175 protein-coding genes, 1 other RNA gene, 1 pseudogene and 1 riboswitch (1 of these 178 cut by a window edge) are annotated in these 186,766 nt (G+C 62.6%); of the genes and pseudogenes, 92 read left to right on the top strand and 85 right to left on the bottom strand.

Annotated features, from left to right (window positions below; genetic code table 11):
• From araD1 to IEI94_RS14615, 6 genes are all read right to left on the bottom strand, one after another.
• Positions 1-704: AraD1 family protein (gene araD1, locus IEI94_RS14640; RefSeq protein WP_191169612.1), on the bottom strand; the 704-nt coding region annotated here is incomplete at its 3' end.
• Positions 705-712: 8 nt separating this feature from the next.
• The gene (locus tag IEI94_RS14635) at positions 713-1,885 is read right to left on the bottom strand and encodes an L-rhamnonate dehydratase (protein WP_191168021.1); all 1,173 of its coding nucleotides are present in this window, start codon (positions 1,883-1,885) and stop codon (positions 713-715) included.
• Positions 1,886-1,915: 30 nt separating this feature from the next.
• Positions 1,916-2,941 carry a 4-hydroxythreonine-4-phosphate dehydrogenase PdxA gene (locus IEI94_RS14630; protein ID WP_191168020.1) on the bottom strand — a complete coding sequence of 342 codons (1,026 nt, stop codon included), beginning with the start codon at positions 2,939-2,941 and terminating at the stop codon, positions 1,916-1,918.
• Positions 2,942-2,954: 13 nt separating this feature from the next.
• Positions 2,955-4,235, bottom strand: a complete 1,281-nt coding sequence (locus IEI94_RS14625; protein ID WP_191168019.1) for a TRAP transporter large permease — start codon at positions 4,233-4,235, stop codon at positions 2,955-2,957.
• Positions 4,232-4,786: a TRAP transporter small permease gene (locus IEI94_RS14620; protein WP_191168018.1), complete on the bottom strand. Its 555-nt coding sequence runs from the start codon at positions 4,784-4,786 to the stop codon at positions 4,232-4,234. Before IEI94_RS14620 ends, IEI94_RS14625 begins: the two co-directional genes overlap by 4 nt.
• Before the next feature lie 59 nt (positions 4,787-4,845).
• Entirely contained in the window at positions 4,846-5,826 is a 981-nt protein-coding gene (locus IEI94_RS14615) for a TRAP transporter substrate-binding protein (RefSeq protein WP_191168017.1), read from the bottom strand.
• Positions 5,827-6,049: 223 nt separating this feature from the next.
• Between IEI94_RS14615 and IEI94_RS14610 the strand changes: the two genes are divergently transcribed.
• Positions 6,050-6,784, top strand: a complete 735-nt coding sequence (locus IEI94_RS14610) for a FadR/GntR family transcriptional regulator (protein WP_191168016.1) — start codon at positions 6,050-6,052, stop codon at positions 6,782-6,784.
• A 10-nt stretch (positions 6,785-6,794) separates the two neighbouring features.
• Here IEI94_RS14610 and IEI94_RS14605 read toward each other — a convergent pair whose 3' ends face one another.
• The 3 genes from IEI94_RS14605 to IEI94_RS14595 are packed head-to-tail and all read right to left on the bottom strand — an operon-like array spanning position 6,795 to position 8,554.
• Positions 6,795-7,523, bottom strand: a complete 729-nt coding sequence (locus IEI94_RS14605) for a 16S rRNA (uracil(1498)-N(3))-methyltransferase (RefSeq protein ID WP_191168015.1) — start codon at positions 7,521-7,523, stop codon at positions 6,795-6,797.
• Between the two features lie 38 nt (positions 7,524-7,561).
• Positions 7,562-8,083, bottom strand: coding sequence for a protein-export chaperone SecB (gene secB, locus IEI94_RS14600; RefSeq protein ID WP_191168014.1), 522 nt, complete (start codon positions 8,081-8,083; stop codon positions 7,562-7,564).
• A gap of 48 nt (positions 8,084-8,131) precedes the next feature.
• Positions 8,132-8,554: a rhodanese-like domain-containing protein gene (locus IEI94_RS14595; protein WP_191168013.1), complete on the bottom strand. Its 423-nt coding sequence runs from the start codon at positions 8,552-8,554 to the stop codon at positions 8,132-8,134.
• A 406-nt stretch (positions 8,555-8,960) separates the two neighbouring features.
• On the opposite strand from IEI94_RS14595, the gene gpmI reads away from it, so the two are divergent.
• The 3 genes from gpmI (at position 8,961) to IEI94_RS14580 (ending at position 13,086) form a co-directional block, all read left to right on the top strand.
• Complete coding sequence (gene gpmI, locus IEI94_RS14590; RefSeq protein ID WP_191168012.1) at positions 8,961-10,526, top strand: 2,3-bisphosphoglycerate-independent phosphoglycerate mutase; 1,566 nt, start codon at positions 8,961-8,963, stop codon at positions 10,524-10,526.
• An 8-nt stretch (positions 10,527-10,534) separates the two neighbouring features.
• Complete coding sequence (locus IEI94_RS14585; RefSeq protein WP_224750153.1) at positions 10,535-11,689, top strand: murein hydrolase activator EnvC family protein; 1,155 nt, start codon at positions 10,535-10,537, stop codon at positions 11,687-11,689.
• Between the two features lie 110 nt (positions 11,690-11,799).
• Positions 11,800-13,086, top strand: coding sequence for a S41 family peptidase (locus IEI94_RS14580; protein WP_191168010.1), 1,287 nt, complete (start codon positions 11,800-11,802; stop codon positions 13,084-13,086).
• A gap of 66 nt (positions 13,087-13,152) precedes the next feature.
• Here the strand turns inward: IEI94_RS14580 and IEI94_RS14575 are convergent, their stop codons facing one another.
• The 5 genes from IEI94_RS14575 to IEI94_RS14555 are packed head-to-tail and all read right to left on the bottom strand — an operon-like array spanning position 13,153 to position 17,633.
• Positions 13,153-13,890 (bottom strand): MBL fold metallo-hydrolase, encoded by a 738-nt coding sequence (locus IEI94_RS14575; RefSeq protein WP_191168009.1) that lies wholly within the window; start codon positions 13,888-13,890, stop codon positions 13,153-13,155.
• Complete coding sequence (locus tag IEI94_RS14570) at positions 13,887-14,942, bottom strand: ABC transporter ATP-binding protein (protein WP_191168008.1); 1,056 nt, start codon at positions 14,940-14,942, stop codon at positions 13,887-13,889. The genes IEI94_RS14575 and IEI94_RS14570 overlap by 4 nt, the downstream gene beginning before the upstream one ends.
• Entirely contained in the window at positions 14,939-15,709 is a 771-nt protein-coding gene (locus IEI94_RS14565) for an ABC transporter permease (RefSeq protein WP_191168007.1), read from the bottom strand. The genes IEI94_RS14570 and IEI94_RS14565 overlap by 4 nt, the downstream gene beginning before the upstream one ends.
• 2 nt (positions 15,710-15,711) lie before the next feature.
• Positions 15,712-16,560 (bottom strand): ABC transporter permease, encoded by an 849-nt coding sequence (locus IEI94_RS14560; RefSeq protein ID WP_191168006.1) that lies wholly within the window; start codon positions 16,558-16,560, stop codon positions 15,712-15,714.
• Between the two features lie 2 nt (positions 16,561-16,562).
• Positions 16,563-17,633, bottom strand: coding sequence for an extracellular solute-binding protein (locus IEI94_RS14555; protein WP_191168005.1), 1,071 nt, complete (start codon positions 17,631-17,633; stop codon positions 16,563-16,565).
• 125 nt (positions 17,634-17,758) lie between these two features.
• Here IEI94_RS14555 and IEI94_RS14550 point away from each other — a divergent pair, with 125 nt between their 5' ends.
• Positions 17,759-18,388 carry a TetR/AcrR family transcriptional regulator gene (locus IEI94_RS14550; RefSeq protein ID WP_191168004.1) on the top strand — a complete coding sequence of 210 codons (630 nt, stop codon included), beginning with the start codon at positions 17,759-17,761 and terminating at the stop codon, positions 18,386-18,388.
• Between the two features lie 27 nt (positions 18,389-18,415).
• Here the strand turns inward: IEI94_RS14550 and IEI94_RS14545 are convergent, their stop codons facing one another.
• Positions 18,416-19,630, bottom strand: a complete 1,215-nt coding sequence (locus IEI94_RS14545) for a UbiH/UbiF/VisC/COQ6 family ubiquinone biosynthesis hydroxylase (RefSeq protein WP_191168003.1) — start codon at positions 19,628-19,630, stop codon at positions 18,416-18,418.
• A gap of 210 nt (positions 19,631-19,840) precedes the next feature.
• On the opposite strand from IEI94_RS14545, the gene IEI94_RS14540 reads away from it, so the two are divergent.
• Positions 19,841-21,220, top strand: coding sequence for a uracil-xanthine permease family protein (locus IEI94_RS14540; RefSeq protein WP_191168002.1), 1,380 nt, complete (start codon positions 19,841-19,843; stop codon positions 21,218-21,220).
• Positions 21,221-21,313: 93 nt separating this feature from the next.
• On the opposite strand, the gene ubiH is transcribed toward IEI94_RS14540, so the two are convergent.
• From ubiH to IEI94_RS14525, 3 genes are all read right to left on the bottom strand, one after another.
• Entirely contained in the window at positions 21,314-22,528 is a 1,215-nt protein-coding gene (ubiH, locus tag IEI94_RS14535; protein ID WP_191168001.1) for a 2-octaprenyl-6-methoxyphenyl hydroxylase, read from the bottom strand.
• Between the two features lie 65 nt (positions 22,529-22,593).
• Entirely contained in the window at positions 22,594-23,952 is a 1,359-nt protein-coding gene (gene pepP, locus IEI94_RS14530; RefSeq protein ID WP_191168000.1) for a Xaa-Pro aminopeptidase, read from the bottom strand.
• Positions 23,953-24,525, bottom strand: a complete 573-nt coding sequence (locus IEI94_RS14525) for a UPF0149 family protein (RefSeq protein ID WP_191167999.1) — start codon at positions 24,523-24,525, stop codon at positions 23,953-23,955.
• A gap of 142 nt (positions 24,526-24,667) precedes the next feature.
• Here IEI94_RS14525 and IEI94_RS14520 point away from each other — a divergent pair, with 142 nt between their 5' ends.
• The 3 genes from IEI94_RS14520 (at position 24,668) to IEI94_RS14510 (ending at position 25,865) form a co-directional block, all read left to right on the top strand.
• Complete coding sequence (locus IEI94_RS14520) at positions 24,668-24,967, top strand: cell division protein ZapA (RefSeq protein WP_191167998.1); 300 nt, start codon at positions 24,668-24,670, stop codon at positions 24,965-24,967.
• 58 nt (positions 24,968-25,025) lie between these two features.
• A non-coding RNA gene (gene ssrS / locus IEI94_RS14515) (6S RNA) lies at positions 25,026-25,210 on the top strand.
• A 28-nt stretch (positions 25,211-25,238) separates the two neighbouring features.
• On the top strand, positions 25,239-25,865 hold the full coding sequence (locus tag IEI94_RS14510) for a 5-formyltetrahydrofolate cyclo-ligase (protein ID WP_412030912.1): 627 nt from the start codon (positions 25,239-25,241) through the stop codon (positions 25,863-25,865).
• A gap of 357 nt (positions 25,866-26,222) precedes the next feature.
• Here IEI94_RS14510 and ilvA read toward each other — a convergent pair whose 3' ends face one another.
• Positions 26,223-27,764: a threonine ammonia-lyase, biosynthetic gene (gene ilvA, locus IEI94_RS14505; protein ID WP_224750267.1), complete on the bottom strand. Its 1,542-nt coding sequence runs from the start codon at positions 27,762-27,764 to the stop codon at positions 26,223-26,225.
• A 143-nt stretch (positions 27,765-27,907) separates the two neighbouring features.
• On the opposite strand from ilvA, the gene rpiA reads away from it, so the two are divergent.
• Positions 27,908-28,585 (top strand): ribose-5-phosphate isomerase RpiA, encoded by a 678-nt coding sequence (rpiA, locus tag IEI94_RS14500; protein WP_191167996.1) that lies wholly within the window; start codon positions 27,908-27,910, stop codon positions 28,583-28,585.
• Positions 28,586-28,589: 4 nt separating this feature from the next.
• Here rpiA and waaA read toward each other — a convergent pair whose 3' ends face one another.
• Genes waaA through IEI94_RS14485 form a run of 3 tightly spaced genes read right to left on the bottom strand, consistent with a single transcriptional unit; the run spans position 28,590 to position 32,381 of the window.
• A complete protein-coding gene (gene waaA / locus IEI94_RS14495) occupies positions 28,590-29,885 on the bottom strand; it encodes a lipid IV(A) 3-deoxy-D-manno-octulosonic acid transferase (RefSeq protein ID WP_191167995.1) in 1,296 nt (431 codons plus the stop codon).
• A complete protein-coding gene (hldE, locus tag IEI94_RS14490) occupies positions 29,885-31,315 on the bottom strand; it encodes a bifunctional D-glycero-beta-D-manno-heptose-7-phosphate kinase/D-glycero-beta-D-manno-heptose 1-phosphate adenylyltransferase HldE (protein ID WP_191167994.1) in 1,431 nt (476 codons plus the stop codon). The genes waaA and hldE overlap by 1 nt, the downstream gene beginning before the upstream one ends.
• A complete protein-coding gene (locus IEI94_RS14485; protein WP_191167993.1) occupies positions 31,305-32,381 on the bottom strand; it encodes a glycosyltransferase family 9 protein in 1,077 nt (358 codons plus the stop codon). The genes hldE and IEI94_RS14485 overlap by 11 nt, the downstream gene beginning before the upstream one ends.
• Positions 32,382-32,491: 110 nt before the next feature.
• On the opposite strand from IEI94_RS14485, the gene IEI94_RS14480 reads away from it, so the two are divergent.
• Both IEI94_RS14480 and IEI94_RS14475 read left to right on the top strand, forming a co-directional pair.
• Complete coding sequence (locus IEI94_RS14480) at positions 32,492-33,154, top strand: YrbL family protein (protein ID WP_191167992.1); 663 nt, start codon at positions 32,492-32,494, stop codon at positions 33,152-33,154.
• A 22-nt stretch (positions 33,155-33,176) separates the two neighbouring features.
• Complete coding sequence (locus IEI94_RS14475; RefSeq protein ID WP_224750152.1) at positions 33,177-33,884, top strand: 3-deoxy-D-manno-octulosonic acid kinase; 708 nt, start codon at positions 33,177-33,179, stop codon at positions 33,882-33,884.
• Here the strand turns inward: IEI94_RS14475 and IEI94_RS14470 are convergent.
• Positions 33,869-34,984, bottom strand: coding sequence for a glycosyltransferase family 4 protein (locus IEI94_RS14470; RefSeq protein WP_224750151.1), 1,116 nt, complete (start codon positions 34,982-34,984; stop codon positions 33,869-33,871). The genes IEI94_RS14475 and IEI94_RS14470 overlap by 16 nt on opposite strands.
• A 12-nt stretch (positions 34,985-34,996) precedes the next feature.
• On the opposite strand from IEI94_RS14470, the gene IEI94_RS14465 reads away from it, so the two are divergent.
• Entirely contained in the window at positions 34,997-36,070 is a 1,074-nt protein-coding gene (locus tag IEI94_RS14465; RefSeq protein WP_191167991.1) for a glycosyltransferase family 9 protein, read from the top strand.
• On the opposite strand, the gene IEI94_RS14460 is transcribed toward IEI94_RS14465, so the two are convergent.
• Positions 36,027-36,800, bottom strand: a complete 774-nt coding sequence (locus tag IEI94_RS14460) for a glycosyltransferase family 2 protein (RefSeq protein WP_191167990.1) — start codon at positions 36,798-36,800, stop codon at positions 36,027-36,029. The genes IEI94_RS14465 and IEI94_RS14460 overlap by 44 nt on opposite strands.
• A gap of 138 nt (positions 36,801-36,938) precedes the next feature.
• Here IEI94_RS14460 and IEI94_RS14455 point away from each other — a divergent pair, with 138 nt between their 5' ends.
• Positions 36,939-38,588 (top strand): sulfatase-like hydrolase/transferase, encoded by a 1,650-nt coding sequence (locus IEI94_RS14455; RefSeq protein WP_191167989.1) that lies wholly within the window; start codon positions 36,939-36,941, stop codon positions 38,586-38,588.
• A 1-nt stretch (position 38,589) separates the two neighbouring features.
• On the opposite strand, the gene waaF is transcribed toward IEI94_RS14455, so the two are convergent.
• A complete protein-coding gene (gene waaF / locus IEI94_RS14450; RefSeq protein WP_191167988.1) occupies positions 38,590-39,612 on the bottom strand; it encodes a lipopolysaccharide heptosyltransferase II in 1,023 nt (340 codons plus the stop codon).
• Positions 39,605-40,561, bottom strand: coding sequence for an ADP-glyceromanno-heptose 6-epimerase (gene rfaD / locus IEI94_RS14445; protein WP_191167987.1), 957 nt, complete (start codon positions 40,559-40,561; stop codon positions 39,605-39,607). The genes waaF and rfaD overlap by 8 nt, the downstream gene beginning before the upstream one ends.
• Positions 40,562-40,709: 148 nt before the next feature.
• On the opposite strand from rfaD, the gene glyQ reads away from it, so the two are divergent.
• From glyQ to gmhB, 3 genes are all read left to right on the top strand, one after another.
• Positions 40,710-41,672 (top strand): glycine--tRNA ligase subunit alpha, encoded by a 963-nt coding sequence (gene glyQ / locus IEI94_RS14440; protein ID WP_191167986.1) that lies wholly within the window; start codon positions 40,710-40,712, stop codon positions 41,670-41,672.
• Positions 41,673-41,674: 2 nt separating this feature from the next.
• Complete coding sequence (glyS, locus tag IEI94_RS14435; protein ID WP_191169608.1) at positions 41,675-43,741, top strand: glycine--tRNA ligase subunit beta; 2,067 nt, start codon at positions 41,675-41,677, stop codon at positions 43,739-43,741.
• A gap of 199 nt (positions 43,742-43,940) precedes the next feature.
• On the top strand, positions 43,941-44,510 hold the full coding sequence (gene gmhB / locus IEI94_RS14430) for a D-glycero-beta-D-manno-heptose 1,7-bisphosphate 7-phosphatase (RefSeq protein WP_191167985.1): 570 nt from the start codon (positions 43,941-43,943) through the stop codon (positions 44,508-44,510).
• Positions 44,511-44,603: 93 nt separating this feature from the next.
• Here the strand turns inward: gmhB and gyrB are convergent, their stop codons facing one another.
• Genes gyrB through dnaA form a run of 4 tightly spaced genes read right to left on the bottom strand, consistent with a single transcriptional unit; the run spans position 44,604 to position 50,802 of the window.
• Positions 44,604-47,024, bottom strand: a complete 2,421-nt coding sequence (gyrB, locus tag IEI94_RS14425; RefSeq protein WP_191167984.1) for a DNA topoisomerase (ATP-hydrolyzing) subunit B — start codon at positions 47,022-47,024, stop codon at positions 44,604-44,606.
• Positions 47,025-47,027: 3 nt separating this feature from the next.
• Positions 47,028-48,158 (bottom strand): DNA replication/repair protein RecF, encoded by a 1,131-nt coding sequence (gene recF, locus IEI94_RS14420; RefSeq protein ID WP_191167983.1) that lies wholly within the window; start codon positions 48,156-48,158, stop codon positions 47,028-47,030.
• Positions 48,159-48,181: 23 nt separating this feature from the next.
• Complete coding sequence (dnaN, locus tag IEI94_RS14415; RefSeq protein ID WP_191167982.1) at positions 48,182-49,285, bottom strand: DNA polymerase III subunit beta; 1,104 nt, start codon at positions 49,283-49,285, stop codon at positions 48,182-48,184.
• A gap of 47 nt (positions 49,286-49,332) precedes the next feature.
• A complete protein-coding gene (gene dnaA / locus IEI94_RS14410) occupies positions 49,333-50,802 on the bottom strand; it encodes a chromosomal replication initiator protein DnaA (RefSeq protein WP_191167981.1) in 1,470 nt (489 codons plus the stop codon).
• A gap of 522 nt (positions 50,803-51,324) precedes the next feature.
• Here dnaA and rpmH point away from each other — a divergent pair.
• The 4 genes from rpmH (at position 51,325) to mnmE (ending at position 55,139) form a co-directional block, all read left to right on the top strand.
• Complete coding sequence (gene rpmH, locus IEI94_RS14405) at positions 51,325-51,459, top strand: 50S ribosomal protein L34 (protein WP_010626003.1); 135 nt, start codon at positions 51,325-51,327, stop codon at positions 51,457-51,459.
• A gap of 13 nt (positions 51,460-51,472) precedes the next feature.
• Entirely contained in the window at positions 51,473-51,880 is a 408-nt protein-coding gene (gene rnpA, locus IEI94_RS14400; protein ID WP_191169607.1) for a ribonuclease P protein component, read from the top strand.
• A 97-nt stretch (positions 51,881-51,977) separates the two neighbouring features.
• On the top strand, positions 51,978-53,666 hold the full coding sequence (gene yidC / locus IEI94_RS14395) for a membrane protein insertase YidC (RefSeq protein ID WP_191167980.1): 1,689 nt from the start codon (positions 51,978-51,980) through the stop codon (positions 53,664-53,666).
• Positions 53,667-53,768: 102 nt separating this feature from the next.
• Entirely contained in the window at positions 53,769-55,139 is a 1,371-nt protein-coding gene (gene mnmE / locus IEI94_RS14390; protein ID WP_191169606.1) for a tRNA uridine-5-carboxymethylaminomethyl(34) synthesis GTPase MnmE, read from the top strand.
• A 49-nt stretch (positions 55,140-55,188) separates the two neighbouring features.
• Here mnmE and IEI94_RS14385 read toward each other — a convergent pair whose 3' ends face one another.
• From IEI94_RS14385 to rdgB, 4 genes are read right to left on the bottom strand one after another with little or no spacing between them, the layout of a single operon-like run.
• Positions 55,189-56,040, bottom strand: coding sequence for a 23S rRNA (adenine(2030)-N(6))-methyltransferase RlmJ (locus tag IEI94_RS14385; protein WP_191167979.1), 852 nt, complete (start codon positions 56,038-56,040; stop codon positions 55,189-55,191).
• Positions 56,041-56,100: 60 nt separating this feature from the next.
• The gene (locus tag IEI94_RS14380; RefSeq protein WP_191167978.1) at positions 56,101-56,775 is read right to left on the bottom strand and encodes an OmpA family protein; all 675 of its coding nucleotides are present in this window, start codon (positions 56,773-56,775) and stop codon (positions 56,101-56,103) included.
• Between the two features lie 40 nt (positions 56,776-56,815).
• Positions 56,816-57,979: a radical SAM family heme chaperone HemW gene (gene hemW, locus IEI94_RS14375; RefSeq protein WP_191167977.1), complete on the bottom strand. Its 1,164-nt coding sequence runs from the start codon at positions 57,977-57,979 to the stop codon at positions 56,816-56,818.
• The gene (rdgB, locus tag IEI94_RS14370; protein ID WP_191167976.1) at positions 57,979-58,581 is read right to left on the bottom strand and encodes an RdgB/HAM1 family non-canonical purine NTP pyrophosphatase; all 603 of its coding nucleotides are present in this window, start codon (positions 58,579-58,581) and stop codon (positions 57,979-57,981) included. Before rdgB ends, hemW begins: the two co-directional genes overlap by 1 nt.
• 374 nt (positions 58,582-58,955) lie before the next feature.
• Here rdgB and IEI94_RS14365 point away from each other — a divergent pair, with 374 nt between their 5' ends.
• The 4 genes from IEI94_RS14365 (at position 58,956) to IEI94_RS14350 (ending at position 63,808) form a co-directional block, all read left to right on the top strand.
• Entirely contained in the window at positions 58,956-59,651 is a 696-nt protein-coding gene (locus tag IEI94_RS14365) for a LuxR C-terminal-related transcriptional regulator (RefSeq protein ID WP_191167975.1), read from the top strand.
• Between the two features lie 28 nt (positions 59,652-59,679).
• Positions 59,680-61,032 carry a sigma-54 interaction domain-containing protein gene (locus tag IEI94_RS14360; RefSeq protein WP_224750149.1) on the top strand — a complete coding sequence of 451 codons (1,353 nt, stop codon included), beginning with the start codon at positions 59,680-59,682 and terminating at the stop codon, positions 61,030-61,032.
• Between the two features lie 295 nt (positions 61,033-61,327).
• Positions 61,328-62,692 carry a sigma-54 interaction domain-containing protein gene (locus IEI94_RS14355; RefSeq protein WP_191167974.1) on the top strand — a complete coding sequence of 455 codons (1,365 nt, stop codon included), beginning with the start codon at positions 61,328-61,330 and terminating at the stop codon, positions 62,690-62,692.
• Between the two features lie 42 nt (positions 62,693-62,734).
• The gene (locus IEI94_RS14350) at positions 62,735-63,808 is read left to right on the top strand and encodes a transporter (RefSeq protein WP_318153403.1); all 1,074 of its coding nucleotides are present in this window, start codon (positions 62,735-62,737) and stop codon (positions 63,806-63,808) included.
• A gap of 52 nt (positions 63,809-63,860) precedes the next feature.
• Here the strand turns inward: IEI94_RS14350 and IEI94_RS14345 are convergent, their stop codons facing one another.
• The 10 genes from IEI94_RS14345 to IEI94_RS14300 form a co-directional block, all read right to left on the bottom strand.
• Complete coding sequence (locus IEI94_RS14345; RefSeq protein ID WP_191167973.1) at positions 63,861-64,550, bottom strand: hypothetical protein; 690 nt, start codon at positions 64,548-64,550, stop codon at positions 63,861-63,863.
• Positions 64,547-65,245: a C39 family peptidase gene (locus IEI94_RS14340; RefSeq protein ID WP_224750148.1), complete on the bottom strand. Its 699-nt coding sequence runs from the start codon at positions 65,243-65,245 to the stop codon at positions 64,547-64,549. The genes IEI94_RS14345 and IEI94_RS14340 overlap by 4 nt, the downstream gene beginning before the upstream one ends.
• A 43-nt stretch (positions 65,246-65,288) precedes the next feature.
• A complete protein-coding gene (locus tag IEI94_RS14335) occupies positions 65,289-65,672 on the bottom strand; it encodes a hypothetical protein (RefSeq protein WP_191167971.1) in 384 nt (127 codons plus the stop codon).
• Between the two features lie 77 nt (positions 65,673-65,749).
• Complete coding sequence (locus tag IEI94_RS14330; protein WP_191167970.1) at positions 65,750-66,916, bottom strand: hypothetical protein; 1,167 nt, start codon at positions 66,914-66,916, stop codon at positions 65,750-65,752.
• A 395-nt stretch (positions 66,917-67,311) separates the two neighbouring features.
• A complete protein-coding gene (locus tag IEI94_RS14325) occupies positions 67,312-68,514 on the bottom strand; it encodes a bifunctional aminoglycoside phosphotransferase/ATP-binding protein (protein ID WP_191167969.1) in 1,203 nt (400 codons plus the stop codon).
• A complete protein-coding gene (gene hemL, locus IEI94_RS14320) occupies positions 68,511-69,803 on the bottom strand; it encodes a glutamate-1-semialdehyde 2,1-aminomutase (protein ID WP_191167968.1) in 1,293 nt (430 codons plus the stop codon). Before hemL ends, IEI94_RS14325 begins: the two co-directional genes overlap by 4 nt.
• 89 nt (positions 69,804-69,892) lie before the next feature.
• Entirely contained in the window at positions 69,893-70,573 is a 681-nt protein-coding gene (thiE, locus tag IEI94_RS14315; protein ID WP_191167967.1) for a thiamine phosphate synthase, read from the bottom strand.
• The gene (gene thiD / locus IEI94_RS14310) at positions 70,563-71,429 is read right to left on the bottom strand and encodes a bifunctional hydroxymethylpyrimidine kinase/phosphomethylpyrimidine kinase (protein ID WP_191167966.1); all 867 of its coding nucleotides are present in this window, start codon (positions 71,427-71,429) and stop codon (positions 70,563-70,565) included. The genes thiE and thiD overlap by 11 nt, the downstream gene beginning before the upstream one ends.
• A complete protein-coding gene (hemJ, locus tag IEI94_RS14305) occupies positions 71,429-71,860 on the bottom strand; it encodes a protoporphyrinogen oxidase HemJ (RefSeq protein WP_191167965.1) in 432 nt (143 codons plus the stop codon). The genes thiD and hemJ overlap by 1 nt, the downstream gene beginning before the upstream one ends.
• 37 nt (positions 71,861-71,897) lie before the next feature.
• Positions 71,898-73,649, bottom strand: a complete 1,752-nt coding sequence (locus tag IEI94_RS14300; protein ID WP_191167964.1) for a chloride channel protein — start codon at positions 73,647-73,649, stop codon at positions 71,898-71,900.
• A 195-nt stretch (positions 73,650-73,844) separates the two neighbouring features.
• Here IEI94_RS14300 and erpA point away from each other — a divergent pair, with 195 nt between their 5' ends.
• From erpA to IEI94_RS14180, 24 genes are all read left to right on the top strand, one after another.
• Positions 73,845-74,198: an iron-sulfur cluster insertion protein ErpA gene (gene erpA, locus IEI94_RS14295; RefSeq protein WP_191167963.1), complete on the top strand. Its 354-nt coding sequence runs from the start codon at positions 73,845-73,847 to the stop codon at positions 74,196-74,198.
• A gap of 103 nt (positions 74,199-74,301) precedes the next feature.
• Positions 74,302-75,087: a transporter substrate-binding domain-containing protein gene (locus IEI94_RS14290; RefSeq protein ID WP_191167962.1), complete on the top strand. Its 786-nt coding sequence runs from the start codon at positions 74,302-74,304 to the stop codon at positions 75,085-75,087.
• Between the two features lie 80 nt (positions 75,088-75,167).
• The gene (locus IEI94_RS14285) at positions 75,168-75,839 is read left to right on the top strand and encodes an amino acid ABC transporter permease (RefSeq protein WP_191167961.1); all 672 of its coding nucleotides are present in this window, start codon (positions 75,168-75,170) and stop codon (positions 75,837-75,839) included.
• A gap of 10 nt (positions 75,840-75,849) precedes the next feature.
• On the top strand, positions 75,850-76,620 hold the full coding sequence (locus IEI94_RS14280; RefSeq protein ID WP_191167960.1) for an amino acid ABC transporter ATP-binding protein: 771 nt from the start codon (positions 75,850-75,852) through the stop codon (positions 76,618-76,620).
• A gap of 557 nt (positions 76,621-77,177) precedes the next feature.
• Positions 77,178-79,082 carry a tRNA uridine-5-carboxymethylaminomethyl(34) synthesis enzyme MnmG gene (gene mnmG, locus IEI94_RS14275; RefSeq protein ID WP_191167959.1) on the top strand — a complete coding sequence of 635 codons (1,905 nt, stop codon included), beginning with the start codon at positions 77,178-77,180 and terminating at the stop codon, positions 79,080-79,082.
• Complete coding sequence (gene rsmG, locus IEI94_RS14270) at positions 79,079-79,717, top strand: 16S rRNA (guanine(527)-N(7))-methyltransferase RsmG (RefSeq protein WP_191167958.1); 639 nt, start codon at positions 79,079-79,081, stop codon at positions 79,715-79,717. The genes mnmG and rsmG overlap by 4 nt, the downstream gene beginning before the upstream one ends.
• Before the next feature lie 40 nt (positions 79,718-79,757).
• Positions 79,758-80,528 (top strand): ParA family protein, encoded by a 771-nt coding sequence (locus IEI94_RS14265; RefSeq protein ID WP_191167957.1) that lies wholly within the window; start codon positions 79,758-79,760, stop codon positions 80,526-80,528.
• A gap of 33 nt (positions 80,529-80,561) precedes the next feature.
• Positions 80,562-81,476: a ParB/RepB/Spo0J family partition protein gene (locus tag IEI94_RS14260; RefSeq protein WP_191167956.1), complete on the top strand. Its 915-nt coding sequence runs from the start codon at positions 80,562-80,564 to the stop codon at positions 81,474-81,476.
• A gap of 210 nt (positions 81,477-81,686) precedes the next feature.
• Positions 81,687-82,079 (top strand): ATP synthase subunit I, encoded by a 393-nt coding sequence (locus IEI94_RS14255; RefSeq protein ID WP_191167955.1) that lies wholly within the window; start codon positions 81,687-81,689, stop codon positions 82,077-82,079.
• 17 nt (positions 82,080-82,096) lie between these two features.
• Entirely contained in the window at positions 82,097-82,924 is an 828-nt protein-coding gene (gene atpB / locus IEI94_RS14250; protein WP_191167954.1) for a F0F1 ATP synthase subunit A, read from the top strand.
• 75 nt (positions 82,925-82,999) lie between these two features.
• Positions 83,000-83,227, top strand: coding sequence for a F0F1 ATP synthase subunit C (gene atpE / locus IEI94_RS14245; protein WP_089657994.1), 228 nt, complete (start codon positions 83,000-83,002; stop codon positions 83,225-83,227).
• Between the two features lie 76 nt (positions 83,228-83,303).
• Positions 83,304-83,774, top strand: coding sequence for a F0F1 ATP synthase subunit B (locus IEI94_RS14240; protein ID WP_191167953.1), 471 nt, complete (start codon positions 83,304-83,306; stop codon positions 83,772-83,774).
• 11 nt (positions 83,775-83,785) lie between these two features.
• Entirely contained in the window at positions 83,786-84,322 is a 537-nt protein-coding gene (locus IEI94_RS14235) for a F0F1 ATP synthase subunit delta (protein ID WP_191167952.1), read from the top strand.
• Between the two features lie 16 nt (positions 84,323-84,338).
• Positions 84,339-85,883, top strand: coding sequence for a F0F1 ATP synthase subunit alpha (atpA, locus tag IEI94_RS14230; protein WP_191167951.1), 1,545 nt, complete (start codon positions 84,339-84,341; stop codon positions 85,881-85,883).
• Between the two features lie 68 nt (positions 85,884-85,951).
• Positions 85,952-86,839 (top strand): F0F1 ATP synthase subunit gamma, encoded by an 888-nt coding sequence (gene atpG / locus IEI94_RS14225; protein ID WP_191167950.1) that lies wholly within the window; start codon positions 85,952-85,954, stop codon positions 86,837-86,839.
• 48 nt (positions 86,840-86,887) lie between these two features.
• Positions 86,888-88,264, top strand: a complete 1,377-nt coding sequence (gene atpD, locus IEI94_RS14220) for a F0F1 ATP synthase subunit beta (RefSeq protein ID WP_191167949.1) — start codon at positions 86,888-86,890, stop codon at positions 88,262-88,264.
• 27 nt (positions 88,265-88,291) lie between these two features.
• Positions 88,292-88,720, top strand: a complete 429-nt coding sequence (locus IEI94_RS14215; protein WP_191167948.1) for a F0F1 ATP synthase subunit epsilon — start codon at positions 88,292-88,294, stop codon at positions 88,718-88,720.
• Positions 88,721-88,840: 120 nt separating this feature from the next.
• On the top strand, positions 88,841-90,211 hold the full coding sequence (gene mgtE, locus IEI94_RS14210) for a magnesium transporter (RefSeq protein WP_191167947.1): 1,371 nt from the start codon (positions 88,841-88,843) through the stop codon (positions 90,209-90,211).
• A 203-nt stretch (positions 90,212-90,414) separates the two neighbouring features.
• Complete coding sequence (locus IEI94_RS14205) at positions 90,415-91,212, top strand: undecaprenyl-diphosphate phosphatase (protein WP_191167946.1); 798 nt, start codon at positions 90,415-90,417, stop codon at positions 91,210-91,212.
• 18 nt (positions 91,213-91,230) lie between these two features.
• Positions 91,231-92,298 carry an FAD:protein FMN transferase gene (locus IEI94_RS14200; protein WP_224750147.1) on the top strand — a complete coding sequence of 356 codons (1,068 nt, stop codon included), beginning with the start codon at positions 91,231-91,233 and terminating at the stop codon, positions 92,296-92,298.
• 13 nt (positions 92,299-92,311) lie between these two features.
• Positions 92,312-93,673: a bifunctional UDP-N-acetylglucosamine diphosphorylase/glucosamine-1-phosphate N-acetyltransferase GlmU gene (gene glmU / locus IEI94_RS14195; protein WP_191167945.1), complete on the top strand. Its 1,362-nt coding sequence runs from the start codon at positions 92,312-92,314 to the stop codon at positions 93,671-93,673.
• Between the two features lie 147 nt (positions 93,674-93,820).
• Positions 93,821-94,603, top strand: a complete 783-nt coding sequence (locus IEI94_RS14190; protein ID WP_191167944.1) for a DeoR/GlpR family DNA-binding transcription regulator — start codon at positions 93,821-93,823, stop codon at positions 94,601-94,603.
• 4 nt (positions 94,604-94,607) lie between these two features.
• A complete protein-coding gene (gene glmS, locus IEI94_RS14185; RefSeq protein WP_191167943.1) occupies positions 94,608-96,443 on the top strand; it encodes a glutamine--fructose-6-phosphate transaminase (isomerizing) in 1,836 nt (611 codons plus the stop codon).
• A 19-nt stretch (positions 96,444-96,462) separates the two neighbouring features.
• Entirely contained in the window at positions 96,463-98,271 is a 1,809-nt protein-coding gene (locus tag IEI94_RS14180; RefSeq protein WP_191167942.1) for a DUF945 family protein, read from the top strand.
• 26 nt (positions 98,272-98,297) lie between these two features.
• Here the strand turns inward: IEI94_RS14180 and IEI94_RS14175 are convergent, their stop codons facing one another.
• Positions 98,298-98,897 carry an undecaprenyl-diphosphatase gene (locus IEI94_RS14175; RefSeq protein WP_191167941.1) on the bottom strand — a complete coding sequence of 200 codons (600 nt, stop codon included), beginning with the start codon at positions 98,895-98,897 and terminating at the stop codon, positions 98,298-98,300.
• A gap of 56 nt (positions 98,898-98,953) precedes the next feature.
• On the opposite strand from IEI94_RS14175, the gene IEI94_RS14170 reads away from it, so the two are divergent.
• Positions 98,954-99,784, top strand: coding sequence for a DUF72 domain-containing protein (locus IEI94_RS14170; RefSeq protein WP_224750262.1), 831 nt, complete (start codon positions 98,954-98,956; stop codon positions 99,782-99,784).
• A gap of 105 nt (positions 99,785-99,889) precedes the next feature.
• Here the strand turns inward: IEI94_RS14170 and IEI94_RS14165 are convergent, their stop codons facing one another.
• Positions 99,890-100,093 carry a PA3496 family putative envelope integrity protein gene (locus IEI94_RS14165; protein WP_191167939.1) on the bottom strand — a complete coding sequence of 68 codons (204 nt, stop codon included), beginning with the start codon at positions 100,091-100,093 and terminating at the stop codon, positions 99,890-99,892.
• A 250-nt stretch (positions 100,094-100,343) separates the two neighbouring features.
• Here IEI94_RS14165 and hexR point away from each other — a divergent pair, with 250 nt between their 5' ends.
• The 3 genes from hexR to IEI94_RS14150 all read left to right on the top strand — a co-directional run bounded on the left by hexR (position 100,344) and on the right by IEI94_RS14150 (position 104,956).
• Positions 100,344-101,201, top strand: coding sequence for a transcriptional regulator HexR (gene hexR / locus IEI94_RS14160; RefSeq protein WP_191167938.1), 858 nt, complete (start codon positions 100,344-100,346; stop codon positions 101,199-101,201).
• 52 nt (positions 101,202-101,253) lie between these two features.
• On the top strand, positions 101,254-103,458 hold the full coding sequence (gene uvrD, locus IEI94_RS14155) for a DNA helicase II (RefSeq protein WP_191167937.1): 2,205 nt from the start codon (positions 101,254-101,256) through the stop codon (positions 103,456-103,458).
• Between the two features lie 409 nt (positions 103,459-103,867).
• Positions 103,868-104,956 (top strand): TRAP transporter substrate-binding protein, encoded by a 1,089-nt coding sequence (locus IEI94_RS14150; protein ID WP_191167936.1) that lies wholly within the window; start codon positions 103,868-103,870, stop codon positions 104,954-104,956.
• A gap of 207 nt (positions 104,957-105,163) precedes the next feature.
• Here the strand turns inward: IEI94_RS14150 and IEI94_RS14145 are convergent, their stop codons facing one another.
• Positions 105,164-105,568, bottom strand: coding sequence for an acyl-CoA thioesterase (locus tag IEI94_RS14145; RefSeq protein WP_191167935.1), 405 nt, complete (start codon positions 105,566-105,568; stop codon positions 105,164-105,166).
• A gap of 121 nt (positions 105,569-105,689) precedes the next feature.
• Here IEI94_RS14145 and IEI94_RS14140 point away from each other — a divergent pair, with 121 nt between their 5' ends.
• The 6 genes from IEI94_RS14140 (at position 105,690) to cysZ (ending at position 112,312) form a co-directional block, all read left to right on the top strand.
• Positions 105,690-106,634 carry a PstS family phosphate ABC transporter substrate-binding protein gene (locus IEI94_RS14140; protein WP_318153402.1) on the top strand — a complete coding sequence of 315 codons (945 nt, stop codon included), beginning with the start codon at positions 105,690-105,692 and terminating at the stop codon, positions 106,632-106,634.
• Positions 106,635-106,698: 64 nt separating this feature from the next.
• Entirely contained in the window at positions 106,699-108,447 is a 1,749-nt protein-coding gene (locus IEI94_RS22880) for an ABC transporter permease subunit (protein WP_191167933.1), read from the top strand.
• The gene (pstA, locus tag IEI94_RS14130) at positions 108,444-109,979 is read left to right on the top strand and encodes a phosphate ABC transporter permease PstA (RefSeq protein WP_191167932.1); all 1,536 of its coding nucleotides are present in this window, start codon (positions 108,444-108,446) and stop codon (positions 109,977-109,979) included. Before IEI94_RS22880 ends, pstA begins: the two co-directional genes overlap by 4 nt.
• A gap of 62 nt (positions 109,980-110,041) precedes the next feature.
• Positions 110,042-110,815: a phosphate ABC transporter ATP-binding protein PstB gene (pstB, locus tag IEI94_RS14125; RefSeq protein ID WP_191169602.1), complete on the top strand. Its 774-nt coding sequence runs from the start codon at positions 110,042-110,044 to the stop codon at positions 110,813-110,815.
• A gap of 43 nt (positions 110,816-110,858) precedes the next feature.
• Entirely contained in the window at positions 110,859-111,587 is a 729-nt protein-coding gene (gene phoU, locus IEI94_RS14120) for a phosphate signaling complex protein PhoU (protein WP_191167931.1), read from the top strand.
• Positions 111,587-112,312, top strand: coding sequence for a sulfate transporter CysZ (gene cysZ, locus IEI94_RS14115; protein ID WP_191167930.1), 726 nt, complete (start codon positions 111,587-111,589; stop codon positions 112,310-112,312). The genes phoU and cysZ overlap by 1 nt, the downstream gene beginning before the upstream one ends.
• Before the next feature lies 1 nt (position 112,313).
• On the opposite strand, the gene IEI94_RS14110 is transcribed toward cysZ, so the two are convergent.
• The 9 genes from IEI94_RS14110 to IEI94_RS14070 form a co-directional block, all read right to left on the bottom strand.
• Entirely contained in the window at positions 112,314-113,348 is a 1,035-nt protein-coding gene (locus tag IEI94_RS14110; RefSeq protein WP_191167929.1) for an ABC transporter ATP-binding protein, read from the bottom strand.
• Positions 113,338-114,396 (bottom strand): ABC transporter ATP-binding protein, encoded by a 1,059-nt coding sequence (locus IEI94_RS14105; protein WP_191167928.1) that lies wholly within the window; start codon positions 114,394-114,396, stop codon positions 113,338-113,340. The genes IEI94_RS14110 and IEI94_RS14105 overlap by 11 nt, the downstream gene beginning before the upstream one ends.
• Positions 114,371-115,324, bottom strand: coding sequence for an ABC transporter permease (locus tag IEI94_RS14100; protein ID WP_191167927.1), 954 nt, complete (start codon positions 115,322-115,324; stop codon positions 114,371-114,373). The genes IEI94_RS14105 and IEI94_RS14100 overlap by 26 nt, the downstream gene beginning before the upstream one ends.
• Complete coding sequence (locus tag IEI94_RS14095; RefSeq protein ID WP_191167926.1) at positions 115,321-116,301, bottom strand: ABC transporter permease; 981 nt, start codon at positions 116,299-116,301, stop codon at positions 115,321-115,323. The genes IEI94_RS14100 and IEI94_RS14095 overlap by 4 nt, the downstream gene beginning before the upstream one ends.
• A 209-nt stretch (positions 116,302-116,510) precedes the next feature.
• Entirely contained in the window at positions 116,511-118,094 is a 1,584-nt protein-coding gene (locus tag IEI94_RS14090; protein ID WP_191167925.1) for an ABC transporter substrate-binding protein, read from the bottom strand.
• Between the two features lie 152 nt (positions 118,095-118,246).
• On the bottom strand, positions 118,247-119,563 hold the full coding sequence (gene phoR / locus IEI94_RS14085) for a phosphate regulon sensor histidine kinase PhoR (protein ID WP_191167924.1): 1,317 nt from the start codon (positions 119,561-119,563) through the stop codon (positions 118,247-118,249).
• Between the two features lies 1 nt (position 119,564).
• Positions 119,565-120,254 carry a phosphate regulon transcriptional regulator PhoB gene (gene phoB, locus IEI94_RS14080; protein ID WP_191167923.1) on the bottom strand — a complete coding sequence of 230 codons (690 nt, stop codon included), beginning with the start codon at positions 120,252-120,254 and terminating at the stop codon, positions 119,565-119,567.
• 69 nt (positions 120,255-120,323) lie between these two features.
• Complete coding sequence (ubiA, locus tag IEI94_RS14075) at positions 120,324-121,208, bottom strand: 4-hydroxybenzoate octaprenyltransferase (RefSeq protein WP_191167922.1); 885 nt, start codon at positions 121,206-121,208, stop codon at positions 120,324-120,326.
• A 30-nt stretch (positions 121,209-121,238) separates the two neighbouring features.
• Positions 121,239-121,799, bottom strand: a complete 561-nt coding sequence (locus IEI94_RS14070) for a chorismate--pyruvate lyase family protein (protein WP_412030921.1) — start codon at positions 121,797-121,799, stop codon at positions 121,239-121,241.
• A gap of 84 nt (positions 121,800-121,883) precedes the next feature.
• Between IEI94_RS14070 and IEI94_RS14065 the strand changes: the two genes are divergently transcribed.
• From IEI94_RS14065 to yccS, 4 genes are all read left to right on the top strand, one after another.
• Entirely contained in the window at positions 121,884-123,047 is a 1,164-nt protein-coding gene (locus IEI94_RS14065) for an NAD(P)/FAD-dependent oxidoreductase (RefSeq protein WP_191167921.1), read from the top strand.
• A gap of 91 nt (positions 123,048-123,138) precedes the next feature.
• On the top strand, positions 123,139-123,435 hold the full coding sequence (locus IEI94_RS14060; RefSeq protein WP_191169600.1) for an HU family DNA-binding protein: 297 nt from the start codon (positions 123,139-123,141) through the stop codon (positions 123,433-123,435).
• Between the two features lie 95 nt (positions 123,436-123,530).
• A complete protein-coding gene (locus tag IEI94_RS14055) occupies positions 123,531-123,887 on the top strand; it encodes a hypothetical protein (protein WP_191167920.1) in 357 nt (118 codons plus the stop codon).
• A 61-nt stretch (positions 123,888-123,948) separates the two neighbouring features.
• Positions 123,949-126,165, top strand: a complete 2,217-nt coding sequence (gene yccS / locus IEI94_RS14050; RefSeq protein WP_191167919.1) for a YccS family putative transporter — start codon at positions 123,949-123,951, stop codon at positions 126,163-126,165.
• A 12-nt stretch (positions 126,166-126,177) separates the two neighbouring features.
• Here the strand turns inward: yccS and recG are convergent, their stop codons facing one another.
• Together recG and IEI94_RS14040 are read right to left on the bottom strand one after the other, a co-directional pair.
• Positions 126,178-128,259: an ATP-dependent DNA helicase RecG gene (gene recG / locus IEI94_RS14045; RefSeq protein WP_191167918.1), complete on the bottom strand. Its 2,082-nt coding sequence runs from the start codon at positions 128,257-128,259 to the stop codon at positions 126,178-126,180.
• The gene (locus tag IEI94_RS14040; protein ID WP_191167917.1) at positions 128,256-129,176 is read right to left on the bottom strand and encodes a hydrogen peroxide-inducible genes activator; all 921 of its coding nucleotides are present in this window, start codon (positions 129,174-129,176) and stop codon (positions 128,256-128,258) included. Before IEI94_RS14040 ends, recG begins: the two co-directional genes overlap by 4 nt.
• Positions 129,177-129,256: 80 nt before the next feature.
• Here IEI94_RS14040 and IEI94_RS14035 point away from each other — a divergent pair, with 80 nt between their 5' ends.
• On the top strand, positions 129,257-130,132 hold the full coding sequence (locus IEI94_RS14035; RefSeq protein ID WP_191167916.1) for an SDR family oxidoreductase: 876 nt from the start codon (positions 129,257-129,259) through the stop codon (positions 130,130-130,132).
• Between the two features lie 24 nt (positions 130,133-130,156).
• Here IEI94_RS14035 and IEI94_RS14030 read toward each other — a convergent pair whose 3' ends face one another.
• From IEI94_RS14030 to gmk, 5 genes are all read right to left on the bottom strand, one after another.
• Positions 130,157-130,672, bottom strand: coding sequence for an acyloxyacyl hydrolase (locus IEI94_RS14030; RefSeq protein ID WP_191167915.1), 516 nt, complete (start codon positions 130,670-130,672; stop codon positions 130,157-130,159).
• A 74-nt stretch (positions 130,673-130,746) separates the two neighbouring features.
• A complete protein-coding gene (locus tag IEI94_RS14025) occupies positions 130,747-131,136 on the bottom strand; it encodes a RidA family protein (protein WP_191167914.1) in 390 nt (129 codons plus the stop codon).
• Positions 131,137-131,236: 100 nt separating this feature from the next.
• The gene (locus IEI94_RS14020; RefSeq protein WP_191167913.1) at positions 131,237-133,369 is read right to left on the bottom strand and encodes a RelA/SpoT family protein; all 2,133 of its coding nucleotides are present in this window, start codon (positions 133,367-133,369) and stop codon (positions 131,237-131,239) included.
• Between the two features lie 31 nt (positions 133,370-133,400).
• Positions 133,401-133,655: a DNA-directed RNA polymerase subunit omega gene (gene rpoZ / locus IEI94_RS14015; protein WP_191167912.1), complete on the bottom strand. Its 255-nt coding sequence runs from the start codon at positions 133,653-133,655 to the stop codon at positions 133,401-133,403.
• A gap of 85 nt (positions 133,656-133,740) precedes the next feature.
• The gene (gene gmk, locus IEI94_RS14010) at positions 133,741-134,373 is read right to left on the bottom strand and encodes a guanylate kinase (RefSeq protein WP_191167911.1); all 633 of its coding nucleotides are present in this window, start codon (positions 134,371-134,373) and stop codon (positions 133,741-133,743) included.
• 374 nt (positions 134,374-134,747) lie between these two features.
• Between gmk and putP the strand changes: the two genes are divergently transcribed.
• From putP to IEI94_RS13995, 3 genes are all read left to right on the top strand, one after another.
• Entirely contained in the window at positions 134,748-136,238 is a 1,491-nt protein-coding gene (putP, locus tag IEI94_RS14005) for a sodium/proline symporter PutP (RefSeq protein WP_191167910.1), read from the top strand.
• Positions 136,239-136,343: 105 nt separating this feature from the next.
• On the top strand, positions 136,344-140,009 hold the full coding sequence (putA, locus tag IEI94_RS14000; RefSeq protein ID WP_191167909.1) for a bifunctional proline dehydrogenase/L-glutamate gamma-semialdehyde dehydrogenase PutA: 3,666 nt from the start codon (positions 136,344-136,346) through the stop codon (positions 140,007-140,009).
• Between the two features lie 123 nt (positions 140,010-140,132).
• Positions 140,133-140,654: a carboxymuconolactone decarboxylase family protein gene (locus IEI94_RS13995; protein WP_191167908.1), complete on the top strand. Its 522-nt coding sequence runs from the start codon at positions 140,133-140,135 to the stop codon at positions 140,652-140,654.
• A 758-nt stretch (positions 140,655-141,412) separates the two neighbouring features.
• On the opposite strand, the gene IEI94_RS13990 is transcribed toward IEI94_RS13995, so the two are convergent.
• Positions 141,413-141,979, bottom strand: coding sequence for a hypothetical protein (locus IEI94_RS13990; RefSeq protein ID WP_191167907.1), 567 nt, complete (start codon positions 141,977-141,979; stop codon positions 141,413-141,415).
• Positions 141,980-142,642: 663 nt separating this feature from the next.
• Here IEI94_RS13990 and IEI94_RS13985 point away from each other — a divergent pair.
• The 4 genes from IEI94_RS13985 to IEI94_RS13970 all read left to right on the top strand — a co-directional run bounded on the left by IEI94_RS13985 (position 142,643) and on the right by IEI94_RS13970 (position 144,618).
• A complete protein-coding gene (locus IEI94_RS13985; RefSeq protein WP_318153400.1) occupies positions 142,643-142,840 on the top strand; it encodes an AlpA family transcriptional regulator in 198 nt (65 codons plus the stop codon).
• 334 nt (positions 142,841-143,174) lie between these two features.
• Positions 143,175-143,831 (top strand): inovirus Gp2 family protein, encoded by a 657-nt coding sequence (locus tag IEI94_RS13980; RefSeq protein ID WP_191167906.1) that lies wholly within the window; start codon positions 143,175-143,177, stop codon positions 143,829-143,831.
• Positions 143,832-143,922: 91 nt separating this feature from the next.
• On the top strand, positions 143,923-144,195 hold the full coding sequence (locus IEI94_RS13975) for a hypothetical protein (protein ID WP_191167905.1): 273 nt from the start codon (positions 143,923-143,925) through the stop codon (positions 144,193-144,195).
• 150 nt (positions 144,196-144,345) lie between these two features.
• On the top strand, positions 144,346-144,618 hold the full coding sequence (locus tag IEI94_RS13970) for a DUF5666 domain-containing protein (protein ID WP_191167904.1): 273 nt from the start codon (positions 144,346-144,348) through the stop codon (positions 144,616-144,618).
• A gap of 90 nt (positions 144,619-144,708) precedes the next feature.
• On the opposite strand, the gene IEI94_RS22810 is transcribed toward IEI94_RS13970, so the two are convergent.
• From IEI94_RS22810 to istA, 4 genes and pseudogenes are all read right to left on the bottom strand, one after another.
• Entirely contained in the window at positions 144,709-145,332 is a 624-nt protein-coding gene (locus IEI94_RS22810) for a cation transporting ATPase C-terminal domain-containing protein (RefSeq protein ID WP_412030920.1), read from the bottom strand.
• Positions 145,312-145,527: pseudogene (locus IEI94_RS22975) on the bottom strand (Y-family DNA polymerase); the annotation flags it as partial. The gene IEI94_RS22810 and the pseudogene IEI94_RS22975, both read right to left, overlap by 21 nt.
• A 99-nt stretch (positions 145,528-145,626) precedes the next feature.
• The gene (gene istB, locus IEI94_RS13960; protein WP_155833570.1) at positions 145,627-146,433 is read right to left on the bottom strand and encodes an IS21-like element helper ATPase IstB; all 807 of its coding nucleotides are present in this window, start codon (positions 146,431-146,433) and stop codon (positions 145,627-145,629) included.
• Positions 146,430-147,611, bottom strand: coding sequence for an IS21 family transposase (gene istA / locus IEI94_RS13955; RefSeq protein ID WP_191167902.1), 1,182 nt, complete (start codon positions 147,609-147,611; stop codon positions 146,430-146,432). Before istA ends, istB begins: the two co-directional genes overlap by 4 nt.
• 489 nt (positions 147,612-148,100) lie before the next feature.
• Between istA and IEI94_RS13950 the strand changes: the two genes are divergently transcribed.
• Positions 148,101-148,286, top strand: coding sequence for a hypothetical protein (locus IEI94_RS13950; protein WP_191167901.1), 186 nt, complete (start codon positions 148,101-148,103; stop codon positions 148,284-148,286).
• Positions 148,287-148,385: 99 nt separating this feature from the next.
• Here IEI94_RS13950 and IEI94_RS13945 read toward each other — a convergent pair whose 3' ends face one another.
• From IEI94_RS13945 to IEI94_RS13935, 3 genes are all read right to left on the bottom strand, one after another.
• Positions 148,386-148,706: a helix-turn-helix domain-containing protein gene (locus tag IEI94_RS13945; RefSeq protein ID WP_191167900.1), complete on the bottom strand. Its 321-nt coding sequence runs from the start codon at positions 148,704-148,706 to the stop codon at positions 148,386-148,388.
• A complete protein-coding gene (locus IEI94_RS13940; protein ID WP_318153399.1) occupies positions 148,687-149,064 on the bottom strand; it encodes a type II toxin-antitoxin system RelE/ParE family toxin in 378 nt (125 codons plus the stop codon). Before IEI94_RS13940 ends, IEI94_RS13945 begins: the two co-directional genes overlap by 20 nt.
• A 90-nt stretch (positions 149,065-149,154) precedes the next feature.
• Positions 149,155-150,951, bottom strand: coding sequence for a sigma-54-dependent Fis family transcriptional regulator (locus tag IEI94_RS13935; RefSeq protein ID WP_191167898.1), 1,797 nt, complete (start codon positions 150,949-150,951; stop codon positions 149,155-149,157).
• Positions 150,952-151,222: 271 nt separating this feature from the next.
• On the opposite strand from IEI94_RS13935, the gene IEI94_RS13930 reads away from it, so the two are divergent.
• From IEI94_RS13930 to IEI94_RS13915, 4 genes are read left to right on the top strand one after another with little or no spacing between them, the layout of a single operon-like run.
• Positions 151,223-151,750: a 2,4'-dihydroxyacetophenone dioxygenase family protein gene (locus IEI94_RS13930; RefSeq protein WP_224750146.1), complete on the top strand. Its 528-nt coding sequence runs from the start codon at positions 151,223-151,225 to the stop codon at positions 151,748-151,750.
• An 8-nt stretch (positions 151,751-151,758) separates the two neighbouring features.
• Complete coding sequence (locus IEI94_RS13925; protein ID WP_191167897.1) at positions 151,759-152,577, top strand: SDR family NAD(P)-dependent oxidoreductase; 819 nt, start codon at positions 151,759-151,761, stop codon at positions 152,575-152,577.
• Positions 152,577-153,593 carry an alcohol dehydrogenase catalytic domain-containing protein gene (locus tag IEI94_RS13920; protein ID WP_191167896.1) on the top strand — a complete coding sequence of 339 codons (1,017 nt, stop codon included), beginning with the start codon at positions 152,577-152,579 and terminating at the stop codon, positions 153,591-153,593. The genes IEI94_RS13925 and IEI94_RS13920 overlap by 1 nt, the downstream gene beginning before the upstream one ends.
• Positions 153,574-154,860 (top strand): MFS transporter, encoded by a 1,287-nt coding sequence (locus IEI94_RS13915; protein WP_191167895.1) that lies wholly within the window; start codon positions 153,574-153,576, stop codon positions 154,858-154,860. Before IEI94_RS13920 ends, IEI94_RS13915 begins: the two co-directional genes overlap by 20 nt.
• A gap of 225 nt (positions 154,861-155,085) precedes the next feature.
• Here IEI94_RS13915 and IEI94_RS13910 read toward each other — a convergent pair whose 3' ends face one another.
• The 3 genes from IEI94_RS13910 to IEI94_RS13900 form a co-directional block, all read right to left on the bottom strand.
• A complete protein-coding gene (locus IEI94_RS13910; protein ID WP_191167894.1) occupies positions 155,086-156,696 on the bottom strand; it encodes an SLC13 family permease in 1,611 nt (536 codons plus the stop codon).
• A 156-nt stretch (positions 156,697-156,852) separates the two neighbouring features.
• The gene (locus IEI94_RS13905) at positions 156,853-157,764 is read right to left on the bottom strand and encodes a bile acid:sodium symporter (protein ID WP_191167893.1); all 912 of its coding nucleotides are present in this window, start codon (positions 157,762-157,764) and stop codon (positions 156,853-156,855) included.
• Positions 157,758-159,512, bottom strand: coding sequence for an AMP-binding protein (locus IEI94_RS13900; RefSeq protein ID WP_191167892.1), 1,755 nt, complete (start codon positions 159,510-159,512; stop codon positions 157,758-157,760). The genes IEI94_RS13905 and IEI94_RS13900 overlap by 7 nt, the downstream gene beginning before the upstream one ends.
• 263 nt (positions 159,513-159,775) lie before the next feature.
• On the opposite strand from IEI94_RS13900, the gene IEI94_RS13895 reads away from it, so the two are divergent.
• Positions 159,776-160,945, top strand: coding sequence for an alpha-hydroxy acid oxidase (locus IEI94_RS13895; RefSeq protein ID WP_191167891.1), 1,170 nt, complete (start codon positions 159,776-159,778; stop codon positions 160,943-160,945).
• 21 nt (positions 160,946-160,966) lie between these two features.
• On the opposite strand, the gene IEI94_RS13890 is transcribed toward IEI94_RS13895, so the two are convergent.
• Positions 160,967-162,691 carry an ExeM/NucH family extracellular endonuclease gene (locus IEI94_RS13890; RefSeq protein ID WP_191167890.1) on the bottom strand — a complete coding sequence of 575 codons (1,725 nt, stop codon included), beginning with the start codon at positions 162,689-162,691 and terminating at the stop codon, positions 160,967-160,969.
• Positions 162,692-162,969: 278 nt separating this feature from the next.
• A riboswitch (cyclic di-GMP riboswitch) is annotated at positions 162,970-163,058 on the top strand.
• Between the two features lie 140 nt (positions 163,059-163,198).
• Between IEI94_RS13890 and IEI94_RS13885 the strand changes: the two genes are divergently transcribed.
• The 4 genes from IEI94_RS13885 to IEI94_RS13870 all read left to right on the top strand — a co-directional run bounded on the left by IEI94_RS13885 (position 163,199) and on the right by IEI94_RS13870 (position 167,974).
• The gene (locus IEI94_RS13885; protein ID WP_191167889.1) at positions 163,199-163,759 is read left to right on the top strand and encodes a DUF4402 domain-containing protein; all 561 of its coding nucleotides are present in this window, start codon (positions 163,199-163,201) and stop codon (positions 163,757-163,759) included.
• Between the two features lie 156 nt (positions 163,760-163,915).
• Positions 163,916-164,386, top strand: a complete 471-nt coding sequence (locus tag IEI94_RS13880; protein WP_191167888.1) for a DUF4402 domain-containing protein — start codon at positions 163,916-163,918, stop codon at positions 164,384-164,386.
• 122 nt (positions 164,387-164,508) lie between these two features.
• Positions 164,509-165,339 carry a molecular chaperone gene (locus IEI94_RS13875; protein ID WP_224750145.1) on the top strand — a complete coding sequence of 277 codons (831 nt, stop codon included), beginning with the start codon at positions 164,509-164,511 and terminating at the stop codon, positions 165,337-165,339.
• Between the two features lie 25 nt (positions 165,340-165,364).
• A complete protein-coding gene (locus IEI94_RS13870) occupies positions 165,365-167,974 on the top strand; it encodes a hypothetical protein (RefSeq protein WP_191167886.1) in 2,610 nt (869 codons plus the stop codon).
• Positions 167,975-168,028: 54 nt separating this feature from the next.
• Here IEI94_RS13870 and IEI94_RS13865 read toward each other — a convergent pair whose 3' ends face one another.
• The 6 genes from IEI94_RS13865 to mgtE (IEI94_RS13840) form a co-directional block, all read right to left on the bottom strand.
• Positions 168,029-168,649: an OmpA family protein gene (locus tag IEI94_RS13865; RefSeq protein WP_191167885.1), complete on the bottom strand. Its 621-nt coding sequence runs from the start codon at positions 168,647-168,649 to the stop codon at positions 168,029-168,031.
• Entirely contained in the window at positions 168,642-169,112 is a 471-nt protein-coding gene (locus IEI94_RS13860; RefSeq protein WP_191167884.1) for a hypothetical protein, read from the bottom strand. Before IEI94_RS13860 ends, IEI94_RS13865 begins: the two co-directional genes overlap by 8 nt.
• 142 nt (positions 169,113-169,254) lie before the next feature.
• Complete coding sequence (locus IEI94_RS13855; RefSeq protein ID WP_191167883.1) at positions 169,255-169,593, bottom strand: AzlD domain-containing protein; 339 nt, start codon at positions 169,591-169,593, stop codon at positions 169,255-169,257.
• Complete coding sequence (locus IEI94_RS13850) at positions 169,586-170,314, bottom strand: AzlC family ABC transporter permease (RefSeq protein WP_191167882.1); 729 nt, start codon at positions 170,312-170,314, stop codon at positions 169,586-169,588. Before IEI94_RS13850 ends, IEI94_RS13855 begins: the two co-directional genes overlap by 8 nt.
• Complete coding sequence (locus tag IEI94_RS13845; protein WP_191167881.1) at positions 170,311-170,841, bottom strand: helix-turn-helix domain-containing protein; 531 nt, start codon at positions 170,839-170,841, stop codon at positions 170,311-170,313. Before IEI94_RS13845 ends, IEI94_RS13850 begins: the two co-directional genes overlap by 4 nt.
• Before the next feature lie 130 nt (positions 170,842-170,971).
• On the bottom strand, positions 170,972-172,321 hold the full coding sequence (mgtE, locus tag IEI94_RS13840) for a magnesium transporter (protein WP_191167880.1): 1,350 nt from the start codon (positions 172,319-172,321) through the stop codon (positions 170,972-170,974).
• A gap of 412 nt (positions 172,322-172,733) precedes the next feature.
• On the opposite strand from mgtE (IEI94_RS13840), the gene IEI94_RS13835 reads away from it, so the two are divergent.
• The gene (locus tag IEI94_RS13835; RefSeq protein WP_224750144.1) at positions 172,734-173,513 is read left to right on the top strand and encodes a class I SAM-dependent methyltransferase; all 780 of its coding nucleotides are present in this window, start codon (positions 172,734-172,736) and stop codon (positions 173,511-173,513) included.
• Between the two features lie 49 nt (positions 173,514-173,562).
• On the opposite strand, the gene IEI94_RS13830 is transcribed toward IEI94_RS13835, so the two are convergent.
• Positions 173,563-173,991 carry a TraR/DksA C4-type zinc finger protein gene (locus tag IEI94_RS13830; RefSeq protein ID WP_191167878.1) on the bottom strand — a complete coding sequence of 143 codons (429 nt, stop codon included), beginning with the start codon at positions 173,989-173,991 and terminating at the stop codon, positions 173,563-173,565.
• A gap of 317 nt (positions 173,992-174,308) precedes the next feature.
• On the opposite strand from IEI94_RS13830, the gene IEI94_RS13825 reads away from it, so the two are divergent.
• The 5 genes from IEI94_RS13825 to arcC all read left to right on the top strand — a co-directional run bounded on the left by IEI94_RS13825 (position 174,309) and on the right by arcC (position 179,376).
• On the top strand, positions 174,309-174,440 hold the full coding sequence (locus IEI94_RS13825) for a hypothetical protein (RefSeq protein WP_318153398.1): 132 nt from the start codon (positions 174,309-174,311) through the stop codon (positions 174,438-174,440).
• A 293-nt stretch (positions 174,441-174,733) separates the two neighbouring features.
• Entirely contained in the window at positions 174,734-176,179 is a 1,446-nt protein-coding gene (locus IEI94_RS13820; protein WP_191167877.1) for a YfcC family protein, read from the top strand.
• Between the two features lie 23 nt (positions 176,180-176,202).
• On the top strand, positions 176,203-177,432 hold the full coding sequence (locus IEI94_RS13815) for an arginine deiminase (RefSeq protein WP_191167876.1): 1,230 nt from the start codon (positions 176,203-176,205) through the stop codon (positions 177,430-177,432).
• 18 nt (positions 177,433-177,450) lie between these two features.
• On the top strand, positions 177,451-178,452 hold the full coding sequence (locus IEI94_RS13810; RefSeq protein ID WP_191167875.1) for an ornithine carbamoyltransferase: 1,002 nt from the start codon (positions 177,451-177,453) through the stop codon (positions 178,450-178,452).
• A 12-nt stretch (positions 178,453-178,464) separates the two neighbouring features.
• Positions 178,465-179,376, top strand: a complete 912-nt coding sequence (arcC, locus tag IEI94_RS13805) for a carbamate kinase (RefSeq protein ID WP_191167874.1) — start codon at positions 178,465-178,467, stop codon at positions 179,374-179,376.
• A 130-nt stretch (positions 179,377-179,506) separates the two neighbouring features.
• On the opposite strand, the gene IEI94_RS13800 is transcribed toward arcC, so the two are convergent.
• On the bottom strand, positions 179,507-180,361 hold the full coding sequence (locus IEI94_RS13800) for a dienelactone hydrolase family protein (protein ID WP_224750143.1): 855 nt from the start codon (positions 180,359-180,361) through the stop codon (positions 179,507-179,509).
• 140 nt (positions 180,362-180,501) lie between these two features.
• Between IEI94_RS13800 and IEI94_RS13795 the strand changes: the two genes are divergently transcribed.
• On the top strand, positions 180,502-180,729 hold the full coding sequence (locus tag IEI94_RS13795) for a hypothetical protein (protein ID WP_191167873.1): 228 nt from the start codon (positions 180,502-180,504) through the stop codon (positions 180,727-180,729).
• Positions 180,730-180,816: 87 nt separating this feature from the next.
• Here IEI94_RS13795 and IEI94_RS13790 read toward each other — a convergent pair whose 3' ends face one another.
• Positions 180,817-181,176, bottom strand: a complete 360-nt coding sequence (locus IEI94_RS13790; protein ID WP_191167872.1) for a DUF6164 family protein — start codon at positions 181,174-181,176, stop codon at positions 180,817-180,819.
• A 3-nt stretch (positions 181,177-181,179) separates the two neighbouring features.
• Positions 181,180-181,863, bottom strand: coding sequence for a murein L,D-transpeptidase catalytic domain family protein (locus IEI94_RS13785; protein ID WP_224750142.1), 684 nt, complete (start codon positions 181,861-181,863; stop codon positions 181,180-181,182).
• Between the two features lie 152 nt (positions 181,864-182,015).
• Here IEI94_RS13785 and IEI94_RS13780 point away from each other — a divergent pair, with 152 nt between their 5' ends.
• The 4 genes from IEI94_RS13780 to IEI94_RS13765 all read left to right on the top strand — a co-directional run.
• Positions 182,016-183,656 (top strand): L,D-transpeptidase family protein, encoded by a 1,641-nt coding sequence (locus tag IEI94_RS13780; RefSeq protein ID WP_191167870.1) that lies wholly within the window; start codon positions 182,016-182,018, stop codon positions 183,654-183,656.
• Positions 183,657-183,848: 192 nt separating this feature from the next.
• The gene (locus IEI94_RS13775) at positions 183,849-184,052 is read left to right on the top strand and encodes a cold-shock protein (RefSeq protein WP_076746630.1); all 204 of its coding nucleotides are present in this window, start codon (positions 183,849-183,851) and stop codon (positions 184,050-184,052) included.
• Between the two features lie 204 nt (positions 184,053-184,256).
• Positions 184,257-186,032, top strand: a complete 1,776-nt coding sequence (locus IEI94_RS13770) for an SLC13 family permease (protein WP_191167869.1) — start codon at positions 184,257-184,259, stop codon at positions 186,030-186,032.
• 78 nt (positions 186,033-186,110) lie between these two features.
• Positions 186,111-186,766, top strand: the 5' portion of a protein-coding gene (locus IEI94_RS13765) for an alpha/beta hydrolase (RefSeq protein WP_191167868.1). The gene runs 31 nt beyond the window's last position; only the first 656 of its 687 coding nucleotides appear in the window; its start codon is at positions 186,111-186,113; its stop codon lies off the right edge, out of view.

The following is a 186,766-nucleotide window of genomic DNA, read 5'->3' as shown; positions in this document are numbered from 1 at the left end:
ACGCGGCTGACGCCCTCCAGATGCGCCGGCAGCTCACCGATCAGCAGCTCCGGCCCGACGCTGCAGGCGCGCAGCTTGGAGTGGGCCAGCCACAGGTAGTTGAAGCGCTCGGTGATATGGTCGGAGAACTCGTTGCCCAGAGCGTAGCCGACCCGCCACGGGGTGCCGTCGGCGCCCACCAGGTAGAGCCCGGCGAGCTCCGGCTCCTCGCCAGCATCTTCGGCGAAGGTGGGCACCGGGAGGGCGGCCTCGGGGGCCACGATACAGTCGCCGTCGCCCTTGTAGAACCACTCCGGCTGGGCGCCGGTTTCACCGGCCGCGGGCTTGCCGCCCTCCACGCCGAGTTTGAACATGCGCATGGAGTCGGTGAGTTCAGCTTCGCTGACCTGGGACTGGGCATGCATCGCCGAGCGGGTATCGGCACTGCCCAAGTGGGTCAGACCGGTGCCGGTGACCAGGCAGTGGGCCGGGTCGGGGTGAGTCAGCGGCGGCAGCAGACGCCGCTCGTCGACCAGCGGCTGGTAGTCGATCAGCGTATCGTCGAGGCGCGCCTCGACGACCTGACTGAGCAGCTGGCCGGAGTCGATGGCGATATGCGCCAGGGCGTAGGTGCCGCCGTCCACAGTGATGGGGCGAACGCTGTCGCTGCTCTCCACCATAGCCACCCGCAGCCGGTCCTGATCGAGGTATTGGATCAAGCGCATGCTATGCCTCACTCGATGATGTGAAATTGGTCGAAATATTTTTCGTTGAGCGTCAGGCCCAGGCCCGGCGTGTCGTCATCAAGATCGAGGAAGCCATTGACCGGCTCGGGATCGCCCTCGAACAGGTAATAGAACAGCTCATTGCCGATCTCGACGTCGTGGACCGGGAAGAACTCCGACATCGGCGAGGCCAGCGTCGACATGGTCAGGTGATAGTTGTGCATTTGACCAGCGTGAGGGATCACCGGCACGCTGAACGACTCGGCGATGGCGTTGATCTTGTGCGCGGCGGTGATGCCTCCGACCCGATTGGTGTCGTACTGGATGACCGAGACCGCTCGCTTCTCCAGTAACTGACGGAAGCCGTAAGAGGTGAACTCATGCTCGCCGCCGGAGATCGGGATGCTGGTGAGCCGATTGAGCTCGGCGTAGCCATCGATGTCGTCGGCCAGCACCGGCTCCTCGAGCCAGCGCGGCTCAAAGCGTTCCAGCTTGGGCAGCATGCGTTTGGCGTACTCGAGATTCCAGCCCATGTAGCACTCGAGCATCAGGTCGATATCGTCGCCGATCACCTCGCGCACTGCCGCCACGCTGTTGAGATTCTCACGCATCCCGGCGGGGCCATCCTTGGGGCCATAGCCAAAGCGCATCTTCATCGCCTGAAAGCCCTGGTCGAGATAGGACTGGGCCTCCTCCTGCATGCTCTTGAGGTCGGTCCGATAGAGCTTGGAGGCATAGCAGGGAATCTTCTCCTTGGTACGACCACCGAGCAGCTTGAACACCGGCTTACCCACCGCCTTGCCCATGAGATCCCAGATGGCGATGTCGACACCGGAGATCGCCGCCATGCCAATACCCTTGCGCCCCCAGGCGTGGGTCGAGCGGTACATGCGTTGCCACAGGTATTCGTAGTCGAAGGGGTCCTGCCCGATCACCAGCGGTGCCAGATACTGGTCGATGATCGCCTTGGCGATACGCGGTGCCAAGGCGACGTTACCAAGGCCGACAATACCGCTATCGGTCTCGACTTCGACAGTGGTCCAGCCGTGGAAACGGAAAGTGCCCATCGAGTCGCCACGGTCCCAGAGCTCATCCATGGCGTTGGAGCAGAAGTGCGGCTGGGCCGGCACGGTATGGCCCTTCCATTCGAATACGCGGGTACGGACACGGGTAATTTTCATTATGCTTTTCCTATCTCGAGAGGATAACGCTCAAGCGTGAGTGGCAAGACGCTGTTGGCGGAGGTTCCTGCCCATGCGGCTGGCAATGACGAACGCATTGCGCATCGGGCCGACATTGGCCTTGCCCTGCCCGGCGATGTCGAATGCCGTGCCGTGGGCGGGCGTGGCGATGGGGATCGGTAGACCACCCTGCACGGTGACGCCTTCCATGAACCCCAGCAGCTTGATGGCGATCTGCCCCTGGTCGTGGTACATGGTGACTACCGCGTCGAACTCGCCATCGCGGGCCTTGATAAACAGCGTGTCGGCAGGAAACGGACCACTGACCGGATAGCCTTGGGCGCGACACGTCTCGACGGCGGGCGCGATCACCTCGATCTCCTCGCGGCCGCAGGTACCGCCCTCGCCGGCATGTGGATTGAAGGCCGCCACGGCGACCCGCGGCGCGGTATTGCCGGCAAGTTGCAGGGAGTCGTAGATCAACCGACTGGCAGCGACGATGCGCTCCTCGGTAACGTAGTCGGCAGCCTCCTTGAGCGGGATATGCGAGGAGATGCGCGCCGTCCAGAGATTGCCCAAGGTATTGAACTCGCAGAAGTAACCGTCAACACCAAGGTAATCGGCGAAGAAGTGCAGCTCGTCTTCGTACTTGAGCCCGCCTTTTTTCATCGAAAACTTGTTGAGCGGCGCAAAACAGATGGCATCCACTTCTCCCGCGAGTGCTGCATCCATACAGCACGTCAACAGCGCCAGCACCGAGGCGCCACCAGCGGCGGTCTCCTCCGCGTAGCCGACCTCTCCCTCGGAAAGCGTATCCATCGGCAGGAACACTGGGCCGTGGTGCTGGCGCGCCTCCCCGAAGGTACCCACCTCGGGCAACTGATGGCTGATGCCAGCCACCCGCTGCCCCTCCTGCCACAGCCAGCGATCGCCGAGAAGCACGGTGTGGACGTCGCCGAAGAGATCGTCTTCATTAAATAATCTAGTCACCAGTTCTGGGCCGATGCCGGCCGGGTCGCCGAGAATGACGGCAATGACGGGGCGTGAATCGTTCATGGGTCGCTCCTGCTCAGTAGAAGAGGTCAACGAGGTAAAGAGGGATCGCCGGGATATAGGTCACCAGCAGCAAGACGATGAATAGCACCCCGATCATCGGCATATTGACCCGAGTGGTATTCCACATATCGGTCTTGGCGATAGAGCAGGCCGTCGCCAGCACCGAGGCAACCGGCGGCGTCTGCTGACCGATGGCCAGGTTGAGGGTGAGAATCAGGCCAAAGTGAATGGGGTCGATACCGATCTGATGCACCAATGGCATCACGATGGGGACCACCAGGATGATCGCCGCAGCACCGTGCAGGAACATACCGAGCAGCAATAACAGAATATTGAGCAGTGCCAATACCGCGATGGGGTTCTCGGTCAGCATGGTGATCTGCCGCGCCAGCTGCTGGGGTAACTGCATCTCGGTCAGGAACAGTCCCAGCACCGCGGACGTGGCGACCAGCAGCATCACCACGGCGGTCTGGATAACGCCCTCGTTGACCGCTCGATAGAGCATCTTCCAGTTGAACTCGCGGTAGATCAGCCCGCCAATGATGAGGGCGGCGAGCACCGCGATACCGGCGCCTTCGGTGGCGGTGACGAAACCGCCGAAGATCCCGCCCAGAATGATCACCGGCAGCAGCAGCGCCCAGGCGGCCTCCTTGAACGCCTTGCCCAACCGGGCCAGCGAGAACGCCTCTTCCCGCGGCAGGTCATACTTCACCGCATAGTAGTAACAGAAGCAGGCGAGCCCGAAGCCACCCAGGATGCCTGGGATGATTCCCGCCACGAAAAGCTGAACGATGGAGACTTCGGCGATAGCGCCATACAGGATCATCGACAGCGAGGGGGGGATGATCACCGCCAGCGAGGCCGAGGATGAGGTGATGGCGGCGGAGAACTCTGGATTGTACTTCTTGCGCTTCATCTCAGGGATCAGCACCGAGCCGGTAGCCGCCACATCGGCGACGGCGGAACCGGATATCTCGGCGAAGAACATCGACACCCCGACATTGACCATCGCCAGGCCGCCGCGCACGAAGCCGACCAGCGCCGTGACCAGGTTGATCAAACGTGTGGAAATACCCGAAGTGTTCATCAGCGCTCCGGCAAAGATGAACAACGGAATGGCGATCAGCGGGAAGTTGGTCGCGCCGTTGAACAGCGTCAGCGGCACATTGAGCAGATACTGCGGCCCCATATTGATATAGACACCAACGACACCCACCACGCCGATCGCAACGGCAATGGGTACATTGATCAGCACCAAGGCAAACAGCGCGGCGATAACGATCAGCAGAATCATGAACGGTTCTCCTTGAGATCTTCCTCGGCCAGGCGAATCGCCTCCTCGATAGCCTCATGCTCGCTGTCGACGCCGGCACGCATCTTCTTCCAAGCCTCGGGTAGCGTCAGGCATTCGCAGACAATAAACAGTGCCGCACTGATGGGTATTGCCGACTGGGTAACGGTCAGGCTGATGCTGGGTAGCGACACCAGGCGGTCCCAGGCCAGTATCTCGAGCACCTGGTAGCCGTAGTAGGCAATTACTGCGAAGAAGCCGATGACGATAACTTCGCTAATGATGAACAGAGCCATGCGCAGCGCAGGAGGTGCACTACTGACGATGCCAGGGAATCCCATATGCGCACGCTTGAGCGCTGCCAGGTTGGCGCCATAAAAGGTCAACCAGGCCAACCCGATGGAAGCGACCTCGTCATACCAGGCGATCGAACTACCAAAGGTGCGAAACGCGACGGCAGCGAGAACGATGGAGGTAAGGGCTAACAGCAGAAAAACGGTGAACACTTCCAACAGCTTTTCCAGCAGATAGCGTATGCGGTCAATCAGGACCATGGTGTTGCTCTCTTGCGGAAGAAGGAGGGCGCCCGTGGGGCGCCCGGATGAGTCAAGGATTAGTCGTCGCTCAGCGCCATGGCCCGATCCACCAGCGCTTGGCCACCATCGACCTGCTCCGCGAACACCTCATATACGGGAGTGCTAGCATCAATGAACGCATCGCGATCAATGTCGTTGATCTCAACGCCTGCTTCACGCATGGTCTCGAGCAGTTCCTCGTCGAGCTCGGCGCCCCGGGCAAATGCCCACGCCTGGGTTTCGGCTGCCGCCTCACTGATCGCTTCGCGAACTTCGTCCGAGAATTGGTTCCATCCACCTTGTCCGGCGGTCAGCCAGATAGGGGTATAGACGTGATTGGAGAGCGACAGATACTTCTGTACTTCATGCAGCCGCGCACCGTAGATATTGCTGAGCGGATTTTCCTGGCCATCGATAACACCGGTTTGCAGGCCAACGAAGACTTCCGAGAACGCCATCGGTGTGGGGTTAGCCCCCCATGTGGAGAACATCCGGGTACGCCAGTCACTCTGTGGCGTGCGAATCCTTAGACCATCAAGGTCATCTGGAGTGGTAATGGCTCGGCGACTGTTGGTGATATGGCGGAAGCCATTTTCCCAGGTAGAGACGATTTTCAGCCCCCGCTGTTCGGCACTCTCCGCTAGTTCTGTCATGACGATCTCATCATCGATGCGCTTGAGATGATCGCGGTCCTTGACCAGATAGGGCAGATCGAAGAGAGCAAAGTCCGGTGAGACAGACGACATGATCGAGGAAATCGCGGCAAGATCCACGGTTCCCATGCGTAGACGCTGAATCAGCTGGCGTTCATCTCCCAACTGGCCGCTGTCGTAGTAGTCGATCTGGACATCGTCTCCCAGCCGCTCCTGGAGGCGGCGGGTGAATTCCTGGGCAGTCTGCCCTTGTAGGCTCTGGGGTGAGCCACCGATGGCAAAGACGATCTTGTCTTTATCTGCCTGAACCTGGGTTGCGACGACGGCAAGCGTCAGGGCGCTTGCGCCGAGGAGATGTTTGAGCATGGCGTGTTCCTTCTTATTGTCGATTGGCGTGATATCGGTGGTTTCGCTTATCTGGTCTGCTGGTTGGCTTACCAGACCAGTTGAAAAGCAATCTAGATTCACTAGCACCCAAGCGTCAAGCCGCCTGATCAAAATTTAGACTTTTGTCTAGTCAGTGATGGTTTATGGAAAACCGCCCCCGTTTTGGTCTAGCATATAGACCAGTTAGCAAGAGACGACGTTAATGGACAATCCAGCATTCGCCTTCGAGAAGGCGCTCAAGAATAAGACCAAGAAGGACATTCTGGCCGAGAAGCTGGTCGATATGATGTTGACGGGGTTGCTGCGCGAGGGCGATGTACTGCCCAGCGAGCGCGAGCTCGCCCAGCTTTTCGAGGTCAGCAGGGAAACCGTACGCGGCGCGCTTGCTCAGTTGACGGCTTATGGCCTGATCAGCGTCTCGCACGGCAGCAAGACCCGCATCAGTGCCGACGAGCGTGCGCTTATACGCTTCGGGGAAACTCACGAGGGGGTCGCCAAGACAAGCGAGATCGAGCACTACGACGTGGACTGCGTATTCGAGAGCCGTATCGTGGTCGAGGCCGCTATCGCCCGGCGTGCGGCGATTAGAATCGACGCCGAGGGGATTCAGAAGCTGGAGCGGATGCTCGACGCTCAAAGCAAGCTGTTCGACTCACCGGTGTACTTCCAGCTCTCGGATCAGAGCTTCCACAAACTGATCTCGGAGTACGCCCACAACGCCCTTCTCGTGCGTTACGCCGGGGAGCTATACGATTACGGCCTCAATATTCGCCGCCAGGTAATGGTCGAGGAGGGTGCTGTCGAGCGCAGTTACCGGGAGCACGTACATATCGTCGACGCCTTGCGCCGCAGCGACCCCGATGCTGCGGAGCGCGCCATGCTCGCGCACCTGGACAGCGTCTACCGCACCACCAAGGACAAGCTCGCTTGCAGCTAACAGGCCTAGTTCAGGCGAGCCCCCCGAAGCGATACTGCAGCAGCGTCAGCGCCACCACCGGGGCGGTCTCGGTGCGCAGAATACGCGGCCCGAGGGTGAGAGGGGAGAAATCCGCCTGCAGGGCGGCGTCGACCTCGGCCGCCGAGAGGCCACCTTCAGGGCCGATCAGCAGTGCCGCGCGGGTTGCAGCGCGAGTGTCGGCAAAGGCGCCGTCGGTAGCCGGATGCAGCACCAGGCGCAGCGCCTCGTCGCGGGCCGCCAGCCAGTCGCCGAGCGGCTGGGGCGGGTGCACCGGCGGCACGCTGGCGCGGCCGCACTGCTCGCAGGCGCTCACCGCCACCGCCTGCCAGTGGGCGAGCTTCTTGGCTTCGCGCTCGCCCTTGAGGCGCACGTCGCCGTGCTCGGTATACAGCGGCGTTATCGCGGCCACCCCCAGCTCGACGGACTTCTGAATGGCGTAGTCCATGCGGTCGCCCTTGGAGATCGCCTGGCCCAGATGCACCGCCAGCGGCGACTCGCCGCGCCCGGGAGCGATGGCCTCGATGCGCGCCACCACCCGTTTGCGCTCCACCTCGACCAGCACCGCCTCGGCCTCCTGTCCACGCCCGTCGAACAGCGCCAGCCACTCGCCGGGGCGCATGCGCAGCACCCGGCCGACGTGGCGCGCCGGGCCTTCGGGCAGAACGACGTCGCCGCCGACGGTGAAGTCGGCGGCGACGTGGATGCGCGGGCCGCTCATCGAGCCGCTCCGCGAGTCACGAGCAGGTGCATGGGCCCTTACTGCGTGGTTTCGCTGGCCTGCTGGGCCTCGCGCTTCTTCTTCTGGGCGTAGATCGCCTCGAAGTTGACCGGCGCCAGCATCAGCGGCGGGAAGCCACCGCGGTTGACCAGGTTATCGATGCACTCGCGGGCGTAAGGGAACAGCACATTGGGGCAGAAGGCGCCCAGGGTGTGCTCGAGCTGCTGCCCTTCGATACCGGCAATGCGGAACAGGCCCGCCTGCTCGATCTCGGCCAGGAACGAAGTGTTGCCGGTCTCGCTATGCTTGACCTCGGCGGTGACCTTGACCACCACCTCATACAGGTCTTCGCTGACCTGGCTGCTCGAGGTGTTGAGATCGAGGCCCACCTTGGGCTTGAACGGCTGCTGAAACACAGCCGGCGCATTGGGCGACTCGAAGGAGATATCCTTGACGTAGATACGCTGCAGAGAGAATTTCAGCTGGGGCTTTTCCTGATCGCCGGCAGCGGCAGCGCCTTGGGCGTTGCTGGCCGCAGGTTGATTGTTGTCTTCCGCCATGAGAAGGGTCCTTGACGTCTGTTGCGTGTGAAATGTGAGTAGCGCAGCTTACTTCTTGACCACCGGCATGCCATCGGCCTGCCACTGGGTCATGCCGCCCTTGAGCTTGAAGGCGCGCTCGAAGCCGGCCTTCTCCAGCTTGGCCTGGGCGGCGCCGGATGACTGGCCGTGCTTGCAGGCCACGATGATCGGCTTATTCTTCGACTTTTCCAATTCGCTGAGGCGATTGTCGAGCTTGCTCTGGGGGATGTTGCGCGCCCCGGCAATATGCCCGGCCTTGAACTCGTTGGCCTCGCGGATATCGACCACCACGGCGTCTTCGCGGTTGATCAACTGGGTCGCCTCGCTGGCCGAGACACCGCTCTTGCTGCTGCCTCTTACTTCATAGGCGATCCAGGCGGTCAGTACCAACAGGAACGCCCCCACCAGCAGCGGGTGGTTCTGCACGAATTCAAAGAGCTGGTCGATCATGGGTCCGGATAACTCTTGTTGGGTAACGGTAGCGCCGAGCGGCGCCCAGTATACACAAGCTGCAAGATAACGTCTGCGCAGGGCGGCGCCGGCACCAGAGCTTTAGCAGCTAACGGCACCGCTCAGGGCGGTCGCGGTTGCACCCAAGCGAAGGACGCCGGGGACAGGCCGAAGAGGAGGTGTCGATGCCATGGATGGCATCGGTAGCGCCCAGGGATGGTTTACAGCGCCTCCTCGCAGGCCTGTCGACGGATCAGTCCGAGCGAGACCGCTTCCAGTATTAGCCCTGCCGCCAGGCTGACGCCCGACGCGGCTGTGCGATATGATGCCCCAAGGAGCCGTGAGTCGCGACCCCGGGACGCCATATCGCCACCGGGCCACGACCCTTATCAATGAGGCCAACTGCATGTCTGATGCTACACCGCGCCCCGTCGCGCTGATCATCCTCGATGGCTACGGCCATAACGAGGCCCTCGAGGCCAACGCCGTCGCCGCCGCGGATACCCCGGTGATGGACCGCCTGCAGCGCGACTGCCCCAGCAGCCTGATCCACACCGACGGCAAGTACGTCGGCCTGCCCGAGGGCCAGATGGGCAACTCCGAGGTCGGCCATATGAACCTCGGCGCCGGGCGCATCGTCTATCAGGACTTCACGCGCATCACCAAGGCCATCGAGGACGGCGATCTCGACCACCATGCCGCCCTGACCCGGCCCATCGACGACGCCGTGGAGGCCCAGCGCGCCGTACACCTGCTCGGCCTGCTGTCGCCGGGCGGCGTGCACAGCCATGAAGACCATATTATCGCCATGGCCGAGCTGGCCGCACGGCGCGGCGCCCAGCGCATCTACGTGCACGCCTTCCTCGACGGCCGCGACATGCCGCCCAAGAGCGCGCTGGCCTCCATCGAGCGTGTCAACGAACGGCTCTCCGAACTGGTCGGCGCCGACCATGGCTTTATCGCCTCGGTGATCGGTCGCTACTATGCCATGGACCGCGATAACCGCTGGGATCGTGTCGAGAAAGCCTATCGGCTGATCACCGAAGGCGTCGGCGAATTCGACAGCGTGAGTGCCGAGGTGGCGCTACGCGACGCCTACCAGCGTAACGAAACCGACGAGTTCGTCAGCGCTACCAGCATTCGTCCCAACAACCTCCCGGTGGTCACCGAAGACGGCGACGCCGCGATCTTCATGAACTTCCGCGCCGACCGCGCCCGCGAGCTGACCCGCGCCTTCGTCGAGGAGGGGTTCGACGGCTTCACGCGACGCACCCGACCACAGCTCGCCGGCGATGGCCTGGTGATGCTGACCCAGTACGCCGCCGACATCCCGGCGCCCGCCGCCTTTCCGCCCGTGGCGTTGACCAATACCCTGGGCGAGGTGGTTGCCGCCCGCGGCCTGACCCAGCTACGCATCGCCGAGACAGAGAAGTACCCCCACGTGACCTTCTTCTTCTCCGGCGGCCAGGAGAGCGAGTATCCCGGCGAGACCCGTATCCTGGTGCCGTCGCCGCGGGACGTGAAGACCTATGACGAGAAGCCCGAGATGAGCGCCTATGAGCTCACCGACAAGCTGGTGGCCGCCATCGAGTCCGGCGCCCATGACCTGATCATCTGCAACTACGCCAACGGCGACATGGTCGGCCACACCGGCGACTTCAACGCAGCGGTCAAGGCCATCGAGACGGTCGACATCTGTCTCGGCCGGGTGGTCGAGGCGATCCAGCGCGCCGGCGGCGCCTGTCTGGTCACCGCCGACCATGGCAACGCTGAGCAGATGGTCGACCCTGAGACCGGCAACCCGCACACCGCGCATACCACCTTTGAGGTGCCGCTGGTGTATGTCGGTTCACGCGCCGTCACCCTGCAGGACGACGGCAGCCTGTGCGACCTGGCGCCGACGCTGCTGGCGATGATGGGCCAGGCGGTTCCCGAGGAGATGACCGGGCGCGTGCTGATCGACAATGCATGAGGCATAGCATGCGGCGCAGCGCCCTGTATGGCCTGGCGGCACTGTTCGCCGGGCTGCTGCTCAGCCTGGCACCCGCCAGCCACGCCAGCGAAGGTAGCGAACGCCGCGCCCAGGAGCGCCTCGACGCCATCGGCAGCGAGATCCAGGCCGTGTCACAGCGCCTCACGGCGACCCGCGAGGACCGCGATGACGCCGACCGCGAGCTGCGCGAGGTCGAGACCGCGCTGGCCGAGACCCACCGGCGTCTCGACGCGCTTCAAGCCGAGCGCCGAGAGGTCGCCGATGAGATCGACGAACTCGAGCGCCAGCGCGGCATCCTCGAAGCCGAGCGGGACGCCCAGCTCGACGCGCTGGCCACTCAGCTCGAGGCGCTCTATCGACTAGGCCACACCCCACAGCTCAAGCTGCTGCTCAATCAGGACGACCCGGCACGCCTCGACCGCCTCCAGACCTACCTCAACCACCTGAGCCGGGCGCGCAACGAACGTCTCGACGCCATCGCCGCCCTCGAAGAGCACCTCGCCGATAACCAGGCGTCGCTGGATGCCCGCGACGCCGAGCTTACCGCCCTGGGCGACGAGCTGGCCGAGCGCAGCGCAGCGCTGGCCGAGCAAGTGCAGGAGCGCGAGGCGCTGGTGGCCTCGCTCGACGCTCGCTATACCAGCGAACAGCAGCGCCTGGACCGCCTCGACCGCGATCGCGACGACGCCGAACGGGTGCTGCAGCAGGTCCGCGAGGAGATGGCGCGCCTCTCGGAGCCGCCGCCCTCCACCGCCATCGCCGAAACCCAGGGCGATCTACCCTGGCCGGTACAGGGCTCGGTGACCTCGAGTTTCGGCCGAGGCGACGGCATCAGCCGCAACGGCATGCTGATCCAGGCCAGCGAGGGCACACCGGTTCATGCCGTGCACAGCGGCCGCGTGGTCTTCGCCGACTGGATGCGCGGTTTCGGCAATCTGCTGATCGTCGATCACGGCGACCAGGTCATGACGTTGCACGCCCATCTGCAGCACTTCACCGCCGAGGTCGGCAGCGCCGTATCGCGCGGCGATGAGCTCGGTGCGGTAGGCAACAGCGGCGGCCATGGCCGGGCCGCACTCTACTTCGAGGTGCGCCGCAACGGCGAACCGATCGATCCTCAGGGCTGGATCGCACAACGCTGAGGAAATGTGGTCATAAGGCCACTGTGGATTCACCGACGGCCCAGCGGCTATGCTGGTCATCTCCATCGGCGTGCGCTGGTGCCGTCTCTTACCTGCGGATCGGAGTCATCATGCTCGACACTGCTTTCAAACCCCTGATCGCCCTGGCCGCCTCGCTGGCGCTGCTGGCGATGCCCCTGCACGCCACGGCGGCCAACAGCACGCCGGGCAACGAGCTGCCGATCGAGGACGTCCAGACCTTCGCCGAGATCTTCGAGCGCATCAAACGCGCCTACGTCGACGAGGTCGATGACAGCACCCTGCTGCGCAACGCCATGCGCGGCATGCTCAGCGAGCTCGATCCGCACTCCGCCTACCTTGACCAGGAAGAGTTTCGCAGCTTGCGCGAATCGACCCAGGGTGAGTTTGGCGGTATCGGCATCGAAGTCGGCATGGAAGATGGCCAGCTGACGGTGATCACCCCCATCGATGACACCCCTGCGTCCCGCGCCGGCCTGCAGTCCCGCGACCTGATCATTCGCGTCGAGGGGCAGTCCACCGACCGCATGTCACTACAGGAGGCGGTCAACCTGATGCGCGGCGAGGCCGGCACCGAGCTCGAGATCACCATCCAGCGGCGCGGCGAAGATAGTCCGCGGGAGTTCACCCTGACCCGCGAGGTGATCCGCAGCGAGAGCGTGCGCAGCGAGCTGCTCGAGCCCGGCTACGGCTATCTGCGGGTCAGCCAGTTCCAGAACCGCACCGGCGAGCAGGTCCGCCAGGCACTGGCACGCATGGAAGCCGACGCGCCCCTCGACGGCCTGGTACTCGACCTGCGCAACAACCCCGGCGGCGTGCTGCAGGCGGCAGTAGCGGTCTCCGACGTCTTCCTCGACAGCGGGCTGATCGTCTACACCGAGGGCCGCCTGGCCGACAGCGAGCTGAGCTTCTCCGCCAACCGCGACACCGCCGCCCCGGACGTGCCGCTGGTGGTACTGATCAACGGCGGCAGCGCCTCGGCGGCGGAGATCGTCGCCGGCGCGCTGCAGGATCAGCGCCGCGGCGTGGTAATGGGCACCGAGAGCTTCGGCAAGGGCTCGGTGCAGCAGGTCATGCCGCTGGGCAACGGTGACGGCCTCAAGCTGACCACCGCGCTCTACTACACGCCTAACGGCCGCTCGATTCAGGCCCAGGGCATCGTGCCCGACGTGGAGGTAGTACGCGGTCGCCTGGAAGTCACCGAGAGCAGCCGCCAACTGCGTGAAGCCGACCTTGAGGGCCACCTGCGCTCGCGGGAAGAGACCCGTGAACGCAGCGCCGGCAGCGAACGGCTGCGCGACGACTACCAGCTCAACGAGGCACTTAACCTGCTCAAGGCACTCAACGTGGTCGGCCAGCGCCGCTCTGCAGCGGGCTAAGCCATAACGAGATCCGGGCTTGGCGGTTAACCGCCAAGCCCGGATTTGCTTACGACACCACGTGTTTCAGCCATTGCTCGCCTTGCCTTCCAGCCAGGCACGGATGATCTGACGGTGGCGCTCACGGCCGTAACTGGGGAAGTGGCCGCCGTGGACCACGCTTACCGGCAGGTCGTATAGCCGCCGCATCGAGCGCTCATAGTCGGCGGCGTTGGCGTGGTAGGTGTCCTCGATCAGCGGCCCGTCGTAGACGATATCGCCGGAGAACAGGATCCCGCTGCGCGCCTCCCACAGGGCGATGCCGCCGGGGGAGTGCCCCGGGGTATGGATCACCTCGAAGACCCGGTCGCCGAGGTCGATCACGTCGCCATCCTCTACCAGCCGGGTGGCGGGCGCCGCCTTGACGGCGTAGGTGGTGGCGGCAAAGGGAAACGGCGGCAGCCGGTCGAAGATCGCCTCGCTGACGTAGGGGTCGGCCAGGGTCGCGCGCCGCCCGGGGCTGGCGAGGATATCCGCCTCGGCGCGGTGCACCACCCGCTCCTCGAATTCGTGGTGGCAGCCGATATGGTCGAAGTGGGTGTGGCTGGCCACCGCGGTCAAGGAGCGTTCGGTGACCAGCGGCACCCACTCGCGCAGCGACACCACGCCCATGCCGCTGTCCACCAGCATGTCGCGGTCGCGGCCGCGCACATGCCAGATATTGCAGCGGTAGAAGGCCTGGATAAAGGGCTCTTCGATATGCGTAACGTCATCCCCCACGCGGCGCGTGGTGTACCACGCCTCGGGACGCACACGCTGGCTCATAACGACACCTCTTGGTCAGCGAAGATGCTCAGTCGTGCCGGATCCACCGATAGCGCCAGCCGCTGCCCAGGCTGCGGCTGCACCTCCGGCGGCAGGTGGGCGATCAGCGTCGTCTCGGCCTCATCCTCACAGTGTAGGTGGCAGCGGAAGTGGGTACCGAAGAAGGCGCTATCGCCGACGCGGGCGCTGCCCAGCGACCAGCCCTCGGTCCCGCTGCGGATCTGCTCGGGACGCAGGCAGACGGTAAAGGGACCGTCGCCGCTGAGCGTCTCAGCGGGGATCAGCGACCCAAGCGGCGTCTCCAGCCCCTGTGCGCTGCGCGTCGCCGGGATCCGGTTGGTCTCACCCATGAAGTTGGCGGCGAACAGGCTGGCGGGCCGCTGATAGACCCGCTCCGGCGGGCCCAGGTCCTCGATCCGGCCGCGATTCATCACCACGATGCGGTCGGCGATGGCCATCGCCTCCTCCTGATCGTGGGTGACGTGGATAAAGGTGGTGCCGAACTCGCGCTGCAGGCTCTTGAGTTCATCCTGCATGGTACGGCGCAGCTTGAGGTCCAGCGCGCCCAGCGGCTCATCCAGCAGCAGTACATCCGGCTCCACCGCCAAGGCCCGCGCCAGGGCCACCCGCTGGCGCTGGCCGCCGGACAGCTCATGGGGGCGTTTGCCGGCATCGCCAGGCAGTCCGACGAGTTCCAGCAGACGCTCGGCGCGTGCGTGGCGTTCGTGCCGGGCCATACCGCGCATACGTAGGCCGAAGGCGACGTTGTCGCGCAAGGTCATGTGCGGAAACAGCGCATAGTCCTGAAACATGGTGGTGGTGGGCCGCTTGGCCGGCGCCACCCCGGTCATATCGCGGCCAGCGATCTTCACCGCGCCCTGGGTGGGCACGATAAAGCCGCCCAGAATCGACAGCAGGGTGGTCTTGCCGCAGCCCGACGGGCCCAGCAGCACGATGTACTCCCCCGCGGCGATCTCCAGGTCGATATCGTGCAGGGCGCGAAAGTCCTGAAAGTCGTGGCACAGCGACTCGATGGTAATGGGTGCAGTCATGAGCGGCGCCTTCCGAAAATGAACAGTTCGAGTAGCAGCACGATGGCGGCCGAGCCGAGGAACACGATGCTGCCGATGGCATTGGTCTTGGATGACAGTCCTGAGCGCAGCAGACTCCAGATCTCTACCGGCAGGGTCACCTCGAAGCGGGTGAGCAGGAAGGCGATCACGAACTCGTCCCAGCTAAGCGTCATGGCCAGGAAGAAGGCGGCCAGGATCGCCGGTGCCAGCATCGGCACGGTGACCTGGGTAATCACCCGGGCCTCGTTGGCGCCAAGATCACGGGCCGCGCGCTCGATGTTCTGCTGCTGGGCACCCATCGAGGCGTAGATGATGGCAAAGCAGAGCGGCAGATTGATCACCACATGGCCGATGCCCGCCGCCCACAGCGACAGCCCGATGCCAAGCTGATTGAAGACGATCAGCAGGCCCAGCCCGACGATCAGATAGCTGACCGTCATCGGCGCAATCAACAGCCCGCGCAGCCACAGCGACCCCGGCAGCACGTGGCGCGCCAGGCCGTAGGCGGCCAGGAAGCCCAGCACACAAGCGGTCAGCGACGAGCCCACCGCCACCATCAGCGAATGCCCCAGCGCCGCCATCAGCCGCCGGTCGCCGAGCACCTCGCCGTACCAGCGCAGGGTCGGCCCCTCGAAGGGCGGCAGCGGCAGGCTGCCATCCTTGAACGAGAACAGCACCAGCGACGCCACCGGCAGATAGATAAAGGCGAAGGCCAGAAACAGGTAGCCCCATTGCAGTGTTCGCATGCTCACACCCTGTCCAGTCGTAGCCAGCGCGCGCAGGCCAGGTAGGCCAGGGTCACCAGCCCCATCAGCACGATGGAGAGCGCCGCGGCCAGCGGGAAGTCGCCGCGCCGCCCGAGCTGCACCATGATCACCTGGGGCACCGTCAGCTCATTGTTGCCACCGAGAATCTGCGGCGTGATGTAGTCGCCGATGCACAGCACGAAGGTCAGGAAGGCGCCCACCATGATGCCCGGCAGGGTCAGCGGCAGAATCACGTGACGAAACGCCTGCCAGCCACTGGCGCCGAGGTCGGTGGCGGCGCGTCGGTAGTTGGGCGATAGCTGCACCAGGTTGGCGAAGATGGTCAGCGTCAGCAGCATCACGAAGAAGTGCACGAAGCCGGTCACGGTGGCGAAACGCGTACTCGCCATCTGCAGCGGCTCGGCGATCACCCCCAGCGACATCAGCGCCTTGTTGACGATGCCCTCCCGGGACAGCACCAGCAGCCAGGAGTAGGAGCGCACCACATAGGAGGTCCAGAACGGCAGAATCGCCAGCAGCAGTACCAGCCGCTGCCAGCGCGGCGGCACCCGAAAGGCGATGATCCAGGCCAGCGGATAGGCCAGCAGGACCGAGATCAGCGTCACCGTCAGGGTGATCTGCAGCGACACGACAATGGCGCCGGCCAGGAACGACTGGCCGAACAGGCGCCGGTAGTTGGCGAGGTCAAAGCCCCAGATCAGCTCGCGGCCCTCCAGGGTCGCCAGGCTCATCGCCAGCATGATGGCGAAGGGCGCCACGAAGAAGGCCAGCGTCCAGAACAGGGCCGGGGTCACGAAACCCCAGCCGCGTAGCGTGTTGGATATCGCCATGATCAGTGCTGCAGCATCTCGAGCCACAGATCCTGCATCTGGCCGTCGAGCTGGGCATCGGGGGCCGGATAGAGCTGGGTACGCGACAGGTAGTCATCCTGCTCGTCCCAGCGCAGCACTGCTTTCTGCTCGTCGCTGAGCAGCTCGCCGGCACGCTGGTTGGCGGGCATACCCCAGAAGCACGACGAGGTGGCCAGCGCCGCCTGGCCTTCCGCACTGACGATATACTTGACGAACTCCAGCGCCAGGTCGCGGTTCTGGCTCTCCTCGAGCACGGCGATGGACTGCGACCAGCGCACCGCGCCCTGCTCGGGAATCGTCCAGGTCAGCTCGGGCTGCTCCTCGGCCAGCACCGCGGTCAGCCATTCGCCGCCGCCGACGATGATATCCGCCTCGCCGGTGGCCAGTGCGGTCTGGCTCGCCACTACTTCGCCCACCGAGCGCGACGCCGCCTTCATCTTGAACAGCTCTTCGCGTATCGCCGGCAGGTCATCGGCGGTGAGGTCCGAGGTCTCCAGCCCCAGGCCCACCGCCACCAGGCCGATCACCGGCAGGTAGTAGTCGTAGATGGCGATTCGCGCATCGCTCTCGCCGGACCAGATCGCCAGCAGATCGTCGAGGTCGGCAGGATCGACTCGGTCGGCGTTGTAGGAGAGGGTGTTGTAGCCGAACTTCTCGGTCACCGCATAGGTGGTGCCATCGACGCTGTTGCTCGAGGCCATCACCACCTCGGGGAAGAAGTCGTCGGTGGGCAGTTCGTCATCCGGCAGCGCGGCCAGCAGGCCCGCTTCCACTGCCCGCGGCACGTCGACGGTATCGATGACCAGCACGTCCCAGTCGCCGGGGCGCGACTGCTCGAGCATGGCGAAGGCGGCACCGGTGCCCTCATACTCGCGCAGATTGACGGTGACGCCGTGAGCTTCCTCAAAGGGCTCGATCAGCGAGGCATCGGTGTGGTCGCACCACACCAGGGCATTGAGACTATCGGCCTGGGCTTGGGCGGAGAGTGCCGCCAGACCGAGCAGGGCACAGGCAGGCAGGCCAGCGGCCTGGGTCAAACGGGTCTTGTTCATCTTGTTGTCTCCCGGGGAATGGGCAGCGGCCGACAACGTGCGGTCGGCTCAAAAAAATATTGAACAGGTTCAAGTTTAACGTCAATAATATTTTTAAACGCTACTCATCACTTGGGAGAGGGTGATTGACGGGACTCCGTACACGCCAGAAAGCCGACCGCAAGCGCCGCATTCTCGGAGCGGCCACGCGGCTGTTCCGCAGCAGCGGCTATCGCCATGTGCGTATCGAGGACATCGCCGAGATCGCCGAGGTCTCGGTGGGCACGGTCTATAACTACTACACCACCAAGGGCGATATCCTGATCGCCATTGTCGCCATGGAGGTGGGGGAGGTGCTCGCCGCCGGCGAGGCGTTGCTGGCCGAGCCGCCGCGGGATATACGCCAAGCCATGCAGACGCTGATCAGCCACTACTACGACCACTCGCTCAACTATCTCAGCAAGGAGATGTGGCGTGCCGCCATGGCGCTCTCCATCGAAGCGCCGCTGACCCCCAACGGGGTGCTCTATCATCAACTCGATGAGCGCCTGCGCGCCCAGGTGCAGGCGCTGCTCGCCAGCGGCCAGGCCCAGGGGGAAGTCGATGCCCGGTTGGATAGCGAGGCGCTGGGCGATCTGCTGTTCAACAGCCTCAATATGATGTTCGTGGAGTTCGTCAGCGACGATGCCATGACCCTGGCGGCGCTTAAAGCGCGCCTGTCGCGTCAACTCGACGCCATGACCCGGGTCTGGACCTCGGCTCACGCCACGGCCTAACCGCTGCAGCGCAGGGGGTCGCGCGATTTAGCGGCACGCTCGCGGCAGCCGACCGCGCTGGCCGATGGCCTGGCGCATGATCAGTCGTTTCAACGGTATCAGCCGATCCACGCCGGAGAGCCCGACGTTACGCGCCAGGGTCAGCGCCGGGTGGCGCGCCCCGAACAGCACGCGAAAGCCATCCATCAGCGCCAGCATGGCGGCGTTGTCGCCGCGACGCCGGCGGGCGTAGCGCGACAGGATGCGCGGATCGCCGAGCGCCGCCCCGCGGCGCTGCGCCTCGATAAGCTCCTCGGCAAGGACCGCGGCATCCATCAGGCCCAGGTTGACGCCCTGGCCGGCCAGCGGGTGGATGCTGTGGGCGGCGTCGCCGATCAGCGCCAAGCCCGGCTTCACGTAGTCGCGGGCATGGCGCTGCACCAGCGCGATATCGATGGCGTCATCGATCACCTCGACGTCGCCCAGCCGCCCCTCGAAGGCCTCGAACAGCGCTGAACTCAGCGCCGTCCGCGACAGACCGGTCAGCCGCGCGGCCTCGCCCGGTGACGTCGACCATACGATCGAGCAGTAGTGCGGCTGCCCGGCCAGGGTCAGCGGCAGAAACGCCAGCGGCCCGGTGGGCAGAAATATCTGCCGCGCAACGCCGCCGTGGCGATGCGCCACACGCACCGTCGTCACCAGCGCACGCTGGCCGGTGTCGGCCTCGCGGGTCTCGATGCCGGCCAAATCGCGCAGCCGCGAGCGCGCGCCGTCGGCGGCCACCACCAGCGGCGCGCTCAACTCGCTGCCGTCATCGAGGGTCAGGGTGTGGCCGGTTGCGCCCTCGCGCCAGCCGGTGACCCGCGCGGCAAAGCGCTGGGTAACACTCGGCAGTTCGCCGAGGCGCGACTCCAGGGCCGCCAGCACCACCTGGTTCTCGACGATATGGCCCAGCTGCGGCACGCCAGCCTGATCGGCGCTGAAGTGAATCTCGCCGCTGCCCTCGCTATCCCACACCTGCATGCCGTCATAGGGCGTGATCCGCGTCAGCCGCGACCATACGCCCAGGCCCTCCAGCAGCCGCTGCGACACCGGCGTCAGGGCGCTGACCCGCGGCGAGGGCGTATCGCCCGGCACACAGGGCTGCGGCAGCGGTTCACTGCGCCCGTCGATGACCGTCACCGCCATCCCGGCCTGGCCCAGCAGCGCCGCCAGGCTGGCGCCCACCATGCCGCCACCGACGATGATCACTTGCGCCTGCATGGGCGTCTCCTTCACGACTGACCGATAGCGTCGAGTATCTCACGCCGGCGCAGCGCACTCGAGTCAGCGCACGTCAACAGCGCCAGATACGCAAAAGCGCTGGAAATGTTTTTCACAGACGTCTATTTTGTGTACACAACAAAAGGCATCTGATGCTCATTAACGGCCAATTTAAAGTATACAAAAACAGTGCACAGTAGAGGCTATCCCATGAGTAACCCCGAACAGGGCCTGCGGCCCTCGCGCACCATCAATCAGGATCCTGACGCCATGCCACCGCTGAGCAAGGCGATCCCCCTGGGCATCCAGCACATCATGGCGATGTTCGCCGGCAACGTAACGCCGCCCATCATCATCGCCGGGGTGATCGGTGCCACCACCGGCGAACAGATCTTCCTGATTCAGGTCGCCCTCTTCGTTGCCGGCATCGCCACCCTGGTCCAGACCATCGGCATAGGCCCCGTCGGCGCCCGCCTGCCCATCGTCCAGGGCACCAGCTTCGGCTTCCTCCCGGTAGCCCTGCCCCTGGCCGGCACCTTCGGCTTGCCCGCCGTGCTCGGCGCCTCCCTGGTGGCAGGCTGTCTGCAGGTGGGCCTGGGGGCCTTTCTCAAGAAGATCCGCCACTGGTTCTCGCCGGTGGTGACCGGCATCGTGGTGCTGTTGATCGGCATCACGCTGATGCCAGTGGGCCTCAACTACGCCGCCGGCGGCATCGGTAGCGACAACTTTGCCTCCCCCACCAACCTGGGTCTGGCCTTCTTCGTGCTGGTCGTGACCATCGGCGCACACCAGTTCGGACGCGGTTTCCTCAAGGCGGCCTCTATCCTGATAGGCCTGGCAAGCGGCTATCTCCTGGCGATCCTGCTCGGCATGGTGGATTTCGCAAGCGTCGGTGACGCCGCCTGGTTCTCGGTGCCCAAGCCCCTCCAGTACGGCCTCGAGTTCCAACTGACCGCCATCATAGGCATGACCCTGATCATGTTCGTGGTAGGGCTGGAGACCATCGGCAATATCTCCGCCATCACCATCGGCGGCGCCGGGCGCCAGGCCAAGGATCGCGAACTCTCCGGCGGCGTCATGGCCGACGGCGTGGCCACCTCCTTCGCCGCGATATTCAACACCCTGCCCAACACCGCCTACGCCCAGAACGTCGGCCTGATCACTCTGACCGGCGTGGTCAGCCGTCACGTGGTGACCATCGGTGGCATCCTGCTGATCTGCATGGGCCTGTTCCCGAAACTGGGCGGCCTGGTCGCCGCCATGCCCCATGCGGTGCTGGGCGGTGCCGGCGTGGTGATGTTCGGTATGATCGCTTCGGCGGGACTGAAGATTATCCAGGAGTGCAAACTCGACCAGCGTGCGATGCTGATCATCGCCGTCTCTCTGAGCCTCGGCATCGGTCTGCCAGCGGTGGAAGCGATCTCCGAGACCATGCCAGGTCAGGCCGGCCTGCTGCTCAAGTCGGGGCTGGTGCCGGCGGCAGTGGCGGCGCTGCTGCTGGACGCTATTCTCCCTGGCAAGCCGAAGCGTGAGCCCATCGAGGCCGACGAGACGGCCACCGCTGCCGACGCTATGACGCCCAAGCAGTAAACTGGCGTGGCGGGCACTGCTCGCCGCGAAATGCCCAGGGCCCGGCAACATATTGCCGGGCCCTCGGCGTTGCTGCTGGTGGCTATCGGCGCTTCAGCGCTCCAACCCCATGGCGCGGCGTGCCAGGGTGCGGCGCAGCGGTCCCACCAGGTTGAGCCCGACCAGGCCCGCGGCGCGGGCGTGGGAGAGCCAGCCGTTGTCGATACCGAACAGCCGAATCAGGCCGTCGCTGAAGCGAATCACGTTGTGGCGATCGCCACTGCGGCGCCGCTCGAGGTCGGCCAACGTCTCGGCACTGCCCGGCCCGGCCCCGCGCTGCTGGGCGGCTTCCAGCGCCGCTACCAGGTCCATCACCCCGCGCAGCGCCAGGTTGAAGCCCTGGCCCGCCACCGGATGCAGCGCATGGGCGGCGTTGCCCAGCACCACCAGCCCCGGCCGGGTTGGCTCCTCGGCGGTGACCAGGGAGAGCGGATAGCAGTGGCGCGTGCCGACCCGCCGGAAGCGCCCGGCACGGTCACCAAAGGCCTTTTGCAACCGCGCCAGGAAGTCGCCATCGTCGAGCGCCAGGGTCTGTGTCTCGCTGCCCGCCCGGTGGGTCCAGATCAGCTCCATGCGCTGGCCTGAGAGCGGCAGCAGCGCCAGTGGGCCATCCGCGGTAAAGCGCTCGAAGGCCATGCCCCGGTGCGGCTTGCTGACCTCGAGGTTGGCGATCAGCGCCACCTGGTCATAGGAGGTGGCCTGACTGGCGATACCCAGCTGCTCCTTCAACCCCGAGCGGCCGCCGTCGGCCAGCACCGTCAACGCTGCCTCCAGGGTCGCGCCATCCGACAGCGTCAGGCGATGTCCGCCCGGCTGCGGCTCAATGCGCTCGACCCGCGCCGGACAGTGCCAGTCGAGGGGCAGTGTCGCCAACCGGCGGTGCAGCACCCGCCCCAACCAGGCGTTGGGTATCACATGGCCCAGGGCTGACACCCCCAGCTCCTCGGCGCTTAACCGGGTTACCCCCAGCCGCCCGCGCTCGCTGATATGGATGGTGTGGATCGGTTCGGCCTGCTCGGCTAGCTGCGACCATAGCCCGAGCTGCGCAAAGTGCTCGCAGGAGCCCTGGGCGATAGCACTGGCGCGAGCATCGAAGCTGGGTTGCACTGGCGGCTCGGCGTCTATACTCGAAGGCAGGGTGGCCGGTTCTATCACCGCCACCTTGCGCCCCTGCTCCTCGATCAGCGGCGCCAGAGCCGCCGCCAGGCTGGCGCCCACCAGCCCGCCACCGACGATGGCGATATCCACCCGTGAGACTGCCTGTTGCATGCGTAGTGCACCTCGCCAACATTACGTAATTTACGTAAACCAGTTTTCGCCATGCTCTCCACTGGTCACGAACTGATCATCAGCACTTCAATATCAGCCACCTGCTTGGGCACACCGGCGGTGAGCACCTCATGGCCGTGCTCGGTCACCGCAACATCGTCCTCGATGCGGATGCCGATGCCACGGAACTCGGCGGGTATGTCGTCGGCGTCGGGGATATAGAGTCCCGGCTCAACGGTCAGCACCATGCCCGGCGCCAGCGGCCGCGGCTCGCCGCCGAGGCGGTAGTCGCCGACATCGTGGACATCCAGCCCCAGCCAGTGCGAGGTGGAGTGCAGATAGAAGCGGCGGTAGGCCTCGCTCTCGATATTGATCTCCAGCTCGCCCTCGAGCAGGCCCAGTGCCAGCAGCCCCTGGGTCAGATCGCGCACCACGCCGTCGTGGATCGCCTTGAGCGTTGCTCCTGGGGCCACCGCCGCTACCGCTCGCTCCTGGGCCTCCAGTACCACCTCATAGAGCGCGCGCTGGGCCTCGCTGAAGCGGCCGTTGACCGGGAAGGTGCGGGTGATATCCCCGGCGTAGAGGTCGAACTCGGCGCCCGCATCGATCAGCACCAGCTCACCGTCGCGCAGCGCATCGCGATTACTGATGTAGTGCAGCACGCAGGCGTTGGTACCACCGCCGACGATGCTGGCATAGGCAGGCCCACTGGCGCCGTGCCACACGAACTCGTGCTCCAGCTCCGCCTGCAGCTGGTACTCGTGCAGCCCCGGGGCCGCCGCGCGCATGGCGCGCACGTGGGCCAGCGCCGAGATCTCGGCGGCATGGCGCAGCAGCGCAAGCTCGGTCTCGCTCTTGATCAGACGCTGCTCGTGGATCAGTGGACACAGGTCGCAGAAGCTGCGGGGAGCGACCGCGCCCTGGCGGCGACGCCCCTGCAGTTCACCGCGGACCGCTTCGGCCAGGGCCATCGCCTCGGCGTCATCGAGGGGCAGGTAGAGGGTTTCGCGTCCATCGAGCAGCTCGGCGAGATGCGCCTCGCGCTCGGCATTCTCGAACGCCTGGTCGATGCCGAATTCGGCTTCGGCGCCGGCGGCGCCGAAGCGAATGCCGGTCCAGGCTTCCAGGGTGGCGTCCTTGTCCTGGCAGAACAGCACGCACTCGCCGGCCTCGCGCCCCGGCAGCAGCAGCAGCAGGGCGTCCGGTTCAGGAAACCCGGTCAGATAGTGGAAGTCGCTGTTCTGGCGGAACGCGAACTCGCTGTCACGCGAGCGGGTCATCAGCCCCGCCGATGGCAGCAGCACGGCGCTGTTGGGCGCCAGCGCTGCCATCAGGGTCTGGCGGCGGCGGCGATATTCGGCCTGGCTGATTGGCGCCGGGCGCGGTAGGGCAGGGGGCAGCGTCTGGGCAGCGTGAGTCGGCATTCAGTGGGGCTCCTCGGTCTGTTCGACCTGGGGCTTGCCGGGATGCTGCTCGGTGTAGAGCAGCATGGCCGCCATGCGCACGTGTTCGGTGAGGGCGAACAGATCGTTCTCGTTCTCACTGCTCTCCTCGAGTTCGGTATCGATGGCCGCCAGCCCCTCGAGATCATCGAGGGCTTCGCGCAGCGGCGCTGACCACTCCTGGCGGCGCTCGGGATCGACATCGTTGAGCACTTCCAGAAATCCCAGCGTCCACTCCTGCAGCCCGCGGGCGCGTTCGGCCAGCGAGAACATCTCGTCGGGCAGCAGCGGTTCATAGTTGAGCGCCTCGCCGACCAGCGCCTCGAGGCTCTGGCGACGCCAGGCCAGCAGTACCTCGGCGCTCTCCTGGTCGTGGGGCTGGTCGACGCCCAGCGCATCGCAGAGTTCGTTGAGCCACGCCTCGGCGGCAAGGTCGTGGAGGGCCAGTCCAGCGGCAAGGCGGCCATCGAGGAAGGCCGGTGACTGCATGCTGCCGTGTACCAGGAAGGCATCGGCGACGTCGGAAAAGCTGAGCTGTTCGTTAATCAATGGCATAGCGGTGGGTCCGTTGGGCTACGTCGAGCCGGCAGGCGCGTTGACCGCCTGCGTAAGGCTCTCTTATGATGGTTGAATAGCCATAGCCTAACGCATCTGCCCCATTCTTGGCCCACCCTCATCCCAAGCCCGGGAGCGCACCATGACCGATGACAGCCGGCAGACCACTGAGATCACGCTGCTGGGGCGCGGCTACGTAATCGCTTGCCCGCCAGAGGAGCAGGAGCAGCTCAATCGTGCGGCTCGCTACCTGGATCGTGCAATGCACGGTATCCATGCCCGCGGCAAGGTACTCGGCGCCGAGAAGATCGCCCTCATGGCAGCGCTCAATATCACCCACGAACTGCTGCAGGCCCTCGACGAGCGCAAGGACGGCGATGCAGCCCTGGCGCGACTCGGCGAGCGCCTCGATCGCGCCGTGGCCGACGTCGCGCCACGCTGAGGTGCCACTAATCCCAGTCCTTGCTTTGGTGCGACCGCCGCCTCTGTTAGGATGAAGGCGTTCTCTGGGGTGTACGCCAGTCGTTATAGTCCCTCGAGCCTATGCGCAGTACCCAGGGGGCCAAATGCTAGACAGACCCGTGTGCATGTCCGCGCGACGGAAAGCCTGACGGTCTGTCTGCGGCCACCCACCTTGAACCAATGGGTTCAAGGGCCAGAATGACAGCGGCACTCTGGAGAACTCCTCACCCCTTTCGCGCGATATCTGCTCCGTGACCAACGCCATCTCGCCCCTTGCCGAACAGCGCCGCCTGCTACGCCGTGAGCTGCGTCAGCGCCGACGCGCCCTGACCGCCCGTCAGCAACGCGACGCCGCCCAGCGCCTGTGCCGACAGCTACGCCGCCTGCCAGAACTGCAGCGCGCCCGCCGGGTGGCGCTCTACCTGCCCAATGATGGCGAAATCGACCCCACCCCGCTGCTTGACTGGCTGCGCCGTCGCGGTGCCAATGCCTATCTGCCGGTACTCATGCCGCTGGCCGACAACCGCCTATGGTTTGTCCGCTACCACGCCGCCACGCCAATGGTGCGTAATCGCTTCGGCATTCTCGAGCCCTGTACCCGTCACGCCGCGCACCGCGCACGCCGCCTACCCGCCTGGGCGCTGGACCTGGTGCTGCTGCCGCTGGTGGGCTTCGACCCCCATGGCCAGCGTATGGGCATGGGCGGCGGCTTCTACGACCGCAGCTTCGCCTTTACCCGCCGCCGCGGACCGCGGCCGCACCTGATAGGGGTGGCCCACACCTGCCAACAGGTCGCGTCCTTGCCCAGCGCCGGCTGGGACATTCCGCTGGATGCCATCGTCAGCGACACCGCGGTGATACGCCCGCCACGGGCATAGCCCGCACGAAAAAGCCGATACGGGTTACCCCGTATCGGCTCGGTCGTTCTCTGGTCATGGCACTGCCATGACGGGAGGCCTGCTCAACTGCCGGCGAGTGCCTGGGCGTAGCCAGTGGCCACAACGCCTAAGACAAACAGCAGCGCCAATGCCATGACCAGATCGGGCTTGCGCTTCATGAATAGCTCCGTGGAATTGTTACATTCGGAAACGTTAATGTCGCCCTTGACGACAGCCTGACTATAGGCTTCAAGGGCGACAAAAACAACCGTCTCAATCCCACGATTAGCGCATCAACCCCCTGCTATATCGGCAGCAGCGAGTAAGTTGGTGCTTACTATGGCAGGGTGTTATGGATCAGGCCATAAACAGTCGATAGGCCGGGTTGTCGGACTCTTTCCAGTAGCGATAGCCAATAGCGTCGAAATACTCCTCGACGTGAATCCGGTCGCCGTTGGGCACCTGCATGCCGACCAGCACGCGACCATAGGCGGCCCCGTGGTTACGATAATGAAACAGTGAAATGTTCCAGTCTGCCGGCAGGTGAGTAAGGAAGTTCATCAGCGCGCCGGGCCGTTCGGGAAACTCGAAGCGGTAGACCTCCTCCTCGAAGTGCTCCTTGGGCCGACCTCCGCCCAGATGGCGGATATGCAGCTTGGCCAGCTCGTCGTCGGTAAGGTCCTCCACCGGGTAGCCAGCCTCACGCAACCGATCGATCACCGCCTGGCGGTCCTCGCCACCGGGCTTTACCTGCACGCCGACGAAGATGTGGGCATGGGCCGGGTCGGCGTAGCGGTAGTTGAACTCGGTGACCATGCGCTTGCCGATGGTCTTGCAGAACTTCTTGAAACTGCCCGGTTGCTCGGGAATGGTGACCGCCAGGATCGCCTCGCGCTGCTCACCGAGTTCGGTGCGCTCGGCGATATGCTGCAGACGATCGAAATTGGTATTGGCCCCGGAGTTGATGCATAGCAGGGTCTGGCCCTCGACGCCGGTCTGCTGGATGTACTTCTTGAGCCCTGCCAGCGACAGCGCCCCGGAGGTCTCCGCCACCGCCCGGGTGTCATCGAAGATATCCTTCACCGCGGCGCACATCTCGTCGGTGTTGACGGTGATCACCTCGTCGACCAGGTCGCGCATGATCTTGAACGGCATCTCACCGATCTGCGCCACCGCCACGCCCTCGGCGAACACCCCGACCTGGTCCAGGGTCACCCGCTTGCCGGCTTCCATGGCCGCCTTGAGACAGGCGCTGTCCTCGGCCTCGACGCCGATCACCTTGATATCGGGGCGCAGGTACTTGAGATAGGCCGCCACGCCAGCGATCAGGCCACCGCCCCCCACCGGCACGAACACCGCATCGAGTCGGCCGCTGTGCTGACGCAGGATCTCCACGCCAATGGTGCCCTGGCCGGCGATCACGTCGATATCATCGAACGGTGGAATATAGGTGTAGCCGTGCTCGGCCACCAGCTCGCGGGCGTGGTCGGCGGCGGCCGAGAAGGCGTCACCCTTGAGAATTACTTTGGCGCCGCGGGCGCGCACCGCCTGCACCTTGATATCGGGAGTAATCCGCGGCATCACGATCACCGCCTTGACCCCCATCAGCTTGGCGGCCATGGCCAGGCCCTGGGCGTGGTTGCCCGCCGAGGCGGCGATCACGCCCTTGTCTTTCTGCGCCTGACTCAGCTGGGTCATCTTGTTGTAAGCCCCGCGAATCTTGAACGAGTAGACCGGCTGCAGGTCCTCGCGCTTGATCAGGATCTGATTATTGAAACGGCGGGAGAGAAAGGGGGCCGGAGAGATCGGCGTTTCCCGGGCGGCATCGTAGACCCGGGCCTGGAGAATCTTCTTGACGGTAGCTTCGAGCATCCTGGTGTCCTGATGGGAGTAACGCAGCGCGGGAGCGCAAACCGCAAACGGCGGAGAAAACCCCTATTGGTAGCATTCCCGCCGCCCCGGCGTCCAGCGCGCCATCCACAGCGGCGGGTGGCTGGCGTATACTGGCGGCGCCCTCATCCACCAGCTGCGACAATTTGCCCATGACCCAAGACGAACTCAAGGATGCCGTGGCCGCCGCCGCCATCGATGAAATCCGCCCGCATCTTTACCGCGACACCGTGCTCGGCATCGGCACCGGCTCGACGGCCAACTGCTTTATCGACCGTCTGGCCGAGCTGCGCGACGACTTCAAGGGGGCGGTGGCCAGCTCCGAGGCCAGCGCCAAGCGCCTGCAGGACCACGGCATCGAGGTGTTCGAACTCAACAGCACCGGCAACGTGCCTTTCTATATCGACGGCGCAGACGAAGTGAACGCTCACTTACATATGATCAAAGGGGGCGGCGCGGCCCTGACCCGCGAGAAGATCGTCGCCGCCTGCAGCGAGCGCTTCATCTGCATCGCCGACGCTTCCAAGCGCGTGGCACGCCTGGGCGCCTTTCCGCTACCGGTGGAGGTGATCCCCATGGCGCGCTCCTACGTCGCCCGTGAGCTGGTCAAGCTGGGCGCCGATCCGGTCTACCGACAGGGAGTGGTCACCGACAACGGCAATCAGATCATCGACTGCTACGACTTCATGATCGACGACCCGGTGGCCATGGAAGCGCGCCTCAATGCCATCGTCGGCGTGGTCACCAACGGCCTGTTCGCTGCCCGCAGTGCCGATGTGCTGCTGCTCGGCGGCCCCAATGGCGTCGAACGCCTGACACCCTCTGAGTAAGCACTTACTTACTCGGCAGAAGTCGATCCAGGACCTCCAGGGTGCGCGTCAGCGCGCCGCGGTTAGCCGCTACGACCCGCTGGCCGGCCTCGCCCAGCCGCAGCCGCTCGGCGTCATCCTTGAACAGCGCGGCCAGGGTGGTGGCCAGCGTTGAGGCGTCGGCGACACGCACCAGGGCCCTGGCCTCATCGAGCACCGCGGCCACATCGGCGAAGTTGGCCAGCTGTTCGCCGCTGAGCACCGGGGTGCCCATCGCCGCCGGCTCGAGCAGGTTGTGGCCGCCCACCGGCACCAGGCTGCCGCCGACGAAGGCCAGGTCAGCCGCACCATAGAGCAGCGTCAGCTCGCCCAGGGTATCGCCCAGGTAGACCGCCGCATCGGGTGCCGGCAGCTGCCCCTGAGAGCGCCTCGCCGCCGGCATGCCGTGGGCCTCACACAGCGCCGCCGCTGCGTCGAAGCGCTGCGGATGGCGCGGCACCAGGATCAGCAGGGCGTTATGCTGGGAGCGGCGTAGCCGGGCGTGGGCCTCGAGCAGCTGCTCCTCTTCGCCAGGATGGGTGGAGCCGGCAATCCACACCGGACGGTCGCCCAGGGTGGTGCGCAGCGCCTCGCCGCCGGCGCGAAGCTCCGGTGCCACGCTTATATCGTACTTCAGCGTGCCCACCGCCTGGCTGGACGCCGCGGCCATGCCCAGCGCTCGGAAGCGGCCCAGGTCATCGGCGGACTTGGCCGCCAGCCAGTCGACGCCGCATAGGGCGTCCTGCATCAGTGGCCGAATATGGCGATAGCGTGCAAAGGCACGCGGTGACAGCCGGCCGTTGACCACCGCCAGGGGGATGCCGCGGCGCCGGCAGGCGGCCAGCAGATTGGGCCACAATTCGGTTTCGAAGATGATCGCCAGCGCCGGCGCCAGCCGCGCCACGAAGCGCCGCGCCGCGCCGGGGAAGTCCAGCGGCAGGAAGCGATGGTGCAGCCGCGCCGCCTGGCCCGCTTCACGACGGGCGGCGATCAGCGCCTCGATGCGCTCGGCGCCGGTGGCGGTCATGGTGCTCACCGTGAGGTGGTGTTCAGGATAGCGCTCGAGCAGCGCCTCGATCAGCGGCCGGGCGGCGATCACCTCGCCCAGCGAGGCGCAGTGCAACCATAGGGTCGGTGATGGCGGCGGCGCGATCAGCCCCAGCCGTTCGCGGCGCGCCCGCCCGGGACGCTGCTCGCGCCACACCCGGCGCCAGGCCAGCGGCGCCAGTAGCAGCAGCGCCGCGCAGTAGAGCCAGCGCGCCCAGGGCTTGCCCCGCGCCATCAGCGCTCGCGGTCGAGGATGGTGGAGATCATCGCGGTGGTCGACACCCCGTCCTCGAAGCCGAGTACCCGCACCTCGCCGCCGGCATCGCGCACCGCCTGGCCGCCGGCGATCTGCTCGGGCCGATAGTCGCCGCCCTTGACAAGGATATCCGGCAACACCGCCTCGATCAGACGCTGCGGAGTATCCTCACCAAAGGGCACCACCCAGTCCACGGCGCCAAGCCCGGAGAGTACCTGCATGCGTCGCGCCAACGGATTGATCGGCCGCTTGGGGCCCTTGAGGCGTCCGATGGAGGCGTCATCGTTGACCGCCACGATCAGCCGATCACCGAGCTGGCGAGCGTGCTCCAGATAGGCGACATGACCCGCGTGCAGAATATCGAAGCAGCCATTGGTCATCACCACCTTCTCGCCGCGGGCCTGGGCGGCGCGTACCGCCTCGATCAGCGGCGCTTCTGCAATCACGCCGAACTCGGCCAGCTTGTCGCCATGCAGGGCAGTATACAGCTCGGCGATCGACAGGGTGGCGGTACCCGGCTTGGCCACCACCAGGCCGGCGGCCAGATTGGCCAGGGTCATGGCTTCGGGGAAGCCGTGATCGGCGGCCAGCGCCAGACCCAGCACGCCGATCACGGTGTCGCCGGCGCCGGTGACGTCGAACACCTCGCGGGCGCGAGTCGGCAGGTGCAGCGGCGCATGGTCCGCGCGGATCAGCGTCATGCCTTTCTCGCTACGGGTGATCAGCAACGCCTCGAGGTCAAGCTCGGCACGCAGCGACTCGCCACGGGCTGCCAGTTCCTGGTCGTCGCGGCAGTGGCCGACCACCGCCTCGAATTCGGTCAGGTTGGGGGTCAGCACGCTGGCGCCGCGATACTTGCCAAAATCGCTGCCCTTGGGGTCGACCAGTACACGCTTGCCGGCAGCGCGTACCAGCGCAATCAGCTCTTCGATACGGTTCAGCGTGCCCTTGCCGTAGTCGGAGAGGATCACCAGGTCGGCGGTGCCCAGCTGCGCGGCAACGCGCTCGGTAAGCGGGTGAGTATCCACGTCGCCCAGGCCCTGCTCGAAGTCGAGGCGAATCAGCTGCTGGTTGCGACTCATGACCCGTAGCTTGGTAATCGTGGGTATTTCGGCGCTGCGCTGAAAGTGAGTACTTACTCCGGCGTCTTCCAGGCAGGCAGCGAGCAGGTCAGCGTTGTCATCGTCCCCCACCAGGCCGGCGAGGCCGGCGTGGCCACCCAGCGAGGCGATATTGAGCGCCACGTTGGCGGCGCCGCCCGGGCGATCTTCCGCCTCTTCAACGCGGACCACCGGCACCGGCGCCTCGGGGGAGATCCGCGAGGTGCCGCCGTGCCAGTAGCGATCGAGCATGGCATCGCCCACCACCAGCACGCGGGCATGTTCCAGGGCGGTGAGATCAAGTTTCATCACGTGGCTCCGTGAGCAGAGTGTCCAAACGGTCGATGACGTCGTCGGCGGCGATCAGTGACATGGCATCCGGATGGCGCACCCGCTCACCCCAGCCGAGCGTCTCGACGTCCTTGTGCAGAAAGCGGGCCACCGCCTGCGGGTAGCGGTCCACCGCCAGGTGGCGCCAGCCGTAGGGTCCAGTACGCTGCAGATTGGAGGTGGCGTAGAGACCGATCACCGGGGTGTTCAGGGCGTTGGCCATGTGCACCGGTCCGGAGTCCGGGGCGATCACCGCCTGGGCCTCGTCGATCAGCGCCAGCAGCCCCTTGAGCGACAGCCGGCCAACGCCGTCGACCAGCGCCTCGCGGTCCGGCACCAGCGTGGCGATCTCCTCGCACATCTCGCGCTCCTTGGCGGTGCCGCTGCCGGTAAGCAGCGTGAACAGCCCATACTGCTGCCAGGCGTGCTCGATGACGGCGGCGAAGCCCTCCGCTGACCAGTTGCGGTAGTTGCGCACCCGCACGCTGCTGCAGGGGCTGACCACCAGGTAACGCCGCCCAGCGCTCAACCGCCGCGCTTCCTCGACCGCCGTCTCGGGTACGCTCAGGTGCCACTCGAGGCGGGTGTCCTCGACGCCCAGCAGACGAGCGAAGTCCATAAAGGAGTCGACGACGTGAGCTCGAGGGTGCGGCGCCAGTTGGCGGTGGGTGAACCAGTGCTGAGCGTCCTTGGCGCGGGCCTTGTCGTAGCCTACCCGTACCCCGGCCTTGAGGCCCAGCGACAGCAGGCTGGCGCGCAGCGCCTGCTGCATATGCAGCAGCACGTCGAAGCGCGTGTCGGCGAGTTCACGCCACAGGGCACGCATGCCGGCCAGGCCGGAGGCCTTGTCGTAGACGACGAACTCGACCCCGGACAGGCCCGCCAGTAAACTGTGCTCGCTCTTGCCGATGATCCAGGTGATACGCGCCTCGGGCCACTGGCGCTGCAGGGCACGCACGGTGGGCACCAGATTACACACGTCGCCCAGCGCGGATAGGCGCAGGATGCCGATATGGCGGGGCTGGGCGGGCAGGGGATGCTTCATGCAGTTGGCAACATATCGTCCAATAAGGATGGCATTCTAACCTCAGACCACGACAACGGTCACACCGTACCGGCTCGCCATTCACCAATGCCAGCGAGGAAACGCCAGAGATGCGAGACGCTTCGATGCTCATTCGACTCGCCCACACCCAACCGCTGGCCAGCGGAGGATCGCGACTAATCTATCCTCACCCGGAGCAGCCTGGACAGCTGATCAAAGTCATCAAGGGCAGAGAATCGATGCAGCCCAAGCACCGGCTAACGCCGACACGCCTCAAGGCACGCTTCCAGCTGACACGTCAGCTACGCGAATTACGCGAGCATATTCGCATCCTGGACACCCCGAGTGACCTCCTCTCCCGCCACCTGCCTCGCATTGATGGGCTCGTCGCTACCGACCTTGGGGTAGGCCTCGTGGTGGAAGCGATTCGTGATGTAAATGGCCGGCTTGCACCGACTTTATCTCAACTACTTGGCAAATCCCTGATAGAGCCCCGACATCGCGACCTACTGGCCATCTTCTTCGAGCGGCTGATCGCTTCAACCGCCATCGTCGGCGACTTGAGTTATAACAACTTGGTGCTCGGCCAAGATGTTCAAGGTAACGACTACTTTGCACTGGTAGATGGTCTGGGCGACAACACCCTTGTTCCAATGTATGCATTGGTGCCGGGTAGAAATGTTTACAAGAAGCGGCAAGCTGAGCATCGCTTCCTGTCAGCCTTTGACGCAGCTCTTGGCAGAACTGCCGTGATCACCGCCACCCCCCCATGACAGGAATCTACCAGGAGGTGAGATGCCGTTGGTCACCCGCCATGTCGAGTCCATGACGATCCTCTACGAGGATCACGCCGCAGCATGGGCCTGCACGCTGCCACATATCGGTCCACTGGCCTTTAACTATGAGGCATGGCAGCGCGCAGGTCGAGTGACGGGGCAAGCGCCTGGACGCGGCACCAGCCTATTCGTGGATGCTGGCGATGGACACGAGTGGGTGCTACGTCACTACCGACGCGGCGGATGGATCGCCAGACTCAGCGCGTCCCACTATGTGTGGACCGGCCTCGAGCGCACCCGCGCCTTCCGCGAGCTGCGTCTGATTGCCGAGCTCCACGCCCGCGGCCTGCCGGTGCCGCCGCCGGTGGCAGCCTGCGTATGGCGCTCAGGCCTGAGCTACCAGGCGGCACTCATCACCCAGCGGCTGGCCGGCACCCGGGCCCTGGCCGAGCACCTCGCCAGCGCCGACGCAGCGCTGCTCGAGCGCGTCGGCGCCACCATCGCCCGTTTCCACGCCGCCGGGCTCGACCACGTCGATCTCAATGCCCGCAATCTGCTGGTGGATGCCGAGATGCGGGTGTGGCTGATCGACCTTGACCGCTGCCGGCTACGCCGGCCCGGGGCCTGGCAGGCAGCCAATCTCGACCGCCTGGCGCGCTCACTGGCCAAATTCAATGCCCCACCGAGCGCCATGCAGGCCATTCGCCGCGGTTATACCGATGCGTAGGCGTCGCTGAGCGCCGCCACGTGGGCACTGAGCGTGAAATCGCGCCGCACCCGTCCAGCGGCCGCCGCCCCAAGCGCCTCGCGCAGCTCGGGGGCAGCGGCCAGGGCCTCCAGCTGAACAGCCCAGGCCTCGGCGTCGTCGGGGGCGGCCAGGAGACCGACCTCGCTGTCGAGCAGCTCGGGAATCGCCCCACTGTCGGCACCCACTACCGGGCGCCCGGCGGCCATGGCCTCGATCACCGTCAAGCCGAAGGCTTCGTTGGTCGAGGGGATACAGACAATATCCAGCGCTCCCAGCAGGCGCGGCAGATCACGGCGAAAGCCCGCGAAGCTGACCCGCTCGGTCAGCCCCAGTGCCGCCACTTGGGACTTGAGCTGGGCGACATAGGGCTCGTCGCTCCCCTCGCTGGCGGTCAGGCCGCCGATCATGACCGCATGCCAGTGCAGCGCCGGCGACCGCTGGGTCAGCAGGGCCAGTGCCTCCAGCCAGACATCCTGGCCCTTGCCCGGCGTCAGGCGCCCAGGCAGGCCGATCAGCAGCTCCCCCTGGGATGCACCGAGTTCGCTGCGCAGCGTCTCGCTGTCGCCACCGCTCGCATAGGGCCCAGGGTCGATGCCCAGATAGAGTCGCTGGATACGCTCGGCGGGCAGCGAGAAGGCGTTGAGGTTGCGCGCCCGGGTCGCCTCGCTGATCGAAAACATTCTGCTCAGTTTACCGTAGGCCCAGCGATGGTAGAGTCCCTTCTTGGGCCGTGTCACGCCCATATGCTCGGTGAAGAACAGTCGCAGGCCCGGTCGTAGCGTCTTGAGCAGCGCGGCCAGGCGTAGGTCGGAGGACTTATGGCAGTGCAGCACCCGGATCTCGTGGCGGCGCAGATAGTCCAGGATACGCAGCACAGCCAGCAGCGCTCGGCCCCGGGACGCCACCGTCAGCGGTGTAATACCCGCCGCCTGCAGGCTATCCGCGACCCGTGAGCCGGCTAGCGCCAGACCGTGGACCTGCCAGCCCTGGCGCTGCAGCTCGGGTATAATCCGCGAGGGATACATTTCCAGACCACCCCAGCCGCTCGAGAGGCAGATGTGCATGACCTTGTACGACAAGACGACTCTCCCATGACCACTTCCCCGTCAGCGCCGCGGCGCATTCTGGTGGTGCGTAACGATAAACTCGGCGATTTCATGCTCGCCTGGCCGGCCCTGGCGTGCCTCAAGCGGGCCGACGCAGGGCTGCATATCACCGCCCTGGTGCCGGCCTACACCGCGCCGCTGGCCGAGGCCTGCCCGTGGATCGACGCGGTGATCCTCGACCCCGGCGACGGCGCGCCGCGCCAGGCGCAGCGCGCACTGCTCGATCAGCTGCGCGCCGCTCGCTTCGACGCGCTGCTGACCCTGTTCTCGACACCACGCATCGGCTGGCTGGGCTTTCGCGCGGGTATCCCGGTACGGCTGGCACCGGCCACCAAGTGGGCTCAGCTATTCTACAACCATCGCGTAAGTCAGCGCAGGTCGCGCTCGCTAAAGCCCGAGTACAGCTACAATCTCGAGCTCGCCGAGGCGCTGCTGGTGAAGCTGGGCATCACCCCCCCGCAGGTCGCACCGCCCTACTGGCCGCTCGACGCAGGCCTGCGTGACGCCGAACGACGGCGCCTGGCAAAAACCCTCGACCTCGACCTCGCTCGACCCTGGGTCTTCCTGCACCCTGGCAGCGGCGGTTCGGCGGTCAACCTCGACAGCACTCAGTACGCGCACCTGGCGGCCGGCATCGCCCGGCATGCACAGTGCTCGCCACACTGGCTGCTGACCTTCGGCCCTGGCGAGCAGCAGACCGCCGAGAAGCTCTGCGAGGCACTAGGTGAACACAGGCTTGACGCCCAACTGGTGCCGCCGCGGGCGACGCTGCGCGATTTTGCACAGGGACTCGCCGCCGCCGACCTATTGATCGCCGGCTCCACCGGACCACTCCACGTGGCCGGCTGCCTCAACATGGCCACCGCCGGCTTTTATCCGGCCAAGCGCTCATCGACGCCGCTGCGCTGGCAGACCTGCAACGCCGCCGAGCAACGCCTGGCGTTCTGCCCTCCGCCGGGCAAGCACAGCGAGAGCGACATGTCGCGCATCGACCTGAACGATGCCGCCCTGCGTATCAGCGCACTGCTGGATCGTCAGGCGGTACGGTCCGGGTCCTGACCCACAGATCGGCATACTTGGCAAAGGTCGAGTGCGCCGACAACAGCGCCAGCAGCAGCCCCGCACGGCCGTCGAGAAAACCCGCCTTGAGCAGATACATGCGCACAAAGCAGCCCAGCCCATGGCCAATACCCGCCGCCAGACTGCCACGCTTGCCGCGTGCGGCACGCTGTTCGGCCCAGGCCTGGGCGTAGTGGGCCGATTTCTCCAGATAGTGGCGCAGATCGCGATAGGTAAAGTGCAGCAGATCACCCTGCAGATCGCGCACTGGCAGCTTCTGCGGGTTGGTGAGTTTCTCGTGCACCAGGGCGCTATCGTAATTGGCGCGCCCGCGCGGATAGAGTCGCGCGACGCGGTCGGGGTACCAGCCGGCGTGCCGGATATAGGCGCCGAAACACCATGACAGACGCGCCACGCGGTAGATGGCCGGCGCCTCACCCAGCACCGCCTCGATGCTGGCACGCAGCTCAGGGGTGACCCGCTCGTCGGCATCGACCATCAGTACCCAGTCGCTCTCTACCAGCGCCTCGGCGCGCTGACGCTGAACGCCGAAGCCCTGCCAGTCGGCATCCACCGCTACCTTATCGGCATAGCGCCGCGCGATCTCGACGCTGGCATCCTGGCTGCCGGCATCCAGCACCACCAGCTCATCGACCCAGCGCAGGGTCTCGAGGCAAGCGGCCAGGTGCTCGGCCTCGTTCTTGACGATCACTACCGCGGCCAACGACATGGGGCATCCTTCAAGGTCGGCAAACCGCCAAGTGTAGAGCTGCGCGGCGAACCCGGCAAACCCAAGGCCTGCAAGCGTATGAGCCAGCGCCGAGCCTTGCTAAGCTAGGAGGCACTCAGACTCTGCCGAGCGCTTGCCATGATCCCTGCCGTACTCCGCAACCCCAGGCTACGCCAGCCACGCTGGTGGGCACTGATCTTCCTGGGCGGCTGCCTGGCCTATGCGACGGCCTCGCTGCTGCCCTTCGGCCCCTGGCCATTTTTCCTGGTCGGCGCCGCTTGGCTGCTTATCGCCTATCTGTTCCGCTGGGGCGCGCCGCGTCACCCGCGACCGCCCAAGGCGGTGATCCCCTGGTCGCTGGTGCCACTGCTGCTGTGGTGGCTGTACGTCTATCTGGCGGCCAGCTTCGGCATCGTCGATCTGGGTGCCATCTATTTCCATCTGCAAGCAGGGATGACCGACCACGGCGGTGCCAGCCGTATCGTGGCTGCCATTGCCTCTACCCTTTGCGCGGTCGTCATTATCGTCGCCTTTACCTGGCTGGTACGTAACGATCATCGCTGGCGGCTGATTGAGCGCATCCTGGCGCTGCTGCTACTGGCCAGCAACCCGCTGCTCCACGGCATTACCCAGCGCAGTGCCGCCATCGTCGCCGATGATGGTGCCTGGCTCGACCGCCGCTATGTAGAGCCTGTGATCCACAGCACCCCGGATGCGCCGCCCAACTTGCTATTCATCTACATAGAGAGCATCGAGCGCACCTATGCCGACCGTGAACGCTTCGGCGACGCCTATGCCGACTTCGACGTGATCGGCGAGCAGGGCAAGGTCTTCGAAGGGGTTCGTCAGATCGATAACACCGGTTGGACCATGGCCGGCATGATCGCCAGCCAGTGCGGCAGCCCGCTGATGCCTGCGGGCCTGCTTCATGACCGTCAGTTCGAACCCCTCGACGATGTGGTCCCCGGCGTGACCTGCCTTGGCGACCTGCTCAGCGAGCAGGGATACCAGCAAACCTATCTGGGCGGGGCCAGCAAGGTCTTCGCCGGCAAGGGGCTGTTCTACTATGGTCACGGCTTCGACACCGTCTACGGTCGCGAGGAGCTGGTCCCGCGCATGGAGGATCCCGAATACCTCAACAGCTGGGGGCTCTACGACGATACCCTGTTCGATTTCGTCATCGAAGAGGTACGCGAACTGGACGCCGGCGACGCGCCCTGGAACCTCACCACCCTGACCATCGGCGCCCACGCCCCCTATGGTCATCCGGCTCAGCGCTGCCTCGACCGCCAGGGTGAGTTCGACGGCGTCGATATCCTCTACTCGGTGGAGTGCAACGCCTGGCTGACCCGTGAACTGCTCGAAGACCTCTCAGCCGAGGGACTGCTCGACAACACCCTGGTGGTGATCGCCAGCGACCACCTGACCATGCGCGTCTCGGCCTGGGATGACCTGATTGCCGGTCCCCGCGACAACACCTTTATGCTGCTCGGTAACGATCTGGAGCCCCAGCGCATCGAGCGCGAGTCGTCGATGGTCGACGTCTTCCCGACTATCCTCGAGGCCATGGGCTTCGAGATTCATCAGCACCGCGCCGGCCTCGGCGCTTCACTGCTGTCGCCGGTCCAGACGCTGCTCGAGCGCCATCAGATTGAGCTGATCAACACCAAGCTGCGCGAGGAGAGGGAGCTGCAATTGAGGCTATGGGATGGCCTGGCGCCGACAGCTCGCCAGCAGCAGGACGAGGGCCTCAGCGAGGAGGAGGAGGAGCTGCCACCGGTGATGTAGCTTACTCTGCAGGAGAGGCCATCAGCGCATCGAAGATGCGCTTCGGCAGCAGCTGGTTAAGACAGTTGGTGTGGCCCAGTGGGCAGACCCGTGCGAAGCATGGCGAACAGGCAAGGCCCAGGCGATGGATCTCTGCCCTAGCGGTCATCGGCGGTGTAAAGTCGGGCGACGAGGAGCCGTAGAGGGCATGCACCCGCGTCCCCACCGCTGCTGCCACGTGCATCAACCCCGAGTCGTTGGTCACTACCTGCTGGCAATCCGCCAGCAGATCCACGGCATCCGCCAGCTGCGTCTTTCCACACAGATTGTGCACGTGCTCCAACCCAGCGGCGATCTGCTCCCCATCCTCGACGTCCTTGGGGCCACCCAGCACCCGTACCTCATACCCCGCCTCAACCAGCCAAACAGCTAACTGCCGAAAGTAGGCTGGCGGCCACTGCTTGGCCGGTCCATATTCGGCGCCCGGCATCATGCCAATCGCCGGGCGCGATGAGAGTCCCAGGGCCAGGCGCAGTTCGACGAGATTGGCGGCGTCCACTGCCAGCCGCGGGCGTGGAATCGCAAAGTCGCCGTTAGCCGCCTCTTGGTCCGGCAAGCCCAGTGACACGAAGCGCTTGACGGTCTGATCGAGCCGCGCCTTGTCGAGATGGCGACGCCGGTTGAGCAGCACCACCCGCTGTTCACCGGTGAAACCGAGGCGCTGTGGAATACGCGCCAGAAATGGCACCAGCGCCGATTTCCACGAACGCGGCAGTACGATGGCGCGATCAAAGCGCCCGCGCAGCGCTGCCGCCAGCTGCCGGCGTGCCCGCCAGCCAAACTCACCGTGCCCCACCCCGAGGGCGATCGCCTCGTCGACTTCCGCCATGCGCGACAGCATCGGCAACGACCAGGCCGGCGCAACGACACCGATTCGGCACCCAGGGTGGCGCGCCTTGAGGGTCATCAGCAGGCTCTGCGCCATCACCATATCGCCGACCCAGGAGGGTCCTACGACCAGGAACCGCTCACCGGCATCAGCCATTCAACCACTCCAGATAGTCCCCTACGCCTTCGGCGACGGTCTTGAACTCATAGGGGTAGCCGGCGGCGCGCAGCCGTGAGATATCGGCGCGGGTATAGCTCTGGTAGCGCCCCTTGAGCTCGTCGGGAAAATCGATGAAGTCAATATCACCCTGTCGGTAGTAGTCGATCACACTCTCGGCGATGGCCTTGAAGGGCTCGGCGCGGCCGGTACCCAGGTTGAAGATGCCCGACTGCTCGGGATGCTCGAGGAACCACAGGTTGACATCAACCACGTCGCCAACATAAACAAAGTCGCGACTCTGCATGCCGGCGTCGTAGCCGTCCCAGGCGCCGAACAGCTTGGGGTTCTCGCCCGCCTTGACCTGGGTATGGTGGTGGTAGGCGACGCTCGCCATCTTGCCCTTGTGCTGCTCCCGCGGCCCATAGACGTTGAAGTAGCGGAAGCCCACTACCTGGCTGGCGAACTGGTCCCAGCGAGCCCGCACATACTGATCGAACAGCAGCTTGGAGTAGCCGTAGACGTTAAGCGGACGCTCGTGCTCGGGCGCTTCGACGAACACCTCGCTGCCGCCGTAGGTCGCCGCCGAGGAGGCATATAGAAATGGAATACCCTTGTGCTGGCAGTAGTGCAGCAGCACCTTGGAGTACTCGAAATTGTTCTCGAGCATAAAGCGGCCGTCCCACTCGGTGGTGTCCGAGCAGGCACCCTGGTGAAAGATCGCTTCGATACTTGGCAAGCTGGCGTCTTCGCCTCGCAGTTCGGCCTCGACACGCATCAGGAAATCGTCCTTGTCGAGGTAGTCACCCAGGGTGCAGTCGGCCAGGTTGACGAACTTGGTTCCGTCACTCAGATCGTCGACCACCAGCACATCCTCGCGGCCACGCGCGTTCAGCGCCTTGACCAGATTGGCACCGATAAAACCGGCGCCGCCCGTCACTACGATCATCTCTGTATCCTCTTCCGTTGCCGCGCACCGCCGAGGCAGGCGTCGGGGCGATGGCCGGAGCGACATTCCTGCGCCGCGCCTATAACCGATTCGCTGGTAATTGTATACTTGGCGGTTCTTGAATTCATGGGCCAACGGTGCATCAGCAATGACACAGTCGACGCCAGACGTGACAACCTTCCAGGGGCTGATTCTCGCCCTGCAGCAATACTGGGCCGAACACGGCTGCGTGATCATGCAGCCGCTGGATATGGAAGTTGGTGCCGGCACCTTTCATCCGGCTACCTTCCTGCGTGCCATTGGTCCCGAGACCTGGAACGCCGCCTACGTCCAGCCCTCTCGCCGCCCGACCGACGGCCGCTACGGCGAGAACCCCAACCGCCTGCAGCACTACTATCAGTTCCAGGTAGTGATGAAGCCATCTCCTTCCAACCTCCAGGACCTCTACTTGGGTTCCCTTGAGCGTCTCGGAATCGATCCGCTGGTCCACGACATCCGCTTCGTCGAAGACAACTGGGAGTCCCCGACTCTGGGCGCCTGGGGACTAGGCTGGGAGGTCTGGCTCAATGGCATGGAAGTCACCCAGTTTACCTATTTTCAGCAGGCCGGTGGCATCGAGTGCTACCCGGTCACCGGCGAGCTGACCTATGGGCTCGAGCGCATCGCCATGTACCTGCAGGACGTCGACAGCGTCTATGACCTGATCTGGACCCATGCGCCCGATGGTCGCAAGGTCACCTATGGCGACGTCTATCTGCAGAACGAGCGCGAACAGTCGGCCTATAATTTCGAGCACGCCGACGTGCCGGCACTCTTCGGCGCCTTCGACCATCAGGAGCGCGAGTGCAGCAAGCTGCTCGAAGCCGGCCTGCCGCTGCCCGCCTACGAGATGGTGCTCAAGGCATCGCATACCTTCAACCTGCTCGATGCGCGCCACGCCATCTCGGTCACCGAACGACAGCGCTTCATACTGCGCGTGCGTACCATGGCCCGCGACGTGGCCCACGCCTACTACGAATCACGCAAGGCCGCCGGCTTCCCCATGGCACCGGACGCCCTTCGACGCGAGCTGCTCGACGCAGCCGCCGCCGACACACAGGGAGACGCATGAGTATGGCTTTCCACTCGCTTCTGGTCGAACTCGGGGTCGAGGAACTGCCCCCCACTGCCATTGATCGCCTCTCCGATGCACTGGCCGCCGGCATCCGCCAGGGACTGAGCGACGCCGAGGTGAGCTTCGGCAAGGTCACCGCCTACGCCTCGCCGCGCCGCCTGGCTGTTCATATCAGCGAGCTGGCCGACAAGCAGCCCGATCGCGAGATCGAGCGCCGAGGGCCAGCCCTGGCTGCCGCCTTCAAGGATGGCCAACCCACCAAAGCCGCCGAGGGCTTCGCCCGCTCCTGCGGCGTCGACGTCAGTGACCTGATCCACCTCGAAACTGACAAGGGCACCTGGCTCGGCTTTCGTGAACGCCAGCAGGGTGACACCATCGAGCGGCTTCTGCCGGTCATCGTCGACAAGGCCATCGCGGCGCTTCCGGTACCCAAGAACATGCGCTGGGGCGCCTCTCGCATTGAATTCTCTCGCCCAGTCCACTGGTTGGTGATGCTATATGGCGATCGCGTGATTGAGGCCGAGACACTTGGCCTCAAGGCGGATCGCCTCACCTATGGGCACCGTTTTCATGCCCCCGGCGCGATCTCGCTGGCCCATGCTGACGACTATCTCGGCGCACTCGAGAACGCCTATGTCCTGGCAGATCGTCAGCGCCGCCGTGAGCGTATTCGCGAGCAGGTGCTTGCCGAGGCAGAAGTACTGGACGCCCAGGCCGTCATCGACGAGGCGCTGCTCACCGAGGTCAGCGGCCTGGTCGAGTGGCCCGTAGCGCTCACCGGTAGCTTCGATGAGCGCTTCCTCGAAGTGCCGCCGGAGTGTCTGATCTCCTCGATGAAGGCCAACCAGAAGTACTTCCATCTCCTCGGCGAGGACGGCAAGCTCAAGCCACTGTTCATTACCATCGCCAATATCGAGAGCCACGATCCAGAACGCGTTATCGACGGCAACGAGAAGGTGATTCGCCCGCGTCTGGCTGATGCCGCCTTTTTCTATGACATCGACCGCAAGACGCCACTCGCAGAGCGCCAGGCAGGTCTCGGCGAGGTGGTCTTTCAGCAGCAGCTCGGCTCGCTGGCCGATAAGGCACAACGTACCGCCGTGGTGGCACACGCCATCGCCGAACGCATCGGTGGCGATAGCGCCCATGCCGAGCGTGCTGCACGACTAGCCAAGTGCGACCTGGTCACTGAAATGGTGCTCGAATTCCCTGAGCTGCAGGGCATCATGGGCTGCTACTACGCCCGCCAGGACGGTGAGCCCGAGGAAGTTGCTCAGGCGCTTTATGAGCAGTACCTGCCACGCTTTGCCACTGATGAGATCCCGCAGTCCCGCACCGGCCTGGCGCTGGCACTGGCCGACCGCCTCGATACTCTGACCGGCATCTTCGGTATCGGCCAGCGCCCCACCGGTGCCAAAGATCCCTTTGCACTGCGCCGCGCGGCCATCGGTATTCTCAACATCATGGTCAAGGGCGAGCTCGACCTCGACCTGCGTGAATTGCTTGAGCTGGCTGCCTCGCAGCATCGCGACCTGCCCCAGGCGGATCATTTGGTCGACGATGTGCTCGACTATATGCTCGAGCGCTTTCGCGCCTGGGCCCAGGACGAAGGCGTCTCGGTCGGGAGCTATCTGGCGGTCCGCGCCCGCCCGGTCACACGCCCGCTAGATTTCGCCCGCCGCCTGTATGCTGTACAAGCCTTTACTCAGCGCGACGAGGCTGCGGCATTGGCTGCGGCCAATAAGCGCGTTTCCAATATTCTCGCCAAGCAGGAAGGCGCCGTTGGTAGCCAAGTAGTGGCAAATCTGCTGCAAGAGCCCGCCGAGCGGTCGCTGCATGACGCAGTTACCCAGCAACGCGAGCATGTCATGCCGCTATTTGCCAAGGCCCGCTATGCCGAGGCTCTAGATGCCCTTGCGACCCTTCGCGAGCCGGTAGACGCCTTCTTCGAGCAGGTGATGGTAATGGCCGAAGATCCAGCCGTACGCGACAACCGTCTGGCTCTGCTCGCCGAACTCCAATCACTATTCCTTGAAGTGGCAGATATCGCCGAGCTTCAGCAGTAAGCTTGATAGGCGACTAGGTTGGGGCCGGCGAACAATGCTCGCCGGCCCTTTTCTATGCCACCACGCCGTCATGCCGTATGTTTCACGTGGAACATCGCGGCTATGGAAACGCATTGGCAGTGCGTTACCTCAGCCTTGGCAGACGATGTTCCACGTGAAACACTGCGTCTCACTGCCAGCCGTGAATAACAGGACCCCCATGCCACCTCTAGCCGACCACTTGGTGATTCTCGACCGCGACGGAGTCATCAACAAAGACTCCGACGACTATATAAAGTCACTGGACGAGTTTGAGCCTTATCCCCAGGCTATCGACGCAATCTCACGGCTATGCCAGGCAAGTTGGACAGTTGCCGTGGCCACCAACCAATCAGGCATAGCGCGTGGCTACTACGACGAGGCCACTCTCGGCATCATGCATGAGCACCTGAAGGCTTTGATTGCCGACACCGGAGGCCGGCTAGCGCATATCGCCTACTGCCCTCACGGGCCCGATGATGGCTGCGACTGTCGCAAGCCACTGCCGGGCATGCTCAAGCAAATACAGCACGCCCTGCAGCTGGAATCATTGGAAGGCAGCTGGATGGTAGGTGATAGCCTACGAGACCTGCAGGCGGGTGAGGCCGTGGGTTGCCACCTTGCCCTGGTGCGCACCGGAAAAGGCAAGCGAACACTGGCCAAGCATCCGGAACTGGCTTCCCCAGAAGGCCAAACACGGATCTTCGATGACCTGGGCGGTTTCGCTGACTGGTTAGTCGACGCACGATAACCAAGGCAATACCGTGCCGACAATAAAAAACCCCGACATTGAAAGATGTCGGGGCTCTTGCTTGGCGCTAAGCAACATGTTCCACGTGAAACATCACACGTCGAGATTAGCCACTAAGGCAAACCGCTCGATGAAGTCGCGCCGCGGCTCAACCTCATCCCCCATCAGGGTATTGAACATCATGTCGGCGGCCACAGCATCTTCGATGGTCACCCGCAGCATCCGTCGAGTCTCCGGATTCATAGTGGTATCCCACAGCTGATCCGGATTCATTTCCCCCAGACCCTTATAGCGCTGGATAGAGAAGCCGCGCTGGGCCTCCTTCATCAGCCATTCAAGCGCTTCGTAGAAGGTCGTCACCGGGTGCTGACGCTCGCCCCGTGCCACATAGGCACTCTCATCGAGCAAGCCATTCAGCGTTTCTCCCAGCTTGGCCAGAGCACGATAGTCAGCGCTGCGGAAGAAATCCACACCCCAGACATAATCAGTGGTCACGCCATGTGCCGCCAGAGAAACCGCCGGCAAGAAAAAGCCTCGTTCAGTATCTTCCTGGAGCTCGAAGGTATAGCGCGGCCCGCCTTGATAAGCCACTACATCGTCCATTTCCTTCTGAAGGAAATCGATCCAGTGCTGCATGGTCACGCGGTCCTTGAGACTCTCTTCCGCCTCCAGGGTTGCGGCGTGCGCGATTTTACGCAGCACCTCGCTCGGATAGACCCGTGACAACCGGTCGATACGCTTCATCACGTCGCGGTACTGGTTGACCAAGACCTCTAGCTGCTCACCAGCAATACCCGGCGCGTCCGCGTTGACGTAGAGCCGTGCACCGTCCAGAGCAGTAGTAGTCAAATAGTCGATCAGAGCCTGCTCGTCTTTAAGATAGCTCTCCTGCTTGCCCCGCTTGATCTTGTAAAGCGGCGGCTGTGCAATAAAGACGTGACCTCTCTCGATCAGCTGGGACATCTGGCGGAAAAAGAAGGTCAGCAGCAAGGTACGGATATGCGAGCCGTCGACATCAGCATCGGTCATGATGATAATCGAGTGATAACGCAACTTGTCGGGGTTGAACTCTTCTCGACCAATGCCGCAGCCAAGGGCAGTGATCAGCGTGCCGACTTCAGCCGACGAGAGCATCTTGTCAAAACGTGCTTTCTCGACGTTGAGGATCTTGCCCTTGAGCGGCAGAATTGCCTGGGTACGGCGATCACGCCCCTGCTTGGCACTGCCGCCCGCCGAATCGCCCTCTACCAGGTAGAGCTCTGAGAGGCTTGGATCCTTCTCCTGGCAATCGGCCAACTTGCCGGGCAGCCCGGCGATATCCAACGCGCCTTTGCGGCGCGTCATGTCACGCGCTTTGCGCGCTGCTTCACGGGCACGCGCAGCCTCAAGCATCTTGTTGACGATCGCCTTTGCCTCGGCCGGCTTTTCAACCAGATACTCAGCAAAAAGACGACCCATCTCCTGCTCGACAGCGGTCTTCACCTCGGAAGAAACCAGCTTCTCCTTGGTCTGCGACGAGAACTTGGGGTCAGGCACCTTCACCGAAATGATCGCCGTCAGCCCCTCACGTGCATCATCGCCAGCGGTATTGACCTTGGCCTTCTTGAGCAGGCCCTCGGCCTCGATATAGTTGTTCAGCGTCCGGGTCAAGGATGCACGGAAGCCCGCCAGGTGGGTACCGCCATCTCGCTGGGGAATGTTATTGGTATAGCAGAAGATATTCTCTGCAAAGGTATCATTCCACTGCATCGCCACTTCAACACCGACACCATCTTCACGCTCAGCGCTGAAATGAAACACCGGGTTGATGGCCGTCTTGTTGGTGTTGAGGTGGTCGACGAAAGCCCGTAGCCCCCCCTCATAGTGAAAGAGCTCCTCTTTGCCACTACGCTCATCGAGCAAGCGAATCGCCACACCGGAATTGAGAAAAGAGAGCTCTCTCAATCGCTTGGCGAGAATATCGTAGTGAAACTCGATATTGCCAAAGGTTTCAGGGGACGGACGGAAGTGAACCCGCGTACCCGTCTTTTCACTCTTACCAACCACACTCAGTGGTGCCTCAGGGACACCATGGTGATAAATCTGCTCATGTACCTGGCCGGCACGCCAGATCGTCAACTTGAGCTCCTCTGACAGCGCATTGACGACTGAAACCCCTACGCCATGAAGACCACCGGACACCTTGTAAGAATTATCATCGAACTTACCGCCAGCATGCAGCACCGTCATGATCACTTCGGCGGCCGACACGCCTTCTTCTTCATGGATGTCCGTTGGCACACCGCGGCCATTATCGCTCACGGTTATCGTCTCATCCGGGTGGATGACAACGCGAATCTCGCTGCAATAGCCCGCCAGCGCTTCATCGATGGAGTTGTCCACCAGCTCGAACACCATATGGTGCAGTCCCGTACCATCATCGGTGTCACCGATATACATGCCAGGACGCTTGCGTACCGCATCCAGCCCTTTGAGGACCTTGATGCTCGATGAGTCGTAAGCTTGTTCGCTCATTGACTACTCCGTCGTGAAGTCTTTCGTTCCGTGGGTCACTGTCGCCGAGTCATCCAGGACGACCTTGCCATGTTTCACGTGAAACACACTGAAAGGGGTATCTGGCTGCCAGGCATCATACAGAGCTTGGGGCTCGACGCTGGTGATGAACGCCTGACATCGCATTGTTTCCAACCATTGGCAAAACACCTGCTGATGTCGTGCATCGAGCTCCGCAGGCAGATCATCGATCAGATACAGGCAAGAGCGTCCTGTCTGCTGCTCAAGCAACCGTCCTTGAGCAAGTTTTAATGCGCTGACGACGAGCTTCTGCTGGCCGCGGGACAGTACCTCTACCGCGGGCCTACGCTCAAGCCGAAGTCGCAGGTCGGCTCGCTGAGGGCCTTGCTGAGTAAAGCCCATCTGACTATCGCTCTTCCTGCTCTGCCCAAGCACATCCGACAGCGCTCGCTGCCGATCCCAACCTCGCGAATAACGCAATGACAAGCCAGGCAAAGGCAGCAGTGCCGCCAACGTTTCTTCAAATACGGGGACGAAGGCGGCCATGTAATCGCTACGCAGGGCGTCTAACCGTTCGCCCCACTGTGCTAATTCGTGCTCCCAAACTGACAGGGAGCGGTCGTCCATTCTACCATGCCTTAATAGCGCGTTCCGATGTTTCAGCGCCCGCCGCACGCCCTTCCAGACGTCAAAAAAGTCATGTTTCACGTGAAACACGCCCCAGTCGAGAAACTCGCGGCGCGCCGATGGCGACCCCTCAAGCAGGCGGAAGGCATCAGGGTTAATCAGCTGCAGTGGAAGCGCGTCGACCAGGCATGCCACACGGGCGACACGCTCGCCGGCCATACGCATCTCCAGCTCACTTCCTGAGCGCTGGCGGCGTATACCGATCGGCAGAGGCGGATCACCGGCTAGTCGTGCATGCAGCGTCAGCGCGTCATCGTCGTGGGCAACGGCGTGCTTAAGCTGCTGGGTACGAAAGGAGCGGCCCATGCCGAGGATATGAATACCTTCCAGCAGGCTAGTCTTACCGCTGCCATTGGCTCCCAGAACCAGGTTAATTCCGGGGTGAGGCCGCAGGTCCAGGGGCGCCAGGTTACGCAGCCCCTGAAAGGCGAGACGTTCAATCGTCATAGGCGTGGCGTAAAGCCCCGTGCCTAGAGGCGCATCGGCATGACGACATACATTGCATCGCCGCCGCCGGGCTCCTCCATCAGCGCACTGCTGTTGGGGTCGGCGAGAGTCATCTGCACGCGGTCCTCATCGAGCACCCCCAGCACATCGATCAAATAGCCGACGTTAAAGCCGATCTCCATGGCGGCACCACTGTACTCGACCGCCACGTTCTCTTCGGCCTCTTCCTGCTCAGGGTTATTGGCCATGACCCGCAGGTTGCCTTCCTCCAGATGGAGCCGCACCCCACGGTACTTCTCGTTGGAGAGAATCGAGGTGCGCGAGAGCACCTGACGCAGTTCGGCTCGCTCGGCGATAAAGACCTTGTCTCCCCCCCTCGGAACCACCCGCTCATAGTCGGGAAACTTTCCGTCGACCAGCTTGGAGGTAAAGGTGAAATCACCGGTATGGGCACGCACATGACTGGCGCCGAGCGTCAGGCTTACCGGTTCATCGCTGTCATCCAACAGGCGTACCAGCTCGAGAATCCCCTTACGCGGCACGATCAGCTTCTGGGCCGGCTCAACGCTGATCTCTACCGGCCGCGAACATACGGCCAGGCGGTGGCCGTCGGTGGCCACGGTACGTACCAGGTTGGAGCGCAGCTCAAGCAGCATGCCATTCAAGTAATAGCGCACATCCTGCTGAGCCATGGCAAAGGACGTCGCGTCGATCAAATGCTTGAGGGTGCCGCGCGGTAGGCTCAGCTCGACGCTGCCCTGCCCCTCTTCGATATTGGGAAATTCCGCCACTGGAAGCGTCGACAGGGTAAAACGCGAACGCCCACTGCGCAGTACCGCTCGCCCCTCTTCCAACGCAAGGCTTATCTCGGCCTGTTCGGGTAGCGACTTGCAGATATCCATCAGCTTACGGGCAGGGACGGTAGCCGCCCCCGGCTGGTCAACCTGCATCGGCGCTGTGCGACCGATCAGCTCAACCTCGAGATCTGTACCGGTGAGCGACAGCTCATCGGCACTGACCTGAATCAGCACGTTGGATAGCACCGGCAGCGTCTGGCGCCGTTCGACCACGCCGGCGACCAGCGTCAAAGGGCGCAGCAAGGCTTCGCGGGAGATGGAAAATTTCATGGAGGCTCCACTCTTGTCCTGAGTTTCGATGGCTTGCATCGCCGCGATCAGCTGGTCAGCAACCGCAGCAGATTCTTGTAGTCCTCGCGGATGTCCGCGCTTTCTTCCTTGAGCGACTGCACCTTGCGACATGCGTGCAATACGGTGGTGTGGTCGCGTCCGCCGAAGGCATCACCAATCTCCGGCAGACTATGGTTGGTCAGTTCTTTCGCCAGTGCCATGGCGACCTGGCGAGGCCGAGCAACCGAACGCGAACGGCGCTTGGAAAGCAAGTCGGCCAACTTGATCTTGTAGTACTCGGCCACCGTGCGCTGGATATTGTCGACCCCCACCTGCTTGTCCTGCAGCGCCAGGAGGTCCTTAAGCGACTCGCGAATAAAGTCCTGGGTTATTGGCTTACCCATGAAATGGGAGTCGGCGATCACCTTCTTCAGGGCGCCCTCCAGCTCACGCACGTTGGAACGAATCTTCTGAGCAATGAAGAAAGCGGCATCGTGAGGTAGATCGACCTTGGCCTGGTCGGCCTTCTTCATCAGTATCGCCACTCGCGTTTCGAGCTCCGGGGGTTCGATGGCAACGGTCAACCCCCACCCGAAGCGCGACTTGAGCCGTTCTTCTACACCGCTGATTTCCTTGGGGTATCTATCGGAGGTCAGGATCATCTGCTGGCCCCCTTCAAGCAGCGCATTGAAGGTGTGGAAGAACTCTTCCTGGGAGCGCTCCTTGCCAGCAAAGAACTGGATATCATCGATCAGCAGAGCGTCGACGCTGCGGTAGAAGCGCTTGAAGTCGTTGATGGCATTCAGCTGCAGCGCCTTGACCATGTCGGCTACGAAGCGCTCTGAGTGCAGATAGACCACCTTGGCATTCTGCCGCCGTGTAGCGAGGGCGTTACCCACCGCATGCATCAGATGCGTCTTGCCCAGACCCACTCCGCCGTACAGGAACAGGGGATTGTAGGCACCGCCAGGGTTTTCCGATACCTGCCTCGAGGCGGCGCGTGCAAGCTGGTTCGATTTACCCTCAACAAAGGTTTCGAAGGTAAAATTGGCATTGAGGCCGGTATGGTGCTTGAGGCTGCCCTCGACTTGAACCTGACGTTCACCGCCGCGCGAGGAGCTGCGCGACGGCTCATCGCGAAGCGCCTCGATGTCGCGCTCGTCGCCGCGATCACCGCGCGGTGACGTATGCACCGCCGGGGCAACCGGTTGACGCGGCGCCGCGGACACAGGATTGCCGAGCTCACGGGTCTGGGGGCTGGGTGCAGCACGCCGACTCCCCACGACGAGTGTCACCTTGGGGGGCTTGGTAGGCGCCAGCTCACGTAGCAATTCATTGATTCGCTTGATGTACTTGTCGCTTACCCAATCTCGCACGAAACGGTTGGGCGCCAACAGGCAGAGTTCGTTGGATTCCCCCTGTTCCGCCTGGAGGGGGCGAATCCAGGTGTTGAACTGCTGCGAGTTAAGCTCGTCCTGCAGAAAATCCAAACATTGTTGCCAAAGAGCGACCGACACGCGACCTCACCATCCTGTTGATGAATGACCGGCCATTGTATCGCTCAAGCCACAAGTTATCCACACGCCAAAGCGACGCCCAGGCACTGTGGAAAACTCGACTGGCTGGTGGGTGCCAGACCAGCGCATCAGTGCCGAAAGAACGAGTATGCAGACACCTGCTTACCGCTTGACGATCAGAATCGACACGATACGAGCGATACATATCCATCGCATTTCACGCTCACTAGCGCGCTACACAACTTACTGTAATATATCAACTAAATATTTTTATCCACAAAATACCCCCAGACTTGATAACAGATTTTTCCTGCCCCACCGCCATGCCATCGCGTCCCGACAGGTGTCTGGTTATTGCTCAGAAGCCCAGCATCGCGCATAGAGCGTGAGGAAAAATTGCACCCGCCGGCCGAATTCACTAAAATGCCCGGTCTTGAACCGAATTACCCCGGGTTCCCCGCCGGAGCCAGGGCACCTCACCATTGACGTTCCGTCCAATTAACCACGTGGGAATCGATAGTTATGAAACGCACTTTTCAACCCAGCGTTCTCAAGCGCAAGCGCGTGCACGGCTTCCGTGCCCGCATGGCGACCAAGAATGGTCGTGCCGTTCTGGCGCGTCGTCGCGCCAAGGGCCGCAAGCGTCTGAGCGCCTGATCTCGGCTTGCGAGTGTCCTGTCTGGGCTTCCCCCGGCGTCTGCGACTGCTGAATGCCGGGGAGTACCGACACGTCTTCGATCACGCGGCGTTCAAGATTCACGGCAAAGGACTGCTGGCTCTGGCAAGCCCCAATACGCGGGGACATCCGCGCGTGGGTCTGGTCTTTAGCAAGAAGAACGTGCGCTTGGCCGTGGATCGCAATCGTTTGAAACGACTCGTTCGCGAATCCATCCGCCTACAGCAACATCGTCTTCCCGCTGTCGACATCGTGGTACTCTCCCGGCGAGGCGTACACGAACTGGACAACGACACCCTGCATCGCCAGCTGTACGGCATGTGGCGGCGTCTGGAAAAGGATGTACGCAAACAGTCGATGGCCGCCGTCAGTCAGGACACCCCTTTGCCGTCTTCGCGGTGACGCCCCGAGCCTGCCCCTGGCAGGCTTTCGTGTGTATCTGCACCGCTGATGCTGATGTCGCCGTTAGAATGTTCATTACCCATCGGGCAGGACCCTCATGGACGTAAAACGACTACTTCTGCTGGTTCCGCTAGCCGTACTGGCATATCTGCTGGTCGTGCAGTGGAACCAGGATTACGGCCAGGCAGCGCCTGAGCCGGACGCCCCCACCTTTACCAACGGTGGTGCCCCGCAGGTCGAAAGCGGTGAGCCCGACGAGGATGGGGGCCTGAGCGTTCCCAGCGTCGATCAGGAGGCCGTGGAAAGCGAACTGCCCCAGGCTACCGAGAGCGATACACGCAGCCGCGACCTGATCGCGGTCGTCACTGACGTGCTCGACATACGGATCGACCCTCAGGGCGGCGATATCGTTTATGCCGCGCTGCCCCAGCATAAGCTGACGTTGGACTCTGATCGGCCCTTTGTGCTGCTCTCGGACAGCGAGTCGCGCAGCTATGTGGCCAAGTCGGGCCTTCAGCTCGATGGCCACTCGGGGCGCATTGGCTTCGACGTCGAGCAGACCGAGTACCGCCTTGAGGAGGGGGAAGACAGTCTCACCGTCGACCTCACCGCGCAGGTCAACGGCGTTGACGTCATCAAGCGCTACACCTTAGAACGCGATAACTATGCGGTCGACGTCAACTACTACCTGGCCAACAACACCGATGAGCCGGTAACCGCCCGCTTTATCGGCCAGCTGGCACGCGACGATAGTCCCGACCCCACCAGCGGCGTAGCGCTCGGCATGAGCTCCTATCTGGGGGCAGCCTTCTCCTCGCCGGACAATCGCTACGAGAAGGTCGACTTCGATGACATACGCCGCGGCCGCCTCGACAACCGCGACGTGGAAGGCGGCTGGGTGGCCATCATTCAGCACTACTTCACTACCGCCTGGGCGCCGGCACAGAATCAGCAGAACCTCTACTACGGTACCACCGACTCTCGCGATCGCACCGTAGCGGCCTTTGCCGGCCCCTCGACGCAGATCGCCGCCGAGGGCGAAAGCCGTCTGGGCGCCACCCTCTACATGGGCCCCAAGATCCAGGAGCGTCTCGAGCAGGTAGCCCCCAACCTGCGTCTGACCGTCGACTTCGGCTGGCTATGGTTCATTGCCAACCCGCTGTTCTGGTTGCTGGACCAGATCCACAGCCTGATCGGCAACTGGGGCTGGTCGATCGTATTCCTGACCATCGTGGTGAAGCTGGTCATGTGGCCGCTCTCGGCCAAGGCTTACAAGTCCATGGCCCGCATGCGCAAGCTGGGACCGGAGATGCAGCGGCTCAAGGAGCAGTATGGCGACGACCGCCAGAAGATGTCCCAGGAGATGATGAAGTTCTACCAGAAAGAGAAGATCAATCCTCTGGGTGGCTGTCTGCCGATCCTGGTACAGATGCCAGTCTTCATCGCCCTGTACTGGATGCTGCTCGAGTCGGTGGAGCTGCGACATGCGCCGTTCATGTTCTGGATTCAGGATCTGTCGGTGAAGGACCCGTTCTTCATCCTGCCGATCCTGATGGGCGCTTCGATGTTCGTTCAGCAGTTGCTCAACCCGACGCCGCCGGACCCGATGCAGGCCAAGATCATGAAGATGCTGCCGATCGTCTTCACCTTCTTCTTCCTGTGGTTCCCGGCAGGTCTGGTCATCTACTGGGTGGTCAACAACTGCATCTCGATCGCTCAGCAGTACGCGATCACGCGCAAGATCGAGAACGACCCCAGCATTGGAAAGGGCATGAAGACCAAGTAACTCAGCATCCATGCCACTCCCGGACCCCCGCTCAACGCGGGGGTCTGGCGTTTATGGGCCATGCCCGAGACAATGTTCGTCTCCCACGATCAGGAATTCCCGATGCCCGAGCGCCTATATACTCAGGACACCATCGCCGCGCTGGCCACGCCCCCCGGACGCGGGGGCGTAGGCATCATCCGCGTCTCGGGGCCGCTCAGCGGCACCATCGCTGAAGCCGTGGTAGGCCACTGCCCAACCCCGCGGCGCGTCCACTACGGCCCCTTCCAGGGCACACAGGGCAACATCGATGAAGGCATCGCGCTCTACTTTGCCGGCCCCCATTCATTTACCGGCGAAGACGTGCTGGAACTCCAGGGCCACGGCGGACCAGTGATCATGGATCTGCTGCTCGAACGCTGTGTGGGGCTGGGCGCGCGCCTGGCCCGCCCGGGTGAGTTTTCCGAACGCGCTTTCCTCAACGACAAGCTCGACCTGGCCCAGGCGGAAGCCATTGCCGATCTGATCGAGGCAAGCTCCCGGGCCGCCGCCGAGAACGCCCTGCACTCCCTGCAAGGCGCCTTTTCCCAGCGGGTCGAGGCGCTGGTACAGCGCCTGATCGAGCTGCGCATGTACGTCGAAGCGGCGATCGACTTTCCCGAGGAGGAGATCGACTTCCTGGCCGATGGCAAGGTCGCGGCAATGCTCGATGAGGTCAAGGCCGAACTGAACGAAGTACGCAGTTCCGCCAGCCAGGGCGCCTTGATGCGCGAAGGCATGAGTGTCGTGATCGCCGGGCGCCCCAATGCTGGCAAATCGAGCCTGCTCAACGCCTTGACCGAACAGGAAACCGCCATCGTCACCGAGATCGAGGGCACCACCCGTGACGTGCTCCGCGAGCATATCCACCTCGACGGCATGCCGCTGCACGTGATCGATACCGCGGGGCTGCGCGACACCCCCGACGCGGTGGAGAAGATCGGCGTAGCGCGCGCATGGGAAGAAATTGCCAAGGCCGACCGGGTGCTCCTGCTGGTCGATGCCACGACTACCGCCGCCACCGATCCGATGGCCATCTGGCCCGAGTTCGTGGCACGCCTGGCCGATCCTGACCGCCTGACGCTGGTACGCAACAAGGTCGACACCAGCCGTGAGCCGGCGGGTGTCGATGATGCTGCCGGCACCCCGGTGCTTCGCATTTCGGCCAAGACCGGCGCAGGCATCCATGCACTCAAGGAACATCTCAAAGCGGTAATGGGGTTCAACGCTACTACCGAGGGGCGGTTCTCGGCACGGCGGCGTCACCTGGACGCCCTTGATCGCGCTCGGCAGGCCCTCGCCAACGGCGAAGCCCAACTGGCCGGTTACGGCGCGGGCGAGCTGCTCGCCGAAGACCTACGCGATGCCCAGCACTCCCTCGGCGAGATCACCGGGGAGTTCAGCGCCGACGATCTGCTCGGCGAGATCTTCGGCAGCTTCTGCATTGGCAAGTGACGCTATCTGGGCAGCGTGGCCACACAAGACCCCAACAATATGCGGCTGGTCACTCTTCGACCCACCATTCGCCGCGTTGCTGAGCCTGATCGCCAAACAGTGGGACAACCAGCTCAAGGGCCTCGCCAAGCGCGGCGTCGAGCCCCCACGGCGGATTCAACAGCAGCATGCCGCTGCCGTACATGCCGTGGCGGCTGTCGCCGGGTGCGTGACGCACCAGCTCACTGCGCCACAGCTTGCGCAGGCCCGAGGCGCGCAGTGCATCGAGCAGCGCCTGGTGCCTCGCCGCCGGCAGCAGCGGGTACCACACCATCACCAATGCATGCCGCACCTTGCGAGCGATCTCCAACAGCGCATCGGCGACCTCAAGGTACTCCTGCTTTCGCTCATAGCTGGGGTCAATCAACACGCATAGTCGCGGCGTGGATACCGGCACACACTGGCGCAACCCGCTCAGACCATCGCCGAAGCTGCGCCTGGCATTGCCAGGCAGCGGTTGACGCTCGAGCTCAGCATGTTCACCGGGGTGCAGCTCGAACAGCTGTAGCCGGTCCTGAGCGCGCAGCGTACGAGCCAGCCACCACGGCGAGCCGGGGTAATGGCTTAGCTCTCCTTCCCCCTGCTGTGCCTCGCTCAAGGCCGCCAGCCAGTCGTCAAGCAGCGGGCTCGATCCTTGCAGTCGCTCACGCCTCTGCCACAGGGGGGCTACTCCGTCGCGATACTCCTGCAGCTTGCGCGTCTCCGCGGCGCCCAAGGGGTAAAGGCCTCGCCCGGCGTGGCTATCGATATACGTAACCGGTGACGCTTTACGTAATAGATGTCGAGTCACCGCATGCAACGTCAGATGCTTGTGCACATCGGCAAAGTTACCGGCATGGTAGGCGTGCTGGTAGGCAAGCATGAATCACCCATGAAAAAGCCCGCAGGCGAGCGCCCACGGGCTGGTAAGAACGATGCGGAATTACATCTGCTGCTGCATCGGCGTCAGGGTGATTTCCACCCGGCGATTCTGCGCCCGTCCCGACTCGCTGTCATTACTGGCCACCGGCTGAGTCAGGCCGTACCCGCGCATGCTGAGTCGCGAGCGATCAACGCCGCTTTGGCCAAGGTAGTTACCCACTGACTCCGCGCGCCGCTCGGAGAGACGCTGGTTATAGTCGGCGGAGCCGGTGCTATCGGTGTGGCCGGAAATGTTGATTCGGGTTTCCGGATACTCGCGCAGCACATCGGAGACATCGTTCAGGGCCGTGCGTGCCGAGCTGGTCAGCTCGCTGGAGTCGAACCCGAACGTCACACTGCTTGGCATATTGAGCACGATATCGTCGCCCTGGCGATCGACCTCAATGCCGGTGCCGCGCATACTCTCCCGCAGCTGGGCCTCCTGACGATCCATATAGGCGCCGATACCGCCGCCGGCGGCAGCGCCCACTGCGGCGCCGATCAGCGCCCGGTCGCGGCGGCTAGTGCTACCACTGCCGCTGAGCGCACCTGCAGCAGCCCCCACCGCAGCGCCGACGCCGGCGCCGGTCACGGTGCTGCTTCGCTGGGTCTGCCCTCCGTAGGGATCGTTGGTCGCACAGCCTACCACCAACAGGGCAGCAGCCAGAGATGTGGCCAGACGAAGTGTCTTGCGCATGGCGTAGTAACTCCTTGAACGTCGAGGTAAGAACCGCTGATCAGATCTCAATTGAGCCCAGCAGTTCATTCAAGAATAATAGACCCTGAGCCGAAGCTTGCAGCTGATCGGCATCTTCCACAAGAAGTCCTTTTTTCCGCGCTGCGTCAAGTCGGGACAGCAGCACTGCAGAGGCTTGACCAGACCGCGCCTCCCATAGCGTCAACGGCACACCCTGTGTCAGTCGAAGCGCATTCATGGCGAACTCCAGCGGCAACTCTTCTGCCGTCAAGGTGCGCTGTCCAGCAACAAAGCCGCGAGGATCTCGACGCCTACGGAGATAGGCCTCTGGCTGACGAGACTTCCAGCGCCGCTGGATCATCCAGCCACCGTCATCATCTACCCGACTAAGCTTGCCATGGGCACCCGCACCGATCCCGAGATAGTCGCCAAAACGCCAGTAATTGAGGTTGTGACGGGAACGCTGCCCCGGCCGGGCATAGGCCGATATCTCATACTGGTCAAGACCTGCTGCAGCAAGCCGAGCATGGCCAGCGTCCTGGATATCCCACAACTGCTCTTCCTCGGGCAGCCGCGGCGGATGAGAGTAGAATTCGGTATTCGGCTCCAGCGTCAGCTGATACCAGGAGAGGTGGCTGGGTAGCAGTGACAACGCCGTGTCCAGATCCGCCAGAGCACCTTCGGTATCCTGTCCCGGCAGACCGTGCATCAAGTCGATATTGAGGTTATCGAAACCCGCCTCCCGGGCATTACGGACGGCATGGTACGCCTCGTCGCCATCATGGATACGCCCCAGTGCCGACAACTGTGCAGACTGAAAACTCTGAACACCAAGCGACAAACGATTGATTCCCGCCTCACGATAACCGGCAAAGCGCGCCTGCTCGAAGGTACCAGGATTGGCCTCGAGAGTAATTTCACAATCCTCTGCAAGGTCGAGTCGCGTCCGCAGCACTGAGAAGAAGTCACGATAGAAGCGCGACGACATCAGGCTCGGCGTTCCTCCGCCAATAAATATGCTGACAAGCTCACGCCCAGCGACGTGGGGCAACTCATCTTCGAGATCCTCAAGTAGAGCGGCCAGATACGCCTGCTCAGGCAAATCGGCGCCATGCCCCACCCCATGAGAGTTGAAGTCACAGTAGGGGCATTTGCGCACGCACCAGGGCACATGCACGTAGAGAGAAAGCGGTGGAAGCGACATCAATGACTCGACAGCTGAGCAAGCAGCGCCTGCATGGCCAGGCCCCGATGACTCAAGCGGTTCTTTTCATCCGCGGAAAGCTCAGCGACACTCATGCCCACCTCAGGCACCCAGAATAGCGGGTCGTAGCCAAAGCCACCTTCACCGCGCGGATGCGCCAGTATTTCACCCTCCCAGTGCTGCTGAACAATCAGTGGTACCGGATCGTCGGCATGGCGAAGATAGACCAGCACACACCAGTAGCGCGCCGTACGCTCACCTTCCGGGACCTCTAGTAACTGTTCCAGCAACTTACGGTTATTGGCGTCGTCGCTCTTGGGTTCACCGGCATAGCGCGCCGAATAGATACCCGGCGCCCCGTTCAGCACATCCACGTCGAGTCCTGAATCATCGGCCAGTGCAGGCAAGCCGCTGACGCGACTCGCCTCGCGTGCCTTGAGCAGCGCATTCTCGACAAACGTCAGTCCTGTCTCCTCGACGTCGACGACACCATACGCTGCCTGCGGCTTGACCTCATACCCCAGGGGCATTAACAACTGGTTGAATTCGTTGATTTTTCCAGTATTTCCACTGGCCAGGACTATGATGGACGCTTGCGACATGCGGGTCTCCTCGTGGAACAGGCGCGGCTCATTCTACGCCGCGGCGATAGTCAGGTGAAATAGCCTAGCCAGATGCAGCTGACGAGCATGATAAGCACCTCATGGACCAGATCAAGGAAAGCACAAAAAAACATAAGGCAACGTGGTTTTCCTCAACGGGTCAATGCTAGAAAAATAATGTCTCTTGATATAAAGCATTGATTTAAAATAAATTAAATACTATCTCAAGTAGTGATAACAGATGGAGATGCGAACAAAAAAGTTGCGCAGGTTACTATTATTTACAAAACTGAGATGGTGATACATACTATAAAGACCAAACACGGCATTATCGGGTATCCGCGTAACGGAGTACTTTTTCAGGGGAAGGCATCATGGATCCAGAACATACGATGGTGCTTCTGATCACCGACTCTAACCCACAGTCACAGCTGTTCGTCGACTATATCAAGAACGAAGTGGGCTGCAGTGTCGGTATACTGCCACCAGAGGCCCACCATCAAGACTTGGCCTATCAGCGCGCGGTACTGCTTATTGATGCCGATCATGCTAGTGAGAGTGACATGCATGAATGGCACTTATCCTGCATGGAGAGTCCATCGAAGATAATGTCTGTCTTCAACCTTCAAGACGAAGATCATGCCATGGATATCATGCGTATGCTGCATATCCATGGCGTTTTTTACCGAAATGACTCGATTGCTCTGATCTGCAAAGGAATTAGCGCTTTGATCGAGGGCGACTTCTGGATGTCGCGCTCACTGATGACTCGGCTGATCGATTTCTATCGCCATCAGCAGTTAAGCATTTTCCGCCCGGCTTGCGGACTGACTCAACGCGAGATGGAAATTATCAGTCTACTGGCATCAGGTGACTCCAATCTCGAAATAGCCGAGAAGCTATTCGTCAGCGAGCACACCGTCAAATCTCATATCTATAATATATTCAGGAAAATCAAAGTTCATAACAGGATACAGGCCATGAACTGGGCTAAAAAGAACCTGATGGCTACTCCCAGAGTTCCATTGCAAGGCAACAAGCGAGGTGACGTTAGACGCAACCACCATTGAGTAATCATCGGCACATGGGGAAGAGGCGATGATGGATGATAGAGTGCTAGCACTGCTAGGAGAGAGCATCCATTGTCATGAAATAACAAAGAAACTTAAAAACAAACATAAGTGGAAGATATTCCGCTTGCAAGAAACACCAGACACTCCGATAAATGTAAAAATGCAAGTGCCCATCGGTTTGGTATTTATTGATCGAGGAACAGTTTTAAATAAAAGCAGGCTGATGCAGTTGCGATATACGCTATATTCCAGTGAGGTACTATGGCTGGCCCTGCTGGACAGCGAAGACATCACCACTGACCCTATTATTAGCAGTATGCTTGATCGGCTGTGCCACTACCATCAAATACTGCCATGCAGTGCCAATCGAGTGCATACTCTACTTAGCAAGATTCAGGAAATCTACGCATGCCAACAACCTGATGAGTCAAATGTATTGGAGGACAGTACGTCGCTAAAGATGGTCGGCACATATAAAACTATTGACGAACTTTCCGATAGAGTAAGCCGGTTCTCTAATATCGATGCTCCCGTACTGATTAACGGTGAATCCGGCACTGGAAAAGAACTTACCGCACATGCCATTCATCAAGCATCAACGCGGGCTAATGCTCCGTTTGTGGTAGTAAACTGTGGGGCACTGCCCGAAAGTCTCATACAGTCAGAACTCTATGGCTATGAAAAAGGGGCCTTTACCGGGGCTTATCAACAACGCAAGGGACACATAGAAACAGCATCAGGCGGTACGTTGTTCCTTGATGAAATTGGTGACTTCCCTCTCCCACTGCAGGTTAACCTGCTGCGATTCCTGGAGAGTGGGAGAATAATGCGTGTAGGCGGTAGAAAAGAACTTCACGTTGACGTGAGAGTGGTTGCTGCCACTAATGTAGATCTCCTCAAAGCAGTCGAGAAAGGCGTATTTCGTGAAGATCTCTACCACCGACTTAACGTTTTGGAAATCAATCTCCCACCACTTAGAGAGAGAAAAGAAGATATAGAAATGCTAGCTCATTTCTTTTACCATAAGTTTCAAAACGAATCGTCCTGCAGACTAAAAGGAATTAGTCAAGAAGCACTTGATGTTATGCAGTTCCACGAATGGCCTGGTAATATACGCGAACTAATGAACCGCATACATAGGGGTATGCTACATAGTGAGTCTCCACTATTGACACCTGCTGATTTAGGGCTTGATCAGCGCCACCACGAACGTCATATCACATCACTAGAGCAGGTAAGAAATCACGCAGAATACCAGGCACTGCGTGATTCACTAGTTAATCACTCCAACGACCTTAGCCGCGTTGCTAACGAGCTTAATATTTCGCGGGTCACACTCTATCGCCTTCTGGAAAAGCATAAATTCAGGCCATTCTAATGTTACATGCCATAACAGCCACATTAGCTCCAATGGCTGACCTGCCTAATCTGTGATTGTGCGCTGATGTTACTATCCTCATGCTGAAACATCAGTGTTCTTGATAAATTATCAATATGTCCTTACAGATCAAAATTATGATTCCGTACACTAGACAATTATATATAGAAAAATCACAACAATCATAGAAGAACAAAACTTTACAAAACTAAACGGGGCAACCAGTCTAACAGAGACCTGAGCGTTAGTAGTAGAGCACCGCTTCACACCAAGGTAGATGACCAAGGAGTATCAGATGTCGCTCTGCAAGTGCGTAGTGGTGATCAGCCGGAATCTGGCACAACAAGCTTTACTCGTTGACAGCATTGCATCACTAGGAGGGGAGACAAGTTGCTATGATACTATCAATACCGCTGATGCTGATATGTGGGTGAATCCTCATGATGGAATCGGCATCATCGCAATACATGAGTTACTATCATTACCACGGAAAGATATCGAAAACTTCTTATGTAGCAGTAATATAGTATGGCTAGGGATTGTGCCAGCTAAGAATCGATCAAACCCATTCTTAAATGAACTCGCTTGTTTGATGCATTGTGTTTTTTCACTACCTATTGACGACGCTACTCTTGGTTATTTACTCGATAGTGCCTGTCATCAAGTGGCGCTTAAGAATAGGATCCGCGATATTCACTCCATCAATGTTGATGGAATCATCCTCAAGAGTTATGTACCCAAGGTAAAAAAAATATTTCGCCTACTACACCGAATCGGTGATAGTAAGGCCCCTGTCATGATTCTAGGCGAATCCGGAACTGGCAAGGAGTTGGTCGCACGAGCCATACATGACTTATCAATTCGAGCATCGGGGCCATTCATTGCCTTGAATTGCGGTGCATTATCCGATGAGCTGATTCAATCCGAACTATTTGGCTATGAAAAAGGAGCGTTTACCGGAGCCAGTAAGCACCAAGTTGGTCACATTGAGGCTGCCTCCGGCGGCACATTATTTCTAGACGAAATAGGAGACCTGAATACTCCTCTTCAAGCCAACTTACTGCGTTTCCTGGAGTCACGGAGCATCCAGCGTCTCAGCAGTAGTCATGAGATATCCGTCGATGTACGAGTCGTGTCAGCTACCCATGTCGATCTTATACAGGCTGTTAATAATGGCTATTTTAGACTCGACCTTTTTCATCGACTAAACACTATCGTCATTAATTTACCACCACTCAGGGAACGTAAGGCGGATATTGAAGTACTAGCCAACCAGATACTTGATGATGTTGCATCTCGCTATCCGACTCAAGTAAAAGGCTTTCATCCAGACACTATCAACTTGATGAGATATTACCATTGGCCAGGCAATATTCGTGAAATGCTTAACAAGATAAAGAGTGCTGCTGCACTCTCCAATAGCAAAAGAATAATGCCTGAGGACATCAATATAAAAAACAACCATAAAAAGCACACCCCTCCTTCATTAAATGAAATAAAATGCGCGGCAGAGCGTCGTTTGATTAAAAACGTTCTCATCAAAAATGCGCACAACATAGCCCAATCTGCAAAGGAGATGGGCATCTCAAGAGTCACATTCTATCGACTAGCCAAGAAATATAATATGCTTAACTACGAAGGCGTAAAATACAGCCATTAAAGTGATAAAAATTTAAACTCATGTCATAAGGGGAAAATAAAAGTGAACACTAAAATATCAAAAATCATCGCCCCAATGCCGCTGGCAGTCTCACTGTTTGCCTCCCAGCTCGTCTACGCTCAGCAAGAGCCAGTTGGGCAGGCACCACCCGAAACAATCAACCAGCCTGATGTGCAGGCGATCACAGAATTCGGCGGAGTGCTCACGCCGCGCGGACAGCTGATCATAGAACCATCGCTGCAGTATTCTCATGCGGGCGTCAATCGCCTGACCTTTCAGGGAATCGAGATTCTCAGCACACTGCTAATCGGCGTGTTCAGTGCCGAGGAGGCCAATCGCGATACCTGGACTGCCGCGGTCACCGGTCGACTGGGTGTTAGCGACCGCCTGGAGTTGGAAGCCAAAGTGCCATATGTTTATCGCAGTGATACCCTATTTGCCACCGTTCCTACAGTAGATGGGAGCGACGCCGGCCAGTTCGACATTGACAGAGATTTATCAGGCAACGGTCTCGGGGATATTGAACTAGCCGCCCGCTACCAGATAAACCGCGGACAGAACAATTGGCCATACTTTATTGCCAACCTTCGCTACAAGACCACTACAGGCGATGGCCCCTTCGATATCCGCCGTGATGATGGAGGCATTGAACGGGAGTTGGCTACAGGCTCGGGTTTTCACTCTATAGAGCCTAGCGTCACGGCTCTTTATCCATCAGACCCTGCCGTATTTTTTGCCAACATCGGTTATCTTTATAATATGAAAGACAGTATAAACAAGCGCATCAACGACGATATTACTATCGGCGACGTGGATCCCGGAGATGCTATTAGAATTAGTTTTGGTATGGGCTATGCTATCAACGAACGTGCTTCATTCAGCATGGGATATAAACATGACTTTATCGATAATACCAAGACACAATTCATCGGTGCTAATGGAAACTCTACGACTCAAAGCTCACGTAGTCTTAATGTTGGGTCACTACTGCTCGGCTGGTCATATCAGATAAAACCCGAGATGTCCGTCAACTTGGGACTCGAACTCGGGGTTACCGATGACGCACCGGACACCGTGATTACGTTACGTATTCCGTTCGGCATGGGCATGTATTGATCGCTGAATACGAGAGGTTGGCGATGCTGCTAACGCCAACCTCTCGCTAGCCTCAACGGGCCAGCGAATTGAGAATTGCCTGGCGTTGCGAAGCGGATCGGAGTGCTGGCATGTTTCCGACATTGATATTGATATCAATGGTCTGTTGGACACTGCGTTGGGAAGCATCGCTAACCACCGCACTGACGATCGCCTGCTTGGTGATGTTGTGTAACGCTGCGGTGAACCCCTTGCTGTCACTGAGTGCAAGGCCTGAGAAGTCCTTCAGTCCGGTCAGTTTAAGGGATCCCGGGGCTACATCATTGATCGATGCCCCCGCGCCGACCACCTTGGCTTGGATATCGCCTGGTAATGAGCCGATATCTGCTCCATTCAGCATCTGCGAAGTCAAACGTGCTCCAGACTGATCAATGTTTATGATCGACTCGAGCACCATGCTGTCGATCTGCGTCTTGAGCACGGCCCCGAAGTGCAGATCCATTCCTGAAACCGAAAAACCGCCGCGCAGCGTCTCCAGATTCGCCTCGTCAAGCATCGCGGCTTCGGCAAAGAATGGCACTTCTTGTTGTTCCGTTGTCTGTGGCCGCTGAGCCAACCAAACAGCATCGTGATCAATAGCGGCATAGAAGCCAGCGGACTGCAGGGCGCTTGCAGGCAGTAGGCAAGCTGTGATCAGAGCCACTTTCCACCAGCTCCAATGCGTCCAGCATGCCAGCGGTAGAGTGGTATGCTTCATGTTCATCGCCCCATCTCATTATGGGCTGGCAGATTGAGTATCATGCTGGACATCGGGGTGCGCCTGATCACCTGTTGCTTGGGCGCCTTGGCTCTCAATCGCCAGTCACTGTCATGATTGAAGTTTTGCTGGGCCAGTAGCATGTCAGCACGCGCACCAAGCACCGTGCCGCTCCATAGCGTGGCGAAGTGCTCGATCGGCACGATGACCGTCCCCACGGCAGGATCCGCGACGACGATATTGTGTTCATCCATGCCCTTGACCACCACGAAGTGGCGGTAGCCACCAGTATTGATCAAGGTAATCGCCGGCACGCCAATCCGCGCCAGATCCTCCAGCGAGACCCTGAAGCCATCGGCATTGAGTCCCTGATCGTCGAGATAGCGTTTCATATCGAGCATCGAGAAGCCCTGCTCCTGAATCTGCTCGACGTCCCCGGTAGCAATCATTTGCTCGAAGACCTCAGCTTCACTCGTCGGGCGTCCATAGTGAAAGGTCAGCAGTGTGGCCACCGCGGCGGCGCCACAGCTATAGTCGTATTGTTGGGGTATCACACGGTCCCAGCGCATCGACTCAAGACTGCGGGCGGCTATATTGACGCTGCCGAATGGCCCCTGAATGTGTACGCTGCCGGCCATTGCGACACCAGAAGTCCCCAGATACAGCAGCAGCAGATATCGGCAGAGGGTGACAGGATGCATGGCATTCTCCATGGATTGAGCCGCCACTCGACGGCATGCCAACTCACTGCGTCGGGGCATAGATACTGATATTGACGCCGGTGTTCACGGCATTGCTATGGCCGGTGTTGATATTGAACAGCCCGATACCGGAAAAATTGTCCAGCGCGCGGTTTTCGATCACGACGTTGCCACTAACGATAGTGCCCGCGGTGAAGGAGGCACCGGACACCGCTGCATCGAGATGTTGAATGCTCTGTACGTTGACCAGATTGAATCCGCCTTCTCGTCCATGCAGATGGGCGAGCTCCTGATGCTCGATCATCTCGAGTGCTGCGAACCCCTCGCTTTTCTGTTCGGCGGCTGACATGCCATCCGCCAGTGCCCATGGCGACGATAGCAATACGGCAACTCCCAGGCAGATCCCTGACAATCCACGCTGTTTCATGATTTCCCCTCCAATGGCGTGTAGCGAAGAGAGGCTGGCGGTAACCCGCCAGCCCATCAGTCGTCGTTACTACTAGATCAGTTGCCGATATTCACATTGCTGTGAGCCGCAACGTTGGTGGCTGCCAGCTGGGAGTTGTAGATCCCGGTCGACAGGTTCATGTTGGCAATCCCGCCGAAGGTACCAGCACCTGCCGCCATGCTGGCGCTGCCGGTCATCAGGCTCGCGGCACCACCATTGCCTCCGTTGCCACCGTTGCCGCCATTGCCGGCCTGGGCCATGGCATCGCCGCTGGTGGAGGTTGCACCGCCACCTCCGCCGCCGTTGCCATTACCGCCAGCGCCGCCCTGGGCCAGCGCATCGCCGCCGGTACCACCGTCTCCGCCGGTTCCAGTGCCGCTGCCATCACCGCTAGCGGTACCGGAGCCTGCTCCACCGGTGCCTCCAGCAACCATTGATCCGGAGGTGGTGTCACCGTTGCTGCTGTCGCCGACAGTCGCGTTGTTGGCATTGTCATCATCGAAGTCGTCCGCAACGATGGCAGCCAAGCCTTGCCCAGTCCCGCCATAGCCGTTTGTGTCACCGCTGTCGGCATCGCTGCTGCCGCCGGTGCCACTGGCGAGGCCCAAGCCCAGACCCAGGCCTGTGCCATCGCCACCATCGTAACCGTCTCCAGCATTGGCATCGGCTTCACCGCCGTCACCGCCGGTACCACTACCACCGTCACCACCTGCGCCCAGCGCAGCGGTTACCGCCAGTGCATCGCCACCGTCACCACCTACCGCACCTACCGCACCGTCACCCGCGTTGATATAGATCCGCGATCCGGTCACGGTGGACTGCAGTTCCTGAAGCGCGATCACGCTGGTCGAAGTGTTATAGGATTCGCTCATCGCCCAGGCGTCACCACCTGCACCGGAGGTCCCCCCAGCCCCTCCCATACCACCCGCTCCGCCGGTACCGGACCCACTGGTGGCAGTGCTGTTGGCGCTGAAACCGTTGTCCTCATCATCGATCTCATCGAAGGCATTGAACGCAGCAGAGTTGGCAGTGCTGCTGCCATAGCCTCCGTTACCACCGTTGCCGCCATTAGCCGAACCACTGCTCCCCCCGATCGCCATCGCCGTGGAGGTGACCTCCTGATCTACTTCGTCAGCTACACCGGCGCTGGGGTTGGCGTGCGCGGCGGAAATCGCGACGACTAATGCCAGCATTGACGTTCCCGCAATCACATAATTTTTCATGATCCTTCTCCATACCATGCATGATTTTTGTTTCCCGTGATCACGTGGTTGCACGATAAGTTGAAGCGGCGACTGCTCTAGATACACGCACGACTCGTCCAACCTGGTGATCGAAAGGGATATTGCACGGTGCGTGCCACAGAATATTACAAACTGAAATATGGAGTATATTCAACGATTTGGATGGGTCTTAAAATGGCATCGCAGTAACATTTAAGAGAAAAGATGGGGTCGAACAACGGCAAGAGTATCAATAGGTTTACACTTTTTCGCCGCTAATGGAGGTAGAGAGAAAAATACCTTAATCCACAGTCTGTTAGAGAACTTGGAAGAATATCAGGATCGTTACACTTCGCCACAATGGCGGCGAACATGTGATCATTGATGCAACACCCCTATGCCAAGGTACCGACCTTGGCCTGGATAAGGCTGACCAGGGTCTCGGTGGCATCGTCTGCCGTGGTATCAAGGTGAATCAGGTGGCGGCGCTCGTCGACTCCAAACGGCTCCAGGCTGGCCAACTGGCGTGCGAGCACCGTAAGGCTCGCCTCCGAGGGGGCGCCGCCGCGCTTGGCACGTTTTTCGATGCGTCGACGCAGCGTCGCCTCATCGGCCTCGAAGCTTACCGTCAACAGCGGCAGACCACGGCCCTCCGCCTCCCAGGCCAGCATGTCCCGCTGCCAACGCGCCAGGCAGGTGGCATCGATGCACACCGGATAGCCAGACTCCAGTAGCAAACCGGTGAGCTTGGCGAGCCGCTGATAGGTCCGCCGAGTAGCTGACGAGGTATAGATATCCACACCCTGTTGCCGGCTGCTGGCCTGTGGATGAAAACCGAACAACCGCTTGCGCTCGACGTCGGAACGCAATCGAACCCCACCCAAGCGCAGGATCACTTCGCCGGTAAAGCGGCTCTTGCCACTCCCCGAAACGCCGACGCCGATCAACAGGTAAGGAAAGGTGAAGCGTGCATAGCCGTCTGCCAAGCTCAGATAGCCTCGGCACTCTACCAGCGCCTGCTGCTGCTCGCCGATGTCATCTGCCTGGCGAGAACGGATAGCGGCTAACTTGGCCCTGACCAGCGCTCGATAGAGCTTGTAGTAATTCAGCACCCGTGCCAGCCCGTAGTCGCCGGATAGCTCCAGATAGCGATTCAGTGCATGCCGAGCGAGGACCTGCTCATCGCGTGCTTCGAGATCCATCAGCAAAAACGCCAGGTCGCAGGCCACGTCATTCCAGCGCGGTTCATCGCCGTCGAACAGCAGCGCATTGCCCAAGTGGATATCACCGTGGGTCTCGCGCACGAAGCCATCGCGCTGACGCGCAGCAAGTGTGTTCTGCAACCGCTCATGGGCCTCATCGGCCAGCGTCTCGAGACGGTCCAGACATACCAGATCGCCGCCGGCACCGAGGCGTGCACGAAGCAGGCTGAATTCCCGTGTCATGATCGAGGCAATCGATTCCGCGCTGCCCAACTGACTGCCTTCAGCCACCGGCGAGGCCTGTTCATGAGAATCGACCAGTTGATCGATCAGATCGTCGATCAGCTCCTGAGGCAGCTCACCGCTGGCCTCCTGGTCGACAAGCCGGCGGCTCAATCGTCACGTGCCATGAGCGCAAAGGCTTGCTCGGCGGCATCCAGGGTGGCCTGAATGTCCTCCGGCGCGTGAGCACTGGACATGAAACCCGCCTCATAGGCCGACGGCGCCAGATAAACACCACGGTCGAGCATCGCCGAAAAGAAACGCCGGAAGGCATCGGCGTCGCAGGCGGTAGCCTGGGCGAAGTTATCAACCCGCGACTGGCCGGTGAAGAAAATCCCGAACATGCCACCCGAGCGCTGGGTAATCATCGCCACACCGGCCGCTTCGGCGCGTGCCTCGAGCCCACTACACAGGGTTTCGACGCGCTGGGCCAGGGCATCGTGGAAGCCCGGCTCACGCAGCTTGGTCAGCAGCGCGATGCCGGCCGCCATGGCCAGCGGATTGCCGGCCAGGGTACCGGCCTGGTAGACCGGTCCCAGCGGTGAAATATGCGACATGATCTCGCGCTTGCCCCCGAAAGCACCCACCGGCATCCCCCCCCCGACGATCTTGCCCAGGCAGGTCAGATCCGGCGTCACCCCGTAGTGGGCCTGAGCGCCCCCAAGCGCTATCCGGAACCCGGTCATGACTTCGTCAAAGATCAGCACGCTGTTGTGCTGGTCGCAGACCCGGCGCAGCCCCTCAAGAAATCCTGGCAGTGGTGGAATACAGTTCATGTTGCCGGCCACCGGCTCGACGATGATGCAGGCCACCTGGTCGCCAATCTCCTCGAAACACGCCTCCACCGCATCGAGGTCGTTATGCGGCAGGGTCACGGTGTGCTCGGCCAGCGCCGCCGGTACCCCGGGGGAGCTTGGCTCGCCGTGGGTCAGGGCGCCTGAGCCGGCCTTGACCAGCAACGAGTCGGAGTGACCGTGGTAGTTGCCCTCGAACTTGATGATCTTGTCGCGGCCGGTAAAGCCCCGCGCCAGGCGAATCGCCGACATGGTGGCTTCGGTACCGGAGTTGACCATACGCACCAGCTCGATACTGGGGATGATCTCGCATACTAGATCAGCCATGCGGGTCTCGATCGCAGTGGGGGTGCCGAAGGAGAGCCCGTGATCGAGCTTGTCACGCACGGCGCCAAGTACGTCGGGGTCGGCGTGGCCAGTAATCATCGGCCCCCAGGAACCGACATAGTCAACGTAGCGCTTGCCTTCTACATCGAACAGGTAGGGGCCCTGAGCACGCTCGATGAACACCGGCGGCCGATGCAGGCCCTTGAAGGCGCGCACCGGTGAATTGACACCACCAGGAATGTGGCGACAGGCCTGTTCGAAGAGTTCGGCGGAAGTGGTCATGGCAGTCTCTCGGCAGTCAAAAAAGCAAATTTCTGTGGATAACTCTCTGGACAGTGCGGATAAGTCGGCTGCACTGCCTGTGGATAACGCTATGGCGATGCGGCCAGCTCGGCGTCGACCACAGCAAGTTGCCGATTGAGCCGACGTACCCTGGCCTCGACGTCGCTGCCGCCAAATACTGCCTGCACGCTGGCCAACAGCTCGGCGCCGGCGCGCCTTGCAGTGGCGATGGTATGTGCATCGATGCCTCCGATCGCCACCCGCGGCAGCCCCAGGTAAGCCGCCTCGGAAAGTAGCGACAGCGAAGCCGGCGGCGCCTCCGGCTTGGTACGTGAGGTGAAGAAGCGCCCGAATGCAACATAGTTTGCGCCCTCTACCTTGGCGTGCTCAGCCAGCTCCAGGCGAGCGTGGCAGGTGACACCGATCAGCGCCGATGCACCGAGCCGCTGCCTGGCCAAGGCGAGGTCGCCATCACCCTGCCCCAGATGCAGTCCTACCCCCGCAAACCCCGCCTCGCGAAGGCGCAACGCCAGCTCGGTGTCATCATTGATGATCAACGGCACCGCATAGTCCTGGCATAGGCTGGCCAGCGCCGAGGCCTGGCGCCAGCGATGGGCATCATCGCCAGACTTGTCTCGATACTGCAACAGCGCCAACCCGCCACGCAAGGCGGCATCGCAGGCGTTCAGCAGCGTGCGGTCATCGGGCAGCAGCGCGGCATCGGTGATGGCATAGAGGCCACGCTGCCATTCAAGCGAATCAGATGCCATGGTGGTCGCTCCAGCCGGGGTGGCGCCACAGCCGTCGCGGCAACGCCTGGCTATGGGGTCGCTGCGGATCGGGCAACCAACCGTTTTCTAGGGTCTCCCAGGCATAGGCCTGGGCCTGCTCGCAAGCCGGCAGCAGGCGTTCACCACACGCCAGACGCGCGGCCAACGCCGCCGCCAGGGTACAGCCCGAGCCATGGAAGCGCCCGGGCAACCTTGGCCAGTGCCACTGCCGCCCTTCGTCGGGGGTGTGCAGGGTATGAATCACCTGATGCCGTTCGCTTCCGGGTAGCGGATCATCAGTGGCGGTAACCAGCACCGCCTGGCAGCCCAGCGACAGCAGCGCAATGGCGCGGTCGGTATCAGTGTGCTGCTCATCACCGCCAAGACGCGCCAGCTCGAGGCGATTGGGAGTGAGAATATCCACTCGCGGCAGCAGCCGCTCGCGGAACGCATCACGCAGTTCCACACTGGATAGTTCCCGGCCTCCGCCCGCCTTGAGCACCGGATCCATCACCAGCGGCACGCCTGGGTAGCGGCGCACGATATCCACCACTGCATCGAGGCTTTCGAGACTCGCTATCAACCCCACCTTGATCGCGGCCACCGAAAACTCGTCGAGCGCCGCGGCCATGGCGCGCATGCTATCCGGGTCGCAGGGCATCACCGCACTGACGTCGGCACTGCTCTGTACCGTCAAGGCGGTGGGAATCGTCAACGGCCAGGCGCCGCAGGCGCTGATTGCTTCGGCATCGGCCACCAGTCCTGCACCGCTGGTAGGGTCGTGGCCGGCCAACACCAGCACCACCGGCAATTGACGGCTCGTCACTCGTGGTGTGTAGGTCACGTCGTCAAGCATCAGAACGGCTTGACCACGGCCAGCACCACGATAATCAGCAACGCAATGACCGGCGCTTCGTTGAACCAGCGGAAAAACACATGGGATTTATCGCAGGCGCCAGCGGCAAATTTCTTCATATATGCCAGACAGACGTGATGGTAGCCCACCAGCAGCACCACCAGGAGCAGCTTGACGTGCATCCAGCCCTGGGTCATCCATACCGGCGCCAGCGCCAAAAGCCAGATACCGAAGCCCAGCACAGCGATCATCGACGGCAACATGATGCCGCGGTAGAGCTTGCGCTCCATGACCAGAAAGTAGTCGATGGCCTGCTGGTCGCCCTTGTCCCGCGCCATGGCGTGGTAGACAAACAGTCGCGGCAGATAGAACAGTGCCGCAAACCAGGTAATGATGGCGATCAGGTGCAGCGCCTTGATCCACAGATACATGCCGGCTCCTCTGGCAATAGGGGCTTCGCCGCCGTGTTCAGCGACGATAGCGGTAATAGGTTTCGATGGCGTCGCGGGTGATGATACCGGAAATTCGTGGCCCCTTCGGCCGTCGCGTGTTCTCGACGTATAGCGCATCTACCGCATGGTCGTTGAGCAGATCAAAGGCTTCGCTGAGCGTGGCCTGGACATGAATCGGCGCCATCTCAAGCCGCTGGCCCGGCACCTCCAGCAGGTCGAGCCGGTGTTCGGCGTTCCACAGGGTATCGTCATTCATCGCCCGGGCCAGGTCGGCGGCCTTCAGCGCCAAGGTCGGCTTGTCGTCCTTGGAGCGTAGGATCACTAGCCAAAGAGGCTTGCCGGCGAGCAGCATGCGCGCCTCGTCGCGCCCCACCCAGCGCAGGGTGGTGGCCACGTTACGCTCCATCACTGCCGGTACCGAGACCCGCGACAGCGCCTGCATCAGCGGCTGCTGCAAGGGGTGCAGGCCGTTGCGGGTCACGGCGATGAAGAAGCCATCACAGCGACACAGCTGACGCGCGGTCAACCCCGACACCACCACCGCCAGCATCCCCGGCAGGATGATGTTGGGATTGTGGGTCAGCTCGAGCAGCGCCATCAGCGCCGCCAGAGGTGCCTGCAGCACGGCCCCCATCATCGCCGCCATGCCTAGCATGGCATAGAGCCCAGGATCCGAGGCGGTGGTAGGCCATAGCCAGTGCCCCAGCATGCCACTTAACGCGCCTGCGGCAGCCCCCACCACCAGCATCGGACCGATAATCCCGATCGGCACCCCACAGGCCACGGTAAAGGCGGTCAGCAGCAGCTTGGCAAACACCAGTGCCAGCAACACATCCACCGCCAGGGCACCGTTGAGGGTAGCATCCAGACTGTCATAGCCGATGCCCTGCACTTCCGGGTACCAGAGCGCCACGCCGCCGGTCACCACCCCCACCGCCGTTAGCCGCTGCCACCACGGCCATCGCGCCAGCGTTTCGCCGCTGCGCGCAACGTGGATAAATAGCCCGGCCAGCAGGCCAATACCCAGTGCGGTCACCACGATCCACGGCAGGTTGAACATCGAATCGAGGGTCACACTGGGAACCTGAAAGGCGGGCTCCGAGCCATACACCAGTTGAGCGATCAGCGCGCCCATGGTCGACGCCAGGATCACCGGCATGAAACCGGCGATGGTGTACTCCATCATCACCACTTCCATGGCAAAGATGACCCCAGCGATAGGCGTATTGAATGACGCCGAGATCCCCGCCGCGGTGCCGCAGGCGACCAGCACGCGGAGACTGTTGTGGGGCAAACGGAGCTGCTGGCCAATGCCGCTCGAAGCCGCCGCTCCCAGATGAATGGCCGGACCTTCACGGCCAGCGGAAAGACCGCCGAGTACTGCCACACACCCTACCCACCACTGGTTCAGCCAGTTGCGCAGCGGAAAGCGCCCCTGATGGTAGGTAAGGCGTTCGATGACATGGCCTACGCCGAGCTTGCGTGCCGCAAGCGGCTGCCGTCCCAACCACAGGCCGATCAGAGTTACCGCAATCATCGGCAGCGCGGCACGCGCCCAAAGCGGCAATTCCTGAAAGGCTTCGTGATCGCCGCCGGGCATGAAGGCCAAACCGCCCAGGTCGAGCAGCAAGCGGAAACCTACCATCAGGCCACCGGTAACCAGACCAGATACCAACCCCAGCACGCATAGCTGGGGTAACGCATCGACATTGGCCAGCTGCCGTCGGAAGCGTTCAAGACTCAAATCAGGTAGACGCAAGCGAGGCAAGGCTGACTCCTGTCGGCGGGGTCGAGTAACCAAACGCACTGGCCACCAAACCTCATGGGTATGCGTTAAGCATACAATAGCCTGGCGTTGCGCCAACCCTTGGCCATTCGCGAAAAGTTGACCCTTTTGCTAGGGATTGTCGATAATGGCGGACTGTCCGGTTAGTTTATTCACCTCTGGCTCAGGAGCTCATCCATGAGCAGTGCCGAATCCTTCGTTCCGCGCCCGATGTTTCTCAGCGACAGCGCCCAGGCAAGACTACGCGAGCTGGTTCGCGAAGAAGGCAACACAGCGCTCAAGCTGCGTGTCTACGTGACCGGCGGCGGCTGTTCCGGCTTCCAGTACGGCTTCGACTTCGCAGACAGTGTTGCCGATGACGATACCGTGATCGACTACGATGACGTGGCGATGATCGTCGACCCTCTCTCCTATCAGTATCTGGTGGGCTCCACCGTCGACTTCGAACGGGGGCTAGCTGGCGCGCGTTTCGTGATCCAGAACCCCAATGCCACTACCACCTGCGGCTGCGGCGCCTCCTTCATGGTCTGAATCACTGGCTCAGCACAATCTGCTGCTGCTTGACGCTTCCCCATTATCTCGCCATGGTTTATTGGCGAGTTCCATAAACAATCGTTCTACAATGGGGAACCACATGCACAGCAATCTGCTAGATCGTTATCTGCCACGCACCGCGCTTAGCGCTGCCGTTGCCTTGGGTCTCGGCATCTCCAGCACCGCCTTCGCCGAGCTGCCGAGCGTCGACGTGGTAACCGACCCAAGCTTCGTGCCCTTCGAAATGATGGATCCCGATACCGGCGAGATGATCGGCTTCGACATGGACATCATCAACGAAGTCGCCGAGCGCGCTGGCTTCGAGGTCAACCTCACCACCATGGAGTTTGCCGGCATCATCCCCGCCGTGCAGACCGGCAATCAGGAGATTGCCATCGCTGGGGTGACGATCACCGAAGAACGGGCCGAAATCGTCGATTTTTCCGACCCCTACTACGACAGTGGCCTGCAGATCATCGTCCGCGCCGACAATGATGACGTCGAGACCATCGAGGACCTCGAAGGCAAGAGCATCGCCACGCGTATCGGCTCCACCAGTTACGACTACCTTCAGGAAACACTTGGCGACGACGCCGATATCACCCCCTACCCGGGCAATAGCGACATGTATATGGCACTGCTCGGAGGCAACGTCGACGCCGCCTTCTACGATGCCCCCAACGTCGCCTACTTTTCCCAGACCCGCGGCGAAGGCCGCACCAAGGTGGTCGGGCCGCTCTACGAGGGCCAGCAGTACGGTATCGTCTTCCATCAGGGCAGCGAATGGGTCGAGCCGGCCAACCAGGCCCTCGCCGAGATGCGCGAAGACGGCACCTACGATGCCATCTATGAAGAGTGGTTCGGCGAATCCCCCGACGCCGATTGATCCTCCCACCAGCCTGACGGGGCCGGGTCCGCCCGGCCCCGTCGACGTTCTACTGCCTGTCCTCAACGGGAGACCCTGACGTGGACCTGACCTTTCAATTCAACTGGTCGGCGGCGTTTGCCTCGATCCCCCATCTGCTACCGGGCATTCCCTATACGCTGCTGATCTCCTTCGGCGGCCTGGCCATCGGCTTTTTTATCGGTATCTTCTTCGGCTTGCTGCGCATCAGTCCACTGCGCTGGCTGCGCTGGCCGGCGATCTTCTATGTTGAAGTGTTTCGTGGCACCCCGATCCTGGTGCAGGTGCTGTTCATCTTCTACGGCCTGCCGCAACTGCTAGGCGGCCCGATCAACGCCCTGGTAGCCGGCATTGCCGCCATCGCCATCAACTCCGGCGCCTATATATCGGAGATCGTGCGCGGCGGCGTGCAGTCGATCGAGCGTGGTCAGCGTGAAGCATCCCTGTCGCTGGGCTTGTCACGCACCCAATCGTTTCGCTACATCATCTGGCCCCAGGCGTTTCGGCGCATGATTCCCCCTCTGGGTAACCAGGGCATCATCAGTATCAAGGATACCTCGCTGTTCTCGGTGATCGGCGTAGGCGAGCTGGTGCGCCAAGGCCAGATCTATATCGCCACCACCTTCACTGCCCTGGAGGTCTACTTCATGGTGGCGCTGATGTATCTGGCAATCACCTGGACACTCTCGCTGATCCTGCGCCAGCTGGAGCGCCGCGGCCTGGTCGGACAATAAGGAGCCCTGCATGACTACCCAATCCAACGCCGCGTCTCAACCCATCGTGCACATGCAACTGGTCAACAAGCATTTTGGCAGCCTGCACGTGCTCAAGGACATCGAACTCAGCGTCGCCCCCGGCGAAGTGGTGGTGATCATCGGCGCCAGCGGCTCCGGCAAGTCGACGTTGATCCGCTGCATCAACGGCCTCGAGGAGTTTCAGGACGGCCATATCGAGGTCGACGGCAACGCGCTGACCCCGCACGGCAAGAGCAGCAAGGCGCTGCAGACCATCCGCACCGAGGTCGGCATGGTGTTTCAGCAGTTCAATCTGTTTCCCCATCTCAGCGTACGCGACAATATCACCCTGGCCCCCCTCAAGGTACGCGGCGTGAGCCGGCAGCAGGCCAGCGCCACCGCCCAGCGATTGCTGGAGCGGGTCGGCATCAGCGACCAGGCCGACAAGTACCCCAGCCAGCTCTCCGGCGGCCAGCAGCAGCGCGTGGCACTGGCCAGGGCACTGGCCATGGAGCCGAGATTAATGCTGTTCGATGAGCCCACCTCGGCCCTCGACCCGGAGATGATCGGTGAGGTGCTCGACGCCATGCGCGAGCTGGCCCGGGAAGGCATGACCATGATGATCGTCACCCACGAGATGGGCTTTGCCCGCGAGGTGGCCGACCGGGTGATCTATATCCACAGTGGCGAAATCATCGAGCAGGGTCCCCCGGCCGAGGTGTTCGACAATCCACAGCACGCCCGTACCCAAAGCTTCTTGTCACGGGTTCTCAAGCACTGACTAGCTATCTCAACCACCTTTTTAAAAGGCCCGTCGCTATGCGACGGGCCTTTTTTTGCGCTATTTGGCGCTTTTTGGGGCTGTGGACAAAAAAAATTTACATCCCGCTGAAATCCTCTCCGAGCCCCGCCACCATCGCGCTGGTGAATTTTTCACCAGGGTGTGCGCGACCGCGGTAACAAGAGCCCACGAGCTCGGTGGATAAACGGTGCACGCTTTGGGGTGTGCACAACTACCACTTTCATCCACAGGTTCTCGACCACCTCTCCGCTGTTGATACGCCGCTTGTGCGCTCGATGGTCAACAATGCAAAGCAATGAAAAATATGGGGAAAGGGAGCTTACCCACAGAAAGTGTCCACACTAGTAGTAACTACAACAACAGAACTTCTTACTTACTTTACTTATTTTTATTCTTGTTAGCCCAGTCCAGACCGAACCTGATCAACCTCATGTGGAAAACCCCTGACGGTTACCCACAGGAGGTTTATACTGGGCGGCCAGTTTTCGAGATTGATCATTTTTTAGGCGCCTGTTGGTGCCAATACGAGGTGCAACGTGGATTACCCCGACCGCTTTGACGTCATCGTCATCGGCGGTGGCCATGCGGGAACCGAAGCCGCTCTGGCCTCCGCTCGCATGGGCTGTCAGACCCTGCTGCTGACCCATAACATCGAGACCCTCGGTCAGATGTCCTGCAATCCGGCCATTGGCGGGATCGGCAAGAGTCATCTGGTCAAGGAGATCGATGCACTGGGCGGTGCCATGGCCCTGGCCACTGACCGGGGAGGGATCCAGTTTCGGGTGCTCAACGCTCGCAAGGGTCCCGCCGTTCGCGCCACCCGGGCTCAAGCCGATCGTATCCGTTACAAAGCCGCTATTCGCGGCATGCTGGAACGGCAACCCAACTTGACGCTGTTCCAACAAGCCGCTGGCGACCTGATTGTCGACGGCGATAGCGTCACCGGGGTGGTCACGGAAACCGGTATTCGCTTCCATGCCCAAAGCGTCGTGCTGTGCACCGGGACTTTCCTGGGCGGGGTGATTCATATCGGCCTCGATCAGAGCCGCGGGGGACGCGCCGGTGATCCATCCTCTAACGCGCTGGCCGAGAGGCTGCGGGCCCTGCCGTTCAACGTCTCACGGCTGAAGACCGGGACCCCTCCGAGACTGGATGCCAAGAGCGTCGATTTCAGCCAGCTCGAGGAGCAGCCAGGCGATAGTCCCACTCCGGTGATGTCCTACCTCGGCGACCGCGGCATGCATCCGCGCCAGGTCAGCTGCCATATCGCCCATACCAACGAGCGGACCCACGAGATCATCTTCGCCAATCTCGATCGTTCACCGATGTATTCCGGGGTAATCGATGGTGTTGGGCCGCGCTACTGCCCGTCGATCGAAGACAAGGTTCACCGCTTTGCCGACAAGTCCAGCCATCAGATATTCGTTGAGCCGGAAGGCCTGGACACCCACGAGCTCTATCCCAACGGCATATCCACGTCGCTGCCGTTTGACGTGCAGCTCCAGGTGGTCCGCTCGATCAAGGGGCTTGAAAATGCCCATATCACCCGTCCCGGTTACGCCATCGAGTACGACTTTTTCGATCCCCGCGACCTCAAGCACTCGCTGGAAACCAAATTTATCGACAATCTGTTCTTTGCCGGACAGATCAATGGCACTACCGGCTACGAGGAAGCTGGCGCCCAGGGCCTGCTGGCCGGTCTCAACGCCGCACGCCGGGCGCAAGGCTTGGCCAGCTGGTCACCGCGTCGTGATGAGGCATATCTGGGGGTCCTGGTCGATGACCTGATCAGCATGGGTACTCAGGAGCCTTACCGCATGTTCACCTCGCGGGCCGAGTACCGCCTGCTGTTGCGTGAAGACAACGCCGACCTGCGACTCACCGAGATCGGTCGAGAACTGGGCCTGGTGGACGATACCCGCTGGGCGGCGTTCAGCACCAAACTCGAAGCGGTCGAGCGCGAACAAGCGCGCCTCAAGGCGAGCTGGGTACAACCTGGTACCCAGGCCGCTCAGTCCATTGCCGATAAAATCGGCAAACCGTTGACGCATGAGTACTCATTGATCGATTTGCTGAAACGTCCCGAACTGGACTATCACGACCTCGCCTCGCTGCCGGGCATCCAAGGCCAGGCGGTCGACGATGAGTCCGTGGCTGAGCAGGTCCAGATTCAGGCCAAGTATCAGGGCTATATTGCTCGTCAGCAGGACGAGATCGACAAACTCAAACGCCACGAGGCGACACCGCTGCCGGCAGAGCTCGATTTCGACAACGTCGAAGGGCTGTCCCACGAGATTCGCCAGAAGCTCAACGCGGCGCGCCCGGCCACCTTGGCGCAAGCGGGTCGGATCGCCGGAGTAACGCCGGCTGCCGTGTCGATTCTGCTGATCCATCTCAAGAAACGCCGTCTGCTGGACGATACTCGGGTCGCTAACGGATGATCGATACCGCTATCGCAGCCCGACTCGACGACGGGCTGGCTCAGCTCGAAATTACTCCAAGTCACCATCAGCGCGAGCAACTGCACGCCCTGCTGGCGCTGTTGCACAAGTGGAACCGCGCCTATAACCTCACCGCGGTACGCTCGCTGGATGAGATGGTGCCGCGCCACCTGCTGGACAGCGCCGCAGTGCTACCCTTTGTGAGCGGGCCGACACTGCTCGACGTGGGCGCTGGGCCAGGCTTTCCCGGACTGGTGCTGGCGATTCTCGCCCCGCATCTCAAGGTCAGCCTGCTCGACAGCAATGGCAAGAAAGTACGCTTTCAACGCCAGGCTGTGCTGGAATTGGGACTCGACAACGTGACGCCGATTCAAGCGCGGGTCGAAGCGCTCGAAGCAGAGCCGTTTGATCAGGTGATCTCACGCGCCTTCGCCAGCCTCGACGACTTCGTGGCGCTGAGCGATCATTTGCTCGCTCCTGGAGGGCAGTGGTTGGCCATGAAGGGCCCCGGCGCCGACGAAGAACTGGCAGGATTGCCGACCAGCGTCGGACTGCGACAGCGTCATACGCTGAACGTGCCCTTCGAGAGCGCTCAGCGGCAGCTGCTGGTACTCGAACGCCTCGGTCTCACCTAGGCCTACCCTCGGCAGGCCGGCACAAGGAAGGAAGTCGCTCGTGACCAAGATTATCGCCTTGACCAATCAGAAAGGTGGCGTGGGCAAGACCACCACAGCCGTCAACCTCGCCGCCAGCCTGGCAGCGCTTGACCGACGCGTACTGCTGGTCGATCTCGATCCACAAGGCCATGCCACCATGGGCAGCGGCATCGACAAGCACGAGCTCGATGGCAGCGTGCTCGACGTACTGATGGGTGACAAACGCGCCACAGAGGTGATTCTCGACTGCCCCCAGGCCGGCTATGCGCTGCTGCCCGGTAACGGAGACCTGACCGCCGCCGAGGTTGACCTGCTCGACCGCGACGAGGGGCGCGAGCGTTGCCTTCTGGAGGCGGTGCGTGAACTGGCCGCCGAGTACGACGTGGTGCTGATCGACTGCCCGCCGTCGCTCAATATGCTCACCGTCAATGCGCTGACCGCGGCCGACGGCCTGCTGATCCCGTTGCAGTGCGAGTTCTACGCGCTCGAAGGGCTTTCGGCGCTGCTCGACACCGTCGAACAGATCAAGGACAGCGTGAACCCCAATCTCGAGATTCTTGGCATCGTGCGCACCATGTTCGACTCGCGTAACAGCCTGACTCGAGACATCAGCAAGCAGCTGCGCGACTATTTCGGTGACACGCTGCTCAAGACCACCATACCGCGCAACGTGCGGGTCGCCGAAGCGCCCAGCCACGGCTTGCCGGTGACCAAGTACGCGCGCTTCTCGCGCGGCAGCCAGGCCCATCGGGTGCTGGCCAAGGAACTGATTCGTCGTCTGTCGCTATAAGCGACACCGCCATCTGCGAGTGAGGAAGTGCCGATGACCCGTAAACGTGCCTTGGGACGTGGCCTGGATGCCCTGATCGGCAGCAGTGCTCGGCGTCGCGACGGTGAGCCGTTGGCCGAGGTGGATCTAGAGGCCGGCGGAGATCCCGTCGAGGCGCCGCCCGGTGCTGCCGAGGAGCGCCTCGAGCGTCTGCCGCTGGGGCAGTTGAGTCGTGGCAAGTACCAGCCGCGCCGTGATATCCAGCCCGAAGCGCTGGAAGAATTGGCCGACTCGATTCGCGCTCAAGGGGTGATGCAGCCGATCGTGGTGCGGCCGATCGGCGAGGCACGTTACGAAATCATTGCCGGCGAACGCCGCTGGCGTGCGGCTCAACTCGCCGAGTTGGACACCATTCCCGCGGTGATTCGCGAGGTGAGCGACCAGGTCGCCCTGGCACTGGCGCTGATCGAGAATATCCAGCGCGAGAACCTCAACCCGATGGAAGAGGCGATGGCCCTCAAACGTCTGATGGAGGAGTTCGAGCTGACCCAGCAGCAGACCGCCGATGCGGTGGGTAAGTCGCGGGCCCAGGTGGCCAATCTGCTGCGGCTGATGGCGCTCGACCCGGAGGTGCAGACGCTGCTCGAGCGCGGCGATCTGGACATGGGGCACGCCCGAGCGCTGCTGTCGTTGAGCGGCGCCAAGCAGCGCCGTGCGGCTCACGAAGTGGTCAACCAGGACCTCACGGTTCGCGATACCGAGGCGCTGGTCAAGCGTCTCGCCGCCGGTGAACCGAAGAAGGCCGACAAGCCCGCTCCCAGCCCCGATGTGACACGACTGGAAACGCGCCTGGGCGATCTTCTCGGCGCGCCGGTCAAGATCCAGCACGGTCGCGGGGGCAAGGGACGCCTGACGATTCGTTACGCGAGTCTCGATGAACTCGACGGGATTCTCGAGCACATCCGCTGAGTAAGTTAGCACGCTACTTTATTTGACGGTCGTTATCTCCCCCATTGGTCATAAACGGGCGTCATATCGGGCAAAATCGGTGCAGCGTCGGTTGAAGGTGGTGGGGGGCTTCCCTATAATCCGCGGTTGTTTGCTTGAATGATGGGCGTGACACGCTGCCGCGCTGGATGGCTATTGCCGACGTGACGGACGCCGCAACGAGGTGATGCAATGCATAGCAGCGCCCGCCGAAGAGAGCTGGCATGGCAGCGTCTGCCGCTGGCCCAGCTGATGTCGATGGCGGTGATTGGCCTGTTGGCGCTGTGGGGCGCCGGTTTAGGGGCCATGCACAGTGCGCTGTTGGGAGGGGGTGTGGCCCTGCTGCCCACCATCTATTTCCTGTGGCGCGGGCTGCGGGTTCGCGGTGGCAGACGCCCCCGCACCAGCGTGTTCAATTTCTATCAAGCAGCAGTCGGTAAGTTTGGTTTGACGGTGGCACTGTTCGTGATGGTGTTCGTCGCAGCGCCCCCCTCAAACCCGACTTTTTTCTTTATCGCCTATGTGGCGGCCCACAGCATGCATTGGCTGACCCCCTGGCTACTGCGTGACCGGCCGACCCCCTGACCTGAGGTAAGCAGCGTATGGCAGCGGATAACGAAATGACCGCCATCTATTACATACAGCACCACCTCCAGAACCTGACGTTTGGCAAGCATCCGGAAAATGGCTGGTCGCTGGCGTCCACCTCTCAGGAAGCGGTGGACATGGGCTTCTGGGCCATCCACCTCGACACCATGGGCTGGTCGATCGCCATGGGTGCCCTGTTCATCTGGGTGTTTCGCAAAGCTGGGCGCATGGCCACCACCGGCGTGCCCGGCGGCCTGCAGAATGCTGCCGAGATGGTCATCGAGTTTATCGAGAACCTGACCCGCTCGACCTTCCACGGCAAGAACCCGATGATTGCGCCGTTGGCCTTGACGCTGTTCATCTGGATCCTGCTGATGAACAGCCTCAAGCTGATTCCGGTGGACTATGTGCCTGAGATGTTCGGTCGCCTGGGCGTCGAGTACATGAAGATCGTGCCGACCACCGATGTTAACGCCACCCTCGGCATGGCCCTGGGCGTATTCCTGCTGATCATCTACTCCAGCTGCAGGGTCAAGGGCGTGGCCGGCTTCGGCAAGGAGCTGGCGCTGACCCCCTTCAACACCTGGCTGTTGGCCCCGTTCAACCTGATCCTCGAGATCGTCGGCCTGCTGGTCAAACCGATCAGCCTGGGGCTGCGTCTGTTCGGCAGCATGTTTGCCGGTGAGGTGATCTTCATCCTTATCGCCCTGCTGCCGTTCTGGGCCATCTGGATGCTGGACGTGCCGTGGGCGATCTTCCACATCCTGATCGTTTCGCTGCAGGCGTTCATCTTCACGACGCTGTCGATCGTGTACCTGAGCGCAGCGCACGAGCATCACTAAGCATTACGAACCGAGCAACGATTGCAAACGCGGTAACTTTAAACCTGACCTCAACTCGAATGTAGGAGCACTACCATGGAAATCGTTTACCTTGCGGCGGCCATCATCATCAGCGTCAGCGCCCTGACTACCGGTTTCGGCTTCGCCATCCTGGGCGGTAAGCTGCTCGAGACCACCGCGCGTCAGCCGGAGCTGGGCGACCAGCTGCAGACCCGCACCTTCATCATGGCTGGCCTGCTCGATGCCGTGCCGATGATCGGCGTCGGTATCGCGATGTACCTGATCTTCGTTGTAGCCGGGTAACGAGTCACCGTGCCGAGCGCCCTGCGCTCGGCTCGCTTGTTTCCGGCCGCCACGAAACCGTCAGAGGTATCATCCTGTGAATATCAACATGACGCTTATCGGGCAGACGATCGCCTTCGCGATCTTTGTCTGGTTTTGCATAAAGTACGTGTGGCCACCGCTCAGCCAGGCGCTCCACGAGCGTCAGAAGCGCATAGCCGACGGTCTCGATGCCGCCAGCCGCGCTTCGCGTGATCTGGAGCTTGCCCAGGAGCAGGCCGAGCAGACGCTGCGTGAAAGCAAGGAGCAAGCCTCCGAGATTCTCGAGCAGGCGCACAAACGCTCCACGCAGATGATCGAAGAAGCGCGTGAGCAGGCCCGCAGCGAGGGCGAACGCCTGGTGGCGAGCGCCCGCGCCGAGATCGATCAAGAGGTCAATCGCGTGAAGGACGAGCTGCGTGCTCAAGTCGCCACGCTGGCCCTGATCGGCGCCGAGCGTGTTCTGGAGTCCTCCATCGATGAGAAGGCGCACCGCGAGATGCTTGATAAGCTCGCTGCCGAACTGTGAGGAGGTGATCCATGGCGGAAACATCTACCGTTGCACGGCCTTACGCCAAGGCAGCGTTCGAGTACGCACGCGATCATCAGGCGCTGACGACCTGGTCCGAGTGGCTTAATGTCCTTGGCCAGGTCGTCGCCCATAGCGAGCTCCAGAAGGCGCTGTCGAGCCCCAAGCTGACTAGCGCGCGTAAGGTTGAGCTGCTCATCGAGGTGACCGACATCAAGCTCGACGATGACGCACGGCGTTTTCTCGAGACACTGGCCAGCCAGAATCGCCTCGCCGCACTGACCTCCGTTGCCGCTCAGTTCGAGGCCCTGCGGGCCGATCACGAACAGCGTGTCGATGTGACGGTGGTCTCGGCCTACGCGCTCGAAGACAAGCAGCAGAAAAAGCTCGCCAGTGCGCTCAAGAAGCGCCTGAATCGCGAAATCTCCATTACCACTCAGGTAGACCCGGCGCTGCTGGGCGGTGTGATCCTGCGTGCCGGCGATACCGTCATAGACGGTTCGGTACGCGGTCGATTGAACCGTCTGCGCGAAGCGCTCTACGCCTGAGTCTGAGGGACATGGCATGCAGCAACTGAATCCTTCCGAGATCAGCGACATCATCAAGCAGCGTATCGAGAAGCTTGACGTCGCATCCGAGGCCCGTAATCAGGGCACCATCGTCAGCGTTTCCGACGGCATCGTGCGTATTCACGGCCTGGCCGACGCGATGTTCGGTGAGATGATCGAATTCCCTGGCGCCATCTTCGGCATGGTGCTCAACCTCGAGCGCGACTCCGTCGGCGCCGTGGTGCTGGGCGACTACCTGCAGCTCGAAGAGGGCATGACCGCCAGCTGTACCGGTCGTATCCTTGAGGTGCCGGTGGGCCCTGAACTGATTGGCCGCGTGGTCGATCCGCTGGGCATTCCCATCGACGGCAAGGGCGACATTGACGCCAAGTTGACCGACGCGGTGGAGAAGGTCGCCCCGGGCGTCATCACCCGTCAGTCCGTTGATGAGCCGATCCAGACCGGCCTCAAGTCGATCGACGCCATGGTGCCGATCGGCCGTGGTCAGCGTGAGCTGATCATCGGCGACCGTCAGATCGGTAAGTCGGCGATCGCCATCGACGCCATCATCAACCAGAAAGGCAAGGGCGTTACCTGCGTCTATGTGGCCATCGGCCAGAAGCAGTCGACGATTGCCAACGTGGTGCGCAAGCTCGAAGAGCATGGCGCCATGGAGCACACCATCGTGGTCGCCGCCGGCGCTGCCGATCCGGCGCCGATGCAGTTCCTGGCCGCCTACTCCGGCTGCACCATGGGCGAGTACTTCCGCGACCGCGGCGAAGACGCGCTGATCGTCTACGACGATCTCTCCAAGCAGGCCGTGGCCTATCGCCAGGTGTCGCTGCTGCTGCGTCGTCCGCCGGGCCGTGAAGCCTATCCGGGTGATGTCTTCTATCTCCACTCGCGTCTGCTGGAGCGTGCGGCACGGGTCAACGTCGACTACGTCGAGAAGTTCACCAACGGTGAAGTCAAAGGCAAGACCGGCTCGTTGACCGCGCTGCCGATCATCGAGACCCAGGGTGGCGACGTCTCGGCGTTCGTACCCACCAACGTGATCTCGATCACCGACGGTCAGATCTTCCTCGAGACCAACCTGTTCAACTCGGGCATCCGTCCGGCGATCAACGCCGGTCTGTCGGTGTCGCGGGTGGGTGGCTCGGCGCAGACCAAGATCATCAAGAAGCTCGGCGGTAGCGTGCGCCTGGCGCTGGCTCAGTACCGCGAGCTGGCGGCGTTCTCGCAGTTTGCATCGGACCTCGACGAGGCCACTCGCAAGCAGCTCGAGCACGGTCAGCGCGTCACCGAGCTGATGAAGCAGAACCAGTATTCGCCGCTGTCCGTGGCCGAAATGGCGCTGTCGCTGTACGCCGCCAATGAAGGTCATCTGGATGACGTCGATGTCAGCAAGGTGCTGGACTTCGAGCGTGCTCTGCACGAGTACATGAAGTCCGAACACGCCGAGCTGCTCGACAAGATCAACCAGACCGGCGACTACAGCAGCGAGATCCAGGAAGCCTTGAAGGCGGGTCTCGAGAAGTTCAAGGCGACTCAGAGCTGGTAATGCCGAGGGCCTGCCCTGCGGGGCAGGCCAGCATGCTTTCTGAGAGCCACGAACGAGGGTAGATCGCTATGGCAGCTGCAAAAGAGATACGCACCCAGATCGGGAGCATCAAGAATACGCAGAAGATCACCAGCGCCATGGAAATGGTGGCTGCGTCGAAGATGCGTAAAGCCCAGGACCTGATGAAGGCCAGCCACCCCTACTCGCGGTTGATTCGCGATGTGGTGGCGCATATCGCCGATGCCGACATGGACCCGGAAGATATGCATCCGTACATGGTCGAGCGCTCCGTGGAGCGCGTCGGCTATATCGTGGTCTCCACCGACCGCGGCCTGTGCGGTGGCCTCAACGTCAACCTGTTCAAGGCGGTCCTCAGGGATGCCAAGGCGTGGCGCGACCAGGGCGCAGAGCTTGAGTTCTGTGCTCTGGGTACCAAGGCCAGCACCTTCTTCCGCAACTACGGGGGGAACCTCGTGGCGGCCAAGAGCGGGCTCGGCGAATCGCCGCGGGTTCAGGACCTGATCGGTAGCGTCAAGGTCATGTTGGAAGCGTATGACGAAGGGCGTCTGGATCGGCTATTCGTGGTGTACAACGAATTCGTCAACACCATGACGCAACAGCCGGTGGTCAGACAGCTTCTGCCGCTCTCTCCCGACATCGGAGAGGCGCATGATGATGAAGAACAGACTCGTCCCGGAAGCTGGGACTACCTGTATGAGCCGGATGCCAAGGTGCTGCTGGACCGGCTGCTAGAGCGCTTCATCGAGTCGCAGGTGTATCAGTCGGTGGTCGAGAACACCGCCTGTGAGCAGGCTGCGCGGATGATAGCGATGAAGAGTGCCACCGATAACGCCGGTGGTCTGATCGACGATCTGCAACTGGTGTACAACAAGGCCCGTCAGGCCGCGATTACCCAGGAAATCTCGGAGATCGTCGGTGGCGCAGCCGCCGTATAGCAGCTTGGGAAGCCAGGTTTCATTTGCAGGTATTTAAGAGGAACCAAGATGAGCGGACGTATCGTACAAATCATCGGCGCGGTGATTGACGTAGAGTTTCCGCGGGACTCAGTGCCCAAGGTCTACGACGCGCTGAAGGTCGCGGAAGTCGACACCGTGCTCGAGACTCAGCAGCAGCTGGGCGACGGCGTGGTGCGCACCATCGCCATGGGCTCTACTGAGGGCCTCAAGCGTGGCATGGACGTTGCCAACACCGGTGCTGCCATCTCCGTGCCGGTGGGCAAGGAGACGCTGGGCCGGATCATGAACGTGCTCGGTGAGCCGATCGATGAGGCGGGTGACATCGGTGAGCAGGAGCGCATGCCGATCCACCGCAAGCCCCCGACCTATGCCGAGCAGGCGGCCTCTAACGAGCTGCTCGAGACTGGCATCAAGGTCATCGATCTGGTCTGCCCGTTCGCCAAGGGCGGCAAGGTAGGCCTGTTCGGCGGCGCCGGCGTGGGCAAGACCGTCAACATGATGGAGCTGATCCGCAACATTGCCACCGAGCACAGCGGTTACTCGGTGTTTGCCGGTGTCGGTGAGCGTACCCGCGAGGGTAACGACTTCTATCATGAAATGACCGAATCCAACGTTATCGACAAGGTGGCGCTGGTCTATGGTCAGATGAACGAGCCGCCGGGCAACCGCCTGCGCGTGGCACTGACCGGCCTGACCATCGCTGAGAAGTTCCGCGATGAAGGCCGCGACGTGCTGCTGTTCGTCGATAACATCTACCGCTACACCCTGGCCGGTACCGAGGTTTCGGCACTGCTGGGTCGTATGCCATCTGCGGTAGGCTATCAGCCGACCCTGGCCGAGGAGATGGGTGTCCTGCAGGAGCGTATCACCTCGACCAAGACTGGCTCGATCACCTCCGTGCAGGCGGTCTACGTGCCGGCGGATGACTTGACCGATCCGTCTCCGGCGACCACCTTCTCGCACCTGGACGCCACCGTGGTACTGGCGCGCTCCATCGCTGAGCTGGGCATCTACCCGGCCATCGATCCCCTCGACTCCACCTCGCGTCAGCTTGACCCGCTGGTGGTGGGTCAGGAGCACTACGACACTGCTCGCGGTGTACAGAACGTGCTGCAGCGATACAAGGAGCTCAAGGACATCATTGCGATCCTGGGCATGGATGAGCTGTCCGACGAGGACAAGCTGGCCGTGTCACGGGCGCGCAAGATTCAGCGCTTCCTGTCGCAGCCGTTCTTCGTCGCCGAGGTGTTTACCGGGGCGCCCGGCAAGTACGTGTCGCTCAAGGAGACCATCCGTGGTTTCCAGGGTATCCTCAACGGCGAGTACGACGAGCTGCCGGAGCAGGCCTTCTACATGGTCGGTTCGATCGACGAAGCCGTCGAGAAAGCCAACAAGATGAAGTAAGGCCGTCCACCCAGAGGGGACAACACTATGGCGAACAGCTTCAAGTGCGAGATTGTCAGCGCCGAGGAAGCGGTGTTCTCCGGCGAGGTCGAGCAGGTGGTCGCCGCCGGGATCATGGGTGACCTGGGCATTCTGCCCGGGCACACCCCGCTGCTGACCGAGCTGCAGCCGGGACCGGTCAGGGTGACGCTGGCAGGTGGCGTCGAGGAGAACTTCTACATCTCGGGCGGCTTCCTGGAAGTCCAGCCCAAGGTGGTGTCGATTCTTGCCGATGCGGCCACCCGGGCCGGTGACATCGACGAAGCGGCGGCCGAAGAGGCGCGCGAGCAGGCGCTCAAATCGTTCAACGAGAAGTCCTCGGAGCTGGACTACACGCGTGCGGCGGCAGAACTCGCCGAGGCGGTGGCTCAGCTCAGAACGATTCAGCAGCTGCGCAAGAAGGCCGGCAAGAGCTGATCGGCTCCTGTCGTGGAAAACGCCCCCCGCGTCGCCGACCGGGGGGCGTTTTCGTATCTGCTATGATGGTCGCCACGCTCGCCACCCTACCCGTCTGGTGATGGCGTCAGGAGGATGCCTATGTCATTGAATGAAGCCCTTATCGAACACAAGAACACGCTACTCGAGGCGCTGCAGTCCGATGCGGCCGATCTCGACGACGTGTTGCCCGAGCTGCGTGCCGCGGATATCGCCGAGATTCTCGAAGAGATCGCCGAGGAAGACGACGATACGCCTACCGTCTTTGCCCTGCTTGCCCATCTCTCGGTGGAGCGACGAGCCAATGTATTTGGCTATCTGCCCGCTGATATGCAGGGCGAGCTGGCCGAGGCGATGTCCGACGAGACGCTGCTTGCGCTGTTCGAGGAGATGAGCTCGGATGAACGTGCTGACCTCTTCAACCTGCTCGATGAGGACCGCCGCGAGGGTCTGCTGCGCCGTATGGCCAAGCAGGAGCGTGAAGATCTAAAGCGCCTGGCCAGCTATGAGGAGGGTACCGCCGGGGCAATCATGACCTCGGACTATGTGGCGATTCCCAGCGGCATGACCGTGTCCCAGGCGATGATGCGGGTGCGTCAGACGGCGCCTGATGCAGAGACTGTCTACCAGATCTACGTGCTTGCCGATGAGGGCAGGCTGGCCGGGACCTTGTCGCTGCGGCAGCTGATGGTGGCGCGCCCGGGGGCGCTGGTCGATGACCTGATGATCAAGGATGTGATTGGCGCCAAGGTCGACGATCCCCAGGAGGATGTGGCACGCCTGGTATCACGCTATGACCTGCTGGCGGTGCCGGTGATCGATATAGATGACCGCATGGTGGGTATCGTCACCCACGATGACGCCATGGATGTCGCCGAATCAGAGGCTACCGAAGATATCCACAAGGGGATGTCGATCGGCCAGCTTGAGGATGGTGTGAGCCGCGTGCCGCTGTGGAGCCTATATCGCAAACGTGTGACTTGGCTGGTACTGCTGGTGTTTGCCCATCTGTTCTCCGGCGCGGGTATCGCGTATTTCGAAGAGACCATCGCCGCACAAGTGGCGCTGGTGTTCTTCCTGCCGCTGCTGATTGGCAGCGGTGGCAATGCTGGTGCCCAGGCTGCCACCCTGATGGTGCGCGGTATGGCCACCGGGGATGTTGGCGTCAAGGACTGGAGCAAGCTGCTTGGCCGTGAACTGCTAGTGGCGGGTTCACTAGGCTTGACCATGGCTCTGGCGGTGGCCCCCATTGGGGTGATGCGTGGCGGCGAGGCGGTAGCCATGGTAGTGGCCTTGAGCATGGTCATTATCGTGCTGTTCGGTAGCTTGCTTGGCATGTGTCTGCCGTTTCTGCTCAATCGTCTGGGGTGGGATCCCGCGACGGCTTCTGCTCCGCTGGTCACGACCATGATCGATGCCTGTGGCGTGCTGATTTATTTCAGCATTGCCACTGCGATTCTGACGAGCATATGAACAGTAAAATGTGGGATGTCGATGTTCGAACTGACGATCGCATGCAGGACGAGAAGCCGGTTGGATAGATGTATTGCCGGTGCGGCGGACAAACTGTTACCGAATGTGTATCCTTGTCCGCGGCCACGACACTAGGGGTGGTTGAAGCATGGACTTACCGCTGCCTGAGTGGGGCGCCATATATCGGCCATTAAGGACTCACAATGGATTGGTTACAGGTCGTTGTTCTCTCGCTGGTACAGGGACTTACCGAGTTCCTGCCGATTTCCAGCTCTGCACACCTGATCCTGGTGCCGGCGCTAACGCCGTGGAGCGACCAGGGACTGGCCTTCGATGTGGCGCTGCATATTGGCAGCCTGGCGGCGGTCATTCTCTATTTTCGTCACGAACTGAAGCGTATGACGCTCAGTTGGGTGGCCTCCTGTCGTGGCCAGCCGAGCGACGAGGATGGTCGTCTGGCATGGTGGGTGCTGCTGGCGACAATACCGGTGGGCATCGCCGCGCTGATCTTCAAGACGCCGATCGAGACCAGCATGCGCTCGCCGTTACTGATCGGTGCCAGCCTGATCCTGTTTGGGCTGCTGCTGGGCTATGCTGACTGGCGCAAGCGGGGGGTGCGCAGCGAATATCACCTGACCATGAAAGATGCGCTGCTGATCGGCGGCGCCCAGGCGCTGGCGTTGATTCCCGGGACCTCGCGCTCAGGTATCACCATCACCGCGGCGCTGCTGCTCGGGATGAACCGCGAGAGTGCTGCACGGTTCTCGTTTCTGATGTCGATTCCGGTGATCGTGCTGGCCGGTGGGCTCGAGGTATTTGGTTTGATCCGTGAGCCTGAGGACGTCGCCTGGACGGCGCTGATCCTGGGGACTCTGCTGTCGGGCCTCAGCGCTTACCTGTGCATTCACTATTTTCTGATATTCATCAAACGTATCGGTATGCAGCCGTTCGTGATCTATCGGGTTATCTTTGGACTCTGGCTGCTGTGGTTTTTCTGGTAACCCCTTGGGAGATTAAGCATGTACGTCATCCGTCTTATGCTGTTGCCGCTACTGACGGCAGTGCTGTTGGCGGGTTGTGGTGAACAGGACCCGGAGCTCGATGCGCCAGTGCGCCTCGAGGGCAATATCTTCGGCTCCTTCTATCAGGTGACTATCGCTGACTCGCTCACCCGCAGCCAGGCCGAGGCCCTCGAGGAGGGCTTCGTCGCCGAGCTTGACGACGTCGATGCGGCGATGTCGATCTATCGCGACGACAGTGAACTGATGGACCTCAACCATACCCCGGTGGGCGAGTGGCTGACGCTCTCCGACGCACTATTCGAGGTGCTGTCGGTCAGCCAGACGGTGGCTGAGCAGAGCGATGGTAGCTTCGATGTCACCGTGGGTGGATTGGTCAACTTGTGGAGCTTTGGTTCGGAAGCACGTCCCGAGGAAGTGCCGTCATCGGAGGCCCTTGCCGAGCGACTCGCGGAGATTGGCTACGACAAGCTCGAGCTGGATGCCAGCGAAACCCGCGCCAGGCGCATCGGCGATGTGTTCATCGACCTCGGCGGGGTGGCCAAGGGCCATGGCACTGACCGGGTCGCCGCCTATCTCGACGCCCAGGGCATCGAGCACTATCTGGTCAATCTGGGCGGCGATCTGATCGTCAAGGGCTATCGTGACGAGCAGCAGCATCCGTGGCGGATCGGCATCGAAGTTCCCGACGGCAGTCGTCAAGTCGCCCATCATACGCTGCCGCTGCACGATATCTCGGTGGCCACCTCCGGCGACTATCGCAACTATTTCGAGGCCGATGGTCAGCGCTATTCGCACACCATCGACCCGCGCAGCGGCACGCCGATCGAGCACTCGCTGGCCTCGGTAACGGTCCTCCACCCTTCCAATACCTGGGCCGATGCCTGGGCCACGGCGATGATGGTGCTGGGCCCCGAGCAGGGACTGGCGTTGGCCGAACAGCACGACCTGATGGTGATGCTGCTGCTGCGAAACGGTGATGGATGGGCAACGCGGATGAGCTCGTCATTCATCGACTATTTCGGCGCCGAGACCCTCGCCGAGATCGGCATCGACCTGGACGACTGAACAAGGAGAGAGCATGACCCTCGACGTAGTGATTCTAGCCGCCGGTCAGGGCACACGGATGCGTTCTACGCGGCCCAAGGTGCTGCATACCCTGGCTGGCAAGCCGATGGTGCGTCATGTCATCGATACGGCGGCTACCCTCGGCGCGGAGCGGCTGCATGTGGTGATTGGCCACGGCGGCGACCAGCTTCGCCAGGCCCTCGGGGATTGTCCGGTCAGCTTTGCCGTACAAGCCGAGCAGAAGGGCACCGGTCATGCCGTTGCCCAGGCGCTCGATGCGCTGGGCCCCGACAAGGTGCTGGTGCTCTATGGTGATGTACCGCTGATTCGCCGTGAGACCCTGACGGCGCTGCTCGACAGCGTCAGCGAGCGGCAGATGGCGCTGCTCACCGTGACCCTCGACGATCCTGGCGGCTACGGCCGTATCCTGCGCAACGCCGACGGTCAGGCGGTGGCGATCGTCGAGCACAAGGATGCCAGCGAGAGCGAGCGGGAGATTCAGGAGTGCAATACCGGCATCATGGCGATGACCAGCGCCCAGTTGAGACGTTGGCTGCCACAGCTGTCGGCGGATAACGCCCAGGGAGAGTACTACCTCACCGACGTGATCGCCATGGCCGCCGCCGAGGGCGTGGCCATTGCCACGGCGCAGCCGGCCAGTCCCGTTGAGGTCGAAGGCGTCAATAATCGCGCCCAGATGGCGCGCCTCGAGCGCGCCCATCAGCAGGCCATTGCCGAGGGCCTGATGGCCGAGGGGGTGGCGCTGGCCGATCCGGCCCGCCTCGATGTGCGTGGTAGCCTGCGCTGCGGCCACGATGTGGAGATCGACGTCGGCTGCGTGTTCGAAGGTGAGGTGGAGCTTGGCGAAGGGGTGCGCATCGGCCCCTACTGTGTGATTCGGGACAGCCATATCGGTGCCGAGAGTGTGATCGAGGCCCACAGCGTGCTCGAAGGCGCCGTGGCCACCGGCCACAACCGGATTGGTCCCTTCGCTCGCCTGCGCCCCGGCTCACGTCTGGCGGTGGGCGCCAAGGTCGGTAACTTTGTCGAGACCAAGAATGTCGAGGTCGGCGAGGGGAGCAAGATCAACCACCTGAGCTATATAGGCGATGCCACCCTGGGGCGGGGGGTGAACGTGGGGGCAGGCACCATCACTTGCAACTACGACGGTGCCAACAAGCACCGTACCGAGATTGGCGACGACGCCTTTATAGGTTCCAACACCGCCCTGGTGGCACCGGTCAGCGTGGGCAATGGTGCCACGGTGGGCGCTGGCTCGACCATCAGCAAGGATATCGCCGACGGGGCGCTGGCCGTGTCGCGCGCTAGGCAGATCAGCAAGCCCGATTGGCCGCGTCCTAGCAAGAAACCCTGATCCAGCCGATAATCGCTCCTAGCATGCCGCTGCGGCTCCTTAGCCGAAGCGGCTTTTTTGTCTCTGGATATTGACGTTCTCTCTCCAATAGTCTTTCATTCGATTGTTAATACCTTTCATATCGAAATTTATGACTTTCAATTTTCCATGACCAAGCGCAATACCGCCCAGCGACGGCACGCCATCCTGGCCTACGTTAACGCCGAGGGCGAAGTCAGCGTCGAGACCCTGGCGCAGCGCTTCGACTTTTCCGAGGTAACGATTCGCAAGGATCTGGCCACCCTGGAGAAGAGCGGACTGCTGCTACGCCGCCATGGGGGCGCGGTGCCGCTTCCTGTAGAGCTGCTGGACGGCACGCTCAAGGTCTCGGCCGCCAAGCGCGCGATTGCCGCCGCCGCGGCTCAGCGGCTGCCGGAGCACAGCCGCATCATCATCGACAGCGGCACCACGACCTCGGCGATGATTCCCGAACTCGATGGCAAGACCGGTCTGGTGGTGATGACCAACTCCCTGGCGGTGGCCAATGCGCTCCACGCCCTGGAGCGCGAGCCCATCCTGCTGATGACCGGCGGTACCTGGGATCCCCACTCCGAGTCGTTCCAGGGCCAGGTCGCCGAAGCCGTACTGCGCCGCTACGACTTCGACCAGCTATTCATCGGTGCCGACGGCATCGATCTCGAACGAGGCACCACGACCTTCAACGAGCTGCTGGGCCTGTCGCGAGTGATGGCCGAGGTGGCACGGGAGGTGGTGGTACTGGTAGAGGCCGACAAGATCGGCCGGCGAATCCCCAATCTCGAGTTGCCATGGGGCAGCATCGATACACTGATCACTGATCATCGCCTCGAACCTGCCCAACGCCAGGCGATCGAGGCTCACGCCGTCGAGGTAGTCACCGTCACGGTGGATGAATCTGAATCCAGGAGGTAGAACAATGTGCGGAATCGTTGCAGCGGTAGCCGGACGGAACGTCCAGGGTATCTTGCTCGAGGGGCTGCGGCGCCTCGAGTATCGTGGCTATGACTCGGCCGGCATGGCGATAATCGATGAGAGTGGAACCCTGGCGCGACGGCGTGCAGTGGGCAAGGTTGCGGCGCTCGGCGAGCGGCTGGAGCAGGCGACCCTGACAGGCAGTGTGGGTATTGCCCATACCCGCTGGGCGACCCACGGCAAGCCCAGCGAAGCCAATGCCCATCCTCATCAGTCCAATGGCCGCCTGGCGGTGGTACACAACGGTATCATCGAGAATTTCGAGGCCCTCAAGGCCGACCTCGAAGCCAGCGGCTACGCGTTCGAATCCGAGACCGATACCGAGGTCATCGCTCATCTGCTGGACCGTGAGAGCCAGGCCCAGGGCGACCTGATGGCGGCGGTGCAGCGGGTGCTGACACGCCTTGACGGCGCCTATGCGCTGGGGGTGATACATGCCGCCGAGCCGGACGTGGTAATCGGCGCGCGCAAGGGCAGTCCGCTGGTAGTGGGCGTGGGCATCGAGGAGGCCTTCCTGGCCTCGGACCCGCTGGCGCTGCTGCAGGTCACCGACCGCTTTATCTACCTCCAGGAGGGCGATGTGGTTCGCCTCTCGCGGGGCGGGGTGACCGAGATCGTCGACGCCGAAGGGCGAGCGGTCGAGCGCGACATCCAGACTTTCGAACACGGCGATGGGGCCGCCAGCAAGGGCCATTATCGCCACTTCATGCTCAAGGAGATCTTCGAACAGCCGGCGGTCATTGCCCGGACCCTGGAAGGACGGCTGAGTGAACGCGGCGTGCTGGTCAAGAGCTTCGGCGTCGAGGCCGAGGCACTGTTTTCCCAGGCCAAGCAGATCCATATCATTGCCTGTGGCACCAGCTATCACGCCGGTATGGTAGCGCGCTACTGGCTCGAGCGTTATGCCGGCATTCCCACTCAGGTGGAAGTCGCCTCGGAGTATCGCTACCGCAGCGTGGTGGTGCCCGAGGACACCCTCTTCGTAACCCTGTCCCAGTCCGGCGAGACCGCCGACACCCTGGCCGCGCTGCGCTTTGCCAAGCACAGCGGCTACCTCGGCAGCCTGGCAATCTGTAACGTGCCGGGCAGCTCACTGGTGCGCGAGTCGGATCTGACGCTGATGACCCACGCCGGGCCGGAGATCGGGGTCGCCTCCACCAAGGCCTTCACCACCCAGCTCACGGCACTGATGCTGTTTACCCTGGCACTGGGTCGCCAGCGCGGCATGGATGAGCAGCGCCAGGCCAGCATCGTGGCCGCGCTGCGCGGGCTGCCGGCACTGATCACTCGGGTACTGGCGCTGGATCGCGAGATCGAGCGACTCTCGGTGGATTTCGCCGAGAAACATCACGCATTGTTTCTGGGCCGCGGCGCGCACTTTCCAATTGCCCTGGAAGGTGCGCTCAAGCTCAAGGAGATCTCCTATATCCACGCCGAGGCCTATCCGGCTGGCGAGCTCAAGCATGGCCCACTGGCGCTGGTCGACAGCGAAATGCCGGTGATTTCGGTGGCGCCTAACGACGAGCTGCTCGACAAGCTCAAGTCGAATCTGCAGGAGGTTCGCGCCCGTGGCGGGGAGCTCTACGTGTTTGGCGATGAACAGGTCGCGATCAAGGCTGAGGAGGGCATCAAGGTACTGCATCTGCCCCACGTCGATGAGGCGCTGGCGCCCATCCTCTATACCCTGCCGCTGCAGTTGCTCTCCTATCATGTTGCAGTGCTCAAGGGCACCGATGTCGATCAGCCACGCAACTTGGCCAAGTCGGTAACGGTGGAGTAAGGCTGCCAGCTTACTTTTCTTGTTTATTGTCGTTAAACTTTACTTCGACCTAGGGCAGCAACTCTCATTTCTTGCTGCTCTGTTCGAAGTAAACGAAAAACGAGAAAAGGATATCGACATGGGGAAGGGACAGCATCGTCGGGGTAGTGTACTCAAGAGAACGGTGGTGATTATTGCAGGGCTGGCGCTTATTGTCGGGCTGGGGGCTCCTTACTGGGTAGGCCAGCAGGTCGAGCAGAAGTACGCCGATTATCTGCAGCAGTTACAGCGCTTCGGTTATATAGAGGTCGAAAACCTGAGCTACGAGCGTGGCTGGCTGGAGGCAAACGCTACTTACGAACTCGTACTCGAGCCGGAGTTTGCGCAACTCTATACAGGCCTTCTTGGTACCGCCATGGAGCAGGAGTTCGAGGGCGACCCGCTGCGGATCCGCGTTGACGATCAGATTGCCCATGGCCCCTTTATCGGCGCCTTCGCCAGTATTGAAGGGCAAGCGGACGCTTCGGGTTGGCTATTCGATCAGTTGGTGCAAATGGAGCTCGATGGGAGTCTCTCACATTACGACGCCAGGGTCGGTTTCGATCAGGTCGTGGTAGGCGAGTGGGCACCTATGCAGATGGTCCTGACGGCAGGCCCGCTGTTGAGCGATGCGGGGCTGGATTTACGTTACGACCTCGATTATCTAGGCGGCGAATTTAGCTATGATCCGGCGCTCGGCGAGTATCGAAGTTCCAATCGCATGGGTCAGGCGCGATTGGAGGAGCCTACCGCCATCCATACCTTCGAGGGTTCTACCGCAGAGTTCGTGGCGTCCTTTCCCGAGGGAGTGCTGCGTGACGTCACATTTACGTCGCAAGAGGGGCCAATTGTCACCGAGAGCCATGACGGTGGGCAATTTGGTGATTCGCGAATCGATGGTCAGAGCGTAGAGGCTCAGCTCCAGTTCGACGAAGAGGGGCGTTTCGAGGGCTTCACGAGCCGCTTTGCGCTGCAGGGCTTCGAAGCCGAAGAGCCAGAGTTGTTGCTGTCCATGCAGGAGATAGTGGCTGACATCACGGCGACTCGTCAGGGTGAGAGCAGTTGGTATGGTCAACTCGATTTCAACCTCGACGGTCTGGCACTCCACGAACTGGATGAGCTGGGCTTCGAAGCGCAGAACATGAACTTCGGTCTGGGGCTGGAGCCGGAATCCGAGTCGCACTTCCAGGTGGTACAACGGTTAGCCGCAAACGATCTTAACATTCATGGCATGGAAGGTCCGATCGCCTTTCATCTCGAGTCGAGCTATGGGCAGTTGCCGCGAGCACAATACGACACGCTATGGGATCTGATCCATGAGGCCGTCGGCCAATTCTCGTGGGATGACCCCGATAGGCTGTTGCCGGTGTTCGAACGTATGGAGCACGTCGTGGAGGAGTTGATCGCAGGTCGCTCTACGCTCAGCTTCAAACCGGTCAGGTTCAGTATGGGTGATGCCGATATCGAGATGGAGCTGGAAGCCGACCTGCGGCTGCAGGATCTGGTGGCCTTTGAGGAAGACAGGCTGCTCGCTCCCGAGAATAGCCTCTATCTCAACGTCAATGCCTCTGCACAGCTGCTGAACAAGATGATGCGTGAATCGCTGAGGCAGCAGTACGCTGGAATGATCGGCGACGATGAGCTCGATGCGATGGCGATGGCAATGGCGGCGGACGCCCTGGGGCCAATGCTGGAACTTGGCGTGGTGATCCGCGAAGAGGATGAACGCTACTCCCTCGAGGCTCAACTGAGCGATGGCCAGCTGCTGTTGAACGGTGAGCCTGGAGAGTGGCTGCTGGAGCAGTTCTAAGCCGCTTGGCAGCAGTAGGAGGGGGCCTAGCGCTCCACCCAGCCCCGCTGGATCAGCGGGGCGAATAGCCATCGGTACAGCCGGCTGGCGACGTGGTAATAGATGGGCGCCACCAGCCAACTGCGGCAGGCGCCTACCAGGCCGGCGACACTGGCGGCTAGCAGCGCCGCGCCCAGCATATCCTGGGGAAAGTGGACGCCCAGGAAGACCCTTGCCCAGGCCACCGGGAGCGCCACGATCAGCAAGGCGCTGGCGATGCGTCGCGTCGTGGCGTGTAGCATCAGGCTGAAGCCCATGGTCAGCATGATGGTCAGGTGGTTACTGGGAAAGGCCGGAGTCGCGCGGTGTTCCAGCAGATATTCCCCTACCGGCACCATGAAGGGGCGCGGTGTCGGCCATATCAGGCCGATGGCGTAGCTTGCCGCAAGCGCCAGCAGGGTGGCCATGAAGGCCTCCAGCAGAGGGCGCTTGAGCCGTTCGCTGCCGCGCAACCAGCCGATTACCAGCAGCGCCGGCACCAGCCAGATCAGCTGCACGGCACATAGCCGGGCGAATAGCACGATACTGGAAGGTGCGTCTTGTGGGGCATTGAGCAGATCGAATAGAGCGAGATTCAGCGCGTTCATGGCATTCTTGTGACAGTGGGGTGACAGTGGCCGGACAACTCTACCTTGGCCTGGCGATGTGGGCCAACGCTGATTGGCGGGGTAGCTTCTATCCCCCCCACGGTAGGCAGCAGGAGTGGCTGGGCGAGTACGCCCGGGTATTCTCGGCCGTGGAGGGCAATACCACCTTTTACAGCGGTGCGCCCAAGGCCGAAACGGTGGCCAACTGGGCGCGTCAGGCGCCTGCGGAGTTTCGCTTCTGTTTCAAATTGCCGGCTGCGCTGACCCATGAGGCACGCCTGCTCGGCGTCGATGAGCAGATCGAGCTATTTCTGGAGCGCCTGATGCCACTGCATGACCGCCTCGGCCCTGTGATGGTGCAACTGCCGCGCGATTTTGGAGCGGAGGAGCTTCCCCAGCTCGATCATCTGCTGTCCCGCTGGCCGACGGAAATCCCCTGTGCCGTCGAGGTCAGGCACAGCGAATTTTTCCACAAGGGCGGCGCTGAGGTGGCACTTAACCAGTTGTTGATAAGTCACGGCGCGGATCGCGTGATGCTCGACGTACGAGCGCTGTTTTCGACCCCGGCGGGTAGCGACCCGCGGCTGCTCAAGGCGCAGGGAGAAAAGCCGAGACGCCCGCTACACGTGCTGTCCACAGGGAGCAGGCCACTGGTGCGCTTTATCGGCCATGTCGACGACGCTATTAACAGGCGTTATTTCGCGCCCTGGGTTGAGCGATTCTGCCTGTGGATAAAACAGGGGAAAAGTCCTTTTCTGTTTGTGCATACTGCGGATAACCGCTACGCGCCGCAGCTCGCCAGGCAGCTTCACGATGAGCTGGCCAACCGGCTAGGTGAAGAGGCGATAGGGCCGTTTAGCGGAGAGACGCAAGCCACGCTCTTTTGAGCGCGGGCCGACGTCGAAGGTGTGAAGGCTAGCTGACCTCACGCAGGGGAGGCCTGAAAGGGGAGTGACAAGGCGCCCAGGGGCGCCGTTGGGCCGAGTCGGCGGCTATTGAATCAGCTCATCGTCATCCAGATCGGCGATATCGCGTTCGAGACGCTTGAATTCCTTATGCAGCTCGATGCCGCGGCGGGCGCGAAGATAGCGCACGGCGGCGCTCTTCTGGCGCTGCTTGTGCTCATCGACCTCCATGCTCATGAAAATATCGAGAAGCTCTGTTTTGAGGGAGGAAACCTGTTCGACATTGCGCATGCTCGACTCTCCTGACTCAAGACTCTCTCTTGATGTGGCATCCGGCCGGTCGATCGCTGCGCAACCGGCAGGACATTATTACTATACCGCAGTTGACAAAATGATGAATCCCTGTTGGCGCTGGCATAACAGCCGGGGCTCACCTTCGTGGCGCCGCTGAGGCATACTGTTGATAAGCGGGCGGCTTGCCACGGCCGCCATGATGGATATCCATACGTTATGCACAAGTTATGCCAGCAAGGAGCCTGATGTGAGCCGCGCCCTATTCGACGAGCTGAGAAGCCGCATGGAGCACTTTCGACGCTCCGAACAGAAGGTCGCACGCTTCGTGCTGCGCAATCCCGAGGATGTTATCCACATGCGGATCGTCGACCTGGCCACCGAGGCCAAGGTCAGTGAACCTACCGTGGTGCGCTTCTGTCGCGCGCTGGGCTGTAACGGTTTCCAGGACTTCAAGCTCAAGCTGGCGCAGATGCTGGCTACCGGCAGCCAGTTCGCCCAGTTCTCGATGAACGATGACGACTCGGTGGCAGAGTTCTCCCACAGCATTTTCGACTCCACCGTGGGGACTCTGCTGTCGGTGCGCGACCGCCTCGACAACGATCTGCTCAGCCAGGCGATCAGCGCGCTGGCGATGGCCAATCGGGTCGAGTTCTATGGCTTCGGCGCCTCCGGCGCGGTGGCTTTCGACGCCCAGCACAAGTTCTTTCGCCTGCAGATATCCACATCGGCCTACGCCGACCCGCATATGCAGAACATGTCGGCGGTGACCTTGAAGGCCGGCGATGTGGTAGTGGCGATCTCGCAGACCGGGCGCACCAAGGCGCTGGTCGCCAGTGTCCAATTGGCCCGGGAGGTCGGCGCGACGGTCATCGGCCTGTGCCCGAGCGGTTCGCCGCTGGCCGCCGAGGTGTCGATTCCGCTCTACATCGACGTCCACGAAGATATCGAGATCTATACCCCGATGAGCTCGCGGATTGCTCATCTGGTGCTGATCGACGTGCTCGCGGTGGGGGTGGCCAAGACCCGCGGGCCCAAGCTCACCGAGCAGCTCAAGTCGGTCAAGCGCAGCCTCAATTCGCTGCGCTTCCCGGAACCGGAGGAGTGAGCGACGATATGCTACGCTAGGCGTCCATTTTCGACCTGCAAGTACCAGTTCTATGGATGACGTCTCGGCGATTCTCGATCACCTCAATCCCGCTCAGCGCGAGGCGGTCAGCGCACCCCAGGGCAATATGCTGGTGCTTGCCGGGGCCGGCAGCGGCAAGACCCGGGTGCTGGTGCATCGTATCGGCTGGCTGTTGCAGACCGAGAATATGTCGCCCTACGCGATTCTCGCCGTGACCTTCACCAACAAGGCGGCACGGGAGATGCGCACCCGCCTCGAGGTGCTGCTTGGCCTGTCGCTGCGTAATATGTGGGTCGGCACCTTCCACTCGATTGCTCATCGCCTGCTGCGCTCCCACTGGCAGGATGCGCGGCTGCCTCAGCATTTCCAGATCATCGACAGCGACGACCAGCTGCGCCTGGTCAAGCGCCTGCTCAAGGACTACCGCATCGACGATGAGCGCTTCCCACCGCGGCAGGTGCAGTACTTTATCTCCGGCTGCAAGGAGGAGGGGCTGCGACCGCACCAGGTGGATGCCCACGGTGATGGCTACATGGCGCAGATGGTCGAACTCTATGAACGCTACCAGCTGACCTGCGAGCGCGGCGGCCTGGTCGATTTTGGCGAGCTGCTGCTAAGGAGCCTCGAACTGCTGCGCGACAATCCGGCGCTGCTGGCCCACTACCAGGCGCGCTTCGCCCATGTGCTGGTGGATGAGTTCCAGGACACCAATACCCTGCAGTACGCCTGGTTGAAGCTGCTCACCGGCGAGTCCGCCGGCATGACCGTGGTCGGTGACGACGACCAATCGATCTATGGCTGGCGCGGTGCGCGGGTCGAGAACATTCGCCGCTTCGAGCAAGAGTTTCACGACACCCGCACGGTACGGCTGGAGCAGAACTACCGCTCCACAAGCGCCATCCTCGATGCCGCCAACGCCCTGATCAGCCACAACACCGGGCGCATGGGCAAGGAGCTGTGGACCGAGGGCAGCCGCGGCGAGCCGATCTCGGTCTATGCCGGCTTCAACGACCTCGACGAGGCGCGTTTTATCGTCGACACCATCAGCGAGCAGGTGCGCGACGGCGCGGCACGCCGCGAGATCGCGATTCTTTACCGCTCCAACGCCCAGTCGCGGGTCCTCGAGGAGACCCTGATCCGTCAGGGGGTGCCCTACCGTATCTACGGCGGCCAGCGCTTCTACGAGCGCCTCGAGATCAAGAATGCTCTGGCCTACCTGCGCCTGCTGCTCAACCGCGAGGACGACGCCTCGCTGGAGCGTGTCATCAACGTGCCGGCGCGGGGCATCGGCACCCGCACCGTGGAGATCCTCCGCGAGCATGCGCGGCTCAACAATGTCTCGCTGTGGCAGGCGCTCCACGATGCGCTCAGCGATGCACTGCTCAAGGGCCGCGCCGCCAATGCGGTGCGCGCCTTTGCCGAGCTGATCGATCAACTCGATAACGATACTGCTGGCATGGCGCTGCACGAGATCATCGCGCATGTAAATCACGCCAGCGGACTGATCGAGCATCACGCCAATGAGAAGGGCGAGAAGGGCCAGGCGCGGATCGAGAACCTCGAGGAGTTGATCAACGCCGCCCGCGCCTTTACCCAGGGTGATGCGCTGGAAAATCAGGAGGTCGGCGAGGGAGCCGCGGCGCTGGAGCCGTTCCTCTCCGAGGCGGCGCTCAACGCCGGCGACCATGAGGCCGATGAGTTCGAGGACTGCGTGCAGCTGATGACGCTGCACTCCGCCAAGGGCCTGGAGTTCCCCATCGTATTCGTCTCCGGCGTCGAGGAGGGTCTGTTTCCCCACAAGATGTCGCTGGAGGAGCCGGGACGCCTCGAGGAGGAGCGGCGGCTCTGCTATGTGGGCCTGACCCGCGCCATGCGCAAGCTCTATCTGACCTACGCCGAGCTGCGCCGCTTGCACGGCAAGGAGACCTTCCAGCGGCCGTCGCGCTTCCTGCGCGAGCTGCCCGAAGATCTTCTCGAGGAGGTGCGTCTGCGCGGCCAGATCTCGCGGCCGGTGACTGCTAGACCCGCGGTGGGCCTGTCGCGTCAGACCTCGGTGGATGGCGGCGGCGACCTGCCTAGCCTATCGCTGGGGCAGCGCGTCAGCCATCCGCTGTTCGGTGAGGGGGTGATTCTCAATGCCGAGGGCGAGGGCGAGCGTGCCCGGGTCCAGGTCAGCTTCGAAGGCGAGGGCGACAAGTGGCTGGTGCTGGGCTTTGCCAAGCTCACGCCGCTGTAGAGTAGAGAGCGAGTAAGGAACGCTGGCGGTAGGGTGTAGGGGAGGTTTGCGCCATGGATGGCGCAAGGTAGCGCCCAGGGATGGGTTTACAGCGCCTCCCCGTAAGCCTACCGCCAGATCAGTTCCGAGCGGTGCAGCTTTTGCGATGGTGCAAGAGCCCCCACTTCGACCTACAGCCAGCGTTCCTCGCTAACAGCAATGACGCTAGCCCTACGCGTTGAGTGGCGGGACTTGCCGAACGAAAGTCTGCTTAGCATACTCGCTGGCGGACGCTTTCCCGCGGGACCCAGGAAACGCTGCATAAATGTCTGCGCGAGCGAATCACTGCGGCTTCATCCCGCTCGCCGATTTATGCAGCGCTTCCCTAAGCCTGCCAGGAAATCACAATAACGTTTCTGGAGTTCGCCTTATGCAACGCCGTAACTTTCTCAAGACCCTGGGTGCCGGTGCCGCCGGCGTCGCCGCCGCACCGTTTATCTCCACCGCCAAGGCCGATGAGGTCATCAGCTGGCGCATGGTCACCTCCTGGCCGCAGAACTTCCCGGCGCTGGGCACCGGTGCCAAGGACTTCGCCGAGCGCATCGAGCGGCTCTCCGGCGGTCGCATGCGCATCGAGGTACTGGGTGCCGGCGAACTGGTGCCGGCCCTCGAAGTCTTCGATGCCGTCGCCGCGGGGACCGCCGAGATGGGCCACTCCGCCTCCTACTACTGGCGTGGCAAGGTCGCCGCGGCGCAGTTCTTCACCGCGGTGCCGTTCGGCATGAACACCACCGAGACCAACGCCTGGATCTACAACGGCGGTGGCCAGGAACTGTGGGACGAACTCTACGCCAAGCACAACCTCAAGCCCTTCGCGGTAGGCAACACCGGGACCCAGATGGCCGGCTGGTTCAAGAAGGAGATTCACTCGCTGGACGATATGCGTGGCGTGCGCATCCGCCTGCCGGGGCTTGCCGGCGAGGCCATGAACGGCATCGGTGCCACTGCGGTGAACATGCCCGGCTCGGAGATATTTACCTCGCTGCAGACCGGTGTGCTCGACGCGGCCGACTGGGTCGGGCCCTACAACGATATGGCCTTCGGCCTCTATCAGGTCGCCGACTACTACTACACCTCGGTGTGGAACGAGCCCAGCGCGGTGCTCGAAGGCACCATCAACCTCGACGCCTGGAATGCCCTGCCCGACGACCTCAAGGACGTGGTCACCGAAGCCGCGCGCAGTGCCAACCTGTCGATGATCGACGAGTTCACCTACCGCAATGCCCAGGCCCTCGAGACCCTGGTCGACGAGCACGGCGTCGAGCTGCGCACCTTCCCCGAGGATGTGATGCAGGCGCTCTATGAGTCCTCCATGGAGGTGCTGCAGCGCCAGGTTGACGACGACCCGGACTCCAAGCAGATCTACGACTCCTACCTGGCCTTCCAGAAGTTGGTAAGACCCTTCACCGACGTGGGCGAGTACTCCTATCTGAAGGGCCGCGATAACGTCGGCGCCTAGGAGTTACATCGATACTTTCCTGATCGTGATCAGATGGGTGCCTCCGGGCACCCATCGTCGTTCAGGGAAGCGCTGAACAAATTGCCGAGCGAGATGAAGCGCAAGGCGCACGGAGCACAGGAACCGGAGCATATGGGGTATATGTGAGGATTCCGCGCACCGCGCAACGCAGCGATTCGCTCGTGTAGGCATTTGTGCAGTGTTTCCTCAGGCGTCGGGGACGGCGCGAATTCGCCCGTTATCGTCCAGGGCAACCATCACGAAGCGCGCCTCGGTGACCTTGTGGAGCTCGTCGGGGTTGCGCTCCTGATGGGGGCGAATCCACACCTCGACGTCGATCTTCACCGAGCTGCGCCCCACCTCGCGGATCGCGGTATAGATATTGACCACCGAGCCGACCCGCACCGGACATAGAAAATCCATCGACTCCAGGGCCACCGTGGCCGTGCGGCCATGGGCTTCACGCCCGGCGGCGAGTTCGGCAGCCTGATCCATATGGCCGATCAGCCAGCCGGCGGGGATATCGCCGTAGAAATTGGTATCCTGCCGGGAGGCCAGCACTTTCAGCGTCAGTTGGCCCTGGGGCGCGGGTACATCGTCGAGGTCGGTCATGGAGTGCGCAGCATCTTGTTGTTGTGAAGAAAAACCCAAGCGCTGCATAAGAGCAGCGTGCAGTCATGATATACGCCAGCCGTGGGCAAGCTCCAGTCGCTGCGACAACCTATCCCAGGCAGTGCGCCGGGTAGGCCTGCTGCTGCGACGCCTGCTGCTGTGCTGTGTGCTGGTGGTCGGCTCGCCGGCGGGTGCCGACCCGCGGGCGGTGGTGGGCAGCCTCGATTCGGTGGGCTCCGAGACCCTGGCCGGGCTGATGCTGCGCTGGGGCGAACAGCTCGAGCGCGACTATCCCGGGGTGCGACTGCAGCTGCAGGCCAGCGGCTCGGCCACCGCGCCGGCGGCGCTGGCGGCGGGGACCAGCCGGCTGGGGCCGATGTCGCGGCGCATGTCGGGCGCCGAGCGCGACGCCATCGAGGCGCGTCAAGGCTACCCGCCGCTGGAGATACCGGTGGCGCTGGATGCGCTGGCGGTGTTCGTTCACCGCCATCACCGGCTCGAGGCGCTGAGCCTTGCCGAGGTCGATGCGCTGTTTTCCGACACGCGACGCTGCGGCGCCAGCGAGGCGATCACACGCTGGGAAACGCTGCCGGGCAGTGAGCGTCGCGGCAGCGTATCGCGACACGGCCGTAACTCGGTGTCGGGCACCCATGGCGTCTTCAAGCGCCAGGCGCTGTGCGGCGGCGACTTCCGCCTCGACGTCAACGAGCATACCGGATCGGCGGCAGCCGTCGCCGCGGTGGCCGCCGCGCCTGGCGCGATCGGCTACGCCGGCGCCGGCTATCTCACCGCCGGGGTGCGTGCGGTGGCGCTGGAGAGCACCGACGGCGAGGCGCTGGCGCCCACCGCGGCCAACGTGCTCAGCGGTGACTATCCGCTATCCCGGGCCCTCTACCTCTACGTCAATCTACCGCCGGGCGAGCGGCTGCCGCCACCTGAGGCAGCCTTTGTCTCGCTGGTGCTCTCCGCCGAGGGTCAGGCGCTCGCCGAGGAGAGCGGTTTTATCGCCCTACCCGAGCAGCTGCGTCGGGACGCGCGGATGCAGCTCGGGTTGGAGAACGGCTGATGTCATCTCACTGTCATCAAACTGCCTTATTGTTACCAATACCCGCTGCTGACAGGCGCTCCTGATGACCGATTCTGCCGCCGCTACTCGTCGCCTTCGCCAGCGCCTGCGCTTCCTGCGTGATCGGCTGGCCACGGCCCTGATCAGCGCCTGCGGCATCGGCGTGATCGGTGCGGTACTGGCGATCGGCGTGTTTCTGGCCGTCGAAGTGGCGCCATTGTTCTTTGCACCGGAAGTGCGCGAGCAGCGCTCTGAGGTGGGCGCCCTGCCGCCGCTGACCAGCCTGCCGGCGGATACCCTCAGCGCCGCAGGCGAGCAACAGCAGTGGCAGGCCGACGGTCGCGAGCTGGTGGTGTTCCAGCGCACGACCGAGGGACTCGAACTGGCCGGCCGCGTCGAGGCGGTGCCGCCGTCGCGTCGCATCACCGCGCTGGCGGCCCTCGAAGGCGGGCGGGCGCTGCTGATTGGCGACGATGGCGGCGGGGTGCAGCGCTGGGTGACCCTGGCCGATCACGCCGTGCCGATTCCGGCCGGTCGCTATCAGCCGCTGGGGGCCGCGCCCATTCGCCAGCTGATCGCCCTGCCCGGACGCCAGGTGCTGGCGGTCAACGAGGCCAGCCAGCTGGGGCTCTATCAGGCCGTTGGTGGCCTGCGCTGGCAGGGTCAGGCACCCAGCGGCGAGGCGCTTGGCCGGGACGACCAGGGCCAGTTGTGGTGGGGCACCCCGGAGGCGGCCAGCCGCCTCGAGATCGATGCCGAGCACGCCGCGGTGAGCTGGCGCAGCCTATGGCTGCCGCAGCACTACGAGGGCCATGCCGAGCCCCAGCAGCGCTGGCAGACCAGCGTCAGCGGTAGCCAGGATGAGCCGCACTACGGTCTGGCGCCGCTGGCCTGGGGCACCCTCAAGGCGGCCGCCTACGCGCTGCTGGTGGCGATCCCGCTGGCGCTGGGGGCGGCGGTGCATACGGCCTGCTTCATGTCAGCGGGGCTGCGCACGCGCATCAAGCCGACCCTGGAGCTGATGGAGGCGCTGCCCGGCGTGGTGCTGGGCTTTATTGCCGGCCTGGTGCTGGCGCCCTGGGTCGAGCGCCACCTGCCCGGGGTGCTGGCGCTACTGCTGATACTGCCGCTGGGCATGCTGGTCGGTGGCGGGCTCTGGTCGCGCTGTTCTCCGCGGCTGCGCCGGCGCCTGCCGCTGGGTTGGGCGGCGCTGTGGCTGATGCCGTGGCTGGCGCTGCTGGCGGCGCTGGCGCTATGGCTGTCGCCGAGCCTGGAGCACTGGTGGTTCGACGGCGATATGCGTACCTGGCTGGATCTCCAGCTGGGCCTCGACTATGCCACCCGCAACGCCATGATCGTCGGCATGGCCATGGGCCTGGCGGTGATGCCGACCATCTATGCGCTGGCTGAAGATGCTCTCTCCGGGGTGCCGAGCAGCCTCGCCGAAGGCGCGGCGGCGATGGGCGCGACGCGTTGGCAGGCGCTGTGGAAGGTGGTGCTGCCGGCGGCCAGCCCGGGGATTTTCGCTGCGCTGATGATCGGCGCCGGGCGCGCGGTGGGGGAAACCATGATCGTGCTGATGGCCACCGGCAATACCGCGGTGATGACCGCCAGCCCCTTCGACGGCCTGCGCTCGCTGTCGGCCAATATCGCCATCGAGCTACCCGAGGCGGCGCTGGGCGGCACCCACTATCGGCTGCTGTTCCTCAGTGCGCTGCTGCTGTTCGTATTCACCTTCTGCGTCAACACCCTGGCCGAAGTGGTGCGCGGCCGGCTCAAGCGCCGTTACCAGCGCCTGGGGGGCACGCCATGACGCGCCGTGGCGAAGGGCCCTGGCCGTGGCTGGCGGCGGGCAGCGTGGCGCTGGCGCTGCTGCTGCTGGTGGCGCTGTTGACCCTGCTGGCGGGGCGCGGGCTGGCGCACTTCTGGCCCGCCGAGGTGGTGCTGGTGGAACTCGATGACGGCAGCCGCTTCGCCGCCCATCCCGGCCGTGAGGAGCGCAGTGCCGAGGGCGTCGAGCGGCTCTACCACACCGGCAATCGCGAGTGGCTGGGCACGCCGTGGCGCTGGGTCGAGGCAGCACGCATCGTCGACCAGCAGCAGCCGGCGGAGCTGGTGGTAGTCGAACGGCGCCGCTGGGGCGACTTTATCGGCCGCGTGGCGGGCCTCGAGGAGGCCGGCGAGACGCTGGCCTTCGAGGGCGACGCGGCGCGCTGGGCGGCGCTTAACGACCGCCTGGAGTACCTTTCTCAACTGCGGGAGGAGCGCGAGGCGCTGCGCCAGGCCGAGATCATGCCGCGGGTGCGGCAGTTGGCGGCGACTCAGGCCCCCGACCGCCGCGCCCGGCTCGAGGCGGAGCTGGCCGCCGCCAACGCCGAGGTCCTGGCGCTGCAGGAACGCATGGCCCGCGATCGAGTGCTGCTGGAGAGCGTCGCCGGCGAGCGCCTGGCGCTGCCCCTCGAGGACGTCCTGGCGATCCAGCGGCCCAACGCCATGGGCCTGCCGGCCAAGCTCGGCGCCTGGGGCACCCGGGTGTGGCGCTTCCTCAGCGAAGGACCGAGGGCCGCCAACACCGCCGGCGGCGTATGGCCGGCGATCTTCGGCACCGTGCTGATGGTGCTGCTGATGTCCATGCTGGTGGCGCCGTTCGGCGTGCTGGCGGCGATCTACCTCAACGAGATCGCCCACCAGGGACGGCTGACACGCCTCGTGCGGATCAGCGTGCGCAACCTCGCCGGGGTGCCGTCCATCGTCTACGGCGTGTTTGGTCTCGGGGTATTCGTCTACGGCATCGGCGGCAGCCTCGACGAGTGGTTCTTCAGCGACCAGCTGCCGTCGCCCACCTTCGGCACCGGCGGGCTGCTGTGGGCGTCGCTGACCCTGGCGCTGCTGACCCTGCCGGTGGTGATCGTGGCCACTGAGGAGGGCCTGGCGCGAATTCCCGACCACCAGCGCGAGGGCGCCCTGGCGCTGGGGGCAACGCGGCTCGAGACGCTGCGCCGGGTGGTGGTGCCGATGGCGCTGCCGGCGATGCTTACCGGCATGATCCTGGCGGTGGCGCGGGCCGCGGGCGAGGTCGCGCCGCTGATGCTGGTGGGCGTCGCCAAGCTGGCGCCTCAGGTGCCGGTGGACGCTGAGTTTCCGTTCCTGCACCTTGAGCGCAAGTTCATGCACCTTGGCTATCATATCTTCGATGTGGGCTTCCACAGCGGCGATGTGGAGGCCGCGCTGCCGCTGGTCTATGCCACGGCACTGCTGCTGGTGCTGGTAATTTTGCTGCTTAACCTGACTGCAATCTTCTTGCGGCATCATCTCAAGGCGCGTCATGGCGCGCTGCCACGTTAGGAGGTCCGAGAGCCGTGCTTGCGCAACCTGCCACCCCAGCCGCCATCCCGCGGCGTGAGGCGGTGGTCGAGATCGACCCCGCCGACAGCTGCCTGGATATTCAGGGGCTGAGCCTGGCCTATGCCGGGTCGCCGGCACTCAGCGATCTCACGCTGCGGGTGCCGCGCCACCGGGTCACGGCCTTTATCGGCCCCTCGGGCTGCGGCAAGTCGACGCTGCTGCGAGCGTTGAACCGGCTGCACGATCTCAACGAGAGCGTCAGCCGGCGCGGCGAGATACGCCTCGAGGGCCAGGAGATTCACGCCCCCGAGGTAGCGGTGGCCGAGCTGCGCAGGCGGGTGGGAATGGTGTTCCAGACACCCAACCCCTTCCCGATGTCGATCTACGAGAACGTCGCCTTCGGCCTGCGCCTGCAGGGCAACCTGCGCAAACGTCAGCGCGACGAGGTGGTGGAGTGGGCGCTGCGCTCGGCGGCGCTGTGGGACGAGGTCAAGGCGCGCCTGGGCGACTCGGCCTGGTCGCTGTCCGGCGGCCAGCAGCAGCGCCTGGTGATTGCCCGTACCCTGGCGGTCAAGCCCGAGGTGCTGCTGCTCGATGAGCCGGCCTCGGCGCTGGATCCGATCTCGACGCTGAAGATCGAGGAGCTGATCCGCAGCCTCAAATCGCAGCTGACGCTGGTGCTGGTGACCCACAACATGCAGCAGGCGGCGCGGGTCTCCGACTACACGGCGTTCTTGCATGACGGCGAGCTGGTGGAGTACGCGCCCACCGATGCGCTGTTCACCAATCCGCGCCTGACGCGCACCGAAAACTACATCACCGGCCGCATGGCCTGAGCCAGAGGCTCCAGCGGAGCCATCGCTCATCAGGAGAGTCAGCATGGATATCACCAGCGAAACGCATAGTCAGCATATCTCCAAGCAGTTCAATCAGGAGCTCGAAGAGCTCAAGACCCACCTGATGGCCATGGGCGGACTGGTCGAGAAGCAGGTCCAAGAGGCGGTGACGGCGCTGCTCGACGGCGACAGCCGGCTGGCCGAGCGGGTCCGCGACAACGACGCCGCGGTCAACGACATGCAGATCAAGATCGATGACGAGTGCACCCGGGTACTGGCGCGGCGCCAGCCGGCGGCCTCCGATCTGCGCCTGGTGCTGGCGGTGATCCGCGCCACCTCGGATCTCGAGCGCATCGGCGACGAGGCCAGCAAGATCGCCCGCAACGCCATGGCTCTGGCCGAGGCGGGCAACGGCAGCAAGGGCTTTATCGAGGTGCGCCATATCAGCGAGCACGTGCGCAAGATGGTGCGCGATGCGCTGACCGCCTTCGCCCGCTTCGATATCGACCTGGCCCTCGAGGTGGTGCATGAGGACGAGGCGGTGGACAGCGAGTACACCACCGCCATGCGCTCGCTGATGACCTTCATGATGGAGGATCCGCGCTCGATCACCTCGGTGCTCAGCGTGATGTGGATCCTGCGCGCCCTGGAGCGCATCGGCGATCACGCCAACAACCTCGCCGAGTACGTGGTCTATCTGGTCAAGGGGCTCGATATTCGCCATACCGATCCCGATGAGCTCGACGACGAGGCGATCAAGCGGCGCGGCTGATGGCACCGCTCTCGGCCCTCGATGCGCTGATCCGCGGTACCCGGCTGGTCTACACGCCGGGGCTGCGGCGCTACGTGTTCGTGCCGCTGACGGTCAATCTGCTGGTCTATGCCGCCATGCTGCACTATGTGCTCAGCCACTTCGGCGGCTGGCTGGCGGGCTGGATGGCGATGGTGCCGGGCTGGCTGAGCTGGCTGGAGTGGTTGATCTGGCCGCTGTTCGTGGTGACCCTGGTGCTGATGGTGTTCTTCACCTTTACCCTGATCACCCACCTGCTCGCCGCGCCCTTCTACGGCTTTCTCGCCGCCAAGGTGGAAGTCGTCGCCTGTCGTCGCCAGCCCCTCGATGATCGCGGCCTGGCGCGCACCGCGCTGGATGCGCTGGGCCGCGAACTGGTCAAGCTGGGCTATATCCTGCCGCGGCTGGCGGCGCTGCTGGTACTCAGCTGGATCCCCGCCCTCAACGTGGTGGCACCGCTGCTGTGGGCGGCGTTCTCGGCCTGGGTAATGGCGATTACCTACCTCGACTACCCCATGGACAACAACAAGGTCAGCTTTGCCGATATGCAGCGTCGGCTCAGGGCGCGCCCCTGGCCGACGCTAAGCTACGGCGGCCTGGTGACCCTGATTACCTGGCTGCCGCTGGCTAACCTTTTACTGCTGCCGGGGGCGGTGGCCGGCGCGGTACTGATGTGGGACCAGCACTACCGCGGCCAGCCCGACTGAGTCAGATCCGCCCCTCCTCCACGGCGTGGCAGGCCACCTCGCTGGCGTCGCTGTGGGCGATCAGCTTGGGCGTCTCCCGCGCGCAGCGCGCATCGGCGTTGGGGCAGCGCGGGTGGAAGGCGCAGCCGGAGGGGGGATGCACCGGGTTGGGCACCTCGCCCTCGATCACGCTGCGCTGCTTGCCCATGCCGGTCAGCGTCGGCACCGCCTCTAGCAGCATCTGCGAGTAGGGGTGGCGCGGCGTGGCGAACAGCTGCTCGGCGGGGGCGATCTCGGCGATATGGCCGAGGTACATCACCGCGATGCGGTCGGCCATGTGCTTGACCACCGCCATGTCGTGGCTGATGAACAGGTAGGTCAGCCCGTACTCGCGCTGCAGGTCGCGCATCAGGTTGAGGATCTGCGCCTGCACCGAGACGTCCAGCGCCGAGGTCGGCTCGTCGCAGACCATGAACTCCGGCTCGTTGGCCAGCGCCCGGGCAATCGAGATGCGCTGGCGCTGACCGCCGGAGAACTCGTGGGGGTAGCGGTGGATATCCATCGCCGAGAGGCCGACCTGCTCGAGCAGCTCGCCGACCCGGATACGGCGCTGGCTGGCGCTCATCTCGGGACGAAACACCCGCAGCGGCTCGCCGATAATGGTGCCCACCCGCCACAGCGGATTGAGGCTGGCGTAGGGGTCCTGGAAGATCATCTGGAAACGCTTGCGCACCGCCGCGGCCTGCTTGCCGCTGCGGTTGACCAGATCGCTGATATCCTCGCCGTCGAACAGCAGCCGGCCGCGGGTCAGGCCGTAGAGGCCGACGATCAGCCGCGCCACGGTGGACTTGCCGCAGCCGGATTCGCCCACCAGGGCCAGGGTCTCGCCGCGGCGGATGGCGAAGCTGACGCCGTCCACCGCCTTCAGAGTGAGCTTGTCGCTGCGCTCCAGCACGCGATTCAGCCACGGCTTGGAGACATCGAAGTGGCGTGCCAGGTCGTGGGCCTCGAGCAGCACGTCGCCGCCCTCGGTGGCGTTAAGGGCTTCAGTGGCCATCGGCGGCGACCTCCTCGCTAACGGGAATGACGGGATCAGTGGGGTCGTGGAGCCAGCAGGCGGCGCGGCTGGTGCCGGCGGGCAGCAGCTCGGGGCGCTCGCTGCGGCAGCGCTCGACGGCGTGGGGGCAGCGCGGGTTGAAGGCGCAGCCAGCAGGGATTGCCGCCAGCCGCGGCATCGACCCCTCGATCTGGTAGAGGCGTTCCCGGGAGGTCTCGATGCCCGGAATCGACGCCATCAGGCCGCGGGTGTAGGGGTGCTGGGGATCGCGGATCACCGCCTCCACCGGGCCGATCTCGATCAGCCGGCCGGCGTACATCACCGCCACCCGGTCGGCGGTCTCGGCAATCACGCCCATGTCGTGGGTGACCAGCATCACCGCGGTGCCGCGCTCGGCGCACAGTCGCTTGAGTAGCGCCAGGATCTGCGCCTGTACCGACACGTCCAGCGCGGTGGTGGGCTCGTCGGCGATCACCAGCTCGGGTTCGGCGGCCAGCGCCAGGGCGATCACCACCCGCTGGCGCATGCCGCCGGAGAACTGGTGGGGATAGGCGTCGAGGCGATTCTCCGGCGCCGGGATGCCCACCTCACGCAGCAGTTCCAGGGCCCGCTCACGGGCCTGCTTGTGGTTCAGCGGCAGGTGGGTGCGAATCGTCTCGATCAGCTGCTCGCCTACCGAGAACAGCGGGTTGAGGCTGGTCAGCGGGTCCTGGAAGATCATACCGATATGGCGGCCACGCAGCGGCACGAAGGCGTCTTCGTCGAGGTTGTCGATACGCTTTGCGCCGAGGTGGACCTCGCCGCCGGCGATATGGCCCGGCGGCTCGAGCAGCTGGATCACCGCGTTGCCGGTCATCGACTTGCCGGCGCCGGATTCGCCGACCACGCCGAGAACCTCGCCCGGGGCGATATCGAAGCTGACGCTGTCGAGCGCCACCAGGGTGCCGTGGCGAGTGGGGAACTCGACCCGCAGCTCGCGCACGCTGAGCACCGGCACAGCGGCTGTATCGCCGCCGCGGGGGCTATCGAAGCTTGGGGTTGAGGACATCACGCAGCCAGTCTCCCAGTAGATTGACGGAAAGCGCCAGCATCAGCAGCGCCAGGCCCGGGAACAGTAGGATCCACCATTCCCCGGAGAACATGTAGTCCTGGCCGACCCGGATCAGGGTGCCCAGGCTCGGCTGGGTGGCCGGCATGCCGACCCCCAGGAACGACAGCGTGGCTTCGGCGATGATCGCCAGGGCCAGACCGATGGTGCCGATCACCAGCACCGGGCGCATCACGTTGGGCAGAATATGCTGGAACAGGATATTGCGCGCCGGCAGGCCGATCACCCGCGCCGCCTGGACATACTCCTTGCCCTTCTCGACCAGGGTGGCGCCGCGCACCGCGCGGGCGTACTGCACCCAGTCGGAGAGGCCGATGGCCACGATCAGCACGATGATCGCCACCTCGGCGTGCATCGAGCGTGGCAGAAAGCCACGCACCACGCCGAAGATCAGCAGTGCCATGAGGATCGACGGGAAGGTCAGCTGGACGTCGGCGATACGCATGATCAGGGCATCCCGCCAGCCGCCGCGAAACCCTGCCAGCAGACCCAGGGAGGTGCCCAGCACCAGCGCGAACAGCACCGCGGCGAACCCCACCAGCAGCGAGATGCGCGAGCCGTAGAGGATCGCCGAGAAGACGTCGCGGCCCTGGCTATCGCTGCCCAGCAAGTAGAAGTTGCCGGTAAAGTCCGAGGTGGTCAGTGGTGGCGTGAAGGCGTCAATCAGGTCGAGCTGGCGCGGATCGAAGGGGTTCTGGGGGGCGATCCAGGGCGCCAGCAGCGCCGCGGCGAACATCACCAGGGTCACCAGGGTAGCCAGTATCACCACCGGCTGGCGCTTCCACGAGTAGACGATGTCGCTGTCGAGGAAAGCGCGCAGCTTGCTAGGCTTGGGTAGCGGCGTCACGACGCGTTGCGAGTCGCTCATTTGGCACCTCCCTGGACCCGCAGGCGCGGATCCACCGCGTAGTAGAGCAGATCGACGATCAGGTTGATGACCACGAACACCAGCGCAATCATCATCAGGTAGGCGGCCATCACCGGAATATCCACGAAGCGCACCGCGGTGATGAACAGCGCCCCGACCCCGGGCCACTGGAACACCGTCTCGGTGATGATGGCGAAGGCGATGATGGTGCCCAGCTGCAGGCCAATGATGGTGATCACCGGAATCAGGGTGTTCTTCAGCGCGTGGCGCAGGTTAACCACGCGCTTCGATAGCCCCCTGGCGCGGGCGAACTTGATGTAGTCGGCGCGCAGCACCTCGAGCATCTCGGCGCGCACCAGGCGCATGATCAGCGTCAGCTGGAACAGCCCCAGGGTGATCGCCGGCAGGATCAGCGAGCGTAGCCCGCTGGTGGTAAGCAGGCCGGTGGTCCACCAGTCGCCGACAGGCACCGTCTGGCCGCGGCCGAAGGCGGGCAGCCAGCCGAGCTCCACGGCGAACAGATAGATCAGCAGCACGCCGATCAGGAAGGTCGGCAGCGACACGCCGATCAGCGAGGCGGTCATGATGAAGTTGGACAGCCAGCTGCCGCGGTTGAGGGCGGTATAGATGCCCAGCACGATGCCCATCACCACCGCGAAGATGGCCGAGATGATGGCCAGCTCCAGGGTTGCGGGCAGGCGTTCGACGATCATGTCGGTGACCGGCCGCGCCGAGCGGTAGGAGATGCCGAACTCGAACTGGGCGGCATTGGCGATAAACTGGAAGAATTGGATCGGCAGCGGTTGGTCGAGCCCGAGGCGTGCGCGCAGCGCGGCGCGATCGGCTTCGGTGGCCTCCTGGCCGACCATGTTGAGGACCGGGTCGCCGACGTAGTGGAACAGCGAAAACGCAATGAGCGCGACCACTACCATCACGAAGATGGCCTGCAGTACGCGCTGGATCAGGAATGCCAGCATGGGATCTCCACGAAGCAGCCCTCCGCGGGTAGGTAACCCGCGGAGAGCCGGTCAGGTCACGGTTCAGGGAAACACTGCACAAATGCCTACGCGAGCGAATCGCTGTGTTGCGCGGTGCGCGGAATCCTCACCTATACCCCATAGGCTCCGGTTCCTGTGCTCCGTGCGCCTTGCGCTTCATCTCGCTCGTCGATTTGTTCAGCGCTTCCTTAGTTATTGAATTTCAGATACTTGAAGTGCGGATCGTTTTCACTTTGGACCTGGAAGTCGATATCGTCACGCATCGACCAGGTCAGCATCTGGTGGTGGATCGGGATATAGACGATCTCGTCATGGACGATCTGCCACGCTTCGCTGATCATCTCGTTGCGCGCCTCCTCGTCGACCTCCTGGCCCATGGCCACGGTCAGCTCGTCGACCCGCTCATCCGAGTAGCCGGTGAAGTTCCAGCTGCCGCGATCCTCCTCCTTGGTGTGGTAGAGGTAGTTGAAGATGTACTCCGAGTCCATGGTCGGTACGCCCCAGCCGAGCAGATAGAAGTCGTACTCTTCACGCGCCATCTCGGCGAAGTGCAGCGAGCGGGTCTGGGCCACCAGGTCGACGGTGATACCGATTCGCGCCAGCATGCTGACCACTGCTTGGCAAATCTGCTCATCGTTGACGTAGCGGTCATTGGAGCAGTTGAGCGTCACGCGGAAACCGTCCCCATACCCCGCTTCCTCCATCAGGGCCTGAGCGCGTTCGGTATCGGCGGGGAGCACCTCGTCCATCTCCTCGCTGTAGCCGGTGACGAACGGCGGCGCAATCATGCCGGCCGGCTCAGAATTACCACGCATCACCGCACTCTGAATGGTGGTGGCGTCCACCGCCAGGTTGATCGCCTCGCGCACGCGGCGGTCGGCGAAGGGGTTGCTGTCGACGTCGGCGCTGTCGAGCACCTCGAGATCCATGCGCATGCCGAGGAAGATGGTGCGGTTCTCGGCGCCCTGCTCGTTCTTGATGCCGTCGGCCTGGGAGAGGCGTTCGATATCCTGTACCGGGGTCTCCTGAAGGAAGTCGACCTCGCCGGAGAGCAGCGCGGCGACGCGGGTCGAGGCGGACTCGATGGGGGTGAAGATCAGCTCGGAGATCTCCATCGGGTAGTGGTCGATGCCCCAGAAATCATCGTTGCGCTCGAACACCGTGCGTACGTCCGGCTCGCGGCTCACGACGCGGAACGGGCCGGTGCCGTTGGCGTTGCGCACGGCGTAGGTCTCTTCGCCGGCGGCGTAGTCCTGGGGCTCCTCGACGCCGTGCTCCTCGGCCCAGGCGCGGCTCATGATGAACAGGTTGGTGAGGTTGTTGGGCAGCAGCGGGTTGGGGCCGTCGGTGACCACTTCCACGGTGAAGTCGTCGGCGGCACGCACCTCGACGATCGAGGTCAGCAGGCCGCGCATATCGGCGTTTTCGTGGCGCGCACGGTTGAGCGAGAAGACCACGTCATCGGCGGTCAGCGCCTGGCCTTCGTGGAAGGTGACCCCCTCGCGGATCTCGAACACCCATACGCTGGGATCATCCTCGTGGACGTACCAGTCGGTGGCCAGGCCCGGCTGGTACTCCACGTCCATATCCTGATAGAGCAGGGTGTCGAAGATCTGGTGGTTGACCGAGTGGGTCGGCCCCTCGTTCTGGGAGTGGGGGTCCATGGTCAAACTGTCGGCGGAGCGGGTCCAGCGCAGCGTCTCGGCATGAGCGGTGGAGGCCAGCATGGCGCCGATCACGGCGGTGGCCAGTAAGGTCTTGTTGAACGTCATGTTGTTTTGTCCTCGGTTCATTCAAGCGTTTGATGGGCGACTGCCCGTGTGAGATTTCTCTCACAAGGTAGCTGAGAATGCCAGGGGAGCTTGGTGCCGACTTTCAGCGCTGTTTCGACTGTTGCGTTTGAAACCGTCTGCTTGGCTAGCGCTCAGGCCTGGGGTGGCGCCGCCACGGCACTGGGTTGAGCAAGGCGCGAAGTGGGAAAGACGCAGCGAAATAGTGCGCCGCGGCCAGGGTGGGAGACGATCTCGAGCCGGGCGTCGTGGCGTAGCAGCACGTGCTTGACGATCGCCAGGCCCAGGCCAGTGCCGCCGGTGGCGGTGCTGCGGCCCTTGTCGACGCGATAGAAACGCTCGGTGAGGCGCGGGATATGCACCGGGTCGATGCCCTCGCCGTTGTCCTCCACCTCGAGACAGGCGGCGTCATGGTAGCTGCGCCAGCGCAGCGTGATGTGGCAGCCGTCACCGGCGTAACGCACGGCGTTGAAGGCGAGGTTGGAGATGGCGCTGCGCAGCTCCTGCTCGCTGCCCACCAGGCGGCGCGGGTCGTCGCACTCGACGCGCAGCTGGTGGCGTCCGGCGGAGAGCGATTCGGCGTCGCGACGAATCGTCTCGAGCAGGCTGTCGACCGCCAGCGGCACTTCGTCGTCACCGCGGCGGTCGATCTCCAGCCGCGACAGCAGCAGCAGGTCGTTGACCAGGCTCTGCATGCGCGAGGTCTGGGCCTGCATCTGGCCGAGGCCGCGGCCGAGGCGTGGCGGCAACTGATCGGCGACGTCGGCATAGGTCTCGAGGTAGCCGGCCAGCACCGTCAGCGGGGTACGCAGCTCGTGGGAGACATTGGCCACGAAGTCGCGGCGCATCTGCTCGAGGCGATGCAGGCGGGTGATGTCACGGGCCATCAGCAGCCGCTCGTCGTCGCCGTAGAGGGTGATCTGGAACTGCAGCATCTGGCGCTCGTCGATGGGCGAGGGCAGGGTCAGTGGCTCACGGTAGTGGCGGGCGTTGAAGTAGTCGATAAAGCGCGGGTCGCGCAGCAGGTTGGTGATGTGCTGGCCGCGGTCGTGGGCCGTCTGCAGCCCCAGCATGCGGCCGGCGGCGCTGTTCCACCACTCCAGGTCGCCGCGCCGGTCGAGCATCACCACGCTGTCGCTCATCGCTTCCGACGAATCCTGAATGCGCTGAAGGGTGTCGCGCAGGCGCTGCTGGGTAATGCGCTGGGTCTTCTGGTACTTGTAGAGGCGGTCGAACAGCTCGCCCCACAGGCCGCGGGCGGTAGGCGGTTCGGCCTGGGAGTGGCGGGTCAGCCAGCGGTGCAGCACATACAGCTGACGCAGCTGCATCAGCAACACGATGGCCAGGCCGGCGGCGAGGCCGAGTGCCACCGCATCGAGCAGCCAGCCGGCCAGTGAGGCGGCAGCGACGATCAGCGCCAGGCGCCACAGCTCGCGGCTCCAGAGGCGCACGTCAGACCTTGGCGGAGAACCGATAACCGGTACCGCGCACGGTCTGGATCAGATGTTGATGAGGTTCGCCCAGCGCCTTGCGCAGGCGGCGGATATGCACGTCCACGGTTCGCTCCTCGACATAGACATTGCCACCCCACACCTGGTCGAGCAGCTGACTACGAGTATAGGCGCGTTCCTGGTGGGTCATGAAGAACTGCAGCAGGCGATATTCGGTGGGGCCGATCTCCACCGCACTGCCGTGGGCGCTGACGCGGTGGCTGGCGGGGTCGAGTATCAGTCCTTCGACCTCTACTGCATCCTCGACGCCCTTGGGCGTGGTACGCCGCAGCACGGCCTTGAGGCGTGCCACCAGCTCCCGCGGTGAAAAGGGTTTTGTGATGTAGTCGTCGGCGCCGGCCTCGAGCCCCTGGATCTTGTTGTCCTCCTCGCTCTTGGCGGTGAGCAGGATGATCGGCAGCTCGCTGGTGGTCTCGTCGCGCTTGAGGCGCCGGGCCAGCTCTATGCCGCTGGTGCCGGGCATCATCCAGTCGAGCAGCAGTAGATCGGGCTGGCGGTCGACGATGATGGCGTGGGCATCCTGGGCATTGTCGGCCTCGAGCACCTGGTAGTCGGCCATCTCGAGGGCCACGGCGATCATCTCGCGGATGGGGGCTTCGTCATCGACGATCAGAACGGTCTTGGCGGACATCCGGTAGCCTCATGGGGTCATGACAGTATGGCGATTACAACGCGCAAAGATGACATTCTCATGACAACCCTACCCCTCAGGCCAAAGCGTTAGCGCCAGCCCGGCGAATAGCACCAGCCCCGCCCAGTGGTTGTTGAGGAAGGCCTGGAAGCAGCGCTCCCGGGAGCGGTCGTGGATCAAGCCCTGCTGATAGACGAAGATTGCCGCCATGGCGGCCAGCCCCAGCCAGTAGAAGCCGCCCAGCGCCAGGCGCAGCCCGATCCAGCCGAGCAGGCCCAGGGTCACCAGCTGCAGTAGGGCGATGATCAGCTTGTCGGCGCGGCCGAACAGCACCGCGGTGGACTTGATGCCGACCTTGAGATCGTCGTCGCGGTCGACCATGGCGTACTGGGTGTCGTAGGCCACCGTCCAGGCCAGGTTGGCGGCGAACAGCAGCCACGCCTCCGTGGGCACATGGCCGAGCACGGCGCCGAAGGCCATGGGAATCGCCCAGGAGAACGCCGCGCCCAGGAATACCTGGGGGAAGTGGGTATAGCGCTTCATGAAGGGGTAGATAAAGGCCAGTATCACCCCGCCGATCGATAGCAGAATGGTGAACAGATTGGTAAACAGCACCAGCAGGAAGGCTACCGCGACCAGGCCGGCAAACAGTCCCTTGGCCTCCTGCTCGCTGATGCGCCCGGTGGCCAGCGGGCGGTCCTGGGTACGCTTGACGTGGCCGTCGACGTGGCGGTCGGCGTAGTCGTTGATCACGCAGCCGGCGGCGCGCATGGCGTAGACCCCGGCGACGAAGATCAGCAGGATATCGCGGCTCGGCAGGCCGTCGGCGGCCAGCCACAGCGCCCACAGCGTGGGCCACATCAGTAGCCAGGTACCGATCGGCCGGTCGAGGCGCATCAGGCGCAAGAAGTCGGGCAGGCGTTTCAGGCCGCGAGGGCGAGGGGGTTGGTCCATCAGTCATCTCCAGCAGCGACGCGCCTTATCCTAGCGCGGCGGCAGCGCCAATTCATCCGCCATGGTATCGAGAAAGAACTCCTGCACCAGCACCGCGAAGTCGCCGTGGCGAAACACCGAACGGCGCCCCCAGGGCCCGTGGCAGGGCAGATCGCCAGTGGTGAAGGGCGCCGCATCGGCGCTGACATCGATGGGGCTGCGCTTTAGGCCGGGCTGGCGAAACAGCCAGCTGCCCAGCGAGCGCTCGCCGAGCCGCTCGAGACGCTGGCCGCGCAGCTGAGCCAGCGGCGCCACCGAACGCGCCACCACCCAGGGCCGCTCATCGACGCAGAGGGCCACCTGGCGCAGCCAGGCGACCTGGCGCTGCGGCAGCCCCAGCGCCAGGGCTTCATCCAGGCGCGGTTGGCCGAGGCGCTGGTCGAGCAGCTTGACGCGAAAGGCGCGCCCATCGGCGGCGGCGACCAGGCGTGCGGTTAGCGAGTCGCAGGACGCGACCCACTGCCACCAGGCGGCGCTCATGGCCGGGCGATGGGCCGCGGCGGGCCGCCAACGGCAGTCTGGAAAGTGGGCGATCGCGCGATCGGGCACCAGTGGGCTCCGGGTCAAAAACGGGGCCGTAGTGTACCATGGACGTCCAATGATCCCGGTTGTCAGACCTCGATTCCCAGGAGTTTCATGGACGCCCCCTTGACCCTTATCGGCAGCGGCATGGCCGCACTGGGCCTGGTTCGCCAACTGCGCACCCGAGATGCCCAGCGACCGATTACCCTGATCAGCGCCGACAGCGGCGACGACTATTCCAAGCCACTGCTATCTACCGGCTTCGCCAAGCGCCTGCCGCCGGAACGGCTGGCGGCCCGCTCGGCGCTGGACGTTGCCGACCAGCTCGGCGTGGTGATGCGCCCGCATACCCGGGTCACGGCCATCGATCCGTCCGCACGGACGCTCTCGATCGGCTCGGAAACTCTGCCCTACGGCGAGCTGGTGATCGCCACCGGCGCTGCACCGCGGGTGCCCTTTGCGATACCCGAGGTTGTCGCGTCACGCGTGTTCACCATCAACGACCTCGACGACTACCGCGCCTTTCACGCCGCGCTCGAGTCGCTGGGGCGCCCGGCGCGGGTGGCGATCATTGGCGCCGGTCTGGTGGGCTGTGAGTTCGCCAACGACCTCTCCGCAGGCGGGCATGGGGTAAGCCTGGTGGCCCCGGAAGCCACGCCGCTGCCGCGGCTGCTTCCCGAGCCGCTGGGCCGGGTGTTGGGTGAAGCGTTTACTGCTTCTGGCATCGAGCTGCACCTCGGGCGTCAGCTTAGGGTACTGGATTCGCAGGGCAGCCAGGTCGCAGTGCGGCTGGACGACGGCCAGACGCTGGAGGCCGATCTGGTGCTGGTGGCCACCGGGCTGGTACCGCGCACGGCGCTCGCCGCCGAGGCTGGACTGGCGGTCAGCGGGGCGGGCATCATGGTGGATCGCACCCTATGCACCTCGCAGCCGGGAATCTATGCGCTAGGTGATGTGGCCTGCGTGGCGGGAGTCAATGCGATGTACGTCCAGCCGCTGCAGGCCAGCGCCAAGGCGCTGGCGGCGACCCTCGCCGGCACCCCCACCCAGGTCAGCTACGGCGCCTGGCCGGTCCTGGTCAAGACGCCGCTGCTGCCCTGTGTGGCACTGCCGCCGACGCGGCCAGTGGCGCGCTGGCGGATCGAGGGGGAGGGGGCGGATCTGGCGGCCCTGGCCGAAGCCGAGGACGGACGTTTGATCGGTTTTGCGTTGACAGGCGCCTGCGTCAGGCGGAAAGTCGAACTGGCGCGGGCGGCACCGCCGTTGCTAGTCTATTGACGTTGCGTTGCGAGCCTGCGGTCATTACCGCGTAACCAATACGTAAATTTTTAGTAATAAATAATAACACGGCGGCTGTGCCGCCATGCCAATGCCAAACAAGGAGGGCTATATGCGCAAACCAGAACTCGCCTCGGCGATTGCCGAGCGTGCCGATCTATCCAAGGACAAAGCCAGCCAGGTGCTTAACGTCATTCTCGATGAGATCACCGGCAGCGTATCCAAGGGTCAGGACGTCTCACTGATCGGCTTCGGTTCATTCACCGTGCGCGAGCGTGCCGCACGTACCGGCAAGAATCCCCAGACCGGTCAGCCGCTGACCATTCCGGCTAGCAAGACCGTGGCCTTCAAGCCCGGCAAGGCGCTCAAGGACGCCGTCGCCAAGTAACCCTAACGCGGCGCCTCATGACGCGACGCCCTGCGCCTCAGCCAGTTGGCCATCGGCGTCGTGTCAGTGTGACCCATTCCATGCCAGGAACTACCATGAAGCTGCGACTGATGCTGTGGCTGCTCGGCTTGTTGCTCAAACGGGCGTTGCGGCGCAAGCCCGCTTTCCAACAAGCGCTCGACAAGATGCGTCATCTCGACTGGGGCATCGCCACCGAAGACCTCTCCATTGCCCGCCACTACCGCATGTCGCCGCGCGGCATCGAGACGGCCCCGGGATTGCCGGTGGACCTCGACCTGGAACTGCGCTTTGCCGATCCCGATACCGCGGTGCGGGTACTGCGCAAGCCGACCCAGCGCAGTTTCCTCGACGGCATGATGAGCGGCAAGGTGCGGCTGGTCGGCGACTCCAAGGACCTGACCCGGCTGCAGGCGCTACTGCGCCACCTGTGAAACGGCGCTGCGTTGATGCCGGCGCTAGCCATCCATCGTTATACTAACGTATAACATCACCATGCCGACCACGTTCTCGTTACCCCTCCGGCGTCTATGGACGCTGGACAAGTTCGCCTACAGCCTGCGGGTCTTTCTGGCCTTCAGCGGCGCCCTGCTGCTCAGCTGGGTGAAGGGGGATATTGCGCTGGTGATTCCGCTGTTTCTGGGGATTATCGCCAGCGCTCTGTCAGAGACCGATGACAGCTGGCAGGGGCGGCTGCAGGCGCTTCTGGTGACCCTGGCCTGCTTTGCGGTGGCCTCGCTCAGCGTGCAGTGGCTCTATCCCTGGCCGTGGTTGTTCGCCGCCGGCCTGGGGCTGGCCACCTTCGTATTGATCATGCTCGGCGCGATTGGTCAGCGCTATGCCACCATCGCCTCCGGCACCCTGATCCTGTCGATCTACTCGATGATCAATATCGAGCATCACGGCGGCGTGCCCGACGACGGCCCCTGGCGCCAGCCGCTGCTGCTGCTGGCCGGGGCGGCCTGGTATGGGGTCATCTCGGTGCTGTGGTGCGCGCTGTTCTCGCGTCAGCCTGTCAAGCAGAGCATGGCGCGGGTCTACAAGGCGCTCGGCGAATACCTGGTACTCAAGTCGGCGCTCTTCGAGCCGCTGCGCGACGCCGATATCGAGGCGCGGCGGCTGGCGCTGGCGCGCCAGAACGGCAAGGTGGTGGAGGCCCTCAATCAGGCCAAGGAGATGATCTTCCGGCGTCTTGAAGGCCAACGCGGCGACCGCAAGCTGAATCGCTATCTGCGTATCTACTTCATCGCCCAGGATATCCACGAGCGGGCCAGCTCCACCCACTATCCCTATGCCGCCCTGACCGAAGCCTTCTTTCACCACGATGTGCTGTTCCGCTGCCAGCGACTGCTCGACCAGCAGGGGCTGGCCTGTCGACGACTGGCCAAGGCGTTGCTGCTCAACCGCCCCTTCGATCACCGCCAGAGCGAACAGGCGCTGGAGGATCTGCGTGCCTCGATCGATAACCTGCGCGACCAGCGCCGACCGGAATGGCGCGAGCTGCTGTTCCCCCTCGATGCGCTGGCCGACAACCTCGCTACCCTGGAGTCGCAGCTGGCCAGCGCGCATAACCCGGATGCCGATGAGCCGCGCCGTGACGACAGTCTGTTCAACCGTTCACCGAGCAGCCTGGGTGATGCCTGGGCGCGTATCCGGCTCAACCTGACGCTAGGCTCGCCGACCTTCCGTCACGCCCTGCGGTTGCCGCTGGCGCTACTCGCCGGCTATGCGCTGCTGCAGTGGCTGGATCCGGAGCAGGGGTTCTGGATTCTGCTCACCACGCTGTTCGTATGCCGCCCCAACTTCGCTACCACCCGGCGTTTCCTGACCCAGCGCATTGTTGGCACCGTGCTGGGCCTGGTGGCCGGTTGGATGTCGATTACGCTGTTTCCGCAGCCGCTGGTGCAGAGTCTGATCGCGGTGATAGCAGGCGTGGCCTTCTTCGCCAACCGCGAAAAGCACTATGTGATCGCCACCGCCTCGATCACCCTGCTGGTGCTGTGCAGCTTCAATCAGGTCGGCGACGGCTTCGATCTAATCTGGCCGCGGCTGTTCGATACCCTGCTCGGCGCGCTGATCGCCGGGCTGGCGGTGTTCTTCATCCTGCCCGACTGGCAGGGCCGGCGCCTCAATCGCGAAGCGGCCAAGGTGCTGAGCAACAGCCGCGGCTATCTCGATGAGATCATCCATCAGTACGAGGCCGGCAAGCAGGACGATCTGGCCTACCGTCTGGCGCGACGCAACGCCCATAATGCCGACGCCGCGCTGTCGACGGTGCTGACCAATATGCTGCACGAGCCGGGGCACTACCGTAAGACGGAGGCCGACGACGGCCTGCGCTTCCTGGTGCTGTCGCACACCCTGCTCAGCCATCTCTCGGCACTGGGTGCCCACCGCCACCGTCTGGCCGACGACGAGGACGACGCCACGTTGGTGCCACTGGCACGCGAGATCGGCGCGATGCTGGGCGAGATCGCCGCGGCGCTGCAGGCGCGGCGCACGCTGCGGCCGCTGGAGTCCGAGGTGAACGCGCTGCTGATGCGGCTCGAGACACCGGCGGCAGAGGCCAGCGAGGTGGAGGTGCCCTATCGGCCGATCCAGAGCCAGCTGCGGCTGATCGCCCAGCAGCTGGTGCCCCTCGCCGAGGCTGCCAATCGCCTGGTCTCGGTCGGCGGAGGCGCCGCGCCGGAGGCGTCGGCTGTAGCCAGCTGAGTTGTCGGCTTCCTATACCTGGCCGTAGCGGCCGGCTTCCTCACCCAGCCAGCGACGGATCAGTGGCGGACTGGCCTCGGGGGCCTGTTCGAGCAGCGCCCGGGCCAGCGGGCTGACCTCCTCGAGGAGGTCGCGATCGCGCTCGAGGTCGGCGATCTTCATCTGCGCCAATCCGGTCTGACGGGTACCTAGCACCTCGCCGGGGCCGCGCAATTCGAGGTCTTTCTCGGCGATACGAAAGCCGTCGCTGGTTTCCCGCATCACCCCCAGCCGCTCACGCGAGTGGGCCGACAGCGGCGGGCGGTAGAGCAGCACGCAGAAGCTCTCGGTGGCGCCGCGGCCGACTCGACCGCGGAGCTGGTGGAGCTGCGACAGCCCCAGTCGCTCGGGATTTTCGATGATCATCAGGCTGGCATTGGGCACGTCGACGCCAACTTCGATCACCGTGGTGGCGACCAGCAGGTCGAGCTCACCGGCCTTGAAGGCGTCCATCACCGCCGCCTTGTCGGCGGCCTTCATGCGCCCGTGCACCAGGCCGATGGCGAGTTCCGGCAGCGCCTCGGTGAGCTCTTCGCGAGTGGCCTCGGCGGCTTGGCACTCGAGTGCCTCCGACTCCTCGATCAGGGTGCAGACCCAGTAGGCCTGGCGGTCATCGGCACAGGCTCGGCGGATACGCTCGACCACCTCGGGGCGGCGCTCGTCGGGCACCGCCACGGTCTGGACCGGGGTGCGCCCCGGCGGCAGTTCATCAATCACCGAGACGTCGAGATCGGCATAGGCACTCATTGCCAGGGTGCGCGGAATCGGTGTCGCGGTCATCACCAGCTGGTGCGGCGTCAGGCCGCCGGCCTCGCCCTTCTCGCGCAGCGCCAAGCGCTGATGCACGCCGAAGCGGTGCTGCTCGTCGATGATCGCCAGGCCCAGTCGCTGAAAGCGCACGTCGTCCTGAAATATCGCATGGGTACCCACCACCATCCGCGCCCGACCGTCTTCGATGGCCGCCTTGGTATCCAGGCGCGCCTTGCCCTTGAGCTTGCCGGACAGCCAGGCGACTTCGATCCCCAGCGGCGCGAACCAGGCGTGGAAGCTACGGAAGTGCTGCTCGGCGAGCAGCTCCGTGGGGGCCATCAGCGCCGCCTGGCAGTCGCCGGCCAGTGCCTGCAGCGCGGCCATGGCGGCGACCACCGTCTTGCCTGAGCCGACGTCGCCCTGCACCAGTCGCAGCATCGGCGCGGGCCGCTCCAGGTCGTGGCTGATCTCGTCGAGCACGCGGCGCTGGGCGGCGGTGAGGGTGAACGGTAGCTGAGTGACGAAGCGCGCCTGCAGACTGCGTCCCGAGGGCAGGCGCGGGGCGCCGTCGGACTGAATGCGCAGACGGATCTGGCGCAGGCTGAGCTGGTGAGCGAGCAACTCCTCCAACGCCAGGCGACGTTGGGCGGGGTGCTGGCCGCTGGCCAGGCGCTCCAGATCGGCGTCCGGCGGCGGTTGGTGCAGGTAGTGCAGGCATTCATGCAGGCCGGCGAGACGAAAGCGTTGGCGTAGCGCCTCGGGGATACCGTCGGGCAGCGCCTCGGGCTCCTCATCGAGGCGCGTCAGCACCTGCTGGATCAGGCCGCGCAGGCGCGCCTGGTTGAGGCCCTCGGTGGTTGGGTAGATCGGCGTCAGGTGTTCGTCCACCGGCGCCTCGCCGTGTTTGAGCAGGCGATACTCGGGGTGATAGATCTCCAGCCCGGTGGCCCCGGCGCGGGCCTCGCCGAAGCAGCGTACCCGCACGCCGGGCTGAAACTGCTGCTGCTGGGCCGGCGAGAAGTGGAAGAAGCGCAGGCTAAGTATGCCCGAGCCATCCTTGAGCCGGACCAGCAGGCTGCGGCGTCGACCGCGCACCACGTCGCTGGCCGCCACCTCGCCGTCGACCACCGCTTCGACACCCCCGCGCAGGGTGCCGATGGGCGTAATACGGGTGCGGTCCTGATAGCGCAGCGGCAGATGGAAGAGCAGATCGGCGAGGCTGGCAATGCGCAGCCGGGCCAGCTTGGCGGCCAGCGCTTCGCCAACCCCGCTGAGTTCGGTGACCGGCTGCTCGAAGGGCGTCATGCTGCCGCGATGGCCTGGCGGCGGCTGCGAGCGATAGCGTCGGTCAGGGCATCGATGGCCTTGGGTCGCGGAAAGCTGGCACGCCAGGCGATGGCCACGGTGCGCGACGGCGCTTCGGGGGTGAACGGCCGGCTGGTCAGCATCCCGCTCTCATAGTGGCTGGTGCCGATCGCCGACTGCGGCAGCACCGTGATGCCCAGCTTGGAGGCGACCATATGGCGAATGGTCTCCAGCGAGCCGCCCTCTGCGGTAAGGGTGTTGCTGGGGCTATTGAGCTGATGGCTGATGGCCGGGCAGGTCTCGAGGATCTGGTCGCGGAAGCAGTGCCCCTCGCCGAGCAGCAGCAGCCGCTCCTCGAGCAGGTCCTCCTTGTCGATCGTGGCCTTGGCCGTCCACGGGTGGTCGGCAGGTATCAGCACCTCGAAGTGCTCGTCATAGAGCGATTTGGTCAGCACGTCGGACTCGGTGAACGGCAGCGCCACGATGATGGCGTCGAGCTCGCCACTGCGTAGCTTGCGGCGCAGCGCCGCAGTAAAGCCCTCCTCGATGTAGAGCGGCATCTGCGGCGCGCTGCGGGCAAGCTCCGGCACCAGGTGAGGAAACAGATAGGGGCCGATGGTATAGATGGCGCCAACCCGCAGCGGACTGGCCAACTGGTCCTTGCCGGCGTTGGCCAGCTCCTTGATCACGCTGCTCTGCTCGAGCACTCGTTGGGCCTGCTCGACGATCTGCTCGCCCAGCGGAGTGACCTGAACGGTGGACTTGGAGCGCTCGAACAGGGCTACGCCGAGCTCCTCCTCGAGCTTCTTGACCGCCACCGAGAGCGTCGGTTGAGAGACGAAGCAGCGTTCTGCCGCACGCCCGAAATGGCGCTCCTGGGCCAAGGTTACGATGTAGCGGAGTTCTGTTAGAGTCATGGTGGTGCCAGTGGGCATCCTCTCGAGCAGATGGATAGCAAATTTCCAATAGGGACTTTTTATCAAGGGGCGAGGGAAAGGTGAAGACAACGACACTGATTATTGGCTGTGGCGACATCGGCATGACCCTGGGAAAAGAGCTCCTGGCGGCCGGTCAACGAGTGATTGGCGTGCGTCGCAAGGCCCAGGCGGCTCTCAAGGATAGCGGAATCGAACCGCTGGCGCTGGACGTCAACGACCCGGAGGCAATCCGCAAGCTGCCGAATGCCGATACGGTGGTGTATGTGCTTAGCGCCGATCATTTCGAGGAGGCCGCCTATCGGGCCGCCTACCCGGATGGTCTGCGCGCGGTGCTCGGCGAATTTGCTGGCCGCGACACGCCGCCCAAGCGGGTGTTCTTCGTCTCTTCGACCAGCGTCTACGCCCAGCAGGACGGTGAGGTGGTGGATGAAACCAGCCCCACCCAGCCACACGGCTTCTCCGGCATCCTGATGCGCGAGGCGGAACAGGCGCTGCTTGACCACCCGCTACCGGGCAGCGTGGTGCGCTTCTCGGGGATCTACGGGCCGGGCCGCGACCGTCTGATCCGCCAGGTAGGCGAGGGGCGTATCGCCGCGGGTGCGCCGCCGATGTACTCCAACCGGATTCACCGCGACGACTGCGCCGGCGCGCTGGCGCATCTGATCCAGCTCACCTTAGACGGCGCCCCGGTCGACGATATCTACCTGGCCAGCGACTGTGAACCGGCGCCGCTGCACGAGGTCATGCTATGGCTGGCCGGCAAGCTCAAGGTCGAGTCCACCGAGACCATCCAGTCCCCGCTGCGTCGCCGCGCCAGCAAGCGCTGCGACAACAGCCGGCTGCGCGAGAGCGGCTATGTCTTTCGTTACCCCACCTTCCGCGAGGGCTATGCCCAGGTGCTCCAGGAGGGCGGTTTTCTGCCTGCGCAGGCGTAGCCTTGAGCGCTCAGCGCCCAGCCGTTAGAGGGGGTGTCGATAGCCCACTGCGAAGGTCTCGAAGCCGTCATTGGGTCGTTTGATCCCGGCGTTGGAGTAGTGGATCAAACTGGCCGAGAGTTCGCCGCTGCCCACTGGCATACCTACCGCCAGGCGGTCCTCGAACTGGAAGGCGGTGGAGAGATTGCGTCCCTCATGGCGGGTATTGAGGAACAGCGCCGCACCGATGCCGGCCTCGGCGAATATCCCGCGCTCGCCGGCAAAGCTCCAGCGCAGCGCCGGGGTCAGCGTCCAGGCGGCGTTGTCGTCGCCGTCATCGCCCGGCAGCAGCAGTATCCCGCTGCCCAGTCGTAGCTCGAGCTGAGGGTGCCAGTAGCCGAGACCGAACGTACGGTCCAGGCCCAGGCTCAGCGCCGGCTGGCCCTCGCTGGTGGCGCCCAGCGTGATATAGCCATCGGCCGAGCTCGCTGCAGGACTGCCCAGCAGTAGGAGACTGGGCAGCAGTAAGGCCGCCAGGTGGTGAAGCGATCTGCGTCTCATGAGGGTTTCCTGCGGTTCGTCCCTGAATCTTGTCTGGCGAGTCTACCCTAGAAACTGTTAGCAGGAAAACGACCTCAGTCGCCGATGACCATGATGGCCTCGGCTTCGACCTGGCTGCCCTTGGGCAGCGCCTTGACGCCGACCGCGGCGCGCGCCGGGAAGGGGGCGTCGAAGAACTCCTCCATGACCTTGTTGACGATGGCGAAGTTGTCGAGATCGACCAGATAGAGGTTGACCTTGACCACGTCGGCCAGGGTGCCGGCCGCCTCTTCGCAGACCGCCTGCAGGTTGCTGAAGACCTGCCTGGCCTGGGCCTCGACGTCGTCGGATACCAGCGCCATGGTGGCCGGGTCGAGCGGAATCTGCCCGGACAGGTAGACGGTATTGCCGGCCTTGATGGCCTGGGAATAGGGGCCGATGGCGGCGGGTGCCTTGTCGGTGTTGATCACGGCCTTGTTGCTCATGATATCTCCCTCGCGTAGTGCGATATGTACATTGTGATAAGTAACGCTTTAATAGCGTCGCTGCCACCGCAACCGGTTGCGGCGTAAGCGGCGGTAGAGCTCAGTTGGTGACGCGCTGAATCTTGCCGACGTGGGGCAGGTTACGAATGCGCTTGATGATCCGTGCCAGGTGTACCCGATCATGTACTGCCAGGGTCAGGTTCACGATCGACAGCCGTGCATCGCGCTCTTCGATACCGATACGCTCGATATTGGCATCGGCGTCGGTAACCAGGCCGGCCAGCTCGGCGACCAGGCCGCGGCGGCTCTCGACGTGGATACGCAGTGCCACCGGGAAGTCGGTCTGCTGCGTCTCGGACCACTCCAGGGCAAACAGCTTTTCCGGGTCGCTGCGCAGGTCGTCGAGGTTACGACACTCGGCGCGGTGCACCACGATACCCTTGCCCACCGAAGTATGCCCGATCACCGGGTCGCCTGGCAGCGGATGGCAGCAGCGTGCGAAGTTGATCACCATGCCCTCGGCACCGCTGATCACGATCGGCCCATGACCGTCGCTGCGCGGCCCGCGAGTCTCGGGCGCATCTTGCAGCGCCTCGACAAGCCGGCGCGCCACCGCATAGGCCATGCGCGTACCCAGCCCGATCGACTCCAGCAGCTCATCCTGCTGCTTGACGCCGAGCTCGTCGAGATGCGCGGCGAGATGTCCCTCGGGCAGTTCCTCGAGACTGGTCTCGAAGTCTCCCAGCGCCTTGTTGAGCAGCCGCCGGCCGAGCTGCACCGATTCGGTATGCTGCTGGTGCTTGAGCGCGTGGCGGATCGCCGAGCGCGCCTTGGCGGTGATCACGAACGATAGCCAGGTGGTATTGGGTCGTGCGCCGGGGGCAGTGATGATCTCCAGCGTCTGGCCGCTCTCGAGTCGGCTCGAGAGTGGCGCCAGGTGGCGGTCGATGCGACAGGCGATGCAGCTGTTGCCGATATCGGTGTGCACGCTGTAGGCGAAGTCGATCACCGTGGCGCCCTGAGGCAGCTCCATGATGTCGCCCTTGGGAGTGAACACGTAGATATCGTCGGGAAACAGGTCGTTCTTGACGTGCTCGATGAACTCCAGCGAGTTACCCGCGTGACGCTGCATCTCGAGCAGGCCACGCACCCACTCGCGGGCCCGGGCGTGGCTGCCGGCGGCGATCGGCCGCTCGGTCTGGCCGGCTTTATAGAGCCAGTGGGCGGCGATGCCGTTGTTGGCCATGGCCTCCATCTCGCGGGTACGGATCTGCACCTCGATGGGCATCCCGCCGCTGCCGAACAGGGTGGTATGCAGGCTCTGGTAGCCGTTGGCCTTGGGGATGGCGATATAGTCCTTGAAGCGGCCCGGCACCGGCTTGTAGAGATTGTGCACCGCACCGAGAATGCGGTAACAGCTGTCGACATCGTCGGTGATGATGCGGAAACCGAACACGTCCATGATCTCGGCGAACGACTTGCGCTGGTCGCGCATCTTCTTGTAGATCGACAGCAGGTGCTTCTGGCGACCGATCACGGTGCCCGGCAGCTGGTCGTCGTCGAGACACTTCTGCAGGCTGGTCTGGACCTGGCGGATGGTCGAGCGGCGATGCCCGCGAGCCTTGCTGACGGCGCGTTTGATGCGCTCGGAGCGCATCGGGTGCAGCGCCTGAAAGGAGAGGTCTTCGAGCTCGACGCGGATGGTATTGATGCCCAGCCGGCTGGCGATGCGGGCATAGATCTCCAGCGTTTCACGGGCGATGCGACGCTTCTTGTCGGGACGTAGGGCGCCCAGCGTACGCATGTTATGCAGGCGATCGGCGAGCTTGACGATGATCACGCGGATATCCCGCGACATCGCCAGCACCATCTTCTGGAAGTTCTCGGCCTGGGCCACCGCCTTGTCTTCGAAGGTGATCTGGGTCAGCTTGGAGACCCCGTCGACCAGTTCGGCCACTGCCTCGCCGAACTGCTCGGCAAGTGCTTCCTTGGAAACCCCGGTGTCTTCGATCACGTCATGCAGCATGGCCGCCATCAGGCTCTGATGGTCCATGTGCATATTGGCGAGAATATTGGCCACCGCGAGGGGGTGGGTCACATAGGGTTCGCCGGAGCGACGCCGCTGGCCGTCGTGGGCCTGCTCGGCGTAGTAGAAGGCGCGCTTGACCTGGCAGATCTCTTCTGGGGGAAGATAGCCGCCGAGGCGGTCGGCCAAGTCATCGATGGTGAACATGCAGCGCGCCTATCCCCGGGTGGTCAACGAATCACTCTTCGCCCATCTCCGGCTCGCGGCGCATGCGCATCGGTGCGGCTTCTACCGGCTCGTCGAGCACGTTCTCGTCGATCTTGCCGGCGGCGATCTCGCGCAGCGCCATCACGGTGGGCTTGTCGTTCTCCCACGGCAGCAGGGCATCGCGTGAACCGCGGGCCAGCTGGCGCGCGCGCTGGGTGGAGATCATCACCAGCTTGAACCGGTTTTCGACGTTCTCGAGACAATCTTCAACTGTGACTCGCGCCATGTGCAGGTACCTGACTTCGATGTAGGGCGGAAATGGCGAAAGAACGGCCAAATTGGCCATTCGATGCTATGGAGGACAGAAGAGTCTACTCGACCCCCTCATCCCCTGACAAGAGCGCTTGCAGCAGCGGGGCCTGAGCCTCACGTACCCGTGCCAGTCGCGAGCGTGCGGCGCGCACCAAACTCTCGAGGTCGAGCAGGGCGGTGGCGAAGTCGTCGTTGACGATGACGTGATCGTACTCGTCGAAGTGCGACATCTCGCTGACGGCATCACGCATGCGCCGCTCGATGACCGAATCATCGTCGGTGGCACGGGATGACAGGCGCTCTCGCAGGGTAGCCAGCGACGGTGGCAGGATAAATACCGACTCGGCGTCGGCGACCTGCTCGCGGACCTGGCGCGCGCCCTGCCAGTCGATCTCGAGGATCACGTCGGTACCCGCGGCCAGCAGCGCCTGCACGGCCGGGCGTGAGGTGCCGTAGTAGTTGTCGAACACGCGGGCGTGCTCGAAGAAATCGCCACGCTCGATCATCGCTTCGAAGCTGGCGACCTCGACGAAGTGGTAGTTGACGCCATCCAGCTCACCGGGGCGTTTGGCCCTGGTCGTATGCGATACCGATACCTGGAGGCTATCGAGGCGCTCGAGCAGCGCCCGCACCAGGCTGGTCTTGCCGGCACCGGAGGGTGCGGAAACGATAAACAGCGTGCCTTGAGACATAGCGGCTCCGGGGCTGAGGACGAATGTTTGAGGCGGGCAGTATACGTGGCCCGGGCGGTTGACGTCATGCCGCCTCGATATCTGCGTCGATCGATTAATAAGCGTTGAATTTGAGCGCTATTTGCAAGATTTCGTTACCACTCACCTGACGAAAGTGGCTGATGACCCGTGCGGTCCGGCATATTTCTGTCCACACTGATTACTGTCGAGATACATCGGTTATAACCGTCAAGACCCCCATCATGCCGGTACGGATGACGGCAGCGTCTTGATGAATAAAAAGCGGTGTTGAGCATGCGTGCCACATCCGGTTCTGCAGGGGAGAGCGCTGACCTGTCGGAGCGGGTTCCATCCTGATGAAAGGGAGCACTTTTATGGCGACTGGTGTTTGGATCAGCCTGTTCGGCTACTTTGCGCTGATGATTGCCATTGGCGTATATGCCATGCGCAAGGCGACGGCGTCATCTGAAGATTACATGCTGGGTGGCCGAGGGCTTAGCCCACAGGTGGCAGCCCTTTCCGCCGGTGCGTCGGACATGAGTGGCTGGCTGCTCCTGGGCTTGCCCGGAGCGCTATTTGTCTCTGGCCTGGGCTCAGCGTGGATTGGTATCGGCCTGCTGGTGGGGGCGTTCTTCAACTGGACCCTGGTGGCGCCAAGGCTGCGTGAACAGACCGTACACTATGGTAATGCGATTACCATACCGGCGTTCCTGGCGAACCGGTTTCCGACGCGGGCGCTGTCTCTGAGGACGGTCTCCGCTATCGTCATCGTGATCTTCTTTGCGGTTTACACGGCGTCAGGCCTGGTGGCGGGCGGCAAGCTGTTCGAAAGCGCCTTCTCGGGGATTTACAACTTCGGTGATATGAGCAATTACGCCATGGGTGTGATGATCACCCTCGGCGTGGTGTTGATCTATACCGTCGTCGGCGGCTTCCTGGCCGTGAGCATGACCGATTTCGTGCAGGGCTGCATCATGATGTTGGCGCTGGTGATCATGCCGGCGGTAGTGCTCTTCGGTGAAGGGGGCGGTGGTTTTGGTCAGGCCTCACAGACCCTGAATGAGGTCGATCCCACGCTGCTATCCTGGACGTCAGGGCTGACCTTCATAGGCTGGCTCTCAGCAGTGACCTGGGGGCTGGGCTATTTCGGGCAGCCACATATCATTGTGCGCTTCATGGCGATCCGCTCGCTGAAGGATGTCCCCGTTGCCCGCAATATCGGCATGGGCTGGATGCTTATCTCTCTGATCGGTGCCGTTTCCCTGGGTATCTTTGGTCGTGCCTATGCGATCCGTAATGGGCTGGATGTGCAAGATCCGGAAACCATCTTTATCATTCTGGCGGAGCTGCTGTTCCATCCGCTGATCACCGGTTTCCTCTATGCGGCACTGCTGGCCGCCATCATGAGCACCATTTCCAGTCAGCTTCTGGTGTCGTCGTCGTCGCTGACCGAGGACTTCTATCGTCTGTTCCTGCACAAGAGAGCGACGGAGCAGCAGTGTGTGGCCGTCGGCCGTGTCTGTGTGGTGCTGGTGGGCATCGTGGCCGCCGTGATTGCCTCTGACGAAGACTCTCAGGTGCTGGGGCTGGTCAGTAACGCCTGGGCAGGCTTTGGCGCGGCGTTCGGTCCGCTGATCATCCTCTCGCTGATGTGGCCCCGCACCAACGGCGCCGGTGCCATCGCCGGCATGGTGGTGGGTGCCGCCACCGTGATGATCTGGATCGCCCTGGGCTGGAACGGCGAGTTTATGGGGGGCCCCGGTGTCTACGAGATTATTCCTGGCTTCATCGCTTCCTTCGTTGCCATCATGGTGGTGAGCAGCGTGACGGCCGATGCCGGTGAATATCAGCACATCACTCGCTAGCAAAGCGCTAGCAGGACGCATGCAACGTAGTGAAAGGGCTCCTACGGGGGCCCTTTTTACGCGGCGCATCAAGGCTACGTCTCGAGTAGCAAGGAGAGATTCAGCATGAACGACGCCAATCGTCATCTGCATACCGATTCGAGTGACCTCCGGGCACGCATCCGCGCCAACTATGACGCCGATGAAGCGGCGGTGCTGAGCGAACTTGTCCAGGGGGTCAGGCTGTCAGAGGAGGAGCGCCGCCAGGTGGCCGACGCCGGCGCCCATTACGTGGCGCGGGTGCGCAAGGAGAAGAAGCCCTCGATGATGGAGGCGTTCCTTGCCGAGTATGGACTCTCGACCACCGAGGGCGTGGGGCTGATGTGCTTGGCGGAAGCGCTGCTGCGCGTGCCCGATGCGGAGACCATCGATGATCTGATCCACGACAAGATCGAGCCCTCTGACTGGGGCGCCCACCTGGGCAAGTCGTCGTCGTCGATGGTCAACGCCTCGACCTGGGCGCTGCTGCTGACCGGCAAGGTGCTGGCAGAGGACCCCAAGGGCCCGACACGAGCGCTGCGCGGCCTGGTTCGTCGGATGGGCGAGCCGGTGGTGCGCAAAGCAGTTGGCCAGTCGATGAAGATCCTGGGGCGTCAGTTCGTGCTCGGTCAGACCATCGAGGAGGGCATGAAGAATGCCCGCGAGCTCGAGAAGCAGGGCTACACCTACTCCTACGACATGCTGGGCGAGGCGGCACGCACCGACGACGATGCGCTGCGCTATCACCAGGCCTACGCCAAGGCGATCACCGCCATCGCCGAGCAGGCCAAGGGCGACGTGCGCGGCAGCCCCGGCATCTCGGTGAAGCTCTCGGCACTGCATCCGCGCTATGAGTATACCCACCGAGACACGGTGATGGCGGAGCTGGTGCCGCGCGCCAAGGAGCTGGTGCAGCAGGCCGCCAAGGCCAATATCGGGTTCAATATCGATGCCGAGGAGCAGGATCGCCTGGATCTCTCTCTCGACATCATTGAGGAACTGATGGCGGACCCCAGCCTGGCGGGATGGGACGGCTTCGGGGTGGTGGTACAGGCCTATGGCCGCCGTGCCGCACCGGTGATCGAGGCGCTCTACGAGATGGCCGAGCGTTTCGACCGCAAGATCATGGTGCGCCTGGTCAAGGGCGCCTACTGGGATACCGAGATCAAGCTGTCCCAGGAGATGGGGGTCAAGACCTTCCCGGTCTACACCCGCAAGGTCAACACCGACGTCAGCTACATGGCCTGTGCGCAGATGCTGCTCGACCGCCGCGACCGCATCTATCCGCAGTTCGCCACCCACAACGCCCACACCTGCGCCGCCGTGGTGGCCATGGCCGGCGACGACAAGGAGAGCTACGAGTTTCAGCGCCTGCACGGCATGGGCGAATCGCTGCACCATATCGTCAAAGAGTCGGAGGGCACCCACTGCCGCATCTATGCGCCGGTGGGGGCGCACCGCGACTTGCTGGCCTACCTGGTGCGGCGCCTGCTGGAGAATGGCGCCAACTCCTCCTTCGTCAACCAGGTGGTCGACAGCTCGATCCCCCCCAGCGAGGTCTCCAAGGACCCGATCGCCGAGCTGCAGCGCCTGGGCGAGGCCGTATCGAGCCCGCTGATCCGCCAGCCCGGCGAGCTGTTCGCCCCCGAGCGCAAGAACTCCAAGGGCTATCGCATCAACGAACCCGCCTCGATCCTGCCACTGCTCGAGGCGCGTGAGACCTTCGCCGACGCCACCTGGACGGCGGCGCCCATGTTGGTGGGCCGTCCGGCGCCTCAAGGGCCGGCGCGGGATGCCGTGTCGCCTGCCGACGGTAAGCGCGTGATCGGCAAGGTGCATGAGGCGACTGCGGAGGAAGTGAGCGCCGCCCTCGACGCCGCCGAGGACGGCTTCCGCGACTGGTCGGCGCGCCCGGCGGCGGAGCGGGCCGAGGTGCTGCGTCGTACCGCCGACCTCTACGAAGCGCATATCGCCGAGCTGACCGTGATTACCACCCGCGAGGCCGGCAAGATGATGTTCGACGGCATCGCCGAGGTGCGCGAGGCGGTGGACTTCCTGCGCTACTACGCCAACGAGGCCGAACGGCTGGAGGCGGAGGAGCCCGGCAGCGCCCGCGGCATCTTCGTCTGCATCAGTCCGTGGAACTTCCCGCTGGCCATCACCACCGGCCAGATTGCTGCAGCGCTGGCGGCCGGCAACGCCGTGCTGGCCAAGCCCGCCGAGCAGACGCCGCTGATCGCCGCCCGTGCCGTCGAGCTGATGCGCGAGGCCGGCCTGCCGGAGGCGGCGCTGCAGCTGCTGCCCGGCGACGGGCCGACGGTAGGCGGGCCGCTGACCAGCGACCCGCGGATCGCCGGCGTGTGCTTCACCGGCTCGACCCCGGTGGCGCAGATCATCCACAAGGCGCTGGCCGAAAACGCCGGGCCGGATGCGGTGCTGATCGCCGAGACCGGCGGGCTGAATGCCATGATCGTCGACTCCACGGCGCTGACCGAGCAGGCGGTGCGCGACATCCTGATCTCCTCCTTCCAGTCGGCCGGCCAGCGCTGTTCGGCGCTGCGCATGCTGTATGTGCAGGAGGAGGCCCGCGAGCGGCTGCTGACCATGCTCGACGGCGCCATGGATGCGCTCACCATCGGCGACCCCTGGAACACCGATACCGACGTCTCCCCGGTGATCGACGCCGAGGCCCAGGCCGAGATCAGCGCCTATGTCGAGGCCCAGCAGAAGGCCGGCAAGGTCCTCAAGAACCTGCCGGTGCCCGACACAGGCACCTTCGTCACGCCCGCCGTGGTCGAGGTCGGCGGCATCGCGGATCTCGAGCGCGAGATCTTTGGGCCGGTGCTGCACGTGGCCACCTTCAAGGCGCGCGACATCGACAAGGTGGTCGACGCCATCAACGACCGGGGCTACGGGCTGACCTTCGGCCTGCATACCCGCATCGACGATCGGGTGCAGCAGATCGTCGAACGACTCCACGTCGGCAACATCTACGTCAATCGCAACCAGATCGGTGCCATCGTCGGCTCCCAGCCCTTCGGCGGCGAGGGCCTTTCAGGCACCGGACCCAAGGCCGGCGGCCCGCTCTACGTCAACCGCTTTCGCCGCACCGCCACCGCCGAGCGACACGAGGCGCCCCAGGGAGCAGCCGTGTCACTCAAGGGCCTTCAGTCGGTGCTCGACGGCTTTGATGCGCGCAACTGGGCGGCGCGCCCCGATCGGGTCGAGGTGCTGCGCAAGGCGCTGTCCGGCAAGGGCGGCGTGGTCCGCCGGGCGATCAACGAGACGGCGGCCCTGGACATGACGCCGCAGACGCTGCCAGGCCCGACGGGGGAGAGCAACCGACTGTCGCAGTATCCGAAGGGCCCGGTGCTGTGCCTGGGGCCGAGCCTGGATATCGCCGTGGCCCAGGCCGCCCAGGCCCTGGGCGCCGGCTGTGCCGCCGTGGTGGTGGCGCCAGGCGCCGAGCAGGCCGTGAAGCCGCTGATCGATGCCGGGGCGCCGGTGGCCGGCATCGACGGCAGCGTTTCGCCCGAGGCGCTGGTCGAGCTCAACGGCATGGCAGCGGTAGCCGCGGCCGGCGACAGCGACTGGACGCGTCAACTACGGATGGCGCTTGCCAAGCGCGACGGCGCCATTGTGCCGCTGGAGACCCAGACCATCGCGCCGGAGCGCTACGTGGTGGAGCGCCATCTATGCATCGACACCACCGCGGCGGGAGGCAACGCCAGCCTGCTGGCGACGGCCGTGTAGCGCCCAGGCGCCTGCAAGGGCGGATCGCGATTATTGCCATCGACTCCCTGCTGGCAAGCCTGAGCGGGAGTCGCCAACCACAGGCCGGATCAACCAGAACGCGAACAACGCCGGAGAGACCCCATGCAGTCAAGGATCGAGTTGCCCTCAGCACAGGCGATGGACCCTCAGCAGCAAGCCATTTATCAGTCGGTGGTCAAGACTCGCGGCAATGCCAACGGACCCTTCCTGGCCTGGTTGCACAGCCCCGGGCTGGCGGCCCCCGCGCAGCAGCTAGGGGCCTTCTGCCGCTATGATACTCAGCTGTCTCTCGTCGAGAGCGAATTGCTGATTCTCTGTGTGGCGGGCCGCTTGCAGTGCGTCGGTGAGCAGCAGATCCATGAGCCTATTGCCGTCGAGGCAGGGCTGTCGGAAGCGGCGGTGGCCACGCTCAGGGAGGGCGGCCTGGCCGACCTGGGGGCACCCCGGCTGGTCCTGCTGCAGACCCTGGCGCGTCAACTCCTCGACCACAACCGACTCGACGCTGAGACGTTTGAAGCCGCTCGGCAGGCGCTTGGGACCCAAGTGCTCGTCGAGGTCGTGGGCGTTATCGGGTACTACGCGTTAGTCGCCATGACGCTGAACGCGTTTGACATGAGACTGTAGCGCACCTGCCGGTAGAGGCAGCTCTTGCCGCCCATTGGTCCGGACATCACTCGATGTTCTGGATCTTAAAATCGTACAATATTGATTTTATGTTTTTTTTCAATGGTTTAATGTGCATCATGGCGCTTGATTATTAATGGTACTCCCCAGTGTACTCCCCATTTGGTAGGGGGCTGCAAATCGCTGCAGAGTCAATTGGGGCTAAGGGCATTCCAATGAGGCAATGTTGCAGGAATCTAAGTTTTTCAGCCCACAGACCCAAACGAAGCAAAGCGCAGGATGCCTACAACTGAGCCAGACCCAACGATATCAGATTCACCTCTGTCATTACGTGGGCAGCCGCAGATCGCCAATGGGCTTGGCGTCTATATCAGGACGCTCAGCCGCAAGCTGCGCTACAATGCCTATTGAATCACGAGCATTATCAATCATTCAGCAATCACCGGCGGCAAACGCTTAGAATTGAACGAAGCGCTTGCCTAGCATGATTGCCGGCGTCGTCGAGTGACTGCATTAGAAGTGAAGCTCTGAACGGATCAACGATTACATGTCACTCCTTGTCGGCATTGGCGGCAGCCACCAATGGAGCTAAGTCTTGGTCTTGCAAAACCTCTCCCAGCTCAGGCGACTCAGTGACCACGTGCTTAAGCTAAGAAGGCTTGGCAAGATACCTAATCGAATAGGTATCGAACTGAACACCATGGGTGTTGCGCTTATTGCTTGAATTCAGGGCCGTTACTTCTTGACTATTTTAAACTTCACTTGTTATTTGAGAGATCTGAGCCATTTATTAAAGCCTCTAACTTATCTCCAAGCCCATGGTACTTCATGCTGTATCCGTAATCAGGATAGTGCTGTGACGGCTCGTGCGTGGCTAGTGTTTCGTCAGTATTGGTTAGATTATTAAGCATGGTTGAGTTCATGCCATGGCTGCCGGAATAGTTATAATAATTTACGTTCTGCAGGAGACCTTCTCGCTGTGCTTCTTCCTCGATAATTTTCTCTAAAACATTGCTTATTGCTACGTTTCTTGATTTTGCAATTGCTTTAAGAGCCTCATGAGATCGGTCTGATAGTTTGAAAGTGCGTGATTTAATATATGGCGTTTTCAATGTAGATTTGTGCTGCCTAAGGTTATTTTTAAGCTTCCGGACGCTATCCTTAAAGTGCAAGCTTTGAGAGTTTTTCTTTTCTATCTCTTCAATCTGTTTTTTGGCGCTTAAGTTCGAATTGCTGCAGTAAAAACCCTTGCCGTTCAGATAATCTAACGCTTTTCCTTCAGCTTCACTTGGGTACCCCTCTAACCACCTGGAAAGTGTCATCATGGCTGTCACTAATCTCACATTAATAATGATTATTAAGTATCAGTAGTGATGCTAACAAAGCATGATTATGCTGTCAAATGCGATGAATTTTCGCGTGAAAATTAATATGAAAAGCCTGTGGTTGCTGTAGGCAAGTCTCTTTTGTGCGGATAAAAATGCAAAAAAGCATAAAAATTAACACAAAGTCATTGCTAGCTATAGCCTGCATTGGGGATGCATGCAGCATGCAAGCCTATAGCTTTGTCATTGGTTAGTTGACGTTTTAAATCAATTCCAGGATTTACTCTGTCATGCTCAAAACGCAAAGGTATTGTCAGAAAGGGCTAGGTACGCTCTGCCGCAACAGATTACAGAGTGCGGTTAGCTTTGCTTAATTATCAGTAATTTCTTCATCATTCAGTCCAGTCAGACGGTAGTCGCTAGGGTGAAAATTTCCTCGGTGACAGCTGGTGGTAGATTGGGAAGAAATCATTCGGCACCTCCTTATTGGTGTTAACAAACAGTCTGTTTAGCAGCTTGATCTGGCTAGGGTAGAAATGAGAGGTTTATTGTCTACCAATATCGCGTGCCATTAATCTTCTAGACAAATACTTATAAAAGTTGCCCACCTCGCCAAAAACTACCCACCTGCACCATCTCATGAACGAATGACCGGAGTTCGTCATGAGCATGAAGCTGATTCGCATCAAAGACGTCATGGGCCGCACTGGGCTCGCTAGGTCTACGATCTATAAGTACATGGATGAGGGAACTTTTCCTCAGCAAATTAAGCTCACTACTCGTGCTGTAGCGTGGGTGGAAAGCGAGGTAGAGATCTGGATCCAGGACACTATAATAAGGAGAAACAATGAAGTGGTTTAGCGTTTCGATGCTTACATTTTAATATAATAGAAGAGCGGATGCTCTATCACCTACCACACTTGTACACCACAGCCTGCCTGCATTTCTGAGGTTTAAATCAGAATTTTTCACCCTTGTTTAATTATTATTAGGGGGTTGAGGGTATTGATTAAAAGAAAAAGTTAAGGGGAGGGGCAGCAAGCCCCAATCAAAGAGAAGGTAACCCAGGTACAGAGCAACACCAAACGTTGACCCACTGAATCTAGCAAACAGCTGGAGGTTTCCCCGTGCCTGCAACATGCGCCCATATCCAGTTAGGTATGGGCAGTTAACCACGAAACCGGAGGTTTGAAATATGAAGCGTCACTCAGGCAATACCAACCTGCATATGCATTACAACCAGATTTTCAATAGTCTAGAAATCCAAGAGGAGTCCTTACCAATGGTAACTGAATATCTCGACGCGCTACATGCCACGCTTATGAAAGCTATAAACGATTATCCCCGAGTGCTGGCCTTTCGGGTTGACCCAATCATCCCTACCGAGATCAGCGACAGGATGACGCTGGAAGACCACCAGCACCTGATCCCACGCTTTATCGCTTCACTTAAAGCCATCATCAAGCACGACCGGGCACAGAAGCGCCTGGGCGGCTGGGTGCCTGATACCAAGGTGCGTTATGTCTGGTGCCGTGAGGTTGGTACCAATGGCAAGCCTCACTATCACTTCTTCCTGATTCTCAACCGCGATGCATACCACTTGCCCGGCAGGGCATGCTCTCCCAATGAAAACCTCTTGAGCCGGGTCTCCCGGGCCTGGCACAGCGCGCTAGGCGAAGAGCTGAAACGACAGGAGCCCTGGATCCATGTACCCAAGAACCCTGTGTACTGGATTGACCGGGAAGATCCGGAGAGCTTCCGGCGAGCCTTCTATCGAGCCTCCTACCTGTGCAAGGCGGAGACAAAGCAGTACGGGCTTGGGCTGCGTGCGTTTGGTACCAGCCGTCATTGATGAGAGTGAGCTCCCAAGGAGGCGACAGGGGGCTTGAAAGGCCTGCAGCAGCGCTAAACAGCGCTGCTGGTTAATGAAGAGGACGGTGATCATGCAATGCAAATGCGGAAGTGAGACACGACAGAATGAAGCGGTGAAGGGCAGGCTGAGCGCGAGACTCGAGTTTCAGGTTTGCAAAGCCTGTGGTTGCGTGTCGGATGCAGAACTGTTCGTGAAGGGGGTAAAAGTCACCGAGGAGACCGGTACCCAGGCGACGGCTCGGCTGCTGTTTGACACGTTGGATGCGGAGGCAGCTGAGAATCTGGAGGCAGCCCAAGAGCAGTTTCGCAGCGAGAGTGTGGAGCTGGCGGGAGAATCCAAGTAAGCCTCCTCTGCTGCCGTGCCCCGAACACTTATGCCATACTTGAATAGCCTGTCTAACCAGGGTTTCGGCAGCCAAACGTAGCTTGCTGCCGCCGGCGGGATGACTCGGCTTCGTTCACTTTATCCCCAGTGCTTAAGGAGATCCACCATCATGCGATTTCGCACCCTGCTGGCTGGCATTGCGCTTTCGGCCTTCACCCTGACCGCTCAGGCCGGTAATGAGGTCGAAGGCATCATTGAGTCCGTGGACGCCGCGAACCGCACTCTCACGGTCCAGGGCATCACCTTTGAGGTCACCGATCGCACCGACTACGACGATGGGCTGCACCGTTTCGAGGATCTGCGAGAAGGCCAGCGCGTCGAGGTCGACTTCGAGTATCGCGACGGCCGGCACATCGCCACGGAGATCGAGCTTGAAGATTGATCTCATCGCCTCGGTCCCTTGCTTATAGCCTTGAGAATTCGATGGTAAGCGAGCTTCAGGCCTGTCGTTGTTGCCGGAGTTGACCGATTCCTACCAGCAGGGCGATGAGACCTCCGCCGACCAGTACCAAGAGCCAGTCCTGGGCATGCGGGGGGGGGGCAACTGAAGCAGTGAGCCCAGGCCGGGCAGGTGGATCAGTAGTGCCGAGACGATCGGCGCGGCGACCACCATGGCCCAGGCCGCTCCCCCGCGCATACGGCTCAGTGCCGCCGTGATGCCGGTGCCGGCCAGGATCATCGCCATCAGTGCCACGCTGCGGGCATGCTCGACGGCATAGTCGAGGCCGAGGCTGTGCAGATAGAGACCCGTGACGCCCCCGGTGGCGACCGTGCCTACCACCAGAATCGTCCCCCACTGCCGGGGGCTGAAGAAGCGTGGCTTTGCGCCCTTCGCGGGGAGAGCGCCCTGCGAGGGGGAGGCAGGCAGGTTCTGGAACACAAGCAGTACAGTGGGATGGATGATCAACTCCAGCCACACGATGTGAATCGGCTGGTAGAGCAGGGGATAGCCCAGCATCGGGATCAGGGCGGCGGTGATCACCAGCGGGATGTGCACCATCAGCAGGTACTGGAAACAGAGCTGAAGATTGATGAATAGCCGGCGCCCCTCGGCGATTGCGCCGACGATACTGCCGAAGTTGTCGTCCAGCAGCACGATGGCGGCCACCTCCCGGGCAACCCGGGTCCCGCGCTCGCCCATGGTGATGCCGGTCGCCTTGAGCTCGTTGGAGAGCGCGATGACGCAGCCGTCGTTGTTGGAGAGCACGCCCACTGCCTGGCCGCGCAGCCGCGGCTGAAATACCCGCTCGCAGCTGACGTAGAACGAGTTGCAGTCCACCAGGCCGATCATACGGTGTACTCATGAATGACCGAGCGCACCACGCCCCACACCTTGTCAACGCCAGTGAAGGTTGTCCGCTTTTCATCAATCCAGATTGTCCGGTTTCTGTCAGTGCTCTTTCATCGGAACAGATTCAGGCTCGTGTGAGGTTTCGTCCTCCTTCGTCGTCGGTGTGGTCACCAGGCCAGCTCGTCGCTTGTCCTTCAGTCGGTAGCTCTCGCCTTTGATGTTCAGCGTGGTCGAGTGATGCAGCAGCCGATCAAGGATCGCCGTGGCGATGACCTGGTCGCCAAAGATCTCGCCCCAGTCCATGAACGACTTGTTCGAGGTGAGGATGGTGCTGGCTCGCTCATAGCGCCGGTTGATCAAGCGGAAGAACAGGCTGGCTTCCTCGCGGGTCATCGGCAGGTAGCCCATCTCGTCCAACACCAGCACCTTGGGGTAGGTCAGCTGCTGGAGCTGCCGATCCAGGCGATTCTCCTGCCGTGAACGCATCAGGGTGCTAACGAGTCGATCCAGGGTCATAAACAGGACGCGGTGACCGGCTTCGGCGGCTTTCACTGCAAAGGCGACGGCCAGATGTGTTTTCCCGACGCCGGGTGGCCCGAGCAGCACGACGTTTTCACCCCGCTCGACAAAGCCAAGGCCGGCCAGCTCCCGCACGATCTTGTGATCGATACTGGGCTGGAAGCTGAAGTCGAACTGCTCTAGGGTCTTGATCCACGGTAGCCGGGCCTGCTTCAGGCGTGACTCCAGGCCCTTCTGATGACGCCCGCCCCATTCCTGTAACAAGGCCTGTTCGAGGAACTCCCGGTAGTTCAGATCTTGCTTGCTGGCGTGCTCGCAGAGGCTGTCGAGCGACGCCTGGAGATGCTCCATCTTCAGGCGATCAAGTAGCTGTTCCAGGGCCATCACAGCACCTCCTCGTAGGCGCTCAGGTCGCGCTGCTGCACCGCTAGGGTCTGCTGCCAAAGAGCAGCATGATGCTCCGGCACGGTGTTCCAGCCTGCTTGTGGGGCCTGTAGGCGGTGATAGGCGATGGCGTCACCGGCGGCGGTGTACACCGTCAGCTCGTCATCCAGGCTGAGGCGGATCACCACCGCCTGGCCGCAATAGCCGTCGGGCACGCTGTAACGGTTGCCGCGCACTTCGATGTAGCCGTCCCAGCCGACCTGGCGCAGGTCGTGGTAACGGGTATCGAAGTCTGTTCCCGGCAGCGGCAGAAGGGCCTCCGCTTCAGCGATATAGCGTTCGGCCGGGGTCTGACGAAACTGCCGTAGCAGGCGCTGATCAGCCACCCGTTCAAGCCATAGCAGGAGCAGTTGGTTGAGGTGGGCATAGCTCTCGAACTGCCGGTAGCGCTGGAAGAAGTGCTGCTTCACGTAGCCGACCATACGTTCGGTCTTGCCCTTGGTACGCGGGCGTTGCGGGCGGCACGCCTTGGGCGTGAAGCCATAGTGATTGGCCAGTTGCAGGAAGCCGGCGTTGAAGACCACCCGTCGGTCGCGATCGTGCTTGATCACCGCCGCTTTTTGATTATCGACCAGCACCGTGCGTGGCACGCCGCCGAAGTGCCGGAAGGCCTGCACCAGCGACTCGTAGGTGTGCTCGGCATCCTGGCTGAACGCTGCCCAGGCATGGAAGCGCCGCGAATAGCCCAGGGTGTTGACGGCGAAATTCACCTTGCCGCACTGGCCGGCCACAACGGTCTCGATCTCGCCCCAGTCATGTTGGAGCTGGAAACCAGGCTGAGTCTCGAAGCGCACGGTCTGCTTGCTCGGCCGCAAGGCTCGTTTGGGCTGGATATACGTTCGCACCATGGTGCTACCACCGGTGTAGCCCTGCTCGCGGATCAACTGGAAGATCACCTCGGCGTTCCAGACGTTATCGGCCAGCAGCTGATCGATGATCGGCTTGTAAGCATCCAGCTTGCTCGCTCGCCGCATGGCCGGTCGTCCCGTTGGCGCTGACTCGCGGATCAGGTGGCGCCGCACGGTGCGCTCGCAACAGCCGATCTGATGGGCAATGTCCACGAGGTGAGCGCCTCGCTGGTGGAGTTGCTTTATCATGAGAAAGTCCTCTCGGCTCAGCATGGCTCGATCTCTTGTAGGCTTCGTCACCAACAAGGGAAGGCCATGCGGGTCGGGGGGACAATCTGTTTTGATGATCTACGGACTTATAGCTCCGACGCCGACACTGCCGGGTGTTGAGCAGCGAAAGCTGTTACTGTTCTAAGTTGATCAGACCCAAGCAGCACCTTCCAGCATCACGGTCCGCGTGCAGGCCCCGCTAGTATGGCGTCTCCCTCGCTATCCCGAAACGGCACTCCATTGGTCCACGCACCAGCTTCGTTTGCAATTATCAACTTTTGCTAAGCTACTCATTCCAAAGAACTGCACTTTCGCTCGATTACGGTCGTTTTTCGTTGTGTGTCAGTAGCTTATTGTTTTAAAGCGAACTCATAATCCCTTGGTCGCTGGTTCGAGTCCAGCTGGGCCCACCACAGCATTCCAGATGTTGGTCTTCCTCTAGCCTGATGCAGGCCATTGCTCGCGTTAACCGCGAAACCGGTGGCCTTAATCATGGATTACATTGGTATTGCCCAGAAGCTGAAAGCGGCACTGGCGCATTATGTAATGACCCCCTGGTTTCTGCACACCCGCCGAGCGACTGGCAATGATGGCTATCCGCCGGATTTACAGGATGCAGCAGTGCAAACAGTGCTCCAGCAGGCCGAAGCCCTGACGGGGTTGTGGCAGTCAGCCTGATGCTTCGCATAGGACATCAACTGTCAAGTAACGCTTGACAGTTGATGTCGGCCTTGGCGTGTGAGGCAATTGACTACAATACAACGCCATACACGCACTTCAGGTTACCGCCTCCAGCCCTTTGCGCTCGATCAGGTTCAACAGCTTGAGTGACGGCCCGCTCGGCTTTTTGTCGCCGACTTCCCACTTTTGAACCGTCGACAGGCTGGTGTTCAGCACGGCGGCAAAAACCGCCTGGCTTACGTGCGCCTGTTCACGCAGCGCCTTGATCTGCTGCGGCGTTATTTCGTGCACATCGAGATGGCACAGCGCCTCGAACTCACCCATGCGACGCTTGCTGATCAGACCGGCGCCATGAAGCCCACGCGCTGTCTCGTGCATCTCGTCCAGAATTCGGCTGTTACGCTTTGTCGTCGCCATCACATATCTCCACAATTTCACCGGCAGCCAGCGCAATAGTCAGTTGCCGATCATCAAAACCAAGCAGCTCCCTTGCCACTTCCTGGAGCACCTTCAGTTCATCCTTATCGATGTTGGAACGCTCGTTCTTGCTGAAGCCATAGAGGAAAAACCAGCGCCCTGCCATTTTCGTAGCGACGATGGTTCTGGCTCCGCCACGCTTGCCCTGGCCAGGCAGCGCGACGCGCCTCTTCACAACATCACCACCCAAATCGGCATCCACGAACCCTTGGCTCATCTCTTGGACTGCGGCACATAGGGCTGCGTCGGTTAGCTCGGCCTTCTTCATCGAGCGGGTGAAGGTTCGGGTTTTGAACACTCGTCTCAACGTAAAACCATACCACTAAGTGCAATACATTGCCGGTGGGGGCCAGACTCCTGGCGACGCTGAGATGATGCCCAACAGCACTCACCTTTTGATTGGATAACGGTACGCCACTGGGTCCAGCTCCAGTTTTTGGAGCCGGTAGGCCAGCCTGGCCCGAGTGATGCCAAGTTCGCGTGCGGCCTGGGAGACATTGCCTTCGGTAGCGCTGAGTACGCGTTCGAGCATCTCCACCTCCCGCTGGGTCGTGGGCTCGTCGGCGTTGCTGGAGGGTCTGGCTTCAGCGGAGTCGGCGGGGCAGGCCGTCTCGAGGTCTCCCGCGTCGTTGATTCTTAGCCTGGGGCCAGGGTTCGAGGAGAACCCGGCGTCCTCGAACAGGTGGAAGACATCGATCGGCCCGCCATCCATGGCATTGATGACACCCCGCTCCACCAGGTTCTGAAGCTCGCGGATGTTGCCGGGGTAGTGGTATTCCAGCAAGGCGTCGGAGGCCTTGCGGGTAAGCCCGGTAATGGATTTTCGATAGCGCTGGGCGTAGAGGCGTGAAAAATGCTCGACCAGTAGCGGGATATCATCGCGCCGTTCCCGGAGCGGCGGGAGCCGGATCGGGAAGACGTTAAGACGGTAGTAGAGATCCTCTCTGAAGCGGCCGGCCTGTACCTCCTGAAAGAGATCCTTGTTCGAGGCGGCGACGATCCGCACGTCGACTTGGATCGGCTGCCCCCCGCCAACGCGCTCGATTTCGCCATTCTGCAGCGTGCGCAGCAGCTTGCCCTGGGCTTCCAGGCTCAGTGACGGGATTTCATCGAGAAAGAGGGTGCCGCCATTGGCGCGTTCGAAGCGTCCGGGCCGGCTGCGTTCCGCCCCGGTGAAGGCGCCTTTTTCTACGCCGAATAGCTCGGCCTCTATCAGCGTATCGGGGATTGCCGCGCAGTTGAGGGCGACGAAGGGACCATCGGCCAGCAAACTGCTGCGATGCAGCGCGTTGGCGAAGAGGTCCTTGCCCACGCCCGACTCGCCATTGAGCAGCACGGTGGCAGGCGTGGGGGCGACACGTTCGATCTTCTGCAAGGCGACGCTGACAGCGGCAGAGATACCCACGATTCTCTGGAAATCGTCACCGCTGGGTGTGTCTTCGGGGATAGACGACGCCTCGGCCTTTCTGCGCGCGGTGCGAGCCGCTGTCTGGGTGTTTGGCAACGTATGCCGATCGAGCTGCAGCCAACTGAGATCATCGATGTCGTCCATGCGCTCACTGGTCGATTCACCCACGATACGGCAGTGCGATGCGCCGCAGCCGGCACACTCCACTTCACGGTATATCACGCGCTTGCCATAGAAGGCGCTGGCATAGCCGCTGGCGTAGCCGAGCTGCATCCAGCAGATCGGCTCCTGGGAGAGCCCGTACGCCTTGACGTGCTCGGCGGCTTCGATGGAGTCATGCCAGAGAAACTCGGCGTCGAAAGTGCCGTTCGGAATATCGTGGTCGCGGCGTATCGTCTCGACTTTGACCATCCCCATGACGGCGTGCAATCGCTCTCCCGCGCTCAGTACCCCGGCATCATCGCTATCCGGCCAGTGCTTGCGCACGAACGTCGCATCCGAGGCGCCGGCCGAGAAGCCGACGCGCATCAGCAGGTCGCGTGCGCCGATGGGCCCCAGCGCCTCAATCAGCTCTCGACGCAAGGCGCCGAAGGAGTTGGCGCCGAACAGCAGCATGCGGCGCGTATCGAACCAGATCCGTCCGTCGTTGGGTGTGAAGCGAAGACTCTCCGTCAAGTCGTGTAGCGTCGGAGGATCTCCGGCATACAGCGCATCTTCGACGGAGTTGGCTCGCTGCGCTTGCGTCGCTATCTCCGAAAGGCGCAGTTTCTTGGGCATGTGGTTACCCTACCAAAGTCGCAGAAATGAATTCGATCCTGGCTCGGTTTTACAAAATTTTTTGTGAAAATTATGAATTTTATAAATCTTAAAGGATCGTTCTCTTCCCTGCCGTTATCCATTGGTCTTCAAGGTGGGTGAGATTCTGCTGGCTCAATGGGGAGTTATGCCCATTGATTATACAAAGGTCTACTCCTCTTCGTTAGTGGCACACCGCTTGCTCGTAGTTAATTGGCAAGCCATATGTCTCAGCATTTAGAGGAGAAAGACCGTGTTGAATGCACCTGCAAGTACTGCTTATAAAGTCGTCGAAGTACCCGAGCCGATGAAGGCAATGCAGGATCGATTCGGGCGAGAGGGGAGTTTCGTCGGGCGATCGGAAACGGAAAGTCCGTGGGTTCCTTTTGGCGAAAATGCGGCGATACGCCATCTCGCTTTCGATGTCAGGAACAATGTTTACTGCAATATCTTGTGGATAAAGGGCCCGGGTGTCATCGGTACGCATAAGCACCGAGGTATGGTCTGGGCTGTCGGAATGGAGGGGACGTTTCGTTATCTGGAGTACGACTGGACCTGCGGACCCGGTGAATTCATTACCGAAATGCCCGGCCAGGCCCACACGCTGGTGACCGATGAACCGAATGGCATGAAAGCGCTGTTCTGGATGCAGGGGGCCAATGAATTCTACGACGAAAATGGGGAGTGGGCAGAGACCTTGGATGTCTTCTGGTTCATCAACCACTACGTCACCTACTGCGAAGAAAACGGTATTCCCATCAACGAACAACTGTTTCTGTGAGGGATACCATGAGCGTTTTTAAACAGTTCAGTGTCGAGGGTCGCTCGGCATTGGTCACGGGTGGTGCCTCGGGCCTGGGGCTCGCGTATGTCGAAGTACTGGCGGAAAACGGCGCCAGGGTCACGCTCACGGATATCGACATCGAGACCGCAGAGCATGAAGCCGGCCGGTTGAGAGAGAGGGGGCTCGAAGTATACGCCCAGGCACTCGATGTGACCGACAGAGATCAAACGGATCTGGCATTCGAGGAACATATTCGTCACTTCGACGGCCTGGACATCGTCTTCGCCAATGCGGGGATCGACCCAGGCGCGGGCTTCTGGAATCCGGCCGGGTGGCGCAATGAAGAGGGACAGGTCGATACCCTGGACCCCGCCCGCTGGGACCGGACGATCGCCATCAACCTGACTGGCACCTTCAACACCGTGCGCATGGCGGCGAAGTACATGAAGCCCCAGCGCCGGGGGGCCATCGTCGTCACCTCGTCGAATGCCGCCATCATCACCGAGCCCGTGGTGGGGCTCCCCTACATGCCGGCCAAGGCCGGTGTCTCCCATATGGTCCGCCAACTGGCCTTGGAGCTCGCCGAGTTTGGGATACGCGTCAATACCATCGCGCCGGGGGGCTTCATCACCAATATCGGCGGCGGTTGGCTGAAAGACGAAACCGTACGCCGCAGTTGGGATGCCAAGGTGCCCCTGGGGCAGTTGGCGGAGCCGGAGCAGATCAAGGCACTCGCCCTCTATCTGGCCTCGGATGCGTCCTCGTATATGACGGGGGCGCAGTTGGTCATCGATGGGGGGACGTCTCTGGGGAGGGTCGGCTGATGCGTGCTGCCGTTTTTCAGGAGTTACATCGGCCTCTGGAAATCCGTGAGCTTCCCGATCCCACGCCGGGGGATGACGAGGTCGTCATCCAGGTGAAGCGGTGTGGGATCTGCGGCTCGGATTTGCACATGACCGAAGATGCCGTGTTCGGACTCTGCCCCGGTGCTGTGCTGGGTCACGAGTATGCCGGAGAGATCGTCGCCTGCGGCGCCGCGGTCGACAACCTGCGATCGGGTCAGCTGGTTTCCGTCATGCCATTCCGAAGTTGCGGGCAGTGCCTCTCCTGCCGGTCGGGGGATCCTGCGTGGTGTCGGCAAATGGTGCTCGAGGGCGGGGGCTATGGCGAGTACGCGGCAACCGCGGCACGCCAGTGTATTGCGCTGCCCGATGGCGTGAACACGGACGACGGCGCCATCGTCGAGCCGCTTGCTGTCGCGCTTCATGGGGTTCGGCTTTCCGGCATGCAACCCAGCGACCGAGTCCTGGTACTAGGTGCCGGCCCCATCGGTCTGGCGGTGGCTTTCTGGGCGCGTCGTTTCGGGGCGAGGCAGGTCGTCGTCCAGGACATTGCCCGGTATCAGGAGCAGCGAGCCCACGACATGGGGGCGACCGGTTTCATCTGCACGCCAGACGATCCCGTGGGGAGCGCGGAGCGTGAGCTCGGCGGGAAAGCGGATATCGTTTTCGAGTGTGCCGGTGCTCCAGGCCTCATTGCCCAAGCCATCGATCAGGTGCGCCCTCATGGCACCATTCTGCTCCTCGGCCTGTGTACCAAGCCTGACAGTTTCGTTCCCTTTGCCGCCCTGTCGAAGGAGATACGCCTTCAGACGGCTGCCTTCTTTTCCCAACGCGAATACGAAAGTGCCCTGGATGTGCTCGACGCCGGCGCTATCGAACCACGCCATTTGATTACCGAGACGGTGCCGCTGCAGAAGGTGCCATCGGTATTCGAGGCTCTAAAAAACCGCACTCGACAATGCAAGGTGCTCATCAGCCATGAACAACAACAATGCTAACCTCATGCCCAACGCACGCGCCAGCTCACGCTATCAGATCATTCTGGTAGCACTGCTGAGCTTGAACTTCGGTATCGTCTTCTTCGATAGGAATGCGCTGAGTTTCTTGATGCCATTCGTGCAGCCCGAACTCGGACTGACGAATACTCAAATAGGCCTGACAGCCTCCGCACTATCGATTGCCTGGGCCATATCGGGCATGGTGTTTGGTGCCATGTCCGATCGCAGTGGGCGCCGCAAGATCTTTCTCATTGTGGCCACCATCATCTTCTCACTCTGCTCCTTTCTGACGGGACTCGCCACCTCCTTCCTGATGCTGCTTGGCGCGCGGCTACTCATGGGGGTTGCAGAGGGCCCCATCCTGCCGATATCGCAGACGGTGACGGCCATGGAAGTCACGCCCGAACGCCGGGGTGTGGCCATGGGCGTGATGCAGAACTTCGGATCGAATCTGCTGGGCTCTTTCGCGGCTCCGGTGGTGCTGGTCGCCGTCGCCTCGACCTTTGGTTGGCGAGAGGCCTTCTTCCTCGCGGGGGTTCCCGGGCTGCTGGCCGCCGGACTTCTCTGGTGGCTGATGCGTGAGCCTGGCATCGCTCCGGTTCCGTCCGCCGTAGGCGATAAACCCGCCTCCCAGCGTCCGAGTATCAGGGAGATGCTTGCGCACCGAAACATCGTCATCTGTTCGCTCATGGCGATCCTGCTGATCGGCTACCTGGTGGTTTGCTGGTCCTTCATGCCGATCTACCTCACCAGTGTGCGGGGCTACTCCCCTCAAGCGATGGGTTGGCTGATGGGGACGCTGGGCATCTCGGCGGCCGTCGGAAGCTTCGTGGTCAGCGGTATCTCCGACAAGGTGGGTCGCAAGCCGGTCATGATCATCACGCCCTTCATGGGGTTGATTCTGACCTTGAGCGCTATGTACTTCCAAGGGCATGCGTTCATCCTGGCCATTCTGTTTTTCTTCGGTTGGTCCTTGAATGGCATATTTCCGCTGTTCATGGCCATCGTTCCCTCCGAAACAGTCGACCCACGTTACATCGCCACCACGCTCGGTTTTGTATGTGGTATCGGCGAAGTATTGGGTGGCGGTGTCATGCCGACCCTGGCTGGTGCAGCAGCCGACGTTGCCGGCCAGTCCGCACCGCTATGGTTGATGAGTGGCATCTGTGTCCTGGCAGGCATTCTGGCACTGGGGCTGAAGGAGACGGCACCAGCGATCTTGGCCAAGCGCTCGCAAGAGGCGCTAGCCTCGGCATCCCCCAATTGAGAGCTGCATCGTGATAGTCATGGTGACACCTCCTACACGAACTACTCGTGTAGGTAGTTGCTACAAGGGTGCTCCGCTCTCAATCAGCTATCAATGCCATCATCGTAGGTCGGCTGATAGCATGCGCAGTATCTGTTGCTGCACACTTATAAAGGAGGCCGCGAGCCGAGTGCCAGATGGCCAGCATGCGGCCATCTGGCACCTCCTATGGCCTTATCTCAATGATCAGAACTCCAGCCCCAGCGCGAAGCCGCCGATCAGGTAGCAGAACAGGGTAATCAGGACGATACCCACGACGTTGAGCACGACCCCGCCACGCGCCATCTGGCCGATGGTCACCGCACCGGTACCGAATACGATGGCGTTCGGCGGCGTACCCACCGGTAGCATAAAGGCGCAGGTTGCGGCAAAGGCGGCCGGGATCAGCAGCGTCATCGGGTCGGCGCCGATGCCGATGGCAACGCCCCCGAGCACGGGAATGAAGGTCGCGGCGGTGGCGGTGTTGCTGGTCACTTCGGTGAGGAACATGATGATCGTGGCGACGGCGGCGACCAGCAGGACGATTGGCAGCATGCCGAGGCCGGTGACCTGCTCGCCGAACCAGCCGTCGAGGCCGGACGCGGCAACGGCGCCAGCGAGGCTCAGGCCACCACCGAACAGCAGCAGCACCCCCCACGGCAGCCCTTTCTCGGCATCCTGCCAGGTCAGCACCATCTCGCCGCGTCCTTTGCCGGGCAGGATGAACATCGCAATGCCGGCGGCGATGGCGATAGCGGTGTCGTTGAGCTCACCCAGCGGCCCCAGCCGCTCGCCTATCCAGGGGAGATTGCCGAGCAGCCCGGGCACTACCCACAGGAATGCCGCCGAGCAAAACACCAGCATCACCATCTTCTCGCCCTGGCTGAATCTGCCAAGCTTGTGGATCTCGCCGGCGATCATCTCCTTGCCACCGGGAATCTCATCGACCTTGAAGGGGTAGAGCACCCGGGTCATCAGTATCCAGCCGATAAAGATGAAGGTGAAGGCCAGGGGCACGCCGAGCATCATCCACTCGAGGAAGCCGATATTGCGCCCCAGTTCGTCGGCGGCGTAGCCGGCGACGATGGCGTTGGGCGGGCTGCCGAGCAGGGTGCCGAGGCCGCCCATGCTGGCCGACCAGGCAATCGCCAGCAGCAGGCAGAGGCCGAAGCGCTTGATGTTGTCGTCGGCCATGACGTCCACATGACCCGGCTGGTGCGCGGCCTGTTCCTTGTCCGCGGCCTGGCCGTCGCTGTCTGTCGTGTCGGTTCGCTCGGCGATCAGGGCCAGCACGGAGAGGCCGATGGGCAGCATCATCAGCGTCGTTGCGGTGTTCGAGACCCACATCGAGAGAAAGCCCGTGGCGAGCATCATGCCGAGCACGATGCGCTTGGGCTCGACGCCTACCCGGGCCAGGGTCAGCAACGCGACGCGGCGATGGAGGTTCCACTTCTCCATGGCGATGGCGATCAAGAAGCCGCCGAGGAAGAGAAACACGATAGGACTGGCATAGGGGGAGGTGGCCTGGCTCACGGTGCGTTCCGTGAGCATCGGGATCAGCACGATCGGCAGCAGCGAGGTAACCGAGAGCGGAATCGCCTCGGTCATCCACCACACCGCCATCAGGGTACCGATTGCGGCGACCCAGCGGGCGTCGGATGAGAGCCCCTCGGCGAAGCCCATGGCGATCCAGACGATCAGCGCCATGATCAAGCCGAAGGCGCGCAGGACCCAGATCGTTCTGGCGGATCGCTCGCCGCCTCCCGGGCCCCCGGAAATATCCTCGTAGTCGATTTCCTGGCGTGATTGATCTGCCATTGCTATTCCTCCTCCATGATCCGTAATCGACGACTACCTTGTAGATCCTCCCGGCAATGTTGGAGCGGGTATGGCGTAAATTCCAGCGCTGGGCACGGCATGGTTCAGCCTTGGCCCTCTACCACTCTTCTACATTTGCCTATGCTTTGTCGAGTCTCAGCCCCTGGCCGGTGCCGCGGTCTCTACCTTCGCCTGGTCACGGGCCAGCTCCTCGCGCAGGCTGAGCCGGCGGTAGTAGAAGGTCACGAAGGTGGAGTTGATGACGATGAACAGCGAGTACATCACCGGAATCAGCAGCATCTGCTGCTGGGTGTCACCGCTGAACGAGAGGGTCACGATCAGCACCGCCAGAGGCCCGTTCTGGATCCCCGTTTCAAGCGACACGGTGCGCGCCTTCCGCGGGTCGAGGCGAGCAGCGCGGCTGAACCAGTAGCCGATCACGAAGCCGCACAGGCCGAGGCCAATGGCCGCCAGATAGACTTCGGGGCCGGTGGTCATCAGCAGCTGCCAGTTGCGCGGCACCCAGGTCGCGATCAGGAACACGATGACCACCACGCCGAGAATGCCACCCATCAGCTCGGTGCAGGCGCCGAGGTTGGCGTTGCGCCGGCGCAGCCACATTCCGAGCAGCGTCGGGACCAGCAGCACGCCGAGCACCGCGATGATATTGGCCGAGGGGATCTGGAAGGCCGCGTCGATGCCGGTGGTGTAGAGGGCCAGCACCAGCGGCACCATGACCACCGCGAGTAGCGTCGAGCAGACCGTCATCAGGATGGACAGGCCAAGTAGGCTCCTCGAGAAGTAGGCGAAGATATTGGAGGTGGTGCCGCCGGGCACGCAGCCCATCAGGATCAGGCTGACCGCCTGGATGGGCGGCAACTGCAGGGCACGGCCGATGAGGAAGGCGAGCAGCGGCATGAACAGGTACTGGGAAGCAAAGCCGATGCCGATCGCCTGGGGGTGGCGCATGGCGATGCGGAAATCCTTGAAGGTCAGCGACGACCCCATCCCCAGCATGATCACGGCCATCATCAGGGCCAGCAGCGTCTCCTCGAGTGGGCTTAGCATGCGCGGCTCCCGTCGGCGGTTGGCGGATGTTCCTTGAGGTACTCGGCCCGCAGGTCCTTGCGCAGCACCTTGCCGATCGGGCTCTTGGGCAGCTCGTCGACGAAGGCGATCTGCTTCGGCACCTTGTAGCGGGCCAGATGCTGGCGGCAGTGCGCTTTCACCGCATCGGGCGGGAGCTCGGCGCGGGTCACGATATAGGCGCGTACGGCCTCGCCGGTATCGGGGTCGGGGACGCCGATCACCCCCACTTCGTGGACGGCGTCGAGCAGAGCGATGCAGTCCTCCACCTCGTTGGGGTAGACGTTGAAGCCGCTGACCAGGATCAGGTCCTTCTTGCGGTCGACGATACGCAGATAGCCGTCCTCGTCCATGGCAGCGACATCCCCGGTGTATAGCCAGCCGTCGCGCAGCGCCTGGGCGGTCGCCTCCGGCTGCTGCCAATAGCCCAGCATGACTTGGGGGCCCTGGGCGGCGAGCTCGCCGGGCTCGCCCCGGACCGCCGGCTGACCGGCATCATCGACCAGACGGATCTCGGTGCCGGGCACCGGGATGCCGATGCTGCCCGGCTTGCGCACCCCGACCAGCGGGTTGAAGCACAGCACCGGCGAGCTTTCGGTGAGGCCGTAGCCCTCCACCAGGGGGGTGCCGGTGACCTTCTCCCAGCGCTCGGCCACGGCGGCATGCAGCGCCGTGCCACCGGCCGCCGCCGCGCGCAGCCGACGCGGCGGGTAGAGGGTGAACCACTCCTCATTGAGCAGGGCGTTGAAGAGCGTATTCACGCCGCTGATCCAGCTGATGGGGTAGTTCTCGATGGCCCGCTGAAGGTTCTGGATCGGCCGTGGGTTGGGCACCAGCACGTTGTGGGCGCCGTACTTGAAGAAGGCGAGCAGGTTCACCGAGAAGGCGAAGATATGGTAGAGCGGCAGGGCGGTTAGCACGCACTCCTCGCCGTCGCCGATGTGGGACCCGGCCATCGCCTCGATCTGCGTCACGTTGGCGAGCAGGTTGCCGTGGCTGAGCATGGCGCCCTTGGCAATGCCGGTGGTGCCGCCGGTGTACTGCAGCGCAGCAAGGCTCTCGGGGGGCAGGTCGCGCCAGTAGCTGGCGACTTCCACACCTTGTGCCTGACGTAGCTGCCTGCCCTTGGCCAGCGCCTGGCCGAGCGCGGTAGCCTCAACGCGGCAGGGAGGGATCACCCGGTTCCAGTGCTTGAGCACCGCCTTGACGACCTGGCGCACCACCGGTGGGAAGAACTGCGCCAGGCTGGTCACTACGACATGGCGGATGGCGGTGTTGGGCAACACCTCGGGCAGCTTGTCGACGAACATATCGACGATGACCAGCGCCTCGGCGCCGCTGTCGGCGAACTGCTGGGTCATCTCCGAGGCGGTATAGAGCGGGTTGGTGTTGACCAGCACGCAGCCGGCCTTGAGGATCCCGAAGACCACCACCGGGTAGCTCAGGCAGTTGGGCAGCTGCACCGCGACCCGGCTGCCGGGCGTAAGTCCTAGCCCTTCGCGCAGATAGACGGCGAAGGCGTCGGAAGCGTCGTCGACCTGGGCATAGCTGAGGGCGCCGTTCATGCCGTTGGGCATGCAGCTGGTGAACGCCTTCTGCGCGGCGAAGCGTGCGGCGCTGGCGCTGATCAGCGCCGCCAGGTTGGGGTGCTCAGGAGGTGGCAGCGTGGCCGGGATCGGGCCATAGTGGCGGACCCATGGGCGGTCTTGGGTGGCAGTTGGCGGCTCCATGCGGCTCCTTGTGACAGGGCTGAAGTATTGTTATCGCTTTTATCCTCCCTTATTAGCGGTAAATGGCCGCCATTGCACCCCCTTTCGTCTCTCCCAGGTTAATGGCGGATGGTGGCTTTGTTGAGCCCATGGGGATAACGTTAAGACGCTAACATAATTGCCAGGCGATGCCCGTCGCCGCAGAGCGGGCAGCTTGTTCAAGCCAGCGCGTAGCGTCAAAGACGCGAGTAGACGCCATGTCAGTCTCTGACTCAGGAGCCAAGATGCCGATCTATACCAATATCGAAGATCTGCGACGCCACTATGCACGCCGCACCCCCAAGATGTTCTACGACTATGCGGAGTCCGGCAGCTGGACGGAGCAGACCTTTCGCGATAACACCAGTGACTTCCAGCATATCCGCCTCAAGCAGCGGGTGGCGGTGGATATGGATGGGCGCACCACGCGTAGCCAGATGATCGGTGAAGACGTGGCCATGCCGGTGGCGCTGGCGCCGGTCGGGCTTACCGGCATGCAGTCTGCCGATGGCGAGATCAAGGCGGCTCGCGCGGCCGAGGCATTCGGCGTGCCCTATACGCTCTCGACCATGTCGATCTGCTCGATCGAGGACGTGGCCGAGCATACGACCAAGCCCTTCTGGTTTCAGGTCTACACGCTCAAGGATGACGACTTCATGCGTCGTCTGTTCGAGCGCGCCAAGGCCGCCAACTGCTCGGCGATCGTGGTCACGGTGGATCTGCAGGTCCTCGGCCAGCGCCACAAGGACATCAAGAATGGGCTCTCGGCACCGCCCAAGCTGACCGCGCGCTCGATTGCCGACATGGCCACCAAGATCCCCTGGGGGCTGGAGATGCTGCGCACCAAGCGCCGCTCTTTCGGCAATATCGTCGGCCATGCCAAAGGGGTGAGCGACCCCTCGTCACTCTCTACCTGGACGTCGGAAGCATTCGATGTCTCGTTGGACTGGAAACGTATCGCTCAATTCAAGGAGTGGTGGGGTGGCAAGCTGATCGTCAAGGGCATCATGGCGCCGGAGGATGCCCGGCGCGCCGTCGAGATCGGCGCCGACGCCATCATCGTCTCCAACCACGGCGGTCGTCAGCTCGACGGTGCCGTCAGCTCCATTCGCATGCTGCAGGCGATCATGGACGCGGTGGGCGATGACGTGGAAGTGCACCTCGATTCGGGGATTCGTTCCGGTCAGGACGTGCTCAAGGCGCTGGCCCTAGGCGCCAAGGGCACCTATATCGGCAGAGCCTACACCTACGGGCTGGGGGCGGCGGGCGAGGCCGGCGTGACCAGGGCACTGGAGATCATCCACAAGGAGCTGGATGTCACCATGGCGCTGTGTGGTGAAACGGACGTCAAGAATCTTGGCAAGCACAACCTGTATGTTCCCCGCGGCTTTGATGATCCCACCGTCAAGCTTTGACCGTGGGATGACGCTGCCGCCCTACTCAGGCCCAGGCCAGTCAAGATCTACCGCGATCGGGTCATGGTCCGAGGAGCGGAAAGGATCGGCCTGAAAGTAGGGCGCGGCACTGTCTGGCCCGTCGTAGCCGAGGAAAGGCGGCTCGTCGGCATTGATGGCCCACGGCCGCACCTCAGCGGCCGCCGCGGCCAGTTCGGGGCTGGCCAGGGCATGATCCAGGTAGCCCGATTCGCCCCGGAACACATAGCTATAGCGCCGCTCGGGCGGCAGCTCCCAGGCTATCAGGTCGATCATGCCTGCGCCGGTGAGAGTGCGGATCGGGTCCTCGGCGCCGTAGGCGTTGAGATCACCGATCAGCAGCAGGCGCGGGTGGCCCTCGGCGTCAGCGAGGCGCTCGATAAAGCCGTTCATGGCCTGTGCCTGCTCCACCCGGCGCTGGTTCCAGCAGCCCTGGCCGCGGTCGATATCGCCGCTGGAGGGGCAGCCGGTCTTGGACTTGAAGTGAGCGGTGATCACGCCGAAGGCCGGCCCACCCGCCACGCGGCGAAAGAAGGCCGCCAGCGGCGGGCGGTGGTGGGTCGGGGCGTTGTCGGCATAGAGCTCGCTGACGGCCTCCACTCGGTCCGGCCGGTAGATCAGAGCGACCTTGATGGCATCGGTGCCGCGGTCGGCCTCCCCGCCCACCGCGCGATAGTGGCCCCCCGTCCGTTCGCTGAGCTGCTCGACCAGGTCGTCCAGGGCAGCGGGGTCGTTCTCCACTTCCACCAGGGCCAGGATATCCGCCTGCAGGCCCTCCACCGCGGCGGCCAGCTTGGCCCGCTGGCGCTCCAGCTCTGCAGCATCCGCCGCACCGCGCTGGCCGAGGGTGGTGAAGTAGTTCTCGACGTTGAATGTCGCCACCCGCAGCCGTTCTCCGGGCTCTGGGAGCGCCTCCGGGCGCGGATTGGCATCCACGAAGTACGGCTCAGTGGTCGGATGCAGGCGGTAGGCGTCGAAGGCGTGGGCGAGTACCCCGGTCAGTCCCTCGACCGTGCTGCCCACACGACGGGTGCCCTCTTCATCCAGGTAGGGAATGGGGCTCGGGAAGGCGCGGTAGCTGCCGTCGTCGAGCAGAAGAGTCTCGTGTTGCTGGGGCTCGTTGGGTGTGTTGGTGGGCCGAAACAGGCGCTCGGCGGCAAGCGTCAGGGTGCCGTAGCGGGCCAGCTCGTAGTTGCCGGTAACGGTCAGCGGCTGGGAGAACTCCACCAGCAGTCCCTGTAGCGCTTCCAGTTCTGCTGCGTCGAGCGGCCACTCCACCGCCTTTGGCTCCGGGAATTGGTCGCTGACGCAGGCTGCGACCCGCTCGACTCGCTGCAATTGAATCTGGCCGCGGTGCTCTCCGGTCCGCGCATGGAGCTGCAGGTGCTGGCCGGGGGCGATAAGCTCGGCGTCGCTTTCTGTTGCCGCAGGCATATAGACGAACAGGCCGACAGGGCCCTCTTCGCTGGCCTGCTGGAGATAGAAGCCGTCAAGATTGTCGCGGCCGAGGAAGGCGCCGGTCACCACGCCCTCGGTGATCACCTCCTGGCCGGCGGGCAGCGGCGAGGGCTCGCCAACGCCCTTGATGGCGGCCAGGTCGGCGTTGGACTCCGCGGGGCAGCTGGCCGCCGCCGGTACCGTCAGCAGCAGGGTCAGCAGCCATGCGCCCGTGGTCACGATATGGCGCCGCTGTTTGCCGCTGGCAGGGGGCTGGGCGGTATTCGTCATGATGGCCTCCTTGGCAAACGCCGACACTGTCCTGGCTACGTCCTAGGTAATATCATAAGCGAATCAGCGGGATGGATACACTTGGTGCTGCCAAATTTATATTGCCATTTGTATTTTTATCAATGATTTTTAGGTTTTATATAAAGTCAGTTGGTCTTGAGGTTATGTTTTTTTATAAACGGCAGCGTGGCAAATAAGGAGATAAAGTCTATTTTTGGTTTTTTGAGATAATTAAGTACTTTTGCTTAGAAAAGACACTACACTCGAGCGAGTTGAACAGCACGAAAAGGCAAACCCGTCGAAAGTCGGGGACGCAAAGTCACCGGCCTAAAGGGTATAGCAGCCCCATGGTAGCGGGACCGCCGACATTCCATGTGGTTGCGGGCAGCTCTTTCGCTATGTCCGCCCCCTCATCGCATTGTTATCGGCCCTTCACCTGACCGGTGTTCACTCAAGCGATTATCGACGGCAAATAAGCCGTGGCAATTGCTGACAGGGGATTGATAAATGGCTACTTCTACTTTTATGTATAAGCATGCACGCAGCGCCGCGCTGGTTTCCGCTGTCGCACTTGGGAGTTTCGGGGCATCCAGCAGCTTTGCGGCAGAGTCTTCGACAACGGCGGAGGCCTCCGTTATTTCGCCCATCGCGATCACTACGGACGTGGATCTGAACTTCGGCAGGTTTGCGGCTGGCGTCGCAGTCGGCACCGTGACGGTTTCCACTAGCGGTGCCCGAACCTCGTCAGGGGATGTCATTCTGTCAACCATCGGCTCCTCACCGGCCGCCGCCAAGTTCGACGTCACCGGTGATGATAATGCGACTTATACCATTGCCTGGTCCGGTGCTACCTCACTGACCAATACAGCTGGGGCCGGGGAGACCATGGTGTTGGCACGAATCAGTGACCTGACCGCTGGCGATGCCACCTCTGGCGAAGTGGACACCGGTACGCTGAGCGAGACGGGTACCCAGTCCATCTACTTGGGTGGCACGCTGGATGTGGGTGCAGCGCAGGTAGCAGGCCTCTATACCGGCGATGTGACTGCCACGGTCGAGTACAACTAACCGTTCGTTGAGGTGTCTCGCCGGGCGCAAGCTCGGCGTTGCCAAAGGGGCGCCATGATGCGTCTTCCAGGGGTTCCACCATCCCTTCAGTTCACTTCCAGCAGAGCCTTCGTCAGCGGTATGACGAGGGATCTTACGCCTTCCGGGAGCGCTGCGATGACACGCCACTGGCCAATGATCACGGCTGGCGCTGCCCTGGCCATCATGATGGCATCCAAGGGATGGGCGCAGGACGTCGAGATCCATAATACCCGAGGGCTGTCGTTCGGCAGCTTCGTGGCCGGCAGTGGCGGCTGGGTCGCGGTCAGCACCAGTGGCGTACGCAGCGCCGGAGGCGATGTGCTGTTGATCCCCTCGAGCGTCGGTCTGCCCGCGGAGTATACGGTCACAGGCGATACCGAGGCGACCTATACGATTCAGTTGCCTGGCGACGACTTCGTCAAGCTGATGGGCCCGGGCGGCGATATGGTCGTCAACGACTTTACCAGTTCTCCTGCCGGAGCCGACGGCCAATTGAGCGGGGGAGGCTCCCAGACCCTGACGGTTGGGGGCAGGCTCAACGTTGGCAGCGGTCAGGCGCCGGGTGCTTACTCCGGTACCTTCCACATTACCGTGAATTACAACTGATGCATCCCTGGCACTGCGGCTGGGTAGTGACCAGCGTGACCCGGGCCCTCCCGTACATCCGATAAACGCGACAAATGGATCCCGCCATGCTTCCCGATGCCTTGAGCCAGAAAGCGCGTCTCATGACGTTGCTGTACCGCGTCACCCTGTGTGTCCTGCTGCTCATATTGCCGGCGAGTCAGGCGATGGCCCAGCTGATGCTCTATCCGACCCGAATTGTCCTCGAGGGCAATCAGCGCTCGGCCGAGTTGGAACTGATCAACAACGGTACCCAAAGCGCCACCTATCGCATTGCCCTGGTCAACCGACGCATGAGCGAAACGGGCGCTTTTACGGAGACCGATACGCCCTTGCCTGGCGAACGATTCGCCGATGAGCTGCTGCGCTACTCGCCGCGCCAGGTGACCCTGGAACCCGGCGTCGGGCAGGCTATCCGCATCATGGTGCAGAAGCCGGCTGATCTGGCGGTTGGCGAGTATCGCTCGCACCTGCTGTTTACGCAGCAGCCCGATAGCCAGGGCAGTCGCAGCATCGAGAGCCGTGGTGCCGGTGCCGCTGAGGGGATAGGGATCCAGTTGACGGCGCTGGTCGGCGCGTCGATCCCGGTGATCGTTCGGCATGGCAGTACCGACGCTAGCGTCTCGCTGACCGGGCTCGCGCTTCAGCGCGCATCGAGCGGCGCGCCGCTGCTTGGCCTGCAGATGCAGCGTAGCGGCACGCAATCGGTCTACGGCGACCTGACCGTCAGCTTCACTCCGAGAAGCGGGGACGAGCAGGTCATTGGCCGTGCCAATGGGGTGGCGGTCTATACCCCCAACCCGCTGCGCCGGGCGAGCATCGTACTGCGACCGCCGAGTGGCCTACCGCTCAGCAACGGCACGCTTCGCGTCACCTATCGGGAGCAGGCGAAGGATGGTGGCCGGCTGTTGGCCGAGGCGCAGCTATCGCTATAGGGCTCTCGCTCCCTGGTAGCTCGCCATGACATTCGCTACCGCCCGCCGGGCCGGTCAGTTGGCGATACTGATTCTAGTGCTCCTGCTGTTTGCCCATGCCCCGGTCCTGACGGCCGAGGAGCATGCCAGCGAGCCGGAGTTTCTGCTGCTGGAAGTGCGCCTGGATCAGTTCGTCCTGTCGAACGCCATCCCCGCCTATGAGGTGGGGGAGCATACCCTGCTGCCACTCGGCGAGCTGGCAAGACTGCTGACCATTGCCATCCAGACTCAGCCCCGGGAAGGGTCCGCCACTGGTTTCATTCTCAGTGAGGATCGTGGCTTCAGCCTGAACCTGGGCAACGCCAGCGTGACCCGTAGCGGGGCGACCGAGACATTCGATCCGGCGCTGGCGCTGACAGAGCCGGACGACCTCTATATTGCCGCGTCCCTGCTCGAGCGCTGGCTGCCGCTGGCGCTCGAGATCGAGCGTGGTAGCCTCTCGCTGCGCGTGACTGCCCTCGAGGCCTTGCCTCTGCAGGCCCGGCTCGACCGGGAGCGCCTGGGGGGGCGTGCCGGTGCGCGTGCCGGCTATGAAGATCCCGGATATCCCCATCACCGGCAGCCATACCGCCTGCTGAGCCTGCCGTCCATCGATCAGACCCTGGCAACGGAGCTGCGGCGCACCCAGGATGGCGTCCAGAGCGACGCACGCTATACCGCTTTTGTCACCGGTGACCTGCTGGGCATGGAGTCCTCGCTCTACTTTTCCAGCCGTCATCAGGGCCGCTCGCCGGAAGTGCGGGCCACGTTCCAGCGCTATGATCCAGGGGCGAACCTGCTGGGTCCGCTGCAAGCGCGTTCCGTCAGGTTCGGTAGCCTCTCGACCGCCAGCGTGGACAATATCACCCGCGGCACTCGCGGCGAGGGGGTGACCTTGAGCAACCGGCCCCTGACACGCCCTACCAGCTTTGACCGCCAGGCCTTCGAAGGTGACTTGCCCCCGGGATGGGACGTGGAACTCTATTACAACGATGCCCTGGTGGGGTTTGCACTCGCCGATGCCGAGGGACGCTATCGTTTCGACGACCAGCCCCTGAGCTACGGCCGCAATGATTTCCGCCTGCTGTTCAACGGCCCCCTGGGCCAGACGCGGGTCGAGCGATACAGCTTTCCGCTGGATCAATCCATGGTGCGTCCTGGGGAATTCCAGTACAGCGTGACGGAGCATCGGGACGATGCTGGGCAAACCCGATCCATCGTCCAGTTCGACCTCGGGCTGGCGCGTTCGTTGACCGCCTCGGCGGGGATGGTTCGGGCACCGGTGAGCGGGGGCGAGACGCTCTATACCAACCTCGGGGTGAGGACCTTCTGGCAGTCGCTGAGTATCGGCGCAGATGTCGTCCAGGCCAGTGACGGCGGGTCACTCGCCGAACTCGGTGTCCAGACGCGCATCGGCGGCGTGGCGGTGGATGCGAGTCGTGCCCATCTGAGCGATTTCACCAGCGAGCTATTTCCCAGTCGCAGCGACCCCGTTCGCACCCGCGATGCGCTTCGACTCAGCGGCAGTGTGCCGCTGACACCGCGTCAACGCCTGCCCGTCACGCTCGAGGCGGCGCGAGATGAACGCCAGTCCGGGGTGACCGATACCCATGTCAGCGCTCGCGTGTCGGCGTATGTGAAGCGCACAGCTGTCACCAATACCCTGCGCTGGCACGCCTCCGGTAACAACGAGCACACCGCCGGCAGCCTGCAGATTAGCCGCCGCGTGCGCGATACGAGTTGGCGCGGCCAGGTCGAATACCTGCTGGGCGCGGAGAGCGACGTCTCCTCGCTGGCGCTCGCCGCCGACAGGTACCTGGCAGACGGCTATCGTGGCACGCTGAGCGTCGCCCACACCTTCGTGGAACCCGAAACCCGCTACACGGCGGGGTTGACCAAAAGCCTGGGCAGCTTCGGGCTTGGCGTGAACGCAAGCTACATCGATACGGGAGACATGGTGCTGGGGGCACAGCTGTTTGTGGCCATGGGTCGAGATTCCCGGCGCTCCCGCTGGCGCTACAGTGCCCGACCCATGGCCAACAGCGGTGCCGCTTCCATACGCGTGTTCATGGACCCCAATCACAGCGGTGGGATGAACGCTGCTGACGCGCCGCTGGAGAGCGTGGGGTTCACGGTCAACGGCAGCAGGCGCCAGGTCCGCACGGATGCGTCGGGCATTGCCTATATCGAGCACTTGCCGGTCAATCAGTATGTCGATATCGGGGTCGATACCTCGACCCTGCTAAACCCGCAGTGGGCACCCGAGGTGGAAGGGATGCGGCTGGTGCCAAGACCCGGCAGCGTGGCCAGGCTGGAGTTTCCCATGCGCATGACCACGGAGATCGACGGCACGGTCTATCTTCGCGAAGACGGTATCGAGCGCGGCGTAGGCGACCTGGAACTGCAGCTGCTGAACGATCGGCAAGAGACCGTGGGCCAGGCAACGAGCAGCTGGGATGGCTTCTATATCATTTCAGGGGTAGCGGCCGGGGATTACGGCTTGAGAATTTCACCGCAACAACTGCAGCGCCTGAATCTGGCGGATGCCGGCACAAGGGAACTGAGCGTGTCGGGCGATGGCGCCTTTATCAGCGGCATCGATCTGATGGTCTGGTGAGCCTTAACCCGACCGTAGCAAAATATATGTTACGAGTTCCGCTTCACACTATGTTCAGCCACCCTCATCGATGACGAATTCGACGCGGCGATTCTGCTGGCGGCCCTCGGGGTTGTCCGACCCGTCCGAATGGGTATTGTCCGCCACCGGGCGTTCGAAGCCGTGGCCTTCAGGCGTGAACTCGAGACCGGAGAGCCCCTCGTTCTCGGTAAGCCAGTCGATGGCCGACTGGGCGCGACGCTCCGACAGTTCGAGATTGTAGCTGGCCGAACCCATGCTGTCGGTATGCCCTTCGACAAGCACGGCTTCGATATCGGACTCGCTCAGCAAGGCTGCCAGATCCTCGAGTACCTCGGCTCCCTCCGGTTCGATTGCATCGCTGTCGAAATCGAACAGTACGTCACCGGATATCGATAGCCGGATCTGGTCGTCGACAACGGTGGTCTCGATGGTGTCGCTGCTGTCGGAGAGGGTCATGGCCTGCTCGGCCAGTGACGACACCGATGCAACGGTTCCCAGGGCGAGGCCTTCAATGGGAAGCACCGTGCGCTCGAGCGGAAGGATCACGGCGGATGAGAGATCGGGCTCTCGCTTGTCGTCATCGTCGGCAAGCGCCGTGGTCGCCATAAGTGCGACACACCCGCAGGCAGCGGTAAACACCAGTTGGCTATTCATCGCTGATCTGGACGTTATCGAAGAGCATGCCGCCAGGAAGGGCCAGCGAGAAGCTCGTTATGTCCTCTTCGGGGGCGGGAAATTTGCCCCACCAAGCCCCGCGCACTGTATCGCCGTCCCGGGTGATCTGCAGCGATGGGATGGTGAGAGGTGTGCCTTCGGTGTCGGCCAGCAGCAGATGGCGGTTCTCGCCAGCGAGGATATAAAACTCTTCACGGTAAGTGTTGCCGCTAATTCGATGGTAGATCTGCTCCTGCTCGCTGCGGTTGTTTGCACCTTCCGGCGCGGCAAAGCTAACCCTAACGGTAAGGACCCCGTCGGAACGGTTGGCCTCAGTCACCTGGCCGATGGCCAGGCCGCTGCTGAGTTCGGCTTCTGCTAGCGGTTCCTCGGCCTGAGCAGTGGTCGTAATGACGAGGGCAAGCAGAGCGATTCCAGCATAGATGGAGTGTTTGATCTTCATCGGACGTCCCTTTTCTGACCACGAGAAGTGGTGACATTCCTTTGTGTTTACCGCCGTGGGGTAATGCTCAGGGGGCAGCATAGTAACTTTAGCACTCTTGCACATGGCTGCCACTCCTTTCAACGAGGGGCTGGAGAGAGCTTTACCCCAAGAGCATCACCACCCCATAGGTCGCCACCCCGGCGGCAATCGGCCAGCCCAGCGAGCGCAGTCGCCACCACACCGCCAGGGTCGCGATTACGCCAATGGCGGTAGCGAGCCAGGACGTTGCGTCGGTCGTGGTGGGCACCAGCGAGACACCCAGCACCGCGGCGATCATCAAGGGGCCGAGGATACCGAGCCACTGGGGCATGGCATCGAGGCCGTCATCGTCGGCATCGAGCCGCGCCAGGCGGCGGCGCATCCACAGCAGCGGTAGCAGCCGCATCAGCAGGGTGCCCAGCGCAGTGGCGAGCATGGCGAGCCATAGCGCGTTACTCATGACGGCCTCCTCGGGCAGTGGCGTCGGACTTCACCAGATAGAAACAGGCGGCGCCGCAGGCGGCGGCCAGGGGAATCGCCGCATTGGCCAGTCCGGAGACGTTGAGCAGCAAGGCGATGGCGATACTGCTGAACAGTGCCAGGGACCAGCGTCGGGAGGTGAAGCGCGGTGCCAGCAGCACCAGGAACAGCGCCGGCATGGCAAACGGCATGACTTCACCGAGTAGCGGCCAGCGGCGGGTCAGCTCTTCGCCGGCCACGGCGCCCAGCGCGGTGCCGCCGATCCAGCTGAACCAGGCCAGCAGGGCGGCGCCGGTAAACCAGCCTAGTCGCCGCTCCGCCGGCATCTGCGGCAGGCGGCTATGGGCCAGGGCGAAGATCTGATCGGTAAGACCATGCATCAGCCAGGGCCACCAGCGGCTGGTGGTCAGCCAAGGTGTGATATTGGGGGCATAGACCACATGGCGCAGATTGATCAGTAGTGTCATGCCGACCACCAGCCACAGCGGCGACCCCGCGGCGACCATGCCGACGAACAGGAACTGTGCGGCGCCGGCATACAGCAGCGTCGAGATCAGTACGGCCTCCAACGCGCTGAAGCCCGCTTGACTGGCGATCAGCCCGAAAGAGATCGAGACCGGCACATAGCCGCCGAGCAGGGGAATCGCATCGCGCAGGCCGCTCAGCCAGGGGCGCGGCAGCGTCTGGGTGGCCTGGCTCATGGGGCGTCTCCTTGGCCGGTGTAGACGATGGTCAGCAGCAGCGTGGCCCAGGTGTCGTGGGTACGATAGGCGTGCGGTTGGTCGGCGGCGAAGGTCAGGGTGTCGCCGGCCGAGAGCATCTGAGTGGCGCCATCCGGCCCGGCCTCCAGAGTGCCGCTGATCAGGGTGAGGGATTCCTGGGCGCCCGGGGTGTGCGGCTCGGCGTGGCGCAGAGTATGCGGCGCACAGCGCATCCAGTAGGCATCCACCTGGGGCGACTCCTTGCCCTGGTCGATGAGCCGCACCTCGACACCATCCTCGCCCAGCGGCACGCTGATTGGCGCTACCAGGGTGCCGAAGGGCACGCCGAGCTGCACCGCCAGACGCCAGATAGTGTCCAGGGTGGGGTTGCCGTTGCCCTGTTCGAGGCGCGACAGGTTCGACTTGGCAAGGCCGGCGGCGGCGGCCAGCTGCGATAGCGACCAGCCCCGCGCAAGCCGAAGGGCCTGCAGATGCTGGCCCAGGGTGCCGAGGGAGAGCTTGTCCATGACGGAGCCTTTAAGCGTTCCTTATAATGAACGTTCTATATAAGGAACGAGTGTCTGTCAATTGCTTTTGCTCTGAAGGGGAGGGGGCGTCAGGAACAACGGCAACGGTTGAACCTGGCGCCCCTGTGGCTCAAGCGGGCAGCCCTAGCACCGCGGTGGCGATGGCGAAGTAGATCAGTACGCCCACGCCGTCGGCGATGGAGGTCACCAGCGGCGCCGAGGCGGTCGCCGGGTCGAAGCGCAGGCGCTGCAGCAGGAACGGCAGCAGCATGCCGATCAGGCTGCCCATGATCACGATCAGCACCATGCTCATGGCCACCACCGTGGCAATCTCGGTGCCGGCGCGGAAGATGCCCACCACCGAGACCGCCAGGGCCATGGTCAGGCCGAGGCCGACGGCCACGAACACCTCGCGACCCAGCAGCTTGGCCCAGTCTCGGGTTCGCACGTCGCCGGTGGCCATGCCGCGCACCATCAGGGTCGCGGCCTGAGAGCCGGCGTTACCGCCGCTATCCACCAGCAGCGGCAGGAAGAAGACCAGCGCGATATAGGCCTCGATGGTCTCCTCGAAGTAGGCGATGCCGGCACCGGAAAAGATATTGGCGAACACCAGCAGCACCAGCCAGACGATGCGCTTGCGGTAGAGCTCGAACAGGCTGGCGCTGCGCAGCCCACCTTCGATCTTGCCCACCGAGACGCCCTTGTGCATGTCCTCCGTGGCCTCCTCCTCGGCTACGTCCATGGCGTCGTCGTAGGTCACGATGCCCACCAGCCGCTCGCCGCCGTTGGTCACCGGCAGCGCCAGCAGGTCGTAGCGTGAGATCAGCTTGGCCACCTCCTCCTGAGGGGTGTCCACCTTGGCCACCACCAGTTCCTCGGTCATCAGGCTGGCCAGCGGGGCAGAGGGGTTGGCCAGGATCATCTCGCGCAGCGACAGGGTGCCGAGCAGGCGTCCCTCATCATCGACACAGTAGATCTGGTAGATGGTTTCGGCGTTGGGGCCGGTGTGGCGCACCTTGTCCAGTGCCGCGGCCACGTCGAGGTCGCCGGGCACCGCCACGTAGTCGGAGGTCATGACGGCCCCCGCGGTGCCCTCTTCGTAACTGGCCAGCTTGCGCAGGTCGTCGCGCTCGGCCTGGGCCAGGCGACGTAGCAAGCTCTGCTGGCGCGGCTCGTCGAGTAGCTTGAACAGGTCGGTGCGCTCGTCAGCGCTCATATGATTGAGCAGCTCGACCAGCTCGGCGTCGTTCATCTCGCTGGCGAGCTGGGCCTGGGTCTCCTCCTCGAGATAGCCGAAGGCACTGGCGCGCTTGTCCTGCGGCAAGTAGTCGAGCAGCGACAGGGTGGTCCCCTCCTGCTCGATCTGGACGAATTCGGCGAGGTCGGCGAGTTGCATCTCGGCCACCAGCTGGCGGATGGCATCGAGATCCTGGCGCTCGATAGCGCTGCGCAGGGACGCAGCGAGAACGGCATAGCTCATGGTGTGGCTCCTTGGCGCGCGTCACTTGAGGGCGCGCAGGAACCACGGCCTAGCGGATAGGCAGGGGCAGGCTCCGGCGCACCACGACAGTCGACGCGGCGCGGTCGATCAAGTTGTCAGTCGTGTAAATGCGACTCGGAGGTTCCATAGATTCCTCTACAGGGGTTTCGCTGCCATTCGGCAGCGCGGGGATATTAGGCATTCGGGTAATGAACGTCAACGCCAAGCGTTACGAATCGCTTGTCTGATGCTATTGGGTGGCAAGGGTCTGTTAAGCCGATGCATAATGCGATGTGATAACGTTGCTTATGCCGTCGGCCGCGGCTGGCTGCGGTGATCCAACAGAGACAACGCGGGTGTCCCCTAGCGAGGGCTTGAGTAGATGACCACTGAGCAAGGTCCAAAGCGCAATATGTCGCCAATCTTCCAAGTGATCGAGACGCTGCACGGCGACCAGCCCTGGGGCAGCTTGCTCGATGCCGGTACCGGGCGCCGGTCGCTGGAGTGGGTCAGCGGGCTCGACACCGAGCGCTGGACGGCGGTGACGGCGTCGCAGTCCATGGCGGAGGTGGCCGGCAAGGCCGTCAGCAAGGCACGCCGTGCGCAGGATCGCATCATCGTCGGTAACTGGATGTCGGACGACCTGCTCTACGGTGAAGGTTTCGATACGGTACTGCTCGACTACTTTATCGGCGCCATCGAGGGCTTCGCACCCTACTGGCAGGAGCAGGTGCTGCAGCGCATCCGCCCACATGTCCAGCAGCGGCTCTATATCGTCGGCACCGAGCCCTACGTGCTTGACGACCCGGGGACCGAGGCGGGGCGCATCGTGCGAAGCATCGGTCGCCTGCGAGACGCCTGCCTGCTGATGAGCGGGGGGCGGCCTTACCGTGAATACCCCGTGAGCTGGGTGCAGCGGCAGCTGGGCATCGCCGGATTCCGGGTGTGCGAGATTCGCCACTTCCCGATTCGCTACCGCGAACGCTTCGTCAACACCCAGTTGGATATGTGCCTGCGTCGGCTGGAGTATATCGACGATGAGGCCCTGAGTGGGGCGCTGCGCGCTCATGTCGAGGCGCTGCGAGCGCAGGCTTTGCCACTTGCACGCAGCCAGGAGGGCTTACCCTGCGGTGCCGACTATCTGATTGCCGCCGAGCCGCTGGACCCACGGCACCATCTCATCGATCGATAACAGCGTCAGACACGCGGCACGCAGAGCAGGGCCTTGCTGCTGACCTGGCTCAGCCCTCTCCTCTTGCCTTGCGATAGTGGTGTTCCTGCTGCTCCTGGCGCTCCTTGGCCTCCAGGCATAGCCGGGCAGTGGGGCGCAGCAGCAGGCGTGGAATGCCGATTGGCTCGCCGGTCTCTTCACAGTAGCCGTAATCGCCCGAGTCGATTCGACGCAGGGCCTCCACGATATTGGCCAGCAGGCGTGTCTCACGGTCGGCCTGTCGCAGCTGCAATCGCAGCTCCTCTTCGAAGGCTGCCTGGTCCAGCTCGTCGCTATCGCGTTCGTGCGACGCTATGGCCGTGCGAACCTCACGCAGGTGGTCTTCTACCTGCGCCTTCTCCTCGAGCAGACGCTGGCGAAAGAAGTCCAACTGCTCGGCGTTCATGTAGTCCTCGTCGGGCATGGCGATCAAGCGTGCCTCTTCCGCGGAGTAGGGCATCGACGGTTCTCTTCTTCATATGGTTAAAGGTGTTATAACATAACATTGTGCGTGTGCTATTGCACCGCATGCGATCATTATTCCGCCTAGTGCCGAGGCGAATATACGTGGCCGCCGCGGAGGGCGGCCTAGTTGTTCAGGGCGCGATCCAGCAGCAGCAGGGTTGACTGCCAGGAGATGGCGTCGGTGATCGGGTCGTAGCCCAGCGGCAGGCCGAACGCTTCGCCGGCGGCATCGGCGCCGGGGTTGGTGACTTACCTTCGGGCTCTCTGCACGAAGTCACTCCGGTGACAAGGGGTGAGTGCTTGGGCTGTTATATGTTTATGCAGAGCTACCAAATGGAAAATTCGTTGCGTCGACTAAGGGATGAATTGGGCGAGGCACATGCCGAACCGGTTGCGCTAACGGGTACCTATAATAGCCTGATCAGGATGTGGTCAGAGTGTTAAATAGTTAAGTGTTAAAGCGATATGTCAGGCTAGCTTTTCGATCTTTTTGCCGGTGCGAAGTCACCGGTTTTTTATTTTTTCGGCGCCTGGAAAGGTGTACCTCAGGCACGGCTGCTTAATCCATAAGTATTGAGAACAAGGTTTTTACTGTTTGCTTGATGCATGTCAAGTTTGTTGGAGTTAATTGGACTATTCTTGATTTATGGTAAGAAAAATTAGTTTTTTGCCTAATTGAGATGCACGCCACCGGCAGCAGTTGCCATCGGTAACGACCAAGGATAGGAGATATCGTAATGGCTGACAAGAACAGCCCCGCGCCAAACCCGGAAGACGATTTGGCTTCGCGCTTTCCAACCGCCTATACCATACTGTTTTTATTGATAATACTGGTGGCCGCACTAACCTGGGTCATTCCTGCTGGGCAGTATGAACGCTCGATGAACGAAGACATTGGGCGAGAAGTGGCACTGCCTGGAACCTATGAAATCGTGGAGCCAAATCCTCAAGGTTTTGTGGACGTTATGTTGGCGCCCACAGCAGGTTTCTATGATCCCGACAGCTATGTTGCCAATGCTATCGATGTCGCCTTATTTGTGCTGTTTATGGGGGGATTTCTCGGCGTTATCAATGCCACTGGCGCGATCGATACGGGTATCCGTAACGTGATGCACCGGCTGGAAGGCCGAGAGATATGGATGATACCCATCCTGATGACGCTATTTGCGCTAGGTGGCACGACCTACGGCATGGCGGAAGAGACCTTAGCGTTCTATATCATTCTGATTCCGATCATCATCGCGGCAGGCTACGATGCGATAACCGGAGTCGCCGTTATCCTTATCGGTGCCGGTATCGGCGTACTGGGCTCCACGATTAATCCTTTCGCTACCGTCATCGCCTCCAACGCGGCGAACATTCCCTTTACCGATGGCATTGTGCTGCGGCTAGTGTTGTTGGTTGGTGGGCTGATGATCTGTATCGCCTACGTTATGCGTTATGCCCAGCGCGTTAAGGCGGACCCTTCACGCTCCGTGGTGGCCAAACAGCGCGATGCTCACCGCAAGTTATTCTTACAAAGCCATGATGATCTGAACCATTTTGACCTGACCGGCACCCAGAAAATTGTCCTGCTTATCTTCGCTCTGACCTTCATTGTAATGATTTGGGGTGTCGCGACCCAGGGCTGGTGGATGGCCAGAATGGGCGCGCTGTTCTTTGGCGCCGCCATCGTGGTTGGCCTGATCGCTCGCCTGGGTGAGAAAAAGTTGACCAGCAGTTTCGTCGACGGTGCTCGCGATCTTCTGGGTGTCGCCCTGGTCGTCGGCCTGGCCCGGGGCATCGTGGTGATCATGGAGCAGGGCATGATTGCCGATACCATTCTGCACAGCGCTGAAGCTACGCTGGGTGGTTTGCCCGAGCTGGCCTTTATCAACCTGATCTTCTGGATCGAGGTGGGAATGAGCTTCTTCGTGCCCTCTTCCTCCGGTCTTGCCGTGCTGTCGATGCCGATTCTTGCGCCGTTGGGAGACTTCGCCAATGTGGGACGGGATCTGGTGGTCACCGCTTACCAATCGGCGAATGGACTGGTCAACCTGATTAACCCGACGTTTGCGGTAGTGGTTGGGGGCCTGGCCATAGGTCGCATCTCCTACGACCGATGGCTAGTGTTCATTTGGCCACTGCTGCTGATTCTGACAATTTTCATCAGCGTGGTCATCAGCATTGGCGCGTTTCTATAACCCAAGGCAAAGGAGTATGCGACATGGCTGAGCGGACCCTAGGTGTTCACTCTGAAACCGGTACACTTCGGCAGGTTATCGTCTGCCGTCCCGGTCTGGCCCACCGTCGGCTGACGCCTTCCAATTGTGATGCGCTGCTGTTCGACGATGTTTTCTGGGTCAAACAGGCCCAAAAAGATCACGATGTATTTGTTGAACTGATGCGCGCCCGTGGCGTGGAGGTTCTGGACATAAACGTTCTACTGGCGGAAACGCTGGACATCCGCGACGCTCGGACCTGGATTCTCGACCACAGAATTTCCTGGAACCATATCGGCGTGGGTATGGTGTCAGATCTGCGTGCCTGGATGGACGAACTGCCGGGCGAAATCCTGGCGGAGTTCCTTATTGGTGGCCTGGAAGTAGGCGATCTGCCCTTTGATCCTAGCGGGCTGTTTGGCAACCATCTGGGGCCACACGGATTTGTCCTGCCGCCGCTGCCCAATTTCCTGTTCACCCGGGACAACAGCGCCTGGATCTACGGCGGTGTCACGCTGAATCCGATGTACTGGGCCGCCCGCAAGCCCGAAACCCTGCTGATGAGTGCCATCTACGAGTTTCATCCGGCATTTGCCGGCAAGGTAAATGTCCACTGGGGGGATCCCCTCAAGGATCATGCCCTGGCCACCCTGGAGGGGGGAGACATCATGCCGGTAGGCAATGGTGCTGTGCTGGTGGGAATGGGGGAGCGTTCGTCACCTCAGGCGATCGGCCAGTTGGCCAAGGCCTTGTTCGACAGCGGTACCGCGGACCGGGTGATCGCCTGCCAGATCCCCAAGACTCGCTCCGCCATGCATCTGGATACCGTTTTCACCTTTTGTGGTGGCAACGTGGTCACCACCTTCAAGGAGGTGGCCGACGAAATGGTCTGCTACGACCTGCGCCCAGGCAAGGGCAGCAAACATCTGGCGTTTTACCAGGATTCTCGGCCCCTGTTTGACGTGGTGGCAGACGTACTCGGTTATGCCGCCCTTGACGTGGTGCCAACGGGTGGCGATACGCCAGCCGAGCGGGAGCGCGAGCAGTGGAACGATGGCAATAACGTGCTGGCACTGAGCCCCGGCGTGGTGATTGGCTACGACCGCAATGACGATACCAATGCCGCACTGGAAGCGGCAGGCATTGAGGTGCTGGCTATTCCTGGGGCTGAGCTGGGCCGAGGACGTGGTGGTGGTCGCTGCATGAGCTGCCCAACGATACGAGACGCCGTCTGACAAGGAAGGAGCAAGGCTATGGCATTTAATCTCAAGAACCGACATTTCCTGACCCTACGGGATTTTACTCCTCGGGAAATCAGCTTTCTTCTAAAGCTCTCTGCTGATCTAAAAACTGCCAAATACGCCGGCACCGAAGTACCGCAATTGCAGGGTAAGGACATTGCCTTGATCTTCGAGAAGAACTCCACCCGCACCCGTGTGGGCTTCGAAGTAGCGGCGTTTGACCAGGGCGCTCGGGTCACCTACCTGGGCCCCACTGGCACTCACATCGGTCACAAGGAGTCGGTGAAGGATACCGCCCGGGTGCTTGGGCGGGTCTATGATGCCATCGAATACCGGGGGTTTGGCCAGGCGGTAGTTGAAGAGCTGGCGCAGTACGCTGGAGTGCCGGTCTACAACGGTCTGACTAACGAATTCCACCCCACGCAGATACTGGCAGATTTCCTGACCATGCAGGAAAACGTCGAGAAACCCCTGCGTGAAGTGGCCTTCGTCTTCATCGGCGATGCCGCCAACAACATGGGTGACAGCCTTCTGCTCGGCGGTGCCAAGATGGGGATGGACGTACGCCTGTGTGCCCCGAGAGAGTGCTGGCCTGATCAGGCGATTCAGCAAGAGGCGCAGGCCATCGCCGAGACTACCGGTGCCAGAATCACGGTCACCGATGATGTCGATGCCGCCGTGGCGGACGTGGATTTTGTCTATACAGATGTGTGGGTGTCCATGGGCGAAGCCAAGGAGAAGTGGGCGGAACGGATCAAGCTGCTGATGCCTTACCAGGTCAATGCTGAGCTGATGGAAAAAACCGGCAATCCCCGGGTGCGGTTCATGCATTGCCTGCCGGCGTTTCACAACACAGAAACGGCCATCGGCAAGGAGATTCAGTCCGAGTTCGGCATTGATGCCATGGAAGTCACCGAAGAGGTCTTCGAAAGCCCCGCCTCCATCGTGTTTGACCAAGCCGAGAACCGCATGCACACCATCAAGGCGGTGCTCGTCGCCACGCTCGGATCATAGAGGAAGCCTGACATGCTTGTGGTAGCAGCCCTTGGTGGCAACGCCCTGCTGCGTCGGGGTGAACCCCTGACCGCTCAGGCCCAGCGCGCCAACGTAAAGATCGCCGCAGAAGCGCTTGCCGGCATTATCCGGGCCGGCCATCAGCTGGTCGTCACCCACGGTAACGGCCCGCAAGTTGGCCTGTTGGCACTGCAGGGTGCGGCTTATAAACCGGATGAAGCCTACCCGCTGGATGTGCTCGGCGCCGAAACCGAAGGCATGATCGGTTATATCATCGAGCAGGAACTGGAGAATGCGCTAAGCCACGACCGGCCGGTTGCCACCTTGCTGACTCAGGTTCTCGTCGACAAGGATGACCCGGCTTTCAGCACGCCCACCAAGTTTGTCGGGCCGGTGTATGACAGGCAAGAAGCAGAGGCCAGGGCCGAAGGCGCCGGCTGGCATATCGCTCAGGACGGCAACCAGTGGCGACGGGTAGTGCCATCGCCAACACCGCTGGAAATTCCGGATATGCGGGTGCTCAAACTGCTGCTCGATCAGGGTGTCGTTGTGATCTGTGCCGGCGGCGGCGGCATCCCCGTGATTCGTCGAGACGACGGCAGCATGATCGGTGTGGAAGCCGTTATCGACAAGGACGCCGCCAGCGCGCTGCTGGCCCAGCAGCTGGGGGCCGATGCCTTGCTACTACTCACCGACGTGGATGCCATTTACCGCGATTTCGGCAAGCCGAGTGCGGCACCGATTCATACGCTGACCGTTGCCGACGCCCGATCGTTGGACCTGCCCGCAGGTTCGATGGGCCCCAAGCTGGCGTCTGCCGCCGACTTTGCCGAACACGGTGGGTTTAGTGGTATCGGCAGGTTGGAAGACGCGCTACCTATTCTAGAGGGTAGCGCTGGAACGAGAGTCACGGGTACGACGTAGTACAAGCCCCCGCTGACTTGCTCCCCGGGCCGATGCTGGGTGAATTGACTTCATCGAGGCGGGCTGCAAGTCAGTGAAAGAGCGGCCTGTGTTGGCCGCTCTTGGCCTGGGGAGGGAGCAAGGCCTGGTTTCAGTTGTTCAGGGCGCGATCCAGCAGCAGCAGGGTGGACTGCCAGGAGACGGCGTCGGCGATCGGGTCGTAGCCGAGCGGCAGGCCGAACGCTTCGCCGGCGGCATCGGCGCCGGGGTTGGTGAAGCCGTGAGTGGCGTCGTGGTAGTTGATCACCTCGACTTCGGCGCCGGTGGCGGTCAAGGCGTCGGCCATGGCTTCGAGGTCGTCCCGGGCGACCATCGGGTCAGCGGCGCCGTTGTGGATCTGCACCGCGCCGCCGAAATCAGCGGGGGCGTCGACGGCCTGGGTAGGGCTGCCGTGATAGCTGATGACGGCCTCCAGCGGCATGCCCGCCAGGGCCATGTTCATCACCACGCTGCCGCCGAAGCAGTAGCCGATCGCGGCCATGCCACCGTCGGCCACCGCGGGATGCTCGCGTAGCTGTGCCATGGCCGCCTCCAATCGATTACGCGCGCCTGGCCAGTTCTGCATCACCTGGGAGGAGAATTCGCCGGCCTGGTCGGGGTGGTCAGCGGTCTGGCCCTCACCGTACATGTCGACTGCCAGGGCGACGAAGCCGAGGGCGGCGAGCTGGTCGGCGCGATGCTTGACGTAGTCGTTGAGCCCCCACCATTCGTGCACGATCAGCACTGCGGGGCGCGGCGTGGTGTCGCTGGCACTACGGGCCAGGTAACCGTGATAGGTCTCGCCGTCGGCGGTGTATTCGAAGCGCTCGCCTTCCACCTGCGGTCCCCAGGTCAGCGGGGTATCGCCATCGCTGAGGGTGTCGGGGGCGGCGAGATCGGTCTCGGCCATGGCCGGGCCGGCCAGAAGTCCTGCGGTCAGGCCGAGGAGGATGAGTCGCTTGTACATGATGGTGCGTCCTGTGTTGGAGGAGGGCTGCCGTGCTGCTATATCACCATAGCCGGCTGCAGGCGCCTTCCCCAGAGGGTGTTTCATTGTTTGCAGCGGGGGGAGGAAATGACGCGCCCCGCATAACGTAGGTTAGCGTATTGAAGGAGGAAGACTGCGATGGTGAATTTTGTGGCGTGTTTGGTGCTGTGTTTCGGGAGGAGCCCCTGGCCCAACCGACGAGTGTGACGCGCGAAGGTTCGGCGGTTGACTATTTTGCCATCTGTACAGGGAGGTGCGATGTGCTGAAGTTCCTTGTGGGTGCGGCAAGTATGAGCTTCCTGATGGGCATGATCGCGATGCTGGTTTTCGTGCTGCGAGGTTTATAAGAGCGCCGTAGCCCGTTACATATGATAAAGAGTACGGAAGCCCTCGGCGATGGCCGGGGGGGCGTTCTTGTGCGCGAGGACGCGATGCTATAGCGACACGAAGGGCAGAAGCGATAGCGTCAGTACCGCGGCCGCGGCCAGAGTCAAGGCGATCACCTGCAGCGGCCGCTCGCGCAGGCGCTGCCACAGGCTGAGGGGTTGCCCCTGGGCCTCCCTGTCGGCCAGGTCCTGCTGCATGCGCTCGGTCAGCCGGGCTTGATAATCGTCCAGCGCGGCACGCGCCTCGGGCAACTGGGTCTCGTCGCGCAGCCAGATTGCTGCCACCGAGAGTTTCCAGCGGCCTTCGCTGGTCTCGTAAACATCGAAGCCGCCCTCGTCGAGCAGTTGGCGTACCTCAACGGCTTCCTCTTCAGGCACCCCGCCTAGTCGGAACAGCAGTACCGCCATGGGTTATCTCGTCGCCTGGTAGTGAATGTCCAGCGAGTGTTCCAGCGAGCCGCCGCGAGCATCTATCGTATTGGCCAGGGTCGCGTCCTGGCCGCAGCTGATATAGGCCGACTCAGCCAGCCACTGCGGGTCTGGATAGTAGGCGAACAGATAGTGGTCCTCCTTGATGGTATCGATCAGCGGGCGGGCGATCTCCTGGCGCACTGCCGGGCAGCCAAAGCTGCGCCCGAGGCGGCCGTTCTCGGCGATGAACTGCTCGCTGACGTAGTCGGCGCCATGGACCACAATAGCGCGCTGATAGGCGAGATCATTGACCCCGGTCTCTAACCCCTCCAGGCGCATAGAGTAGCCATTGGCACCGTCATAGCTGTTCAGCGTACGGAACAACCCCAAGCTCGACTGGTAGCTTTCCGGGGTATTGGAGAACCATTTGGCTTCCTCATCGCCGCTGCCGCGGCCATGGGAAACCAGCTCCTCGAACAGCAGCCGCTCGTGCTTGAGGTCGAAGACCCACAGCCGCGGCTGGTTGGCGCTGCGCGAGAAATCGATCACCGCCAGGCGCTCGGCATCGGGGTCGGCACACTCCACGGCACTGGCAGCGAGGCGCAGTACCTGCGGGTCTGCGTCGGGTGCCAGGGACTGAAGGTTGTCAGCGAGCAGCACGTGAGCATGGGCTGAGATAGGCATGAATATCGCCAGGGCAAGCCCGGCGATCGGGAGGCGTGGGGCGATTGGCATTGTTATGACGTCTCCGGCGCAACAGAATGGACCTACGAACGACGCTATTATGAACAGAAGAGTGGTATCAGCCAAACCAGGGATGGCAGGGGAGACGCCGAATGACGGCAACAGAGCAGGGGCGCGGGGCGCAAAGGTGGCTCGCGGTAGGGGTATATGTGTGTCTGACGCTACTCGCGATGCCCTCGGTGGCGGGGCCTGCGCTGGCACCCGCCATCGAGGCGCGGCTGGCCGATGGCGAGGTGCACGATAGCGAACTGGCGGCCTTTTACCGCAGCCGCGCGTATCACGGCATATGGCAGTCCCCCGAGCGGGTCGAGGCGCTGACCGATGCGGTGGCCACCTTGCAGGACGATGGGCTGACACCCGGCGACTATCTGCCAGAGGAATTGACCGCGCGTCAGGCTGAGCTCGGCGAAGACGAGGCGGCGCGGGTGCGCTTCGAGCTGGATGCCACTCGTGGCCTGCTTCTGGCAATGCGTCACCTGGCGCGGGGCAAGACCGATCCGCGGCGTCTGGAGGAGGACTGGAGCATTCCGCTGGCCAGCTATACGCCGGACTGGGCGATGCTGTCGCAGCAGTTGGACGCCGGCGATATCGACGCGGCGCTCGATCAGGCGCGCCCCGAAGCCGGCTTCTATCAGGCAATGCGTGACGGTCTGGCGCACTATCGGCGCGTCGCGGCCAGCGGTGGCTGGCCGCAGCTACCCGAGCTAGGCGAGTCGCTGCGCGAGGGCGATCGGCATCCCGATGTGGCGCTGCTGCGCCAGCGCCTGGCGGTGGAGCGGGATCCCGCTGATTGGCCGGCCGATGCCGAGTATTACGCGCAGATCGAGGCCGAGGTGGAAGAGACGCATGAGGCTGAACGCTTCGATGCCGAACTGGCGCGAGAGGTGCGCTGGTTCCAGCGTCGCCATCTGCTCGAGCCCGATGGCATCGTCGGGCGCCACACCCACCAGGCGCTCAACGTGCCGGTGGAGGCACGTATCGATCAGCTGCGGGTCAACCTCGAGCGCGGCCGCTGGCTGCTGCATGACCTGCCGGCCTCCTACGTGCTGGTGGATATTGCCGGCTATGAGCTGCATCACGTGCGCGAAGGCGGCGACGACTGGCGTACGCGGATCGTGGTGGGGCAGCCCTACCGCGAGACGCCGTCGATTCGCTCCTCGATCACCCACCTGACGTTCAATCCGACTTGGACGATTCCGCCGACGATCTTCCGCGAGGACAAGCTGCCGCGGATTCGCGATGACCTCGGTTATCTCGAAGAGGCCAACCTTAGGGTGCTGGCGCCGAGCGGTGAAGAGCTCGACCCGGCCGAGGTCGATTGGGACAACCCCGGCGGTGTGATGCTGCGCCAGGCGGCCGGCGGCGACAATCCGCTGGGTGACCTGGTGATCCGCTTTCCCAACGACCACGCCATCTATCTGCACGATACCCCGGCCCGGGGACTGTTCAACCGTGCCCAGCGCGCCGCCAGTTCGGGCTGCATTCGCGTGGAGCACGTCGAGGAGCTGGCGCGGCAGCTGCTGGCCGACAGCCAGCGCTGGAGCGCTGCCGACATCAGCGAGCGGATCGACGCCGGACGCACTGGCAATGTGTCGCTGGCCAATCGCGTACCGGTGATCCTCAGCTACTGGACTGCGGGCCCCGACGAAAACGACGGTATTGCCTTCCGGCCCGACATCTACGGCCGCGATGCCGCCGTGCGCCGCGCGCTGGACGCCCGGGCGGGGCAGTGAAAAATATCGTTGACTCGTGCCCAGGAATCGCGCATCCTGATTCTGCAGTTGGTTAGCAAGTTGAATATCGTCAGTAGAAATCGAACGTTGTCAGCATCAATTTCGGTCGCCTGGTGAATATCCCCTTGTTTTACCCACTCAATTCGGGTAATTCCCGCAACATCATCAAGCATTAGATTAGGAAATTGAAAAATGGCAACTGGTACCGTTAAGTGGTTCAACGACACCAAAGGTTTCGGCTTTATTTCTCCGGACGATAACGGCGACGACCTGTTCGCGCACTTCTCCGAAATTCAAGCTGACGGCTTCAAGACTCTGCAAGACGGCCAGAAGGTTTCCTTCGACGTCACCCAGGGCAAGAAAGGCCTTCAGGCTTCCAACATCAAAGTCATCTGATCGCTGACATTTGATGTGTCCCCCCGAGGGACAATACAAGGCCCGCCATGTGCGGGCCTTGTGCGTTTCTGGCTTACCGTGGTGTCTACCACTCTTCCTTCTTCTTATCTCCTTTTCGAATAGTTAAATTTCCACAAATAACTTTTTGATATAAAGATTGGCCGTCACAATGGCAGATGTTTTTCTTTTGCCTATGGATTGCCGATGTCCCCCGATGCCTGGCTTGCTCTGACCGTCGTGCTGGCGGTGTTCCCCTTGATGGCCTTTACCCGCCTGGGCCCGGACATGGTGCTGCTGGGTGCTGTGGTGGTGTTGCTGACCCTGGGCGTGATCGATGCCGACCAGGCGCTGGGCGGCTTCTCCAACAGTGGCTTGTTCACCGTGGCCTTCATGTACGTGCTGGTCACGGCGATTCGTCAGACCGGCGGTATCGACGTGATCATTCGCGTAGTGTTGGGCCGCCCGAGCACCGAGCGAGGTGCCCTGGCGCGGCTGCTGTTGCCGGTCGCAGGTATGAGCGGCTTTCTCAATAATACGCCGGTGGTAGCCACCTATATCCCCGCGGTGATCAGCTGGTCGCGTCGCCTCGGCATGCCCAGCCACCGCTTTCTCATGCCGCTCAGCTTCGCCTCGATCCTGGGGGGCACCGTGACGCTGTTCGGCACCAGTACCAACCTGGTGGTGCACGGCATGCTCACCAGTCGCTACCCAGAGCTCTCCATGGGGTTGTTCGATATCGCCTGGGTCGGGGTGCCGGTGGCCGTGGTGGGGCTTATTTACCTATGGTGGCTGGCGCCGCGGCTGCTGCCGGCACGGCGCGGGCTGGCCCAGGCGTTCGAGAACCCTCGCGAGTTCACCATCGAGATGGAGGTCGACCCCAAGGGGCCGCTGATCGACAAGAGCGTCGAGGAGGCGGGCCTGCGGCATCTGCAGGAGCTGTTTCTGGTTGAGATCGAGCGTGAGGGCAATATCGTCAGCGTGGTGGGCCCGGGGGAGAAGCTCAAGGGCGGCGATCGGCTGGTCTTCGCCGGCACCTCGGCGGCGGCGGTGGAGCTGCAGCAGATCCGTGGCTTGATCCCCTCCCGGCAGGGCGAGTCGAGCCTGAGCAAGGACTTCAAGGAGCGCCGCCTGGTGGAGGCGGTGGTCTCGGACCAGTGCCAGTTCGTCGGTCAGCGCATCCGCGACGGCCACTTTCGCACCCTCTACGGGGCGGCGGTACTGGCGGTGTGCCGCAACGGAGAGCGAGTGGCCGGCAACCTGGGCCAGATCCGCCTGCAGCCCGCCGATGTACTGCTGCTCGAGGCGCGGCCGCCGTTTATCGAGCGCCACCGCCAGTCGCGTGATTTTCTGCTGATCAGCCAGGTCAATGGCGCGGCGCGGCCGGTGCATGAGAAGGCGTGGCTGGCGTGGGCCATCCTGGTGGGCGTCGTGGCGCTGGCCAGTGTCGGCGTGATGAGCATGCTCAATGCCGCCATGCTGGGCGCGGCGCTGGTGGTGATCAGCGGCTGCTGCAGCATCGGGGCGGCCAAGCGCGGCCTCGACACCCAGGTGCTGCTGACCATTGCGGCCTCGTTCGGTCTTGGTGCGGCGCTCGAGAGCAGCGGGGCGGCGGCCTACCTTGCTGGCGGGGCGCTGGGGTTGGCCGACGGCAACCCGCTGCTGCTGCTGATCGGCACCTATCTGCTGGTGGCGCTGCTCACCGAACTGGTCACCAACAACGCCGCGGCGGTGATCACCTTTCCCATCGTCATGGCCAGCGCAGAGAGCCTGGGGGTGAATCCGATGCCGTTCGTGGTGGCGGTGATGTTCGCCGCCTCGGCGAGCTTCCTGACCCCCATCGGCTACCAGACCAACCTGATGGTCTACGGACCCGGGGGCTATCGCTTTGGCGATTTTCTGCGCGTGGGGGGACTGCTCAACCTGCTGGTGGCGGCAGTGGCGCTGCTGCTGATCCCGTTGATATGGCCATTTACCGCCTGAGCCGGCGGCCCCATCTCGCCGCTTGCGGCGCTTTAGGGTAGGGTGAGGGTTTTGCCAATGATGGAACCCGACCCCACCATGAGTGACGCGACCTCCAACGGCCCCGGTGAGATAATCGTCGAGCCGTCGAACGGCCAGCCAGCGAATGCCTGCGTGATCCTGCTGCACGGCCTGGGCGCCGACGGCAATGACTTCAAGCCGCTGGTGCCCGTCATCAGTTTGCCGAGTTCGCTGGCGGTACGCTTCGTGCTACCGCATGCGCCGCGCATGCCGGTCACCATAAACGGCGGCATGCGCATGCCGGCCTGGTACGACATCCTCGAGATGAACCTCGGGCGGCGCGTCGACGAGGCGCAGCTTCGCACCTCCGCGGCGCGGGTGCATCGGCTGATCGACGCCGAGATCGCCGGCGGTATCGACAGCCGCCGCATCATTGTTGCCGGGTTTTCTCAGGGCGGCGCAGTGGCCTACGAAGCGGCGCTGACCTACCCCCAGCCGCTGGGCGGCCTGTTGGCGCTCTCGACCTACTTCGCCACCGCCGACAGCATCGCCCCCAGCGAGGCCAACCGCGAACTGGTGATCGAAGCCCACCACGGCAGCTTCGACCCCGTAGTGCCGGAAAGCCTGGGCAAGGAGGGCGTTGAACGCGCCCGCGCCATGGGGCACCCGGTCACCTACCGCACCTACCCCATGGCACACTCGCTGTGTCCGCAGCAGGTGGCCGATATCGGCCC

It is taken from the genome of Halomonas sp. ML-15 (assembly GCF_014779595.1).
Classification (GTDB): Bacteria; Pseudomonadota; Gammaproteobacteria; order Pseudomonadales; family Halomonadaceae; genus Franzmannia.
Note: the sequence above shows the minus strand (reverse complement) of the source record. Positions and strands in the feature narration are given on the sequence as shown.

Excerpts from the sequence above, each read along its gene's own strand:
- IEI94_RS14635 (WP_191168021.1), bottom strand. The coding sequence starts at position 1,885 with ATGAAAATTACCCGTGTCCGTACCCGCGTATTCGAATGGAAGGGCCAT.
- IEI94_RS14630 (WP_191168020.1), bottom strand. The coding sequence starts at position 2,941 with ATGAACGATTCACGCCCCGTCATTGCCGTCATTCTCGGCGACCCGGCC.
- IEI94_RS14625 (WP_191168019.1), bottom strand. The coding sequence starts at position 4,235 with ATGATTCTGCTGATCGTTATCGCCGCGCTGTTTGCCTTGGTGCTGATC.
- IEI94_RS14620 (WP_191168018.1), bottom strand. The coding sequence starts at position 4,786 with ATGGTCCTGATTGACCGCATACGCTATCTGCTGGAAAAGCTGTTGGAA.
- IEI94_RS14615 (WP_191168017.1), bottom strand. The coding sequence starts at position 5,826 with ATGCTCAAACATCTCCTCGGCGCAAGCGCCCTGACGCTTGCCGTCGTC.
- IEI94_RS14610 (WP_191168016.1), top strand. The coding sequence starts at position 6,050 with ATGGACAATCCAGCATTCGCCTTCGAGAAGGCGCTCAAGAATAAGACC.
- IEI94_RS14605 (WP_191168015.1), bottom strand. The coding sequence starts at position 7,523 with ATGAGCGGCCCGCGCATCCACGTCGCCGCCGACTTCACCGTCGGCGGC.
- secB (WP_191168014.1), bottom strand. The coding sequence starts at position 8,083 with ATGGCGGAAGACAACAATCAACCTGCGGCCAGCAACGCCCAAGGCGCT.
- IEI94_RS14595 (WP_191168013.1), bottom strand. The coding sequence starts at position 8,554 with ATGATCGACCAGCTCTTTGAATTCGTGCAGAACCACCCGCTGCTGGTG.
- gpmI (WP_191168012.1), top strand. The coding sequence starts at position 8,961 with ATGTCTGATGCTACACCGCGCCCCGTCGCGCTGATCATCCTCGATGGC.
- IEI94_RS14585 (WP_224750153.1), top strand. The coding sequence starts at position 10,535 with ATGCGGCGCAGCGCCCTGTATGGCCTGGCGGCACTGTTCGCCGGGCTG.
- IEI94_RS14580 (WP_191168010.1), top strand. The coding sequence starts at position 11,800 with ATGCTCGACACTGCTTTCAAACCCCTGATCGCCCTGGCCGCCTCGCTG.
- IEI94_RS14575 (WP_191168009.1), bottom strand. The coding sequence starts at position 13,890 with ATGAGCCAGCGTGTGCGTCCCGAGGCGTGGTACACCACGCGCCGCGTG.
- IEI94_RS14570 (WP_191168008.1), bottom strand. The coding sequence starts at position 14,942 with ATGACTGCACCCATTACCATCGAGTCGCTGTGCCACGACTTTCAGGAC.
- IEI94_RS14565 (WP_191168007.1), bottom strand. The coding sequence starts at position 15,709 with ATGCGAACACTGCAATGGGGCTACCTGTTTCTGGCCTTCGCCTTTATC.
- IEI94_RS14560 (WP_191168006.1), bottom strand. The coding sequence starts at position 16,560 with ATGGCGATATCCAACACGCTACGCGGCTGGGGTTTCGTGACCCCGGCC.
- IEI94_RS14555 (WP_191168005.1), bottom strand. The coding sequence starts at position 17,633 with ATGAACAAGACCCGTTTGACCCAGGCCGCTGGCCTGCCTGCCTGTGCC.
- IEI94_RS14545 (WP_191168003.1), bottom strand. The coding sequence starts at position 19,630 with ATGCAGGCGCAAGTGATCATCGTCGGTGGCGGCATGGTGGGCGCCAGC.
- IEI94_RS14540 (WP_191168002.1), top strand. The coding sequence starts at position 19,841 with ATGAGTAACCCCGAACAGGGCCTGCGGCCCTCGCGCACCATCAATCAG.
- ubiH (WP_191168001.1), bottom strand. The coding sequence starts at position 22,528 with ATGCAACAGGCAGTCTCACGGGTGGATATCGCCATCGTCGGTGGCGGG.
- pepP (WP_191168000.1), bottom strand. The coding sequence starts at position 23,952 with ATGCCGACTCACGCTGCCCAGACGCTGCCCCCTGCCCTACCGCGCCCG.
- IEI94_RS14525 (WP_191167999.1), bottom strand. The coding sequence starts at position 24,525 with ATGCCATTGATTAACGAACAGCTCAGCTTTTCCGACGTCGCCGATGCC.
- IEI94_RS14520 (WP_191167998.1), top strand. The coding sequence starts at position 24,668 with ATGACCGATGACAGCCGGCAGACCACTGAGATCACGCTGCTGGGGCGC.
- rpiA (WP_191167996.1), top strand. The coding sequence starts at position 27,908 with ATGACCCAAGACGAACTCAAGGATGCCGTGGCCGCCGCCGCCATCGAT.
- waaA (WP_191167995.1), bottom strand. The coding sequence starts at position 29,885 with ATGGCGCGGGGCAAGCCCTGGGCGCGCTGGCTCTACTGCGCGGCGCTG.
- hldE (WP_191167994.1), bottom strand. The coding sequence starts at position 31,315 with ATGAAACTTGATCTCACCGCCCTGGAACATGCCCGCGTGCTGGTGGTG.
- IEI94_RS14485 (WP_191167993.1), bottom strand. The coding sequence starts at position 32,381 with ATGAAGCATCCCCTGCCCGCCCAGCCCCGCCATATCGGCATCCTGCGC.
- IEI94_RS14480 (WP_191167992.1), top strand. The coding sequence starts at position 32,492 with ATGCGAGACGCTTCGATGCTCATTCGACTCGCCCACACCCAACCGCTG.
- IEI94_RS14475 (WP_224750152.1), top strand. The coding sequence starts at position 33,177 with ATGCCGTTGGTCACCCGCCATGTCGAGTCCATGACGATCCTCTACGAG.
- IEI94_RS14465 (WP_191167991.1), top strand. The coding sequence starts at position 34,997 with ATGACCACTTCCCCGTCAGCGCCGCGGCGCATTCTGGTGGTGCGTAAC.
- IEI94_RS14460 (WP_191167990.1), bottom strand. The coding sequence starts at position 36,800 with ATGTCGTTGGCCGCGGTAGTGATCGTCAAGAACGAGGCCGAGCACCTG.
- IEI94_RS14455 (WP_191167989.1), top strand. The coding sequence starts at position 36,939 with ATGATCCCTGCCGTACTCCGCAACCCCAGGCTACGCCAGCCACGCTGG.
- waaF (WP_191167988.1), bottom strand. The coding sequence starts at position 39,612 with ATGGCTGATGCCGGTGAGCGGTTCCTGGTCGTAGGACCCTCCTGGGTC.
- rfaD (WP_191167987.1), bottom strand. The coding sequence starts at position 40,561 with ATGATCGTAGTGACGGGCGGCGCCGGTTTTATCGGTGCCAATCTGGTC.
- glyQ (WP_191167986.1), top strand. The coding sequence starts at position 40,710 with ATGACACAGTCGACGCCAGACGTGACAACCTTCCAGGGGCTGATTCTC.
- glyS (WP_191169608.1), top strand. The coding sequence starts at position 41,675 with ATGGCTTTCCACTCGCTTCTGGTCGAACTCGGGGTCGAGGAACTGCCC.
- gmhB (WP_191167985.1), top strand. The coding sequence starts at position 43,941 with ATGCCACCTCTAGCCGACCACTTGGTGATTCTCGACCGCGACGGAGTC.
- gyrB (WP_191167984.1), bottom strand. The coding sequence starts at position 47,024 with ATGAGCGAACAAGCTTACGACTCATCGAGCATCAAGGTCCTCAAAGGG.
- recF (WP_191167983.1), bottom strand. The coding sequence starts at position 48,158 with ATGACGATTGAACGTCTCGCCTTTCAGGGGCTGCGTAACCTGGCGCCC.
- dnaN (WP_191167982.1), bottom strand. The coding sequence starts at position 49,285 with ATGAAATTTTCCATCTCCCGCGAAGCCTTGCTGCGCCCTTTGACGCTG.
- rpmH (WP_010626003.1), top strand. The coding sequence starts at position 51,325 with ATGAAACGCACTTTTCAACCCAGCGTTCTCAAGCGCAAGCGCGTGCAC.
- yidC (WP_191167980.1), top strand. The coding sequence starts at position 51,978 with ATGGACGTAAAACGACTACTTCTGCTGGTTCCGCTAGCCGTACTGGCA.
- mnmE (WP_191169606.1), top strand. The coding sequence starts at position 53,769 with ATGCCCGAGCGCCTATATACTCAGGACACCATCGCCGCGCTGGCCACG.
- IEI94_RS14385 (WP_191167979.1), bottom strand. The coding sequence starts at position 56,040 with ATGCTTGCCTACCAGCACGCCTACCATGCCGGTAACTTTGCCGATGTG.
- IEI94_RS14380 (WP_191167978.1), bottom strand. The coding sequence starts at position 56,775 with ATGCGCAAGACACTTCGTCTGGCCACATCTCTGGCTGCTGCCCTGTTG.
- hemW (WP_191167977.1), bottom strand. The coding sequence starts at position 57,979 with ATGTCGCTTCCACCGCTTTCTCTCTACGTGCATGTGCCCTGGTGCGTG.
- rdgB (WP_191167976.1), bottom strand. The coding sequence starts at position 58,581 with ATGTCGCAAGCGTCCATCATAGTCCTGGCCAGTGGAAATACTGGAAAA.
- IEI94_RS14365 (WP_191167975.1), top strand. The coding sequence starts at position 58,956 with ATGGATCCAGAACATACGATGGTGCTTCTGATCACCGACTCTAACCCA.
- IEI94_RS14360 (WP_224750149.1), top strand. The coding sequence starts at position 59,680 with ATGATGGATGATAGAGTGCTAGCACTGCTAGGAGAGAGCATCCATTGT.
- IEI94_RS14355 (WP_191167974.1), top strand. The coding sequence starts at position 61,328 with ATGTCGCTCTGCAAGTGCGTAGTGGTGATCAGCCGGAATCTGGCACAA.
- IEI94_RS14345 (WP_191167973.1), bottom strand. The coding sequence starts at position 64,550 with ATGAACATGAAGCATACCACTCTACCGCTGGCATGCTGGACGCATTGG.
- IEI94_RS14340 (WP_224750148.1), bottom strand. The coding sequence starts at position 65,245 with ATGCATCCTGTCACCCTCTGCCGATATCTGCTGCTGCTGTATCTGGGG.
- IEI94_RS14335 (WP_191167971.1), bottom strand. The coding sequence starts at position 65,672 with ATGAAACAGCGTGGATTGTCAGGGATCTGCCTGGGAGTTGCCGTATTG.
- IEI94_RS14330 (WP_191167970.1), bottom strand. The coding sequence starts at position 66,916 with ATGAAAAATTATGTGATTGCGGGAACGTCAATGCTGGCATTAGTCGTC.
- hemL (WP_191167968.1), bottom strand. The coding sequence starts at position 69,803 with ATGACCACTTCCGCCGAACTCTTCGAACAGGCCTGTCGCCACATTCCT.
- thiE (WP_191167967.1), bottom strand. The coding sequence starts at position 70,573 with ATGGCATCTGATTCGCTTGAATGGCAGCGTGGCCTCTATGCCATCACC.
- thiD (WP_191167966.1), bottom strand. The coding sequence starts at position 71,429 with ATGCTTGACGACGTGACCTACACACCACGAGTGACGAGCCGTCAATTG.
- hemJ (WP_191167965.1), bottom strand. The coding sequence starts at position 71,860 with ATGTATCTGTGGATCAAGGCGCTGCACCTGATCGCCATCATTACCTGG.
- erpA (WP_191167963.1), top strand. The coding sequence starts at position 73,845 with ATGAGCAGTGCCGAATCCTTCGTTCCGCGCCCGATGTTTCTCAGCGAC.
- IEI94_RS14290 (WP_191167962.1), top strand. The coding sequence starts at position 74,302 with ATGCACAGCAATCTGCTAGATCGTTATCTGCCACGCACCGCGCTTAGC.
- IEI94_RS14280 (WP_191167960.1), top strand. The coding sequence starts at position 75,850 with ATGACTACCCAATCCAACGCCGCGTCTCAACCCATCGTGCACATGCAA.
- rsmG (WP_191167958.1), top strand. The coding sequence starts at position 79,079 with ATGATCGATACCGCTATCGCAGCCCGACTCGACGACGGGCTGGCTCAG.
- IEI94_RS14260 (WP_191167956.1), top strand. The coding sequence starts at position 80,562 with ATGACCCGTAAACGTGCCTTGGGACGTGGCCTGGATGCCCTGATCGGC.
- IEI94_RS14255 (WP_191167955.1), top strand. The coding sequence starts at position 81,687 with ATGCATAGCAGCGCCCGCCGAAGAGAGCTGGCATGGCAGCGTCTGCCG.
- atpB (WP_191167954.1), top strand. The coding sequence starts at position 82,097 with ATGGCAGCGGATAACGAAATGACCGCCATCTATTACATACAGCACCAC.
- atpE (WP_089657994.1), top strand. The coding sequence starts at position 83,000 with ATGGAAATCGTTTACCTTGCGGCGGCCATCATCATCAGCGTCAGCGCC.
- IEI94_RS14235 (WP_191167952.1), top strand. The coding sequence starts at position 83,786 with ATGGCGGAAACATCTACCGTTGCACGGCCTTACGCCAAGGCAGCGTTC.
- atpA (WP_191167951.1), top strand. The coding sequence starts at position 84,339 with ATGCAGCAACTGAATCCTTCCGAGATCAGCGACATCATCAAGCAGCGT.
- atpG (WP_191167950.1), top strand. The coding sequence starts at position 85,952 with ATGGCAGCTGCAAAAGAGATACGCACCCAGATCGGGAGCATCAAGAAT.
- atpD (WP_191167949.1), top strand. The coding sequence starts at position 86,888 with ATGAGCGGACGTATCGTACAAATCATCGGCGCGGTGATTGACGTAGAG.
- IEI94_RS14215 (WP_191167948.1), top strand. The coding sequence starts at position 88,292 with ATGGCGAACAGCTTCAAGTGCGAGATTGTCAGCGCCGAGGAAGCGGTG.
- mgtE (WP_191167947.1), top strand. The coding sequence starts at position 88,841 with ATGTCATTGAATGAAGCCCTTATCGAACACAAGAACACGCTACTCGAG.
- IEI94_RS14205 (WP_191167946.1), top strand. The coding sequence starts at position 90,415 with ATGGATTGGTTACAGGTCGTTGTTCTCTCGCTGGTACAGGGACTTACC.
- IEI94_RS14200 (WP_224750147.1), top strand. The coding sequence starts at position 91,231 with ATGTACGTCATCCGTCTTATGCTGTTGCCGCTACTGACGGCAGTGCTG.
- glmU (WP_191167945.1), top strand. The coding sequence starts at position 92,312 with ATGACCCTCGACGTAGTGATTCTAGCCGCCGGTCAGGGCACACGGATG.
- IEI94_RS14190 (WP_191167944.1), top strand. The coding sequence starts at position 93,821 with ATGACCAAGCGCAATACCGCCCAGCGACGGCACGCCATCCTGGCCTAC.
- glmS (WP_191167943.1), top strand. The coding sequence starts at position 94,608 with ATGTGCGGAATCGTTGCAGCGGTAGCCGGACGGAACGTCCAGGGTATC.
- IEI94_RS14175 (WP_191167941.1), bottom strand. The coding sequence starts at position 98,897 with ATGAACGCGCTGAATCTCGCTCTATTCGATCTGCTCAATGCCCCACAA.
- IEI94_RS14170 (WP_224750262.1), top strand. The coding sequence starts at position 98,954 with ATGTGGGCCAACGCTGATTGGCGGGGTAGCTTCTATCCCCCCCACGGT.
- IEI94_RS14165 (WP_191167939.1), bottom strand. The coding sequence starts at position 100,093 with ATGCGCAATGTCGAACAGGTTTCCTCCCTCAAAACAGAGCTTCTCGAT.
- uvrD (WP_191167937.1), top strand. The coding sequence starts at position 101,254 with ATGGATGACGTCTCGGCGATTCTCGATCACCTCAATCCCGCTCAGCGC.
- IEI94_RS14150 (WP_191167936.1), top strand. The coding sequence starts at position 103,868 with ATGCAACGCCGTAACTTTCTCAAGACCCTGGGTGCCGGTGCCGCCGGC.
- IEI94_RS14145 (WP_191167935.1), bottom strand. The coding sequence starts at position 105,568 with ATGACCGACCTCGACGATGTACCCGCGCCCCAGGGCCAACTGACGCTG.
- IEI94_RS22880 (WP_191167933.1), top strand. The coding sequence starts at position 106,699 with ATGACCGATTCTGCCGCCGCTACTCGTCGCCTTCGCCAGCGCCTGCGC.
- pstA (WP_191167932.1), top strand. The coding sequence starts at position 108,444 with ATGACGCGCCGTGGCGAAGGGCCCTGGCCGTGGCTGGCGGCGGGCAGC.
- phoU (WP_191167931.1), top strand. The coding sequence starts at position 110,859 with ATGGATATCACCAGCGAAACGCATAGTCAGCATATCTCCAAGCAGTTC.
- cysZ (WP_191167930.1), top strand. The coding sequence starts at position 111,587 with ATGGCACCGCTCTCGGCCCTCGATGCGCTGATCCGCGGTACCCGGCTG.
- IEI94_RS14110 (WP_191167929.1), bottom strand. The coding sequence starts at position 113,348 with ATGGCCACTGAAGCCCTTAACGCCACCGAGGGCGGCGACGTGCTGCTC.
- IEI94_RS14105 (WP_191167928.1), bottom strand. The coding sequence starts at position 114,396 with ATGTCCTCAACCCCAAGCTTCGATAGCCCCCGCGGCGGCGATACAGCC.
- IEI94_RS14100 (WP_191167927.1), bottom strand. The coding sequence starts at position 115,324 with ATGAGCGACTCGCAACGCGTCGTGACGCCGCTACCCAAGCCTAGCAAG.
- IEI94_RS14095 (WP_191167926.1), bottom strand. The coding sequence starts at position 116,301 with ATGCTGGCATTCCTGATCCAGCGCGTACTGCAGGCCATCTTCGTGATG.
- IEI94_RS14090 (WP_191167925.1), bottom strand. The coding sequence starts at position 118,094 with ATGACGTTCAACAAGACCTTACTGGCCACCGCCGTGATCGGCGCCATG.
- phoB (WP_191167923.1), bottom strand. The coding sequence starts at position 120,254 with ATGTCCGCCAAGACCGTTCTGATCGTCGATGACGAAGCCCCCATCCGC.
- ubiA (WP_191167922.1), bottom strand. The coding sequence starts at position 121,208 with ATGGACCAACCCCCTCGCCCTCGCGGCCTGAAACGCCTGCCCGACTTC.
- IEI94_RS14065 (WP_191167921.1), top strand. The coding sequence starts at position 121,884 with ATGGACGCCCCCTTGACCCTTATCGGCAGCGGCATGGCCGCACTGGGC.
- IEI94_RS14060 (WP_191169600.1), top strand. The coding sequence starts at position 123,139 with ATGCCAAACAAGGAGGGCTATATGCGCAAACCAGAACTCGCCTCGGCG.
- IEI94_RS14055 (WP_191167920.1), top strand. The coding sequence starts at position 123,531 with ATGAAGCTGCGACTGATGCTGTGGCTGCTCGGCTTGTTGCTCAAACGG.
- yccS (WP_191167919.1), top strand. The coding sequence starts at position 123,949 with ATGCCGACCACGTTCTCGTTACCCCTCCGGCGTCTATGGACGCTGGAC.
- recG (WP_191167918.1), bottom strand. The coding sequence starts at position 128,259 with ATGACGCCCTTCGAGCAGCCGGTCACCGAACTCAGCGGGGTTGGCGAA.
- IEI94_RS14040 (WP_191167917.1), bottom strand. The coding sequence starts at position 129,176 with ATGACTCTAACAGAACTCCGCTACATCGTAACCTTGGCCCAGGAGCGC.
- IEI94_RS14030 (WP_191167915.1), bottom strand. The coding sequence starts at position 130,672 with ATGAGACGCAGATCGCTTCACCACCTGGCGGCCTTACTGCTGCCCAGT.
- IEI94_RS14025 (WP_191167914.1), bottom strand. The coding sequence starts at position 131,136 with ATGAGCAACAAGGCCGTGATCAACACCGACAAGGCACCCGCCGCCATC.
- IEI94_RS14020 (WP_191167913.1), bottom strand. The coding sequence starts at position 133,369 with ATGTTCACCATCGATGACTTGGCCGACCGCCTCGGCGGCTATCTTCCC.
- rpoZ (WP_191167912.1), bottom strand. The coding sequence starts at position 133,655 with ATGGCGCGAGTCACAGTTGAAGATTGTCTCGAGAACGTCGAAAACCGG.
- gmk (WP_191167911.1), bottom strand. The coding sequence starts at position 134,373 with ATGTCTCAAGGCACGCTGTTTATCGTTTCCGCACCCTCCGGTGCCGGC.
- putP (WP_191167910.1), top strand. The coding sequence starts at position 134,748 with ATGGCGACTGGTGTTTGGATCAGCCTGTTCGGCTACTTTGCGCTGATG.
- putA (WP_191167909.1), top strand. The coding sequence starts at position 136,344 with ATGAACGACGCCAATCGTCATCTGCATACCGATTCGAGTGACCTCCGG.
- IEI94_RS13995 (WP_191167908.1), top strand. The coding sequence starts at position 140,133 with ATGCAGTCAAGGATCGAGTTGCCCTCAGCACAGGCGATGGACCCTCAG.
- IEI94_RS13990 (WP_191167907.1), bottom strand. The coding sequence starts at position 141,979 with ATGATGACACTTTCCAGGTGGTTAGAGGGGTACCCAAGTGAAGCTGAA.
- IEI94_RS13985 (WP_318153400.1), top strand. The coding sequence starts at position 142,643 with ATGAGCATGAAGCTGATTCGCATCAAAGACGTCATGGGCCGCACTGGG.
- IEI94_RS13980 (WP_191167906.1), top strand. The coding sequence starts at position 143,175 with ATGAAGCGTCACTCAGGCAATACCAACCTGCATATGCATTACAACCAG.
- IEI94_RS13975 (WP_191167905.1), top strand. The coding sequence starts at position 143,923 with ATGCAATGCAAATGCGGAAGTGAGACACGACAGAATGAAGCGGTGAAG.
- IEI94_RS13970 (WP_191167904.1), top strand. The coding sequence starts at position 144,346 with ATGCGATTTCGCACCCTGCTGGCTGGCATTGCGCTTTCGGCCTTCACC.
- istA (WP_191167902.1), bottom strand. The coding sequence starts at position 147,611 with ATGCTGAGCCGAGAGGACTTTCTCATGATAAAGCAACTCCACCAGCGA.
- IEI94_RS13950 (WP_191167901.1), top strand. The coding sequence starts at position 148,101 with ATGGATTACATTGGTATTGCCCAGAAGCTGAAAGCGGCACTGGCGCAT.
- IEI94_RS13945 (WP_191167900.1), bottom strand. The coding sequence starts at position 148,706 with ATGGCGACGACAAAGCGTAACAGCCGAATTCTGGACGAGATGCACGAG.
- IEI94_RS13935 (WP_191167898.1), bottom strand. The coding sequence starts at position 150,951 with ATGCCCAAGAAACTGCGCCTTTCGGAGATAGCGACGCAAGCGCAGCGA.
- IEI94_RS13925 (WP_191167897.1), top strand. The coding sequence starts at position 151,759 with ATGAGCGTTTTTAAACAGTTCAGTGTCGAGGGTCGCTCGGCATTGGTC.
- IEI94_RS13920 (WP_191167896.1), top strand. The coding sequence starts at position 152,577 with ATGCGTGCTGCCGTTTTTCAGGAGTTACATCGGCCTCTGGAAATCCGT.
- IEI94_RS13915 (WP_191167895.1), top strand. The coding sequence starts at position 153,574 with ATGAACAACAACAATGCTAACCTCATGCCCAACGCACGCGCCAGCTCA.
- IEI94_RS13910 (WP_191167894.1), bottom strand. The coding sequence starts at position 156,696 with ATGGCAGATCAATCACGCCAGGAAATCGACTACGAGGATATTTCCGGG.
- IEI94_RS13905 (WP_191167893.1), bottom strand. The coding sequence starts at position 157,764 with ATGCTAAGCCCACTCGAGGAGACGCTGCTGGCCCTGATGATGGCCGTG.
- IEI94_RS13900 (WP_191167892.1), bottom strand. The coding sequence starts at position 159,512 with ATGGAGCCGCCAACTGCCACCCAAGACCGCCCATGGGTCCGCCACTAT.
- IEI94_RS13895 (WP_191167891.1), top strand. The coding sequence starts at position 159,776 with ATGCCGATCTATACCAATATCGAAGATCTGCGACGCCACTATGCACGC.
- IEI94_RS13890 (WP_191167890.1), bottom strand. The coding sequence starts at position 162,691 with ATGACGAATACCGCCCAGCCCCCTGCCAGCGGCAAACAGCGGCGCCAT.
- IEI94_RS13885 (WP_191167889.1), top strand. The coding sequence starts at position 163,199 with ATGGCTACTTCTACTTTTATGTATAAGCATGCACGCAGCGCCGCGCTG.
- IEI94_RS13880 (WP_191167888.1), top strand. The coding sequence starts at position 163,916 with ATGACACGCCACTGGCCAATGATCACGGCTGGCGCTGCCCTGGCCATC.
- IEI94_RS13875 (WP_224750145.1), top strand. The coding sequence starts at position 164,509 with ATGACGTTGCTGTACCGCGTCACCCTGTGTGTCCTGCTGCTCATATTG.
- IEI94_RS13870 (WP_191167886.1), top strand. The coding sequence starts at position 165,365 with ATGACATTCGCTACCGCCCGCCGGGCCGGTCAGTTGGCGATACTGATT.
- IEI94_RS13865 (WP_191167885.1), bottom strand. The coding sequence starts at position 168,649 with ATGAATAGCCAACTGGTGTTTACCGCTGCCTGCGGGTGTGTCGCACTT.
- IEI94_RS13860 (WP_191167884.1), bottom strand. The coding sequence starts at position 169,112 with ATGAAGATCAAACACTCCATCTATGCTGGAATCGCTCTGCTTGCCCTC.
- IEI94_RS13855 (WP_191167883.1), bottom strand. The coding sequence starts at position 169,593 with ATGAGTAACGCGCTATGGCTCGCCATGCTCGCCACTGCGCTGGGCACC.
- IEI94_RS13850 (WP_191167882.1), bottom strand. The coding sequence starts at position 170,314 with ATGAGCCAGGCCACCCAGACGCTGCCGCGCCCCTGGCTGAGCGGCCTG.
- IEI94_RS13845 (WP_191167881.1), bottom strand. The coding sequence starts at position 170,841 with ATGGACAAGCTCTCCCTCGGCACCCTGGGCCAGCATCTGCAGGCCCTT.
- mgtE (WP_191167880.1), bottom strand. The coding sequence starts at position 172,321 with ATGAGCTATGCCGTTCTCGCTGCGTCCCTGCGCAGCGCTATCGAGCGC.
- IEI94_RS13835 (WP_224750144.1), top strand. The coding sequence starts at position 172,734 with ATGTCGCCAATCTTCCAAGTGATCGAGACGCTGCACGGCGACCAGCCC.
- IEI94_RS13830 (WP_191167878.1), bottom strand. The coding sequence starts at position 173,991 with ATGCCCTACTCCGCGGAAGAGGCACGCTTGATCGCCATGCCCGACGAG.
- IEI94_RS13825 (WP_318153398.1), top strand. The coding sequence starts at position 174,309 with ATGTTTATGCAGAGCTACCAAATGGAAAATTCGTTGCGTCGACTAAGG.
- IEI94_RS13820 (WP_191167877.1), top strand. The coding sequence starts at position 174,734 with ATGGCTGACAAGAACAGCCCCGCGCCAAACCCGGAAGACGATTTGGCT.
- IEI94_RS13815 (WP_191167876.1), top strand. The coding sequence starts at position 176,203 with ATGGCTGAGCGGACCCTAGGTGTTCACTCTGAAACCGGTACACTTCGG.
- IEI94_RS13810 (WP_191167875.1), top strand. The coding sequence starts at position 177,451 with ATGGCATTTAATCTCAAGAACCGACATTTCCTGACCCTACGGGATTTT.
- arcC (WP_191167874.1), top strand. The coding sequence starts at position 178,465 with ATGCTTGTGGTAGCAGCCCTTGGTGGCAACGCCCTGCTGCGTCGGGGT.
- IEI94_RS13800 (WP_224750143.1), bottom strand. The coding sequence starts at position 180,361 with ATGTACAAGCGACTCATCCTCCTCGGCCTGACCGCAGGACTTCTGGCC.
- IEI94_RS13790 (WP_191167872.1), bottom strand. The coding sequence starts at position 181,176 with ATGGCGGTACTGCTGTTCCGACTAGGCGGGGTGCCTGAAGAGGAAGCC.
- IEI94_RS13785 (WP_224750142.1), bottom strand. The coding sequence starts at position 181,863 with ATGCCTATCTCAGCCCATGCTCACGTGCTGCTCGCTGACAACCTTCAG.
- IEI94_RS13780 (WP_191167870.1), top strand. The coding sequence starts at position 182,016 with ATGACGGCAACAGAGCAGGGGCGCGGGGCGCAAAGGTGGCTCGCGGTA.
- IEI94_RS13775 (WP_076746630.1), top strand. The coding sequence starts at position 183,849 with ATGGCAACTGGTACCGTTAAGTGGTTCAACGACACCAAAGGTTTCGGC.
- IEI94_RS13770 (WP_191167869.1), top strand. The coding sequence starts at position 184,257 with ATGTCCCCCGATGCCTGGCTTGCTCTGACCGTCGTGCTGGCGGTGTTC.